Origin of the sequence: Caulobacter sp. 602-1 (assembly GCF_003931565.1) — a bacterium.
In the GTDB taxonomy this organism is placed as follows: domain Bacteria; phylum Pseudomonadota; class Alphaproteobacteria; order Caulobacterales; family Caulobacteraceae; genus Caulobacter.
This window is the reverse complement of sequence record NZ_RRYI01000003.1, coordinates 621,114-799,601: the sequence shown is the minus strand read 5'-3', so window position 1 is coordinate 799,601 and position 178,488 is coordinate 621,114. Positions and strand designations below refer to the sequence as shown.

The 178,488-nt window shown below is 68.6% G+C and carries 158 protein-coding genes, 1 tRNA gene, 1 pseudogene and 1 riboswitch (1 of these 161 cut by a window edge); of the genes and pseudogenes, 85 read left to right on the top strand and 75 right to left on the bottom strand.

The annotated features are described in order from the left end of the window. The first annotated feature begins 391 nt into the window (after nt 1-391). From murJ to EIK80_RS12585, 4 genes are all read left to right on the top strand, one after another. Nucleotides 392-2,038: a murein biosynthesis integral membrane protein MurJ gene (gene murJ, locus EIK80_RS12595; protein WP_125157317.1), complete on the top strand. Its 1,647-nt coding sequence runs from the start codon at nt 392-394 to the stop codon at nt 2,036-2,038. A 32-nt stretch (nt 2,039-2,070) separates the two neighbouring features. Further along, nucleotides 2,071-2,118 (top strand): hypothetical protein, encoded by a 48-nt coding sequence (locus EIK80_RS27025; RefSeq protein ID WP_370450218.1) that lies wholly within the window; start codon nt 2,071-2,073, stop codon nt 2,116-2,118. Nucleotides 2,119-2,198: 80 nt separating this feature from the next. Further along, nucleotides 2,199-3,233 carry a tryptophan--tRNA ligase gene (gene trpS / locus EIK80_RS12590; protein WP_125157316.1) on the top strand — a complete coding sequence of 345 codons (1,035 nt, stop codon included), beginning with the start codon at nt 2,199-2,201 and terminating at the stop codon, nt 3,231-3,233. Nucleotides 3,234-3,264: 31 nt separating this feature from the next. Continuing rightward, nucleotides 3,265-3,768 carry a universal stress protein gene (locus EIK80_RS12585; protein ID WP_125157315.1) on the top strand — a complete coding sequence of 168 codons (504 nt, stop codon included), beginning with the start codon at nt 3,265-3,267 and terminating at the stop codon, nt 3,766-3,768. Between the two features lie 40 nt (nt 3,769-3,808). Here the strand turns inward: EIK80_RS12585 and EIK80_RS12580 are convergent, their stop codons facing one another. Continuing rightward, nucleotides 3,809-4,507: a ribonuclease T2 gene (locus tag EIK80_RS12580; protein ID WP_125157314.1), complete on the bottom strand. Its 699-nt coding sequence runs from the start codon at nt 4,505-4,507 to the stop codon at nt 3,809-3,811. Between the two features lie 72 nt (nt 4,508-4,579). Further along, nucleotides 4,580-5,212, bottom strand: coding sequence for a LysE family translocator (locus tag EIK80_RS12575; RefSeq protein WP_125157313.1), 633 nt, complete (start codon nt 5,210-5,212; stop codon nt 4,580-4,582). Nucleotides 5,213-5,427: 215 nt separating this feature from the next. Here EIK80_RS12575 and EIK80_RS12570 point away from each other — a divergent pair, with 215 nt between their 5' ends. From EIK80_RS12570 to EIK80_RS12555, 4 genes are all read left to right on the top strand, one after another. Continuing rightward, a complete protein-coding gene (locus EIK80_RS12570; protein WP_125157312.1) occupies nt 5,428-7,770 on the top strand; it encodes a TonB-dependent siderophore receptor in 2,343 nt (780 codons plus the stop codon). A 147-nt stretch (nt 7,771-7,917) separates the two neighbouring features. Further along, complete coding sequence (locus EIK80_RS12565) at nt 7,918-8,601, top strand: Fe2+-dependent dioxygenase (protein WP_125157311.1); 684 nt, start codon at nt 7,918-7,920, stop codon at nt 8,599-8,601. A 99-nt stretch (nt 8,602-8,700) separates the two neighbouring features. Further along, on the top strand, nt 8,701-11,409 hold the full coding sequence (locus EIK80_RS12560; RefSeq protein ID WP_125157310.1) for a PAS domain S-box protein: 2,709 nt from the start codon (nt 8,701-8,703) through the stop codon (nt 11,407-11,409). A 171-nt stretch (nt 11,410-11,580) separates the two neighbouring features. Next, nucleotides 11,581-13,221, top strand: coding sequence for an MFS transporter (locus EIK80_RS12555; protein ID WP_125157309.1), 1,641 nt, complete (start codon nt 11,581-11,583; stop codon nt 13,219-13,221). A 10-nt stretch (nt 13,222-13,231) separates the two neighbouring features. Here the strand turns inward: EIK80_RS12555 and EIK80_RS12550 are convergent, their stop codons facing one another. Together EIK80_RS12550 and EIK80_RS12545 are read right to left on the bottom strand one after the other, a co-directional pair. After that, complete coding sequence (locus tag EIK80_RS12550) at nt 13,232-14,125, bottom strand: NAD(P)-dependent oxidoreductase (protein WP_125157308.1); 894 nt, start codon at nt 14,123-14,125, stop codon at nt 13,232-13,234. Between the two features lie 14 nt (nt 14,126-14,139). Beyond that, nucleotides 14,140-14,454, bottom strand: a complete 315-nt coding sequence (locus tag EIK80_RS12545; RefSeq protein ID WP_233586578.1) for an MliC family protein — start codon at nt 14,452-14,454, stop codon at nt 14,140-14,142. Nucleotides 14,455-14,668: 214 nt separating this feature from the next. On the opposite strand from EIK80_RS12545, the gene EIK80_RS12540 reads away from it, so the two are divergent. From EIK80_RS12540 to EIK80_RS12520, 7 genes and pseudogenes are all read left to right on the top strand, one after another. After that, a complete protein-coding gene (locus EIK80_RS12540; protein ID WP_125157307.1) occupies nt 14,669-15,199 on the top strand; it encodes a (2Fe-2S)-binding protein in 531 nt (176 codons plus the stop codon). Then, nucleotides 15,196-17,382, top strand: a complete 2,187-nt coding sequence (locus tag EIK80_RS12535; protein ID WP_125157306.1) for a xanthine dehydrogenase family protein molybdopterin-binding subunit — start codon at nt 15,196-15,198, stop codon at nt 17,380-17,382. Before EIK80_RS12540 ends, EIK80_RS12535 begins: the two co-directional genes overlap by 4 nt. Before the next feature lie 61 nt (nt 17,383-17,443). After that, nucleotides 17,444-17,620, top strand: a pseudogene (locus tag EIK80_RS26405) (LuxR C-terminal-related transcriptional regulator); the annotation flags it as partial. A 127-nt stretch (nt 17,621-17,747) separates the two neighbouring features. Beyond that, nucleotides 17,748-18,020, top strand: coding sequence for a hypothetical protein (locus EIK80_RS26115; RefSeq protein WP_158624676.1), 273 nt, complete (start codon nt 17,748-17,750; stop codon nt 18,018-18,020). Further along, the gene (locus EIK80_RS26890; RefSeq protein WP_255414587.1) at nt 18,017-18,151 is read left to right on the top strand and encodes a hypothetical protein; all 135 of its coding nucleotides are present in this window, start codon (nt 18,017-18,019) and stop codon (nt 18,149-18,151) included. Before EIK80_RS26115 ends, EIK80_RS26890 begins: the two co-directional genes overlap by 4 nt. 147 nt (nt 18,152-18,298) lie before the next feature. Next, the gene (locus tag EIK80_RS12525) at nt 18,299-18,727 is read left to right on the top strand and encodes a hypothetical protein (RefSeq protein WP_125157304.1); all 429 of its coding nucleotides are present in this window, start codon (nt 18,299-18,301) and stop codon (nt 18,725-18,727) included. Then, nucleotides 18,705-18,929: a hypothetical protein gene (locus EIK80_RS12520; protein ID WP_125157303.1), complete on the top strand. Its 225-nt coding sequence runs from the start codon at nt 18,705-18,707 to the stop codon at nt 18,927-18,929. The genes EIK80_RS12525 and EIK80_RS12520 overlap by 23 nt, the downstream gene beginning before the upstream one ends. Before the next feature lie 51 nt (nt 18,930-18,980). Here EIK80_RS12520 and EIK80_RS12515 read toward each other — a convergent pair whose 3' ends face one another. Then, nucleotides 18,981-19,601 (bottom strand): NTP transferase domain-containing protein, encoded by a 621-nt coding sequence (locus EIK80_RS12515; RefSeq protein ID WP_125157302.1) that lies wholly within the window; start codon nt 19,599-19,601, stop codon nt 18,981-18,983. 30 nt (nt 19,602-19,631) lie between these two features. Between EIK80_RS12515 and moaA the strand changes: the two genes are divergently transcribed. The 5 genes from moaA to moaC are packed head-to-tail and all read left to right on the top strand — an operon-like array spanning nt 19,632 to nt 22,391. Beyond that, nucleotides 19,632-20,657 carry a GTP 3',8-cyclase MoaA gene (gene moaA, locus EIK80_RS12510; RefSeq protein ID WP_125157301.1) on the top strand — a complete coding sequence of 342 codons (1,026 nt, stop codon included), beginning with the start codon at nt 19,632-19,634 and terminating at the stop codon, nt 20,655-20,657. Nucleotide 20,658: 1 nt separating this feature from the next. Beyond that, nucleotides 20,659-20,898, top strand: coding sequence for a MoaD/ThiS family protein (locus tag EIK80_RS12505; RefSeq protein ID WP_125157300.1), 240 nt, complete (start codon nt 20,659-20,661; stop codon nt 20,896-20,898). After that, nucleotides 20,895-21,353 carry a molybdenum cofactor biosynthesis protein MoaE gene (locus EIK80_RS12500; RefSeq protein WP_125157299.1) on the top strand — a complete coding sequence of 153 codons (459 nt, stop codon included), beginning with the start codon at nt 20,895-20,897 and terminating at the stop codon, nt 21,351-21,353. The genes EIK80_RS12505 and EIK80_RS12500 overlap by 4 nt, the downstream gene beginning before the upstream one ends. Before the next feature lie 10 nt (nt 21,354-21,363). After that, complete coding sequence (moaB, locus tag EIK80_RS12495; RefSeq protein WP_125157298.1) at nt 21,364-21,915, top strand: molybdenum cofactor biosynthesis protein B; 552 nt, start codon at nt 21,364-21,366, stop codon at nt 21,913-21,915. Next, nucleotides 21,912-22,391: a cyclic pyranopterin monophosphate synthase MoaC gene (gene moaC, locus EIK80_RS12490; RefSeq protein ID WP_125157297.1), complete on the top strand. Its 480-nt coding sequence runs from the start codon at nt 21,912-21,914 to the stop codon at nt 22,389-22,391. The genes moaB and moaC overlap by 4 nt, the downstream gene beginning before the upstream one ends. Here moaC and EIK80_RS12485 read toward each other — a convergent pair. The 6 genes from EIK80_RS12485 to tsaD all read right to left on the bottom strand — a co-directional run bounded on the left by EIK80_RS12485 (nt 22,388) and on the right by tsaD (nt 27,893). Then, entirely contained in the window at nt 22,388-24,187 is a 1,800-nt protein-coding gene (locus EIK80_RS12485) for a methyl-accepting chemotaxis protein (protein ID WP_125157296.1), read from the bottom strand. The two genes, moaC and EIK80_RS12485, sit on opposite strands and share 4 nt — an antisense overlap. A 118-nt stretch (nt 24,188-24,305) precedes the next feature. Beyond that, on the bottom strand, nt 24,306-25,082 hold the full coding sequence (locus EIK80_RS12480; RefSeq protein ID WP_199743457.1) for a class I SAM-dependent methyltransferase: 777 nt from the start codon (nt 25,080-25,082) through the stop codon (nt 24,306-24,308). Nucleotides 25,083-25,127: 45 nt separating this feature from the next. Continuing rightward, nucleotides 25,128-25,493: a Rieske (2Fe-2S) protein gene (locus EIK80_RS12475; RefSeq protein ID WP_125157295.1), complete on the bottom strand. Its 366-nt coding sequence runs from the start codon at nt 25,491-25,493 to the stop codon at nt 25,128-25,130. Between the two features lie 4 nt (nt 25,494-25,497). Beyond that, nucleotides 25,498-25,779, bottom strand: a complete 282-nt coding sequence (locus tag EIK80_RS12470; protein ID WP_125157294.1) for a YciI family protein — start codon at nt 25,777-25,779, stop codon at nt 25,498-25,500. Between the two features lie 18 nt (nt 25,780-25,797). After that, nucleotides 25,798-26,793, bottom strand: coding sequence for an NAD(P)H-dependent glycerol-3-phosphate dehydrogenase (locus tag EIK80_RS12465; protein ID WP_125157293.1), 996 nt, complete (start codon nt 26,791-26,793; stop codon nt 25,798-25,800). Next, nucleotides 26,790-27,893, bottom strand: coding sequence for a tRNA (adenosine(37)-N6)-threonylcarbamoyltransferase complex transferase subunit TsaD (tsaD, locus tag EIK80_RS12460; protein WP_125157292.1), 1,104 nt, complete (start codon nt 27,891-27,893; stop codon nt 26,790-26,792). Before tsaD ends, EIK80_RS12465 begins: the two co-directional genes overlap by 4 nt. A 71-nt stretch (nt 27,894-27,964) precedes the next feature. On the opposite strand from tsaD, the gene hemC reads away from it, so the two are divergent. From hemC to EIK80_RS12430, 6 genes are all read left to right on the top strand, one after another. Continuing rightward, nucleotides 27,965-28,933 carry a hydroxymethylbilane synthase gene (gene hemC, locus EIK80_RS12455; protein WP_125157291.1) on the top strand — a complete coding sequence of 323 codons (969 nt, stop codon included), beginning with the start codon at nt 27,965-27,967 and terminating at the stop codon, nt 28,931-28,933. Nucleotides 28,934-28,937: 4 nt separating this feature from the next. Continuing rightward, on the top strand, nt 28,938-29,624 hold the full coding sequence (locus tag EIK80_RS12450; protein WP_125157290.1) for a uroporphyrinogen-III synthase: 687 nt from the start codon (nt 28,938-28,940) through the stop codon (nt 29,622-29,624). A 45-nt stretch (nt 29,625-29,669) separates the two neighbouring features. After that, complete coding sequence (locus tag EIK80_RS12445; RefSeq protein WP_125157289.1) at nt 29,670-30,563, top strand: COG4223 family protein; 894 nt, start codon at nt 29,670-29,672, stop codon at nt 30,561-30,563. Beyond that, complete coding sequence (locus tag EIK80_RS12440; protein ID WP_125157288.1) at nt 30,560-32,104, top strand: heme biosynthesis protein HemY; 1,545 nt, start codon at nt 30,560-30,562, stop codon at nt 32,102-32,104. Before EIK80_RS12445 ends, EIK80_RS12440 begins: the two co-directional genes overlap by 4 nt. Before the next feature lie 40 nt (nt 32,105-32,144). Next, nucleotides 32,145-32,220: transfer RNA gene (locus EIK80_RS12435), tRNA-Thr, on the top strand. Nucleotides 32,221-32,291: 71 nt separating this feature from the next. Further along, on the top strand, nt 32,292-32,591 hold the full coding sequence (locus EIK80_RS12430) for a hypothetical protein (RefSeq protein WP_125157287.1): 300 nt from the start codon (nt 32,292-32,294) through the stop codon (nt 32,589-32,591). 7 nt (nt 32,592-32,598) lie between these two features. On the opposite strand, the gene EIK80_RS12425 is transcribed toward EIK80_RS12430, so the two are convergent. The 7 genes from EIK80_RS12425 to EIK80_RS12395 form a co-directional block, all read right to left on the bottom strand. Next, complete coding sequence (locus EIK80_RS12425) at nt 32,599-33,249, bottom strand: hypothetical protein (RefSeq protein WP_125157286.1); 651 nt, start codon at nt 33,247-33,249, stop codon at nt 32,599-32,601. A gap of 125 nt (nt 33,250-33,374) precedes the next feature. Further along, the gene (locus tag EIK80_RS12420) at nt 33,375-35,573 is read right to left on the bottom strand and encodes a 3-hydroxyacyl-CoA dehydrogenase NAD-binding domain-containing protein (RefSeq protein ID WP_125157285.1); all 2,199 of its coding nucleotides are present in this window, start codon (nt 35,571-35,573) and stop codon (nt 33,375-33,377) included. Between the two features lie 20 nt (nt 35,574-35,593). Next, nucleotides 35,594-36,799, bottom strand: coding sequence for an acetyl-CoA C-acetyltransferase (locus EIK80_RS12415; RefSeq protein ID WP_125157284.1), 1,206 nt, complete (start codon nt 36,797-36,799; stop codon nt 35,594-35,596). 64 nt (nt 36,800-36,863) lie between these two features. Next, the gene (locus EIK80_RS12410; RefSeq protein ID WP_125157283.1) at nt 36,864-37,250 is read right to left on the bottom strand and encodes a hypothetical protein; all 387 of its coding nucleotides are present in this window, start codon (nt 37,248-37,250) and stop codon (nt 36,864-36,866) included. Beyond that, entirely contained in the window at nt 37,247-38,410 is a 1,164-nt protein-coding gene (locus EIK80_RS12405) for an acyl-CoA dehydrogenase family protein (protein ID WP_125157282.1), read from the bottom strand. Before EIK80_RS12405 ends, EIK80_RS12410 begins: the two co-directional genes overlap by 4 nt. Nucleotides 38,411-38,412: 2 nt before the next feature. Next, nucleotides 38,413-40,206, bottom strand: coding sequence for an acyl-CoA dehydrogenase C-terminal domain-containing protein (locus tag EIK80_RS12400; protein ID WP_125157281.1), 1,794 nt, complete (start codon nt 40,204-40,206; stop codon nt 38,413-38,415). An 89-nt stretch (nt 40,207-40,295) separates the two neighbouring features. After that, a complete protein-coding gene (locus EIK80_RS12395; RefSeq protein ID WP_125157280.1) occupies nt 40,296-40,775 on the bottom strand; it encodes a MerR family DNA-binding transcriptional regulator in 480 nt (159 codons plus the stop codon). A 192-nt stretch (nt 40,776-40,967) separates the two neighbouring features. Here EIK80_RS12395 and EIK80_RS12390 point away from each other — a divergent pair, with 192 nt between their 5' ends. After that, nucleotides 40,968-41,627 (top strand): helix-turn-helix transcriptional regulator, encoded by a 660-nt coding sequence (locus EIK80_RS12390; protein WP_125157279.1) that lies wholly within the window; start codon nt 40,968-40,970, stop codon nt 41,625-41,627. Between the two features lie 19 nt (nt 41,628-41,646). On the opposite strand, the gene EIK80_RS12385 is transcribed toward EIK80_RS12390, so the two are convergent. From EIK80_RS12385 to EIK80_RS12365, 5 genes are all read right to left on the bottom strand, one after another. Continuing rightward, nucleotides 41,647-41,856, bottom strand: coding sequence for a hypothetical protein (locus tag EIK80_RS12385; RefSeq protein ID WP_125157278.1), 210 nt, complete (start codon nt 41,854-41,856; stop codon nt 41,647-41,649). Nucleotides 41,857-42,039: 183 nt separating this feature from the next. Next, on the bottom strand, nt 42,040-43,698 hold the full coding sequence (locus tag EIK80_RS12380; protein ID WP_125157277.1) for a lysine--tRNA ligase: 1,659 nt from the start codon (nt 43,696-43,698) through the stop codon (nt 42,040-42,042). Between the two features lie 44 nt (nt 43,699-43,742). Next, nucleotides 43,743-45,380 carry a phosphoglucomutase (alpha-D-glucose-1,6-bisphosphate-dependent) gene (gene pgm / locus EIK80_RS12375; protein ID WP_125157276.1) on the bottom strand — a complete coding sequence of 546 codons (1,638 nt, stop codon included), beginning with the start codon at nt 45,378-45,380 and terminating at the stop codon, nt 43,743-43,745. Nucleotides 45,381-45,450: 70 nt separating this feature from the next. Next, nucleotides 45,451-46,398, bottom strand: a complete 948-nt coding sequence (locus EIK80_RS12370; RefSeq protein ID WP_125157275.1) for a cation diffusion facilitator family transporter — start codon at nt 46,396-46,398, stop codon at nt 45,451-45,453. Between the two features lie 92 nt (nt 46,399-46,490). Continuing rightward, nucleotides 46,491-47,369: an isoaspartyl peptidase/L-asparaginase family protein gene (locus tag EIK80_RS12365; RefSeq protein ID WP_125157274.1), complete on the bottom strand. Its 879-nt coding sequence runs from the start codon at nt 47,367-47,369 to the stop codon at nt 46,491-46,493. A gap of 70 nt (nt 47,370-47,439) precedes the next feature. Here EIK80_RS12365 and EIK80_RS12360 point away from each other — a divergent pair, with 70 nt between their 5' ends. From EIK80_RS12360 to EIK80_RS12340, 5 genes are all read left to right on the top strand, one after another. Then, nucleotides 47,440-48,438 carry an NADPH:quinone oxidoreductase family protein gene (locus EIK80_RS12360; protein WP_125157273.1) on the top strand — a complete coding sequence of 333 codons (999 nt, stop codon included), beginning with the start codon at nt 47,440-47,442 and terminating at the stop codon, nt 48,436-48,438. A 117-nt stretch (nt 48,439-48,555) separates the two neighbouring features. Next, entirely contained in the window at nt 48,556-49,473 is a 918-nt protein-coding gene (locus tag EIK80_RS12355; protein ID WP_125157272.1) for a WecB/TagA/CpsF family glycosyltransferase, read from the top strand. A 66-nt stretch (nt 49,474-49,539) separates the two neighbouring features. Continuing rightward, entirely contained in the window at nt 49,540-49,731 is a 192-nt protein-coding gene (locus tag EIK80_RS12350; protein ID WP_125157271.1) for a hypothetical protein, read from the top strand. Between the two features lie 109 nt (nt 49,732-49,840). Then, nucleotides 49,841-50,731, top strand: coding sequence for an SDR family NAD(P)-dependent oxidoreductase (locus EIK80_RS12345; protein WP_125157270.1), 891 nt, complete (start codon nt 49,841-49,843; stop codon nt 50,729-50,731). Then, the gene (locus EIK80_RS12340; protein ID WP_125157269.1) at nt 50,728-51,621 is read left to right on the top strand and encodes a DMT family transporter; all 894 of its coding nucleotides are present in this window, start codon (nt 50,728-50,730) and stop codon (nt 51,619-51,621) included. The genes EIK80_RS12345 and EIK80_RS12340 overlap by 4 nt, the downstream gene beginning before the upstream one ends. Here the strand turns inward: EIK80_RS12340 and EIK80_RS12335 are convergent. Next, entirely contained in the window at nt 51,609-52,580 is a 972-nt protein-coding gene (locus tag EIK80_RS12335) for an NAD-dependent epimerase/dehydratase family protein (RefSeq protein WP_125157268.1), read from the bottom strand. The genes EIK80_RS12340 and EIK80_RS12335 overlap by 13 nt on opposite strands. Nucleotides 52,581-52,583: 3 nt before the next feature. Next, nucleotides 52,584-53,891 (bottom strand): UDP-glucose/GDP-mannose dehydrogenase family protein, encoded by a 1,308-nt coding sequence (locus EIK80_RS12330; protein WP_125157267.1) that lies wholly within the window; start codon nt 53,889-53,891, stop codon nt 52,584-52,586. 194 nt (nt 53,892-54,085) lie between these two features. Here EIK80_RS12330 and galE point away from each other — a divergent pair, with 194 nt between their 5' ends. The 3 genes from galE to EIK80_RS12315 all read left to right on the top strand — a co-directional run bounded on the left by galE (nt 54,086) and on the right by EIK80_RS12315 (nt 60,127). Next, nucleotides 54,086-55,063 carry a UDP-glucose 4-epimerase GalE gene (gene galE, locus EIK80_RS12325; protein ID WP_125157266.1) on the top strand — a complete coding sequence of 326 codons (978 nt, stop codon included), beginning with the start codon at nt 54,086-54,088 and terminating at the stop codon, nt 55,061-55,063. 129 nt (nt 55,064-55,192) lie between these two features. Next, nucleotides 55,193-57,625, top strand: coding sequence for an EAL domain-containing protein (locus tag EIK80_RS12320; protein WP_233586573.1), 2,433 nt, complete (start codon nt 55,193-55,195; stop codon nt 57,623-57,625). A 108-nt stretch (nt 57,626-57,733) separates the two neighbouring features. Further along, nucleotides 57,734-60,127: an ATP-binding protein gene (locus EIK80_RS12315; RefSeq protein ID WP_125157265.1), complete on the top strand. Its 2,394-nt coding sequence runs from the start codon at nt 57,734-57,736 to the stop codon at nt 60,125-60,127. On the opposite strand, the gene EIK80_RS12310 is transcribed toward EIK80_RS12315, so the two are convergent. Next, on the bottom strand, nt 60,108-61,652 hold the full coding sequence (locus EIK80_RS12310) for a helicase HerA-like C-terminal domain-containing protein (protein ID WP_125157264.1): 1,545 nt from the start codon (nt 61,650-61,652) through the stop codon (nt 60,108-60,110). The two genes, EIK80_RS12315 and EIK80_RS12310, sit on opposite strands and share 20 nt — an antisense overlap. Before the next feature lie 97 nt (nt 61,653-61,749). Between EIK80_RS12310 and EIK80_RS12305 the strand changes: the two genes are divergently transcribed. From EIK80_RS12305 to EIK80_RS12290, 4 genes are all read left to right on the top strand, one after another. Then, nucleotides 61,750-62,901: an AI-2E family transporter gene (locus tag EIK80_RS12305; protein WP_125157263.1), complete on the top strand. Its 1,152-nt coding sequence runs from the start codon at nt 61,750-61,752 to the stop codon at nt 62,899-62,901. Between the two features lie 312 nt (nt 62,902-63,213). Next, the gene (locus tag EIK80_RS12300) at nt 63,214-68,016 is read left to right on the top strand and encodes an NAD-glutamate dehydrogenase (RefSeq protein WP_125157262.1); all 4,803 of its coding nucleotides are present in this window, start codon (nt 63,214-63,216) and stop codon (nt 68,014-68,016) included. A gap of 57 nt (nt 68,017-68,073) precedes the next feature. Then, nucleotides 68,074-69,393 (top strand): MFS transporter, encoded by a 1,320-nt coding sequence (locus EIK80_RS12295; protein ID WP_125157261.1) that lies wholly within the window; start codon nt 68,074-68,076, stop codon nt 69,391-69,393. A 37-nt stretch (nt 69,394-69,430) separates the two neighbouring features. Next, nucleotides 69,431-70,645 carry a DUF418 domain-containing protein gene (locus EIK80_RS12290; RefSeq protein ID WP_125157260.1) on the top strand — a complete coding sequence of 405 codons (1,215 nt, stop codon included), beginning with the start codon at nt 69,431-69,433 and terminating at the stop codon, nt 70,643-70,645. On the opposite strand, the gene EIK80_RS12285 is transcribed toward EIK80_RS12290, so the two are convergent. The 7 genes from EIK80_RS12285 to EIK80_RS12250 form a co-directional block, all read right to left on the bottom strand. Continuing rightward, the gene (locus EIK80_RS12285; RefSeq protein WP_125157259.1) at nt 70,612-71,364 is read right to left on the bottom strand and encodes a dienelactone hydrolase family protein; all 753 of its coding nucleotides are present in this window, start codon (nt 71,362-71,364) and stop codon (nt 70,612-70,614) included. The genes EIK80_RS12290 and EIK80_RS12285 overlap by 34 nt on opposite strands. Nucleotides 71,365-71,381: 17 nt before the next feature. Next, nucleotides 71,382-72,971, bottom strand: coding sequence for a bifunctional phosphoribosylaminoimidazolecarboxamide formyltransferase/IMP cyclohydrolase (purH, locus tag EIK80_RS12280; protein ID WP_125157258.1), 1,590 nt, complete (start codon nt 72,969-72,971; stop codon nt 71,382-71,384). Between the two features lie 25 nt (nt 72,972-72,996). Next, a riboswitch (ZMP/ZTP riboswitch) is annotated at nt 72,997-73,077 on the bottom strand. Between the two features lie 1,046 nt (nt 73,078-74,123). After that, nucleotides 74,124-75,107 carry a DUF4062 domain-containing protein gene (locus EIK80_RS12270; RefSeq protein ID WP_125157257.1) on the bottom strand — a complete coding sequence of 328 codons (984 nt, stop codon included), beginning with the start codon at nt 75,105-75,107 and terminating at the stop codon, nt 74,124-74,126. Nucleotides 75,108-75,210: 103 nt separating this feature from the next. After that, on the bottom strand, nt 75,211-75,495 hold the full coding sequence (locus tag EIK80_RS12265; protein ID WP_125157256.1) for a hypothetical protein: 285 nt from the start codon (nt 75,493-75,495) through the stop codon (nt 75,211-75,213). 5 nt (nt 75,496-75,500) lie between these two features. Further along, on the bottom strand, nt 75,501-77,234 hold the full coding sequence (locus tag EIK80_RS12260) for a heparinase II/III family protein (protein ID WP_125157255.1): 1,734 nt from the start codon (nt 77,232-77,234) through the stop codon (nt 75,501-75,503). Between the two features lie 9 nt (nt 77,235-77,243). After that, nucleotides 77,244-77,903 carry a ribulose-phosphate 3-epimerase gene (gene rpe, locus EIK80_RS12255; protein ID WP_125157254.1) on the bottom strand — a complete coding sequence of 220 codons (660 nt, stop codon included), beginning with the start codon at nt 77,901-77,903 and terminating at the stop codon, nt 77,244-77,246. Between the two features lie 37 nt (nt 77,904-77,940). Further along, entirely contained in the window at nt 77,941-79,221 is a 1,281-nt protein-coding gene (locus EIK80_RS12250) for an RsmB/NOP family class I SAM-dependent RNA methyltransferase (protein ID WP_125157253.1), read from the bottom strand. Between the two features lie 91 nt (nt 79,222-79,312). On the opposite strand from EIK80_RS12250, the gene EIK80_RS12245 reads away from it, so the two are divergent. From EIK80_RS12245 to ggt, 4 genes are all read left to right on the top strand, one after another. Continuing rightward, complete coding sequence (locus EIK80_RS12245; protein ID WP_125157252.1) at nt 79,313-79,546, top strand: DUF1674 domain-containing protein; 234 nt, start codon at nt 79,313-79,315, stop codon at nt 79,544-79,546. Nucleotides 79,547-79,584: 38 nt separating this feature from the next. After that, nucleotides 79,585-80,016, top strand: coding sequence for an ester cyclase (locus EIK80_RS12240; protein WP_199743456.1), 432 nt, complete (start codon nt 79,585-79,587; stop codon nt 80,014-80,016). Between the two features lie 89 nt (nt 80,017-80,105). Then, a complete protein-coding gene (locus EIK80_RS12235) occupies nt 80,106-83,129 on the top strand; it encodes a DUF2339 domain-containing protein (protein WP_125157251.1) in 3,024 nt (1,007 codons plus the stop codon). 64 nt (nt 83,130-83,193) lie between these two features. Then, a complete protein-coding gene (gene ggt / locus EIK80_RS12230) occupies nt 83,194-84,873 on the top strand; it encodes a gamma-glutamyltransferase (protein WP_125157250.1) in 1,680 nt (559 codons plus the stop codon). Between the two features lie 117 nt (nt 84,874-84,990). Here the strand turns inward: ggt and pyrF are convergent, their stop codons facing one another. Beyond that, entirely contained in the window at nt 84,991-85,692 is a 702-nt protein-coding gene (gene pyrF / locus EIK80_RS12220) for an orotidine-5'-phosphate decarboxylase (RefSeq protein ID WP_125157249.1), read from the bottom strand. An 86-nt stretch (nt 85,693-85,778) separates the two neighbouring features. Here pyrF and EIK80_RS12215 point away from each other — a divergent pair, with 86 nt between their 5' ends. After that, nucleotides 85,779-86,474 (top strand): MarC family protein, encoded by a 696-nt coding sequence (locus EIK80_RS12215; RefSeq protein WP_125157248.1) that lies wholly within the window; start codon nt 85,779-85,781, stop codon nt 86,472-86,474. A 45-nt stretch (nt 86,475-86,519) separates the two neighbouring features. Next, on the top strand, nt 86,520-87,776 hold the full coding sequence (locus EIK80_RS12210; protein ID WP_199743455.1) for a UbiH/UbiF/VisC/COQ6 family ubiquinone biosynthesis hydroxylase: 1,257 nt from the start codon (nt 86,520-86,522) through the stop codon (nt 87,774-87,776). Nucleotides 87,777-87,896: 120 nt separating this feature from the next. Here EIK80_RS12210 and EIK80_RS12205 read toward each other — a convergent pair whose 3' ends face one another. From EIK80_RS12205 to EIK80_RS12190, 4 genes are all read right to left on the bottom strand, one after another. Next, nucleotides 87,897-88,097 (bottom strand): Trm112 family protein, encoded by a 201-nt coding sequence (locus EIK80_RS12205; RefSeq protein WP_125157247.1) that lies wholly within the window; start codon nt 88,095-88,097, stop codon nt 87,897-87,899. A 25-nt stretch (nt 88,098-88,122) separates the two neighbouring features. Then, on the bottom strand, nt 88,123-88,806 hold the full coding sequence (locus EIK80_RS12200; RefSeq protein ID WP_125157246.1) for an LON peptidase substrate-binding domain-containing protein: 684 nt from the start codon (nt 88,804-88,806) through the stop codon (nt 88,123-88,125). 18 nt (nt 88,807-88,824) lie between these two features. Beyond that, nucleotides 88,825-89,739, bottom strand: coding sequence for a co-chaperone YbbN (locus EIK80_RS12195; RefSeq protein ID WP_125157245.1), 915 nt, complete (start codon nt 89,737-89,739; stop codon nt 88,825-88,827). 85 nt (nt 89,740-89,824) lie between these two features. Continuing rightward, nucleotides 89,825-90,331 carry a prolyl-tRNA synthetase associated domain-containing protein gene (locus EIK80_RS12190; RefSeq protein ID WP_125157244.1) on the bottom strand — a complete coding sequence of 169 codons (507 nt, stop codon included), beginning with the start codon at nt 90,329-90,331 and terminating at the stop codon, nt 89,825-89,827. Between the two features lie 77 nt (nt 90,332-90,408). Here EIK80_RS12190 and EIK80_RS12185 point away from each other — a divergent pair, with 77 nt between their 5' ends. Next, nucleotides 90,409-91,155: a DUF6065 family protein gene (locus tag EIK80_RS12185; protein WP_125157243.1), complete on the top strand. Its 747-nt coding sequence runs from the start codon at nt 90,409-90,411 to the stop codon at nt 91,153-91,155. A 9-nt stretch (nt 91,156-91,164) separates the two neighbouring features. On the opposite strand, the gene glmM is transcribed toward EIK80_RS12185, so the two are convergent. After that, entirely contained in the window at nt 91,165-92,511 is a 1,347-nt protein-coding gene (gene glmM, locus EIK80_RS12180) for a phosphoglucosamine mutase (RefSeq protein WP_125157242.1), read from the bottom strand. Between the two features lie 160 nt (nt 92,512-92,671). Here glmM and glmS point away from each other — a divergent pair, with 160 nt between their 5' ends. Further along, nucleotides 92,672-94,507, top strand: coding sequence for a glutamine--fructose-6-phosphate transaminase (isomerizing) (gene glmS, locus EIK80_RS12175; RefSeq protein WP_125157241.1), 1,836 nt, complete (start codon nt 92,672-92,674; stop codon nt 94,505-94,507). Between the two features lie 25 nt (nt 94,508-94,532). On the opposite strand, the gene EIK80_RS12170 is transcribed toward glmS, so the two are convergent. Continuing rightward, the gene (locus EIK80_RS12170; RefSeq protein WP_125157240.1) at nt 94,533-95,708 is read right to left on the bottom strand and encodes a cyclopropane-fatty-acyl-phospholipid synthase family protein; all 1,176 of its coding nucleotides are present in this window, start codon (nt 95,706-95,708) and stop codon (nt 94,533-94,535) included. 129 nt (nt 95,709-95,837) lie between these two features. Between EIK80_RS12170 and EIK80_RS12165 the strand changes: the two genes are divergently transcribed. Next, nucleotides 95,838-96,359, top strand: coding sequence for a GNAT family N-acetyltransferase (locus EIK80_RS12165; RefSeq protein ID WP_233586572.1), 522 nt, complete (start codon nt 95,838-95,840; stop codon nt 96,357-96,359). On the opposite strand, the gene EIK80_RS12160 is transcribed toward EIK80_RS12165, so the two are convergent. Both EIK80_RS12160 and EIK80_RS12155 read right to left on the bottom strand, forming a co-directional pair. After that, nucleotides 96,356-96,826, bottom strand: a complete 471-nt coding sequence (locus EIK80_RS12160; protein WP_125157239.1) for a nuclear transport factor 2 family protein — start codon at nt 96,824-96,826, stop codon at nt 96,356-96,358. The genes EIK80_RS12165 and EIK80_RS12160 overlap by 4 nt on opposite strands. Nucleotides 96,827-96,840: 14 nt before the next feature. Continuing rightward, nucleotides 96,841-97,251 carry a YkvA family protein gene (locus EIK80_RS12155; RefSeq protein ID WP_125157238.1) on the bottom strand — a complete coding sequence of 137 codons (411 nt, stop codon included), beginning with the start codon at nt 97,249-97,251 and terminating at the stop codon, nt 96,841-96,843. A 55-nt stretch (nt 97,252-97,306) separates the two neighbouring features. Between EIK80_RS12155 and EIK80_RS12150 the strand changes: the two genes are divergently transcribed. After that, the gene (locus EIK80_RS12150; RefSeq protein ID WP_125157237.1) at nt 97,307-98,089 is read left to right on the top strand and encodes an SDR family NAD(P)-dependent oxidoreductase; all 783 of its coding nucleotides are present in this window, start codon (nt 97,307-97,309) and stop codon (nt 98,087-98,089) included. Nucleotides 98,090-98,224: 135 nt separating this feature from the next. On the opposite strand, the gene EIK80_RS12145 is transcribed toward EIK80_RS12150, so the two are convergent. The 3 genes from EIK80_RS12145 to EIK80_RS12135 form a co-directional block, all read right to left on the bottom strand. Beyond that, the gene (locus tag EIK80_RS12145) at nt 98,225-98,818 is read right to left on the bottom strand and encodes a hypothetical protein (protein WP_125157236.1); all 594 of its coding nucleotides are present in this window, start codon (nt 98,816-98,818) and stop codon (nt 98,225-98,227) included. A gap of 97 nt (nt 98,819-98,915) precedes the next feature. Then, complete coding sequence (locus EIK80_RS12140; RefSeq protein ID WP_125157235.1) at nt 98,916-99,548, bottom strand: LysE family translocator; 633 nt, start codon at nt 99,546-99,548, stop codon at nt 98,916-98,918. A gap of 33 nt (nt 99,549-99,581) precedes the next feature. Continuing rightward, on the bottom strand, nt 99,582-99,989 hold the full coding sequence (locus EIK80_RS12135; protein WP_125157234.1) for an MAPEG family protein: 408 nt from the start codon (nt 99,987-99,989) through the stop codon (nt 99,582-99,584). 190 nt (nt 99,990-100,179) lie between these two features. Here EIK80_RS12135 and EIK80_RS12130 point away from each other — a divergent pair, with 190 nt between their 5' ends. Further along, nucleotides 100,180-100,380, top strand: coding sequence for a KTSC domain-containing protein (locus EIK80_RS12130; protein WP_125157233.1), 201 nt, complete (start codon nt 100,180-100,182; stop codon nt 100,378-100,380). Nucleotides 100,381-100,438: 58 nt separating this feature from the next. Here the strand turns inward: EIK80_RS12130 and EIK80_RS12125 are convergent, their stop codons facing one another. From EIK80_RS12125 to EIK80_RS12115, 3 genes are all read right to left on the bottom strand, one after another. Further along, nucleotides 100,439-101,665, bottom strand: coding sequence for an argininosuccinate synthase (locus tag EIK80_RS12125; RefSeq protein WP_125157232.1), 1,227 nt, complete (start codon nt 101,663-101,665; stop codon nt 100,439-100,441). Nucleotides 101,666-101,737: 72 nt separating this feature from the next. Continuing rightward, nucleotides 101,738-102,100 carry a hypothetical protein gene (locus tag EIK80_RS12120; RefSeq protein ID WP_125157231.1) on the bottom strand — a complete coding sequence of 121 codons (363 nt, stop codon included), beginning with the start codon at nt 102,098-102,100 and terminating at the stop codon, nt 101,738-101,740. 15 nt (nt 102,101-102,115) lie between these two features. Then, nucleotides 102,116-104,101, bottom strand: a complete 1,986-nt coding sequence (locus tag EIK80_RS12115) for a potassium transporter Kup (protein ID WP_125157230.1) — start codon at nt 104,099-104,101, stop codon at nt 102,116-102,118. Nucleotides 104,102-104,300: 199 nt separating this feature from the next. Here EIK80_RS12115 and EIK80_RS12110 point away from each other — a divergent pair, with 199 nt between their 5' ends. Continuing rightward, entirely contained in the window at nt 104,301-104,747 is a 447-nt protein-coding gene (locus EIK80_RS12110; protein ID WP_125157229.1) for an Rrf2 family transcriptional regulator, read from the top strand. Nucleotides 104,748-104,749: 2 nt separating this feature from the next. Here the strand turns inward: EIK80_RS12110 and EIK80_RS12105 are convergent, their stop codons facing one another. Then, entirely contained in the window at nt 104,750-105,940 is a 1,191-nt protein-coding gene (locus EIK80_RS12105; protein WP_125157228.1) for an MFS transporter, read from the bottom strand. 317 nt (nt 105,941-106,257) lie between these two features. Here EIK80_RS12105 and EIK80_RS12100 point away from each other — a divergent pair, with 317 nt between their 5' ends. The 3 genes from EIK80_RS12100 to rlmN all read left to right on the top strand — a co-directional run bounded on the left by EIK80_RS12100 (nt 106,258) and on the right by rlmN (nt 109,157). Continuing rightward, nucleotides 106,258-106,869: a flavodoxin family protein gene (locus tag EIK80_RS12100; protein ID WP_125157227.1), complete on the top strand. Its 612-nt coding sequence runs from the start codon at nt 106,258-106,260 to the stop codon at nt 106,867-106,869. Nucleotides 106,870-107,045: 176 nt separating this feature from the next. Continuing rightward, nucleotides 107,046-107,846, top strand: coding sequence for an SDR family oxidoreductase (locus EIK80_RS12095; RefSeq protein ID WP_125157226.1), 801 nt, complete (start codon nt 107,046-107,048; stop codon nt 107,844-107,846). A gap of 84 nt (nt 107,847-107,930) precedes the next feature. Continuing rightward, the gene (gene rlmN / locus EIK80_RS12090) at nt 107,931-109,157 is read left to right on the top strand and encodes a 23S rRNA (adenine(2503)-C(2))-methyltransferase RlmN (RefSeq protein WP_125157357.1); all 1,227 of its coding nucleotides are present in this window, start codon (nt 107,931-107,933) and stop codon (nt 109,155-109,157) included. On the opposite strand, the gene EIK80_RS12085 is transcribed toward rlmN, so the two are convergent. Beyond that, entirely contained in the window at nt 109,154-109,483 is a 330-nt protein-coding gene (locus EIK80_RS12085) for a helix-turn-helix transcriptional regulator (protein ID WP_125157225.1), read from the bottom strand. The genes rlmN and EIK80_RS12085 overlap by 4 nt on opposite strands. 50 nt (nt 109,484-109,533) lie before the next feature. On the opposite strand from EIK80_RS12085, the gene EIK80_RS12080 reads away from it, so the two are divergent. From EIK80_RS12080 to EIK80_RS12070, 3 genes are all read left to right on the top strand, one after another. Next, nucleotides 109,534-109,983, top strand: coding sequence for an SRPBCC domain-containing protein (locus EIK80_RS12080; RefSeq protein ID WP_125157224.1), 450 nt, complete (start codon nt 109,534-109,536; stop codon nt 109,981-109,983). A 93-nt stretch (nt 109,984-110,076) separates the two neighbouring features. Next, the gene (locus EIK80_RS12075) at nt 110,077-110,505 is read left to right on the top strand and encodes a DUF350 domain-containing protein (RefSeq protein ID WP_125157223.1); all 429 of its coding nucleotides are present in this window, start codon (nt 110,077-110,079) and stop codon (nt 110,503-110,505) included. Between the two features lie 25 nt (nt 110,506-110,530). Then, complete coding sequence (locus EIK80_RS12070) at nt 110,531-111,364, top strand: serine protease (protein ID WP_125157222.1); 834 nt, start codon at nt 110,531-110,533, stop codon at nt 111,362-111,364. Here EIK80_RS12070 and EIK80_RS12065 read toward each other — a convergent pair. The 9 genes from EIK80_RS12065 to rdgB all read right to left on the bottom strand — a co-directional run bounded on the left by EIK80_RS12065 (nt 111,361) and on the right by rdgB (nt 121,244). Continuing rightward, complete coding sequence (locus tag EIK80_RS12065; protein WP_125157221.1) at nt 111,361-113,073, bottom strand: MFS transporter; 1,713 nt, start codon at nt 113,071-113,073, stop codon at nt 111,361-111,363. The genes EIK80_RS12070 and EIK80_RS12065 overlap by 4 nt on opposite strands. Before the next feature lie 33 nt (nt 113,074-113,106). Then, on the bottom strand, nt 113,107-114,666 hold the full coding sequence (locus tag EIK80_RS12060; protein ID WP_125157220.1) for a response regulator: 1,560 nt from the start codon (nt 114,664-114,666) through the stop codon (nt 113,107-113,109). Nucleotides 114,667-114,702: 36 nt separating this feature from the next. Then, nucleotides 114,703-116,235 carry a YifB family Mg chelatase-like AAA ATPase gene (locus EIK80_RS12055; RefSeq protein ID WP_125157219.1) on the bottom strand — a complete coding sequence of 511 codons (1,533 nt, stop codon included), beginning with the start codon at nt 116,233-116,235 and terminating at the stop codon, nt 114,703-114,705. Between the two features lie 108 nt (nt 116,236-116,343). Beyond that, nucleotides 116,344-117,297 carry a glutathione synthase gene (gene gshB / locus EIK80_RS12050; RefSeq protein ID WP_125157218.1) on the bottom strand — a complete coding sequence of 318 codons (954 nt, stop codon included), beginning with the start codon at nt 117,295-117,297 and terminating at the stop codon, nt 116,344-116,346. 84 nt (nt 117,298-117,381) lie between these two features. After that, nucleotides 117,382-118,197, bottom strand: a complete 816-nt coding sequence (locus EIK80_RS12045) for a SirB1 family protein (protein WP_125157217.1) — start codon at nt 118,195-118,197, stop codon at nt 117,382-117,384. Next, nucleotides 118,194-118,586, bottom strand: a complete 393-nt coding sequence (locus tag EIK80_RS12040) for a YraN family protein (protein ID WP_125157216.1) — start codon at nt 118,584-118,586, stop codon at nt 118,194-118,196. The genes EIK80_RS12045 and EIK80_RS12040 overlap by 4 nt, the downstream gene beginning before the upstream one ends. Then, on the bottom strand, nt 118,586-119,458 hold the full coding sequence (rsmI, locus tag EIK80_RS12035; protein ID WP_125157215.1) for a 16S rRNA (cytidine(1402)-2'-O)-methyltransferase: 873 nt from the start codon (nt 119,456-119,458) through the stop codon (nt 118,586-118,588). Before rsmI ends, EIK80_RS12040 begins: the two co-directional genes overlap by 1 nt. Nucleotides 119,459-119,494: 36 nt before the next feature. Further along, nucleotides 119,495-120,649 carry a radical SAM family heme chaperone HemW gene (hemW, locus tag EIK80_RS12030; RefSeq protein ID WP_125157214.1) on the bottom strand — a complete coding sequence of 385 codons (1,155 nt, stop codon included), beginning with the start codon at nt 120,647-120,649 and terminating at the stop codon, nt 119,495-119,497. Further along, a complete protein-coding gene (gene rdgB, locus EIK80_RS12025; RefSeq protein ID WP_125157213.1) occupies nt 120,642-121,244 on the bottom strand; it encodes an RdgB/HAM1 family non-canonical purine NTP pyrophosphatase in 603 nt (200 codons plus the stop codon). The genes hemW and rdgB overlap by 8 nt, the downstream gene beginning before the upstream one ends. Before the next feature lie 232 nt (nt 121,245-121,476). Between rdgB and EIK80_RS12020 the strand changes: the two genes are divergently transcribed. From EIK80_RS12020 to EIK80_RS12005, 4 genes are all read left to right on the top strand, one after another. Then, entirely contained in the window at nt 121,477-121,593 is a 117-nt protein-coding gene (locus EIK80_RS12020) for a hypothetical protein (protein ID WP_125157212.1), read from the top strand. Nucleotides 121,594-121,688: 95 nt separating this feature from the next. Beyond that, nucleotides 121,689-122,222, top strand: a complete 534-nt coding sequence (locus EIK80_RS12015; protein ID WP_099581882.1) for a DUF2975 domain-containing protein — start codon at nt 121,689-121,691, stop codon at nt 122,220-122,222. A 17-nt stretch (nt 122,223-122,239) separates the two neighbouring features. Beyond that, complete coding sequence (locus EIK80_RS12010) at nt 122,240-122,482, top strand: helix-turn-helix transcriptional regulator (RefSeq protein WP_125157211.1); 243 nt, start codon at nt 122,240-122,242, stop codon at nt 122,480-122,482. Nucleotides 122,483-122,567: 85 nt separating this feature from the next. After that, on the top strand, nt 122,568-122,891 hold the full coding sequence (locus tag EIK80_RS12005) for a hypothetical protein (RefSeq protein WP_125157210.1): 324 nt from the start codon (nt 122,568-122,570) through the stop codon (nt 122,889-122,891). Between the two features lie 24 nt (nt 122,892-122,915). Here EIK80_RS12005 and EIK80_RS12000 read toward each other — a convergent pair whose 3' ends face one another. From EIK80_RS12000 to rph, 3 genes are all read right to left on the bottom strand, one after another. After that, nucleotides 122,916-123,701 carry a TIGR02281 family clan AA aspartic protease gene (locus tag EIK80_RS12000; RefSeq protein ID WP_125157209.1) on the bottom strand — a complete coding sequence of 262 codons (786 nt, stop codon included), beginning with the start codon at nt 123,699-123,701 and terminating at the stop codon, nt 122,916-122,918. Beyond that, the gene (locus EIK80_RS11995) at nt 123,698-124,675 is read right to left on the bottom strand and encodes a S1C family serine protease (protein WP_125157208.1); all 978 of its coding nucleotides are present in this window, start codon (nt 124,673-124,675) and stop codon (nt 123,698-123,700) included. The genes EIK80_RS12000 and EIK80_RS11995 overlap by 4 nt, the downstream gene beginning before the upstream one ends. Before the next feature lie 126 nt (nt 124,676-124,801). Next, on the bottom strand, nt 124,802-125,518 hold the full coding sequence (gene rph, locus EIK80_RS11990) for a ribonuclease PH (protein ID WP_125157207.1): 717 nt from the start codon (nt 125,516-125,518) through the stop codon (nt 124,802-124,804). Between the two features lie 124 nt (nt 125,519-125,642). On the opposite strand from rph, the gene hrcA reads away from it, so the two are divergent. The 11 genes from hrcA to EIK80_RS11935 all read left to right on the top strand — a co-directional run bounded on the left by hrcA (nt 125,643) and on the right by EIK80_RS11935 (nt 140,576). Further along, complete coding sequence (gene hrcA / locus EIK80_RS11985; protein ID WP_125157206.1) at nt 125,643-126,719, top strand: heat-inducible transcriptional repressor HrcA; 1,077 nt, start codon at nt 125,643-125,645, stop codon at nt 126,717-126,719. 12 nt (nt 126,720-126,731) lie between these two features. Continuing rightward, the gene (gene grpE, locus EIK80_RS11980; RefSeq protein WP_125157205.1) at nt 126,732-127,352 is read left to right on the top strand and encodes a nucleotide exchange factor GrpE; all 621 of its coding nucleotides are present in this window, start codon (nt 126,732-126,734) and stop codon (nt 127,350-127,352) included. Nucleotides 127,353-127,507: 155 nt separating this feature from the next. Further along, complete coding sequence (gene dnaN, locus EIK80_RS11975; RefSeq protein ID WP_125157204.1) at nt 127,508-128,626, top strand: DNA polymerase III subunit beta; 1,119 nt, start codon at nt 127,508-127,510, stop codon at nt 128,624-128,626. Between the two features lie 169 nt (nt 128,627-128,795). Then, a complete protein-coding gene (locus tag EIK80_RS11970) occupies nt 128,796-129,167 on the top strand; it encodes a VOC family protein (RefSeq protein ID WP_125157203.1) in 372 nt (123 codons plus the stop codon). Nucleotides 129,168-129,211: 44 nt separating this feature from the next. Next, nucleotides 129,212-130,375, top strand: a complete 1,164-nt coding sequence (gene recF / locus EIK80_RS11965) for a DNA replication/repair protein RecF (protein ID WP_125157202.1) — start codon at nt 129,212-129,214, stop codon at nt 130,373-130,375. After that, the gene (gyrB, locus tag EIK80_RS11960; RefSeq protein ID WP_199743454.1) at nt 130,372-132,837 is read left to right on the top strand and encodes a DNA topoisomerase (ATP-hydrolyzing) subunit B; all 2,466 of its coding nucleotides are present in this window, start codon (nt 130,372-130,374) and stop codon (nt 132,835-132,837) included. The genes recF and gyrB overlap by 4 nt, the downstream gene beginning before the upstream one ends. A gap of 191 nt (nt 132,838-133,028) precedes the next feature. Further along, the gene (locus EIK80_RS11955) at nt 133,029-134,096 is read left to right on the top strand and encodes a methyl-accepting chemotaxis protein (protein WP_125157201.1); all 1,068 of its coding nucleotides are present in this window, start codon (nt 133,029-133,031) and stop codon (nt 134,094-134,096) included. Nucleotides 134,097-134,455: 359 nt separating this feature from the next. Next, complete coding sequence (locus EIK80_RS11950; RefSeq protein ID WP_125157200.1) at nt 134,456-135,049, top strand: hypothetical protein; 594 nt, start codon at nt 134,456-134,458, stop codon at nt 135,047-135,049. Between the two features lie 66 nt (nt 135,050-135,115). Continuing rightward, complete coding sequence (locus EIK80_RS11945) at nt 135,116-136,378, top strand: outer membrane beta-barrel protein (protein WP_125157199.1); 1,263 nt, start codon at nt 135,116-135,118, stop codon at nt 136,376-136,378. A 45-nt stretch (nt 136,379-136,423) separates the two neighbouring features. Further along, entirely contained in the window at nt 136,424-138,649 is a 2,226-nt protein-coding gene (locus EIK80_RS11940) for a polysaccharide biosynthesis tyrosine autokinase (protein WP_125157198.1), read from the top strand. 52 nt (nt 138,650-138,701) lie between these two features. Then, a complete protein-coding gene (locus tag EIK80_RS11935) occupies nt 138,702-140,576 on the top strand; it encodes an O-antigen ligase (RefSeq protein WP_233586567.1) in 1,875 nt (624 codons plus the stop codon). Here EIK80_RS11935 and EIK80_RS11930 read toward each other — a convergent pair. Further along, complete coding sequence (locus EIK80_RS11930; protein WP_125157196.1) at nt 140,570-141,223, bottom strand: sugar transferase; 654 nt, start codon at nt 141,221-141,223, stop codon at nt 140,570-140,572. The genes EIK80_RS11935 and EIK80_RS11930 overlap by 7 nt on opposite strands. A 194-nt stretch (nt 141,224-141,417) precedes the next feature. Here EIK80_RS11930 and EIK80_RS26400 point away from each other — a divergent pair, with 194 nt between their 5' ends. Continuing rightward, on the top strand, nt 141,418-141,570 hold the full coding sequence (locus EIK80_RS26400) for a hypothetical protein (protein ID WP_199743453.1): 153 nt from the start codon (nt 141,418-141,420) through the stop codon (nt 141,568-141,570). Nucleotides 141,571-141,715: 145 nt separating this feature from the next. Here the strand turns inward: EIK80_RS26400 and EIK80_RS11925 are convergent, their stop codons facing one another. Beyond that, nucleotides 141,716-142,552, bottom strand: a complete 837-nt coding sequence (locus tag EIK80_RS11925) for a transglutaminase-like cysteine peptidase (protein ID WP_125157195.1) — start codon at nt 142,550-142,552, stop codon at nt 141,716-141,718. 259 nt (nt 142,553-142,811) lie between these two features. On the opposite strand from EIK80_RS11925, the gene EIK80_RS11920 reads away from it, so the two are divergent. The 6 genes from EIK80_RS11920 (at nt 142,812) to EIK80_RS11895 (ending at nt 150,879) form a co-directional block, all read left to right on the top strand. After that, nucleotides 142,812-143,600: a metallophosphoesterase family protein gene (locus EIK80_RS11920; RefSeq protein ID WP_125157194.1), complete on the top strand. Its 789-nt coding sequence runs from the start codon at nt 142,812-142,814 to the stop codon at nt 143,598-143,600. Nucleotides 143,601-143,702: 102 nt separating this feature from the next. Further along, nucleotides 143,703-144,299, top strand: coding sequence for a polysaccharide biosynthesis/export family protein (locus EIK80_RS11915; RefSeq protein WP_125157193.1), 597 nt, complete (start codon nt 143,703-143,705; stop codon nt 144,297-144,299). Between the two features lie 176 nt (nt 144,300-144,475). Beyond that, complete coding sequence (locus tag EIK80_RS11910; RefSeq protein ID WP_125157192.1) at nt 144,476-145,723, top strand: MgtC/SapB family protein; 1,248 nt, start codon at nt 144,476-144,478, stop codon at nt 145,721-145,723. A 147-nt stretch (nt 145,724-145,870) separates the two neighbouring features. Then, nucleotides 145,871-146,710: a universal stress protein gene (locus EIK80_RS11905; protein ID WP_158624675.1), complete on the top strand. Its 840-nt coding sequence runs from the start codon at nt 145,871-145,873 to the stop codon at nt 146,708-146,710. Between the two features lie 34 nt (nt 146,711-146,744). Then, entirely contained in the window at nt 146,745-149,270 is a 2,526-nt protein-coding gene (locus EIK80_RS11900; protein WP_125157190.1) for a cation-translocating P-type ATPase, read from the top strand. A gap of 4 nt (nt 149,271-149,274) precedes the next feature. Then, the gene (locus tag EIK80_RS11895; RefSeq protein ID WP_125157189.1) at nt 149,275-150,879 is read left to right on the top strand and encodes an MBL fold metallo-hydrolase; all 1,605 of its coding nucleotides are present in this window, start codon (nt 149,275-149,277) and stop codon (nt 150,877-150,879) included. Nucleotides 150,880-150,989: 110 nt separating this feature from the next. On the opposite strand, the gene EIK80_RS11890 is transcribed toward EIK80_RS11895, so the two are convergent. Further along, complete coding sequence (locus EIK80_RS11890; protein WP_125157188.1) at nt 150,990-153,476, bottom strand: glycoside hydrolase family 9 protein; 2,487 nt, start codon at nt 153,474-153,476, stop codon at nt 150,990-150,992. Between the two features lie 406 nt (nt 153,477-153,882). Between EIK80_RS11890 and EIK80_RS11885 the strand changes: the two genes are divergently transcribed. Continuing rightward, nucleotides 153,883-155,781 carry an NPCBM/NEW2 domain-containing protein gene (locus EIK80_RS11885; RefSeq protein WP_125157187.1) on the top strand — a complete coding sequence of 633 codons (1,899 nt, stop codon included), beginning with the start codon at nt 153,883-153,885 and terminating at the stop codon, nt 155,779-155,781. A gap of 93 nt (nt 155,782-155,874) precedes the next feature. After that, nucleotides 155,875-156,876, top strand: a complete 1,002-nt coding sequence (locus EIK80_RS11880; RefSeq protein ID WP_125157186.1) for a glycoside hydrolase family 43 protein — start codon at nt 155,875-155,877, stop codon at nt 156,874-156,876. Nucleotides 156,877-156,944: 68 nt separating this feature from the next. On the opposite strand, the gene EIK80_RS11875 is transcribed toward EIK80_RS11880, so the two are convergent. The 6 genes from EIK80_RS11875 to EIK80_RS11850 all read right to left on the bottom strand — a co-directional run bounded on the left by EIK80_RS11875 (nt 156,945) and on the right by EIK80_RS11850 (nt 169,665). Beyond that, nucleotides 156,945-158,207, bottom strand: coding sequence for a DUF3422 domain-containing protein (locus EIK80_RS11875; protein ID WP_125157185.1), 1,263 nt, complete (start codon nt 158,205-158,207; stop codon nt 156,945-156,947). 102 nt (nt 158,208-158,309) lie between these two features. After that, nucleotides 158,310-160,232, bottom strand: a complete 1,923-nt coding sequence (locus tag EIK80_RS11870) for a sialate O-acetylesterase (protein WP_199743451.1) — start codon at nt 160,230-160,232, stop codon at nt 158,310-158,312. Nucleotides 160,233-160,260: 28 nt separating this feature from the next. Further along, nucleotides 160,261-162,957, bottom strand: coding sequence for a glycoside hydrolase family 3 C-terminal domain-containing protein (locus EIK80_RS11865; RefSeq protein WP_125157184.1), 2,697 nt, complete (start codon nt 162,955-162,957; stop codon nt 160,261-160,263). 35 nt (nt 162,958-162,992) lie between these two features. Beyond that, nucleotides 162,993-165,059, bottom strand: coding sequence for a right-handed parallel beta-helix repeat-containing protein (locus EIK80_RS11860; RefSeq protein ID WP_233586562.1), 2,067 nt, complete (start codon nt 165,057-165,059; stop codon nt 162,993-162,995). Between the two features lie 44 nt (nt 165,060-165,103). Continuing rightward, nucleotides 165,104-166,648, bottom strand: a complete 1,545-nt coding sequence (locus tag EIK80_RS11855; protein ID WP_125157182.1) for a tryptophan halogenase family protein — start codon at nt 166,646-166,648, stop codon at nt 165,104-165,106. A gap of 65 nt (nt 166,649-166,713) precedes the next feature. After that, a complete protein-coding gene (locus tag EIK80_RS11850; RefSeq protein ID WP_125157181.1) occupies nt 166,714-169,665 on the bottom strand; it encodes a TonB-dependent receptor in 2,952 nt (983 codons plus the stop codon). A 298-nt stretch (nt 169,666-169,963) separates the two neighbouring features. Between EIK80_RS11850 and EIK80_RS11845 the strand changes: the two genes are divergently transcribed. Together EIK80_RS11845 and EIK80_RS11840 are read left to right on the top strand one after the other, a co-directional pair. Next, complete coding sequence (locus EIK80_RS11845) at nt 169,964-170,644, top strand: SapC family protein (protein WP_125157180.1); 681 nt, start codon at nt 169,964-169,966, stop codon at nt 170,642-170,644. Continuing rightward, on the top strand, nt 170,641-171,663 hold the full coding sequence (locus tag EIK80_RS11840; protein ID WP_125157179.1) for a cupin-like domain-containing protein: 1,023 nt from the start codon (nt 170,641-170,643) through the stop codon (nt 171,661-171,663). Before EIK80_RS11845 ends, EIK80_RS11840 begins: the two co-directional genes overlap by 4 nt. Before the next feature lie 31 nt (nt 171,664-171,694). Here the strand turns inward: EIK80_RS11840 and EIK80_RS11835 are convergent, their stop codons facing one another. Continuing rightward, complete coding sequence (locus EIK80_RS11835; RefSeq protein ID WP_125157178.1) at nt 171,695-173,767, bottom strand: alpha-L-arabinofuranosidase C-terminal domain-containing protein; 2,073 nt, start codon at nt 173,765-173,767, stop codon at nt 171,695-171,697. 242 nt (nt 173,768-174,009) lie between these two features. Here EIK80_RS11835 and EIK80_RS11830 point away from each other — a divergent pair, with 242 nt between their 5' ends. Continuing rightward, on the top strand, nt 174,010-175,107 hold the full coding sequence (locus EIK80_RS11830; protein ID WP_125157177.1) for an alpha/beta hydrolase family protein: 1,098 nt from the start codon (nt 174,010-174,012) through the stop codon (nt 175,105-175,107). A gap of 30 nt (nt 175,108-175,137) precedes the next feature. On the opposite strand, the gene EIK80_RS11825 is transcribed toward EIK80_RS11830, so the two are convergent. Genes EIK80_RS11825 through EIK80_RS11815 form a run of 3 tightly spaced genes read right to left on the bottom strand, consistent with a single transcriptional unit; the run spans nt 175,138 to nt 178,212 of the window. Continuing rightward, the gene (locus tag EIK80_RS11825) at nt 175,138-176,064 is read right to left on the bottom strand and encodes a Gfo/Idh/MocA family protein (protein WP_125157176.1); all 927 of its coding nucleotides are present in this window, start codon (nt 176,062-176,064) and stop codon (nt 175,138-175,140) included. Beyond that, nucleotides 176,061-177,047: an AraD1 family protein gene (araD1, locus tag EIK80_RS11820; RefSeq protein ID WP_125157175.1), complete on the bottom strand. Its 987-nt coding sequence runs from the start codon at nt 177,045-177,047 to the stop codon at nt 176,061-176,063. Before araD1 ends, EIK80_RS11825 begins: the two co-directional genes overlap by 4 nt. A gap of 19 nt (nt 177,048-177,066) precedes the next feature. Further along, complete coding sequence (locus EIK80_RS11815; protein WP_125157174.1) at nt 177,067-178,212, bottom strand: aldose epimerase family protein; 1,146 nt, start codon at nt 178,210-178,212, stop codon at nt 177,067-177,069. A 125-nt stretch (nt 178,213-178,337) separates the two neighbouring features. Between EIK80_RS11815 and EIK80_RS11810 the strand changes: the two genes are divergently transcribed. After that, nucleotides 178,338-178,488, top strand: the beginning of a protein-coding gene (locus tag EIK80_RS11810; protein WP_125157173.1) for a sugar MFS transporter. Its footprint extends 1,163 nt past the window's final position; only the first 151 of its 1,314 coding nucleotides appear in the window; the start codon lies at nt 178,338-178,340; the stop codon falls past the right edge of the window.

The window sequence follows — 178,488 nt, the reverse complement described above, 5'->3', positions numbered from 1 at the left end:
CCGATCGACTTGGTCCGCGCCCGTCCGGGGGTAAACGGGGACCCGAGCAGACAACGCTCACGCCTCCCGACCTCACGGGCAAGAACAGCCTGGCGGAGCGGTCAGCGAGCCGAAACACAACAAACCTCACGGTCTCCGGGTTCGCCCGGCCGCTCCGTCGCCTCCCCACCTGCCTTCAGCGGCCGCGCCGCGTGAAGCGGCGAAGCCGCGCCGGCTCAGCACAGGCCCCCACCTGACCTGCTCACGCAGGTCTGTCCGCCCCCAAGCGGGGCGCAGAAGAGAGCCGGGACCCCTTCTCTCCTCCCCCTGTTGGGGGAGGGGGACCGGCGAAGCCGGTGGAGGGGGCAGCGCCACCCTTGACGCCCTTCGTCCGAGACCCCAGAAGCCGCAGGTGACCGACACCATCCCCGCCGCTCCCGCCGAAGACATCCCGCCCGCGCCCCCCCCGGCGCCCAAGAAGGCTGGCCTGCTCAAGTCGTCGGCGATCTATTCCGGCCTGACCCTGGTCAGCCGGTTCATGGGCTTCGCGCGCGATCTGGCCGTCTCGTACCGCATGGGGGCCAGCGCCACCCCGGCGGCCGACGCCTATAACGCGGCCCTGGCGTTCCCGAACCTGTTCCGCCGGTTCTTCGCCGAGGGCGCCTTCGCGGCCGCCTTCGTGCCGGCCTACGCCAAGTCGCTGCAACGCGACGGCGAGGAGAAGGCCGACATCCTGGCCGCCGACGCCATGGCCACCCTGGCCGCCTCGACCATCCTCATCACCGTCGTCTGCCAGTTGGCCATGCCATGGCTGATGATGCTGATCAGCCCAGGCTTCGGCTGGGGCACCGAGAAGTACAAGCTGGCGGTGCTGCTGACCCAGATCACCATGCCCTACCTGCCCTGCATGGCGATCGTCGCGCACCTGTCGGGGGTGCTGAACGCCCGCGACCGCTTCATCCTGTCGGCCGGCGCGCCGATCCTGCTGAACCTCTGCACCCTGGCCTTCATCCTGCCCCAGAGCACCGCGATCGACGCGGCCCGCTGGGGCTCGATCGGCGTCGTGGTCGCCGGCGTCGCGCAAGCCGCCCTGCTGACCTGGGGCGTCAACAAATCCGGCGCCAAGGTCCATTGGCGACTGCCGCGCCTGACGCCGGAGGTGCGCGAGCTGATCGGCAAGGCCATCCCCGGCGCCCTGGCGGCCAGCGCCACCCAGGTCAACATCTTCATTTCCGGCAACCTGGCCAGCCACGTGCCGGGCGGCCGCACCTGGCTGGCGACGGCCGACCGACTCTACCAGCTGCCCCTTGGCCTGGTGGGCGTGGCCATCGGCGTGGCCCTGTTGCCGCGTCTGTCGCGCGCCGTGCATTCGGGCGACCGCGAGGACGCCCAGAGCGCCATGGACCAGGGGATCACCCTGGCCATGGCTCTGACCCTGCCGGCCGCGGCGGCCCTGATCGCCATGCCCGGCTTCCTGTCGGACGGCCTCTATACGCGTGGCCAGTTCACCGCCTTCGACGCCAGCCAGACGGCGGCGGCGCTGTTCTTCTACGGCCTGGGCACCCCGGCCTTCGTGCTGCAGCAGCTCTATTCGCGGGCCTTCTTCGCGCGCGGCGACACCAAGAGCCCGATGCGGTTCGCCCTGATCTCGGTGGCGGTGAACATCGCCTTCGGCGTGGTGCTGTTCCAACTGGTCGGGGTCAAGGGCATCGCGGCGGCCACCGCGATCGCTTCCTGGATCAATGTCGGCCAGATGGCCTGGGCGCTCTCGGCCAAGAAGCACTATGGCCCCTCGTCGCGGACCTGGTCGCGCCTGGCGCGGATCCTGGCCGCCAGCCTGGGCATGGGCCTGTTGCTGGCCGCCGCCTCGCACTATCGCGACCTGATCGAGGCGCCGCTGCGGGGCCTGGGCCTGACCGGCCATGCGATCGGCGCCAAGGAGTTCGCCCTGGCCCTGACCTGCCTGGCCGGCGTGACGGTCTATCCGCCGCTGCTGTTCCTGTTCGGCGGGGTGAAGCCGGCCGAGCTGAAGGCGGTGCTGCGGCGCGGCAAGGCTTGATCCATGCCCGCGAGGAGGCTAACCAGCGGGGCATGGCTCCGATCGGTCCCCTCGCGCCGCGATGGCGCGGCTCTTTCTGATCTCGATCCCCGCGCTTCGGCGCGAGCGCGCGACCGCGCCCTAGCCACATCCTTCGAATTCCGCAGCCAAGGCTGAAGCCATGACCGATCAAGCCCCCGTCGTCTATGCGGGCCCCGCCCGCGTGCTCTCGGGCGTCCAGCCCTCCGGCGCCCTGCACCTGGGCAACTATCTCGGCGCGCTGGTGAAGTTCGCCCGCCTGCAGCACGAGATCGACACCTTCATCTTCGTGGCCGACCTGCACGCCATCACCGTCTGGCAGGATCCGGCGGCCCTGGCCCAGCAGACCCGCGAGATCGCCGCGGCCTACATCGCCGCGGGCCTCGATCCGGACAAGGCGACGATCTTCCCCCAGTCGGCGGTGCGCGAGCACGCCGAGCTGGCCTGGATCTTCCAATGCGTCGCCCGCCTCGGCTGGCTGGACCGCATGACCCAGTTCAAGGAAAAGAGCGGCAAGCACAAGGAGCGCAGCTCGGTGGGCCTCTACACCTATCCGGTGCTGCAGGCGGCCGACATCCTGGTCTACAAGGCCACCCACGTGCCGGTCGGCGAGGACCAGAAGCAGCACCTGGAGCTGACCCGCGACATCGCCCAGAAGTTCAATCACGACTTTGGCGCGCCTGGCTATTTTCCGCTGCCTGATCCCCTGATCCAGGGCCCGGGCGCGCGGGTGATGAGCCTGCGCGACGGCGCGGCCAAGATGAGCAAATCCGACCCGTCGGACTATTCGCGTATCAACCTGACCGACGACGCCGACACCATCGCCGCCAAGATCAAGAAGGCCCGCACCGATCCTGAACCGTTGCCGGAGACCCTGGAGGAGCTGACCGCCCGCGCCGAGGCCGACAACCTGGTCGGTATCTTCGCGGCCCTGGCCGGTCGGACCAAAGCCGAGGTGCTCGCCGAGTACGCCGGCAAGGGCTTCGGGACGTTCAAGCCGGCCCTGGCCGAGCTGGCGGTCGAGAAGCTGGCCCCGGTCGGCGACAGAATGCGCGGCCTGCTGGGCGATCCGGCGGTGCTGGACGCCATCCTGGCCAAGGGCGCGGCCAGGGCCTCCGAGGCCGCCGCCCCGACCCTGGCCGAGGTCAAGAAGCTGGTCGGCTTCTGGGGGGCTTGAGGTTCGGATTGAAGCGGCGTCATCTCGCGCAATGACCGACGCCGCTTCATCCAACGCCTTGGGCAGCCGCCGCAAGTTCCTGGTCGTCGCCGACGACTCTCCGGAATTCGCGGCGGCGCTGAAATACGCCTGCCGCCGCGCCCGCTCGACCGGCGGTTACGTGGCGCTGCTGAAGGTGATCTCGCCCGCCGAGTTCGAGCACTGGAGCGGCGTGCGCGAAGAGATCGAACGCCAGGAGCGCGAGGAGGCCGAGGCCCTGCTGCAGAGCCTCGCCAGCCAGGTGGTCGCCGCCACGGGCCTGCCGCCCGAGTTCATCATCAAGCACGCCGACAGCGTTCGCGCGGCGTTGAAGCAGGTCATCGCCGCAGACCCGGCCATCAAGATCCTGATCCTGGCGACGTCCACCGCGGGGCGGGGCCCCGGCCCGCTGATCTCGGCCATCGCCAAGGAAGGCGTCGGCTTCGCGGGGCGGAAGCTGCCGGTCACCGTGGTGCCGGGCGACCTGACCGACGCGGAGATCGAGGCGCTGGCCTAGCGTCCTTGGCTTGGACGGCTCCCTCGAGACGGGGCAGGCTCTAGCCCCGCGGCGTCACCCGCACCGGCAAGGCGTCCGGCGCGCCATTGCCGCCGCGGCAGGCGGCGGGCTTGAACTTCAGGTCCAGGCAGACCCAGACCTCGGTCAGGCGGCCTTCCTTGACGCGGACATTCAGGCCCTCGCGGGTCATGCCCCGGTTGCGCCTGAGGAAGGCGTCGCGGATCTGGCCGGCGGTCATGGTCTCGCCGACGGGCGCCAGGTCGGGGACGTTCAGGCTCTTGCGGACCTTCTGGGCCTTCTTGAAATAGGCCTCGGGGCTGTCCCACCTGCAGGTCCCGTGCGCCTGCCACTCGTGCTGCAGCAGCCAGGGCGAAGGGGTCATGCACAGATTGGCCTTCACCGTCGCCGGGCTCATCGGCGGGCTGGGCTTGCAGTAGCGCGGGTGGACCTTGTCCGGCCCGTTCGGCCACAAGCCGTGCACGGTGAAGCCGAAGTGGTTGTTCTGGCACTGGATGACCTTGTCCGACTCCGGAATGCCGGCGCGGCAGGCCTCGGGCGACCAGAACAGCGCCAGCAGATAGGCGGCGATCGGCACGTTGGCGTGGATCTCGTCGGCCGGCGGAACCTCGGCCGGGGCGGGGGTCACGACGGGCGGGACCGCGCAGGCCTTCAGGCTGGAAGCCTGGGCGCCGGTCGCAAGCGTGAGGGCGGCGAAAGCGGTGGCGAGGGCGGTCTTCATCGTGAACTCCGGAACAGCGGCGCGGATAGGGACTCGCGCCGGCGCCGACGTCAAGAAACCCTTTGGCGACCGCTAGCGCCGCGCCTCGGTGGCCATCCGCACGGCCAGGCCGCCCAGCACCGTGGCCATAAGCCAGCGCTGGATGAGGGCGAAGCTGGGGCGTGTGGCCAGGAAGGCGGCGATGGTCCCGGCGGCCAGGCAGATGGTTCCGTTCACGGTCAGGCTGACGCCGATCTGGGTCAGGCCCAGCATCAGAGACTGGGTGAAGACCCCGCCGTGTTCGGGCTTGATGAACTGCGGCAGCAGCGACAGGTACAGCATCGCCGCCTTGGGGTTCAGGATGTTGGTGACGAAGCCCATGGTGATCAGCTTGGCCGGGCTGTCCTTGGGCAGTTGGCGGACCTGGAACGGCGAGGCGCCGCCTGGCCGGATCGCCTGCCAGGCCAGCCAGGCCAGATAAAGGGCCCCGCCGAACCGCAGGACGTCGTAGGCGATCGGGGCGGCCATCAGGAGGGCCGTGATGCCCAGCGCCGCGCAGACCAGATAGACCACGAAGCCCGCCGCCGTGCCGATCAGCGAAACGATCCCGGCCCAGCGCCCCTGGCAGATCGAACGGCTGACCAGATAGAGCATGTTCGGGCCGGGGGTCAGCGCCATTCCCAGGCAGACCAGTGTGAAGGCGATCCAGGTCTTGGCGTCGGGCATGGGCGCGCGCTCCGGCTATCGAGGGGCCGAGCTCTAGCATGATAAGCCCGCGCGCGCTGGCCGTCCCGGACACGCACCGGCCAAAGCGGCGCCATTTCGCACATTCGCCGCAATTGAGAACGATTATCATTGCGACTGCAACGCAGGATCGCTAAGAACGCCTCGCAATTTCAGGAGGGGCTCTGGTGACGAGCCCTCGGGGAATAGGGACGATCATGCGTAATATGAATTCCGTCGGCGTTGTCAGCCGGCCTCGTCGCGCCTTGGGCGCCGCCGCCGTCGCCGGCTTGGCAGGCCTGGGACTGGCTCATGCCGCCGGCGCCGGCGAAGCAGACGCCGCCGCCCCGATCGCGACCGCCCCGGCCGCCGCGGCTCCGACGAAGGACGACAACACCGAGGTCTCGACCGTCAAGATCGACGCCCGCCGCGTCGCCGACCCTTCGTCGAGCAAGTTCACCGCCCCACTGGTCGACACGCCGAAATCGGTGACGGTCATCACCTCGAAGATCATCGAGCAGACCGCCGCCACCTCGCTGACCGACATCCTGCGCACCTCGCCGGGCATCACCTTCGGGGCCGGCGAAGGCGGCCAGCCGCTGGCCGACCGTCCGTTCATTCGCGGCTCCAGCTCGGCCAACAACATCTTCGTCGACGGCGTCCGCGACAGCGGCGGGCAGACGCGCGAGATCTTCAATCTCGAACAGGTCGAGGTCGTGAAGGGTCCCGACAGCGCCTACAGCGGTCGCGGCTCGGGCGGCGGCAGCATCAACCTGTCGTCCAAGACCCCGAAGGCCGACAACTTCGCGCGCGGCTCGGTCGGCATGGGCACGGACGCCTATGTTCGCGCCACGGCCGATTTGAACTACGCGATCAACGACAGCGTCGCGGTGCGCCTTAACGTGCTGGGCACGCAGGGCAATACGCCGGGCCGCAAGGCCGTCGATTTCGACCGTTGGGGCGTGGCGCCCTCGCTGGCCATCGGCCTCAATGGCGACACCCAGATCACCATCGCCTACTACCACCTCGACACCAACCAGACGCCCGACTACGGCATCCCGCTGATCACCAAGACCACCGAGCCGCGCACGGCCTCGGGCATCCTGGCCGTCGATCGCCGCAGCTTCTACGGCATCAAGAGCCGCGACTTCCAGAAGACCCAATCGGATATCGCCACCTTCGCCATCGACCACAAGATCAATGACGACCTGAACGTCCGCCAGGTGGTCCGCTATTCCAAGAGCGTGAACGACTATCTGGTCACCAACCCCGGCGACGGCGGCGCGGCCCAGTTCGTCCAGGGCCAGTGGTGGATGAAACGCGGCACGAAGAGCCGCTGGAACCCGACCGAGACGGTCGCCGCGGTCACCGACCTGCACGGCAAGAAGATTTTCGCCGGCCTGGAGCACAGCTTCGACATCGGCGTGGAGCTGAGCCGCGAGGAAAACCGCAACGCCAGTTATCTGCCCTACGGCACGACGACCTCGGCCTGTCCGACCGGCTTCGTGATCTCCGCGACGACCTTGAACAGCGTCGGCGGCGGCGACTGCACGCTCGTCTACAAGCCCAACGCCGACGACGTCTGGGTTGGGACGCTGAACAAGGGGCCGTTCACGCGCAACCTGACCAAGACGGCGGCCATCTACGGCTTCGACACCATCAAGTTCGGCGAGAAGATCCTGCTGAACCTGGGCCTGCGCCACGACAGCTACGAGAGCCGCGGCGTCGACGCGTCCTCGACCAGCGCCAACGGCGTCGTCACCTCGGTGACCTACACCCCGCGCGGCGGCTCGTGGGACTTCACCAACTACCAGGCCGGCCTGGTCTACAAGCCGACCGCCAGTTCCAGCCTGTACATCTCGTACGGCACCTCCTCGACGCCTCCGGGCATTTCGGGCGGCGACCAGAACAGCAACACCTCGACCGGTTCGGGCAACCTGGCCACGGTCCAGCTGGAGCCGGAAGACAGCGAAAGCTTCGAACTGGGCGCCAAGGCCAATGTGTTCCACGACACGCTGGCCCTGTCTGCGGCCGCCTTCAAGACCACCCGCAAGAACGCCCAGATCCAGATCGACGCCAACACCTACGCCCAGGTCGGCGAGGTCGAGGTCAAGGGCTTCGAGCTCGGCGTCTCGGGCAATGTCACACCGAAGTGGCAGGTGTTCGGCGGTTACACCTATATGGACAGCGAGCTGGTCCGCGGCGCCTATACCAACGTCAACCAGGGCGATCCGCTGGCCAACACGCCCAAGCACAGCTTCTCGACCTTCACCACGTACAAGATCACCCGCCAGCTCGCTCTGGGCGGCGGCGCCTACTACGTGTCGCGGAGCTTTGGCGGCAACCAGGGCGGCGCGGGCGGCGGCGCCAATCGCATCTACGCCCCGTCGTACTGGCGCTACGACGCCTTCGCTTCGTGGAGCATCAACCCGAAGGTCGACCTGCAGCTGAACGTCCAGAACCTGACGGATGAACGCTACATCGCGCGCACCAACGGCGTGCACCACGCCGATCCGGCGCCGGGCCGTCAGGCGATCCTGACCGTCAACATGAAGTACTAGGCCTTTCCAAAGAGCTGCCGACGCGCGCTCGCGCAAAGCCCCGTCCGGCCTCCCCTGGCCGGGCGGGGCGATTTTGTTTCGGCCTGATCCGGATCAAACAAGACGCGGCGCAGCGTGATAGGAACGAGTCGCAACAAGGACATCCCCATGATGCTGCAGATTCCCGAGGTGCTGACCAAGGCCCAGGTCGCCGAATGCCGGGCGATCCTGGACGCGGGCCCGTGGGTGGACGGCAATCTGACCTCGGGCTTCCAGGCCGCGCGGGCCAAGACCAACGAGCAGCTGCCACAGGACTGCGATGCCGCCCTCCGGGTCGGCGAGGCGATCCTCCAGGCGCTGGAGGCCAATCCGCTGTTCGTCTCGGCCGCCCTGCCGCAGGTCATCCTGCCGCCGATGTTCAACCGCTATGGCGAGGGCATGGGCTTCAAGGACCATGTCGACAACGCCATCCGTCGTGACCCGGTCAGCGGCCGGCGCCTGCGCACCGACCTGTCGGCCACCCTCTTCCTGGAGGAGCCGGAGAACTACGACGGCGGCGAGTTGGTGGTGAACGACCTCTATGGCGATCACGTCGTCAAGCTCTCGGCCGGGGACATGATCCTCTATCCCAGCTCCAGCCTGCACCACGTCACCCCGGTGACACGCGGCCGGCGGACGGCCAGCTTCTTCTGGATCCAGAGCCTGGTCCGCGACGACGCCAAGCGCACGATGCTGTTGGAGATGGACGTCGCTATCCAGCGTCTGGCCCGCAAGGTCGAGGCGGACGACGAGGGCGTCCTGTCGCTGACCGGCGTCTATCACAACCTGCTGCGCCAATGGGCCGAGGTGTGAAAACCGGACGAAATAGCATGTTCGCGGAACGCGGGTCCTTTTTGAGAACCATAAGTTTACGGTTGCGTCCCACGATCCGCCCAACTTGGCGGAGACCTGATGTCCCAGGGGCGAGATAACGAAGGGGTCGTGGACGCGCCGTCGCCATTCGGCGAGGCCGAGGCCGCGCGCTGGCTGTTCGAGAACGCCAGCGATCTCTTCGCCGTGGTCTCGCCGGAGGGCCGCTTCGTCAGCGTCAACCGCGCCTGGACTACCTTGACGGGCTGGAGCGCCGAGGAGCTGATCGGCCAGCCCACCCTGAAGTTCGCCCACCCTGACAGTCAGGCCGAGCTAATCAGCAGCGGCGATCGCATGCGCGCGACGGGCGAGGCGATCAACGAACTGAAGATCCTCTGCAAGGACGGCCGCGCGATCTGGCTTCAGGGCCGTTCGCGCCTGGGCCCTAACGGCGAAATGATCGGGCTGATGCACGACATCTCGGCCGAGGTGGCGGCCCGGGCCGAGCTGGAGTCGGCGCGCCGCACGCGCCAGATCCTCGCCGAGGAGGCCGGCGTCGGCATCTGGAGCTATGAGCCCGTGGGCGATCGCATCGACTGGTCGCCCGACGCGCTGGCCTTGCTGGGCTTGTCGCCGGCCGACGTGGCCACGGCGGACCTGTTCCTGGCCCGCCTGCCCGACGACCAGCGCGAGACTGTGCGCGGGGCCTTCGGTCACGCCACGCGAACGGGCGAAGGCGGCGTGATCGAGTTTCGCCTGCGCGGCGATGACGGCCGCTGGCAGACCTTCCGCAGCACCTATCGCGCCGCCGAGCGGCGCGGCGCGCAGTTCGCTCTGAAGGGTATCACCCAGAACATCACCGACGTGGCCAGCAGCCGCGACAAGGCCATCTGGAACGAGCGCCAGGCCCGCCGTCTGGTCGAGGACGCTCCGTTCGCGGTCGCCGTCTATGACCTGGACATGCGCCTGCGCCTGGTCAGCCCGCGCTTCCTGGAGATCTTCCGGTCCACCGAGGCCCGGGTCATCGGCAAGACCCTGTCCGAACTGACCAATGGCGGACGCCGCCGCTTCGTGGCCGGGGTCGCCCGGGCCCTGTCCGGCGAGGTTGTCGCCCGCCGCGAGGACCGCCTGTTCGACGCCGAGGGCGTGGAGCGCGCCTTCCGGTGGGAGGCCCGGCCCTGGCTTGACGCGACCGGCGAGATCGTGGGCGTCATCACCTATATGGACGATATCACCGCCCTGACGGCGGCGCGGCGCGAGGCGCGGATCAACGCCCGCCGCTTGAAGCTCGCCCTGGGCGCGGCGCGGGCCGGCGTCTACGAGATCGACCACGAGGCCGAGAGCTTCTGGGGCTCGCCGGAGTTCCACCGCATCATGGGGCGCCGGGTCGTCTATGACGATGTTCGCGAGGCCATCTTGCCGATGGTCCATCCCGAGGACCGCGCCCACGTCTACAAGGCCGCGGCGGAATGGTGGCGCGACGGTCTTGGCGGAACCCAGGAATACGACGTCCGCGTACTGTCACCGGATGGCGAGACGCGCTGGGTGCGGATCTTCCACGACGTGCGCCGCGACGCTCGCGGCATCGCCCGCAAGGCGGTGGGTCTCGTCCTCGACATCGACGAGAAGAAGAAGGCCGAACTGGCCCTGGTGGCCGCCGAGCGCGCCGCCCAGGCCGCCAACGAGGCCAAGGCCCAGTTCCTGGCCAATATGAGCCACGAGATCCGCACGCCGATGAACGGGGTGCTGGGGGTGATGCACGTGCTCCGCCGCGAACTGCCGGCCGGCGACAGCGCCGATCTCCTGCGAGAGGCCTTGGCGGCGGGCCAAATGCTGTCGACCCTGCTGGACGACGTGATCGACATCTCGCGCATCGAGGCCGGGCGCCTCGATCTGAACCGGGAGCCGGTCGATCCGCGCGAGCTCGCGCGAGGCGTGGCCCGGCTGCTGGCCGGCCAGGCCTCGCACAAGGGCTTGCGACTGGAGCTCGATCTCGCAGACGATCTGGGCTGGGTCGAGACCGACCCGACCCGCGTCCGCCAGGCCCTGTTCAACCTGATCGGCAACGCCGTGAAGTTCACCCTGAAGGGCTCGGTGACCGTTCGGGCCCGCAAGGTCATGACCCCGGAGGGCCAGCGCCTCGTCTTCGACGTCATCGACACCGGCATCGGCGTGCCGTTGGAGGCTCAGGCCAGCCTGTTCGAACGTTTCCAGCAGGCCGACGCCAGCACCACCCGCCGTTTCGGCGGCTCGGGCCTCGGCCTGGCCATCACCCGAAAGCTGGCCCAGATGCTGGGGGGCGAGGTGTCGTTCCGCTCGACGCCGGGCGAGGGCTCGACCTTCACCCTGACCATCGCCGCTCCGCCGGCCGTCGCGCCCGCCGCAATCGAGGCGGCGGCCGACGACCTCTTGGCGGGCCTCAAGGTCCTGGTGGTTGAGGACAACCCGACCAACCAATTGGTCGCTTGCCGGATCCTCGAGCAGTTGGGCGCCCGCGTCAGCGTCGCCGACGATGGCGCGGCGGGCGTCGAGGCCGCGCGGATCGGCGCGTTCGACCTGATCCTGATGGACGTCCAGATGCCGGGCATGGACGGTCTGGAAGCCGCCCGACGCATCAGGGCCCTGCCAGGGGCCGCGGCGCGCGCGCCGATCATCGCCCTGACCGCCAATGTCATGGCCCACCAACGCGCCGCCTACCGCGCGGCCGGCATGGACGGGGTCGCCGCCAAGCCCATCGCTCCGGCGGCCCTGGTCGCCGAGATCCTCCGCCTGTCCCAGGCGGGCGACGACAGCCGGGGCGCTGTCGCCTAGAGCGTGGCAGCCGAAGTGTGAGCGGTTTCGGCGCCTGCCACGCTCTAAGTGTTTGAGATAGAGCCTGTTGAACGGACAGGCTCCAGCCTCCGTTTCCGAAGCTCTTTCCCCGCCCCCTTTTCCCTGGGCCCTGAACCACGCTAAGCAGGGTAAAAATGCGGGGGAATACAGATGGCCGAAGCCGATCGGGAACGCGCCTCGATGCGCACTGTGGTGGCGGCCTCGTCGGCCGGCACGGCCTTCGAATGGTACGACTTCTTCATCTTCGGCAGCCTGACCCAGGTCATTTCCAAGACCTTCTTCGCGGGGCTCAACGACACCGCCGGCTATATCGCGGCGCTCGCCCTGTTCGGGGTCGGCTTCGCCTTCCGGCCGCTCGGCGCTCTGGTGTTCGGCAAGATCGGCGACCAGGCGGGCCGCAAAGGCGCATTCCTGGCCACGGTGCTGCTGATGGGCGGCGCGACCTTCGCCATCGCCTTCCTGCCGACCTATCAGCAGGCCGGGATCATTTCGCCGATCCTGCTGATCCTCATGCGCTGCGTGCAGGGCTTCGCCTTGGGCGGCGAGTATGGCGGGGCGGCGATCTACGTCGCCGAGCACTCGCCGGTGAACAAGCGCGGCTGGTCGACATCGTGGGTGCAGACCTCCGCCGCCTTCGGTCTGTTCGGGGCCCTGCTGGTGATCATGGGCGCGCGCGCCGCCGTCGGCGTGGAAGCCTTCGACGCCTGGGGCTGGCGCATCCCCTTCGCCGTCTCGATCGGCCTCTTGGGCGTGTCGGTGTGGATGCGGATGAAGCTGACCGAGAGCCCCGCCTTCGTCGCCATGAAGGAAGAGGGCCAGGCTTCCAAGGCGCCCTATGCCGAGGCGTTCGGCCAGTGGAAGAACCTTAAACTTGTCATCCTGGCCTTCCTGTCGATGATGTGCGCGCAGGGAGCGGTCTGGTACACCAGCTTCTTCTACGTCCAGACGTTCATGGAGAAGTTCCTGAAGGTCGACGCCGCGACGATCAACGGCGTGATGATGACCGCCACGGCGATCAGCGCGGTGTTCTATGTCGTCTTCGGCTGGCTGTCGGACCGGATCGGCCGCAAGCCGGTGATGCTGGGCGGCATGACCCTGGCGCTGCTGTTCTATTTCCCCGGCTTCCACCTGCTGGAAAAGGCCGCCAACCCGGCCCTGGCCGAGGCGTCGGCGAAGTCGCCCGTCGTGGTCGTGGCCGATCCCAAGGACTGCTCGTTGCAGTTCGATCCGGTGGGCAAGACCGCCTTTGTAACCTCATGCGACATCATCAAGAGCGCCCTGGCCAACGCCGGCGTCTCCTACGCCAACCAGAAGGCCCCGGCCGGCTCCGTGGCCGTAATGAAGATCGGCGGGGCCGAAATCGTCTCCCAAAGCGCCAAGGGCTTGTCCAAGGCCGAGGTGAAAGCGGTGAAGACCGGCGTCGAAACCCGGATCAAGGCCGCCCTGGCCGCGGCCGGCTATCCGGCCAAGGCCGACCCCGCGCGGATGAACAAGCCGCTGATGCTAGGCGTGCTGTTCGTGTTCGTGATCGGGGCCACGGCCCTGTTCGGCCCGCTGGCGGCCTGCCTGGTCGAGTTGTTTCCAACGCGGGTGCGCTACACGGCCCTGTCGCTGCCCTATCACATCGGCACGGGCTGGGTCGGCGGCTTCGTGCCGTTCTTCGCCTTCGCCATCGTCACGGCGGTGGGCAATATCTATGCGGGCCTCTGGTACCCGATCGCCTTCACCCTGATCAGCGTGCTGACCACGGCCTTCCTGCTGCCGGAGACCAAAGGGCGATCGCTCGACTAGGCTGAGGCGCTTACTCCGAAGCGGACGGCAGCACCTCGACCGCGACGCCGGCCTGGGTCAGGGCGTGGACCAGGGCCGGGTCGATGGCGTGAGTGATCAGCCGGACGATCTGACGGCCTTCGCGCGCCAGCTGCACCAGGTGATCGGCGCCGGCCTGCGACGGGTCCAGCCGCTCGACGTCGCGGCGGGCCATCCTGACGACCTCCGGTTCGGCGTCGCCGTCCAGCACGAGCACGTCGGCCGCGCCCAGGGCCCGGCTGGCGCGCAAGGTCAGCAGGTCGGCCGGGCCCTTGCCGGCGATGAAGCGCACAACGCCCTTGCGGGCCGAGCCCTTGGCCAGGGCCTCGCGGAACAGCTGGCCGGCCTTTTCCATGTCGCCGTCGCGGGCGGCCTGGGCCGCCTCGCCCAGCACCGCGTCGCGCAGGAAGGCCCGGCGCTCGTGCAGGGCCGGCAGCGCCCCGCGCACCTCGCTCTGGAACTTCCGCAGCAGGGCGGCGACACGGCCCATGCCCTCGGGGACCTGGGCCTCGATGTCATTGCGCAGCATGGTCGCCAGCACCGGAGCCGAACCGCCGGTGCCGACCGCGGCCACCACCTCGCCGCGGTCGATCACGGCGGGGGTGTTGAAGTCGCAGAGTTCGGGCCGGTCGACGACATTGACCAGAACCCGCGCCGCCCGCGCCGCGCCGGCGGCGGCCTGGACGAACACCTCGTCCTGGCTGGCGACGAAGGCCAGGATCGCGCCGGTATAGGCGCCGGGCAGATAGGCCTCGTGGCCGTCCAGCCGGATCACCGTGGCGGGCGAGCCGTCGAACAGGCGGGCCTTGGCGTCGGCGGCGTCGCCCGAACCGGCGATCACCACCTTACGGCCGTTCAGGGGGAAATAGGCGGGGAAGGAATCCAACGCGAACCTCGGAACTATTGCGAGCGGCAATCGGCGTACGGACCGCCGGGAAAGCCTTTGAGTATGGCGTTCGAGCCCTTGCTCCACAGCTCCGCGTCGCCGGCCGCGTAGCGCGCGCCGGACGCCGAGCGGGCCAGCTTCAGGGTCCTGGTCGCGCCGCCAGCGGTGACCACTACCGTCTTGCCCTGCAGAGCGTAGGCGCTGGTGAACCGCTTGCCGGCCTTGCAGCTGTAACGGATCGGCGCGTCCGTGGAGTCCATCGGAGCCACGGTGGCGCAGCCGGCCAGGGTGACGGCCAGGACGGCGAAGAAAACGAGGACGCGGCGCAAGACGGAGATCTCCACACGGTGCGGATCAAAGCATAGCGGGTTTCGAAGACGGCGCCCGCCCGCCTTCGTACCTGCGGAAGCGTTTTTACAATGTCGTGCGTTCTCCGCCCGAACCGCCGTCCGAAACCTCGTGGCGAAATCCTCTGGCCAAGCCCGGAGTGAACGGTGTTAGGTTTCGATATCGGCGAGACCTTATCGTTGGAGACGAAGACGCATGGCCGTGACGCTCGATATCAATGGCAAGCCGACCGCGGTCCAGGCGGCGCCGGAGACCCCGCTGCTGTGGGTCCTGCGCGATGAACTGGGCATGACCGGCACCAAGTTCGGCTGCGGCATGGCCCAGTGCGGGGCTTGCACGGTGCATCTGGACGGTCAGCCGATCCGCTCGTGCGTGACGCCGATCGAGGCGGTCGGATCGGCCAAGATCACCACCATCGAAGGTCTCGGGGGGCAGCATCCGGTGCAACAGGCCTGGGTGCGCCATGACGTGCCGCAGTGCGGCTACTGCCAGTCCGGCCAGATCATGTCGGCCTGCGCCCTCTTGGCCCAGAAGCCCAAGCCCTCCGACGAGGACATCGACAACGCCATGGCCGGGAACATCTGCCGCTGCGGCGCCTATCAACGCATCCGCGCGGCGATCAAGGACGCGGCCGACTTCGGCCCGCCGCAAGGCGACAAGCACGCCGACATCGACGAGGCCATCGTCGCCGCCTCGGGCGCGACCAATCGCGGAGCCGGCCGATGAACGCGCCCGTCAATCCCAAGGACCTCGCCCAGGCTCAGCCCAGCCGCCGCGACGTGGTCGTGGCTTCGGCCCTCGTCGGGGGAACGCTGCTGGTCGGCTGTTCGCCGGCCGACATCATGAGCGCGGGCTCCAAAGTCGAGGTCGGGGCCTTCGGGCCGTTCATCAAGATCGCGCCGGACGGCGCGGTGACGGTGATCTCCAAGCACATCGAGTTTGGCCAGGGCAATCACGCCGGCCTCGCGGCCATCGTCGCCGAGGAGCTGGACGCCGACTGGAGCAAGGTCCAGGTCGAGCAGGCCCCGGCCAACGCCAAGCTGTACGCCAACGGCACCCTGGGCGCGCAGCTGACCGGCGGCTCGTCGGCGATCTCCAACTCCTGGGACCAGCTGCGCAAGGCCGGCGCGGGCGCGCGCGCCATGTTCGTCCAGGCCGCCGCCAACAGGTGGAACGTCGCGGTCGGCGAGATCACGGTCAAGGACAGCGTCCTCACCCACACCTCCGGCAAGACCGCCGGCTTCGGCGAGCTGCTGGCCGACGCCGCCAAGGTTCCGCCCCCGGCCGACGTCAGGCTGAAGGATCCCAAGACCTTCACCCTGATCGGCACCGACCGGGTGCGCCGCAAGGACGCCCAGATCAAGAGCGACGGCACGGCCCGATATACCCAGGACGTCCGCCTGCCCGACATGTTGACGGCGGTGGTCGCCCACGGCCCGCGCTTCGGCGCCAAGGTGAAGAGCCTCGACGCTACGGAGGCCAAGAAGGTCCCTGGCGTGGTCGACGTCTTCGAAATCCCGACCGGCGTGGCGGTGGTGGCCCAGACCACCTACGCCGCCCGCATGGGCCGCGAGGCGCTGAAGCTCGAGTGGGACGAGGACAAGGCCGAGAAGCGCGGCTCGGCCGCCATCGCCCAGCTCTTTAAGGACGTCGCGGCCGGCAAGAACACCGAGACCAAATGGGACGCCTTCGACCAGCGCGGCGACGCCACGGCGCTCGCGTCCGCCAAGGGGGACAGGGTGTTCGAGACCACCTATGAGTTTCCCTACCTGGCCCATGCCACCATGGAGCCGATGAACTGCGTCGCGGCTGTGGACGGAAGCAAGGTCAAGCTGACCTTCGGCTCGCAGGGCCAGACCCTGGACCAGCTGGCCGCCGCCAAGATCGTCGGCTGCCTGCCGGGCTCGGTCGAGATCGAGACCCTGTTCGCCGGCGGTTCGTTCGGCCGCCGCGCCAACTTCCAGTCCGACTACGTGGCCGAATGCGTCCACATCGCCAAGAAGATCGGCAAGGGTCGGCCGGTGAAGCTGGTCTGGACCCGCGAGGATGATATGCGGGCCGGCTATTTCCGGCCGCTGACCATCCACGCCGTCAAGGTCCAGCTGGACAAGGACGGCTATCCGGCCGCCTGGCGTCATCGGATCGTCAGCCAGTCGATCATGAAGGGCTCGCCCATGGGCGGCAAAGGTCCTGACCAGACCGCGATCGAGGGCACGGCCGGCTCGCCCTATCTGAAGGCCACGCCGATCGTCGACGCCCAGGTGGCCCTGCCCGATGTCGGCGTGCCGGTGCTGTGGTGGCGTTCCGTCGGCGCGACCCACACCGCCTTCGCCATGGAGCACACCATCGATCAGTTGGCCGCCAAGGCCGGCAAGGACCCGATCGAATATCGCCGGGCGCTCTACACCAAGGCCGGCGCCGATCGGCATCTGGCCGCGCTGAACCTGGCCGTCGAGAAGGCTTCGGCGCCCACGGTCGGCTGGACGCGCGGTGTGGCGGTGCACGAGAGCTTTGGCTCGGTCGTCGCTCAGGTCGCGGAGGTCAAGCTGGAGGACGGGGTTCCGCGCGTCGGCCGGGTGGTCACCGCCATCGACTGCGGCGTCGCCGTCTCGCCCGACCAGATCGCGGCTCAGATGGAGGGCGGGACCTGCTACGGCCTCTCGGCGGCGCTGTTCGGGGAGGTGACCCTGACCGACGGCCAGGTCGACCAGAGCAATTTCGACCGCTACCGCGTGCTGCGTATCAACGAGGCGCCGATGGTCGAGACCAACATCGTGCCGTCCGGCAATCCTCCCAGCGGGGTTGGCGAGCCCGGCACGCCGGTGATTGGTCCGGCGGTGGCCAACGCCCTGTTCTCCCTGAACAAGACGGCGACCACGCGGCTGCCTTTCGTGCGCTCGGAAGCCTGACGCCTGAAAGTTCCCGTTCCGCTCGCTAGACGGGAACAATTTCACCGATCATCCTGGGCGCATGGTTCAGGGCGTCAGTAACGCGTTCGAAAAGCTTACCCCGCGTGAGCGGGAGATCCTGCGACTGATCGCGGCGCATCTCCAGTCCAAGGAGATCGCCCGCGCCCTGGGTTTGTCGCCCAAGACCGTCGAGATGCACGTGCTCAGCGCCCGTCGGCGCCTGTCGGGCCTGAGCCGTCGCGACGCCGCCCTGGCCTTCGTGGCGTGGGAGGGCGGCGACCCCGGTAATGGCTACCGTAAGCAGCCAGGCGCCGTGGCGGCGCTTCCGAACTTGCCCCCTCCTGAGCGGGAGATTGGAAGCGACGATGCACGAGCAGGACTTTCAAACCCCACGGCGCTCGGCGAACTCGACCGGCTTCGCGGCCAGTTGGGCCTCGCTGGAGGACTGCCTGACCTTGCTGGCGGTCACGCCGGAGCGAGGCGCCCTGGTGCCGGAGACGGTGTCGGCGCTGCGCAAGGCCCAGGCGACTGGCGAGCCATCTTCGCGGACCTTGTTGAGGGTCCTGGCGGCGACGGCGTTCCTGACGGACGACCGGCCGCTCGGGGGGGCAATGGGCGGGATTGGCGCCATGAGTTGACCAACGTCCAGTGGCTCGGCCTGATCCTCGTGGTGACGGCCGTGACCGCGGTGCTGCTGGCGGTGACCACCATCGGGCTGCACCAGTTCATCAAGGCGGTCGAACGGATCATGGCGCCGCACTACAGCTAGGCCCAGCCCCGCTCGTCTCTCCGAAATCCCAGCGTCCCCAACGCCCGGCCGGCGCCGCGCGACAGGATTTCCTTTGCATGAAACGGTCTAGCGCCAGATCATCGGCACTCCGCGACCACGGGGCGTGGTGCTCTTCGGGATCAGCGTTTGTTCGAATATCTCGCGTCAGTCACCTACGTCTTCATGTGGGCGATCTGCGGCATGGCCTTCTGGCTGGGCGACCGGCCGCTCAAGGCGACGGCCGTGGTCAGCATCTTCTTCTGGAGCATCACGCCGCTGGTCAGCCACTGGTGGCAGGGCTGGAACATGCCCGTGATCGTCGTCGACCTGAACGCTACGCTTGCCCTAGCCTGGATCTCGCTACGGTGGCGGCGATTGTGGAGCACCGTGATGGTCGCTCTGAGCTTCCTGCAGGTGTTGACGCCGTTTGTCGCCTACCCGGCGCATTTCCACCGGTTCTACTGGCAGAGCGCTTACAATGTGCTGGGCTACCTGCTCCTCGCTGTCATGGTCGTCGCCACCGTTCTGACGGTGCGCGCGCGGGGACGGGTCGATGAGGGAGCAGTTCGATCCTGATCTCGACTCGGTCGCCGACGCTGAGAACGCCGCCGAGTTCAAGCGCGCGCTGGTGGGCGTCAGCGCCGATCATCGAAGGGTGCTGCAGGTGCTGCTGCCCAGGCTGGCGGCCCTCCAGGAGCGCGGCGACTCCGCCGCCGCTCTGCGGCTGATCGCCGAGATCAAACACATCGTCGTCAGCGAGGAACGGTCGCCGCATTGAAACCGGACGGGCGAAGGTCGCCGCCCCGGGCCTCGGGGGGAGAGCCCGGCCTCAACGACCTTCGATGGCGCGGGCAAGATCCTCGGGTCGATCCACGTCGAGGTGGATCCCCGGATCATGCACGGGAATCCGCGCCAACCGGGCGCCCGCGTTCTCCAGGAGGGCGCGGGCGCCTTCGTCTCCGGATAGCGTCCGCAGGGCCGGCAGCCAGGTCGCGCCGAACAGCACCGGATGGCCGCGACGGCCCAGATGCAGCGGCGCGACAATGTCGTGCGGACTCTTCAGGGCCCGGGCCAGCAGCGTCGGCGTGGCCGGATCGATGGCCGGCATGTCGCCCAAGAACACGAAGACTGCCGTCGTGTCATCGGGGAGGGCCGCCGCCGCCGTCCGCAACGAGGCGCCCATGCCCTCGTCCGCGCTCTCCACCGGGACCACCACCAGCCGCTCCGAAGCCTTGAGCCGCCGGGCCGTCGTCTCGACCGCCGCGCGCACGGCCGGATCGGCGACGGCGACGAACACCCGCCGCACGGGCGACAGCAAGGCGGTGCGCAGAGCGTGGGCCACCAGAGGCGCGTCGTCCAGCAGGGCCAGCAATTTGCCGCCGCCAAAGCGTACGCCGCGGCCGGCAGCCAGCACGACGGCCTCCAATCCGTTCGTATCGCTTTGCGTCATGAACTCCAGCGCCTATTCTCACCGATAGACATGACGCCCTATGACGACAGTCCCGCGCAAGCGGTTCACACGGCTCCCCTGATCGATGGGTTTGGCCGCGCCGTCACCTATCTGCGCGTCTCGGTCACCGATCGCTGCGATCTGCGCTGCCTCTACTGCATGTCCGAGCACATGACCTTCCTGCCGAAGGCGCAGGTGCTGACCCTGGAAGAGCTGGACCGTCTGGCCTCGACCTTCGTGGCCTTGGGCGTGCGCAAGCTGCGCCTGACCGGCGGCGAGCCGCTGGTGCGCAGGGGCTTCATGGATCTGGTCGCCGGCCTTTCGCGCCACCTGCGCTCTGGAGCGCTGGACGAGCTGACGCTGACCACCAATGGCACCCAGCTGGAGCGCTACGCCGACGACCTGGCTCGCCATGGCGTGCGGCGGATCAACGTTTCACTCGACACGCTCAAGCCCGATCTCTTCCGGAAGCTGACGCGTGGCGGCGATCTGGAGCGCGTCATCGCCGGTGTCGACGCGGCCCTGGCGGCCGGGATCGCGGTGAAGATCAACGCCGTGGCTCTGAAGGCCGACAACGCCGCCGAGCTGCCCAGCCTGATCCAGTGGGCCCATGCGCGCGGCTGCGACATCACCCTGATCGAGACCATGCCGATGGGCGAGGTCGATCAGGACCGCACCGACCAGTATCTGTCGCTGCAGGACGTCCGCCGCGACCTGTCGTCGTTCTGGGCGCTGGAGGACAGTCACCACGCCACGGGCGGCCCCGCGCGCTATGTGCGGGTCGCCGAGACCGGCGGACGGTTGGGCCTGATCACCCCGCTCAGCAACCATTTCTGCGACACCTGCAACCGGGTGCGCCTGACCTGCACCGGCACCCTGCATACATGCCTGGGCCGCGACGACGCCAGCGACCTGCGGGCCGTGATCCGGGGCGGCGCCACGGATGCGGACCTGCGCGCGGCGGTTTTCGCGGCGATCGGGTCCAAGCCGAAGGGCCACGATTTCCAGATCGCACGTCCCGCGGTGGCGCGTCACATGTCCACGACGGGCGGCTAAGATGGCGCGGGTGCTGCTGTTCGGACGCCTGGCCGACCAGGCCGGCTGGCGCGATCGCGTGGTCGAGGCCGGCGATCTGGCGAGCTTGCGCGCGACGCTTTCGGCCGCTGACCCGGAGCTGGGCGAGGCCCTCTCCGGTCCCGGCGTGCAGGTCGCTGTCGACAAGGCCATCGTGCGTGGTGAGCGCGTGCTGACCGCCGCGACCGAGGTGGCCTTCCTGCCCCCCATGAGCGGCGGATGATCGCCACGCCCACGATCACTTTGACCGACCAGCCGTTCGAGCCCGGCTTGCTCGTCACCGCCTTCTGCACCGATCGCCAGGAGACCGGCGCGATCGCCACCTTCGTCGGCCTGGCCCGCGCCGAGCGGGGCGCGGCGGCCGCGTTGGAGCTGGAGGCCTATCCCGGCTTCACCGACGCGGCGATCGGTGAGATCGCCCAGGCGGCGATTGACCGGTTCAATCTGCACGACGTCCACATCGTCCACCGCACCGGCCGTATCGCGCCGGGCGAGGCCATCGTCTTCGTCGCCACCGCCGCCGGCCATCGCCGCGCGGCCTTCGAGGCCTGCGACTTCTTGATGGACTATCTGAAGAGCCGCGCGCCCTTCTGGAAGAAGGAACATGGCCCGGACGGCGTGCGCTGGATCGAGCCGACGGACCGCGATAGGACCGACGCCGAACGTTGGGACCGATAGGAGAGACGGAATGACCGAAGCGCTGAAGCCGGGCGGCGGGATCAAGCCGGACCTTCCGTTCAAGCCGGTTCGCGTGGCCGTGCTGACCATCTCCGACACCCGCGACGAGGAGAGCGACACCTCGGGCCAGATCCTGGTGGACCGGGTCAAGGCCGCTGGCCACGAACTGGGCGGTCGGGCGGTGGTCCGCGACGACGTCGAGCAGATCCGTCGCCAGGTCCGCGACTGGATAGACGCCAAGGCCGTCGACGCCATCGTCACCACCGGCGGCACCGGCCTGACCGGCCGGGACGTCACCCCCCAGGCCCTGGAGCCGTTGTTCGACAAGAAGATCGACGGCTTCTCGGTGATCTTCCACCTGGTCAGCTACGCATCGGTGGGTCTGTCGACCTTGCAGTCGCGGGCCACGGCCGGGTTGATCGACGGCGTCTTCGTCTTCTGTCTGCCGGGCAGCAACGGAGCGGTGCGCGATGGCTGGGACAAGGTCATCTCCGCGCAATTGGACAGCCGTCACAAGCCCTGCAACATGGTCGAGCTGATGCCGAGGCTTCTCGAGCAGTGAGCAAGCTCACCCACATCGACGAGCAGGGCCGAGCCCGCATGGTCGACGTCTCCGACAAGCCGGCGACGGCGCGCGAGGCGGTGGCGAGCGGTTTCGTGCGGATGCGCGCCGAGACCCTGGCCCTGGCGGTGTCGGGCTCGGGCCGCAAGGGCGACGTCCGCGCGGTGGCCGAGCTGGCCGGCGTGATGGCCGCGAAGAAGACCTCGGACCTGATACCGCTGTGCCATCCGCTGGCGCTGTCGAAGGTGGTGGTCGAGGTCGAACCGGCCGAAGGCGGGCTGTCGGTGACGGCGCGGGTCAAGACCACGGGACCGACGGGCGTCGAGATGGAAGCCCTGACGGCGGCGTCGGTGGCCTGCCTGACGATCTACGACATGCTGAAGGCCGCCGAGAAGGGCATGGTCATCGAGGCCGTGCGACTGCTTGAAAAGACCGGCGGCAAGTCGGGAGACTGGGCGGCGGACTCGCCGGCCTAAGCCGCCCGACGCCGCGCCGTCTCATCCGCGATCCGGAGTTCGCCCATCCGCTGCGTCAGGCGCGTGGCTTCCTGCGACAGCGCGTGGCTAGCCGCCGTCGTCTCTTCCACCATGGCCGCGTTCTGCTGGGTCACCTGATCCATCTGGTTCACGGCCCCGTTGACCTCCGCCAGGCCCCGGGCCTGTTCCTGAGCCGAGGCGGCGATGGCGCGAACCAGGCCGTCGATCTGCTCGACCTCGGCCGCGATGGCGCGCAGGGCCTCGCCGGCCTTGCCGACGAAGTCGACGCCCTGATCGACCTCGGCGGCGCTGGCGGCGATCAGGCTCTTGATCTCCTTGGCGGCGTCGGCCGAGCGTTGAGCCAGGGCCCGCACTTCTTGGGCGACGACCGCGAAGCCGCGACCGGCTTCGCCCGCGCGCGCGGCCTCGACGCCGGCGTTCAGGGCCAGAAGGTTGGTCTGGAAGGCGATCTCGTCGATCACCCCGATGATCTGGCCGATCTGGCTGGAGGACTTCTCGATCGCGCCCATGGCTCCGACGGCCTGGTCGACGATGTCGCCGCTGGCCCCGGCCGCCTCCCGGGCGCGCTGGACTACGGCGCGGGCGCGGTCGGCGCCCTCGGCGGTCTGGCGCACGGTGGAGGTGATCTCGTCGAGGGCGGCGGCCGTTTCTTCCAGGCTGGCGGCCTGCTGCTCGGTCCGGCGGGACAGGTCGTCGGCCGCGTCGGTGATCTCCCGCGCGCCGCCGTGGATCATGCCGGTGGCTTCCAGGGCCGCCGCGATCACGCCCGACAGCTTCTCGACGGCGATGTTGAAATCGACCCGTAACCGCTCGTAGCCGGCCGGAAACGGACGCTCCAGCCGCTGGGTCAGGTCGCCCTCCGACATCGACCTCAACGCGCTGGCCAGGCTCTCGACCACGGCCTTCTGGGTGGCTTCGGCCTCGTCGCGGCGCGCTTCGGCTTCGGCGCGCTCGATTTCCAGAGCGTCGCGGACGTCGGCGGCTTCCAGCTCCTTGCGGCGGGCCTCGACGGTTTCGTGGAAGGTCTGAAGGGCCTCGGCCATCTGGCCGATCTCGTCCCGGCCGCGCATTTCGGGCAGCTTCACCGAAAGGTCGCCGGCCGCCAGACGGCGCAGGGCGCGGGTAATCTCGACCAGAGGCGCGACCAGACCTTTCTTGGCGGCGATCATCAGGATGGCGGCGAAGGCGGCGGCGATCAGCAGCAGCGCGCCCATCACCAGCTGGCCCAGCAGGCTCATCGTCTTGGCGGCCTTGGCGTCGCGGGTGGCGGCGGCCTCGATCTTGGTCGAGGCCTCTTCCATCTTGGTCTCGAGGGCGGAGAACTGCCTGGAGAAGCCGGGTAGTCCGGCGCGCGCGCCGGCCGCGTCGGCGCCGGCCTGGCCGACGATCGCGTCGGCCGAGGCGATGTAGGTCGTCAAGGGGGTCTCGACATCCGCGAGGGCGGCCTTGACCGCCGGATCGCGGGCCAGCTGGGCGCTCATGGCGATGTCGGTCTTGAACGCCTGGATGTGCTCGGTGAGATCCGCGCGGACGGCCTTCAGGTCGACGCCCAGAGCCGGGTCGGAGGACATGATCCCGCCCATGACGTCCGCGCGCAGGGCGTCGTGCATCATGTCGGCATGCATGTGCAGCCGCAGGATCTTGGCGGAGGTCTCGGAGCGGGTGAGGGCCGAGTCGAGGCTTATCGCCACCCAGAAGCCCGTGCCGGCCGTGGCCGCGCACAGCAGCGCCGCGCCGGCGGCCGCTCCCATGACCTTCTGACCCAAGGACGCCATATCGATATCTCCCCACGACGATCGCGATTTCGCGAGGCAGGATGCGGGGACAGATATCTAGCGGTCCTTAACCTTGGCGAGGTCGGGCCGGCGACATAATGTCGCGTATCAGTGATATCTAGCGCGGGATCTCGGCGGTCTTGACCAGGGCGACCTGCCGATAGACGGCGGCGACCTCGAAATAGCGGCCAAAGGCGGCGTGGAACTGATCGACGGCCTGCTTCACGCCCGGTCCGCCGATCTCGCTGATGTCGTGCCAGTAATCGTCCAGCACCATCATCCCGCCGACGCTCAGCAGGCTGGCGCAGAAGCAGAGATCGATCAGCACGGCCAGGGCCGTGTGGCTGCCGTCGACATAGATCAGGTCGAACTGTTCGTTCCGCTCCAGCATCTGGGGCAGGATGTAGGTGGAAAAGCCCTTGTGGGTGTCGAGGCTCTTGAAGCCGCATTTGGCCATGTTGCGGGCGAAGCGCGGCTCGACGGCGTGGTACTTCTCTTCCGGGTTCAGGGCCTCGTCGAACCAGGGGTCGATGACGGTGACCGCCAGGCGTTGCGGCAGCAGCCAGTCCATGAAGGCGAGGTTGCGGCCCTCATAGGCGCCGATCTCCATATAGCGGATCGTCTCGCCCTCGGGGCGCTTGGCCGCGAAATCGCGCAGCAGCGGGGTCACGAACGGGATGTTGTTGCTGGCCCAGGTCGAGGTGAACTCGAAGCCCGCCTGTTCGGCGTGGGCGTTGAACGCGTCGACCACGGCCGGGTCGCGCTGGCCGCCCAGCATGGTCCTGGCCAGGTTCGAGGCCAGGCGCGGATTGATCTTGGTCAGCGAGCGCAGCTTGGCGAGCCCGGCGCGGTGGGTGACCGTCTCGGCGTCGAAGTGCATGTCGGCGGCGGTCATGGTCCGGTTCCTCGCGATCTTTGGCGGGACCGTACGGGAAAGGTCTTAAGCGACGATGATCTGGCCTTCGCGGACCTCGACCGGCCAGGGGAACAGCTTGTCGCCAGAACAGGGGCCCGCCACGCAGACTCCGTCCTCGATCTTGAACAGGGCCGCGTGGCCCGCGCACAGGATCAGGTCGTTCTCGCGGGTCAGGTAGCGGCCCGCGAAGCCGGCCAGCGGCCAGCCGGCGTGGGGGCAGCTGTCCAGATAGCCGACCACCTGTTCGTCCTTGCGGACCACGAACCCGGCGAACATCGCGTCGCCCTCGCGCCAGCGGAAGCCCTTCGCGCCCGGCGAGGGGATCTCGTCCAGCGCGCAGAGCACCGTCCCGGGCGCGGGGCGGGCGGCATTGTCCGGGTCCGTTCGCAAGGGATCAGAGCGAGCCGATCGCCACGCGCCAGGGACGAACCTCGACGCTTTCGAACACGCCGGCGGCGGTGAACGGGTCATTGTCCGCCTGGGCCTGGGCGGCGGCCAGGTCCTCGGCCTCGACGATCAGCAGAGAGCCGATCGGATCGCCGTCGTCGCCCAGCAGAGCGCCCGCCAGCTTCAGGCCCTGGGACTGGTTCAGATAGTCCAGGTGTGTCGGGCGGGTCGTCAGGCGGGTTTCAAGCGCGCCGGGCTTGTCCTTGCAGATGATGGCGAAGAGGGCCATGCGGTCGTTCCTTACTGACTAGGCTTCGGATTTGAGAGGGCGCGACAGCAGGCGCGCTATGGCGGCGTCGACCCCGATCTCGCCAGCCAGGATGGCGGCGACGGCCTCGCAGATCGGAACCTCGACCCCGACCTTGCGGGCCAGGGCGCGGACGGCCGGGGCCGAGGCGACGCCTTCGGCTACGGACACCTTGCCCGCCAGGGCTTGCTCCAGGGTCAGGCCCTGGCCGAGCGCCAGGCCGACGCTCATGTTGCGCGATTGCGGGCTGGAGCAGGTCAAGACGAGGTCGCCCAGACCGCACAGACCCGAGAGGGTCTCAGGCTTGGCGCCCAGGGCCACAGCCAGGCGGGTCAGCTCGGCGAAGCCGCGGGTGATCACCGAGGCGTGGGCGTTACGACCCAGGCCCTTGCCCTCGACCACGCCGCAGGCGATCGCCAGGACGTTCTTGACCGCCCCTCCGGCCTCGGCGCCGATCAGGTCGCTGGCCGTATAGGGACGGAAGGTCGGGGTGGCGATGGCCTCGGCGATGGCGCGGCCCAGAGCCTCGTCCGCGCAGGCCAGGGTGACCGCGGCCGGAAGATTTCGGGCCACTTCGCCGGCGAAGCTGGGACCCGACAGCACGGCGATCGGCGCGTCCGGCAGGGCCTCGGCGGCGACCTCCGTCATCAGTTTCAGCGTGCCCTGCTCGACGCCCTTGGCGCACAGCACGATCGGCGCGCCGGCCTGCCGATGCGGGGCGAAGGCCGCCAGCGCGGCGCGCAGGTGCTGGGCCGGGGCCACGGCCAGGATCAGGTCGCAGTCGGCGAGGGCCGCCAGCTCCGTCACGGCCGTGATCCCGGGTTCGAGCCCGACACCGGGCAGGAACACCACGTTCTCGTGGCGCTCATTGACGGCCGTCACGACCTCCGGCTCGCGGGCCTGCAGGGTGACCTGGAGACCGGCGCGGGCGCAGACCTGGGCCAGGGCGGTGCCCCAGGCGCCGGCACCGATGACGCCCACGTGCTTGAAGGTCATGCCTTGGCTCCCTTGCGTCCGTAGGCGTTGGCGGGGTTGGCCAGCGCCGCGGCCTCGTCCAGCGGCCAGCGCGGTCGGGCGACCGCGTCGAGGTCGTCGAAGATCCCCAGCGCCAGCCGCTCGGCCCCCGCCAGGGCGATCATGGCGGCGTTGTCGGTGCAATAGGCTAGCGGCGGTGCGGCGAAGGAAAAGCCGTTCCTCTCGCAGTCGGCCAGCAGGGCCGCGCGCACCGCGCCATTGGCGGCCACACCGCCGGCGACGACGAAACGCAGGTCGTCCGCGTTGTGACCGTCCCTGTAGAGCTTCATGGCTCGGTCGACCCGCTCGGACAGTTGGCGGGCGATCGCGGCCTGGACGGCGGCGGCCAGATCGCGGCGCTCGTCGTCGGTGTTCAGGGTCTCGGCGATTCGCGCGGCGGCGGTCTTCAGGCCCGAGAACGAGAAGTCGCAGTCCTTGCGGCCCAGCAGTGCGCGGGGCAGCGTGTAGCGCGTGGCGTCGCCGCCGACCGCCAGCTTTTCCAACGCCGGACCGCCTGGATAGGGCAGGCCCAGGCTCTTGGCGATCTTGTCGAAGGCCTCGCCGGCAGCGTCGTCGATCGTGGTGCCCAGGCGCTTGCAGGCTCCGACGCCGGAGACCTCCAGCAACTGGCAGTGCCCGCCCGAGACCAGCAGCAGCAGGAACGGATAGGCGATGGCGGCGCCCAGGCGGGCCGAGACCGCGTGACCTTCCAGATGGTTGACGGCGACGAGCGGCACGCCGCACGCCAGCGACACGGCCTTGCCGAACGCCAGACCGACCATGACCCCGCCGACCAGGCCCGGCCCGGCCGTGGCGGCCACGCCGTCGAGATCGTCGAAGGTAAGGCCCGAGGCGCGCATGGCCTCGGCGGCGATGGCGTCGATCGACTCCACATGGGCGCGGGCGGCGATCTCGGGCACCACGCCGCCGAATGGAGCGTGTTGCTCGAACTGGGTGCCGATGACCGAGGACAGCACCGTCACCGCCCCGTCCGGCGCGCGGCGCACGACCGAGGCCGCGGTCTCGTCGCAGCTGGTTTCCAGGCCGAGGATGGTGAGGGTCGAATCCGTAAGGACAGTCATTCGTTGCGGGCTTCCCGCCGCTCCTGTAGCAGCGAAGATGAAATCTTGTCTCCGCAGGTAACGTTCCGACCGTGTCCCGGCAACCTCCCATCCGTATCGGCGCGCGTGGCTCCAAGCTCTCCCTGGCCCAGTCGGGGCTGATGCAGGCGCGGATCGCGCATGCGCTGGGCGTCCCCGTCGGCGCTTCCCAGGAAGAGATCGAGGCCGCCGCCCCGCTGATCCCGATCGTCACCAGCGGCGACCGCATCCAGGACCGCCGCCTGATGGAGATCGGCGGCAAGGGGCTCTTCACCAAGGAGATCGAGGAGGCCCTGCTGGACGGTCGGATCGACTGTGCGGTGCATTCGCTGAAGGACATGCCGGCCGAGCTGCCGCCGGGCCTGATCCTCGCCGCGACGCCCGAGCGCGAGGATCCGCGCGACGCCTTCATCAGCCATGTCGCCGAGCGGCTGGAAGACCTGCCGAAGGGCGCGCGCCTGGGCACCGCGTCCCTGCGTCGCCAGGCTCAGGCTCTGCATGTGCGGCCCGATCTCGAGATCGTCATGCTGCGCGGCAATGTCGACACCCGCCTGGCCAAGCTGGAGCGCGGCGAGGCCGACGCCATCCTGCTGGCTCAATCGGGCCTGAACCGTCTGGGCCTGGGTCACCTGACCCGCAGCTGGCTCGACCCGGACGCCGCGCCGCCGGCCCCGGGCCAAGGCGCGCTCGTCATAGAGACCCGCCTCGAAGACGCCCATGCGCCCTGGCTTCAGGCCGTCAGCTGCAGGGAGACGACCGTCGCCGTCGCCGCCGAGCGCGGGGCGCTCTACGCCCTGGAAGGCTCATGCCGGACGGCCATCGGCGCCCGCGCGGCGCTTGATGGTTCGCGCCTGACCCTGATCGTCGAAGCCTTGACCCCGGACGGCGCCCAGCGGTTCCGCCGGCGGGGCGAAACCACCCTCTCGGGGGCGGACGACATCGTTGAGGCCCGCGCCCTGGGCCTGGAGCTAGGCGCACAGGTTCGCGTCGAGGGCGGCGACGCCATCCTGCAGCCGGAATAGCGGAATGACCGTGGGCGCGCCGGTCTGGATCACCCGCGCCCGTCCCGGCGCCCTGGCCACCGCCGAGCGTGTTCGGGGCCTGGGCTTCACGGCCATCGTCGATCCCCTGCTGGCGGTCGAGAGCCTGGACGTCCAGCTCGATCTCTCGCACATCGCCGCCCTCGCCTTCACCAGCGCGAACGGGGTCGAGGCCTTCGCGCGGCTGTCGGACGAACGCGGCCTGCCGGTGTTCGCCGTCGGCCGGGCCACGGCCAAGGCGGCGCGGGGCGAGGGCTTCGCGTCGGTCTCCAGCGCCGACGGGGACGTCGAGGATCTCTGCGCGCTGATCGCCGCCGGGGCTCACGGATCGGTGCTGTGGGCTGGGGCCAGGGAGCCGGCCGGCGATCTCGTCGGCATGCTGCGCGGCCGCGGGCTGATGGCCACGGGCGTTGCCGTCTACGAGACGCTCGAGCGGGCTCCGTCCGAGGACACCCTGGCGCGGTTGGACGCGCCAGCGGCGGTCCTGTTGCACTCGCCCCGCGCGGCCCGCGTCCTGGCGGCGATCCTGCGCCAGCGACCCGCGCCGACCGCGCGATTCCTGTGTCTCTCAGAGGCCGTCGCCGCCCCTCTGCGCGACATCGCCGAACCCGGGTCTGTGACCTTCGCGCCGCGTCCGGACGAATCCGCCCTCCTGGACCTGCTCAATAGCTAAGCACGACGTTGCGAAGCATCGCGGCCTGGGGCACGAATGGACCTCATGAACGCCGCTCCCGATCCCGCTGAAATCGTCGCCCCCAGCGACCCGGCGCTATATGCCCGCCGCCGCGTGATGGGACCCGGCGTCTGGATCTGGTTGATCCTCTGCGTGCTCTGCATCGCCCTCGGCGCCGGTGTCGCGCACTACGGTCCCACCCTGTTCAAGTCCAAGGCCGCGCCGATCGGCGGCGAAGTCTCGGCCGCGCCCAGTCCGCGCGCGGTGGTCGATCGCGTCGCCATAGGCTCGGCCCTGCCGGTCGACGGCGGGACCAGCGCCCCGGGCCCGCCGGCCGCCGATCTCGAGCGCCTGGACGGCCGAATCGCCGCCCTAGAATCCAGCCAAAGGGGCGTGACCGAGGCGGCGACCGCCGCCTTGGCGGTTTCCGCGCTCGCGGAGGCCACCGAGACCTCGCGACCATTCGGCCAGGAACTGGCCGGCTTGCAGCGGGTGTTGCCGCCCTCGCCCGACCTGCGGGCGCTTAGCGAGCTGGCCGACAAGGGCGCCCCGACCCGCGCCGGACTGGCCGTGCAGTTCGGGGCCCTGGCCGGCCGCGCCGCCAGCGCCTCGCGCGATCCCGGACCGGACGCCGATCTGTTCTCGCGCATCCGCTACGCCCTCTCCAGCATCGTCTCGATCCGTCATGTCGGCTCGACGACCGGCTCGACGCCCGACGCCATGCTGGCCCGCGCCCAGGCCCTGCTGGACGACGGCGATGTCGAGGGCGCGGTCCAGGCGCTGGACCCGCTGCCCGACGCCGCCCGCGTCGTGCTGGCCCCGTGGATCAACGCCGCCAACCGCCGCATCGAGATCGACCGACACGTCGCCGCCATTCGCGCCGACGCCCTGACCGACCTGTCTCGTGTCACGGGGATGGGCCCCCAGGGGCAGCCATGACCCGCGTCGCCTTCGCTCTCTTCCTGGTCGCCGCCGTCGCGGTCACCGTTCTGGCCCTGACCGGCGAGCCGGGCCGCGCCGCGCTGGACTGGATGGGCTGGCGGATCGAGATGACCGCCGCCGCCGCGGCCCTGCTGACCCTATTCTCGGCTTTGGCCTTCACCCTGCTGTGGCGCGGCGTGATCTGGATTGTCGAGGCCCCCCGCCGCGCCGCCCGCGCTCGCGCGGAGGCCAAGCGCAAGTCGGCGATCGAGGCCCTGTCGCGCGGTTTCCTGGCGGTCGCCGCCGGCGACGGCTCAGAGGCCCGCCGCCTGGCCCAGAAGTCGGCCGAACTGGCCGAGGACGCCCCGGCCCTGGTCCGCGTGCTGGCGGCCCAGGCGGCGGAGGCGGCTGGCGACCTCACCGCGGCCAAGAACGCCTACAACGCCATGCTCGGCTTCCCCGAGATGCGCCTGGCCGGTCTGCGCGGCCTGATGCTGGCGGCCCAGGCCGAGGGCGACCGCCTCACGGCCATTCGTCACGCCGAGACGGCCTACGGCCTCACGCGCACCGCCCGCTGGGCCTGGCGCGCCCTGCTGGAGGCTCGGCTGGAGGTCGGCGACTGGGCCGCGGCGCTGGATCTCGTCCAGGGCGCCCTGGAGCGCAAGATCGTCTCGCCGGTCGTCGCCGACCGCAGCCGCGCCGCGCTTCTGGCCGCTTCGGCCGCCAGTCTGGAAGATAGCCCCGAGCCCAAGGCCCGCGCCCAGGCGCTGGACTTCGCCACCCAGTCGGTGAAGCTGAAGCCCGACTTCGCCCCCGGCGTGGTGATGGCCGCCCGCCTGCTGGCCGACGACGGCAAGGTCGCCAAGGCCGGCCAACTGATCGAGACGGCCTGGAAGGCGGAGCCGCATCCGGCGCTGTGGCTGGCCTATCGCGACCTGAAGACCAACGAGACTCCCAAGGCCCGCGGCCAGCGCCTGGCCGCCCTGGCCGCGATGAAGCCCGAGCCGCGCGAGAGCCGTATCCTGCGCGTCGAGAGCGCCCTGATCGGCGGTGACCCCGTCGCCGCCCGCGCCGCCGCCCGCCTGCTGGACGCCGAGGCTCCGACCGCTCGTTTCGCCGGCCTGATGGCCCGCGTCGCCGCCGCCAACGGCGAGGCCGACGAGGCCCGCGCCTGGATCGCCCGCGGCGTCGAGGCGCCGCAGGAGCCGGACTGGTCCGACCTCGACCCCGAGGGCCGCGCCTTCGCCTATCGCCCGGAGGACTGGGCCAGGCTGGTCGGCAGCTACGGCGAGACCGGTCAATTGATCCATCCGCGCCACGAACGCCGCGAGCGGACGATGAGCGACCTGCCCGAGCTGCCCTCGGCCTATGCTGACTACGCGGCGTCGACGCCGTTCATCCGCGCGGCCGAGACCGGCGGCGCCCTGATGCCCGTCCCGGACGACCCCGGCGTGTTCGACGCCCCGCCGATTTCCGACCCGCCGGAAGGCGGTCCGGCGCCCCGCCGCAATTCTGGTGCAAGACGGCGCTTGGCAAGTGGCTCGCGCGCCGCTAAATAGGCGCTCCCTTCGCCCTGGAGCCTTGCTTCGGGGTGCGTGGGCCGCCTTAGCTCAGCCGGTAGAGCGGCGCATTCGTAATGCGTAGGTCAGGTGTTCGAGTCACCTAGGCGGCACCACTCCTTCTTTCCCTTCTGAAATCCGGAACTCTCGTGGCGACGGCTCCGTTCGTGTCTCGAAGGAGTTCCCCATGTCCGATCGCGTTGACGACGATACCGCCCTCGAGGAAGTCATGCGTTTTCTCGACTCGCCGCCGGAGGAAGGCTCCGCCGACGACGAGCGGTTCGGAGCGCGGCTGCGGCAGGTGATCGCGGCGGCGATTCCGTTGGATGAGAGCGAAGATCCGGCGGATGGGCCGACCCTGCAGCTGGACGACGATCTGCGCGGTCGGCTGGAGGCCCTGGCGAAGAAGCGGGGCGGTAACCACTATTTTGGCGACCATCCGGACGGCATAGGTCCGACACTGGGCATGGACGTGAGCAAGTCCTAGGCGGCGCTCAGTCGTCCCAGCCCTTGCGCTTTTTCTTCTTGCCCAGGGCGAAGATCCCCGGATACGGGCCCTTGCCGACGCGGTAGAGGCACCAGTCGTCGTCCTTGGCGCAGTCGCCGTCGAACGCGGCCTTCTTGTCCGGGTCTATGGCGGCGTACATCGGCGCGGTGCGCGAGCGCTGGCCATCGGCCTCGGCGCAGGCGGCCTTCTGGTCGCGGTTCAGGGCGACGGTCTTCTCATGGCGGCAACCCAGGCTTTCGCGCAGGCTGTCGCGGGTCTGGTCGCTCTGCTCGACCAGCTTGCGGGCGGTGAAGCCGGGCGGGGCGACGATGGCCGGCGGGCCGGAGGGCCTGGCCGCCACGGACGGGGCCGAAATGATCGTGGGCGAGGCCGGCAAGGGCGAGGCGGCGCTTGGCCGGACTTGGGCCGGCGGGACCGAAGCCTGCGCGGGCGTATCGACGGGGCGAGACGGCGCGTCCAGCAGTTGCGCCTCGATGACCGGCGGTTCGACCAGTTGGGGCAGCCAGCGCGCCCCGGAAACCAGGGCCAGCAGCACCAGGACGTGAGCGGTCAGAACCGCGCCCAGGGCCGTGAGGTTGCGCCGCAGATCCCGTCGTGAGGGGCGCCGCCAGGTTCCGATGGCGATCGCCGTACTCATGATGTCTCCAGGCGCTGCGGCGCTGGATATGGGTATGCGCGCGATGCGGCGCGAGCGTGGCCGTACGGGACAAGAAAAAGGCCCGATGTTTCCACCGGGCCTTTGCCTGTTTCAGCGATGGAGGGTTACGCCGCCACCTTCGCCTTGACGCCGAAGCGCCCGTAGAAGGTCTCGCCCTTTTCGGCCATCTCGCGCAGCAGGGCCGGCGGCGCGAAGCGCTTCCCGTACTGCTGGGCCAGGCGGTCGCAGGTCTCGACGAAGGCCTTGGCGCCGACGCCGTCGATCAGGCTGATCGGGCCGCCGGTCCAGGGCGCAAAACCCCAGCCCAGGATGGCGCCGACATCGGCCTCGCGCGGGTCGACGATGACGCCTTCCTCGAAGCAGCGGGCCGCTTCGACGGCTTGGCGATACAGCAGGCGGGTGCGGATCTCTTCGATCAGCTTGGCGTCGGCGTCCTTGGTGGTCACCGGCGCCAGTTCGGCCAGACCCGGCCACAGCTTCTTCTGGCCGCCTTCCGGATAGTCGTAGAAGCCCTTGCCGTTCTTGCGGCCGAGGCGGCCCAGTTCGACGACCATCTTTTCCAGAACCGGGGCGAACGGACGCTCCTCGTACTTGTCGCCGAGGTCCTTCTTGGTCTGTTCGCCGATCTTGTAGGAGAGGTCGAGCGCGACGTCGTCGTTCATCTCCAGCGGGCCGCGGGGCATGCCGGTGGCGCGGCCGACATTGTCGATGATGGCGGGGGCGATGCCCTCGGCCATCATTTCCAGGCCTTCCTGCACGAAGGTGCCGAAGCAGCGGCTGGTGTAGAAGCCGCGGCTGTCATTGACGACGATCGGGGTCTTCTTGATCTTCAGGACGTAGTCGATCGACTTGGCCAGGGCTTCCTGGCTGGTCTGCTCGCCCATGATGATCTCGACCAGACCCATCTTGTCGACCGGCGAGAAGAAGTGGATGCCGATGAACGAGGCCGGGCGGACGCTGGCCTTGGCCAGACCGGTGATCGGCAGGGTCGAAGTGTTGGAGCCGAAGATTGCGGTTTCGGCCAGCTGGGCCTCGGCCTTCTTGGTGACCTCGGCCTTGACGTCGCGGTTCTCGAACACGGCCTCGACGACGAGGTCACTGCCCTTGACCTGCGCGTAGTCGGCGGTCGGGTGGATCAGGGCCAGGATGGCCTCGCCCTTCTCGGCCGTCATCTTGCCACGCGAGACGGCCTTCTTGACCAGGCCCTCGGCGTAGCCCTTGCCCTTCTCGGCGGCTTCCTGCGACTGGTCGATCAGGACGGTCTCGATGCCGGCCATGGCTTGGACATAGGCGATGCCCGCGCCCATCATGCCGGCGCCGAGGACGGCGACCTTCTTGACGTCATAGTGCGGGACGTTGGCCGGACGGCCCGAACCCTTGCCCAGCTCCTGCAGGGAGAGGAACAGGGTGCGGATCATGCCCTTGGCCTGGGGCGTCATCATGGTCTTCAGGAAGTAGCGGGTCTCGATCCGCAGGGCGGCGTCGAACGGCACCTGCGTGCCCTCATAGACCGCCTTCATGATGTTCAGCTGGGCCGGGTAGTTGCCATAGGTCTGCTTGCGCAGCATGGCGTTGCCCATCACGAAGACCTGGCTGCCGGTCGGGGTGTAGGGACCGCCGCCCGGAAGCTTGAAGTCCTTCTTGTCCCACGGGGCGACGGGATCGCCCTTGGTCTTGACCCAGGTCTTGGCGGCTTCCACCACCTGGTCGGCCGGAACGACCTCGTGCACGACCTTGTTGGCCAGGGCCTCGGCCGGCTTCATCGACTTGCCTTCCAGCAGGTACGGCGCGGCGGCCATCACGCCCATCAGGCGCGGCAGGCGCTGGGTGCCGCCGGCGCCCGGCAGCAGGCCGACCTTGGCTTCCGGCAGGGAGAGCTGGATCTTCGGATTGTCGGCCACCACGCGGTAGTGGCAGGCCAGGGTGATCTCCAGGCCGCCGCCCATGGCCAGGCCGTTGATGGCCGCCGCCACCGGCTTGCCGCAGGTTTCCAGGGCGCGGAACGCCTTGTTCAGCGCAAAGCCCGCCTCGAAGGCGGCCTTCAGGCCCTCTTCGCCCGGCTTGCCGCCGCCCAGACCGCCCGAGCCGCCAAGCTCACCCAGGTCGGCGCCGGCGCAGAAGCCGGTCGTCTTGCCCGAGGTGATGACGGCGCCCTTGATGGCCTCGTCGCTCTTGATGCGCTCGACGACGTCGCCGATTTCCTTGATGACCGAAGCGGTCAGGGTGTTCATCGAGCGGCCGGGCACGTCGAAGGTGACCAGGGCCACGCCGTCGGAATCGACCTCGATCTTGAAGTTTTCCATAGGTGTCAGGTCCTTAAGTCTTAGACGCGTTCGATGACGGTGGCGGTGCCCATGCCGGCGCCGACGCACAGGGTGATCAGGGCGGTTTCCTTGTCCGAGCGTTCCAGCTCGTCGAGCATGGTCCCCAGGATCATGGCGCCGGTGGCGCCCAGCGGGTGGCCCATGGCGATGGCGCCGCCGTTCACGTTCATCTTGTCGTGGGGGATGTCGAGCGCCTGCATCATCCGCAGGACGACGGCGGCGAAGGCCTCGTTCAGCTCGTAGAGGTCGATGTCCTTGACCTCCATCTTCAGCTTCTTGAGCAGCTTCTCGGTGACCAGCGAGGGGCCGGTCAGCATGATCGAGGGCTCCGAGCCGATCGAGGCCGCGCCCTTGATGCGGCCGCGGGCCTTCAGGCCCAGGGCCTCGCCCATTTCCTTGGTGCCGATCAGCACGCCGGCGGCGCCGTCGACGATGCCCGAGCTGTTGCCGGCGTGGTGGACGTGGTTGATCTTTTCGACCTGCGGATAGCGCTGGGTGACCACGGCGTCGAAAGCCATCTCGCCCATGCCCGTGAACGACGGGTTCAGCGAGGCCAGGGTCTGCATGGTGGTCGAGCCGCGCACGGTCTCGTCGTGGTCGAGGATGGTCAGGCCCAACTGGTCCTTCACGCCGATCACCGACTTCTTGAAGCGGCCGTCAGCCCAAGAGGCGGCGGCGCGCTTCTGGCTCTCGACGGCGTAGGCGTCGACGTCATCGCGCGAAAAGCCGTACAGCGAGGCGATCAGGTCGGCCGAGACGCCTTGCGGCGCGAAATAGGTCTTGAAGGCCGAGGACGGGTCGGTCGGCCAGGCGCCGCCGTCGCTGCCCATCGGCACGCGGCTCATGCTCTCGACGCCGCCGCCGATGGCCATCTGGGCTTCGCCCGAGGCGACCTTGGCCGCGGCCATATTCACGGCTTCCAGGCCCGAGGCGCAGAAGCGGTTGATCTGCACGCCGGCGACGCTTTCGGCGTAGTCGGCGGTCAGGACGGCGGTGCGGGCGATGTCGCTGCCCTGTTCGCCGACGGGCGCGACGCAGCCCAGGATGACGTCGTCGACCTTGCTGGTGTCCAGGTTGTTGCGGTCACGCAGGGCTTCCAGCACCTGGGTGGCCAGCGACAGGGACGTGATCTCGTGCAGAGACCCGTCCTTCTTGCCCTTGCCGCGCGGGGTGCGCACGGCGTCGAAAATGTAAGCGTCAGCCATGGAATGGCTCCTTCCTGCGAAGTGGTGTTCGTGTCGTTGAAAGCGCGGTCGTCGGGGACCGGCCTTAGGGTTTCCAGTTGCCGATCGGGTACTTGCCGATGGGCTCGCACTTGAGGCCGCTGGCGCCGGCCTTGGCCCGGTAGTAGAGGCGCGAACCGAACTCTGGCGGGGGCAGCGAGCAAGCGGTGAAGCCCGAGGTCGTGACCTCCAGCTTCCACTCGGCGATCTTCGAGCGCAGCAGCGTGTTGCAGACGTCCTTGCCGGGCGGGGTCAACGGCAGCTTGAAGGCGCCCGGTTGCGGGCGCTTGCCGACCAGTTCGCCGGAGAAGGTCAGGGGGCGCGGACCGGGGGCGGCGCGCACGCAGACCACGGCCGAGCGGGCGTCGGCTTGAGCGGGAGCCGGCGCGGCGGCGGGGCCGGCCAGCAACGCGATGAGGGGCAGTACGATCATAGCGTCCTCGCGATCAGGAGTTTCATGATCTCGTTGGTGCCGCCGTAGATGCGCTGGATGCGGCTGTCCTTGTACATGCGAGCGATCGGATACTCGTTCATGAAGCCGTAGCCGCCGAACAGCTGAAGGCAGCGGTCGACGATCTTGTTTTCCAGGTCCGAGACCCAGTACTTGGCCATCGAGGCGGTGGCCGCGTCCAGTTTGCCCGCCAGGTGCTGCTCGATGCAGTGGTTGGTGAAGACCCGCGCCACGGTCGCCTCGGTCTTGCACTCGGCGAGGACGAACTGGGTGTTCTGGAAGTCGATGATCGCCTTGCCGAACGCCTTGCGGTCCTTGACGTAGGCGATGGTCAGCTCCAGCGCGCGTTCGATCGTCGCCATGCCCTGCACGGCGATGTTCAGGCGTTCCTGCGGCAGTTGGCCCATCAGCTGGAAGAAGCCCTGGCCCTCGTCGGCCCCCAGCAGATTCTCGGTCGGGACCTTCACGTCGTTGAAGAACAGCTCCGAGGTGTCCTGGGCCTCGTGACCCAGCTTGTCCAAGTTGCGACCGCGCTCGAAGCCCTCGGCCCCATCGGTTTCGACGATCACCAGGCTGGTCCCGCGCGCCCCGCCGGCTGGATCGGTCTTGGCCACCACGATGATCAGATTGGCCGTCTGGCCATTGGTGATGAAGGTCTTGGAGCCGTTAATGACGTACTGATTGCCCACCTGTTTGGCGGTGGTCTTGACGCCTTGCAGGTCCGAACCGGCGCCCGGCTCGGTCATGGCGATGGCGCCGACCAGTTCGCCGGTGGCCAGGCGCGGCAGCCAGCGCTGCTTCTGCTCTTCGGTGCCGTAGTGGAAGATGTACGGCATGACGATGGCGTTGTGCAGGCTGATGCCGAAGCCGTCGACGCCCTTGCGCCCCAGCATGTCCATCAGCACGACCTCGTGGCGATAGTCGCCGCCGGCCCCGCCGTACTGTTCGGGCGTGGAGAGGCCGAGCAAGCCGGCCTCCCCCGCCTTGGTCCACATGTCGCGGTCGACGCAATGGTTCTTGCGCCATTTCGCGACCGTGGCTTCCGGCGCGTGCTCGTCGAAGAACTTGCCCACCGCGTCCTCGAAGATCGCGATGTCCTCTTCGGCCATGAAGGCGGGTTTTTCGACGTTGAGCACGCTCATGATCAGAAGGCCTCCGCGGGCAGCGCCATCAGGGTCGCCGAACCGGTCTTCAGCTTGGCCAGATGCGCCCCAGCGTCAGGCAAGATGCGTTCGATGAAATAGCGGCCCGTGGTCAGCTTGGTCGTGAAGAACGGGTCGGACGAGCCGGCCGAGATCTTGGCGTTGGCGGCCTTGGCCATCAGCGCCCACATGTACGCCAGGCCGGTCAGGCCGAAGAGGTGCATGTAGTCGGTCGAGGCCGCGCCGGCGTTGTCTGGGTTCTGCAGGCCGTTCTGCATCAGCCACATGGTGCCGTCCTGCAACTGGGCCTTCACGCCGGCCAGGGCCTCGATGAACGGCTTCAGGCTTTCGTCGCTGTCGTTCTCGCCGATGAACTGGTCGATCTCCTGGAAGAAGGTCATGACCGCGCGGCCGCCCTTGGCCGCCAGCTTGCGGCCCACCAGGTCCAGCGCCTGCACGCCGTTGGTCCCTTCGTAGATCAGGGCGATGCGGCAATCGCGCATGAACTGGCTGACCGGGAAGTGCTCGGTGAAGCCGCTGCCGCCGTGCACCTGCACCGCGTTCGAGCAGACCTCGAAACCCTTGTCGGTCAGATAGCCTTTCAGCACCGGCGTCATCAGGCCCATATAGTCCGACGACTTTTCGCGCACCGCCGCGTCCGGATGGACGTGCGACAGATCGCCATGCAGGGCGGTCCAGAACAGGAAGGCGCGGCCGCCCTCGATCAGGGCCTTGCTCTCCAGCAGCATGCGGCGGACGTCCGGGTGGACGATGATCGGGTCGGCCGGGCCGTCGGCGTTCTTCGGACCCGTCAGCGAGCGGCCCTGCAGACGATCCTTGGCGAAGGCGACGGCGGCCTGATAGGCGGCCTCGCCCTGGGCCACGCCCTGCATGCCGACGCCCAGGCGGGCCTCGTTCATCATCACGAACATGATCTTCAGGCCGGCGTTTTCCTCGCCGATCAGATAGCCCTCGGCGTCGTCGTACTGCATCACGCAGGTGGCGTTGCCGTGGATGCCCATCTTCTCTTCCAGGCCGACGCACTTGACGCCCTGGTTACGCTCGCCCACCGAGCCGTCGGCCTTGGGGAAGAACTTCGGCACGATGAACAGGCTGATGCCCTTAACGCCCGCCGGGGCGCCCTCGATGCGGGCCAGGACCAGGTGGACGATGTTGTCCGACATGTCGTGCTCGCCGGCCGAGATCCAGATCTTCTGGCCGGTGATGCGGTAAGTGCCGTCGGCCTGCGGAACCGCCTTGGTGCGCAGAAGGCCCAGATCCGTGCCGCAGTGCGGCTCGGTCAGGTTCATGGTGCCGGTCCATTCGCCGGTGACCATCTTGGGCAGGTAGGTCTGCTTCTGTTCGTCGGTGCCGCCCGTGTGGATGGCCGAATAGGCGCCGTGGGCCAGGCCCGGATACATCGAGAAAGCCATGTTGGCCGAGCTCGACATCTCGCTGAAGGCCAGGTTGACGACGTGCGGCAGGCCCTGGCCGCCATAGGCCGGATCCGAGCCCAGGCCGGTCCAGCCGCCTTCGCACAGCTGCTTGTAGGCGTCCTTGAAGCCCGGCGGCGTCGTGACGACGTTGGTGGCCGGATCCAGCTTGCAGCCGGTCTTGTCGCCGACCGTGTTCAACGGGGCCAGGACCTCGCCGGTGAATTGGGCGGCGGCCTCGAGGATCTGCTCGACGGTCTCGAACGGCGCGTCGGAGAAGCCGGGCAGGTCGCCGTGCTGATCGATGTTGAGCACGTCACGCAGGATGAAGGCGTGGTCGCGAACGGGCGGCTGGTAAGTCATGAAACGGTCCTGGCTAGGATCGGGAGGAAAAACGGGTGTGCGGTCGCCGTCTCGCGCGCATCTGCACGGAGGCGGCGTCGCGGGAGGTCTTACTTGCCCAGCATGGCTTCGGCATGACCGTCGAGGCGGGCGCGCAGCACCTGCTCGTAGTCGGCCGCGCGGGGCAGCAGGTCGGGTCGGATCTCGGCGAGGCGACGTTCCAGGCGGTTGCAGGCTTCGCGTAGCTCGATCAGGGCGTTGTCGATGTCTTCGCGCTGTTGCTCCAGTGCGTTGGCGCGCTCACGGAACTTCTTCAGCGAGCGGGCCATCTGCGCCGCGCCCTCGTCGTTCTCGTCATAGAGATCGAGCAGTTCGCGGATCTCGGTGAGCGACAGGCCCACGCGCTTGCCGCGCAGGATCAGCTGCAGGCGGACGCGATCCTTGTGAGAATAGACTCGGTTCAACCCTTCGCGGGCCGGATTCAGCAGGCCCTTGTCCTCGTAGAAGCGCAGGGCGCGCGGCGTGGCTTTGAATTCGTTGCAGAGCTGACGGATCGTGAAGGTCCGCTCGGGGCGTCGCAGGTCGGCCATGGATGGAAACCTCCCAATGAAGAGGGCCTGGCTACCGCGGCCGGGCCGCTTTGTTATCGTTGATCACCCTAAACCCGATCCCGGGCGGACGTCAACGCTTACGTAAACGTCAATCTAAGGGTCGGCGATAGGTTTACTTTCCTAGCTCGCGAGGCGTATTTTCCTCGCGCGGCAGCGCTCAAGGAGGCGTCATTGGCGACCCTCTCTCACGGCGAAATCTGGCGGGCGATCGACGCCCTGGCCGAGCGCTTCGACATGACGCCTTCGGCCATGGCCCGGATGGCAGGCCTGGATCCCACCAGCTTCAATCGCTCCAAGCGCGGCTCGGCCGAGGCGGACGGCCGCGCGCGCTGGCCCTCGACCGAGAGCCTGGCCAAACTTCTGGAAGCGACGGGGGTCAATTTCTCGGAATTCGCGGCCCTCACCGAGCGCGCGCCGGCGCGGACGCCCAATGGAATGATCGGGGGCGGGCGCGGCGCGCCATTGATCGGCCTCGCCCAGGCTGGGCAGGACGGATTCTTCGACGAGGCGGGGATGCCGATCGGGGCCGGCTGGGACGAGGTCGCCGCCCCGGATCTGGGAGAGGGCCTGTTCGCGCTGGAAGTCACGGGCGGCGACCTGGCGCCGGTCTATCGCGACGGCGACCGACTTTTGGTCTCGCCCAGCCAGGAGCCCCGGAAAGGCGACCGCGTGGTGGCGCGAACGACCGCCGGCGAGGTGCTGGTGCGGGAGTTGGGACGGGTGACAGCCCGAACCCTCGAACTTGTCGCCCTGGACCACATCGGCGAGTCACGCCTGCTGTCGCGGGATGAGGTCGCCTGGGTCGCGCGGATCGTCTGGGTCAGCCAGTAGGGCCGAACCGAACGGGCTCCTAGGTGCGCGGGCAGCCGGCGTGGCTGTCGAGCAGCCAGGCGATCAGCGGACCAGCCGAGGGATCCTCGCACGACACGTCCAGGCGGTACGACGCCCAGGTGTCGTTGTGCGCGGCCTCGACATGGGCGTCGGGGAACTGCTGGATGATCCCGCCCAGAAGGGAATCGAATTCCTGACGGTCGGCGGGGCGGAGGGTGAACGAAGCCATGGTCCTAAACCTTGATGACTGATCTTGGTTCTGATGGTCCGAACCTAGACTCCGAAAGGTGGGCGGACCCTTAACCGCGTTTTCAGACTTCGTTCATTTTCAAGGACATGGTGTCGCAGGGGGCGCGGATTCACCGGTTGCGCGCAAGCGGCGCCGCCAACCCCGCGCGTTAGGAAAATGGGGTTAGCCCAGCTTCTCTTCGATCAGCGCGATTGTCCGGTCGATTCCGAAGATCGCCGCGAACGAGCCGAAGCGAGGTCCCTGGCTCTGGCCCAGCAGCACTTCGTACAGGGCCTGGAACCAGGCGCGCAGAGGGTCGAAGCCGTGGGTCTTGCCGACCTCGAACACCTCGTTCTGGATCAGCTCGGCGTCCGGCGCGTCGGCCGGCATGGCCTTCAGCTTGGCTAGCAGATCCAGCATCGCGGCGCGCTCCTGGTCGGTCGGGGCGCGGAAGGTCTTCGTCGGTTTGACGAAGTCCTCGTAGTAGTTGATCGCGTAGCCGGCCAGGCGGTCCAGCAGCGGCTGGGTTTCCGGCGAGGCGCCGGGGATGTAGCGCGACAGGAAGCCCCAGAGGATCTCCTTGGTCGAGGCGTCGGCGGCCGACACCAGGTTCAGCATCAGGCTGAACGACACCGGCGAGCCGTGTTGCGGCGGGCGACCCGAGTGGATGTGCCAGACCGGGTTGTCCAGCTGCTTGGCCGGCTCCTGGCGGCCGAACGCGTCCAGCTGCTGCAGGTATTCGTCGGTCGCCTTGGGGATGACGTCGAAATAGAGCTTCTTGGCCGACTTGGGGCTCTGGAACATGTAGTACGACAGGCTCTCGGGCGCGCCGTAGCGCAGCCAGTCCTCCATCGAGAGGCCGTTGCCCTTGGACTTGGAGATCTTCTGGTTGTTCTCGTCCAAGAAGAGCTCGTAGTTGAAGCCTTCCGGAGGCACGCCGCCCAGGGCCCTGCAGATCGCGCCCGAGGCCTTGACCGAGTCGATAAGGTCCTTGCCCGACATCTCGTAGTCGACGCCCAGAGCGGTCCAGCGCATGGCCCAGTCGGGCTTCCACTGCATCTTCACGTGGCCGCCCGTGACCGGGACCTCGACCTTGGAGCCGTCCTCGTCCTCGAAGACGATTGTGCCCTTCTCGACGTTGCGCTCCAGGGTCGGGACCTGCAGCACCTTGCCGGTGGTCGGGCTGACCGGGAGGAACGGCGAATAGGTGGCCCGGCGCTCCTCGCCCAGGGTCGGCAGCATGACCTTCTGGATGGCGTCGAAGCGTTCCAGGGCGGTCAGCAGGGTCGCGTCGAACAGGCCGCTCTTGTAGCACTCGGTCGACGAGACGAACTCGTACTCGAAGCCGAAGCCGTCCAGAAACGCGCGCAGGCGGGCGTTGTTGTGGGCGCCGAAGCTGTCATGGGTGCCGAACGGGTCGCGGACAACGGTCAGCGGCTTGCCCAGGTCCTCGATCAGCGGCTGCTTGTTCTCGATATTGTCGGGAACCTTGCGCAGGCCGTCCATGTCGTCGCTGAAGGCGATCAGGCGGGTCGGGATGTGGTCGTCCACCAGCGCGCGGAAGGCCTGGCGCACCATGGTCGTGCGCGCCACCTCGCCGAAGGTGCCCAGGTGCGGCAGGCCTGAGGGACCGTAGCCGGTCTCGAAGATCACGGCCTTGGCCAGGGCCGGATAGGCCTTCACCGCCTCGTCGGTCTTGCCGGCGTCGATCAGGGCCTTTGCGGCCTCCTGGTCGGCGCGGTCGGGAAGGCGCACGCGCAGAACGCGGGCGATGGTGGTGCGCGCCTGCTCGAACGGCCAGGAGCGGGCTTCGCGGGCGAGGGGGGAGAGGCCTTCAAACATGCGGGGCGGTATAAGCGCTGACGCGGCGAAGGGCCAGCTTTGCGTCAGCCCTTCAGCGCCCCGGCCACCACCTCGCGCGCCTCGGCCTGGACCTGCTTCAGGTGGTCCGGTCCCAGGAACGACTCCGCGTAGATCTTGTAGACGTCCTCGGTGCCCGAGGGGCGCGCGGCGAACCAGGCGTTTTGCGTCACGACCTTCAGGCCGCCGATCGCCTCGCCGTTGCCGGGGGCGTTGGTGAGGATGTCGGTGATCGGTTCGCCGGCCAGGGTCTTGGCGCTGACGTCACTGGGGCTGAGCTTGGACAGGCGCGCCTTCTCCTCGCGAGTCGCCGGGGCGTCTACGCGGGCGTAGGATGGAGCGTCGTACTTCTTGGTCAGGTCGGCATAGAGCTGGCTGGCGCTCTTGCCCGTACGGGCCTGGATCTCGGCGGCCAGCAGGGCCAGCTGGATGCCGTCCTTGTCGGTGGTCCACACACCGCCGTCGTGACGCAGGAAGGCCGCGCCGGCCGACTCCTCGCCGCCGAAGCCGACCGAGCCGTCCAGCAGGCCGGGCACGAAGTACTTAAAGCCGACCGGCACCTCGAGCAGGCGGCGGCCGAGCCCGGCCACCACGCGATCGATCATCGAAGACGAGACCAGGGTCTTGCCGACCGCCACGTCGGCGCCCCAGGCTGGACGATGGGTGAACAGGTACGAGATCGCCGCGGCCAGGTAATGGTTGGGGTTCATCAGTCCGCCGTCGGGGGTGACGATGCCATGGCGGTCGGCGTCGGCGTCGTTGCCGGTGGCGACGTCATAGGCCGCGCCGCCCTTCATGATCTCGATCAGGTTGGCCATGGCCGAGGGCGAAGAGCAGTCCATGCGGATCTTGCCATCGGTGTCGAGTGGCATGAACGCCCAGCGCGGATCGACCGCGGCGTTGACCACCGTGAGGTTCAGCCCGTGGCGCTCGGCGATCGCGCCCCAGTAGGCCACGGCCGCCCCGCCCAGCGGATCGGCGCCGATGCGCACCCCGGCCGCGCGGATGATTTCCATGTCGATGACGCTGGGCAGGTCGTCGACATAGAAGCCGAGGAAGTCGTAGCGGCCGGCGGCCTTGTGGGCCACGTCGAAGCTGACGCGTTTCACGCCCGCCAGACCCTGGGCCAGCAGGTCGTTGGCGCGAGCGGCGATGGCCGAGGTCGCGTCGCTGTCGGCCGGGCCGCCGCTCGGCGGATTGTACTTGATGCCGCCGTCGCGGGGCGGGTTGTGCGACGGCGTCAGCAGCAGGCCGTCGGCCTGCGCTGCGTTATCGCGGTTGTGAGTCAGGATGGCGTGCGAGACCGCCGGAGTCGGGGTGAAGCCGTCGCGGCTGTCGATCAGCGTGGTGACGCCGTTGCCGGCCAGGACTTCCAGCACCGAGCGGAAGGCCGGCTCCGAAAGCCCGTGGGTGTCGCGGCCGACGAAGATGGGGCCGGTGATCCCCTGGGCGGCGCGATGCTCGACCACGGCCTGGGTGACGGCCAGGATGTGGTTCTCGTTGAAGCCCCCGTCCAGACTGGAGCCGCGATGACCCGAGGTGCCGAACACCACCTTCTGGGCGGGGTTGGCGACGTCGGGCTTGATCTCGAAATAGGCGCCGATCAGCGCGTCGAGGTCGATCAGATCTTCGGGAAGAGCGCGAAGGCCGGCGCGGCTGTGCATCGAGACTCCTGAGGTCTTGTCGTCGAAACGCGAAGGGTCATTTCCCTAGAGGCGCTTGGAGACGGTTTCACTAAGTATTTGGCCCGGACCGCGCATAGGCCGCTCTTGCCCGCCCCGAACGCACGAAGACCCGGGTGATGCGCCTGTCGACGCCCTGGATCAGGGCGTGGAAGTCGTCGGCGGCGTCCTCGATCTCGACGGCGGTCAACTGGTCCTGGAAGTCCAGGGTCACGCCCAGCAGGATCTCGCTGGGTCCCAGATGCATGGAGAGCACCTCGGTCACGGTCTCGACGCGCGGATCGGCGGCAAGGACCTTGCGGACATTCTCGACGATGCGCGGCGAGGCGGCCTCGCCGGTCAGCAGGCTACGGGTCTCGTTAGCCAGGAAGATCGCCACCAGGATCAGCAGCACCCCGATCGCCGCCGAGGCCGCGCCGTCTGCCCAGGCCAGGCCCGCCGCCGAACCCGCCACGCCGAGCGCGGCCAGGACCAGGCCCAGCAGGGCCGCGCCGTCCTCCAGCAGCACCGCGAAGATCGACGGGTCCTTGCTGCCCTTCAAGGCGCGGAAGAATGGCGTGTCGCCGCGCACGGTCTTGAACTCGCGCCAGGCGACCAGAAACGAGCCGCCCTCGAAGACCGCGGCCAGGCCGATGACCAGGAAATTGATCCAGGCCTGGTCGATCGGCTCGGGCGCCAGGATCTTGTGGACGCCTTGATAGACGGACACCGCCCCACCTAGAGCGAAGATCAGCAGGGCGACAACGAAGGACCAGAAATAGAGCTCCATGCCGTAGCCGAACGGATGGGTCTGGCTGGGCGGGCGACTGGCGCGGGCGAGGCCCAGCAGCAGAAGGCCCTGGTTGCCGGTGTCGACGCTGGAATGGATGGCCTCGGTCAGCATGGCCGAAGAGCCGGTCAGGAAGGCGGCCACGAACTTGGTCGCGGCGATCGCCAGGTTCCCGGCCAGGGCCGCGAGCACCACCCTGTGCGAACCGCTGGTCTTGGGAGCCGACGCCATAGGGCGGCAACGCCGGACGAGAGTCGCCGTTCCGTCCCGGCGGGATTACTACCCACACCTCCGGGCGGCGTGAGGGCGATCCTTCGCGGTCCTTAGAACGCCGCGCTCACGATGCTCCCGTCCGGCAGCAGCGCCGCCCGCTTCAGGCCGCTCGACGCGAACGGCATCGCGATCTCGCCATCCCGATCCACGGAGACCAGTCCGCCATGGCCGCCCAAGTCCGCCACGCCCTGGATCGCCGCCCGCGCCGCGCTCTCCAGGCTCTCGCCGCCGAACCGGATCCGGTGGGCGATCTGCGCGGCGACGGCCGTGCGGATGAAATACTCGCCCTGGCCGGTGCAGGAGACCGCTGCATAGCCATCGGCCCAAGCGCCGGCGCCGATGATCGGCGAGTCCCCGACCCGGCCCGGCCGCTTGCCGAACACCCCGGCCGTCGAGGTCGCGGCCGCCAGCCGGCCTTCTGCGTCGCGAACCACGCAGCCGACAGTGCCGGTCGGCAAGACGTCCGGCGGATGATTGTCCTCGAACGCCCCGGCGCGGGTGAACCAGGCTTCCGGATCCTCGACCCTTTCCAGTCCCCGGTCGCGGGCGAAGTCGATCGCGCCCTGGCCGGCCAGCATCACATTGGGCGTTTCTTCCATCACCGCTCGGGCGGCCAGGATGGGGCTCTTGAAGCCCTGCAGGGCGGCCACCGAACCGGCCCGCAGGGTGGGGCCGTCCATCAGGCTGGCGTCCAGTTCGTATTCGCCGTCGGCGTTGGGCGAGGCGCCCTTGCCGGCGATGTAGAGGCCGCTGGCCTCCAGGGCGATGACGGTCTCGACCGCGACGTCCAGGGCGCTGGCCCCGCCGGCCAGCCGGTCGCGGGCCGTCTCGACCAAGCCACGCATGTGGGCGATCTCGACGGTGTAGTCGTGGCCGCGCTTGGCCCCGGCGCCACCGTGCAGGGCGAGGCTAAAACGTTTGTTTGACATTCTGCTTCCTTGGCCCGGCGTCCCGCGCTAGCGTCCGGCCCTCTTAATCAAGAAACCTGGGAGAGGCGATATGAAGGCGGTGCTCAGCAAGGAAGTCGGCGGTCCCGAGACCTTGGTGCTGGAGGAGCTGCCAGATCCCGTCGCCGGCCCCGGCCAGGTGCTGATCGACGTCAAGGCCTGCGGGGTCAACTATCCCGACGTCCTGATCATCGAGGACAAATACCAGTTCAAGCCGACGCGGCCGTTCGCGCCAGGCGGCGAAGTGTCGGGCGTGATCGCCGCCGTCGGTGACGGCGTCACCCGCTTCAAGGTCGGAGATCGGGTTCTGGCCTCGACCGGCTGGGGCGGTTTCGCCGAGAAACTGGCTCTGGAAGAGCAGCGCTGCACCCCCATTCCCGACAACATGCCGTTCGACGAGGCCGCCGCCTTCGTCCTCACCTATGGCACCTCCTACTACGCCCTGAAGGATCGCGGCGCGCTGAAGGCCGGCGAGACCCTGCTGGTTCTGGGCGCCGCCGGGGGCGTGGGCCTGGCCGCCGTCGAATTGGGTAAGGCGGCGGGGGCGCGTGTTATTGCCGCAGCCTCCAGCCAGGAGAAGGTCGATCTGGCCATCAAGCACGGCGCCGACAGCGGCGTCGTCTATCCGCGCGGTCCGTTCGACAAGGACGGCCAGAAGGCGCTGGCCAACCTGATCAAGGACGCTTGTGGGCCCAATGGCTGGGATGTCGCCTATGACGCCGTCGGCGGCGACTATTCGGAAGCGACAATCCGCGCCGCCGGCTGGAATGGCCGCTTCCTGGTCATCGGTTTCCCGTCGGGGATTCCGAAAATCCCGTTGAATCTCACGCTGTTGAAGTCTTGCGACATCGTCGGGGTGTTCTGGGGCGCGGCAGTGGCGCGCGACCCCAAGGGGCACGCCCAGAACCTCAAGGATCTGATGGGCCTCTACGCCGAGGGCAAGATCAAGCCCTACGTCTCCGAGCGCTTCCCGCTGGCCCGGGCCGGTGAGGCGATCGCCCATCTCTCCAGCCGCAAGGCCATGGGCAAGGTGGTGATCACGGTTGAATAGGATGGTTGCCTGGAATGGTGAACATCATCGTGGTTAAATCTCGCTAAGTATCCTTTTTAGCAAAGGAAACACGACATTCCCGCAGAGTGCTCCTCAAGACTAGGAGACTCTGTGGCGATGTTCGTCCCCCAGGAACAGAGCGGAATGAACGACGCGGCGCCCGCCGCGCCGCGCCGCCCCTATCGCCTGACGCGGCGCCCCGAGGAGCGCGTGCGCGTGCTTGGCGGGGTCATGGACCTGGTGCGCCCCGAAGAGGTGTTCCATTTCGTCACCGGCAAGCTGGAAGCGCGCCAGAGCGTCATCGTCGCCAACCACAACCTTCACAGCCTCTATCTGATCGGCAAGGATCACCAGGTCGGCGCGTTCTACAAGGAAGCCGACCTGATCGAGGTCGACAGCGTGCCGCTGATCTTCTGGGCGCGGCTGGTGGGGCGCGCCAGCCGGCGCTTTCACCGCTGCACCTATCTGGACTGGCGCGACGACTTCTGGTCCCTGGCCACGCGGAAGAACTGGAAGGTCTTCTTCGTCGGCGGCGCCCCAGGCGTCGCCGAGAAGGCCATCGAACGCATCCACCGGGACTATCCGACCGCCCAGATCGCCAGCCATCACGGCTATTTCGACGTCAAGCCCGGCTCGGCCGACAACGACGCGGTGGTCGAGGCCATCCGCGATTACGCGCCGGACATCGTGCTGGTGGGCATGGGCATGCCGCGTCAGGAAATCTGGACGCTGGAGAACCACAAGGCCTACGGCCCGGCCGCGACCTTCACCGTGGGCGGCGCCTTCGACTACGAAGCCGGCGTCCAGAAGGCCGCGCCGCGGTGGATGGGTCCGATGGGCATGGAATGGCTGTTCCGGCTTATGGTCGATCCGCAGCGCCTGTTCTCGCGCTACTGCGTCGAACCCTGGTCGCTGGTCGGCCTGGCCTGTCACGACGTGGTCCGGGCGCTGGGCAGGCGCGCGGCGAGCGATCCCCGCGCGGCGGAAAACGCCCGCTGGGAGCAAATGCGTGCGCGCAACGAGGGTGCGCGCTAGGATGAAACGGTCTGTGGGGGCCGGGATCATCGTGACGGTGATCTCGAAAGAGGGGCTTGGGGGATAATGGGCCTGGATATTCGCGTCATGACGCTGGAGGCCAAGGAGCGCTCCGGCTTCGCTCACCGCGCCGTCGCCGGCGTGGGTCTGGCCGGGCTGGGCCTGGCTTGGGCCGTTCTGCTGGTCCCGTGCATGATCTGGCTGGCCGCCAGCCATCTGGGGCGTCGCCTTCAGCCGCTGGTCCGTCGCCCGGCCTGATTTCGTCTCCCGTCCGGGTCCAAGACCCCTAGTCAACGACCGTTTGCTCCGCGAATATGATCATTGATCACTGACCCGCGAAGAGGTCGGGGACGCGGAGGAAATTTCCATGGTCGGACGTCTGGACGGCAAGGTCGCCGTCGTCACCGGGGGCTGCTCGGGCATCGGGCTCGGCGCGGTCGAGCTGTTCGTGGCCGAGGGGGCGAGCGTGATCGCCGCCGATCTTCAGGCCGAGAAGGGCGAGATGCTGGAGAAGCGTTTCCCCGACCGCGTTCGCTTCTCGCTTTGCGACGTCACCTCGGAAGATGACCTGGCCAGGACCATGGTCGTGGCCGAGGAGAGCTTCGGCGGTCTCGACATCCTGTTCAACAACGCCGGACACGGCGGCACGCCCGCCGGAGTGGCGGAGCTGACCGTCGAGGGATGGGACAAGACCTTCGCCCTCCTGGTTCGCGGTCCGGCCATCGGCATGAAGCACGCCCTGCCGTTGATGCTGAAGCGTGGCGGCGGCTCGATCATCAATACCGCCTCGATCGCCGGCCTGCAGGCGGGTTTCGGGCCGCTGGCCTATTCGGCGGCCAAGGCCGCGGTGATCCACATGAGCCGGTGCGCGGCGGCGGAGTTGTCGCCGCTCAAGATCCGGGTCAACGCCATCTGCCCCGGCCTGATCGCCACCTCGATCTTCGGCGCCTCGATGGGCCTGCCGCGCGAGGTCGCCGACCAGATGGCGGCTCAGGTCGCGTCGATCGGTCCCAAGATTCAGCCGATCCCCAAGTCAGGTCTGCCCGAGGACATCGCCGCGGCCGCTCTCTACCTGGCCAGCGACGACTCACAGTTCGTCACCGGAACCCACATCGTCGTCGACGGGGGCATCACGGTCGGTCCGCGCAGTGCTTGGGACAAGAACACGCCCTCGCCCATCCTGGCGGCCATGGGCATCACGCCCGAACAGGCCGAGGCGATGCGGGCCCAGCTGGTCGCCTCCGGCGCGGCGGGGTGACCCTCACCCCCAACCTGCGCGGCGCGCTGTGGATGCTGGCCTCGGCGGTCGGCTTCACGGCGATGACCACCCTGATCAAGTTCCTGGGGCCCGGCTATCCGGCCGCGCTGCAGACCTTCTACCGGCAGCTGGCGGGGGTGCTCGTCCTCCTGCCGCTGATGGCCCGCGACTGGCGCGCGGCGTTCCGGACGACCCGGCCGGGCATCCTGATCTTCCGATCCAGCGCCGGGGTGCTGGCGCTGATCATGGGTTTCTATGCCTACCAGAAGCTGCCCCTGGCCGACGCCAACGCCCTGTCGTTCACCCGGACCCTGTGGCTGGTCCCGCTGGCCGCCTTCGTGCTGCGCGAGCCGATCGGACCCTTGCGGATCGGCGCCGCGCTGGTCGGCTTCCTGGGCGTGCTGATCATGCTGCGGCCTGGCGCTGGTGGCGCGGTGGCCTGGATCGGCTGGCCCCAGGCCTGCGCCTTGATCTCGGCCTTCCTGTTCGCCCTGACCATCACTGGCATGAAGGTCATGACCCGAGACCACAGCCCGTTCGTGCTGCTGGTCTACGCCGCCGTGCTGGGGCTGGTGTTCGCCATCCCGCCGGCCCTGTTCGTCTGGAGATGGCCGACCTTGCCGGACCTGGGCCTTCTGGCCGCCATGGGCGTGATCGGCACCTTCACCCAGGGGGCCTATATCAAGGGCATGGAGGCCGGCGAGGCGGCGGTCATGGCCCCGATCGACTATACGCGGCTGGTCTTCGCGGTTGGCGCGGGCTTCCTGCTGTTCCACGAGGTTCCAAAGCCGGCTGTCCTGCTCGGCGCCGCGATCGTGGTCGCCTCGACCCTGTTCATCTCGTGGCGCGAGCACCAGCTGTCGAAGCGGGCGATGGCTCAGCCGGCGTAGCTTCTCCGCCATTCGACGAACCTGGCCAGGCCCTCGGCCAGCTTGACCCTGGGCTTGTAACCGCAGAGCGCCTGGAGCTTGTCGATATTGGCGAAGGTCGCCGGCACATCGCCGGGCTGCATCGGCAGGAAGATCTTCTGGGCCTCGATCCCCAGCGCGGCCTCGAGGGTCGAGATCATGTCCATCAGCCCGACTGGATCGTTGTCGCCGATGTTGTAGACCTCGTGCCCGCCTTGAGCCGGCGGGTGGTCGAGCACGCCGATTATGCCGTCGACGATGTCGTCGATATAGGTGAAGTCGCGGGCCATCTGGCCCTGGCCATAGACCTCGATCGATTGCCCCTTCAGCATCTTCTCGGTGAAGCCGTAATAGGCCATGTCCGGCCGGCCCCAGGGACCGTAGACGGTGAAGAACCGCAGGCCCGACTGCGGGAAGCCGTAGAGCCGGGCGTAGCTCTGGCTGAGCAGCTCGCACGAACGCTTGGTGGCGGCGTAGAGCGACACCGGGGTCTCGGCCGGGTCGGTCTCGCGGAAGCCGTCGCCGTTCAGCGGCCGGTCGCCATAGACGCTGGACGAGGAGGCGTAGACCAGGTGCTCGGCTCCGGCATGGCGACAGGCCTCCAGCACCGACAGGTGGCCGGCCAGGTTGCTGCGCTCGTAGGCGAACGGGTTCTCGATCGAGTAGCGCACCCCGGCCTGGGCGGCCAGGTGGACGATCTGCTTGGCGCCCGAGGTTTTCACCAGAGCGGCGAAGGCCTCGTGCTCGGCGATGTCCATGCGGACCATCGAGAAGCCGTCCCGGCCGTCCAGCCGCGCGGCCCGGGCCTCTTTCAGCGCGGGGTCGTAATAGGCGTTGAACACGTCGACGCCGATCACCGTCTCGCCGCGATCCAGCAGGCGCTCGGCGACATGCATTCCAATAAAGCCCGCCGCGCCCGTGACGATGATTGGCGTCGTCATGGCTCAGCCTCGTCCGATGGAGGCGTAGGTGAAGCCGTGGCGGACCATCTCGCCGGGCTTGTAGACATTGCGCAGGTCGACCACGACCGGGGCGGTCATCAGAAGCTTCAGGCGGTCGAGATCCAGGGCCCGGAACTGGTCCCACTCGGTGATGATCACCAGGGCGTCGGCGCCCTCGGCGACCTCGTAGGCGCCGGCCTTGAAGTCGACGTCCTTGAGCATGTGGGCCGCTTCCTTGGCCCCTTCCGGGTCGAAGGCCTGGACCTTGGCGCCCAGGGCCTGCAGGGCCGGGACGATGTCCAGGCTGGGAGCGTCGCGCATGTCGTCGGTGTTGGGCTTGAAGGTCAGGCCCAGCACGCCGATCGTCTTGCCGCTCAGGTCGTCGGCCCCGATGGCCTTGGCCACCTTGTCGGCCATGGCCTTCTTGCGGGCGTCATTGACCTCGACGGTGGTCTCGATCAGCCGCACGGGCGCGCCGTACTGCTGGGCCGTGCGCACCAGGGCGATGGTGTCCTTCGGGAAGCAGCTGCCGCCGTAGCCAGGACCCGCGTTGAGGAACTTGCCGCCGATCCGCTTGTCCAGGCCGATGCCCTTGGCCACTTGCTGGACGTCCGCGCCGACCTTCTCGCAGAGGTCGGCCATCTCGTTGATGAAGGTGATCTTCATGGCCAGGAACGCGTTGGCCGCGTACTTGATCAGCTCGCTGGTCCGCCGGCCGGTGAAGACGATCGGCGTCTCGTTGAGGCTCAGCGGGCGATAGAGCTCGCGCATCACCGCCTGGGCGCGTTCGTCGTCGGTGCCCACGACCACGCGGTCGGGACGCTTGAAGTCCTCGATCGCCGCGCCCTCGCGCAGGAACTCCGGGTTCGACACGACCGCGAACTGGGCGTCGGGCCGCGTCTTCTTGATGATCGCCTCGACCTCGTCGCCGGTGCCGACCGGCACGGTCGACTTGGTGACCACCACCGTGAAGTCCTCGATCAGGCCGGCGATCTCCTCGGCCGCGGCGTAGACGTAGGAGAGATCCGCATGGCCGTCGCCGCGGCGGGTGGGCGTGCCCACGGCGATGAACACCGCGTCAGCGTCCTTGATCGCCTGAGCGCCGTCCAGCGTGAAGAACAGCCGGCCTTCACGGACGTTGCGGGCCACCAGGTCATCCAGGCCCGGCTCGAAGATCGGGATCTCGCCCTTCTCCAGCCGCTCGATCTTGCTCGGATCCTTGTCGATGCACGTCACCACGTGGCCGAAGTCGGCGAAACACGCCCCAGACACCAGGCCCACATAACCCGTGCCAATCATCGCTACGCGCATGGACTCTTCCCGATCCGAACGAGCGCCTCGCGTGGCGCTTCCGCCTAATCCAGCAATCGCGACGCCGAGGCAAGCCGCCCCGGCGCCGAACGTCAAAACGCTCAGTCCCGTGACATCTTGATGACCCTTGACGGGGTGGCGTCTTCCCTGTGTCGCGCAAAGTCGATAGCGAGGAGCGGCCTCGGGAGATCTGGATGCAAAACGTACTTGTGGCCGGCGGCGCCGGATATGTCGGCTCGCACTGCTGCCTGGCGCTGGCCGCGGCGGGTTTCCGGCCGGTGGTGTTCGACGATCTGTCGAACGGGCATCGCGAGCACGTCCAGTGGGGGCCGCTGGAAGTCGGCGATATACGCGACGCCGCCCGGCTGGACACGGTCTTCGCCCAGCATAAGCCCGTCGCCGTCCTGCACTTCGCCGCCCGCATCGAGGTCGGGGAGTCGGTCAAGAACCCCGGCGCTTTCTTTGATAACAATGTCGGTGGGACCATCACCCTGGTCGAAGCCGCGCGACGGGCTGGGGTGAACGCCCTGGTGTTCTCCTCGACCTGCGCCACCTTCGGCGATCCGGTGACCCTGCCGATGCCGGAAAATCACCCGCAGGCGCCGCTCAATCCCTATGGCCGCAGCAAGCTGATGGTCGAGCAGGCCCTGGCCGACTACGACCGCTATGTTGGCTTCAAGAGCGCCGTGATGCGCTACTTCAACGCCGCCGGCGCCGACCCCGAGGGCCGCATCGGCGAGTGGCACGAGCCGGAGACCCACGCCATCCCGCTGGCGATCGACGTGGCGCTGGGCAAGCGCTCGCACTTCACGATCTTTGGCGACGACTACGACACCCGCGACGGCACGGCGGTGCGCGACTACGTCCACGTGCTGGACCTCGCCGACGCCCACGTCTCGGCGCTCAAGCGTCTTCTGGCCGGCGGATCGTCGGAAGCCTACAACCTGGGCACCGGTACGGGGACGACGGTGCGCGAGTTGGTTGACGGCGTCGGGCGCGCGGTCGGCAAACCGCTGGCGGTGCAGATGGCGCCGCGTCGTCCGGGCGACGCCCCGATCCTGGTCGGCGACAACGCCAAGGCCCGTGCGCAACTGGGCTGGAACCCATCGCGCGATCTCGACGCCATCCTGTCCAGCGCCTGGCGCTGGCATCGGGCGCGCGCCAAGGCCTGATCGGGCCGGGGCAAATCTCACCCTCATCGCCGTGACCTTCGGACCGGATGTCGCGGCGAACGCGCATGAAACGCTTTATTTGCAACTCTCGCTGTAGCTCTAGAGGGATGTGACCCGCGGGGGGCGTGCGTGCTCAAGTTCCTGACCTGTCTGACGACGCAACACGACCTGCGCCTGGTGCTCGTCGCCGGCCTCGTCTGCATCGCTGGCTGCTTCACCACGTTCCGCCTCTATTCGCGGATGCGCGGCGCCCGGGGCGTCGTGCGCGCCGCGTGGCTGCTGCTGACCGGCCTGGTCGCCGGCTCCAGCGTCTGGGCCACCCACTTCATCGCCATGGTCGCCTTCACGCCAGGCCTGAAGACCGGCTACAGCCCGACGGGCACCCTGCTATCGCTGATGATCGCCGCCCTGTTCATGGCGAGCGGCTTCGCCGTGGCCTCCGCCCAGCGCTCGACCACCAATGACTTCGCCGGCGGCGTCCTGATCGGCCTCGGCGTGGCGGCCATGCACTATACCGGCATGTCGGCCTTCGTGACCCAGGGCCACCTGGTCTGGGAACACGCCACCGTCGGCATGTCGGCGATCCTCGGCGTCTTCGGCGCGACCGCCGCCTTGGTGCTGGCCGGCCAGGCCCGCACCGTCAGGAAGCAGGCCATCGGCGGCGGCCTGCTGTGCCTGGGCATCGTCGCCCTGCATTTTACCGGCATGTCCGCGATCACCATCATTCCCGACGCCTCGATCCAGGTGCCGGACCAGCTGCTGTCGGGCGGCATCCTGACCCTGGCCGTCGGCTCGATCACGGCCATGATCATCCTGGGCGGCCTCGGCGCGGTCGCCATCGAATCCCAGACCTCGCGTTCGGCCCTAGAGCGCATCCGCCGGCTGGCCAACGCCGCCTATGAAGGTCTGGTCGTGGTTCAGTCGGGCAAGATCAACGACGCCAACGCCGCCTTTTGCGAACTGGTCGGCGCCGACCTCCCGGAATTGGTCGGCCGCTCGCTGGTCGGATCGATCCTGACCTTCGACGAGGCCGGTCCGACCCGCGAGGGCGTTCGCCGCGAAGGCAAGATCCAGCCGATCTCCGGCGGTCGCGAAATCCCGGTCGAGGTGTTCTCGCGCCTGATGGACGATGGCGCCCGCATCGAGACCTCGGGCCTGACCGTTCTGGCCGTTCGCGACTTGCGCGAGCGTCGCGCCGCCGAGGAGAAGATCCGCTATCTGGCCGAGCATGACGGCCTGACCGGCCTGCCGAACCGCAATTCGTTGCAAGTCCGACTGGGCGCGGCGCTGGATCGCGTCGAGGCCTCGGGCGAGACCTTGTCGGTGATCTGCATTGACCTGGACCACTTCAAGGAAGCCAACGACCAGCACGGTCACCTGGCCGGCGACGCCATCCTGGTGGAGACCGCCCGCCGCCTGCAGTCGGCGGTCCAGGCTCCTTCTTTCGCCGCGCGTCTGGGCGGCGACGAGTTCATCATCGTCCAGGTGGCCGGCGGCGATCAGCCGACCGCGGCCGCCGAACTTTCGGGCAGTCTGCTCGAACTCCTGTCGGCCCCCGTGGTCTATGAGGGCCAGGAGCTGGCGCTCGGTTCCAGCCTGGGCGTCAGTCTCTATCCCGACGACGGCCGCACGACCGAAGCCTTGATGGCCAACGCCGACATGGCCCTGTACCGCGCCAAGGAAAGCGGCCGCGGCGTCTACCGCTTCTTTAAGCGCGAGATGGACGACACGATCCGCGAGCGCCGCAACCTGGCCCGCGACCTGCGCCAGGGCATCGCCGAGGACGAACTGGTGGTCCACTACCAGCCCCTGGCCCGCGCCAGCGATGGCGAGGTCTGCGGCTTCGAGGCCCTGGTCCGTTGGCAGCACCCGACGCGCGGCATGATCCCGCCGCTGGAATTCATTCCGGTCGCCGAAGAGAACGGCCTGATCGGCGCCCTGGGCGACTGGGTCTTGCGTCGCGCCTGCGCCGACGCCGCGTCGTGGGAGAAGCCGCTGCGCATCGCGGTCAATCTCTCGCCGATCCAATTGCACAACCCGGCCCTGCCAAGCCTGGTGCACGAGGTCCTTATCTCCACGGGCCTTTCACCCTCGCGCCTTGAACTCGAGATCACCGAGAGCGCGCTCTTCAAGGACTATCAGCGCGCGCTGGACAATCTGCGCCGGCTGAAGGCCCTGGGCGTGCGGATCGCCATGGACGACTTCGGCACCGGCTTCTCGTCGCTGTCGACCCTGCAGTCGTTCCCGTTCGACAAGATCAAGATCGACAAGAGCTTCGTCGAGAATATCCATCGTCACGACCGCGCCACCGTCATCGTGCGCGCCGTGCTGGGCCTGGGCCGCAGCCTGGAGATCCCGGTCGTCGCCGAGGGTGTCGAGACCGAAGAGCAGATCGTCTTCCTGCGGGGCGAGAACTGCACGGAGCTCCAGGGCTACGCCATCGGTCGCCCGGCCCCGATCGACACCCTGTCGGCCTGGACCCTGGCCGGCGCGGCGCCAGCCCGCCTTGAAGGTCCCGTCGACCTGGGCCAGGCGCCGGGCGAGGTCAAGCGCTCGGCCTGATGCGATCAGCCAGGTGTCGAGCGCTTTGCACGGCGCCTGGAACCTCCTATGCCTTGAGCCGTTAGACGGTCCCAAGCGGGGCCGTAGAGCCGACATCGGGGCGAGCGCGTGCTGGGACGGACCGCCATCAAGTTCGTAACTGCGGCCGATCGGCGCGAACTGCGCTATGGCTTCGCGCTGCTGGCGGTGGGCGTCGCCATCGTCGCCCGCTTCGTCGCCGTCGCCGCCTTCGGCGTTCCGATCTATTTCCCCACCTTCTTCGTCGCCGTCATGGCCGCGGCGATGGTCGGCGGGCTGGGGCCGGGGTTTCTGGCCCTGATCGTCTGCGCGCTGACCGCTTGGCGGTTCTGGATGACCCCCGACGGCGCGTGGGCCCTGCCGTCCCGCGAAACGGCGCAATTGATCATGTTCCTGCTGTGCGGCGGGCTGATCGTGGTGCTCGTCGAGGCTCTGCGCCTGGCCGTGCGGTCGGGCCTGGCGGCCGAGGCGCGCTTCCGTTCGGCGCAGGAGGTGTCGCTGGACGCCTTCGTGATCCTTGAGCCGGTCCGCGAGGCCGGACGGGTGATCGACTTCCGCTGGACCTACGCCAATCCGATGGCCGAGACCATGAGGCCGAAGGGGACTTCGACCTTGCTGGGCAGGCGGGCCTTGGATGTCTTTTCCGACGAGACGGGCCGCGACATGGTCGATCGCCTGGCGCGCCTGCTGGAGAGCGGCGGCCCCGACGACATCGACGTGCGGCGGGTCATCGACGGCGAGGAGCGCTGGATCCGCTCCAGCGGCGTGAGGCTGGGCGACGACCTGGCCGTGACCTTTCGCGACGTGACCCAGGAGCGCCGCGCGGCGGCGGCCCTGCGCGGCAGCGAGGAGCTGTTCCGAGGCGTCGCCAATACGGCGCCGGTGCTGATCTGGGCGACGGCTGAGAACGGTCGAGCGGACTGGTTCAACCAGGCCTGGCTCGATTTTCGCGGACGCTCCCTTGAGGCCGAACTGGGCGCCGGTTGGCTGGAGGGCCTGCATCCCGACGATCGCCAAGCCGGGTTCGAAATCGCCAACGCCGCGGCCAGTCGACGGGAACCTTTCAATGTCGTCTTCCGGCTGCGCCGCGCGGACGGCGCCTGGCGCTGGATCAACAGCGTCGGCGCGCCACGCTTCGATGAGGCCGGGGTCTATCGCGGCTATATAGGCAGTTGCTTCGACTTCACCGAGACGGTCGAGGCGCGCAAGGACCTGGAGGATCGGGTCGCCGAGCGCACCGCGGCCTTGCAGGCCAGCATGGCCGAGACCGCTCACGCCCAGGCGGCTCTGGCCCAGGCCCAGCGGCTGGAAACCGTCGGCCGGTTGACCGGCGGGGTGGCGCATGACTTCAACAACCTGCTGACCGTGATCGTCGGCGGCCTGGACATGATCCTGCGCAGACCCGACGACACGCCGCGCGTCACCCGCCTGGCCGAGGCGGCCCTGGCGGCCGGTCAACGCGGCGAACGTTTGACCCGACAGTTGCTCGCCTTCTCGCGGCACCAGGAGCTGAAGCTCGAGGTTGTCGAGATCGGGGCCTTGCTCGATCAGGCCGAACCGCTGCTCCGTCGGGCGGTGGGGGAAGGCGTGACTCTGACGCTGCGCCGTGATCCGGCCGCGTCCGGCGCGCGGGTCGACGCGGCCCAGTTCGAGGCGGCGCTGCTGAACCTGGTGGTCAACGCCGCCGACGCCACGGCGTTCGGCGGTGAGATCAGCATCGCCGTCGCGCCTGTGACCCTGGCCGAGGACGAGGTCGCCGACACCGCCCCCGGCGACTACGTCCGGGTGGCGGTCGGCGACACCGGCGCGGGTATGCCGCCCGAGGTTCTAGCCCGGGTGTTCGAGCCGTTCTTCACGACCAAGGAGGTCGGCAAGGGCACGGGTCTGGGCCTGGCCCAGGTCTACGGCTTCCTGCGGCAGTGTGGCGGCGGGGTGGCCATCGACAGCGTCGAGGGCCGCGGCACGACCGTCACGCTCTACCTGCCGGCGGCGGACGAAGCCGCGACGCCGGCCGTGATTCCGGTCCAGCCGCCGGCGCGCGACCGCCTGAAGGGCGTGCGGGTGTTGCTGGTCGAGGATGACGCGGCCGTGCGCGAGATCGCCAGCGGTCTGCTGCGCGATCTGGGTTGCGAGGTCGCCACCGCCGAGAACGGGGCCTCCGCGCTGGAGGCGCTGGCGGAGGGCGTGGCGTTCGACCTTCTGATGTCCGACGTGATTATGCCTGGCGGCGTCAGCGGCGTGGATCTGGCGCGATCGGTCTCGGTCGGTCGGCCGGACATGGCCGTGCTGCTGACCACCGGCTATGCCGGGGACCGCATGGGCGCGGCTCCCGCCGACCTGCTATGGCCGGTGCTGCGCAAGCCGTTCCAGATCGACCAGCTGGCCGATATCGCCTCGGCCCTGCTCGGCGCCCGCGCGCCCGCGCCGGAAAAGACGCGAGCGCCTCGTAGGCGCGGGACAGGCCTTAGCGCCGCCGGCGAGTAGTCGATCCGCCGACCAGGCCGCCCAGCAGGCCCCGGATCAGCTCACGTCCGGCGGTGGACGCCACCGTACGGACCAGGGTGACGGCGAAGGCCTCGGTCATGGTCTGGCGGCCCGACGCGCGAGGGCGGCTCTCGCGTTCGCGCCGCGCTTCCTCGCGCTCGCGGACCTTGGCCTCGGCGGCCTCGCGCCTATCCTCTTCGGCCTGCTCGCGGGCGGCGTCGGCGTCCTGTTGGGCCTTTTTGGCGCGGCCCTGCAGGATCTCGTAGGCGGAGTCTCGATCTTCGGTGGTGTCGTAGACTCCGGCCACGGGGCTTTGGGCCTGAAGGACCGCGCGCTCCGGCGGCGTCAGCGGCCCCAGGCGCGAGGCCGGCGGGCGGATCAGGGTCTTCTGCACGACGCGCGGGGCGCCCTTCTCGTCGAGGGTCGAGACCAGGGCCTCGCCGACGCCCAAGGCCTGGATGGTCTCGGCGGTGTCGAAGTTCGGATTGACCCGGAACGACTGGGCGGCGGCTTTCAGGCCCTTCTGGTCGGCGGGGGTATAGGCGCGCAGGGCGTGCTGCACGCGGGCGCCCAACTGGCCCAATACCGCGTCGGGAATATCGGCCGGGTTCTGGGTGACGAAGTAGATCCCGACGCCCTTGGAACGAATCAGGCGCACGACCTGCTCGATCTTCTCAAGCAGCGGCTTGGGCGCATCGTTGAAGAGGAGGTGGGCTTCGTCGAAGAAGAACACCAGTTTGGGCTTTTCCGGATCGCCGACCTCGGGCAGCACCTCGAACAGTTCGGACAGCAGCCACAGCAGGAAGGTCGAATAGAGCTTGGGCGACTGGATCAGGCGGTCGGCGGCCAGCAGGTTGACGTAACCGCGGCCAGCCGCGTCGGTGCGCATGATGTCGGAGAGATCGAGGGCCGGCTCGCCGAAGAAGTGCTCGGCGCCTTGCGTCTGCAAGGTCAGCAGTTTGCGCTGAATCGCGCCCACCGTGGCGTCTGAAACATTGCCGTACTGCGTGCCGATCTCGTCGGCATGGTCGGCGACATATTTCAGCGCAGCCTGCAGGTCCTTAAGGTCCAGCAGCAGCAGGCCGTCCTGGTCGGCGACGTGGAAGACGATGGTCAGCACGCCTTCCTGCACGTCGTTCAGTTCCAGGAGACGCGAAAGCAACAGCGGCCCCATCTCCGAGATGGTCGTGCGAATCGGGTGGCCCTTCTGGCCGAAAAGGTCCCAGAACATGACCGGCGGCGCGGCCGGCGAGAGCACCAGGCCCATCTGGTCGGCGCGGGCCTGCATCTTCTCGTTCGGCGTTCCGGGCATGGCCACGCCGGAGAGGTCGCCCTTCACGTCGGCGGCGAAGACGGGCACGCCGGCGTCGGAAAAGGCCTGCGCCAGAACCTGCAGGGTCACGGTCTTGCCGGTGCCTGTCGCCCCGGCCACCACGCCGTGGCGGTTGGAGCGATCGAGCCGCTGCGTCACCGGACCTTCGCCCAAACCGACCAGGATCTCATTTTCGCCAATCGACAGCGGCATAACCAAACTCCTTCGAACGCGTTGACCCTAACCGGGGCCTTGCGCCGCGCCAATCGGCGCGGTCAATGTCGGGCTCGCCTCTGGAGATATTTTACAAATGACGGCCACTGACCCGCCCCGCGCTCCGCCGCCGGTCACGACGCGCAATGCGGTGGTCTTCCTGGCTGTCATCGCCGGCGGCGCGACGCTGAAGTGGATGCAGGACATCCTGACTCCCCTGGCCCTGGCCGTGTTCCTGGCGGTGATGATCGACAGCTTCGCTCGCGTGCTGACCCTGCGCACGCCGGGCTTCCCGCGCAAGCTGGCTCTGCCGACCGCGGTGGTGCTGTCCCTGGCGTTGTTCGGGGTCTCTATCTGGATCGTCGTGGTGAACAGCAAGACGTTCTTCGACCACTCGTCGGAGTATGTCGCCAGCCTGAACGCGATCATCGCCAAGTTCACGCCGTTGGCCGGCAGGCTGTTTCCAGGCCTGCAGTTGCATGGCGTTCCCACCATCACCGACCTGGCCAAGCTTTTGAACCTGCAGAGCTACATCGGCGATGTGGCCCAATCGTTCAAGAATTTCGGCACCAGCGCCGTGCTGGTGCTGATCTATCTCGGCTTCATCCTCGCCTCGCGCCGGGGCTTCAGCCGAAAGATCGTCGCCCTGTTCCCGCACCATGCCGAGCGCGAGTCGAACATGACCATGTTCCAGCGCATTCGCGACGGGGTGGAGCAGTATCTCTGGATCCAGACCGTCACGGGCCTGATGATCGCCGCCGCCGCCTGGGTGGTGATGATGCTGGTCCGCTTGGACAACGCCTTCTTCTGGGCGTTCCTGATCTTCCTGGCCGCCTACATCCCGATCCTGGGCGGGGCGATCGGCTGCTTCTTGCCGCCCTTGTTCGCGCTGGTCCAGTTCCCCGACACCCTGTGGCCGGCGATCATCCTGTTCGCGGCTCTGCAGGGAATCTTCTTCGTGGTCGGCAACGTCATCTATCCACGCATGCAGGGCGACAGCCTGAACATGGATCCGACAGTGATCCTGCTCTCGCTGGCGGTCTGGGGCGCGCTGTGGGGCGTGCCGGGCATGTTCCTCTCCACGCCCCTGACCGTGGCGGCCATGGTGATTCTGGCCCAGTTCGAGGGCTCGCGATGGATCGCCATCCTGCTATCCGAGGACGGCGACCCGCAGGGCGAGCGAACGCTGTCGGGGCAGGGTCACGGGCCGGCGCCCGACACGGGGTCGTGGTCAGCACGAAAGAAATGAATGCGCCCCTTAAAATGAATGGGCTGGTTCCTATCTATGCCTTGTCCGGCTCCCCCCACCCGGACGCCCCGCAGGTTCCGGCTGGCAAGGCCGCCGCGACCGAAGCGGAAAACGCCCGTCTCTCCCCCCGGAGCGGGCCCGCGCCGCCGGCTTCCCCCCAGCCGGCGGCGCTTCCGTTTTCAGCCGCGCTCGGCTGAAAACACAGGAATTATTTTCAATTTCAGACGTAGCGGTTGAAGTAACGCCCGGAAGGGCTAGGTTCCGACCAAAAATTCGCGAGGGAATCCTATGATCGGTGAAAGAAATGACCTCATGTCCGCTGAGGCTCCGATCGGTCCGCTGGTAAGCGCCTTCGCTCAGGCCCTGGGCCAGTCGACCCAGGCCTTGTCACCCGCCGCGCGCGGCTTCGTCACCCAGGCTCAGGATGACTGGTCGGCCGAGGAGCTGCCCGGTCTGGACGTCGCCGATGTGGCCCGCGCCCTTGCCGATTTCTGGCGTTTCGGCGAAAGCGCCAAGGACGTCTCCGAACCCGTCATCCGCCTGCGCCGCACCGAGGGTGGAGAGCCCCCGTCCGATCTGCTCGAGATCGTGCAGGCCGACCGACCGTTCCTGGTCGACAGCATCATGGGCGAGGTGACCGAGGCCGGCTTCTCGGTCCGCGCCATGTTCCACCCCGTCGCCGACTGCGGCGGCGTCCGCCGCTCGATGATTCAGATCTGGCTAGCCCCGGTCGGCGAGGACCGAGAAGCGGCCCTGCTGCAAAGCGTTCGCGAAGCGCTCTCCGACGTCCAGCTGGCCGTGCAGGATTTCGAAGCCATGCGCGGGCTGATGCGCCGCACGATCGACGAGCTCAAGGCCGCCAAGGCGCCGGTCTCTGCGGACGAAAAGGCCGAGGACCTGGCCTTCCTCGATTGGCTGGAGCGCGATCACTTCGTGTTCCTCGGCGCCCGTCTCTATGAATATCCCCGCACCGCCGATGGCGGTTACGCGGCCGAGGAGCCCCTCTATCAGCCGGAAGGCAGCCTGGGCGTCCTGCGCGATCAGGCTCGCACGGTCCTGCGCCGGAGCAGCGAGCCGGCCATTCTGTCGGCCCAGATCCGCAGCCATATCGACATCGGCGACCCGATCGTGGTGGCCAAGTCGAACCTTCGCTCGCGCGTCCACCGCCGCGGCTACACCGACTATGTCGGCGTCCGCCGCTACGGCGCCGATGGCAAGGCCTCGGGCGAGGTCCGCTTCGTGGGCCTGTTCACCGCCGAGGCCTATGAGACGCCCGCCCACGAGGTGCCGCTGATCCGTCGCAAGGTCGGCCACATCCTGGAGCGCGCCGGAAAGGATCCCGAGAGCCACAACGGAAAGCGCCTGCGCAACATCCTCGAGACCTGGCCGCGCGATGAGCTGTTCCAGACCGACGAGGCCCAGTTGCTGGCCACGGCCATGGGCGTGCTGCACCTTTATGACCGTCCCCGCGTCAAGCTGTTCGCCCGCCGCGATCCCTTCGACCGCTTCATCTCCGTCCTGATGTTCGTGCCGCGCGATCGTTACGACTCCGGCGTCCGCGCCCGGGCCGGCCAAATCCTGGCCGAGGCGTTCCGGGGCCGGGTGTCGGCCTATTATCCGAGCTTCTCCGACGCTCCGCTGGCTCGCGTTCACTACATTCTGGGCGTGACGCCAGGCGATCACGCCGAGCCGGACATGGCCGCCGTGGAGGCCGCCATCGCCGAGACCGCCCGCACCTGGGACGACCGCTTCGAGGCCGCCGTTCGCGAGGGCTCCACGGGACGCGTCGCCCACCTGCTGGCCCGCTATGCCGGCGCCTTCCCGCCCGGCTATCGCGACCAGTATGACGCCGGCGAGGCCTTGGCGGACATCCAGGTGATCGACGATCTGGCCGAGGACGAGGCCGTCCGGGTCCGCGCCTTCCGTCGCGACGGCGACAGCGCGGTGACGTTCCGCTTCAAGCTCTATCGCCCGGGCGCCGCCGCCCCGCTGGCCGACGTGCTGCCGATCCTGGAGCACATGGGCCTCAAGGCCTTGATCGAGGACGGCTTCAAGGTCTCGCCGGACGGCAAGCCGGTCTGGGTCCATGAATTTGTCCTGCGAGACGAGGCCGGCGAGCATCTGGTCTTCGGCGACATCAAGCAGGCCTTCGAGGCCGCCTTCGTCGCCATCTGGACGGGTCGCGCCGAGAGCGACGGCTTCAACCGTCTGGTGCTGGAACTCGGCATCGGCTGGCGCGAGGCGGCCCTGATCCGCGCGCTCGCCCGCTATCGCCAGCAGTCGGGCCTGGATCCCAGCCAGGGCGTGCAGGAGCGGGCCCTGGCGGATCATCCGGGCGTCGCGCGCCTGATCCTGGATCTCTTCCAGACCAAGTTTGATCCGGCCGTTCGCGCTGATCTCAAGACCCGCGAAGAGCAGGCCAAGGCGGTCGAGGGCAAGATCACCGAGGCCCTGCAGGCCGTCGAAAGCCTCGACGCCGACCGTGTGCTGCGCCGTCTGGCCGCCCTGGTCGGCGCCATCCAGCGCACCAACTTCTATCAGCCGGCCGCCGACGGAAGCCCCAAGCCCTATATCAGCTTCAAGATCGCCTCGCGCGAGCTGGAAGACCTGCCGGCCCCCAAGCCCTATCGCGAGATCTACGTTTCGGCCCCGCATGTCGAGGGCGTTCACCTGCGCTTTGGTCCCGTCGCCCGCGGCGGTCTGCGCTGGTCGGATCGCCGCGACGACTTCCGCACCGAGGTGCTCGGCTTGGTGAAGGCTCAGCAGGTCAAGAACGCGGTCATCGTGCCGGTCGGTTCGAAGGGCGGCTTCTATCCGAAGCACCTGCCGCGCGGCGGCGATCGCGACGCGATCCAGGCCGAGGCGATCCGCGCCTACAAGACCTTCCTGTCGGGCTTGCTGGACCTGACCGACAACATCGACGCCGACAACCAGGTCGTGCCGCCGCCCTCGGTGGTCGTGCATGACGGCCACGACCCTTACTTGGTCGTCGCCGCCGACAAGGGCACGGCCACTTTCTCCGACATCGCCAACGGCGTGGCCGAGAGCTACGGCTTCTGGCTGGGCGACGCCTTCGCGTCCGGCGGTTCGGTCGGCTATGACCACAAGGTCATGGGCATCACCGCCCGCGGCGCCTGGGAAGCGGTCAAGCGCCACTTCCGCGAGCTGGGCAAGGACATCCAGACCGAGCCCTTCACCGTGGTCGGCGTGGGCGACATGTCGGGCGACGTGTTCGGCAACGGCATGCTGCTGTCCAAGCAGACCAAGCTGCTGGCCGCCTTCGACCACCGCCACATCTTCCTCGACCCGAACCCGGATCCCGCCGTCTCCTGGGCCGAGCGCGAGCGGATGTTCAAGCTGCCGCGCTCGTCGTGGGATGACTACGACAAGTCGAAGATCTCGGCCGGCGGCGGCGTGTTCGCCCGCGGCCTGAAGAGCATCCCGCTGTCGAAGGAGGTGCGCGAGCTGTTCGAGATCAAGGCCGAGGCCGTCTCGCCGGCCGAGCTGATGACCGCGATCCTGAAGTCGAAGGCCGAGCTGCTCTATCTCGGCGGCATCGGCACCTATGTGAAGGCCAAGGGCGAGAGCAACGCCGACGCCGGCGACAAGGCCAACGACGCCATCCGCATCAACGGTTCGGATCTGCGCGTGAAAGTGGTCGGCGAGGGCGCCAACCTCGGCCTCACCCAGGCCGGTCGGATCGAGTTCGCGCAGAGCGGCGGCCACATCAACACCGACGCCATCGACAACTCGGCGGGTGTCGACAGCTCCGACCACGAGGTCAATATCAAGATCCTGACCGGGATCCTGGAGCGCGGCGGCGAACTGACCCGCGAAAGCCGCAACACGCTGCTGGCCTCGATGACCGACGATGTCGGCCACCATGTGCTGGAGCACAATTACGACCAGACCCTGGCGCTGACGCTGCTCGAAAGCGACGCGGTCTCCGAAGTCGACGCCCAGATCCGCTACATGGTCGACCTCGAACAGCGCGGACGCCTGGATCGCAAGGTCGAGGGTCTGCCGACCAATACGGCGCTGCTGGAACGCAAGGCCGCCGGCAAGGGCCTGACCCGGCCGGAGCTGGCGGTGCTGCTGGCTTATGGCAAGCTGGACCTGTTCGACGACATCGTCGCCAGCCCGGCTCCGGACGATCCGTGGTTCGAGGCCACCCTGCGAAGCTACTTCCCCAAGGCGCTCGATCGGTACGCCGACGCCATGCAGAAGCACCGCCTGAAGCGGGAGATCATCGCCACGGTGGTCGGCAACCAGATGGTCAACATGTGCGGCCCGACCTTCGCCAGCCGCCTGAAGGCCGCCGCCGTCGCCGATGTCGGCGCGGTGGTCGTGGGCTTCACGGCCGCGCGCGAGATCCTCGGGATCGACGGCCTGTGGGACCAGGTCAACGCGCTGGACAACAAGGCCTCGGCCAACGGCCAGACGGCGCTCTACAAGGCCCTGGCCTACGCCCTGCGCAGCCTCAGCTTCTGGCTGGCTCGCCGCGCGGTCCGCGACAAGGCGACCGTGCAGCAACTGGTCGAGGCCTACGGCCCAGCGGTGAAGGCCCTGACCGGCATGGCGCCGGCGATCCTGTCGCCGTTCGAGCAGAAGACCGTCGCCAAGCGGGTGAAGGCCTATATCGCCGACGGCGCGCCCGAAGCCCTGGCCCAGTCCGTCGCGGCCCTGCAGCCCTTGACCACGGCCGCCGATCTCGTCGACCTGGCCAACGCCTCCAGCTGGAGCGTCGAGAATGTCGCCCGTCTGTACCATCAGGTGGGCGCGGCCTTCGGTTTCGACCGCCTGCGCGGCGCGGCCGGCGCCTTCGTGGGCGGGGACGCCTTCGAGCGCCTGGCGGTCCGTCGCCTGATCGAGGACATGCTGACCGAGCAGACCTCGATCACTCAATCGGTGCTGAAGTTCGCCGCCAACGCCCAGGCCGGCGAGGACGAGAGCGCGGCCAAGTCCGCCATCGCGTCCTGGGCCGCCCTACGCGGCGATCGTCCCCGCGCGGTCAAGCGTACGATCGAGGACATCGAGCAGGCCGGCGGCGGCTGGACCTTCGCCAAGCTGACCATCGCCAACGCCGCCCTGCGCGAACTCTCGACCGCCGCTTAAGCGCTGGCTCATCCTCCGCCTCTCCCTTACGAGGGAGGGGTGGAGAAGGGACTCCGAATGGATCAGGGCGATCGTCGGCGTTTGGCCTGGACCCTCTATGAGTGGGCGCAGCAACCCTATTGGGCGCTGATCGCGACCTTCATCTTCACGCCCTATTTCGCGTCCGGCTTCGTCGGCGACGCCGTCCGGGGGCAGAGCCTGCTGGGCTATGCCGGGGTGGTGTCGGGCCTGGCCATCGCCATCCTGAGCCCTCTGCTCGGGGCGACGCTGGACGCCCGCCGCAATCCGCGCGCCTGGCTGGTGGGGCTGGCCTTTCCGTTCGTGATCGCCAGCGCCGCCCTGTGGTGGGCCGCGCCCGGCGAGACGGCCCGCGTCCCGCTGATCCTGGCCTGCCTGGTCATCGCCGGCGTCGCGGCCGAACTGGGCGTGACGGTGATGAACGCCCTGCTGCCGGTGGTGGCCAAGCCAGGCCAGATCGGACGGCTGTCCGGCACCGCCTGGGCCATGGCCTATGTCGGGGCGCTGATCACGCTGTTCATCGTGCTCCTCTGCTTCTCCCTGCCCAAGGTCCCGATGCTGGGCTTGTCGAAGGCCCTGCATGAGCCGGATCGCATCGTCGGACCGCTGGTGGCCGTATGGTTCCTGGCCTTCGCCTGGCCCCTGATGCTGACCGCGCCCAAGCCGTCGGAAGGCGCTGGCGAGAAGCCTCTGGCCGAGCTGTGGGCGACGATCCGCGGCCTGCCCCGCCGGCCGCACATGCTGAAGTTCCTGATCGGCCGCATGCTGCTGGGCGACGGCATCTCCAGCTTCATCGCCTTCGGCGGAGTGCTGGCGGCGGGCCTGTTCGGGTGGACGACGACGCAGCTGGGGCTCTACGCGATCATGCTGTCGGTCGCGGCCGGCGTCGGCACCTTCATCGGCGGGCGGGTCGACCAGAAGATCGGGTCCAAGGCCACCGTGCTGATCGCCACTGGCGTGATCCTGTTCGGCGCCACGGGCGTGGGGATGGTCGGCCGGGAGACGATCTTCTTCCTCTTTCCGGTCACGCCGGCCCAGGCCGATGAGGCTCTGTTCTCCAGCGCGCCAGAGCGGATGTTCCTGTTCTTCAGCCTGTTCGTCGGCCTCACCTTCGGCCCCGCGCAGTCCAGCCTCCGCGCCTGGATGGCCGAGCTGGCTCCGTCCGGCGAGACCGGGCGGTGGTTCGGGCTCTATGCGCTTTCGGGCAAGGCCACGGCGTTCCTGGCCCCGCTGGTCATCGCCGTCGGCACCCGCTTGGCCGGCGACCAGCGGATCGCCGTCGTGGTCTCGGCGGGGTTCATGGCGCTGGGCGCCGTCGTTCTCGCCAGCGCCCCCAGACGCGCCCCGGTTGTCGGCTGACGCGGAACACGGCACGCTCCTGCCCGAGGGGGAGCTCATGACCAAGGATCGCATCGTTCTGCTCGACTCGCTGAGAGGCCTCGGCGTTCTGGGCATCCTGCTGTGCAACATGCCGGACTTCGCCGTGGCTCCGCCGCTGTCGGAGTCGGTGGTCAACTGGCCGCACGGGACGGGGCCGGCCACGCTGGGCGTCTGGGCCGTGACCCAGTGGCTGTTCCAGCGCAAGTTCGTCACCTTGTTCGCCATGCTGTTCGGCGTGTCGATCTTCCTCGTCGGCGGCGAGCGGTCGGACCTCGAGCGCGGCGCGATCCTGAGGAAGCGCCTGGCCTGGATGGTCGTCTTCGGCCTTCTGCACGGCTTCGCGATCTGGTTCGGCGACGTGCTGCTGAGCTACGCCCTGGCCGGCTTCGCGGTGATGCTGGCCCGGTCCTGGGCGCCCCGGAAGCTGATCCGCACCGGGGTCACCATCTGGGTCGTCTTCTCGCTGCTGATGGTGGCCGGCATGACCGCCGCCATCGTCATGCAGCACGATCCCGCCCAGGCCACGCTGGAGACCGCCAAGGCTGTCGCCAAGTCGAAGGCCGCCGAGGTCCAGTACGGCGGGACCTTCCTGCAGTCGCTGATCCAGAACGCCAAGGACCGGCTGGGCTACCTGTCGGGCGAGCCGTTCATCTTCGTCATGACCTCGGCCCTGATGATGATCGGCCTGGGCTGCTTCAAGCTGGGCGTGCTGACCGGGGAGGCGAGCAAGCGGACCTATGCGACCCTGGTCGCCGTCGGCCTGGCCGCCTCGGCGGCGGTCGGCGGCATGGTGGTCGCCCAGATCGCGCTCGGCCTGCCGAGGCCGCTGTCGATGATCTTCCAGGCCGTGCAGTGGATGACCGCGCCGCTGACGACCCTGGCCTATGTCGGCCTGATGGTGTTCGCCGCCCGGTCCAACGGCGTCTGGAGCGCCATCCCCAAGGCGCTGGCGCCGGTCGGGCAGATGGCGTTCACCAACTATCTGGCCCAGTCGCTGATCATGACCTCCATCTTCTACGGCGGCCGGGGCCTGGCTTTGCACGGCAAGGTCGACCGGCCCCTGTTGGCGGCCCTGACCGTGGCGACCTGGACCGTCCAGATCCTGTGGTCGCGCTGGTGGATGGACCGGTTCGAGATGGGGCCGCTGGAGTGGGTCTGGCGGCGCCTCTATCGCGGTCCGACCCGCCTGCGTCGGGCTCAGCCGCAGGCCGTCAGCGCTCTGGCGAAATAGGTCTGCATCTCCTGAAAGAGGTCGGGCCGGTAGCGGGCCCGGGGATCGTTGGCCTTGTCGTCGTCGAAGGCGTGGGTGGCGTCGTCGAACATCACGCGATCCACGCTGAGACCGTCCTGGGCCAGGCGGTCCAGCGCCCGGGCCGGCAGCTTCCAGCCGACCACGGCGTCCTTGCCGGCCAGCACCGACCAGACCGGCGGCGCGCCCTCGCCCCAGCCGTGCCGCGAGGTCAGGGAGGGATAGCCGGCGTAAGGATAGACCAGCAGCGCCCCGCGCACCCGCTGGCGCAGCCGGGCCGGATCGGCGTCCGCCAGTTTCGTCGCCCGCGCCGCATTGTCGCCGATCGCGTAGCTGTCCATGATCGTCCAGCCGCCATGGCTCCAGCCGGCCAGGAAGACGTGCGCCGGATCGGCCCAGCTCTGCGTCTCCAGCCAGGCCAGCATGGCGAAGATGTCGGCCGCGCGGGTGATGCCGCGCAGCGCCACGCCGGTGCAGACGAACAGCTTGGCGTCCAGCGAGGACATGCCGCGCGGCTTCAGGCTGTCGACCACGACCGCCGCCCAGCCCGCCGCCACGGCGGCCCGGGCGTAGGTCTCGAGGAACGGCGTCTTGCCGCCGCAGCCGTGCAGGATCAGCGCCACCGGAAACGGTCCCGGACCGGCGGGCTTGAACACCCGCGAGTGCTTGGCGACCTTCTCGCCCCAGGCGGCGCTGTCCATCAAAGCCTCATCCGTCGTTAGTGCCGGAACACTCGCACGCCGGTGAAGGCCATAGTGAGGCCAAGCTTGTTGGCCGCCTCGATCACTTCGCCATCGCGCATCGAGCCGCCCGGCTGGATGATCGCCGTCGCCCCGGCTTCCGCCGCCTGGATCAGGCCGTCGGCGAACGGGAAGAAGGCCTCCGAGGCGCAGGCGCACCCACGGAGGTCCAGGCCGAAATCGGCGGCTCGCAGCGCCGCGATCCGGGCCGAGTCCTTGCGGTTCATCTGGCCGGCCCCGACGCCCAGGGTCTGGCCGGCGCGGGCGTAGACGATGGCGTTGGACTTGACGTGCTTGCCCACCGTGAAGGCGAACAGCATGTCGCGGATCTCGTCCTCGGTCGGCTGGCGCTGGGTCACGATCTTCAGGTCCGAGGCCTTGATGCGCGCGTCGTCGCGGGACTGCACCAGGAAGCCGCCGGCCACGCTCTTGAACGTGTCGCCGGTCGACAGCGGGTCGGGCAGGCCGCCGGTCACCAGCAGGCGCAGGTTCTTCTTGGCCGCGAAGACGGCGACGGCGTCGTCGTCGGCCTCGGGAGCAATGACCACCTCGGTGAAGATCTCGACCATGGCCTCGGCCGCCTCGCGGGTCAGGCGCGAGTTCACCGCCACGATGCCGCCGAAGGCCGAGGTCGGGTCGCAGGCCAGGGCCCGCTCATAGGCCTCGCGCTGGCTGCCGCCGACCGCCACGCCGCACGGATTGGCGTGCTTGATGATCGCCACGGCCGGACCGGCCGCCGGGTCGAACTCGGCGATCAGCTCGAAGGCCGCGTCGGTGTCGTTGATGTTGTTGTAGCTGAGCTCCTTGCCCTGCAGCTGGCGGGCCGTGGCCACGCCCGGACGCGGGTTCGGGAAGGTGTAGAAGGCCGCCTTCTGGTGCGGGTTCTCGCCATAGCGCATGGTCTGGCGAAGTTCGCCGGCGATGGCCTTGCGGGCCGGGAAGTCCTGGCCCAGCGCTTCCGCGAACCAGGCCGAGATCGCCGCGTCATAGGCCGCCGTGCGGGCATAGGCGCGGGCCGCCAGCCGCTGGCGCAGCTCAAGCGTCGTCCCGCCGGCCTTCAGGGCCTCCAGCACTTCGGAGAGATCCGCCGGGTCGGTGCAGACGGCGACATAGCCGTGGTTCTTGGCCGCCGAGCGGATCATGGCCGGGCCGCCGATGTCGATGTTCTCGACGCACTCGGCGTAGCTGCCGCCCTTCGCGACCGTGGCCTCGAACGGATAGAGGTTCACATAGAGGATATCGATGCCGCCGATGCCGTGATCGGCCATCGCCTTGGCGTGCTCGGCCGCGTCGCGCACGCCCAGCAGGCCGCCGTGCACCACCGGGTGCAGGGTCTTGACCCGACCGTCCATCATCTCGGGGAAGCCCGTCAGGTCCGAGACGTCCTTGACGGGGATCCCGGCCGCGGCGATCGCGGCCTTGGTGCCGCCGGTCGAGACCAGCTCGACGCCGGCGGCGTGCAGGACCTGGGCGGCCTCGACCAGGCCGGTCTTGTCGGAGACCGACAGCAGGGCGCGCTTGGGGGCGACGAGATCGGGGGCGGACGGATAATCGGGCGCTGCGGGCACGGCGGACTCCTCTGGTGTGTTGCAGATCTGGAGCCCAGGCGCGCGGCTTATGAGGTTCGCGCTCCCCGGTGGTTTCCCACCTTCAACGCCAGTCACGCGAACGCGCGGAAAATACGAGGGACGGCGGGGGAGTCAATGCGGCGGCGTACTTGCCCCCTCCGCGCTGACGCGCTCCTCCCCCGAAGGGGAAAGAAGGATCGCGGATCGCCTTCCGCGCCCGGACGACCGCGCAGCGGTCAGGTGGGGGCAAGGGGGATCGGCTTCACGCGGCGCGGCCGCTGAAGGCATGTGGGGAGGCGACGGAGCGGCCGGGCGAACCCGGAGACCGTAGGGTTTGTTTTTGTTTCGGCTCGCTGACCGCTCCGCCAGGCTGTTCTTGCCCGTGAGGTCGGGAGGCGTGAGCGTTGTCTGCTCGGGTCCCCGTTTACCCCCGGACGGGCGCGGACCAAGTCGATCGGCTACATCCGTCTCGACCCCGACGATCCACGATAGGCGGTTTATACGATCACCGCCCTGTCGATCCGCTGAGGGTTTGATCCCAACGATCCCGTCACCCGTACGCGCTCCTAAAGAGTAAGCCGCACGACCTGACGACAGCGCCGGAAACCGCCAGCGGCCCCGCTCAACCTACCCCCGCCGCCGTTTTGGGCCGGATCCAAACGCCCTCCCCCGCGACGGGGACGCATTGAGTATCGCGGCGGATTCAACGCGGATCATTCAGCGGCGCGTAAAATCGACAAGCTGTTGATTTCGTGGGGTTCGATGTCGCGAACGCCGGGGATGGAGCGCGCCCAATCCCCATAGATCCTCCCCCGCGATGCGGGGGAGGTGGCCCAGAGGGCCGGAGGGGGCCAGCTGGACCCATGCCGCGCTAGCCCCCTCAGTCGCTCCGCGACAGCTCCCCCGCATCGCGGGGGAGCATCTGGGGCGTGCGACCTCTTCCCGTCCAAGACGCCTTCCGCCCCGGAAGAGCGCCCGCCTTACATCTCACGGCGAGACGATCGCAGGGCTGTCCAGGTCACTCAAGGCCGACGCTCCGCGTCGCCGCGCGCGGTCGCCGGAGGCGAGCCTAGACTGACCTGGACAGCCCTGCACGCTGCAGCCTCCAAGAGATTTAAGGAGGGCTCTGCCCGGGGGGGCGGAAACCTAGAACTAATCAGATCTTCGGACTGCCAATATTTCCGATAGGGTAGATCGGCCCCGTTCCGTTAGAATTGCAGTCTCACCCGCATAGCCGGTCTTGCTATTCGATCCAGAAGCGAATTTGACCAACCCCAGAAGCTCAAGTTGTGTTCTAATTCTCGCTGCGTAGTCAGGATCTATTGATACGCTGTACGAGCCTCTTGCTCTCTTTATATGGCTTTCAAGGCTCGATTTTATTTCCGAGGCCCAAGATATCGTCCTCAAATTTGGGCCGGTTATAGATAGTATTTCTCGCCAGGTCTTTCTGGACTTTCCGCTGGACTTAGACTCTCCAAGTCGGGAGACAGCTGTGTATGGAAATTCAAAGGAATCATCAAGGTCTGCCAAATTTGATATTTCTATTTTTGGAGACTGTGATGATATCTTTTCCTTTAGTTTTTCATTCTCACCCCTGAGCTGATTTATTTGTCGAAGAATTTCTTCGTTTGGAGCGGTGTCTGCTCTCATCCAGCCGGTACCAGGTAGCTCGCTGAAGGCTTTCGAAAGCGATATAATGACTGTTGCTTTCAGATCGTGCGGGGATGACCAAAAGCTTACTAGTCTCCGTGTTGATACCTTGCCTCTAAAGGCCTCCAATTTTGCGAGCGCGTGCGGATCAGCATCGCATTTGTTGGTGGGCAAGCTGGATGGGTCGCTATGCAGGAAGGCCAAAACTGTCTTTCCAGTTGAGACTGCATAGTCATACTCAAGTTCCGTATAACTTGTGCCATCATCATTCATTGAGCCATATCGACCACCTATAATCAAAACATAATAGTCGCACTCGTCGATTATCTTTTTGATATAGGTAAATTGTTCGAAATCTACAGCATGAAAAGCCTCCATGCCGGACGGTATATGTCCAAGATCTAGGACTGATTTAATTGTATCTTGCCGCTCATCAATTAAATCTTGATAAGTCGAGGACACGAAGACTTGAAATTTTTTGCTCATATGCCGCTCTGAAGAAGAATATTTTTGCGACGTTGGTTGGAGATCTGACACCTCCGCGATTGTGTCAACTTATGCAATCTTTGCTCCCTCCCTCCTGGCTCTGTTAACCCCCAACCCGCTCCCGCACCGCCCGAAACACCATCGCCATCTCGATATGCGTGTGCACGTACCCCCGCTCGAACAGGTACGTCAGCATCCGGTCGTAGGCGTCGTCATAGTCCCCCGACGCCACGCTCCCGGGCACAAGCGCCTCCCGTTCCAGCACGGCCAGGACCTCCGGCGCGTCCGCCGTCAGGGCGGCGATAACCTCGGACACCTCGTCGGCCGTGTACTCCGGCGCCTGCCGCGCCCGACCCGGATCCAGCGGCGGCCGACGCTCGAAGCCCATCGGCCCTAGCCCTCCGCCCGGGTCAGTTTCCAGCGGATCTTGGCCCCGACTTCCGGGCGCACCTGGCTCTTCAGCACGATCTGGCCGGCCTTGCGGGCCAGGCCGTGGTCGAAGTGGGCGGTGGGGGCGATCTCGACGTCGACGGCGTCGTTGCGCAGCCACCAGCCGATGTTGCTGGGGCCCCGGATCAGCACGCTCTTGCCGTCGCGGGCGATCGAGGCGCGGGCCTCGGGGTGCAGGTGGAAGCGCACCGCGAACGGCAGGTAGCGGCGCGGGCCATCCGCCGCGCCGGGGGCGGCGGCGAAGGGGGTCAGGCTGTCCTCGCCGCGCAGCTCGTCATTGACCGCGTCGAGGAACAGGCGGCGGGCGTGTTGCAGGCCCACATGGCGCCAGCCGTCATGGACGATGTCCAGCCACACCCCGCCGACGTCGTCGTGGCGCTTGGCCTCGACCTGCCTGGCGCCGTCGACCAGCCAGGGGCCGAGCGCGCGGGCGCGGAAGCCCGACAGCGGCCGGCCGGCCGAGCCGTCGCCGACCGAGACGGTGGAGGCCGCGTCGGAAAGACGGAAGGCGTTGGCGCCGGCGGCCTCGGGGCTCCAGCCGCAGCTGGTGATCAGGCGGTCCTTGGCGCAGACGATCTCGACGGCGGCCGGCTGGGCGCAGGCCGCGACGCTCAAGGGTCCGGCCGGGGGCGGGCCGCAGTCGGCGATCAGCTCGATGCTGCCCCCCACCATCCGGTGATAGCCGCTGTGTGGCGCGGCGTTCAGCGGGCGCGGGCCGGCGTCGTCATGGGCCAGGGCGGCGGCGATGCGGGCGGGCGCGATCGCCTCGCCGCCGTGGAAGGCCGCCAGATGGCCGTCGCCCAGGGTGAAGAACCGCGTGGCGGTCGACAGGCGGTCGATGGCGCGGGACAGGGCCTCGGGGCTGGGCCGGCCGCGCTGGCCCAGGGCGTCGTCCAGGGTCAGCAGGTCGAACAGCAGCTCGACCCCGGCCTCGGGCGAGCGCGTGGCGTGGCCGCCGTCGGCCAGCACCATGCGGTCGAGGTGGCGGGACAGGGCCTTGAGGCCCTTGTCGATCAGCCGCTCGCCGGACTTGCCGGCCAGGACGCAGCCGGCGACGGTGGCGACGGCGGCGCGCTCCAGGGCCCGTTCGGGGGCGCTGTTCAACTCGACTAGGTGGCGGGCCTGGCGGGCCAGGTCGCGGGTCAGGTCGGCGATCTCGGCGTCGCTGCCCTCGGCGGCCAGGGTCTTGGCGGCGCAGGCCAGGTGGAAGACCCGGCGCTCCAGGCACTCGGGCGACCACGAGAAGGCGTTCCACTTGCCGAACACGCGGCGCCAGTCGTCGATCAGGCGCAGGGACCGGCGGGCGCCGTCCGAGCCGACGGCGGCCAGGTCCGGCAGCCAATCGAAGCGGTGCAGGCTGACGGCGAAACGGCGCGAGGGGCTGGCGGTGTCGAACGGGTCGCCGTCGAGGGCCAGGCGCAGGGCGCCCCCGTCCAGGGCCAGGGCGCCGGTCAGAATCTTGCGGCCATGCTCGGGATCGACCGGGCGCGGGTCGTGCGGTCGGGCGGCCAGGCCCTCGGGGCGCGGGAAGGCGATCAGCAGGCGATGCGGGCCCGAGCCGTACCACTCGCGGGCGACATGGCTGGCTAGCTCCGCGCCGACGGCTTTCCACAGGACGCCGCCGCCGCGTGAAGAGGCGGGGAACTTCAAGCCGCTGGCGGAACGCTTGACGGCCATGGTCTGGGGTCAGCCGCCCTTCAGCGCGCGGATGTTGTCGGCATAGGCGCCGGGGCCGCCCTTGAACACCGCCGAGCCGGCGACCAGGGCGGTGGCCCCCGCCGCGACGCATTGCGGGGCGGTGACCGGGGTGACGCCGCCGTCGACCTCGATGATGACGTCCAGGCCGGCCTTGTCCACCAGCTTGCGCAGCGCCTCGACCTTGCGCAGCTGGCCGGGAATGAAGCTCTGGCCGCCGAAGCCGGGATTGACCGACATGACGAGGAGGAGATCGACGTCCTCCAGGATCCACTCGACGTGGTCGAGGCCGGTCGACGGGTTGAACACCACGCCGGCCTTGGCCCCCAGCTCGCGGATGCGCTTCAGGGAGCGGTGCAGGTGCGGGCCGGCTTCCGGGTGGATGCTGATCAGGTCCGCGCCAGCGGCGCGGAAGGCTTCAAGATAAGGGTCCGCCGGGCTGATCATCAGGTGGACGTCGAACGGGATCGTCGCGTGCGGCCGGATGGCTTTGACGATGTCGGGGCCCAGCGTGATGTTGGGCACGAAGTGGCCGTCCATCACGTCGACATGCACCCAGTCGGCGCCGGCCGCCTCGATGGCGGCGACTTCCTCGCCCAGCTTGGCGAAGTCGGAGGCGAGGATGGAGGGGGCGATCAGCGGCGCGGTCATGGTCCTGGGATAACCGCGTCGCGCCGTCCTGTCAGCCCTAGAGCTTCCTGAACCTTGCGGCGAAGAAGCCGTCCTGGCCGCCGTCGCGGTGATGCGGCAGCAGGCGCAGGGTCCCGCGCGCGGTCAGGCTGGCCTCCGGGGAGCCGCCCTCGCCGGGCTGGATTGGCTCCAGAACCATGTCCTGGCGGCGCGCCAGGAAGGCCTCGACCTGGGCCTCGCCCTCCTCCGGCTCCAGCGAGCAGACGGTGTAGACCAGGCGCCCGCCGGGCGCGAGGCGGTCGGCGGCGCTGTCGAGAATCTTCGCCTGCACGCCGGCCAGGCTGGCGACGTCGCCGGGGCGGGCGGCCCACAGCACGTCCGGATGGCGGCGGAACGTGCCGGTTGCGCTGCACGGGGCGTCCAGCAGGATGGCGTCGAAGGTTCTGTCGTCCGCCCAGGCGGCCGCGTCGGCGGCGACGATCTCGGCGGTCAGGCCCATCCGCTCCAGGTTCTCGGCCACGCGCTTGAGCCTCGCGGCCGAGCGGTCCAGGGCCACGACGCTTGCTCCGGCCGCGGCCAGCTGCAGGGTCTTGCCGCCGGGCGCGGCGCAGAGGTCGAGCACGCGGTCGCCGGCCTTGACGTCCAGCAGGCGAGCGGGAACGGCGGCGGCGGCGTCCTGCACCCACCAGGTCCCGTCGTCGAAACCCGGCCAGGCGGCGACATCGCCCTTGCGGCGCACGCGCAGGGTCCCGCCGTCCAGGAGCTCGGCCTCCAGCGCCTCGGCCAGGGCGGCCGCGTCGGCGGAGGGCTTCAGGGACAGGTCGGTGGCCGGCTCGATGGCGATCTGGGCGGCGATCTCGCGGGCCGTGGCCTCGCCGAACGCGGCCACCCAGCGCGAATAGAGCCAGGGCGGGGCCAGCAGGATCGGGTCCTTGGCCGGCTCGCCGTCGCGCAGCAGGCCGCGCAAAACGGCGTTGACCAGGCCCTTGAACGGGCGGCTGGTCTTGTTGGCCCCGGCCAGCTCGACCGAGGTGGCCACGGCGGCGAAGGCCGGGACCTCCAGATAGAAGGCCTGGGCCGCGCCGAGGCGCAGCAGATGCATAACCCGGTCCGGCGGCGCCTTCTGCAGCTTGGCGGCCAGGGCGCGGTCGATGGGGCCGAGGTGGCGCAGCACGGCCATGGCCAGGGCGCGCGCGAAGGCTCGCTCACGCGGCTCCAGGAAGCGGAAACCGTTGGCGGAGGCGGCTTCGTCGATGCCGCCGCGGCGCGAGAGGGCCGCGTCGATAAGGTTCAGGGCGGCTTCCCGGGCGGGGAGGCCGTCGTTCAGTTCTTGAGTCACCGTCTCGCCGTGCCCCAAAGGCGAGGGCGAGCGCAAGCGTCTTGCGGAAAAATCGCGCGGCGATGCGGACGAAAAATGCTAGAATCCGCCCATGTCAGAGCCCGTTGACGCGTCCCCATCGCCTGAAATCGCCCCCTCGGACGTCCCCGGCGCCGCGCCGGGCAAGGCTCTGAGCCCCGCCGCCCGCCGCGCGCTGGAGGAGGCCGCCGAGCGCCGCGCCGCCGAACACGCCGCCGCCCTGCCGCCGGAAAAGGGCGGTCGCGAAGGCCCCGAGCCGACCCGTTTCGGCGACTGGGAGAAGAAGGGCGTGGCGGTCGACTTCTGAGGCTGGCAGGCTCCTCCGAAACAAAGGGAGCGAAAGTCTTGGAAGACCTTGCCGAACGCCGCATCCAGGTGGTGCGCGACCACATGGCGCTGGAGTGCGTCCATGACTGGGACGGGGTGATCGCCACCTTCGAGCATCCGCGCTACGAGATGCACGGCGGCGGCGCGGTGTTCGACGGCGAGGCCGCCGTACGCGGCTATTTCGCCGCCTCGCGCACGCCGTTCCCCGACCAGGGCAACGAGATCATCGCCATCGCGCACGCCGGCGACACGGTGCTGGTCGAGTTCTGGCTGACCGGCACCCATCTGGGACCGCTGAAGATCCCCGGGCGCACGGTCGAACCGACCGGCAAGGCCTTCCGCATCCGCATGGCCGCCAGCTTCGAGTTCGCGCCGGGCAGCGACAAGATCGTCTGCGAGCGGCCCTATTACGACCAGTTCGCGGTGCTGCGAGCGCTGGAGCTGGGATGACGGCGCGGCCTGCGACTTAAGGTTTCATTGCGCGCCATCCTCGCATACCAAGGCGGGGCCGCTGAAATTCGCCGGACGGGACGCACGACATGGAATGGCTGGTGATCCTGGCTCTGGGAGTCTGGGTCTATCGACAGGGCCAGAAGATCCGGAAGCTCGAGCGACGGCTGGACGCGGCCGACGCGCCGCGACGCATGGCCCCCGAGCTCGCCCCGCCGTTCCCGGAAAGCGCGGTGATCGCCGAGCCGATCGCGGCGCGCCCGCCCGAGCTCGCGCCGGACCCCGTCCCGGTCTACGTCCCCGAGCCCGCGGCGGCCGCGCGCGCGCCGGAACCGGCTTTCGCTTCGCCCTCGCCGCCGCGCCCTCGCGTTCCGCCGCCACCGGCGATCAACCGCGAGTCGGTGTCGACCTGGCTGTCGGAGAACGGCCTGGCCTGGATCGGCGGCGGCGGGCTGGCGCTGGGCGGTCTGCTGCTGGTGGCCTATGCCGCGCAGCGCGGACTGTTCGTTCCCGAGCTCCGCATCGCCCTGGCCGTCATCCTGGGCGCGGCGATGCTGGGGGCCAGCGAGTGGATCCTGCGCCAGAGGCCGTCGATCGCCGGCGGTCGCCACCTGCTGGCCGCCGCCGTCTCGGCCGGGGCCGGGGCGGTCACCCTTTACGGCGCCGTCTGCGCGGCCCACGGGCTGTATCACCTGATCCCGCTCGGCGTGGCCGCCGTCCTGGCCGCGGGCGTCTCCCTGGGCCTGCTGGCCCTGTCCCCGCGACACGGCGAGCCCCTGGCCCTTGTGGCGATCGTCGGCGCCGTGCTGACGCCGGCCTTCACCGGCCTGCCCGGCTGGTCGCCGCTGGCCTTGACGCTTTACGCGGCGCTGATCGGCGCGACGGGCTTTTCGATCTCTGCGCTGCGCCGCTGGGGCAAGGCGGGCGCCGCCACGATCATCGGCCTGCTGCTGCTCAGCGGGGTCCCGGTGGGCCAACACCAGACCCTTCCGGCGGTGATCATCCAGATCCTGGCCGCCGCCGGGCCGTTCGCCGCGACGCTGTGGCGACGCCGCTTCCGTCGCGACGACGCGGGGGACACCGCTGGAAGCGACTTCCGAGGTTTGCCCGCCCTGGCGCTGGCGCTGGTCAGCCTGGCGTCGTTCGGCCCCTGGTTCTCGGCCCCGGTCGGGACGGGACACCTGCCGACCGCCATCCTGCTGTCGGGGTTTCTGATCGTCCTGGCGGCGGTCATGGCGAGCCGCAACATGATCCGGCCTGGCCTGTTCGCCTTGCCCGTCGGCATGGCGATCTTCTGCCAGCTCGTGGCCATGGCCATCGCCGTTCGCGCCCCCGCCTTCGCCGCGCAGCTGCCGTGGCAGCACGCTCTGACCGCCCTGATCCCGGCGGTCACGCTCTGGCTGGCGCTGGGCCTGCCCGCCGTGGAGCGCACCCGCGTCCTGGCCATCGGCGGCATCGGCGTGGCCGTCCTGGCCAGCCTGACCTGGCCGATCCTGCATGCGGCGAAGATCGGCTTCGGCTGGGCGCCGGCCGCGATCCTGGCGGCGGCCCTGTTCGGCGCGGCGGCCCTGATCGCGCGCCGGGTGGAACAGGCCTCGACGGATCGAGGCCTGGCGCTTTGGCTGGCGGCGGCGGCCGAGATGGCCTTCCTGGCCGCGCACGCCGCCGTCGCGCCGCGCTTCGAGCCCGCCGCCTTCGGCCTGGCGGCGCTCGCCCTCGCCGTCGCCGCCTGGCGTCTGCCCTGGCGAGGCCTGGCCCCCGCCAGCGTGGTGGGCGGCCTGATCGCCTTCATCGCCATGCTGCGGCCGGAGGTCATAGGCGCGACCCTGGACGGCCGCTTGCCGCTGGCGACCCTGCTGGCCGTCAGCGCCGTGGCGGCCGGACTGCTGGCGGTCTCCTCCGCTCTGATCTGGAAGGGCGGCGGCGAGAGCGTCCGCAACGAGGTCGAGGCCCAAAGCGCGACCAGCCTGCTGATCGTGCTGCTGGCGCTGTTCGCGGCCCTGCACGTCGTGCTGTCGGGACCGCGAGACCGGGGTGTCGACAGCCTGCTGGAAGCCTCGCTGCGAACCCTGATGCTGCTGAGCACGGGTCTGCTGCTGGTGCTGCGCCAGCGCCCCGACGAGGGCCCGATCGCGCGCTGGCGCGCGCTGATCGTGGTCAGCCTGGGCGTCGCGCACGGCGTTCTGCTGCAAGGCCTGGCCTGGAACCCGTGGTGGGGCGCGGGCGAGCCGGTCGTGGGACCGCCGGTGCTGAACACCCTGATCCTGTCCTATCTGGCGCCGGCGGGTCTGCTGGCGGCCATCGTCTGGCGGCGTAGGCCGACCGATGATCGCTGGACGAAGACCTGGGTCCTGGCCGCCCCGCTCTTTGCTTTCCTGTGGGCCCTGCTGGCGCTGCGCCACCTCTTTCACGGCGCCGCCATGGGCTCCGCGGCGATCGGCCGGGCCGAGGGCGCGACCTATGCGGTCCTCGCCCTGGTCGCCGCCTATCAATTGCGCTCGCCCAGCCTGGCCGGACGCTCCAGCACGGCCTGGCTGGCGGGGATCGCGCCGGTGTTCGGCTGGCTGGCGTTGATCATCGCCGGCCTGGTGTTCGGCGTCCGCGCCAGTCCCTGGTGGGGACCGATGGTCGAACCGTTGGCGCCGGTCGGCGCCGCGCTGCTGCTGTTCGGCCTCTATGGCCTGGGCGCGGCGGCGATGCTCCGCCTGCGGCGCGGAGACGGACCGTTCGACCGGACCGCCCTGGCCGGCGCGGTCGGAACCCTGTTCGTGCTGCTGACCCTGCTGATCCGCTACGCCTTCCACGGCGCCGACATGCGCGCGCCCACGGGCGGCGAGGGCCTGGAGACCTGGACCTTTTCGGCGCTCTGGGCGGTGTTCGGTCTGGCCGTCCTCAGCCTGGGCGCGGCGCGCAAGGACATCGTCCTTCGGTGGGCGGGCCTGGCGGCCCTGCTGTTCACGGCGGCCAAGGTCGTGCTGTTCGACCTGGCGCGGCTGGAAGGCGTCACGCGGGCGGCCTCGTTCCTGGCCGTCGGGGCGCTGTTCGTGGGCGGCGCCCTGCTGGCGCGGCGCCTGAACGCCGGGCGTCGTCCGGCGGAGGACCTGGAGACCTAGTTAAGGGCCATTGTTCCCCGAACGGTATCGGCTAGCGTGGCCTGATCATCGCCGGAGACATCCCTTGCGCCTGCTCGCCAAGATCGTCGCGATCGCCCTGCTGCTGCTGGCCCCGCCCGCGCTCGCCAAGCCCGCCAAGCCCGTCGCCGTGCTCGCCGCCGGGGCCGTGGCCGCGCCGGACCGCTACGGGGCGCTGGCGGCGGAGGAGATCCTCAAGGCGGGCGGCAACGCGGTCGACGCGGCGGTGGCGACCGGCTTCGCCCTGGCCGTCACCTATCCCGAGGCCGGCAACCTGGGCGGCGGCGGGTTCATGACGCTGTATGTGGGCGGCAAGCCCTACTTCCTCGACTATCGGGAGACGGCGCCGGCGGCGGCTTCGGCCGACATGTATCTGGGCAAGGATGGCGAACCGGTCGAAGGCCTGTCCCTGTACGGCAATCTCGCGTCCGGCACGCCCGGCACGGTGCGGGGTCTGGCCATGGCCCACAAGCGGTTCGGCAAGCTGTCCTGGGCGCGGGTCCTGGCCCCGGCCATCCGCTACGCCCGCGACGGCTTCACGGTGAACGCCCGGTTCTCCGGAATGCTGGCCGGCGAGGTCCCGCCGCAGTTCAAGGGCACGAACTTCCGGACCTATTTCGGCTCGCACAAGGCCGGGACGCTGTTCAAGCAGCCGGACCTGGCCGCCACCCTGGAGCGGATCGCCCGAGGCGGCGACAAGGCGTTCTACGAGGGCGAGACCGCCGACCTGATCGTCGCCCAGATGGGGCGCGGTCCGGTCAAGGGCCTGATCACCAAGGCCGACCTCGCCGGCTACAAGGCCGTCTGGCGCGCGCCGGTGACCGCCAAGTGGCGCGGCTATGACGTCATCACCGCCCCGCCGCCCAGCTCGGGCGGGATCGCGCTGATGCAAATGCTGTTGATGAAGCAGGACCTGGCCCCGAGCTTCAAGGGCGTGGGCCTCAATGATCCCCAGTACGTCCACCTGCTGGCGGAGATCGAAAAGCGCGTCTACGCCGACCGCGCGGAATATCTGGGCGACCCCGACTTCGTGAAGGTCCCGGTGTCCAACCTGATCGACCCCGCCTATGTCGCCCGGCGCGCCCGCGAGGTCGATCCGGACAGGCCCTCGCCGACCAAGGCGGTGGTCCCGGGCCTGGAGAAGCCGCAGACCACCCACTATTCGATCGTCGACAAGTGGGGCAACGCCGTCTCCAACACCTACACGCTGAACGGCTGGTTCGGGTCGGGCGTGGTGGTCGAGGGGGCGGGCTTCATCCTCAACGACGAGATGGACGACTTCTCGGCCAAGCCCGGCGCGCCCAACATGTTCGGCGTGGTCGGCGGGGCCGCCAACGCGATCGCGCCCCACAAGCGACCCCTGTCGTCGATGACCCCGACGATCCTGGTCAAGGACGGCAAGCCGGCCATGGTCATCGGCACGCCCGGCGGCTCGCGGATCTTCACCTGGGTGTTCCAGGTGCTGGCCAATGTCTATGACCACGGCCTGACCCTGAAGGCCGCCCAGAAGGCGCCGCGCTTCCACCACCAGCTGCTGCCCGAGAATGTGATCTTCTACGAGCCGTCCGCTCCGCCCTCCGCCGCCCTGAAGACGGCGCTGGAGGCGCGTGGCTACAAGTGGGTCGAGGACTTCAGCGGCGACATGGAGGCGATCCAGGTGGTGGGCAGGACGCCGGTTCCGGAGGCGGATCCCCGGGCCCGCGGCGTGGCGCTGGTGGTGAAATGATCCTCCCCCGCGATGCGGGGGAGGTGGCCCAAAGGGCCGGAGGGGGCTAACTGGATCGAGGCCGCGTTTGCCCCCTCAGTCGCTCCGCGACAGCTCCCCCGCATCGCGGGGGAGCATCTACAGCCCCGCGATCTCCGCGACCACCTTCAGCGCCGCTTCGCGCGGGTCGTTGGCCGCGGTGATCGGACGGCCGCAGACCAGGTGGCTGGCGCCGGCGCGGATGGCGGCCTCGGGGGTGGCGGCGCGGGCCTGGTCGTTCTTGGCCGACCAGAAGGGGCGCACGCCGGGGGTGACGATCAGGAAGTCCGGGCGCCCGGCCTCCTTGGCGATCTCGCGGGCCAGGGCGGCTTCGTGCGGGCTGGAGACGATGCCGTCGACGCCGCATTCGATGGCCTGGCGCACGCGGCGCTCGACCAGGTCGCGGGCCCCGAAGGCGTAGCCCATCTCGATCAGGTCGGCGTCGGTCAGGCTGGTCAGCACCGTCACCGCCAGGATCTTCAGCGAGGAGTCGCCGCGCGCCTTGACGGCCGCGTTCATCACCTGCGGCTCGGCGTGGACGGTCAGCAGGTCGCAGCCGCTCTGGGCCAGGACGCGGGCCGAGCGCTCGACGGTCGCGCCGATGTCGTGCAGCTTCCAATCGAGGAAGATCGACTTGCCCGAAGCCTTGAGGTCGCGGGCCAGGGTCATGCCGTCGCTGGCCAGCAGCTCCAGGCCGATCTTGTAGAACGACACCGCGTCGCCAAGGCGCTCGACCATGTCGCGGGCGTCGTCGACGGTGGGCAGGTCCAGCGGAACGATCAGGCGCGGATCGGCGGTCATGTCTTGCCCCCAGGGGTTGGCGCGCGGGAGCGTTCGCCCTAGGACAGGACGAGAACCGGGCGCTTTGATAAAGGTAAGGACGTCGAATGACCGAGGCCAAACTCGCCGTCAACTTCTTCGTCGCGTTGTTCGCCCTGATCGACCCGATCGGCAACGTGCCCTTGTTCGCCGCCGCCACCCTGGGCGCGGCCGCCGCGGGGCGGCGGATGGTGGCCGTCTATATCGGCCTGTTCGTCGCGGCGTTCCTGATCTTCTTCTTCTTCACGGGCGTGGGTCTGCTAGCGTTCTTCGGCATCTCGATGCCGGCGTTCCGGATCGCCGGCGGCGTCATCCTGTTCATTCTCGGGCTGGACATGCTGCGCGACGACTTCACCACCATGTTCGCCGACGCGGCCGAGGGCGTCGAGGGCCAGTCGGCGCGGGTCTACGCCCGCAAGCGCTTCGAGCGCCTGATCGTGCCGTTCGCCATGCCCTTGCTGATCGGTCCGGGCGCGATCTCGACCGTCATCATCTACGCCGCCGAGGCCAAGCCGTTCGGCTGGGCGGGCCTGGGCCTGGGCGTGGCGGTGATCTCGGCGGTGTCGCTGGTGATGGTGGCGGTGTTCTGGGCCGCGCCGCTGATCAGCCGGATCCTGGGCCGCATCGGCATGAGCATCGTGGTGCGGGTCCTGGGCCTGATCCTCTGCGCCCTGGCGGTGCAGTTCGTGCTGATCGGCGTGGGCGACGCCACGCGCGGCCTGGTGCGTCCGGACGCCCAGACGCCCTACGCGACCGCTAAGTAGCCGCGCGGTCTGGACAGCCTCGGCCGCACGCGCCCATATCCCGCCATGCGCGCTTCCGCTCACGATGCCGACGTGATCATCGCCGGCGCCGGCATGGCCGGCTCCACCCTGGCTCTGGCCCTGGCGTCGGGCGGCCTCCGGCCGCTCCTGGTCGACCCCCAGCCGTTCGAGGCCCAGCTGGCCCCCGCCTTCGACGGGCGCAGCTCGGCCATCGCCTATTCCTCGTTCCGCCAGTGGCGCGCGATCGGGGCGGGCGAGGCGCTCGCGCCCCACGCCCAGCGCATAGAGCAGATCCTGGTCACCGACGGCCGCACGCCGGGCGCCGCGGCCCGCAAGGCCTCGCCGGCCTTCCTGCGGTTCGACAGCAGCGAGATCTCCGGCCGCATCGACGGCGAGCCGCTGGGCTATCTGATCGAGAATCGCCAGATCCGCGCGGCGCTGTCCCAGGCGGTGATCGACAAGGCCATCCCCGTCATCGCCCCGATGGCGGCCAAGGCCCTGGCGGTCGACGCCGGCGCCGCGAAGCTGACCCTGTCGGACGGCCGGGTGCTGTCGGCCCCGCTGGCGGTCAGCGCCGAGGGCCGTGGTTCGGTCCTGCGCCGGTCGGCCGGCATCGGCGAGATCGCCTGGGGCTACGGCCAGAGCGGCGTCGTCGCCACCGTGCGGATGGAAAGGCCTCACGAGGGGGTGGCCCACGAATATTTCCTGCCCAGCGGCCCGTTCGCCATCCTGCCGCTGACGGGCAACCGCGCCAGCCTGGTCTGGACCGAGAGCACCGCGCGCGGCGAGGCCCTGCGCAACGCCTCGCCCGAGATTTTCCACGCCCACCTGATGCGGCGGTTCGGCGACTTCCTGGGCGCGGTGACCGTCGAGGGGCCGACCTTCGTCTATCCGTTGTCGCTGCTGCTGGCCGAGCGGATGACCGCCCCGCGCCTGGCCCTGATCGGCGACGCGGCCCACGGCGTGCACCCGATCGCGGGGCAGGGACTGAACCTGGGTCTGAAGGACGCCGCGGCGCTGGCCGAGGTGCTGGTCGAGGCCGTGCGCAACGGCGAGGACATCGGCGCCGAGGCGGTGCTGGAGCGCTACGCCCGCTGGCGGCGGTTCGACACCGTCACCAACGCCCTGGCCTTCGACGCCTTCGTGCGGATCTTCTCGAACGACAATCCGCTGCTGCGCGTCGCGCGCGGGGCGGGCCTGGCGGTGGTCAACCGCATCGCGCCGGCCAGGCGGTTCTTCATGCACGAAGCCGGCGGCGGGGTGGGCGACCTGCCGAAGCTGCTGCGGGGGCAGAGCCTGTAAGGCCCCCTCCGCGCCTTCGGCGCTCCTCCCCCATAGGGGGAAGAAGGATATCGCGAACCTGCCGCCCCCTCTGGGGGCGGACGACCTCGCGAAGCGAGGTCAGGTGGGGGCAAGTAACCCCTACTCGCTCAGTTCCCGCGCCTCTTCCGGCAGCATGATCGGCACGCCGTCGCGGATCGGATAGGCCAGCTTGGCCGAGCGGCTGATCAGTTCGCCCTTGGCGCGGTCATATTCCAGCGGGCCGCGGGTCACGGGGCACACCAGCACTTCCAGCAGGCGCGGATCGACATCGATGGTCGGGGTGGGAGCGTCTTGGGTCATGGGCTGTGTCTACTGGCCCTCTCGCCTATTGGATAGAGTGCGGTTCGTCATCGTCCCCGGCGGCGGCGTCGATCTCCAGCAGCGCCGTCAGGGTCGCCTTGCGCTCGAAGATGGTCTCGGCCTCCAGCAGGGCCTGTTTTTCCATCGGGTCGAACGGCAGGGCCATGGCCAGGCTGTTGATCAGGGCGTCGGAGGGCGCGCTCTCGGCGTCGCCCCAGTCGATGGCCAGGCCGCGGTGGTCGAGATAGCGGCGCAGGGCCGACAGCAGGCGGTCGATATCGGCGGCGGTGCGCGTGCCGCCGGGGGTGTCCTCGCGCAGGTCAGGTTCGTAGGGCGCGAAGTCGGCGCGAACCTGACGATAGGGCGTTCGCACCGGCAGCTCGTCGCCGGCCCGGAAGCGGCAGACCCCCGTCAGGGTGATCAGGTAGCGGCCATCGCTAGTCTCGGCGAAGCTGGTCACCCGGCCGGCGCAGCCGACGGGCGCCAGGGGCGGGCGTTGAGGGTCGGCGTCCTGGCCGGGCGTCCGCGGGCGGGTCTGGATCATGCCGATGATCCGCTCGCCCGACATGGCGTCGTCCAGCATGTTCAGATAGCGCGGTTCGAAGATGTTCAGCGGCAGCTGACCGCCGGGCAGCAGCAGAACGCCATCCAGCGGAAACACCGGGACCACCAGGGGCAGGTCGCTGAGCTTTCGGTAGGCCACCGCCATTCAGCGCTCCCTTCTTCTCTAGCTGAACAGGATCGACGACAGCTTGCGTCGACCCTGCTTGGCGACCTCGGAGGTCGGTCCCGCGGCTTCGAACACCGTCAGGAGCTGCTTGCGGGCCGCATCGTCGTTCCACGTACGGTCGCGCGCGATGATGGCCAGAAGGTGGTCGGCCGCGTCCTGCAGGCGTCCGGTCCCGGCCAGGGCCTTGGCCAGCTCCAGGCGAGCCTCGTGGTCGTCGGGATCGGCGGCCAGGCGCTTCTCGAACTCGGACGTCTCCGACGGGGCGTCCTCGGCGAGCGCCAGCGCCGCGCGGGCGGCGTCCAGGTCGGGATCCTTGGCGTCGGCCGGGGCCATGGCCACCACCTCGGCCGCGCCCTCCAGGTCGCCGCCCAGCAGATAGGCGCGCGCCATGCCGCCCAGGGCCTTGATGTTCTCCGGATCGGTCTGCAGGGCCTGGGCGAAGGCCTGGGCCGCGCCGCCGATGTCGCCGATCTCCAGCGATTCCTTGCCCAGGGCGATCAGGTCGTCGATGGCGCTGGGGCCGGCCGGACCGGCCAGCTTCTCGACGAAGGCCTTGACCTGGCTCTCGGGCAGGGCGCCCTGGAAGGCGTCCACCGGGCGGCCGTCGACGAAGGCGTAGACGGTCGGGATCGACTGCACGCGCAGCTGGCCGGCGAAGCCCGGATTGGCGTCGACGTCGATCTTGACCAGCTTCACCGCGCCGTTGGCGGCGCCGACGACCTTTTCAAGCGCCGGGGTCAGCTGGCGGCAGGGGCCGCACCAGGTGGCCCAGAAGTCGACGATGACGGGCTGGGTCTTGGAGGCCTCGATGACGTCGGCCATGAAGCTGGCGTCCGTGCCGTCCTTGATGTGCGCGCTCTTGGCCAAATTCCCCGAGGAGGGGGCAGCGGGCTTTTCGCCGATCAGGGACATCGGGTCTCTCGTGTACTCAAGGTGGGAACGCTCGAAGCCGCAAGATGGTCCTTCAAGCGCCGTGGCGCAATGTCCCGTTCGCGTATCAGGCGACCACTTCCATGGCTTCGAAGTCGACGATCATCGGCTCGACGCCCAGCGCGGTCAGGAACTTGCGGAAGTCGGCCTGGGACACCGCCGTGGTGGCGTCGTTGCTTAAGGGATGGAAGTTGACCGGGTCGCTGGCCGCCAGGGCCTTGTCGAGCACGAACCGCACCCGCCGGTCGGTGTCGTTGATCAGGCCGAAGGCGGTGACCGAGCCGGGCCGCACGCCCAGGGTCTCGAGCATCATCGCCTCGGGTCCGAACGACAGCCGGGCCGAGCCGATCACGTGGTGCAGCTTCTTCAGGTCGATCGTCGTCTCGCCCAGGGCCGAGATCAGCCACAGCTGGCCCTTGGCGTCCTTGAGGAACAGGTTCTTGGTGTGGCCGCCGGGGAGGGCCTGCTTGATCTCCAGCCCCTCCTCGACGCGGAACACCGGCGGATGGTCGAGCGTGGCGTGCGCGACGCCATGCGCGTCGAAGAAGGCGAACAGGTCGGAACGGGTCTTCATGCGGCTCTACTAGACGGCCAGAGGGCGCGAGCGCTAGACCAGACGATCAGGGTAGGAAAACAAGGACGAAGGCCGGCATGGAACTGGAGTGCTATCCCACCGAGAACCGTCCGCCGGAGATCGTGCCGGGGCGGCCGCAGCGCGCCTGGATGGACCGGTTCGCCGATCGCCATCCCTATCGCTGCCTGCCGCTGACCATGGCCAACACCACCGGCTGGGACATCCTCTGCCCGGTGGGCTTCTCGATGACCTGGGACGGCGGGGCGCACCAGGATTGCATCAAGTTCCAGCCCGACCATCCGTATCCGGGCTTCACCGATTTCGTGAAGTCGCACTTCACGCGCGGGGTCGTGACCTTCCACACCGGCTATCTGTTCCGCACGCCGCCAGGCTGGTCGCTGATGACCATGGGGCCGCCCAACCACATCAAGGACGGCATCCAGCCCCTGGCCGGCGTGATCGAGACCGACTGGCTGCCCTTTCCGTTCACGATGAACTGGATGTTCACCCGCCCCGGCACGGTGCGGTTCGAGAAGGGCGAGACCTTCTGCTTCATCATGCTGATCCAGGACAAGCCGATGGAGGCCTTCCAGCCGGTGATCAAGTCGATGAACGCCAATCCCGAGCTGCGCCGCCAGTACGACGTCTGGGCCGAAAAGCGCAGCGAGTTCAACAAGCTGATTTTCAAGCGCGACCCCGAGGCCACCAAGGAGGCCTGGCAGCGCTTCTACTTCAAGGGCGAATATCCCGAGGAGATCGCCGCCGAGGCCCCCAGCCACCACGTCAACAAGCGGCGCATGAAGGCCCCGAAGGTGGGGGTGTAGAAGGCGGCGCTAAGCCGCCTTCACGGCCGTCACGATCGACTTCACGACCTTCTTGACCAGGGCCGGGTCATCCCCCTCGGCCATGATGCGGATCAGCGGTTCGGTGCCGGAGGCGCGCACGACGATGCGGCCGGCGCCGTTCAGCTGGCTCTCGCCGTCGGCGATGGCCTCCTTCACCGCCTTGGCTTCCAGCGGCTTGCCGCCGGCGAAGCGGACGTTTTCCAGGAGTTGCGGCACGGGCTCGAACTGGCGGCCGAGCGCGCTCATCGGCCGGCCGGTCTGGACCATCACCGCCAGCACCTGCAGGGCGGCGATCAGGCCGTCGCCCGTGGTCGACAGGTCGGACAGGATCACGTGGCCCGACTGCTCGCCGCCGAGGTTGAACCCGCCCTCGCGCATGCGCTGCATGACGTAGCGGTCGCCGACGGCGGTGCGCTCCAGGCTCAGGCCCAGGGCGTTCAGCTGGCGCTCGAGGCCGAGGTTGGACATGACGGTGGCCACGACGCCGCCGCCCTTCAGGGTTCCGGCGCTGGCCAGGGCCGAGGCGATGATCGCCATGATCTGGTCGCCGTCGACGACGACCCCCTTCTCGTCGCAGATCACCAGGCGATCGGCGTCGCCGTCCAGGGCGATGCCGATGTCGGCGCGATATTCGCGGACCATCCGGGCCATGGCCTCGGGATGGGTCGAGCCGCACTCGGCGTTGATATTGGTGCCGTTCGGGGCCACCCCGACCGGGAACACCTCGGCGCCCAGTTCGTACAGGGCCTCGGGCGCCACCTTGTAGGCCGCGCCGTGGGCGCAATCGATGACGACGCGCAGGCCCGACAGGTTCATGTGGCGCGGGAAGGTCGCCTTGACGATCTCGATGTAGCGGGCCTGGGCGTCGTCGATGCGCTTGACGCGACCCAGGTCGCGCGGGGCGGCCAGGCCTTCCTGCAGGCCCTCGTCCATCAGGGCCTCGATCTTCAGCTCCTGCTCGTCGGAGAGCTTGTAACCGTCGGGGCCGAACAGCTTGATGCCGTTGTCGGCGAAGTCGTTGTGGCTGGCCGAGATCATGATCCCGAGATCGGCGCGCATCGAGCGGGTCATCATCGCCACGGCCGGCGTCGGCAGGGGACCGAAGAGCCGCACGTCCAGGCCGACGCTGGTCAGGCCGGCGACGAGGGCCGGCTCGATCATGTAGCCCGACAGGCGGGTGTCCTTGCCGATCACCACCAGGTGCCGACGCTCATCCTGCGAGCGGAACAGCTTGCCAGCGGCGAGGCCGACGCGCAGTGCCACCTCGGCCGTCATCGGATGCTTGTTGGCCTGGCCCCGGATGCCGTCGGTGCCGAAATAGGCGCGCTTGCTCATGGTCGCTTTGTCGTCTCTTTGAAGCCATCGTCGGACCGCGAAACGATCCGAAATGCAGATTTACGGGAGACGGCCTTGAGCGAGTGCTAAAGGCCGACTTCGAAATCCTCGTGCGGCTAGGGATAATCCTGTCGGCGCGTTCTACAAGGGATCATGGCCCATGTGCGGCATTATCGGCATCGTCGGAAAACAACCCGTCGCCGACCGTCTGATCGAGAGCCTCAAACGCCTTGAATATCGGGGCTATGACTCCGCGGGCGTCGCGGGCGTCGTCGGCGGCTCCAATGGCGAAACGAGGGTCGAGCGCCGCCGGGCCAAGGGCAAGATCAAGGCGCTGGAAGCCCTGCTCGCGGAAGACCCGCTGGTCGCCTCCGTCGGCATCGGCCACACGCGCTGGGCGACCCACGGCGCGCCCAACGTTCAGAACGCCCACCCGCAGACCGCCGGTCGCGTCACCCTGGTCCACAACGGCATCATCGAGAATTTCGCCGAGCTGAAGGCCGAGCTGGCCGCCGCCGGCCGCGCGTTTTCCAGCGACACCGACACCGAGGTCATCGCCCACCTGATCGACGCCGAGCTGGCGACCGGCCTGCCGCCGCTCGAAGCCTTCAAGGCGACCCTGGACCGCCTGACCGGCGCCTACGCCCTGGCCGTGCTGATCGAGGGCGAGGACAACCTGATCCTGGGCGCCCGCCGCGGCAGCCCGCTGGTCGTCGGCGAGGGCCAGGGCGAGATGTTCCTGGGCTCGGACGCCCTGGCCGTCGGTCCCTTCACCAACCGGGTGATCTATCTGGACGAGGGCGACTACGTGGCCCTCGACCACGACAGCCATCGGATCTTCGACGCCAGCGGCGCGGCCGTGACGCGGCCCGTGCGCGTGGTGCCGACCTCGTCGGTCATGCTGGAGAAGGGCAACTACCGGCACTTCATGGAGAAGGAGATCCATGATCAGCCCGAGGGTTGCCAGCGCACGATCGCGGCCTATGTCGACACCCTGACCTCGAAGGCGGCCGTCCCGGGCGACATCGACTTCGCCAAGCTCGAGCGCATCCAGATCGTCGCCTGCGGCACCTCCTATATCGCCGGCGTCGTGGGCAAGTATCTGATCGAGCAGCTGGCCGACCTGCCGGTCGATGTCGAGATCGCCTCGGAGTTCCGCTACCGCACCCCGGCCCTGCGGCCGGGCTCGCTGGTCATCGCCATGTCGCAGTCGGGCGAGACCGCCGACACCCTGGCGGCCCTGCGCTACTGCAAGGCCAAGGGCATGAAGAGCGCGGTGGTGGTCAACGCCCAGGAATCGACCATGGCCCGCGAGGTCGACGTGGTCTGGCCGATCCACTGCGGTCCCGAGATCGGGGTCGCCTCGACCAAGGCCTTCACCGCCCAGGTCAGCGTGATGATCGCCCTGGCCATCGCCGCGGCCAAGGCGCGCGGGACGATCGGCGACGCCGAGGAGCAGCGCCTGGTCAAGGTGCTGCTGGAAGCCCCGCGCCTGATCGCCGAGGCCATCGGCCTGGAAGACGCCATCAAGGAGATCGCCGCCGACGTCGCCAAGGCGCGGGACGTGCTCTATCTCGGCCGTGGCCCGATGTCGGCCCTGGCGCTGGAAGGCGCGCTGAAGCTGAAGGAGATCAGCTATATCCACGCCGAGGGCTACGCCGCCGGCGAGCTGAAGCACGGCCCGATCGCCCTGGTCGACGACCAGACCCCGATCGTCATCCTGGCGCCCCACGACAGCTATTTCGAGAAGTCGGCCTCGAACATGAGCGAGGTGATGGCCCGCGGCGGCCAGGTGATCTTCATCACCGACACCGAAGGCGTGAAGCACGCGCCGGCGGGGGCGAAAGTGGTGGTGACGGCCCCGGCCTCGGACCCGCTGGTCTCGACCCTGGTGATGTCGGCCCCGATCCAGCTGCTGGCCTACCACGTGGCGGTGGTGAAGGGCGCGGATGTCGACCAGCCGCGCAACCTCGCCAAGTCGGTGACGGTGGAGTGAGGCTAGTCCTCCCCGGTGGGGAGGATCAGGCTTTCAGCAGGTAGTCCCGCGTCAGCGGCGTGGCGTCGCGCTTCTTGGCCAGTTGGATCTGGAAGACCATGTGGCCGCCGTGCCGGAAGCCCAGTTCGGCGCCGGCCAGGTAGAACTCCCACATCCGCCGGAAGCGGGCGTCGAACATCGTCGGGATGTCCGGATCGGCCATGAACCGCTCGCGCCAGATGCGGCAGGTCTCGGCGTAGTGCAGGCGCAGGATCTCGATGTCGGTGATCCACAGGCCCGCGTGCTCGATGGCCGCGACGATCTCCGACAGGCCGGGAATATAGCCGCCCGGGAAGATGTACTTCTGGGTGAAGGCGTTGGTCGCGCCCGGTCCATGCATCTTGCCGATCGAGTGGACCAGGGCCACGCCGTCGTCGTCCAGCAGCTTGGCGATGGTCTCGAAATAGGTGCGGAAATTCGGCGCCCCGACATGCTCCAGCATGCCGACCGAGACGATGCGGTCGAACTTTTCGTCGAGGTCGCGATAGTCGGTCAGGCGGAAGTCGGTCTTGTCGGCCAGGCCCGCCTTCTCGGCGCGTTCCTTGGCCAGGGCCAGCTGCTCGGTCGACAGGGTCACGCCCGTCATCTGGGCCCCGAAGTCCTTGGCCAGGGTCATGGACAGGCCGCCCCAGCCCGAGCCGATGTCCAGCGTCTTCATGCCCGGCTTGATCAGCAGCTTGCGGCCGATCAGGGCCTTCTTGGCGGCCTGGGCCTCTTCCAGCGTCATGTCCGGACGCTCGAAATAGGCGCAGCTGTACTGCATGTCGGTGTCGAGGAACCGGCGATAGAGATCGTTCGACAGGTCGTAGTGGTGCGAGACGTTGCGGCGCGAGGCCACGCGGTCGTTGACCTGCTGGATGCGCCGCTTCAAGGCCTTGCGGAAGCGGGTGAAGGCCGAGCCGCGCTTGGGTTTGCGGCCGCCGCTCTCGCCGACGATGGTCAGGAGGTCCGAGATCGAGCCCTGTTCGAAGACGATGTCGCCTTCCATATAGCCTTCGCCGAGGCCGAGGCTGGGATTGGCCAGCCGGCGCAGACCCCGGCTGTTGATCCGGATGGCCACGGGCGGCCCGGTCCCGTCCCCCGCCTTGACGACGCGACCTCCCGGCAGGTGCGCCGTGAAATCGCCGGTCTTGATCATTTTGGAGAGCAGGGCTTCGATCATGGGACCAACTTAAGCTCAAGTTCGGCCGCGACAACCTGTCGCACACGGAGGAAGCGCCTTGTCGATCGTGATGACGCCGATCAGGCAGGTCCAGGGCGATGGGGCGACGGAGATCCAGGAGAGGAACCGGTGAGCGGCGCCGACCTCGCTGTCAGCCGCGCGGCGCCCGAGGAGGCGCCGATCGTCGCCAACCTGATGCAGTTCTACATCCACGACTTTTCGGAGCTGTGGTTCGACCGCGCCATCGAGGGCGAGCTGGAGCCGGACGGTCGCTTCTCGGACTATCCGGGGCTCGACGCCTACTGGAGCGACCCGACGCGCGAGGCCTGGCTGTTCCGGATCAAGGGCCGGCCGGTCGGTTTCGCCCTGGTCAACGACGTCGCCCATTCGCGCACGCCCGTCGACCGCGCGGTGGCCGAGTTCTTCATCGTCCGCAAGCACCGCCGGCGCGGGGTGGGGCTGGCGGCCGCCCACGCCCTGTTCGGCACGGCCTGGGGCGTCTGGGAGGCGGCGGTGGTCCGCCGCAATGTCGGGGCGCTGGCCTTCTGGCGCCGCGCCGCCCAGAGCTACCCCGGCGTGCGCGACGTGGTCGAGGAGGATCACGACGACGCGCTGTGGAACGGCGCGATCCTGCGGTTCCGGGTAGGCTAGAGCTTCCTCAGCTCCGGGCAGGCGTCGGGTTCGGCGGTCCAGCTGATGCTGTCGATCTTCCAGGCGCCGTCGGCCTTGGCGAGCGTGAAGATGTCGACGCCGCAGTGGACGGTCTTGCCGTCCTTGCTGGCCTCGTAGGGAGCGGTGACGGTGGCCAGGGCGCCGCGGCGGATGATCACCGGCGACCACATCCATTCCTTGAACCCGGTCGGGGTCCGCTTGCCGAAGCTGTCCTCGAAGCTGAAGCGCCGCATCACGACGCCGCCATCGGGCTTGCTGGTCAGCGACATCAGGCGGGCCTCGGGCAGCAAGGTGGCGCGCATGGCCGCCGCGTCGCCAGCCTCCAGCCCGTCGAAGAAGGCCTGGGCCGTGGCCAGCACCGCCCGGTCCTCGGCGTCGGCCGAAGGCGGCGGGGCGGGGTTCTGGGCTAAGGCGGCGGCGAGCATCAGGGCGGGCAGCAGGGGCATGGCGGAACCTTGGCTCAGGCGTCGTGGGACAGGCGCTGCAGGAAGGCTTGGGCCGCCTCCTTGTGGCGCGGCTTGACGGTCTTGCCGAGGATGGCGACCAGGGCCGCGATCACGGCGGCGTCGTCGGTGAAGCCGATCACCGGCAGGATGTCGGGAATGGCGTCGGTCGGCAGGACGAAATAGGCCAGGGCCGCCAGCATCATGCCCTTGGCCGCCGTCGGGGTTTCGGGATCGCGGGCGGCCCACCAGACCGACAGGGCGTCGGCGGCGAAGGGCACCTTGGTCGCCATCTTGCGGATCTTGGGCAGGAAGCCCTTCTCGACCCGCTCTTCGTTGACGCGCACCGTGATGGGCGCGAGCGCCTTCTTTGGATCCAGCACGTCGTTGACGTTTACGTCGGGGGACGGTTTGGCGTCGCGGCTCATCGGTTTAAACCCTCACTCAAAGTCGATCCTAAACGCAAACCTTCAGGAAACGTCCATGAAACTCGACAACACCGTCGCCGCCGTCGTCACCGGAGGCGCTTCGGGCCTCGGCGAGGCCACCGCCCGCGCCCTGGCGGCGCAAGGCGTGAAGGTCGCCATCTTCGACATGAACGAAGCCCGCGGCGAAGAAGTCGCCAAGGAGATCGGCGGCGTGTTCTGCAAGGTCAACGTGACCAGCGACGCCGATGTCGACGCCGGGTTCGAAAAGGCCCGCGCCGCCCACGGCCAGGAGCGGATCCTGGTCAACTGCGCCGGCACCGGCAACGCGGCCAAGACCGCCAGCCGCGACAAGGCCACCGGCGAGACCAAGCACTTCCCGCTCGACGCCTTCGACCGCATCATCCAGATCAACCTGGTCGGCACGTTCCGCTGCATCGCCAAGTCGGCCAAGGGCATGCTGGACCTCACGCCGCTGGAAGACGGCGAGCGCGGCGCGATCGTCAACACCGCCAGCGTCGCGGCCGAGGACGGCCAGATGGGCCAGGCGGCCTATTCGGCGTCGAAGGGCGGCGTGGTCGGCATGACCCTGCCGATCGCCCGCGACCTGATGGGCGAGGGCATCCGCGTCAACACCATTCTGCCGGGCATCTTCAACACCCCGCTGATGAACGGGGCGCCAGAAGCGGTGAAGGCGGGTCTGGCCGCCTCGGTGCCGTTCCCCAAGCGCCTGGGCAATCCGGAGGAGTACGCCCAGTTGGCGGTGACCATGATCACCTGCGGCTACTTCAACGGCGAGGACGTGCGCCTGGACGGCGGCATCCGCATGGCGCCGCGGTAAGCCGGCCAGATCCTCCCCCGCGATGCGGGGGAGGTGGCCCAGAGGGCCGGAGGGGGCCAATCCGGCTTACGCCCAGCTCGCCCCCTCAGTCGCTTCGCGACAGCTCCCCCGCATCGCGGGGGAGCATCTCTGGCTTTACTTGCCCGGAGCCGGCCGCTGGATGCTGCTGGCCAGGTTGGCCATGATCTCGCGGGCGTCGTAGGCGCGCGGGTCGCCTTCCGGCTTCTTGCCCTTGTGCATCACGATCTCGGCGCCGGCCTCGAACCGCTCGACGGTGCGGATCTGGGCACGGTCGGCGAAGAAGGGGTCGCCCCAGAAGGGGTCCCAGCTGCGCCAGCCATAGGCGCCGCCGTAGTAGCGCCAGGCCGGGCGCCAGTAGCCGTACGGATAGCCGTAGCCGAAGCCCGGCCGCATGAACGGATCGGGCTCGACATAGGAGCGCGAGGTGCGGTCGGTGCGGTGGTCGGCGGTCTCGAACCAGTCATAGCCCTGCTGCACGGTCAGCTCGGCCGACCGATACAGCAGATAGCGCTCGACCGTTTCGCGCGAGGTCAGGCTGTTGCCGGCGAACGACACGCGGTAGCGGTCGCCTTCCAGCTTCTGCTCGGAGAAGCCGCCGGCGGACGAGCTGGCGGACATCTTCGGCTGGTACGGCGTCGGCGTGGCGCAGGCCGACAAGCCGGCCGCGATGACCAGCGCCGCGGCGATGGCGACCTTTTTCATGGACATGATCTGCTCCTTCAAGCGGAGTCCTCGGTACTTAAGACAACTCTGGCGAGGCTTTGTGGTTTCGCCAAGGCGAAGTTTGCGTCGCCACGGAAATCTTTCAGCCTCTCGACACGATAAGTACGGCCGCCGTGATCAGAAGGACGCCGACCAGGATCGCGAATCCCCGCCGAAATCCCGGCTCGTTCATGCGCGTCGACAGGGCCGCGCCGCCCAGGCCGTAGGACGACATGCTGATCAGGTCCATGCCGATGGTGGCGCAGGCGAACATGACCAATTGCGGGGCCAGCGGCCGCTTGATGTCCAGGAAGGGCGGCAGCACGCCCGAGAAGAACAGCAGGATCTTCGGATTGGCGATCTGGACCATGAAGCCGTCGAGGAAGGCCGAGCGTCCCGCCCGCAAGGTGGCGCTGGCGTGGCTCTCGAGGTTCCTGATCCCGGCCCATAGCGATTTCAGGCCCAGCCAGACCAGATAGGCCGCCCCGGCCCAGGCCAGGACGTGGAAGGCCTTGGGGAAGGCCAGGATCAGCGCGCCCAGACCGAGGGCCGAGCCGGTGAACCAGACCAGGGTGGCGGTGTTCATGCCGACGACCGATACGAGCGCCGCGCCCTTGCCGCGCTCCATGCCGGTGGCGATGGCGAACAGGTTGGCCGGTCCCGGCGTGATGGCCATGACGAACATGGCGACCAGGAAGGCGCCGTAGCGGGCGGGATCGACGGGCAGGTGGTCCATGGCGCGGGTATAGCGTCCCGCGCCACGGCCGAGCTAGGCGCCGATGACGGCGAAAATGTAGATCGCCCGACCTAGGGCGCCGAACAGCAGGACGGCGGTCGCCAGCGCCTGGATGGTGAAGCCGAGTTCGCGCTTCTTCGGATCGGCGGCGTAGCCCAGGGCGTAGACGATCCGGCCGATGATCCAGACCACGCCCATGGCCGCCGCGAACAGGTCGTTCCAGTAGATGGCGAACAGCCACAGCGAGGGCAGGTAGATGACCAGCCATTCGACGGTGTTGGCCTGGATGCGCAGGTGGCGCTCCAGTTCGGGATGACCCGTCATGGCGGGGGCGTCGATCCCCGTCCGGCGGCGCGCGCCGGGGATGCGCAGGATCATCCAGACATAGACCAGCAGCGAGACCAGGGTGACGATGGCCACGAGCGCGTGCGACTGATGCATTTCTTGGGTTCCTCCCGCGGACTCATGCCGCCTCGGGGGAAACCCTAGCCGTATTCGTCCTGACTTTGCACGCGTCCCGCCACCCCTTAGAGCACGGGCGTCGCCTTCGCCGCGCGCGGCGCTGGGGGAACCCTCCCGGCGCTCATTCGCTCCTAAGGCTGACGATCCTCATTCGCGGAGGCTTGAAGCCATGCGTGTGGACTCCACGGCGATCGCCGAAATCGACTACACCCCCGAACACGGCAAGCTGTTCGTCACGTTCCGCGATGGCGACGCGTACGTCTATGTCGGCGTCCCCGAGCGGATCAGCCAGGCCTTCCTGCGGGCCCCGTCGAAAGGCCGGTTCTTCCAGCGGATCATCCGGGACCGGTATCCGTACAATCGGGTGTGAAACGAAAAACGCCCCGACCGACGGCCGGGGCGTTCTCGTTTTCCGAAGTCGGAAGTCCCTAGCCGCGCCGGTCGCGCTTGGCCAGCACGCGCAGGCGCAGGGCGTTCAGCTTGATGAAGCCGCCGGCGTCGCGGTGGTCGTAGGCGACCTTGCCTTCCTCGAAGGTGACCAGGTCCTGGTCGTACAGCGAGTAGGGGCTGGTGCGGCCGATGACGGTGACATTGCCCTTGTAGAGCTTCACGCGGACCTGGCCGGCGACCTTGTCCTGGCTGTAGTCGATGGCGGCCTGCAGCATCTCGCGCTCGGGCGAGAACCAGAAGCCGTTGTAGACCAGCTCGGCGTACTTCGGCATCAGCTCGTCCTTGAGGTGCATGGCGCCGCGGTCCAGCGTGATGCTCTCGATGCCGCGGTGGGCGGCCAGCAGGATGGTGCCGCCCGGGGTCTCGTAGACGCCGCGCGACTTCATGCCGACGAAGCGGTTCTCGACCAGGTCCAGGCGGCCGATGCCGTTGTCGCGGCCCAGCTCGTTCAGCCTGGTCAGCAGGGTCGCCGGGCTCATCTTCACGCCGTCGATGGCGACCGGGTCGCCCTTCTCGAAGTCGATGGTGATGACGGTGGCCTTGTCCGGCGCGTCCTCGGGCGAGATCGTGCGCATGTGGACGAACTCGGGGGCCTCGACCGCCGGGTCTTCCAGGACCTTACCTTCCGAGGAGGAGTGCAGCAGGTTGGCGTCGACGCTGAACGGGGCTTCGCCGCGCTTGTCCTTGGTGATCTGGATCTGGTGCTTCTCGGCGAAGTCCAGCAGGGCCTCGCGGGACTTGAAGTCCCATTCGCGCCAGGGGGCGATCACGGTGATGTCGGGCTCCAGGCCGTAGTAGCCGAGCTCGAAGCGGACCTGGTCGTTGCCCTTGCCGGTCGCGCCGTGGCTGACGGCGTCGGCGCCCATCTTGCGGGCGATCTCGATCTGCTTCTTGGCGATCAGCGGACGCGCGATCGAGGTGCCCAGCAGGTACTGGCCTTCATAAACCGTGTTGGCGCGGAACATCGGGAACACGAAGTCGCGGACGAACTCCTCGCGCACGTCCTCGATGAAGATGTTCTCGGGCTTGACGCCGGCGGCCAGCGCCTTGGCGCGCGCCGGTTCGATCTCCTCGCCCTGGCCCAGGTCGGCCGTGAAGGTGATGACCTCCGCGCCGTATTCGGTTTGCAGCCACTTCAGGATGATCGAGGTGTCGAGCCCGCCCGAATAGGCGAGCACGACCTTCTTCACGGACTTGTCGGCCATGGGCGGGGTCCTTTCGGAGAGAAACACAAAGTCGCGCGCCTTCAACGGCGAAAGGACGCGCTGGTCAAGAGTTTAAAGCTGACCTTCGTCCTGCAACGTCCTGATGACGAACCGCAGGTGAAACAGCTGACTCAGCCCCAGGCTGGCGGCGAGCGTGGCGCGGACCAGGAAGATGAGGATCGCCTGGATCGGATCGTCGGTGAACGTCGCCTGGGTCGCGGTGAACGACAGCAGGACGACGGTCGACAACAGCGGGATGCTCAGCAGGCCCACGCCCTTGGGCGCGCGGACGGAGGGCTTGCCGTCGCGCCCCCACAGCATGGGGACGAGGACGTCCTTGGGGATCCGCTTCCACGCGCCCTGGGCGGTGGCGGCGATGATGGCCAGGGCGGCGATCGAGAGGCCGTCGCCCAGCACGCGCAGGGTCGTTTCCATGCCGGACTGTATCTCTTAAACGGTGACCTGGGCGCCCAGCTCGACCACGCGACCCGGCGGGATCTTGAAGAAGTCCGTCGGGTTGGCGGCGTTCTTCATCAGGTAGATGAACAGGCGGTCCTGCCACAGCGGCATGCCGCTGTTGGCCGACGGCACGATCGAGCGGCGGCCCAGGAAGAAGCTGGTGGCCATGATGTCGAACTTCAGCCCCTGCTTGCGGCAGACCGCCAAGGCCTTGGGAATGTTCGGGCTTTCCATGAAGCCGTAGTTGACGATGACCTTCTTGAAGTCGTCGTTGACCTTCTCGATCGTCACCCGGTCCTCCTCGCGGACGCGAGGCGTCTCGGTGGTGCGGACGGTCAGGATGACGTTGCGCTCGTGCAGCACCTTGTTGTGCTTGAGGTTGTGCATCAGCGCGACCGGGGTCATGTCCGGATCGGAGGTCAGGAAGATCGCGGTGCCGGGCGCGCGGTGCGGGGCGCGGGCGCGCAGGATCTCCATGAGGTCGATCAGCGGGACGCTGTCGCGGCGGGTCTTGGCGGTGAGGATGTTGGCCCCTCGCGTCCAGGTGGCCATGATCAGGACGAGGGCCGCGCCGAACACCAGCGGCAGCCAGGCGCCGTCGGGGATCTTCAGCATGTTCGAGGCGATGAACACGCAGTCCAGCGCCACCAGCGGGATCAGCAGCAGGCCGGTCTGCCACAGCGACCACTTCCACACCCGGCGGATGACGACATAGGCCAGCAGGGTGTCGACGAACATCGCGCCGGTCACGGCGATGCCGTAGGCCGAGGCCAGCTTGTGCGAGCTGCGGAAGGCGAACAGCAGCACCAGGACGCCGATCAGCAGGAACTGATTGACCGCCGGCACGAAGATCTGGCCGGCCTGGGTCTCGGACGTCCGCTTGATCTCGATGCGCGGCAGCAGGCCCAGCTGCACGGCCTGCTGGGTCATAGAGAAGGCGCCGGTGATCACCGCCTGGCTGGCGATGACGGTGGCGACGGTGGCCATCAGCAGCACGGGCCAGTAGGCGAAGCTGGGCACCATCTCCCAGAACGGATTGTGGCGGGCGGCGGGGTGGTCGAGGACCAGCGAGCCCTGGCCCAGATAGTTCAGGGCCAGGCACGGGAACACCAGGCACAGCCAGGCGGCCTGGATCGGCTTCTTCCCGAAGTGGCCCATGTCGGCATAGAGCGCTTCGGCGCCGGTCACGACCAGGAACACGCTGCCCAGGATCACGAAGCCCAGGAAGCCGTTCTCCAGCAGGAAGCGCAGGCCGTACCAGGGATTGAAGGCGCGCAGGATCGAAAGATCGTCGGCCAGGTGGTAGGCCCCCAGGGCGCCCAGGATCAGGAACCACACGGCGGTGAACGGCCCGAACAGCGAGGCCATCCGGTGGGTGCCCTTGGCCTGGACGGCGAACAGCAGGATGAGGATGCCGGCCGAGATCGGCAGGATGTAGGGCGTCAGGGCGTGGCCCACGCCGGGCGCGTCCTTCAGGCCCTCCACCGCCGACAGCACCGAGATGGCCGGGGTGATGATGCCGTCGCCATAGAACAGCGCCGCCCCGACCACGCCGAGGAAGAAGACCACCATCGAGCGCTTGCCGCCGGTCTTGCCGAGCGCCTTCTGGGCCAGGGCCATCAGGGCCAGGGTGCCGCCCTCGCCCTTGTTGTCGGCGCGCATGAAGAAGATGACGTACTTGATCGTCACAAACAGCGTCATGGTCCACAGGACCAGCGACACCACGCCCAGCACCGCGTGCTCGGTCGCCGTCGTGCTGCGCGAATGGGCCAGGGCCTCGCGCAGGGCGTAAAGCGGACTGGTGCCGATATCGCCGAAGACGACGCCGATCGAGCCCAGCGCCATGGCCAGGAAGCCATGGCCCTTCGCGTCGTGGCCGTGACCCGCGCCGTTGGGCGGACCGCCGTCCTGGTGAGGGATGTCGGTAGACGTTGGCGCGCAATCGGAGTTGGAAGCGCCGGGGGCCTCGGAAGCCATTCAATCCCTCCGGGCGCCCTCGCAAAACGCCAGGAGCCGACCCATATCGCGATCAAGCGCGGCGCGATACACCCAAACCGCGGCCGATACAATCATCACCCGACGTCGTCCTGAGGACTCCCCTAAGGAGATTTTGCTTCGGAGCTGAAACAGTTTTCAGTTGAACGCGCGGGCGGCCACCTTACGTTCCCCTGTAGAGATGTCTGACAGCCAGAAATTTCCCGTCGCGGCGCACGCCCTCGCCTACTTGGCCCACAAGGAGGCGTTTTCGGCTGACCGCGCCGTGGCCAGCGCCGAACTGGCCGCCTCGGTCCCGACCAATCCGGTCGTGGTCCGCCGCGTCACGGCCATGCTGGGCAAGGCCGGGCTGATCGGCGCGCGTGCCGGGGCCAATGGCGGAGCCTGGCTGCTGAAGCCGGCCGACAGCATCACGCTCGACATCGTGCTGAAGGCGGTCAACGGCTGCGCCCACCTCGGCGTCGCGCCCAAGGGCGTCAAGGGCTGCCCGGTCGGCGAAAGGATCCCCGACGCCGTCCGCGCCGCCATCACCGCCGCCGATCGCGCCGCGCACGACCGGCTTGGCCAGATCACCGTCGCCGACCTGCTGCACGGCGCCCACGCGGCCGTCGAGCCCGAGCCCTGCTGACTTTATTCGGCCAGCGCTAGCCGCTGCTGCTGGCGCGCGTCGATCGCCGCCACGATCCAGATCGCGAAGCCGCCCAGGGCCAGAGCCACGCCGACCCAGCCGGTCGAGGCCCATCCCCATCCCGCCGCGATGGCCATGCCGCCCAGCCAGGGGCCCAGGGCGTTGGCCGTGTTGAACGCCGAGTGGTTCAGCGCCGCCGCCAGGGTCTGGGCGTCGCCGGCCACATCCATCAGCCGGGTCTGCAGCACCGCGCCCAGGCCGCCGCCGCAGCCGATCAGGAACACGACCGGGATCAGGGTCCACAGGCTGCCGACCGCCAGCGGATAGAGCGCCAGCGCCGCAGCGCTCCACAGCAGGACGCCGCCGATGGCCGGCATCGGGGCGCGGTCGGCCGCCCAGGCGCACGCCAGCGTGCCGACGGTCATGCCGGCCCCGAACACCATCAGCACCACCGGCAGGGCGGCGGGCGAGGCGTGGGTCACGGCCAGCATGGTGTCGGCCAGATAGGTGTAGACGCAGAACATGCCGCCAAAGCCGATGGCGCCGATCGCCAGGGTCAGCCACACCCGGCCGCGCCCCAGGGCGCCCAGTTCGCGCAGCGGACTGGCGTCCGCGTCGGCCGGAACGCGCGGGGCGTAGAGCCAGACGCTGGTCGCCGTCAGGCTGGCCAGCACCGAGACGATCACGAAGCCCCAGCGCCAGCCGATCACCTGACCGACCAGATTGGCCAGCGGCACGCCGACGATGGTCGCCACGGTCAGGCCGATCAGGACCATGGCCACGGCCTGGGCCCGCTTCTCCGCCGGCGCGACGCTGGCGGCGACCAGGGCGGCGACGCCGAAATAGGCGCCGTGCGGCAGGCCCGAGAAGAACCGGAAGGCGATCATCCAGCCGAAGCTGGGCGAGAAGGCGCTGAGCAGGTTGCCGACCGCGAACACCGCCATCAGCGCCGTCAGGATCACCCGGCGCGGCAGCCGGGCCGCCGCCACCGCGATCACCGGCGCCCCGACCACGACGCCGAGCGCGTAGGCGCTGATCGCGTGACCGGCCGTCGGCGCGTCCACCCCGAGGTCCTTGGCGAAATAGGGCAGCAGGCTCATCGAGGCGAACTCGGTCGTACCGATCGCGAAGCCGCCCAGAGCGAGCGCCGCCAGGACGAGGCCGGGATGGACCTTGGGATGTTCGGTGCTCATGTCGGCGCCTTGCACACACGCGGCGCAACACGGACGCGACGCGCTGACGCCTGGGAAGGGCGCGGTGTCCCGGGATCGTGCTGCTGGGAAGAAGTCCCTTGCAAATAAGCAAACGACAGCGTTGTCGCAATCGGGATCGGAACATTTCCGGGCTGTCGCGCGCCATTAGCGCCGCTGAATCCGACCTGTAGAAAAATTGCACCCAATCTTGTTGCTGATCGGGCTGGCGAGCCCGCCTGGCGGCATTACGTAATCGCTACCGTTTCAGTTTCGAAATGGCCGCCATTCAAGCCAGATTTCAGATCCGGGGATTTCCAATGACCACTGTCGCCATCGTCTATCATTCCGGTTACGGCCACACGGCCGTCCTCGCCGACAAGGTCGCCCAGGGCGTTCGCGACGCCGGCCAGACCCCGGTGCTGCTGCAGATCGAAAGCGCTGCTCAGGACTTCGCCCCGCTGATCGAGAAGATCACTCAGGCCGACGCCGTGGTGTTCGGCGCGCCGACCTACATGGGCGACGTCTCCGGCGTGTTCAAAGTGTTCGCCGACGCCACCGCCTCGGTGTTCTTCACCGGCGCCTGGAAGGACAAGCTGGCCGCCGGCTTCACCAACTCGCACAGCTTCGCCGGCGACAAGGGCCACGCCCTGGAGAGCCTGACCATCCTGGCCGCCCAGCATGGCATGAACTGGGTGAACCTGGGCCTGGCCCCGCCGAACGTGACCGCCGCCGAACGCGGCCCCGACACGATCAACCGCGTCGGCTCGTTCCTCGGCGTCGCCGCCCAGTCGGACAACGCCTCGACCGAGATCACGCCGCCGGCCGGCGACCGCGAGACCGCCCGCCTGCTGGGTGAACGCGTGGCCAAGGCCGCCGTCCGCTGGACCGCCGGCGCGGAGGCTTCGGCCAGCCTCGGCAAGGCGGCCTAACCTTTACGGTCCCCAAGGCCGCGGTGGTCCCCCTCCCCGACCGCGGCCCGGAAGAGGCGCGCCCCCAGCCGAGCTGGCGCGCCTCTTCCGCCCCTCAGGTTCCAGGGCTGCTTGAACCAAATCACAGGCCGTGCTCGTCTCCGGCGAAGTTTCGCTTTGACTGGAAAATCCGCGCCATGGCCCGCCGCCTCGCCCTGATCACCGGCGCCTCCGCCGGGATCGGGGCCGCCTCCGCCCGCATCTACGCCAGCCATGGCTATGACGTGGCCCTGACCGCGCGCCGGGCCGATCGCCTGGAGGGTCTGGCCGCCGAGATCAAGCTGCGCTCGGGCGTCGAGGCCTACGCCATCCCCGCCGACCTGGCCGAGCCGACCGGCGTCGACACCGTCCTGGCCGCCGTCGCCGAGCAGGGCCGGGTAGTCGACGCCCTGGTCAACAACGCCGGATACGGCTTGCCCGGGACCTATGACAGCACCACCTGGGCCGACCAGGCCGCCTTCCTGCAGCTGATGCTGACCGGCGTCTGCGAGATGACCCACAAGGTGCTGCCGGGCATGGTCGAGCGGAAGTTCGGCCGCATCGTCAATGTCGCCTCGCTGGCGGGCCTGGTTCCCGGCGCGGCCGGCCATACGCTCTACGCGGCGACCAAGGGCTTTCTCGTGAAGTTCTCCCAGAGCCTGCACCTGGAGAACCTGGCGACCGGCGTGCATGTTTCGGCGCTGTGCCCCGGCTTCACCTATTCGGAATTCCACGACGTCAACGGCACCCGCGGCCAGGTCAGTCAGGGCGTGCCCGAATGGATGTGGCTGGGCGCCGACGAGGTGGCCGCCGCCGGCTACGAGGCCGCCGAGGCCAACCGCTCGATCTGCGTCCCCGGCGCGCCGAACAAGGCGATCGCGGCCATCGCCAAGATCGTGCCGGACGACTGGGCCCTGGCCCTGATGGCCAGCCAGGGAAGCCGCTTCCGGAAGGTGTGACAACGCGCCGATCGGGCGGTTTTTGGAAAACCGCTCCGGACCTGCTATATGTCCGCCTCGACCCCCGAGCATCCGGACACCCCCTTGAGCGTCACCCTCGACCTGTCGCGCGTCTCCACCGACGCCGCGCCTTCCCATAGTGCTTCTGGCGCCCCCGTCGCCAAACCCCTGGTCAACCTCTCGGGCCTAACGCGCCCGCAGCTGGTCGCGGCCCTGGTCGAGAGCGGCGTGGTCGAGCACGGCAAGGCCAAGATGCGCGCCACCCAGATCTTCCGCTGGATGCACCATCGCGGCGTCACCGACTTCGCGCTGATGAGCGACGTCGCCAAGGAGACCCGCGCGCGCCTGGCCGAGGCCTTCACGCTGAACCGCCCGGAGATCGTCGAGCGCCAGGTCAGCAAGGACGGCACCCGCAAGTGGCTGATCCGCATGGCCCCGGGCATCGAGGTCGAGAGCGTCTACATCCCCGGCGTCGGCCGCGCCGGCGCCCTGTGCGTCTCCAGCCAGGTCGGCTGCACCCTCAACTGCAGCTTCTGCCACACCGGCACCCAGCCGCTGGTCCGCAACCTGACCGCCGCCGAGATCGTCGCCCAGGTGCAGGTGGCCAAGGACGACCTGGCCGAATGGCCGTCGGACAAGGAAGACCGCGTGCTCTCGAACATCGTGTTCATGGGCATGGGCGAGCCGCTGTACAATCTGGGCCAGGTGGCCGACGCCATCGAGATCATCAGCGACAACGAGGGCATCGGCATCTCGCGCCGCCGGATCACGGTCTCGACCTCGGGCGTGGTCCCGCAGCTGCAGAAGCTGGGCGAGACGACCCAGGCCATGCTGGCGATCAGCCTGCACGCCACCAATGACGCCCTGCGCGACGTGCTGGTGCCGCTGAACAAGAAATACCCGATCGCCGAGCTGATGGCCGGCATCCGCGCCTATCCTGGCCTGAGCAACGCCCGCCGCGTGACGTTCGAGTACGTGATGCTGAAGGGCGTCAACGACAGCCCCGACGAGGCCCGCGCCCTGGTCAAGCTGATCAAGGGCATCCCCGCCAAGATCAACCTGATCCCGTTCAATCCCTGGCCGGGCAGCGACTATCTGTGCTCGGACTGGTCGACGATCGAGGCCTTCGCCGCGATCCTCAACAAGGCCGGCTATTCCTCGCCGATCCGCACCCCGCGCGGCCGCGATATCCTCGCCGCCTGCGGCCAGCTGAAGAGCGAGAGCGAAAAGGTCCGCGCCTCGGCGATGCGCAAGCTGTCGATGGCGGCCATGGCCGGAATGCTCGGCGACGACGAGGACGAGGCGGCTTAGGCCTCTTCCTCAACTCCCTTCTTTAGTCGGCTGAGTATCCCTGCCGCATAGGCCGCGTAGGGCCCGATCCAGCGTTCGTGAATGCCGTGTATCGGCAGGGCGTCCAGGTGGTTCCACCGCTCGCGCCCGCGCCGTTCGGCCACCAGCAGGCCGGCCTCTTCCAGCACGCCCAGGTGCTGCATCACCGTGCAGCGATCCAGCTCCGGAAACAGGGCGCACAGCATCCCCGTGGTGCGGGGCTCTTCCTTCAGCAGATCCAGAATGCGTCGCCGCACCCGGTGACCCAGGGCCTTGAAGATCAGGTCCGATTCGTCCTCGCTTGACATGTTATAAAATTATAACATATTGTCGCGCCCATCAAGGATGGAGATGATCCATGTCCCATGAATTCACCGTCGGCGGCCGCATCGCCAAGCCCGTGGCCGAGGTCTTCGAGGCCGTCGTCGATCCGAAGAAACTGTCCGGCTACTTCACCACCGGCGGGGCGCAGGGTCGGCTCGAGACCGGCGCGACCGTGACCTGGGACTTCCACGACTTCCCGGGCGCGTTCCCGGTCGAGGTGGTCGAGGTCGTCCAGAACGAGAAGATCGTGCTGCGATGGGGTTCGGCCGAGCCGGGCGCCACCCACCAGACCACCGTGACCATGACCTTCGCCGACACCGGCGACGGCCGCACGCACGTCAAGATCCACGAGGCCGGCTGGAGCGACACCCCGGCGGGGGAGAAGGCGGCTTTCGGCAATTGCGAGGGCTGGACCGGGATGCTGTGCGCCATGAAGGCCTTCGTCGAGCACGGCCTGAACCTGCGGCAGGGGTTCTACAAGTAAGCGGCGACTCCCCCGACGCGGGCGCCCCCTACGCAAAACTTGTCGACCCGTGTTAGTCAGTGGACCGCAAGTTCATCGGGGTAGTTCGCGTCCATGCCGTCCCAGCTCCAGTCGCCCGAGGTCCAGGCCTTCGCCACCGGCTTCCCGGTCACCCTGCTGCACGCCAGCGTGACCCTGGTCATGCTGATCCTGGGCACGGCGCTCTACGCCCTGCTGACCCCGCACAAGGAAATCACCTTGATCCGCGAGGGCAACTCGGCCGCGGCCCTGTCGCTGGGCGGGGTGATGGTCGGCCTGGCCATTCCGCTGGCCATCTCGCTGACCGCCTCGACCTCGGTGATCGAGATCCTGATCTGGGGCGCGGCGACCATCGCCGTGCAGCTCCTGGTGTTCCGCGTCACCGACATGGTGCTGCAGGGCCTGCCCGAGCGGATCCACGAGGGCGAGGTCGCCGCCGCCGCCCTGCTGGTCGGCGCCAAGCTGGCCACCGCCCTGATCCTCGCCGCCGCCGTGGCCGGCTGAGCCGACGCGGTCGGGGGACCTCCCAGTGCATTTCCCCAAGCTTCCCGATTGGCTGGTCTATGCCGTGGCGGTCAGCGCCCTGCTGATCGTCGCCGTCGGCCGGCAGGAGCGTTCGGACGCGCCGCCGCCGCCGCCGCCGGTGCCGGGCGAGGAGGGGCTGCCCCTAGGGCCGTCCTCGCCGTTCGACCCGTCGATCGTGGTCCAGGTGCCCGACAGGCCCGAGCCGGGCTCGGGCACGGCCTTCTCGGTCGGCGACGACGGCACCTGGCTGACCGCCCGCCACGTGGTCGACGGCTGTAAGCAAGCCGCGATCGTCGTCGCGGATGGCCGCGGCGTGGCCGCCAAGGTCCATGTCGATCCCAAGGCCGACGCCGCTATCCTGACCACCGAGGGCGGGGCGCCGTCGGTGCCTCTGGGCCTGGACGCCCCGCTGCGCCGGGGGGCGCGCGCCTATCATCCGGGCTTTCCGCAGGGCCATCCGGGCGAGGCCGCCTCGCGCCTGCTGGGCCGTGAGAATCTGGTCGTCCACGGTCGCGGCGCCCGCACCGAGCCCGTGCTGGTCTGGGCCGAGGTCGGTCGCACCGACACGCTGAAGGGCACCCTGGCCGGTCTCTCGGGCTCGCCGGCCCTCGACAGCGCGGGGCGGGTGATCGGAGTGACGGTGGCCGAGGCCCCGCGTCGCGGCCGGATCTACACGACCGCGCCCGAGACCCTGAAGACCCTGCTGGGCCCGCACCGCCGACCCAGCCCTTCCGAGTTCGCGCCCAGCGAGCCGATCACCACCGAGAACTACGGCCGCGTCGCCGACGGCCTGCGCCGCGACCTGCGCGTGGCCCAGGTGGTGTGCCTGAAGGTCTAGGCGACCGCCGCCTCTGTTTCCGGCTCGGCCTCGGCCGGCTTCTGCCGCGCCGCCACCAGGAAGGACAGCACGATCGCCACGACGCCGATCAGGGCCGTGTAGATGAAGAAGGCCGTATAGCCCGCCGCCATGGCCGGGCCGCTGACGCCCAGCTTGGCGCCGGCGGCGGTGAAGCTCTCGGGCGGCAGGCGGGTGAAGAGGGCCTTTAGCGGCGCGGTGACCCCGCCGTGCTCGGCCGCCAGCGCCGAGCCTTCGACGATGCGCCCCGATTGCGAGGCGATCAGCTTGCCGGGGAGGGAATAGAGCGAGGCGAACAAGGCGTACTGGGTGGCCGTGAAGCCCGCCGTGGTCAGGCTGGACATGTAGGTGATCAGGGCCGTGCCGGCGATGCCGCCCGCCAGGTTGTCGATGCAGATCGAGGCGAACAGCATGCCGGTGTTGTGACCGCTCATGGCCAGCACCGCGAACATCAGGTTGCTGATCGGCTGCGCGAAGGCGCCGATGATCAGGGCCTTCATCAGGCCGAAGCGCGCGACGATCACCCCGCCCAGGAACACGCCGATCATCGAGGCGACGATGCCGAACACCTTCCGGATCTCGGCGATCTCGGTCAGCGAGAAACCCATGTCGCGGTAGAACGGATTCATGATGTTGAGCACGAAGTCCGAAACCCGATAGACGCAGATGGTCGCCAGGATCAGGCCGGCCACGCCCGCGAACCGGGTCAGGAACTCTTTCAGCGGCGCCCCGAGCGCGGTCGACAGATAGACGCCGGGCTTGGTCGGGACCTTGGGAATCGGCCAGGCGGCGATGGTCACTACGACCAGGCCCGCCAGTACCCCGGCCAGCTGCAGCCAGACTCCGTTGGGCTTGGCCTTCCAGGCCGCCTCCAGCGCCTCGCCGCCCGCGAATTTCGACAGCAGGCTGGCGTCGCCGGACAGGCCCGAGCCGACCAGCAGGGCGCCGATCAGCAGGATGACCAGGCGGACCAGCCACTCGCCGATCTCCAGGGCCTTGGGCTGGACGACGCCGTCAGTGTGGATCTCGCGGATGGTGTGGGCCTGCTCGCGCGGCGCCATGAGCGTGGCGATCACCCCGACGCTCATGGCCACCGCCATGGCCAGGTACGAGATGTTCCAGCCGAAGCGCTCGGCCAGCAGCAGCGGTACGGCGCCGGCCATGATCATCGCGCCGCGATAGCCCCACTGCACGGCGACGGCCATCTGGCCCTGGCGCTCGGTGTCGACCACCTCGATGCGCCAGGCGTCGATGACGATGTCCTGGGTGGCGGTGGTGAAGCCGACGATCACCGCGACCAGCGCCATCAGCGGCAGGTTCGTCGCGGGATTGATGCCGGAGATCGCCAGGAGGCCCAGGATGATCACGGCCTGGCAGGCCAGCATCCAGGCGCGGCGATGGCCCAGCAGGCTGTGCAGCACCGGGATCCTGGTGCGGTCGATTAGCGGGGCCCACAGGAACTTGAACGAGAACGACAGGGTGGCCAGGCTGAAGAAGCCGATCACCGCCAGGGACAGACCCGCGTCCCGAAGCCACAGCGACAGGGTGTCGAAGATCAGCATGTAGGGCAGGCCCGAGGCGAAGCCGAGGCCCAGCATCACCAGACTGCGCCGCTCGCCGAAAAAGGCGAGGGTCTGGAGAAGAGTCTTCTTCTTCTCGGGCGCGGCCTGCGCCTTCGTTTCGTCAGTCATCGCGGCGATCCCCTGTCCGGGGCGCGCCCGGATCTAGCCGGCGACCTTGGCTCGCGTCGCGGTTTTCGTCCAGCCGCCGCCAAGTCCATTCGCGACGCCCGAGGTCGTCCAGCGCTTGAGGGCGTCGCGCAGGGCTTCCTGGGTGAGGGGCTTGACCAGGAAGTCGTCCATGCCGGCGGCCAGGCAGGTGCGCTTGTCCTCGTCGAAGGCGTCGGCGGTCAGGGCGGCGATCGGCGAGGCCACGCCCTTGGCGCGCAGGGCCTTGGCGGCCTCGACGCCGGACAGGCCGGGCATCCGCAGGTCCATCAGGATCAGGTCGTAGGCCCCGGCCGAGGCGGCGGCCACGGCCTGCTCGCCGTCGGCGACGCGGTCGACCTTGCAACCCTCGCGCTCCAGCAGGGTGCGGGCCAGCAGGGCGTTGATCGGATTGTCCTCGGCCAGCAGCACGCGGACGCCATGGGCCACCGCGCCGGCGACGCGGTCGTCATGGGGCGTCTCGGCGGCGGGCGTCGCTTCGGGTTCGCCGGCCTGCAGCACCTGGACCACCAGCGAGGCGGCGCGCAGCGGCTTGATCAGATAGCCCGAGAAGCCGGCGGTCTTCAGCGGCTCGATGCGGTCGCGCTGCTCGGGCGTCAGCAGCACCACGGCCTTGCGGCCGACGGGCGGTTTCAGGGCGCCGCGCGGACCCGACAGCGCCGCGTCGATCAGCAGCACGGCGTCGGCCGGCGCGCCCGACAGGGCCGAGGCGATGTCGACGGCGGCGAAGGCGCGGCCCCCGGCGGCCTCGATCTGACGCGCCGTGGCGGCGCGGACGATGGCGTTGGGCGAGGCGATGGCGACGGCGCGGCCCTCGAGCGGGCTGGCGCGGAGCGCGGGAGCAGCCACCTCAAAGGGCGCCTCGAACCAGAACTCGGCGCCCTGGCCCAGCTCGCCGCCGACCCCGACCTCGCCGTTCATGGCCTTGGCAAGCGTGGAGACGATGGCCAGGCCCAGGCCCGCGCCGCCCAGCTGGGTGGCGTGGGTGATGTCGGTCTGGACGAAGGCGTCGAAGATCCGCCGGCGGGCGTCCGGCGCGACGCCGGGGCCGGTGTCGGCGACCGAGAAGCGGATGCGGCCGCCCTCTTCTCCTTGGGGGGGCGTGGTGGCCGTCGCCGTCAGCAGCACGCCGCCGGCCTCGGTGAATTTCACGGCGTTGCCGGCGAAGTTCAGCAGGATCTGGCGGAGGCGCCCTTCGTCGGCCTGGATGGTCGGCAGCGGCGTGGGTACGGCCCAGGCGATTTCGACGCCTTTCTCGTGGGCGCGCGGGCTCATCAGCTCGGCGACCTGGCGCAGCAGACCCTCGATATCGACCGGGGCCAGCGACAGTTCGATCGAGGCCGCGCCGAGGCGGGCGAAGTGCAGCACGTCATTGACCAGCGACAGCAGGTGGTCGCCACTTTCGCGCAGGGCGGTGACGTAGGACCGCTGCTCGGCCGTCAGCTTGGTGTTTTCCAACAGGCGCGCCATGCCCAGCACGCCGTTCAGCGGGGTGCGGAACTCGTGGCTCAGGGTGGCCAGCTGCTCGGGCGTGACGCCGGGTTTCGGATCGCTCATGGGGATCAAGCTTACCCGCCGCGGCTTAACGGGCGGTCAAACGCGAACCGCTTCTTCACCCGGCGTCGTCGTCCGCCGATAGGCCAGGGCCTCGGCCACGTGGACCCGGCGAACGGCGTCGGCGCTCTCCAGATCGGCGATGGTGCGGGCCAGTCGCAGGGTCCGGGTCCAGCCCCGGGCGCTGATCCGACCGGCCTCGGCGGCCTGGGCCAGCAAGGCGCGGCCGGGGGCGTCGAGGGCGGTGATCTTCTCCAGGAAGGCGCCTTCCGCGCGGCCGTTGAGGCCGTCGGCGACCTCCAGGGCGTAGGCGCGGTCCCGCTGCAGCGCCCGGGCCCGCGCCACCCGCGCGGCGGCCTCGGCCGAGCCTTCCGCGGGCGGCGGCAGGGAAAGGTCGGCGGCGGTGACGGCGGGCATGTCGACGGCCAGGTCGATGCGGTCCATCAGCGGGCCGGAGACCCGGCCCTGGTAGTCGCGCTGGCACCGGGGCGCCTTGCCGCACGCGCCGCGCCCGGCCCCGCCGTGGCCGCAGCGGCAGGGGTTCATGGCCGCCACCAGCTGCACCCGGGCCGGGTAGCGGATGTGGGCGTTGGCGCGAGCCACCATCACCTCGCCGGTCTCCAGCGGCGCGCGCAGGCTGTCCAGGGCCTGGACGCCGAACTCGGGCAACTCGTCGAGGAACAGTACGCCGTTATGCGCCAGCGACACCTCGCCCGGCTTGGCCTTCAGCCCGCCGCCGGTCAGGGCGGCCATGCTGGCGCTGTGATGCGGCGCGCGAAAGGGGCGGTCGCGGGTCAGGGCGCCGCGCGCGATCAGCCCGGCCACCGAGTGGACCATCGAGGTCTCCAGCAGTTCGCTGGAGCTCAGCGGCGGCAGCAGGCCCGGCAGGCGCTGGGCCAGCATCGACTTGCCCGATCCGGGCGGGCCGACGAACAGCAGGTTGTGGCCGCCGGCCGCGGCGATCTCCAGGGCCCGCTTGGCGTGCTCCTGGCCCTTGACGTCGCGCAGGTCCTTGGGCCGCTCGCCCTCGACGATCGGGCCGGGCGCCGGGGCCGACAGGATCTGGCTGCCCCGAAAGTGATTGATCAGGGCGACCAGCGAGCGCGGCGCCAGGATCCGGGTCTCGCCGGCCCAGGCCGCCTCGGGGCCGGAGGCCTCCGGACAGATCAGGCCAAGCCCCATGGCCCCGGCCGCCATCGCCGCCGGCAGGGCGCCCGCCGCCGGTACGATGCGGCCGTCCAGCGACAGCTCGCCCATGGCCGCCCAGCCGTCCAGCGCGTCCATCGGGATCACGCCGATGGCCGACATCACCGCCAGGGCGATCGGCAAGTCGAAGTGCGTGCCTTCCTTGGGCATGTCGGCCGGCGCCAGATTGGCGACGATGCGCTTGCCCGGCATGGAAAGCCCCAGGCCGGCGAACGCGCCGCGCACCCGTTCCCGGCTTTCGGCCACCGCCTTGTCGGCCAGTCCCACCACCACGAAGGATGGCAGTCCCGTCGTCAGCTGCACCTCGACATCGACGCGTCGGGCCTCCACGCCCTCGAACGCGACGGTGACCACCTTGGCGGCCATCCAAGTCCCTCATGGATAACAACTTTATCCACAAGTCACAGCATAGCTCGTGAAATGGAGCAAGAACGAAAAACGAACGTTTCGCGAAATCGCCACGTTTCCGCAGAGTTACCCACCGTTTCGGCGAATGTCCTCGATACGGTCCCAAAGTACAGACGCCGCGTCGATCCCGGTAAAACGCTTCAGCTGTTGGGCGCCGGTCGGTGACGTGACGTTGATTTCGGTGAGGTACTCGCCAATGACGTCGATGCCGACAAAGATCAGTCCACGGCGCTTCAGCTCGGGACCGATGATCCGACAGAGCTCGAGGTCGCGCGGGGTCAGTTCGACGGCCTCGGCGCGGCCGCCGACCCGAAGGTTGGAGCGCACCTGGCCGTCGGCCGGCACCCGGTTGATGGCCCCGACGGGTTCGCCGTCGACCAGCAGAACGCGCTTGTCGCCCTTGCTGACGGCCGGCACGAACTTCTGGGCGATGACCTGCTCGCGACCGATCATGGCGTGCAGTTCCAGCAGGGCGTCGAGGTTCGGATCGTCCGCCAGCAGACGGGCCACGCCCGAGCCGCCGCCGCCATAGAGGGGCTTCAGCACGATGTCGCCGTGACGGGCGCGGAAGTCGTAGATCGCCTCGTGGTCCGAGGTGATCAGGGTCGGCGGCTGCACGCCCGGGAAGTCGGTGACGAACAGCTTCTCCGGCGCGTTGCGCACCTCGGCGGGGTTGTTCACCACCAGGGTGTGGGGGTGGACCTTCTCCAGGAAGTGGGTGGCCGTGATGTAGGCCATGTCGAACGGCGGATCCTGGCGCATCAGCACCACGTCGATGTCGTCCTTCATGTCGAGGACCGTCAGCTCGCCCAGCTTAGCGTGCGCGCCGTGGACGGCCGAAAGCTCCAGGGACTGGGCGCGGGCGAACACCCGTCCATCTTCCTGCGACAGCTTGTCGGGCGTGTAGAACCACAGCTTGTGGCCCCGGGCCTGGGCTTCCATCATCATCAGGAAGGTCGTGTCGGTTTCGATGTTGATCCCCAGGACGGGATCCATCTGGACGGCGACTCGCAGCGACATGGGGGCTCCTGGGGTTCTTCCTGGCGTTTGGACGCGACGGCTTAGTTAGGCGTTCTCGCGCCCAGGTCCAACGGCGGACGCGTTCTAGTTCAGCCTTAGCCGCATCCGTTCGCGCGCGGCTCGGGCGGCGATGGCGGCGCCGCCGTCCAGGATCTGGGCGCGCGAGAGGGCCTGCAGGGCGCCGGCCAGGGCGCCCTGGCCTTCGCGCGCGGCGGCGACGTCGAGCCAGGGGCGGTGGTCGGCGGGGTTGAGCAGGGCGCGGCGCAGGGCCGAGCGCTCGGCGCGCACCCAGTCCTTGGCCTGCTGGGCGCGGGCGAAGATGTTGTTCTGCAGGCGGATCAGCACGGCGCGGTCGGAGATCGGCGCCATCAGAAGCTCCAGCCGCGAGGCGACGTCGGGCATCAGGCCCGTTCGCAGCGCCCGGCGCGACAGCTCCGACGGCAGCACCACCCGGCCCTCGCTGAACGGGTCCAGGGCCAGCGGGCCCTCCTCGGTCTCGATCCGCAGCAGGAAGTGGCCAGGGAAGTCGACGCCGTAGAGCTCCAGCCCGACCTGCCGGGCGGCGTGCAGGTAGAAGACGCCGAGCGCCACCGGAAGGCCCTTGCGGCGCTCGGCGATGGCGATGACATCGGCGTTGTCGGGATGGTCATAGGTCAGCACGTCGCCGGTCAGGCGGAGATCCCCGGCCAGGGTCTCGGCCACGGCCTCCTCGGGCGACTCGGCCTCGGCCCGGCGGCGAAGGCGTTCGACGGCGTCGCGCGCCATGTCCATCGCCGGTTGGGTGTCGCGGCTGGGATCGTCGTGGACGGCGCAGGCCAGAGCCGCCTCGAACAGCGGGAAGCCTTCGTCGGGGCCTTCGCCGGCCCTGGTCAGGATGGCTTCGGCCTCTTCGCGCGTCATGCGGCCCCCCAGGCGTTGGGAAGGTGGCGCGGCGCGCGACCGGGGGCCAGGGCGATGAGGTCCAGGCGTACGAAGAGATCGCGCAGGGCCATGCGGTGCGCGCTGACATGGGCGGCGGCGCGCCGCAGGCGGTCGCGCTGAGTGGGCGTCACGGCGTCCAGGGCGTCCTCGATCGTGGCGCGTTGCTTGACCTCCACAACGGCCAGCACCTTGCCGCGTTGCGCCAGCAGGTCGATTTCGCCGAGCGGCGTGGCCAGGCGGAAGCCCAGGATCCGATAGCCCTTCATCATCAGCCAGAGCGCCGCGACCACCTCGGCCCGCCGTCCGAGCTTGCGCGCCGCCGCGCCCCGCTCTTGCCGAACACGCGTCTGGCGGCCGCCGGCGATCATCAGGCCTGTTCCTTCATGGCCAGGGCCTGGCGATAGAGGTCCTTGCGCGACAGGCCCAGCGCCTTGGCGACCTCGGCGGCCGCTTCGCCCAGGGGCAGGCGGGCCATGGCCTCGCGCAGGGCGGCCTCGGCGTCGTCGGCGGTGGCCAGTTCCTCGGTCCCGGGACCGACCAGGATGACGATCTCGCCCTTGGGCGCCTCGAAGCGCGGATCCGCGGCGAGTTCGGCGAGCGGGCCGCGCACGCACGTCTCGTAGAGCTTGGTCAGCTCGCGGCACACGGCGGCCTGCCGGGTCCCGCCGAACACGGCGGCCATGTCGGCCAGGCAGTCGTCGACCCGCGAGGCGCCCTCGTAGAAGATCAGGGTGGCGCGGGTGTTGGCGAATTCCTCGAAGAAGGTCCGCCGCGCGGCGCTCTTGGGCGGCGGGAAGCCGGCGAACAGGAAGCGGTCGGTGGGCAGGCCGGCCAGGGTCAGCGCGGCCAGGGCGGCCGAGGCGCCGGGGATCGGGATCACCGGATGGCCGGCGGCGATCGCCTCGCGGGCCAGACGGTAGCCGGGGTCGGAGACCATCGGCGTGCCGGCGTCCGAGACCAGGGCCACGCGCTCGCCGGCCTCCAGCCGTTCCAGGATGCGCGGGATGGCGCGCTCGGCCACATGCTCGTCGTGGCGCTCCAGCCTGGTCTTGATCCCATAGGCCGCCAGCAGCTTGCCGGTGACGCGGGTGTCCTCGGCCAGCAGGATGTCGCAGGCGGCCAGCACGTCCAGCGCCCGCAGGGTGATATCCCGCAGGTTGCCGATCGGCGTCGCCACCAGATAGAGGCCGGGCGCCAGGGGCGCGTCGGACAGGGCTGGCGGGGGAAGCTGACGGCTCAACGTGCGGGTGTCCTTCGGTCGCGGAGAGAACCCATATCAGGTCGCGAGCGCGCCTGTCAGCCGATCCAGCACAAGGCGGCCGGCGCGGGTGGCGCGCAATCGGTTGCGATCATCGACCAGCAGGCCGGCCTCGACCAGATCGCGGACCTTGGGCAGGTCGGGGGTCAGGCCCAGAGGGGCCATTTCGTCGAAAAGGACGCCGTCATCGATTCGCAGGCCCAGGACCAGGCGTTCCTCGGCCGCTTCCTCGGGGGTGAGCGTCTCGCGCGCGAAGCCGAGGCCGGTCTCGGCCACGGCGGCGATGTAGTCCTTGATGGCGCGGTGGGCGATCGTCGCGGCGCGGCCTTCGGGCAAGGCCAGGCGTCCATGCGCGCCGGGTCCGACCCCGACATAGTCGACGCCCCGCCAGTAGACGAGATTGTGCCGCGAGCGGGCGGCGGCGCCCCTGGCGTGGTTGGACACCTCGTAGGCGTCGAAGCCGGCGGCCTCCAGGATCTCCTGCGTCGTCTCGAACAGGGTGGCGGCCAGGTCCTCGTCGGGGACGACCAGGGTTCCGCGTCCGACCGCCCGGTCGAAGGCGGTGCCCGCCTCGATGGTCAGCTGGTAGGGCGAGACGTGCTCGGGGCCCAGGGCGATGGCTTCGCTGAGCTCGGCGCGCCAGGCCGCGTCGGTCTGGCCGGGGCGGGCGTAGATCAGGTCGATCGAGAGGCGCGGAAAGGCTCCGGTCGCCGCCGTGATCGCCCGCCGCGCCGCGCCCGCGTCGTGGTTGCGGCCGAGCGCCTTCAGCGAGGCGTCGTCCAGCGCCTGGACGCCCAGGGACAGGCGCTGGACGCCGGCGTCGGCCAGGGCGGCGAAGCGGTCGGCCTCGGCGTCGGTCGGATTGGCTTCGAGGCTGATCTCCAGGTCGGCGACCGGCGACCACAGGCGCCTGGCGGCGTCGATCACCCGGGCCACCTGGGTGGGATCCATCAGCGAGGGCGTGCCGCCGCCGAAGAAGATCGACAACAGATCCCGCTCGCCGGTCAGGGCCCGCTGGGCCTCCAGGTCTGCCACGATGGCGTCGGCCAGCGCCGCCTGCTCGTCCGTCTTGCCCCGGTCGCGCACGACGTTGAAGTCGCAATAGGGGCAGATGCGCGCGCAGTACGGCCAGTGGACATAGACGCCCAGCGAGGCCCTGGAGGGATCAGTCAATCAGCGCCGCCTTCAGCTTGGCGAAGGCGCGGGCGCGGTGGCTCATGGCGTCCTTGGCGGCCGGCTCCATCTCGCCGAAGGTCTGGGTCTGGCCCTCGGGCTGGAAGATCGGATCGTAGCCGAAGCCGCGCGTCCCACGGCCGGGGAACACCAGGATCCCGTCGACGCGGCCCTCGACCACCGCGGCCGGTCCGTTCGGCCAGGCCACCGCCAGGGCGGAGGTGAACCAGGCCGAGCGGTCGTCGGAACCCGTCTCCTCCAGCCGGGCCTCGACCTTCTTCATGGCCGCCACGAAATCCTTGGAGGGGCCGGCCCAGCGGGCGGAGAAGATGCCCGGCGCGCCGTCCAGCGCCTTGACCGACAGGCCGCTGTCGTCGGCCAGGGCCGGCAGACCCGAGCGGTCGGCGGCGTGACGGGCCTTCAGCAAGGCGTTGCCGACAAAGGTGCTCTCGGTCTCGTCCGGTTCGGGCAGTCCAAGCGCGCCGGCCGTGACGATCTCGAAGCGGCCGTCCAGCAGGGCGGCGATCTCGGGCGCCTTGCCGGGATTGTGGGTGGCCAGCACGAGCCTCGCGCCCGGTTCAAGCTTCAGCGCCATCCGATGTCTCCCTAACGCACTCCGGCGCTTCCTTACCCCGCCTTGCGGACCGCCGTCGACACCACTGTGACCCAACGGCAACTGTTCCGCGCGAGCGTGCATCATTACCAGAGTTTAATATCGTTTCTCGATAAACAACATTGGCGGAACCGGAATCGCGCTCTATCTGTTGACCTGTGGATAGAGGCCGAATGGCTCGACCCCGTCCACGTCTCTCAAACTGGAAAACACGATGTCCGCCGCCCGCCTGTTCCGCATCGCCGACAAGGTTCTCATGACCGTCATCACCGCCGCGCTCATCGTGGCCGTGCCGGTGTCGGCCGTGGCCTTCGTGGTGCGGACGCTCTAGGCGGCGTAAGGGTTTCCGGAGCCGAGACTTGGTTTTTTGACGCCCGCCGCGACGCGGGGCAATTTGCTTGGCGTCGCCGTCGGGGGGAAGTAGCCATGCGCGCCTTGGGCCCAGGCTCCGTATCGAGTTTTCTGAAGATCATTCTCGACGTGATCTATGTCGGGCTGTGGATCTTTGTGAGTCTTCTGTCGCTGTTCACGCTGGTCGCCCTGCTGTTCAGCTTCAATCCCGAACTTCTGGCCTCGATGTTGCCGATTAGCGACGCCGTCGAGGCCATCAGCCGCGACGGACCGCTGTTCGCCGGCGCCCTGGCCGCCTGGGCGCTGCTGCTGGGCGGCTGGATGGTCATCGTCGAGCGCCTGCGCAAGATCTTCGCCACCCTCACCGCCGGCGACCCCTTCCATCCCGACAACGTGGTGCGCCTGCGCCTGATCGGCCTCGTCCTGGCCGGGCTGGAGGTCGGGCGGTACGTCTTCTCGGGCATGGCCCGCTGGCTGGCTCCCAAGGCCAAGGTCATCGACGACAGCTTCACCCTGACCGCCTGGTTCTCGGTGCTGGTCGTCTTCGTCCTGGCCGAGGTCTTCCGCGAGGGCGCCCGCCTTCGTCGCGAAGCCGAACTCACGATCTGAACCGGAGCGATCCCCGCATGCCCGTCCGCGTGAACCTCGACCGCGTGCTGCTCGACCGACGAATGTCGCTGACGGAGCTCTCCGACCGGGTAGGGGTGACGATCGCCAACCTGTCGATCCTGAAGACCGGCAAGGCCCGCGCCGTCCGGTTCTCGACCCTCGACGCCCTGTGCCGCGAGCTGCAATGCCAGCCCGGCGACCTGCTGACCTTCGAATACGGCCCGGCCGGCGGGCATGACGACGACGAAGACGACGGCTAGGTCGGGCCGCGCGACGAAACCGCAGACCGGGCAAGGCGTTTCAACGGGGAGGCGGGGGCGCCTCGCCATCCTGGGAAAATCGAAATTGACCGTGACTCGCGTAATCTTCGCTTCTGTCTTCGCCGTCGGCGCCCTGGCGTCCGCCGTCTCCGCCCAAGCCTCCAGTCCGGGCGCCTGGGCCGAGTTCAACCAGCGGGTCACCCGCAGCTGCGTCGCCGCCTCGGGCTACCGCAACGCCCGGCCGTCGCCGATTATCGGCTTCGACGATCGTGTCGGTAAGGTCGCCGTTCTGGTCTCCGACCGCTCGCGCGGCTCCAACAACGCCAAGCTCTGCCTGTACGACAAGGCCAGCCGGAAAGCCTATATCGACAACGCCGACGGCTGGGTCGCGCCGCCACAGCCGCGTTAAGCGGCTTCACCGGAAAGGGCGCGCCTAGTAGGCGCGTCCTTTCTCGTCCTCGCGCCACTTCAGGATCATCTGGCGGTCGCGAAATTCGAACGCGTCCAGGCGCTTGAGGAAGCTCATCCCCAGCAGCGAGCCGTTCATCGGGGCCTTGTTGACCATCACCCGGAAGCCCTCGAGCTTGATCGAGCCGATCTCCAGGCTCGTCGCGTCGTAGGCGGCGCTATAGCCCTTGCCGTTGGCCGTTTCGGTCTCGTAGCCGTAGTTCAGCGTGTCGACGGGCACGCCGAGGCGGCGGGCGTCGTCGGGACTCAGCACCGTCTCGGTCGCGCCGGTGTCGACCATGAACCGCACGCGCTGGCCGTTGACCAGGCCGTCGACGACATAGTGGCCGTCATCGCCCTGCGGCACCACCAGGGTGCGCTCGCCGACCGCCACGGGCGTGCCGACATTGAAGGCCAGCTTCAATCGCTGCGGGACCTCGGCCAGCTCCGCGCGATAGGCGTAGCCCAGCGCCAGCACCGCGATGATCCCGCTCCACAGGGCGACATATTTGAGGTGTTGGCCGATCGAGCCTTGCAGGCCGCGCAGCAGCGCCGTCGAGACCAGAACGATCACGCCGATCTGGTAGACAAGGTCGGCCTTGTCGTCGCCGGTCCGCATCGCCTCCGGAAAAGCGCGCCACAGCGCCAAGGCCAGGACGCCGATGGCGGCCAACAGGCCCAGCCACAGCCAGAGCCGATGGCGCGGAACCGCCGGCCGCGCGGATCGCGCCGGCGGCGGCCTCTCGGGCTGGTCCCAGGGGCCCTTGGTCAATTCAGGCGTCGCTTCTTCAGCAGGCTGGCGCGGTCCATCGAGCGGATCTCGACCTCGAAGGCGTCGCCCTCGCGCAGGATTTTCAAGGGCACGCTGACGCCCGCGTCGCCCAGGTTCCAGAGCCTGTCGTAGAACTCGGCGAGATCCGAGACCGGCATGCCGTCGACGGCCAGGATCAGGTCGCCGGCCTTCAGCTCGGCGCGGGCGGCCGGGCCCTTGGGCGAGATGCCGACGATGACCACGTGGTTCTCCATCTCCTGGGCGAAGACGCCCAGCCACGGTCGCGGCGGGTGCGGGCTGCGGCCGCGCGCCAGCTCGTCCAGGATCGGCGGCAACAGCTCGGCGGGCACGAACATGTTGATCGGCCGGGCCTGTCCTTCGTTGTCGCGACCTTCCAGGGTCAGGGAGCCGAGGCCGACAAGGTCGCCCTTGGGGCCGATCAGGGCCGCGCCGCTCCAGTGCGGATGGGCCGGGCCGGTGATGATGGCGTCGTCCAGCAGATATTCCCAGTAGCCGGCGAACGGCATGCGGGCCAGGACCTTGCCGGCCACGGCGTGGGCGCGGCCGCCCGCGCCGGCGGCGATGATCGGCGCGCCGACGTTCAGGTCCTTGGCGCTGCCGATGGTCATGACCGGCAGGTCCAGCGGCTCCAGCGCCTGGACCAGGCCCAGGCCCGAGCGGACATCCAGGCCCAGTACGTGGGCCGGCACGCGGCGGCCGTCGTTGCGCGTGAGCATGACTTCTTCGGCCTCGGTGATCAGATAGGCCATGGTCAGCACGAGGCCGCCGGGGCCGATGACCACGCCGTTGCCGACGCGCTCGGTTCCCAGGATCCCGGCCGTATAGGCGTCGGGCGGCACGGTGGCTTCCAGCGCCACCATGGAGGACAGCGCCTGGTCCAGGTCGAAGCGATAGGCCTCCGCCGAAGGGCGCAGGCGGGCTTCGACTTCATGGCCTTCGAACGGGGTGGTCACGCGAAACTCCTGATCCTTGGGATTGGAATCTGGGACCGACGCCCCGTCCGGGCAAGGGCGACGGCGACTGGAAGCAAGACAAGCCGCCCCTTCCCTTTCGGAAGCCTATCCGAAATGGGGACGTCCTTATGCCCCGATCGCCGCCCGTTGCATGGCGAACAGCTCGTTGATGCCCTTCTCGGCCAGATCGAACAGGCTCTGGAACTCGGACTTGGTGAAGCCGCGCTTTTCGCCGGTGGCCTGGATCTCGACGATGTCGCCCACGTCGGTCAGGACGAAGTTGCTGTCGGCCTCGGCGCTGCTGTCCTCTTCGTAGTCGAGGTCGAGGACGGGCGTGTCCTTGAAGACGCCGCACGAGACGGCCGCCACCTGTCCCAGGATAGGGTCGGCCTTCAGCACGCCCTCTTCCAGCAGGTAGTTGACGGCCAGGCGCAGGGCGACCCAGGCGCCGGTGATCGCCGCGGTGCGGGTGCCGCCATCGGCCTGGATGACGTCGCAGTCCAGGCTGATCTGGCGCTCGCCCAAGGCCTTGAGGTCGACGACGGCGCGCAGGGAACGGCCGATCAGGCGCTGGATTTCCTGGGTGCGGCCGGTCTGCTTGCCGACGGCGGCCTCGCGGCGGCCGCGGGTGTGGGTCGCGCGCGGCAGCATGCCGTACTCGGCCGTGACCCAGCCGGCGCCCTTGTTGCGCATCCAGCCGGGAACGTTCTCCTCGACCGTGGCGGTGACCAGCACCTTGGTGTGGCCGAAGCTGATCAGGCAGGAGCCCTCGGCGTAGCGGTTGACGCCGGTTTCCAGCGTGACGGCGCGCAGCTGGTCGGGGGCGCGTTCGGACGGACGCATGAGGAAACTCCTGATCTCAGGGATATTTGAATGTGTGTGAGGGGCCGCTTATCCTATTGATAGCCGTAGTTGAAAGAGGCCGACCGCTTTTGTCCGCTGACCGGGTCACAAACGACACGCTGGCATGACCCACCTGTTTCCAGGACCGATCGTCCGCGCCCCGGGTCTGGGCGAGCTGGATTCCCGCGCCCGCGACATCTTCCGTCGGGTCGTGGAGTCGTACCTGGAGACCGGCGAGCCGGTGGGGTCGCGCACCATTTCCAAGGGCGGCCTGGCCCTGTCGCCCGCCTCGATCCGCAACACCATGCAGGACCTGGCGCAGCTGGGCCTGCTGGACGCCCCTCACACCAGCGCCGGCCGTATGCCGACCCATGCGGGCCTGAGGATGTTCGTCGACGGCTTTCTGGAGGTCGGCGACATCGGCGAAGAGGAAAAGCGCGCCATCGAGGCGCGGCTGGCCGTGAAGGGGCGCTCGTTCGAGGAGGCCCTGTCGGAAGCCTCGTCGGTGCTGTCGGGGCTGGCCGGCGGGGCGGGCATCGTCGTCACGCCCGTCCGCGAGGGCGGGGTCAAGCACGTGGAGTTCGTGCCGCTGGGCGGCGGCCAGGTGCTGGCGGTCATGGTGTTCGAGGACGGTCAGGTCGAGAACCGGCTGATGCGTCAGGCCCCAGGCGTCACCCCCTCGGCGCTGCAGGAGGCCGGCAACTTCCTCAACGCCCGCCTGCGCGGCCGCACCCTGTCCGAGGCGCGGACCGAGATGGGCGGCGAGCTGGACATCGCCCGCCGCCAGCTGGACGAGACCGCCGCCCGCCTCGTCGAGGATGGCCTGGCCGCCTGGAGCGGCGGCGAGGGCGACGCCCGCTCGCTGATCGTGCGCGGGCAGGCCAACTTGCTGGCCGACGCCCGGGCCCGCGAGGACATCGACCGCGTGCGCCAGCTGTTCGACGACCTGGAGCAGAAAGGCCAGCTGATCGGCCTGCTGGACGACGTCCGTGACGCCGAGGGCGTGCGCATCTATATCGGGGCCGAAACGCGGCTCTTTTCGCTTTCGGGTTCCTCGGTGATCGCGGCGCCTTATATGACGGGCCGGCAGAAGGTGCTGGGCGCGATCGGCGTGATCGGGCCCGCCCGCTTGAACTACGCTCGCGTCATCCCGTTGGTGGACTATACCGCCCGGGTGCTCGGGCGGATGATGGATGGATAAGGACTGTACGAGATGACCGACGAGCAAACGCCGGCTGAAGACGTCGCCTTCGAAGCTGACGACGCGTCGCAGGAGATCGAGGCGCTGAAGCTGGAAGTGGCCGCTCTGAAGGAGCAGGCCCTGCGCTACGCCGCCGAGGCCGAGAACACCAAGCGCCGCGCCGAGCGCGAAATGAATGACGCCCGCGCCTATGCGATCCAGAAGTTCGGCCGCGACCTGCTGGGCGTCGCCGACAACCTGTCGCGCGCCACGGCCCACAGCCCCAAGGACTCGACTGACGCGGCGGTGAAGAACTTCATCATCGGCGTCGAGATGACCGAGAAGGAGCTGCAAGGCGCCTTCGAACGCAATGGCCTGAAGAAGATCGACCCGGCCAAGGGTGAGAAGTTCGACCCGCACCTGCACCAAGCGGTGATGGAGCAGCCGGCGACCGACGTCGCCGCCGGCGGCGTGATCACCGTGCTGCAGGCCGGTTACGAACTGATGGGGCGCCTGGTGCGTCCGGCCATGGTCGCCGTGGCGGCCAAGGGCTCGACGGGACCTTCGACGGGCGAGTCGGCGGCGGCCGCCAATCCCTATGCCAGCGCCACGGACGGCGATAACTCGGGCGGTTCGTTCGATCAGAAGGCCTGACGGGGCGGAAAGCTTCGTTTTTCGGACTCCGGGGCGCGCGAATGACGGGCGCGCCCCCTTTCCCCCTCCGCGCTTTGCGATAATGTCGGCGGTCCATTCTCAACGGGGGTAGCGGGCGATTCCTTGCATTCCGCCCGCACGATCTGGACCGGACTATGAAGCTTACAATCGAACGGGCGGCGCTCCTGAAGGCGCTGGGTCACGTGCAGAGCGTCGTCGAGCGCCGCAACACCATCCCGATCCTGTCGAATATCCTGCTGTCGGCCGAAGGGGATCGCCTGTCCTTCTCGGCCACCGACCTGGACATGGAGATCATCGACGAGGGCTTCGCCCAGATCGACGTGCCTGGCCAGATCACCGCGCCGGCCCACACCCTCTATGAAATCGTCCGCAAGCTGCCGGACGGCGCCGACGTCTCGCTGAGCTTCAGCGGCGATGATCCGCGCCTGGTGATCCAGGCCGGTCGCTCGCGCTTCAACCTGCCGGTGCTGCCGGCCGGCGACTTCCCGGTGATGAGCAGCGACGGCCTCTCCAGCCGCATCGCGGTCGACACCAACGAGCTGATCCGACTGATCGACAAGACCCGCTTCGCGATCTCGACCGAAGAGACCCGCTACTATCTGAACGGCCTTTACGTCCACACGGTCAACGAGGGCGGCGAGACCAAGCTGCGCGCCGTGGCCACCGACGGTCACCGCCTGGCTCTCGCCGAGATGCCCGCTCCGGAAGGCGCTGTCGGCCTGCCGGGCGTGATCGTGCCGCGCAAGACCATCGCCGAGGCCCGCCGCCTGATGGAATCGGCCGGCGAGACGGTCGACCTGCAGGTCTCGCCCCAGAAGGTCCGCTTCGAGTTCGGTCAGGCCGCCCTGACGTCCAAGGTCATCGACGGGGCCTTCCCCGACTATCTGCGCGTCATTCCGCGCGACAACGCCAAGATCCTGACCCTGGACAACGACCTGTTCGCCAAGGCCGTCGACCGCGTGGCCACCATCTCGGCCGAAAAGAGCCGCTCGGTGAAGCTGGCCATCGAGCCGGGCCGCATCACCCTGACCGTCCGCAACATGGAAGCCGGCCAGGCCGTCGAAGAGGTCGAGGTCGATTATGACGGCGAGCCCTTCGAGATCGGCTTCAACGCCCGCTACCTGCTGGACGTCTGCGGCCAGATCGCCGGCCCTCAGGCCGAGTTCCGCTTCGCCGACCCGGCCAGCCCGACCCTGGTGGTCGATCCGGTCGATCCGGGCGTGAAATACGTGCTGATGCCGCTGCGGGTCTGATCTCGCGACAGGCTCTGAAGACGATAGGGCGGGCGCTTCGGCGCCCGTTCCGCTGTCTGGGGCGCCGCGGCGTGGTTGCGCGCGGCCCGGCCGCCCTGACGCAAGGGCCATGTTGCGAATGCCCATAAGCGCGTTAAGGTCCGTTTCGTAAGAAAACGGGAGGCGGCCCATGGCCAAGCTGAACTACGTGACGGTCGGTTCGAACGACCTCGAAAAGGCCAAGGCCTTTTATGACAGCCTGCTGGGCTCGATCGGCATGAAGCCCTTGTTCGACCACCCGTCGGGCGGCCGTCTCTATCGCGGCGATGGCTGCATGTTCGGGGTTCTGGGTCCATACGACGGCAATCCGGCCTGCGTCGGCAACGGCATGATGGGCGGCTTCGCGTTCGACACGGTCGAGGAGGTCGACGCCTTCCACGCCAAGGCCCTGGAACTGGGCGGCAAGGACGAAGGCCAGCCGGGCGCGCGGATGCCGAAGGCCTATTTCGCCTATTTCCGCGATCTCGATGGCAACAAGCTCTGCGGCTACAAGCTGGGCTGACGGCCTGAGTAGCGCCGGCCGGCGACAGCGCTTAAGAACGCCCCATGGCGTCGGCCGCACTGCTTTCCCTGACCTTGACGGACTTTCGCTCCTACGCGCGCGCTCGCCTCGAGACCGAGGGGCGCAGCGTCTACCTGTTTGGGGCCAATGGGGCGGGGAAGACCAATCTGCTCGAGGCGATCAGCCTGCTGACCCCCGGCAAGGGCCTGCGCGGCGCCAGCATGGCCGAGGTCGGCCGGCGCTTGCCCGGTGAAGCGGTGGGCCGGGCCTGGGCCGTCGCCGCCGAAGTCGAGAGCGGGCGGGACGCCCCTGTTCGCATCGGCACTGGCGTCGAGCAGGGCGGCGCCGCCCGCCGCGCCGTTCGCATCGAGGGCGAGACCGTCTCGCCCGGCCGCCTGGCCGATCACGTCCGGCCGATCTGGCTGACGCCCGCCCAGGACCGCCTGTTCCTGGAGGCCGCGTCCGAGCGCCGCCGCTTCTTCGACCGCCTGGTCTTCGCCGGCGAGCCCAGCCACGCGTCCAACGCCAACGCCTATGACAAGGCCCAGCGGGAGCGGATGCGCCTGCTGACCGACGCGGCCGAGGCCGGGAGCGCGCCGGACGCGACCTGGCTGAACGCGCTTGAGGCCCGACTGGCGGAATCTGGCGCCCTTATGTCCCAGGCTCGCGCCCGCACGCTGCTGGCTCTGCAGAACGAGATCGACGGACGCGGCGACCGGCCGTTCCCGCGGGCGCGTCTGACCCTGACCGGCGAATGGGAAAGGATGGCGCTGGACGAGGTTCCTTTCGCCGAGATCGAGGCGCGGTTGGCCGCCGCCCTGGCCGCCGCGCGCCCTCGCGACGGGGCCGCCGGACGCGCCCTGACCGGTCCGCATCGCGGAGACCTGGCCATCTTCCACGTCGACAAGGACCGTCCGGCGGCGGAATGCTCCACGGGCGAGCAAAAAGCCCTGATATTGAACCTGGTTTTGGCCCAGGCGGCGCGACTTTCGCGTGCGGAATCAGCGCCGAATCCTGTAATATTGCTCGACGAAGTCGCCGCGCATCTCGACCTTACCCGTCGGGCCGCCTTGGCCGACGAACTCACGGCGCTCAAGCTCCAGGCCTTCCTCACCGGCACGGACGAGTCGCTGTTCGACCATCTCAAGGGTCGGGCGCTAGGCGTTCGCGTGTGCGACGCCGGCCTGACCACTCTGGAAGACGAATGACCGAGAACACCGAAGACCAAGTTCCCGAAGCGCCGGCCCCCGAAATGACCACCGAGGAAGCCGCCGCCCAGTACGGCGCGGACTCGATCAAGGTGCTGAAGGGCCTGGACGCCGTCCGCAAGCGCCCCGGCATGTATATCGGCGACACCGACGACGGTTCGGGCCTGCACCACATGGTCTATGAGGTGGTCGACAACGCCATCGACGAGGCTCTGGCCGGCCACGCGACCAAGGTCCAGGTGATCCTCAACGCCGATGGTTCGGTGACGGTCACCGACGACGGCCGCGGCATCCCGGTCGACATGCACGAGGGCGAGGGCGTCTCGGCGGCCGAGGTCATCATGACCCAGCTGCACGCCGGCGGTAAGTTCGACCAGAACAGCTACAAGGTCTCGGGCGGCCTGCACGGCGTCGGCGTCTCGGTCGTCAACGCCCTGTCGGACTGGCTGGAGCTGCTGATCCACCGCAATGGCAAGGTCCACCAGATGCGCTTCGAGCGCGGTGACGCGGTGACGTCGCTGGCGGTCACCGGCGACTCCCCGGTGCGCGAGGAGGGACCCAAGGCGGGCGAGACCCTGACGGGCACGGAAGTGACCTTCTTCCCGTCGCGGTCCACCTTCGCGTTCATCGAGTTCGACCGGAAGACCCTGGAGCACCGCCTGCGCGAGTTGGCGTTCCTGAACTCGGGCGTGACGATCTGGTTCAAGGACCATCGCGACGCCGAGCCGTGGGAAGAAAAGCTGCACTATGACGGCGGCATCGAGGCCTTCGTCCGCCACCTGGACAAGGTCAAGACCCCGCTGCTGAAGGCCCCGATCTCGGTGCGTGGCGTCAAGGACAAGGTCGAGGTCGATCTGGCCCTGTGGTGGAACGACAGCTACCACGAGCAGATGCTGTGCTTCACCAACAACATCCCGCAGCGGGATGGCGGCACGCACTTGTCAGCCTTCCGCGCCGCCCTGACCCGGATCATCACCGGCTATGCCGAGAGCTCGGGCATCACCAAGAAGGAAAAGGTCAGCGTCGGCGGCGAAGACGCCCGCGAAGGCCTGACCTGCGTGCTGTCGGTCAAGGTGCCCGACCCCAAGTTCAGCTCGCAGACCAAGGACAAGCTGGTCTCGTCCGAGGTGCGCCCGGCCGTCGAAGGCCTGGTGCAGGAGGGGCTGGCGACCTGGTTCGAGGAGCACCCGAACGAGGCGCGAGCGATCGTCAGCAAGATCGCCGAGGCCGCCGCGGCGCGCGAAGCCGCCCGCAAGGCCCGCGAACTGACCCGCCGCAAGAGCGCGCTCGACATCACCTCGCTGCCCGGCAAGCTGGCCGACTGCTCCGAGCGCGATCCGGCCAAGTCCGAGATCTTCATCGTCGAGGGCGACTCGGCTGGCGGCTCGGCCAAGCAGGCCCGCAACCGCGACAACCAGGCCGTTCTGCCGCTGCGCGGCAAGATCCTGAACGTCGAGCGCGCGCGTTTCGACAAGATGCTGTCGTCCGACCAGATCGGCACGCTGATCACGGCGCTGGGCGCCGGCATCGGTCGCGACGACTTCAACCCGGACAAGGTGCGCTACCACAAGATCGTGCTGATGACCGACGCCGACGTCGACGGCGCCCACATCCGCACCCTGTTGCTGACCTTCTTCTACCGGCAGATGCCCGAGCTGATCGAGCGCGGCTACATCTACATCGCCCAGCCGCCGCTCTATAAAGCCGCCAAGGGCAAGTCCTCGCGCTATCTGAAGGACGACAGCGAGATGGACGCCTTCCTGATCGACGAAGGCGTCGATGGGGCCGAGCTTGACCTGCCGTCGGGCGAGCGCCGCACCGGCCAGGACCTTCTGGCTCTGGTGCAGCTGTGCCGCCAGGCCAAGGGCAATATCGACCGCCTCGCCGCCCGCGCGCCGTCATTCGCCATCGAGCAATCGGCCTTGGCCGGCCTGCTGGGCGAAACCCCCGACATCGCCGCGGCGGCGGCCCGTCTCGATCTCTACGCCGAGGAAGGCGACGGCCCGTGGACCGGCGAGCGCAATGACACGGCCTATGTCTTCAAGCGCGTCCGCCGCGGCGTCACCGAGAACGTGGTGCTGGACGATGGTCTGCTGCACGCCGCCGACGCCCGTCGTCTGGCCGAGCGGGCCGGGGCCCTGGCCGAGATCTTCTCGGGACGGGCCGTGTTCCGCCGCAAGGACAAGTCGACCACCGTCCGGGGGCCGATGGATCTGATCGCCGCTGTGATGGACGCCGGGCGCAAGGGGCTGAGCATCCAGCGCTACAAGGGTCTGGGCGAGATGAACCCGGATCAGCTCTGGGAGACGACGCTGGATGTCGAGGCCCGCACCCTGCTGCAGGTTCGCGTCAATCACGCCGACGACGCCGACGAGATGTTCAGTCGCCTGATGGGCGATCTGGTCGAGCCTCGCCGGGAGTTCATCCAGGAAAACGCTCTGGACGCCGAGGTGGATGTCTAAGTCTCTGTAGTAAAACGATGTCTTTCTAGCCGTTCGGCGCCCAAATCAGGGGCGTTCCGACGTTTTTTCGTTAACGAAGCCGCTCTCGGCTTGGGTGTGGCGAACGGTGTCATCGCGCGGCGATGACGAGGGCGTCATCTTGCGTACGGTGAGTCGATTAGACGGAAGTATTGCGTGGGGGCCTGCCTGTGATGGAACAAGACACTAGTCTTCGTCCTGAACGGATCCTGGATTTGTCGGAACGCCTGTCCAGTGTGGCGGGCGCCAAGATCGGCGAGATCGCCCGGGTCAACCGCGCGGCCAAGATGTTGTCGATCAACGCCCTGATCGTGGCGGCGCGCGCTGGCGAGGCCGGCAAGGGCTTCGCCATCGTCGCCGAGGAATTCAAGAAGATCTCCACGGAGATCGACGCCGTGGCCGCGGCCCTGGAAAGCCAGGTGCGGGCCGACCTCGACGAGCTCTCGGCGATCGGCGGGGCGATCCTGGGTCATATGCGCGGTCAGCGTCTGGCCGACCTCGCCTTGAACGCCATCGAGATCGTCGACCGCAATCTCTATGAGCGCACCTGCGACGTCCGCTGGTGGGCCACGGACTCCGCCGTGGTCGCTTGCCTGGCGGACGCCGATCCCGCCGCCAGCCGCTACGCCAGCGAGCGCTTGGGGGTCATCCTCGACGCCTACACCGTCTATCTCGATCTGTGGATCTGCGACGCCAAGGGGCGGGTGGTCGCCAATGGCCGGCCCGGAAAGTATCCTGGCGTCGTCGGCCAGTCGGTCGCCGACGCCAAGTGGTTCCGCGACGGCATGCGCACCGCGACCGGTGACGACTTCGTGGCCTGTGACATCGAGAAGGCTCGCGCCCTCGGCGACGCGCCGGTGGCCACCTACGCCACGGCCATCCGCGAGGGCGGCCAGGCCAAGGGCAAAATCCTGGGCGTGCTGGGCGTTCATTTCGACTGGCGGCCTCAGGCCCAGGCCGTGGTGGATGGCGTTCGCCTGACCCCGGAGGAGCGCGAGCGCTCGCGCGTCATGCTGCTGGACCAGAAGGGTCGCGTCCTGGCCTCGTCCGACAATCAGGGCGTCCTGACCGAGGTCTTTCCCCTGGATGTGTCCAGCGGCGCGATGGGCAGCTATGCCGATGGCGACATCACTGTCGGCTATGCGTTGACGCCGGGCTACGAGACCTATGCCGGTCTCGGCTGGTACGGATGTCTTGTGCAGCGGCGGCAAAATCCCGGCGTGACTGTCGCGGCCGCCTGATCTTAACCAGATCCATTGCGGAATATTCGGACGAATTAATCGCTCCAGACGGGAAAGCGATCAGATTCTCGGCGCCCGGCGTAGATTCTTGCGGTGCAGCATTGCCATTCTCGGCGCCGCATGGTTGTTTAAGCCTAACCATGCACTCAGCAGATATCTGTGCGTCTGCTGGACGGCGGTAAGCGCGTCGTAGTCTTAGTTAAAACCGCCGACCAGATTGTCCTATCTCGCATAGATTGCATCGCGGGTGTGATCTTCTGGGAACGGTGTCGCCAGGAAAAGGCGATACCGCGTTATCTGGGCTAGAGCATTTCTTTACGTTGTCCTAAAGGGACGCCGTTCAATTGGAGGGAGCAATCATGGCTTCTAACCGCATACGCGCCTTGACCCTGGGCGCCATCATGGCGATTGCCCCGCTTTCCGTGGGCCCGACGACCCTGTTGTCGGTCGCGAACGCCGCCGCGCCGACGCGGGCGGAAGTGCGCGCGCAGATCGCCAAGGCCGTGACCGACGCGACCAAGTCTCCGGAATTCTTGGCCGCCCAGGCTGAAGGAGCAGCCGCTCAGGTCGAGCTAAACGCGCTTCCGGAGACCGCCACCGCGACCGAGAAAAAGGCGGCGCAGGACAAGGTTGACGCCGCCAAGGCCAAGCAGTCATTAATCCTTCAAAAAGCCGTCGCCGCCGCCATGCAGGCCGCGATCACGGCGGGAGCGTCGGCGGCCATCGTCAGCGCCGCCCTCAACGACGCGGTTGCTGCGGGCGCCGTGCCGTCGGCGGTCGGGATCGCCGTCGCCCAGCAGGTCAACGCCATCATTACCGCGTCGACCGCGGCGGGCGACACGCCCAGCCTCGTCAACCCGCCGAACGCGAATCCTCCCGGTTCGAGCGCGCCGACGGGGAACGGCGCGACGTTCGACCCCTGCGCGGGCGTGATCGCGACCTACTGCGGCTAAGATTTAAATTCGGGCGGATTGGCGCGCCACGACGCGCGGCGACCGACCCTTGGTGGGGATTAAGCTATGCGACTTCTAACGTGCTCGGCCATTGCGGCCTGTATCGCGTTGACCGCGCCACACGCTGTTCAGGCGCAGGATCTCGGTTCGAATTTCAAGCGCGACAAGAACGTCTCGGTTCGTCAGCGCCCGCGACCGGACTATGAGGCGACCGGCCAGAGGGCTGGCGGCTTCACCCTCTATCCGCGCGTGACCGTCGACCTCGAGCACAACGACAACATCTACGCCGTGGCGGCGGGCAAGATCGACGACAACATCTGGCGCGTGAAGCCGGAACTGGCCGTCCGTTCGAACTGGTCGCGCAATGCGCTCAATTTCTTCGCCGGCGGCAACATGATCCGCTATGCGGACGAGAAGACCGAGAACGCCGAAGAATATACGCTCGCGGCCAATGGTCGTATCGATGTGGTGCGCGGGACGAACATCTCCGGCTCGGCCCAGTATCAGCGTCTGATCGAACCGCGCACCGCGGTCACGGCCGGTACGCCCGCCGGCGCGACGCCCAAGCCTGTCGAGTATGACCTCACCACCACCAACCTGACCGCGGTGAAGGAATTCAATCGTTTGCGCCTGACCGGCCGCCTCGACGACAAGGATTTCAACTTCAAGGACCAGGGCGCGGCGTATAACCAGAACACCCGCGACCGCAACGAACTGTACTACGGCGCGAAGGCGGAATACGCGGTCAGTCCCGACACGGCGGTCTATGCGACGGCTACGGGCAACAAGAAGGACTATGACCTCAGCGGCACGACCGACCGTTCGTCGGACGGCTATGTCCTCGGCGTCGGCGCCAACTTCGAAGCGTCCGATCTGGTGCGCGGCGATATCCAGGTCGGCTACATGAAGCAGTCCTACGACAATAGCGCCCTCTACAAGAGCATCAGCGGTTTCAACGCCGCGGGGCGCCTGGAATGGTTCCCGACCCAGCTGACGACTGTAGGCCTGACCGGCTCGCGGACGATCGAGGAGTCGACCGCGATCGGTTCGGCCGGCTTCATCTCCAATAATGTTGGCGCGACGATCGACCACGAGCTGCTACGCAATGTGCTGCTGTCCGGCGCCTACACCCACGGCAAGGACAACTACAAGGGCGTGGATCGCAGCGACAAGCGCGACAACTTCTCGGCGACGGCGGCCTACCTGCTGAACCGCCGCGTGGGCCTGTTCCTGACCTATAACTATCTGAAGCAGGACTCGAGCGGCGCGGCCAAGGCTTCGTCGTTCAAGGACAACAAGCTGATCGCGTCCGTGGCGCTGCAGTTCTAGCGACGTCCACAAAACGGCAAGGTTTGCCGATTACTGAGAGTACCCATGGACGGCTCCGGTTTTGAAACTTCGAACGCTCCGGTGAATGACACCGGAGCGTTGTCTTTTGATCTGAACATCGTGATCGCGACGTTCAGGCGACGCTTCCGACTCTTCGCGGCGGTGGCAGTGGTGGTGTTCGCGGCGGTGGTGTTGTTCACCCTGCAACAGACACCGCGCTATACCGCAACGGCGCAGGTGATGCTGGATGTCCGCCAGGAACAGGTCACCGACATGAGCGCGGTGCTCTCGGGCCTGCCGGCGGATTCGTCCGTCGTCGACACCGAGGTCGAGGTCCTGAAGTCGCGCTCCCTGGCGGGGCGCGTCGTCAAGGATCTGAAACTCGAGGAAGATCCCTACTTCAATCCCTACCTCGCGCAGGCCAAGGGCGCGAAGGCCTGGTTCTCGTCGTTGAAGAAGGCGGCCGCGCCGACGACGGCCACGCCGACGGATCCGATCGAGCTGCAGCGCCGACGCGAGCGCATCGTCGACAATGTCCTGGGGGGGCTGAAGGTTCGCCGCGCGGGCCTGACCTACCTCATCTCGATCGACTATACCCACACCGATCCGAAGCGGGCGGCCGAACTGGCCAACGCCTTCGCCAACCTCTATCTGACCGAACAGCTCGAGGCCAAGTTCGACGCGACCAAGAAGGCCAATGAGTGGCTGGACACGCGCGTCGCCGAGCTTCGTGACCAGGTCCAACAGGCCGACGCGGCGGTTCAGCAGTACAAGATCGCCAACAACCTGCTCAGCGCCGAAGGCGCGACCCTCACCGAGCAGGAAATCTCCGGCCTGAACCAGCAACTGGCCCTGAGCCGCGCTGCACAGGCCGAGACGGACGCGCGTCTGAACATCGCTCGCCAGCAGCTGGCGCGAGGGAGCACCGGCGAGGACGTCGGCGAGTCCCTGAACTCGCCGGTCGTGCAGCAGCTGCGCAAGCAGCGAGCCGAGAAGAGCGCCCAGGTGGCGGATCTCAGCGGCCGCTACGGCGATCGTCACCCGGATCTGCTGAAGGCCAAACGCGAGCTGGCCGACATCGATAGCCAGATCCAGGCCGAAATCCGCCGCATCATCTCCAACCTGGAAGCCCAGGCCCAGGTCGCGCGTCAGCGGACCGGTTCGGTGGCGTCCAGCGTGTCCGCCTCGAAGGGGACGCTGGCCGGCAACAACCGCGCCAGCATCGGCCTGTCCGAACTCGAGCGTAAGGCGCAGTCGGTCAAGACCCTTTATGAGAGCCTGCTGGCCCGCTTCAAGCAGACCACCGCCTCGGATGGCATCGAGCAGGCCGACGCCCGGGTGGTGTCGCCGGCCAAGATCCCGACCGGCCCCAGCTATCCGAAACCTTCGCTGAACCTGGCGCTCGGTCTGGTTCTGGCCTTGGGCGCGGGCGTGGCCGCGATCGTCCTGGCCGAGATCCTGATGGCGGGCCTGTTCACCGAGGACGAGGTCGAGCGTCGTCTGGGCCTGCCCTATCTCGGCGCCGTCCCGACCCTGGGCACCACGGTCGACGACGCCAAGATTCTGAAGGGCATGACGCCGGCCGACTATCTTCTGGCCAAGCCGCTCTCCAGCTTCGCCGAAAGCCTGCGCAAGCTGCGCGCCTCGATCCTGTTCTCGAAGGTGGGCGAGCCCGTAAAGGTCATCGCGGTCACCTCGTCCCTGCCCGGCGAAGGCAAGACCACGACGACCTTCTCCCTGGCGCGCACCCTGGCGACCTCGGGAGCCAAGGTGGTGGTGGTCGACTGCGACCTGCGCCAGAGCGCGATCAGCCAGTTCCTCAAGGAGCCGGCCTCGATCGGTCTGCTGGAGGTGCTCAACGGTGTCGCCACCCTGGATCAGGCCGTGATCACGGATGAGAGCGGCGCGCACATCCTGCCGTTGGCCAAGTCGGCCTACACGCCGCGCGACGTGCTCGGTTCGTCGGCCATGCACAAGCTGCTGCAGGACCTGCGCGATCGCTACGAGATCGTACTGCTGGACACCGCGCCGCTGCTGGCCATCGCCGACACCCGCATCCTGGCGCCGCACGCCGACGCGGTGGTGATGCTGGTCCGCTGGAAGAAGACGCCGGTGAAAGCCGTGCAGTCGGCGCTGGCCCTGCTGCAGGGCACGCGCGCCTTCATCGCCGGCGTGGCCCTGACCCAGATGGATCTGAAGGCCCAGTCCCGCTACGGCTATGGCGACTCCTATTATTATTACGCGAACTATCGAAAGTACTATGCGGACTAGGACCCGCTCGGGCGGGGGAGCGTCCTCGCCCGGAGCGGCCAGGCCGCGAAAATTGCAGACTTCCGAGGGCGTCGCGATCGGCGCCCTTGTCGCCCTGGTCCTGGCCGAGATCGTCGCGTTCGGCGCCAGCGACGTGGCTATGGCCTCTGTTTTCGGCGTACTGCAAGCCGCCTATCTGCTGATCTTGCTGAGCACCTGCGGCTGGGCGCGAAAAGTCCCTGGCGTCCTGATCGCGCCCTGGCCCGGCCTCTTGTTCATCGGCTTGCTGGTCGCCACGGCCTGGTCGCTGACGCCGTTCGGGCCCGGCGGCGCGCATCCCGTCTGGAACTATCTGGACGGGCATGACGGTGCGATCACCGTCGACCGCTCCGCCCTCATGCTCAATCTCGTTAGCCTGGTGAACCTGGCCTGCCTGTTCCTGGCCGCCCGCATTGTCGGCGCATCGGAAACGCGGCGCAGAACGCTGGTCTGGTGGCTGCTGCTCGCGCTCGCGGCCTTCGCGGCGATCGCGATTATCGACCATGTCGGCCTGCGCGCCGGGCGACGTCTGACGGCGACCCTGTTCAGCCCCAATTCCGTCGCCACCCTGATGGGCGTCGGCGCGGTCTTCGCGGTGATGTTCTTCTCACAAGCGATCCAGCGCGCGGGCGGCGCCCCGCGTCTCGACCGGATGGATCTGAACGCCAGCCTGAGCCTGGCCGCGGCGGCCGTGTTCGCCGTCGCCCTGGCGCTGACCGCCTCGCGGGGCGGGATCTTCGCCACCGTGGTCGGTCTGGCCGTGCTGTTGACATGGCAGGTGCTGGCCCAGGGGCGACGGGTTCGGGCCATCGCGATCGTTGGCGGCGCAGCGGCCCTGCTGGTCGTCATCGGCGTGGCCATGCGCAGCGCCGACCTGACCGCCGCGCGGCTGGAGCATCTCGACGGCGACGTCGCCACCCGAAAGGCGATCTTCGACGCCCACTGGCAAGCTTTCTTGGCTTCACCTTGGTTCGGGTTCGGTCTCGGGTCCTTTCCGATCGTCAATCAGCTGATCACCACCACCGAGAACCTGAACGTCCTGTTCGACGTGCGCGCCACCCACAACCTCTACCTCCAATGGCTGGAGGAGGCCGGTATCGTCGGCTCCATCGTCATGCTGGCCTGGCTGCTCGCCGCGCTCTGGCGTGTCGGGCGAGACGCGGTCAGGCCGGGCACGATCGGAGCGCTGGCGCGCGCCACGATCGCCGCCACGGTGGTCGTCCTGCTGCATGGCCTCTCGGATTTCGCCATTCAGGTCCCGGCTCTGCAGGCGGTCTTCGCCGTGGGGCTCGGCGCGATGACGGCGACGTCAGCGCCGCGTCGCGCGCGGGGGGGCGAGCGAAAGGCGGACTGGGGAACGAGCGCTTTCGCGGCCGTCGCCCTCGTGGTCTCCCTGCTGTTCGCCGTTCCCCTGGCGGCGTCACGGTTCGGCGGCGACCTCTCCGCCATGCCGACGGCTTCGGCGGAGGTGCTGGCGAGCAGCATCGAGGCCGGTCTTGCTTCCCCGGCGGACTCGAAGGCGCGGGCGCGTCTCGAAGACCTGAGCCATCGGGAAGTGGCCCTACGTCCCGGATCCGGCGCCGCGTGGCTCCGGAAGGCCGCCGTCGATTTCCAGCGAGGCGACATCGCCGCGGCCAATATCGCGCTGGGCTGTTCGTTCGCGGTCGCTCCGCTGCAGACCAGCCTCTTCAGGAGCCGAACCCGTTTGGCCTATGAGCACTGGCCCGAGCTGTCGGAGGCCGTGCGCGAACAGGTCGTCTATCAGGCGCGGACCGAATTTGGCCGGTCTGGCGGCGAGGGGCGCCTCAGGAGCGTGGTCGGCAGCATCAACAGCCCTTCTGGCCGGCTCGCGCTGGCGTTCCTGATCGTCGCCGAACGCCTGTCCCAGGCCCAAGCCAAGGCTCAGTAGGCGTTGTCGGCGATCAGCAGGCTGGGAATGGTGAGAAGGACGATCTGGGCGTCCTTCAGGATCGACCAGGTCCGGATGTAATCGATATCGGCCTCGACCCGGCGACGCATGGCCTCCACCGTCTCGGTGCCGCCGCGCAGGCCCTTGACCTGGGCCCAGCCTGTGAGCCCCGGCCGCGCCTGGTAGCGGGCGTAATAGTCCGGAATGCGCGCGCCATAGTACTCGTCATGGGCCGCGGCATGGGGGCGGGGACCGACCAGGGACATGTCGCCGCGCAGAACGTTCAACAGCTGAGGCAACTCGTCGATGCTGCTGGCGCGCAGGAGGCGGCCGATCCGGGTGATCCGATTGTCGCCGCGCCGCGCCTGGGTCAGCTCGGGCCCGTCCTCGCGACAGTGCATGGTGCGCAGCTTGAGAATCTGGAAGCGCGCGCCGCCGAGGCCGCCCCGCGTCTGTCGGAAGAGGGCCGGGCCTGGAGATTCGAGCTTGATCAGCGAGGCCGCAAGCAGAAGCAGGGGCGCGAACAGCAGCAACAGCAGGGCCGAAGCCACGACGTCCAGCGCGCGCTTACAGGGATCCACGGCGACCCGCGGCAGCGGCCCATGCAATTCTGGCGAGAGAAATTCGATATAGCCTCCCCCGTCCACCAGATAACCCTCTGAGTTCCCCACCGCGTCGCGACTGGTTTCCAGTTCCGACGACCCCAAGCTAGCGCAAACGCTTCACAGCGTCCCCGGGAAAATCCGCAGGGCTGGCACATATGCTTAACGCGCGTAGACTCTGTTCATTCACCGGCGATTAGCCGCGCCCTATTACAGTCATCGCATCAGGAGTGTGATCGATGATTGAAGCCAAGATCTCGTTTGCCCAAGTCGACGCCGTCGCGCCGACTCGCGCCAAGCGTCTCCCCCCGCTGCTGGGGCTGGGCATGGGCGCGATCATTTCGGCGGGGCTCTGGGGCGCTCTGGCGCTGACGATCTCGCGCATCTTCTAAGCTCTCCATCCACGCCGGCCGATCCGAAGATCGGTCCGCACGCCCGCTCATCACCGAGCGGGCGTTTTCGTTTGCGCGAAGGGCCCGACGAAAAACCCCCGGACCTGCTGGTCCGGGGGTTTTCGCGTTCTGACCGGCCGATCGCTCAGGCGATGGTGGTCCACAGGGCCGTGCCAGGGATCTGGCGCTCGACCCAGCGATAGTTCAGGTCTTCCCACGGGGTCGCCCAGGGGGTCAGATTGTCCAGCACCCAGTCGCCGCTTTCCAGCGAGACCATCAGCACGGCGTGGCTCTCGCCGCGGGCCGTGAAGGCGACGGCCATGGACAAGGCCGTTTCCGGCACGCCGGCCGCGATCAGCTGACGGCGTTTTTCCAGCGCATAGTCCTCGCAGTCGCCGTAGAGCTTCCCGTTCACTTGGCGCGGCAGGGACCAGTATTCAGGCTGGCCGTAGAGTTCCAGGTCCGTGGCCTTCTTGACCGTGCGATTGACCAGCTGGTTGACTTGATTCAGCAGCTTGACCTGTTCGCGGTCGGTGCGAGTGGTCCAGGCCAGATTGTCGGACTTTGTCGCGGCGGCGGCGGGCGCCGCGGCGACCGCGACCGCGGACGGGCGCAACTGGCCGGCGGCGACGAAGTCTTCGACCGCCGCGGGCGTCCAGGCCTTAATGACCTCCACCGCGATCAGGTTCGCCCCGTCCTCGACGGCCGACGCGGTCGGCGCGACGGCCTCGAAATGATGTTGCGAAGGCGCGCCCACCGAAGATGTCGCCGTCAGGCTGACCGCGCCGCCCAAGAAGGCCAACTGGTCCGCTGGCGCGCCGCAGGCGTCGGCGTCGCGGCGGCACAGGTCGGCGAAGCCCATCGGAGCGCCGACGCCTTCGCCGCGCGGCATGAACGGCATCGAACCGGCCTGAGCGCTGGCGCCGGCCATCATGGCGATGGCGCTTACGAGTCCTAGAACAATGTTACGTGCCTTGAACATGCTGACCTCGCTGTGTTCGTGAGGTCAGTATTCATTCGCGGCGCAAATTTGAGCTGAATTTAGATGGTATAATCCTGATGTTTAACTGTGGTAATTTTAAAATTAACTACAATGAAGGGGAAATATACTTGGTAAATTGAGCGGAAATGAGCATGCTGAATTGCGAGTTAACTGCTTCATGCGCCGTTGAACTAAGCCGTCGCCTGGGGCAAAATCCAGGTTCTTGGTTCTGGCGCTTGTCGCCGTCCTGGCGAGTGTGATGTTCAAGTCCCTCTTTCGTTCCAAGTCCCAGCCGCGCGGCGCGTCGTCCACGGGCGGTCGAATGGTTTACGCCGTGGGGGATGTGCACGGGCGGCTCGACCTGCTGGACGGCCTGATCGGGGCGGTGACCGAGGACTATCGCGCCACGGGCCGCCAGGACCCGCCCGTGCTGGTCATGCTGGGCGACTATGTCGACCGCGGCGCTCAGTCCTCGGCGGTGATCGACCGGTTGATCCTGCTGAAGGCGCAGGCCGCCGAGGGACGCTTCGAGTTCCGCGCCCTGATGGGAAACCATGAGGAGACGCTGCTGCACTTCCTCGACGACCCGATGGCGGGGCCGTCCTGGATCGAATACGGCGGCGGCGAGACCTTGACGTCCTATGGCGTGCAGCGCCCGGTCGGCCGCGCCGAGCCGGAGGTCTGGGAGCAGGCCCGCCAGGCCTTCCGCGCCGCCTTCCCCCCGGCCCACGAGACCTTTCTGCGCCAGCTGGAGCTGATGGCTGTCTATGGCGACTATGTCTTCGTCCACGCGGGCGTGCGCCCGGGCTTGCCGCTGGAGCGCCAGGTCGCCGCCGATCTGCTGTGGATCCGCAACGAATTCCTCGACAACCCGCACGGGCTGAAGGCCACCGTCGTCCACGGCCACACGCCGGTCGAGGAGGCCTTCGTCGGACGCCAGCGGATCAATGTCGACACAGGCGCCTATGCGACCGGCGTCCTGACCGCCGTTAGACTTGATGGCGGCGAACCCAAGATCATTCAGTTCAGTAAAGCGCGAGCGGCCTGAGGCTTGATCTTGTTCATGTGACGGTCACGTGCGATGTGGCATTTAGATTTCCAAGCCTGAGAAGTCCCCAGGTTCTAAACGTCCAAGGTGAGATGCTTCGCGATGATCGGTGTTTCGAAACTCTCGCGCCTCCTTTCGATGCTGGCGCTGGTCGTCTGTATCGCCGCTGGCGGCTGGAGTGGCGCGGCCCGCGCCCAGCAGCCCGTGATCAGCGATGCGCCGGTTCCGGCGGCCCAGTCGATGGATTACCTGCTCGGCGCCGGTGACAAGGTCCGGGTGACCGTCTACGGCGAGCCCGACCTGTCGGGCGAATTCTTCGTCACCGGCAGCGGGCTGATGTCGCTGCCGCTGATCGGCGAGATCAAGGCGGGTGGTCTGACCGTCGGCCAGTTCCAGGACGCCGTGCAGAAATCGCTTAGCGACGGCTATCTGAAGGAGCCGCGCGTCAGCGCCGAAGTCCTGACCTTCCGCCCCTTTTATATCCTGGGCGAAGTCGTGAAGCCCGGCACCTATCCCTACACGGCCGGCCTGACGGTGCTGAACGCGGTGGCCACCGCGGGCGGCTTCACCTACCGCGCCGATAAGAAGAGCGTCTACATCAAGCACAATGGCGAAACGTCGGAAGCCAAGAGCGCGCTCGAGCCTTCGACCCAGGTGGCGCCGGGCGACACGATCCGGATCGGCGAACGCTTCTTCTGATCCGAGCCGCTCCGAACGAGACAAGGCCCGGCGGGACACCCCCGTCGGGCCTTCGTCATTTCAACGGCGCTGGCCGACTTGCGCGGCGACCCAGACGCGGAAGCCGTGCAAAACGACGGGACAGGGTCTAGCAATGGGCGAACCCTCGTCTCGAAAGCGCGCCATCGGAGCCGGCCATTCCTGATGTCCCCATCCTGAACCTGGCCGTTGCCCTGGGCGTCGGCCTGCTGATCGGCGCCGAGCGCGAACGCCGCAAGCAGGCGCGCGCTTCGTCCTCGGCGGCCGGAATCCGCACCTTCTCGGTCACCTCCCTGGCCGGAGCGGTCAGCTTCGCGGTCGGCGGTCCGACGCTGCTGGCGGTCGTCACGGCCGCGGTCGCCGTCCTGGCGGCCCTGAGCTATTGGAGGGCCCGCGCCGAGCCTGACGCCGGCTTGACCACCGAAGTCGCCCTGATCCTGACGGCCCTGGTGGGCGGGCTAGCGTTCCTTTCACCCGGTGTCGCCGCCTGTGTCGGGGTCGTCGTCGCGATCCTGCTGGCCGCTCGCACCCCGCTGCACCATTTCGTCAGCCAGGTCCTGACCCCGGACGAGGTTCGCGACGCCCTGATCCTGGCGGGCGCGACCCTGGTCGTCCTGCCCCTGTTGCCAGATCGCGCGATGGGGCCGTTCCTGGCGCTCAACCCTCGTTCGATCTGGATCGTCGTCGTCCTGGTGCTGGCCATCGGCGCCGCCGGCCACGTCGCGGTGAGGGCGCTCGGCGCCCGGTGGGGGCTGCCCCTGGCCGGACTGGCCTCCGGCTTCATCTCGAGCACGGCGACGATCGGCGCCATGGCCGGACGAGCGGCGGCGACGCCCACGGCGCTGTCGGCGGCGGTGGCGGGCGCGGTGCTGTCGACGGTGGCCACCATCATCCAGATGGCGCTCGTGATCGGCGTCACCAGCCTGCCGACCCTGCGGGTCATGGCCGGGCCGCTATTGTGCGCGGGTCTGGCGGCGGTGGTCTACGGCGCGGCGTTCACGCGCCTGGCGTTGCGCCAGCCCGCCCGTGACGACCCCGATCCCGGCCAGGCCTTCAGCCTTTCGACGGCCCTGACCTTCGCCGTGACCCTGGCGGCGATCCTCGTCGTCTCCGCCGCGCTGCGCGAGCGGTTCGGGGCGGCCGGCGCCGTCGCCGGGGCGGCCCTGGCGGGCCTTGTCGACACCCATGCCGCTGCGGTCTCGATCGCGTCCCTGGTCGGGTCGGGCCGGATGGCCCCTGAACAGGCCGTGCTGCCCATTCTCGCCGGGCTTTCGACCAACACCCTGACCAAGCTGGTCTTCGCCTTTTCGGGCGGCCAGCGCGGCTTCGCCTGGCGGGTCGCGCCGGGCCTGTTCCTGGTCGCTGGCGCGGCCTGGCTCGGCGCCCTCCTCACACCCGCGTCATGACGACGAGGGACGGACCGTCCCTCCCTGGCTTCGAAGCCGCGACGACGCGAATTGATCTGCGTCAAGGTGACGATGGCCCGCCCGCCCGACCCTGTGTCGGTGATGGGCTCGTCGATCCGATCGGCTCGGCCAAAATGGAGTTCACAGATGAGCCTCAACGACATTCTGCTCCACGTCGACACCTATCCTGACGCGACGCCGCCCGAGGCGATCGAGGGCGCGGTGGGCTTTGTCCGGCTGATCGGCGGTCGGGTTTCGGCCCTGGCGGTGGGGGTGAGGTTTCCGGTCCAGAGCAATCGGGTCGCCGACTACCTGATCGGGCTGAGCAGCATGGCGGTCGACGAGCAGGCCAAGAGCCTGGCCAACGGCCAAGCCAGCCTGGCGGCCTTCACCGCTCAGGCCCGAGACGCCGGGGTGCTCGGGCAGGCCCTGTTCGAGACCGTGGAATATTACGCCGTGGCCGACCATGTGGCCGGGCGCGCCCGGACCCGCGACCTGTGCCTGGTGCCGCTGGGCGGGCCGCTGGATGGCCAGGCCGAGGTCGCGACCAGCGCCGTCTTCGGCTCGGGACGACCGGTTCTGGTCTATCGCGGGGGCTTGCCGGCCGCCAAGCTCGGCCTGGTCGTGGTGGCCTGGGATGGAAGCCGGTGCGCCGCGCGCGCCCTGGCCGACGCCCTGCCCATCCTGGCGCGCGCCGGCGAGGTTCGCGTGCTCACGGTGATCAACGAGAAGCCGGCCGCCGTCGCCGGTCTCGCCGCCGAAGCCGTCCGTCATCTGAAGGCTCATGGCGTCGACGCCGTCGCCGAAGAGGTCGACGGAAAGGGCGCATCGATTGGCGAAAGCCTGGAGGCCTATCTGGCCAAGACCCTTCCCGACATCCTGGTGATGGGCGCCTATGGTCGATCGCGCCTGCAGGAGTTCATTCTCGGCGGGGCCACCGAGTACATGCTGCACGCGCCGAGGGTTCCGCTCTTCCTCTCGCACTGAGCCGCTCGCCGGGCCTTTCGAGGAGGGTGGTTGCATGACCGTCGAACTGTTGCGCGGCCTGGACGAGGCGGAGGCGGCCGCGCGTCTGGTCGCCGTCGGTCCCAATGAACTGCCGCACGCGAGCCGGCGCGGTCTGGCCGGCATCCTCGGCGAAACTTTGCGCGAGCCGATGTTCCTGCTGCTGGTCGGGGCGGCGGTCCTCTATCTGGTGCTCGGCGACCTGGGCGAAGGACTCTTTCTGACCGCTGGAGCCCTGGCTTCTGTCGGGCTGGTGGTCCTGCAGGAGGCGCGCAGCGAACGCGCGTTGAGCGCCTTGCGCGATCTGGCCCAGCCCCTGGCCCGGATCATTCGCGGCGGCGTCGAGCGCCAGGTCGCCGCGCGCGACCTCGTTCCCGACGACCTGCTGCTGATCGGCGAGGGCGAACGGCTGCCGGCGGACGCGCGGCTTGTCGCGGGCGAGGTGCTCACCGTCGACGAATCCGCCCTGACCGGCGAGTCGGCGCCGGTGACCAAGCCGCCCGCCGCGCCCGACGACGTCGGCGCGCCCAATCCGGCCCCGGGGGCGGATGGCTCGCCCGATCTCTTCGCCGGCACGCTCGTGGTCCGCGGACAGGGCGTCGCCCGGATCACCCGCACCGGGCCGCGCTCGGCGCTGGGCCAGATCGGCGCATCGCTGGCGGCGATCGATCACGAGCCGACGCCGCTGCAGAAGACCGCCGGACGCCTCGTCGCCATACTGGGCGCCCTGGCCTTGGGATTCTGCGCGCTCGTCGCGGTCGCCTACGGGTGGTTGCGCGACGATTGGATCGGCGGCGTCCTGGCGGGGGTGACGGTGGCGATCTCGCTGATCCCCGAAGAGTTTCCCATGGTGCTGGCCGTGTTCCTGGCGCTGGGCGCCTGGCGGCTGGCGACCCACCAGGTGCTCACGCGCCGAAGTGCGGTCATCGAGACCCTGGGCGGCGCCACGGTGCTGTGCGTCGACAAGACCGGGACGCTGACCGAAAACCAGATGCGGGTCGCCCGCTTGTGGACAGAGGCCGGCGACGTAGGCGTCGACGCGGCGCGCCCGATCGACGGCGCGGCCGGGGACCTGCTGGAGCTGGCCGCCCTGGCCTCGGCCGTGCGTCCTGTCGACCCTATGGACAAGGCGGTGCGTCATCTCTCGATGGACGCCATGGTCGATGGGGCGGCGACCCAGGGCGAGCCCGAGCGCGCGTGGCCCCTGCGGCCTGAGTTGCTGGCGGTCGTCCAGGTGTGGCGTCGCGCCGGCGAGGCGCGGATCGCCGCGGCCAAGGGGGCGCCCGAGGCGATCTTCAATCTATGCCGGCTGCCCGCCGCCGAGATCGCGCGCCTGCAGGCCGTGGTCGAGGACTATGCGCGGCAGGGGCTGCGGGTCCTGGGCGTGGCCTCGGCCCGGGTGGAGGGCGATTTCGCGGATGATCCTCGCGCCGTGGCCTTTACGTTCGGAGGGCTGATCGGCTTCATCGATCCCCTGCGCCGGGACGTGCCGCAAGCCCTGGCCGAGGCGCGCGCGGCGGGCGTCGCCGTCGTGATGATCACCGGCGACCATCCCGCCACGGCCCTGGCCATCGCCAAGGCGGCGGGCCTGGACACCTCGGCCGGCGTCCTGCTGGGATCCGAGATCGAGGAACTGTCGTTCGCCGCCCTCCGCGAGCGCCTGCGCGGCGTGCGGGTCTTCGCCCGCATCGCGCCCGCCCAGAAACTGCGACTGGTCGAGGCCCTGAAGGCGAACGGAGAGGTCGTGGCCATGACCGGCGACGGCGTCAACGACGCTCCGGCGCTGGAGGCCGCGCACATTGGCATCGCCATGGGCAAGAAGGGCACGGATGTCGCGCGCGAGGCGGCCGATCTCGTCCTGCTGGACGACAGCTTCGCCTCCATCGTCGGCGGCGTGCGCCTGGGGCGGCGGATCTTCACCAATCTGCGCCGCGCCCTGACCTATGTCACCGCCATCCACGTGCCGATCGCGGGCCTGGCGCTGGCCCCCATCCTGCTGGGTCTGCCGTCCCTGCTGTTTCCCATGCATGTCGTTCTGATGGAGCTGGCCATCGACCCGATCTGCGCCCTGGTGTTCGAGGCCGAGCCCAGCGAGGCGCGGGCGATGAAGCGTCCGCCCCGCCGTCGTGACGAGCCGCTGTTCGGCTGGAAGCAAATCGGCCTGGCCCTCCTCCAGGGACTGGCGGTTCTGGGCGGGGTTCTGGGCGTCTACATCTGGGCCCTGCGGAACTATCCCGAGGCCCAGGCGCGGGGCGCGGCCTTCACGACCCTGGTGCTGGGCAACCTGATCCTGGCCCTGGCCGACGCGGCCGCGTCGGGCAAGCTGCTGTCGCCCCATCGGCGCGCCTATTGGATCATCGCGTCGGCGATCGCGGCCCTGCTGGCCGTGATCCTGAGCGTCGCTCCGGTGGCCGCGGTCTTCAAGGTGGCGGCGCCGGACCCGATCCTCACGATCGTCGTGCTGGTCACCGCGATGCTGAGCGGCGGCTGGACGGCGGGCCTGTCGCGGCTTCGTTCCTTCGAGCAGACCAGAAGAAAGTAGTCCCATGAGCTTGAGCCTGACCTTTCACGGCGCCGCCGAATGCGTGACGGGCTTCTGCGCCCGCCTCAGCGGCGAAGGTTTCACCCTCCTGATCGACTGCGGCATGTTCCAGGGCTCCAAGACCCTCAAGGCCCTCAACTACGATCCGTTTCCCTTCGAGGTGGACGCCATCGACGCGGTCCTGCTGACCCACGCCCATATCGACCATTCGGGCATGCTGCCGAAGCTGATGCGCGCGGGCTACAAGGGTCCCATCTACGCAACCGCCCCGACCCGCGCCCTGTGCGAGGTGATGCTGGCCGACGCCGGGGAGATCCAGGAAAGCGAGGTCTTCCACCTCAATCGACGCAACCAGCGGCGCGGTCGCCCGCTGGTCGAGCCGGTCTATACGGCCAAGGACGCGGCCCGGACGATCGAGCTGTTCGAGAAGGTCAAGCTCGACGAGATCGTAGAGATCGTCCCCGGCGTGAGGGCCCGCTTCTGGAACGCGGGGCACATGCTGGGCGCCACCTCGATCGAGGTGATCGTCGGGCCCGACGAAGACGCCGAACGGATCCTGTTCTCCGGCGACCTGGGCGCCGGAGGTCAGGCCTACCTCCCCGAGCCGACCGGACCGACGGGCGTCGATCACCTGGTGCTGGAGTCGACCTACGGCGACCGCGAGCGGGATCTGGCCGACACCGCCGAACGGCGCCGGCTGCTGGCCGAGGAACTGCGTCAGGCCCACGCCGCCGGCGGACCCTTGCTGATGCCGACCTTCGCGGTTGGGCGCGCCCAGGAGCTGCTGCTGGATCTGCTGGCGGTGATGGAATCGGGCGAGGCGCCGCAGGGCGAGATCTTCCTGGATTCGCCCCTGGCCATCGAGGCCACCGACGTCTTCCTCGAGCGCGGGTGGAACCGGGACACCGAGGCCAATCCGTTCAGTCCGCTTCGCCACGCCCCCAACCTGCACTATCTGATGAAGCCCGAGGAAAGCGATCAGCTGGAGAAGGTGCGCGACTGGCACATCATCCTGGCGGGCAGCGGCATGTGCGACGCCGGTCGCATCCGCCGACATCTCAAGCGCCTGCTGTGGCGATCCGAGGTGACCGTGCTGATCACGGGCTTCCAGGCGGCGGGCACGCTTGGCCGCCTGCTGGTCGACGGCAAGAAGCTGGTGCGGATCCAGGGCGACGATTTTCAGGTCAAGGCGCGGATCCGGGTGCTGGACGTCTATTCGGCCCATGCCGACGCCAAGGGCCTGGTGCGCTGGGCTTTGGAGCGTCAGCCGATCAAGGGGCAGGTGTTCCTGGCGCACGGAGAGCCGGGCGCTCTGACCGGTCTGGCCGAACGCCTGGAGCAGGCGGGCTTTCCGGCCGCGCGCATCGCCATCCCCGTTCTCGATGAGACCTTCGAACTGACCCGGTCCGAGGCGCATCAGGTCCCCGGCGGCCCGCCGCGACTTCAGCCCGGAAAAGCCGCGGCCCTGGACTGGCACAACCAGCGCGCGGACCTGTTCGCCCGGCTCAACGCCAGGATCCAAGAAGCCCCCAGCGAAGAGGCCCGTTCGAGGCTGTTGCAGGCTTTGGAGGCCGTATTGAACGAGGCGGGAGACTTCTCCGAAGCCTGAGCTCGGCGGGCGTCACGCGGTTTCCGCAGGAAGTCGCGGTTCCAAAATCGTAGCAGCCCGACATCGAAGGTCGCCACGGAGCCTTCTCCGTGGCGACCTGGGTCTGACTTCTAGCGAGAGTCCTCGGTGGCCGCGATCGCCGCCTTGGCCGCGAGGATATAGGCGGTGGTTGAGCTCACCGTGTATTCGCTCTCGAACCACAGGAACGGCCATTCGGTCATCATTTCGGGGAAGTCCGGCTTGATGACCAGCACGCCCGGCGCCATCCCGCCAGGGATGAAGCCGTAGTCCGCGCGGTTATGCCCGTAGCCGTTCAGCTTCGAACGGGTCCCGACGGTCGAGACCAGGGACAGGTTGTTCGCGGGGTGGCGGCCGAGCATGTAGTCCAGGGCGTGCAGGGTGTATTCCGGTCCGATCAGGTCCGGGAACGCCTTGTGCATAAGGTACATGTTGATCCCGAAGCCGGCGACTTCGCCGGACCCCGCCCATGAGCCCATGCCGACCGGGACGCCGAAGGGGTTGCCCGCCAGTCCGGTGTCGGCCCGCGACTTGGCGGCGCTCACCAGGGTCCTGATCCGCGCCTTGTAGTTCGCATCCATATAGGGAAGGGCGCGCACGGCCACGCCGCTGACGCGATCGAAGTTCGCCTCGATCGCCGGCGTCAGGGCGCGCAGCCGCGCCGTATAGACCGCGTCGCCCTTGGTGGTGAGGATCAGCTCCACCGTCGCGGCGACCTTGGCCAGGTCGAGGAACCTGGACATGTTTCCGCTGTCGTCACGACCGTCGCTGCCGTTGGCGGCCTCGCCCTCACGCTTGGTCCACAGCGCCTTGGCGGCGGACAGGGCTTCGGCCGACATCGCCGGATCGAAGTCCTTGAGCGCGCGGCTGGCCGCGGCCAGGCTTCCGGCCACCATCAGGTCGTTGGCCGGATAGGCGGTGGTGAACGCCCAGCGATCGTCGGGGACGCCCGAGTGGTCGCCCCGGACCTCGTTCGGCCCCAGCGCGGCGTCGTAGAGCTTGCTGTCGGTCTGGGAGGCGGCGTCGCCGAGGTGCGCGTACTGGCGCAGCTTCGGGTCGATGATGCCGACGATCGAATGGCCGAAGACCTTGTACTGCGCGAGCAGCTGCACGACGCCGTGGCGGACCTGCTGGAGCGCGTCGGGCGCGCCGTCCGGCTTGCGGATTTCCACCTCGCGCGCCTTCTCGTCGACGCTGGTTTCGTCCCAGTCGAGCCCGAAGAGCTCGCGCGTCCAGACGAGATCACGCACCACCTGCGCGTTCTGCGGAGTCTGGATGTCGTAGTCGCCGGCGTCCTGGAAGCCGCCGACCGCCAGGCCCGGGATGTGCTCGCCCGGCTTGAAGGGAGAGTCGAGGTTCGGCCCCATGCGATAGCCGTCGAAGTGGACGTGATTGGGTGGAGCCTGAACGGCGTCGTCGAGGTGCGAGGCGCGCTGCCACACCCGGTACTGTTCCCGCACGGTCATGTGGTCCATCTGGACGGGAAGATAGGTGTCGAGCGAAGGCTGCCAGATCCGCGAATAGGCGTCGGCGGCGATCGGAAAGGGGTTGGTCGTCTGCCCGGCGTAGGAGATCGCGTAGACGCCGGGCTCGCGCACGCTGGAGAAGTCGAACGCGGCGTAGTTGTAGCGCAGGAACTTGCCGCGCGGCTGAACCGGCGCGCTGAACACGGCCTTCTCGCCGCTGTCGGTCAGCTTGACCAGCGTGGCCTCGGCCGGCGCCTTGAAGTTCGGATCCAGCTCGATCAGCGCGACCTTGCCGCGTTGCGGGGTGTAGCCGGCCTGGTTGAAGGAGACGACGGGCGCCCGTGTCCAGCCCGGGATGACATTGGGTCGCACATGCCAGACGACGGCGTCTTCCTTGGCTCCGGCGGCGATCATGGACCGCACGACGAACCAGCCGTTCTGCGCCCGATTGCGCGCGTCATAGAGGGCGAGCGGCGCGTTGGCGGTGATCGTGACCCGGGTCTTGGGGTCTTCCGGCGAAAGGGTCACGCTGCGGGCGCCGGAGGCCATCGGCTGGGGATCGCCCGAGCCGTCGGTCGCCATGGGGCCGTTGGGATTGCGCGGAAACAGTCCTGGCCGGTCGCCCATCAGATAGGTCTTGCCGAAATAGGCGGTCGGCAGGAAATCGAGATTGAAGCCGGCCTTGCCGACGAGTTCCGGCGGCAGCGGGGCGTCGAGATCCACCGCGATGCGGAAACCGCCGTCCTCGGGGGTCACCTTCACGCGATAGTTCAGTTTTTCCTTCGGATAGCTCGATCTCACGACCAGCTGACCCGGCGTCTCGCCGGGCGTGCGTTCGCCGAAGATCGGCACCGGGTCCCATTGTTCGGGCGTCGGATTGAGTCGGACCTCGCCGTCGGTGGCGATCCGCTCGCCGTGCAGGACGATCTGGATGCCGGCGTTCTTCTCGTCGAAGAAGATCGGGCTGAAGTGATTTTGCTCGACGATCACGCTGAGGCCCGGGGCCTCGAGCGTCTGGTCCGGGCTCAGCCGCGGCGTTTGGGCGTGGGCGGTCGCGATCGCGAACATCGAACACGCGGCTAGGGACAGCGGGGCGGCGACGATCCTTGGCATTCCAATTCCTCCCTTGTTACCGGTAACAATTTTTTATGTATCGCCCAGCGGTGATCTTGACGTCGCCGATCTGGGTAGGGTCTTCCGGCCGTTGCGTATCGCGCGGGCCCTACCGAGGGGAAAGCCCGCCCGTGGGAGGGATTTAGGCCCAGGCGCGCCTCTGCGACAATCCATTTTGTCGGTGTTATTGGCGTCTATCGCGGGGCGGCGTTCACGTCGCCAGAAAGCCCTGGCGTCTTGGGTGCGAGGTGAAGCGCCAGGCATGGGGAACGCTTGGCCGGCCAGACGGGCGATGGAGCGTATGTTGACGGCAGGTTTTGTCGGAGTAAACATCGCGCTCACAGTGAGCGTTTGGGCTGCGACAGCCGAGCCGTTCAGCAACCGATAAAAAACGGCGCGGGAAACGATGAGGAAGCTGCTGACCGCGGGGGTGATCGCCGCGCTTCTTGGGCCGTCCGTCGCCGCGGCGCAGAACGATCCGTTGGCGCCGACCGGACGCTGGACGGCCTATACCGCCGGCCGCGCGGCCACGCCGCCCATGGGGTGGAGCACCTGGAACGCCTTCGCCACCGACATCGACGAGGACAAGATCCTCGGCTCGGCGAAGCAGATCGTCGACAGCGGCCTGGCGGCCAAGGGCTATCGCTACATCAACATCGACGATGGCTGGGCGCTAAGGCGGCGGATGCCCGACGGGCGGATGATCATCCGCGACGACAAATTCCCGTCGGCGCGCACCGGCGGCGACGCCCCCAGCTTCAAGCCGTTCACCGACAAACTTCACGCCATGGGGCTGAAGGCCGGCATCTATTCCGACCTGGGTCGCAACACCTGCTCCGAAGCCTATTCCCCGACCGATGACGACCTGCCCAAGGGCACGGTCCTGGAGCGCGAGGTCGGCATCTACGGCCGCATCGACCAGGACATCGCGCTTTATTTCAAGGATTGGGGCTTCGACTTCATCAAGGTCGATGGCTGCGGCCTGCGCGACTACGGCCCGCAAAGCGAGCGGGTGCGTTCGGGCAAGTTCCGGGCGCTGGGACCATTCCTGGACTCCGGAGCGGTGACGCGAACCGACATCCCGACGATCCAGGCTATGTTCCGCCAGATCAATGTCGCGCTGGCTCGGGAAAACCCGGATGGCGACTATCTGCTGTCGCTCTGCGTCTGGGGGGCGGCCAACGTCCGCGCCTGGGGCAAGGACTATGGCGGCATCTCGCGCACCAGCGACGATATCTCGCCGGCCTGGGGGCGGTTGCTGGTCAACTACGATACGACCGTGACGCGGTCGCTCTACGCGCACCCCGGGTCCTGGAACGACCCGGACATGCTGCACATCGGGGCCGGTGACTTCGACGCGGACCACTTGACCGAAGCCCGCTCGCACTTCGCGCTTTGGGCGATGCTCAATGCGCCGCTGTTGATCGGGACCGACCTGCGTAAGACGCCCAAGGCGCTGCTCGACATCTTCGGCAACGCCGACATCATCGCGCTGAACCAGGATCCCGCCGGCAACCAGGCGACGCTGGCGCACGACTCCAGCGACCTGCAGATCCTCGTCAAGACCCTGGCCTCGGGCGACAAGGCCGTGGCGATCTTCAACCGGGGCTCGGTCGACTATGACGTCGACCTGAGCGCCGCCCACCTGAAGTTCCGCGACGACGCGCCGATCGAGCTGACCGACCTGTGGAGCCAGCAGCGGACGAGCTTCACCAAGCGCGCCAAGCTGCATGTCAAGCCGCGCCAGACCCTGATCTTCCGCGCCCACGGCGCGCGCGCGTTGCAAGGAGGCTACTACCTGTCGGAACAGCCGGGCAGCGTGAACCCGGCGGTCGACGGCGTTCTGGAACCCACGCCCGATCCCTCCATCTTCCGCACCGCGGCGGGCTGGGGCGGCACGAGCGGCGCGGGCGACCGGCCGTCCTATGCCGGCTGGGGCGGCGCGCGGGCCGACAGCGCGCCCTACGGCCAGGTGCTGCATGTCGCCGGGAAGCCGTTCGCGGCGGGGATCGGGATCCTCGCCAACTCGCGGCTCGAGGTGCGTAACGCCGGGGCCAAGCGCTTCACCGCGATGGTTGGTGTCGATGACAGCGCCAGCGACAAGGCCGGCGCCGTGACCTTCGCCGTCTACGGGGATGGCAAGCTGCTGGCGACCAGCAAGCCGGTCAAATGGGGCATGGCGGCTCAGCCGATCTCGGCCCCGGTCGCCGGCGTGAAGTTGATCGAACTGGTGGCGCGCGGCCCTCGCGGCGCCAATCAGCGCTTGCCGGTGACCTGGGGCGAGGCCGCGCTTCTCGAGCGCTGATTAACCCGGCGGGAAACCCAGGCGATGACGGTTCGCGCCGCGCCTGGGCGGCATGTTTATCAGAGAAATATTAGGCGTTGGGGAGGCGGTCGGATGGTTTCGAAAATTGCGGCGCTCGCGTTGATGGCGGCCCTGGGCATGGCGACGCCAGGCGCGGCCGGCGATGAAAAGGCGCCGGCGCCAGGCTCGAACCCCATCTTCCGGGACCGGTTCACCGCCGATCCCGCGCCCCTGGTTGTCGGAGATCGCCTCTTTCTCTACGTGGGCCACGACGAAGCCCAGCGCGACGAGATGTTCAACATGCGCGAGTGGCTGGTCTACTCGACCACGGACATGAAGACGTGGACGGCCTACCCACCGATCATGAAGGCCACGGACTTCAAGTGGGCCAAGAAGGACGCCTGGGCCTCGCAGGCGATCGAGAAGAACGGCAAGTTCTATTTCTACGCCGCCGTCGAGCATGACAACACGCACCCGGGCAAGGCGATCGGCGTGGCGGTCTCCGACTCGCCCACCGGCCCGTTCGTCGATGCGCGCGGGTCGGCGCTGATCACCAACGAGATGACCCCGAAGGGGCCGCACAGCTGGGAGGACATCGATCCGACGGTGTTCACCGACGATGATGGAACCACCTGGATCGCCTGGGGCAATCGCTCCTGCTACATCGCCAAGCTCAAACCCAACATGATCGAGATCGACGGTCCGATCACCGAGATCACGCCGCCGCATTTCGAGGAAGGCCCGTGGCTGCACAAGCGCGACGGGACCTACTACCTGACCTATGCCTCGCTCGACCGAAGCACCCAGCGCGACGAGCATGTGTCCTACGCCACCGCGCCCGCCATCACCGGTCCCTGGACCCCTCGGGGCCTCCTGACCGGCTCGGGCAAGTACAGCTTCACGATCCATCCCGGCATCGTCCGTTTCAAGGGCGAGTGGTATATCTTCCTGCACAACGCGACCCTCGCGGTCGGCGACCAGAGCGGGGCGATCGGTCGCCGCGCCGTGACCGTCGAACGCCTTCGCTACAATGCCGACGGCGCGATGCAGCCGGTCGTGCAGACCGAGGCCGGGGTTTCGGTCCCGGCCCGCTAGAGCATTTTCCGAGGACGTGGAGACTGGGCGTCGTCAGGAGTGCTCTGGCGGCGCTCCGTTCGGGCGCGTCATCCGCCGCCCCGATCGATCAGCCGCTTCTTGCGCCGGTGCAGGCTGGCGGCGACGGCGAGCAGCACCAGGGGAACCAGAGCCGAGAGAACCTGTTCGCTCGCGCCCGGCCAGCCATGCAGCCACGGCTTCAGGAGATAGCCGAGCAGGCCCAGCACGTAGTAGCCGACCGCGAAGATCGACAGTCCCTCGACCAGCCCCTGCAGCTTGGCTTGCAATTCGAGGCTGGCGCCCATGCCGCGCAGGGTTTCCTGGTTCTGGCGGTCCAGCACGATGCCCAGCCGGGCCTGCAGGAGATCGCCACAGCGCGCGACGCGCACGGAAAGGTCGTCCAGTCGCCGGTCGGCCGCCTCGCGGGTGCGCATGGCCGGTTGCAGGCGCCGCGCGATGAACTCGCTCATGGTCGAATAGCCGGGAACATGGCGCTCGCGAAGCGCCTCCAGCCTGTCGAGCGTCAGGCGGTGGTACGACTCCGTGGCGCCGCGCCGAAAACGGCTGTCAGCCGCGCGCAGCTCCACCTCGGCCGAGAGTGCGAGGAGGCTGTCCAGCACCGCCTGGCTGTCTTCGCCGTTCGCCAGGCCGCTGGCGATCGCCGAAAGTCGGGCTTCGGCGCCGTCCAGCCAGGCCAGAAGCTCCCGGGCGGGTGGAAAGCCGATCAGCGCTAGCTTGCGATAGTTGCCGATCTCCAGGAGCGTCTGGACCAGCCGCGAGACCTCGTCATTGGCCAGGGCGATGTTGTGGACGTGGATGCGCCCCGTGCCGCCTTCGCGCAGGCGAAAGTCCGTCCAGATCCGCGCGGCGCCGTCGAAGACCTCGCACGAAACGCAATGGGCCAGGTCGATATGCCGGTTCAGGATCGCCTCGGCCGGCGGCTCGGCGCCCGGTGCGGAGACAGAGATCTCGACGCCCCTGAACACCTGACCCGGCGCGCCGTCCAGCCAGAAGCAGTCCTCGCCGACGTTGGTCTCGAAGCCAAGCTCCGGGCCCAGCGGGCCGTAGGTGAACCGGGTCCAGGTCGAAAATTCCTGATGCCGCTCCCACAGCCAGCCGCCGGCCGGGCTGGTCACCAGAATCCTGCCGCCGGCGGCGTTCTGGCCTGGGGCGAACAAGGCCACGAAGGCCGCCTCGGACGCCCGCTGGTCGGCGTCGACCAGGAACACCCACTGGCGCAGCCTGACTGGCGCTTGCTCCAGCGGCAGGGCGCGCAGGTGCATCAGTTCGCTCAGCGCCACCCTGAGCGGATGATCCCGACGGCTATCCATCTCGTCCTTACCCCATGCTCCCGGGTCGTTGGTCCATGTTCAATGTTACCGGTCACATAAATCTAGCCAACTTGTCCGCCGTCGTCACCCGCCTTGCCGGGACTAGGGAACCTTGATCTCGAACGAACCGACGGGGCGGCCGGCCTGGTCGAACAGGTTCACCGTCGGACTGTCCGCCCAGGCGTAGCGCACGCGCCCGATGGTCCCGCCGTCGCCCTTCAGCGTGACCTTGTCGCCGGCGACATGGCCGGGGGCGTAGCGGCAGGCGCCGTCCCCGCCGCAAAGCTCGAAGCCGATGGCGGTGTCCGCGCCGCGGGCGACCAGGCCTCCGGCCGCGCCGACGAATGTCAGGACGACGCCGCCTTCGGGCGCGCGCGCGCTGGTCGCGATCCGGGGGCCGGCGGCGACGGCTTCTCCATAGGCGAGGACCCGCAGCGCGTCCGCCGCGCGACGGCCGACCTCCTGCTTCTCGCCAGGATGGATATCGTAGGGGTCGCCGAGGTCCAGGGTGACGACCACGGCCGCGTGGCCGTCGGTCTCCGCGGCGCGTCTCTGGGCGTCGCGCACGCCGGCCCAGCCGCTCTCGACGGGCCTGCTCGCGCCGGCGCCGTAGGCCGACAGCTGGATGATCGCGAAGGGCAGCGTCGGGGCCTCGAACTGGCGACGCCAGTCGGCCATCATCGCCGCGAGGCGGCGCTCATAGCCGGGAAGTCCCGTGTCGGACTCGCCCTGGTACCAGAGCGCCCCGGCCAGCCCGACGGGACTGAGCGGCGAGATCATCGCGTTGTAGAGGACGCCCGCGCCGTTGATGTCGTCCCACGGCGCGCGGGGGGCGTTGGTCTTCGGGCGGCCCGCCAGGGCGTAGCGCCAGCCGGCGTCGAGGGGGATGGACGTCCCGTCGTCCAGCTGAAGGCGCATGAGCTCGGCGGGACCCGCCAGGCCGCCGTCGGCATAGACGTTGTCATCGTTGACCGTGATCCGGTTGCGCCCGGCGACCAGCGTTCCCGGCGCCAGTCGGTAGCGGCGTGGGGCGCCGATGCTGGATCCGCCGACCGCCTTGCCATTGACCCAGGTGCGGTCGGCGTCGTCGATCAGGCCGAGTGACAGGACGGCGCCTTGCGCGGCCTGGGCGGGCGTGAGGTCCACGGTCTTCTCGAACCAGACCATGCCGAGATATTTGGCCATCTCGGGCGCGCCCCAGCGCCCGAAAAAGCTGATCGCGGGAACGGGCGACCAGTCGGGATGCTCGGCGCGCCAGGGCTGCTCGGCGCCCGAAAGGCCGGATTGGTCGCGCCACCAGGTCTCCCACTGACGCGCGACCATGGCCTCGGCCGCCGCCGCGTCGCGCGCGTGGAGCGCTAGCGCCTTGGCTTCCAGGTCCAGGCCGCCGGCGCGCAGGCCCTCGGGCGCCATCCAGGCGGAAATCCGCGAGCCGCCCCAGCTGGAATGGATCAGGCCGATCGGCGCCTTGATGGTCCGACGCAAGTCCTGGCCCGCGTAGAAGCAGACGGCGGAGAACTTGGCGATCGTCCCGGGCGTGGCCGCCGCCCAGGCCGGCGGGACGTCGAAGCGCTCCTTGGGCGTTTCCGCCAGCTGCTTGCCCACCGTCATCAGTCGCATCTGGGGATCGGCGGCGCCGCCGATCTGGAAGCTGTTCTGCGACTGCTCGGCCGACAGCTCCATGTTGCTCTGGCCCGAACAGAGGAAGACGTCGCCGATCAGCAGGTCGTTGACGAAGGTCTGGCCGCTCGGCGCGTCGACCAGCATCTGGTAGGGACCGCCGGCGGCGAGCGGCGGCAGGGCGACGCGAAAGCGGCCCTCGCGATCGGCCTGTCCCGTGGCCGAGCGCCCCGCCAGATTGACCATGACCTTTTCGCCGGGCGTGGACCGGCCTGTGACGATGATGGGCTTGCCCCTCTGCAGCACGGCGTGGTCGCCGATCGCGCCGTCGAGCCTGGGCGCGGCGCCGGCCACCGACGGGAAAAGGAGGGCGAGGGCCCCGGTGATGGTCGCGATGGTTTTCACGCTCTTCTCCTGATCCGCCTAGGCCGGTCTATTTCGCCAGCGCCATGGCGGCGCCGATCGTGAACGGGGCCGACTGGCTCGGAACGCCCGTGCCCGGTTGGCCCGATCCGATGCTGACGCGATAGGCTCCGGCCGCCACGCGGCGATCGCCCTCCGGGGTCACCGAGCTGAGATCGCGGGGCGACAGGGTGAAGGTCACCTTCCGGGCCTCGCCGGGCTTGAGCGCCACGCGCTGGAAGCCGCGCAGGGCGACGCGCGGCGCGCCGGGGGTGTCGGGGAAGTTCAGATAGAGCTGGGCGACCTCCTCGCCCGCACGCGCGCCGACATTGCGCACGGTGGTCGTCACGCGGACGCTCTGGTCGGTGCGCTCGACCGTGACCGGCGCATAGTCGTAGCGGGTGTAGCTGAGGCCAAAGCCAAATGGATAGACCGGCTCGCCCGTGAAGTAGCGATAGGTGCGGCCGGCCATGGCGTAGTCGCCGAAGGGCGGAAGGTCGTCGATCGAGCGGTAAAAGGTCAACGGCAGACGGCCCGAGGGATTGGTCTTGCCGGAAAGAACGTTGGCGACCGCCAGCCCACCGGACTGGCCCGGGTACCAGGCTTCGACGATGGCCGAGGCGTTGTCCTTGGCCCAGGCCAGGTTCACCGGGCTGCCGTTCATCGTCACCACCACCAGCGGCTTGCCCAGGGCCTTGGCCTGCTCCAGCAGCTTTTGCTGATCCGGCGGCAAGTCCAGGGTCGTCTTGTCGCCGCCCTTGAAGCCGGGCACCTCGACCGGCGACTCCTCGGCCTCCAGGTCGGAGGTCAGGCCGACCACGGCGACCAGTACGTCGGCCTGGGCGGCCGCCTTCTTCAGCTCGGCGGTCGGGTCGTCGGTCACGCGCTTCCAGACGAGATTGACGCCGGACAGGGCGTGGGACTCCGAAACGATCTCGATCGGATAGCGATGGCCCTTCTCCAGGCGGATGGTCTTGAGCGTCGGCAGGCTGGCCCAGCCGGCCTTTCGCAGGTCGGCGAAAGGTTTGCCGTCGAGCTTGAGCTCACCGTTGAAGCCCGTCAGGCCCAGGCGATAGGTCCCGCTCTCCGGGGGAACCAGGAAGCCTGTCCAGACCACGCGGTGGTGGTCGGAGACGGCGGCCAGGTCCAGGCTTCGCGAGGCGATGTCCGGCTCGACGCGGGTGACCACCGGCTTGTCGACGTAGCGCATCTTGGCCACAGCATCGCCGAAGGTCCCTGGCTCGAAGCGAGCCGGCGGCGGCTCGACCGTATTGTAGTAGCGGGCCAGCAGGCCGGGCTTGCCGTCCGGCGCGACCAGGGCCGTGCTGGGCACGCGATCACCGTCGGTGAAGGACGGGCCGAACGGGGCGTGGACGATCCTGGCCGACGGCATGGCGCGGCGCAGGCCGTCCAGCACCGAGATCGGCGGCGCCGACAGGGCCGAGGAATAGTTGCCGCGCAGGACGCGGGTGGCGTCGGCCAGCGGGCCGATAACCGCGATGCGCAGGCCGGGCTTCAGCGGCAGCAGGCCGTCGTTCTTCAGCAGCACCAGGCTCTTCTCGCTGGCGGCCAGCGCCAGGGCCTCGTGCTGGGGCGTCATGACCGAAGTCACCGGCGCCGGGCGGGTTTCGACCGCTCGCACGCCGGGCAGGTCGCCGACCCGCAGGCGCGCCGAATAGAGCCGCACCAGCGCCTGGTCGACATCGGCTTCGGTGATCAATCCGCGCTTCAGCGCGTCCGCGTAAGGCCGGGCCAGACCGGCGGTGTCGGTCAGGGTCGCGCCGTTGCACTCGTTGTCGACGCCGGCCCGCATCGCCGCCGCGACGGCGGTGGCCGCGTCGGGCGAATATTTGTGATTGTCGGCGATGTCCTTGACCGCGTCGCAGTCGGAAACGACGTAGCCGTCGAACTTCCACGCACCGCGTAGATGGTCCTTCAGCAGCAGGTCGCTCGCGCAGGCCGGCTGGCCGTCGATGCGGTTGTAGGCGCACATCACCGATCCGGCCTGGCCTTCGGTGATCGCGGCGCGGAACGCGGGCAGATAGGTGTCTTCCAGATCGTGGCGCGAGACGAAGACGTTGGCGCCGTGTCGGGTCGACTCCGGCCCGCTATGGACCGCGAAGTGCTTGGGCGTGGCGATGACGCGCGGCAGGTCGGGGTCGGGGCCCTGGATGCCCTCCACGAAGGCCACGCCGATGCGCGCGGTCAGGAACGGGTCCTCGCCATAGGTTTCCTGGCCGCGGCCCCAGCGCGGATCGCGGAAGATGTTGATGTTCGGCGACCAGGTGTCGAGGCCTGTGCCGATGCGTCCCATCCGGCCGGTCTGCCGCGACAGGATGTGCAAATCGCGGACCTCGGCGCTGATCGCGGCGGCGACGTCCTGGACAAGGCCGGTGTCGAAGCTGGCGGCCAGGCCGATCGGTTCGGGGAAGTTGGTGGTCGGCAGGGTCCCCAGCGCGCCGTGCAGCGACTCCGTCCACCAGTTATAGGCCGGGATCCCAAGCCTGGGGATGGCCGGGGCGGTATTGAGCAGCTGGTCGAGCTTCTCTTCGGTGGTCATCCTGCCGACCAGCTCGGCGGCCAGCCGGTCGGCCTTGGCGCGTGCGACCGACGTTTCGGGCTTGGCCGGGGCGGCGGGCGCGGAGAGGGCGGGAGCGGGCGCGCTCAAGGCCAGGCTGGCGCAGAGCGCCGCGCTGGCGGCGCATTGAAGCCAGGATGACTTGGGCATGGAAGAAGACCTCATGATGGGCGTCCAGGCTGTGTTCAGGGCTTGGCGGGGCGGGGACCGGCGCGTGCGATCACCTCGCGGGCGGGCGCGGGCCAGGCCTGTCCCTCGACGGCGACGTTGTCGATCAGGCGGTTGTTGGCGTAGTCGGACCAGGATCCGTTGGCCTTGCCGCCACTATGCCAGTTGCCGCGCGCGACGTTGTCTGCCGCCGTGCGGCGCGGATAGGCGCCGTCCAGCGCGTTCAGATTGACCCACAGGCCGAGCCCGTCGAAGACGTTGTCGCGCACGGTGACGTATCGCGACCCTTCGTCGAGATAGACGCCGATGCCGCCGGGGACGTCGTAGACGTGGTTCTCCGCGATCAGGGCGCCGGGATCGGCCGACAGGTGATAGATGGCGCCGCCGTCGGGAAACCACCGCTTCACGCCATGGACGCGATTGCCGACGATCACGGTGTCGCGCAGGGTGGTCGGCGTGTCGTAGACGCGGTTGCCGGGCTGGTCGTAGTAGCCGCGTCCCAGGGTCATGTAGGCGGTGTTGCCGCCCGGGTCGTTGACGCCCCAGCCCCAGCCCACGTCGATGCCGTCATAGGGCGCGTCCGAGACCTCGTTGTGCAGGATCACGGCGGCGCTCGCATAGGTGACCAGGATCGCGGCCTGTTCCCGATAGACCTGCGAGACGCCCTGGATGGTGTTGTCGCGAATGATGATGTCGCGCACGGCCTGTTCCGGGCGCGCCGGGTGGTGCGCGTCGGGCGAGACGCCGCCGACCATGATCGCGCCGCCGGCCAGGTCGCGGAAGCGGCTGCGGACGACCTCGACCGAGCGTGTCTCCAGGCCCGCCCCGCTCAGATTGGCGCCGGCGTCATTGCCGATGCCGAGCGCGATCTGGCCAAGGTGGGCGAACTCGGCGTCCTCGAAGACGACGCGCGCGGCCGCGGCGACCTGAACCGCCGCCGGTTGCTGCCGCCATTGGTTCCGCATCCCCTCGAAGGCCCAGCATCCCCAGCTGCAGTCGCGGATCGGATCGCTGGGATAGTTCGGGACCTGGCCCGACAGGAAGGCGCCGCTCTGCTGGCTGGCGTAGCCCTCGGCGCTGGAGGGGCCAAGCCAGCTGGTGTGGGCGAAGCCGACGCCCGCGAATTGCAGGTCGCGCACGGGCTGGCCAGGACGGCCGGCGATCGAGACCAGGGCTTCCAGGCGCGGCATGACCACCTGGCTCGAGGCCATGATCTCGCCGTCGCGCGGCTTGTAGTAGAGCTTGCCTTGGGCGGGATCGGCCCACCAGTCGCCGCCAGCCCGGACAAAGGCCAGGGCGTTGCCGATGAAGAAGCGCGCGCGATCCCCCGAGACCGGCCGGGCGAAGGTGTCGTAGCCGATCAGGTTGTTGCGCCAGCCCGGCTGGGCCAGAAGGATGCGGTCGCCCTGGATGCGCTCGACCCTCGCGCGACGGTCGGTGAAGAAGCCGGTGTTCTCCACCTCGAGCCGTGTCTGATCGGGCAGGTCGGCGAGGAAGCGCCAGGCCGGATCGACGATCTGGATGCCCCAGTCGTGGAAGGCGAAGGCCTTGCGAGGGGCCTCGACCGCCGCGCGGCGCGCCAGCCGGTCGTTGACCCAGATCTGGCGCGGATCGGCGCCGCGAGGAATGTCGGCCACCCAGATGTCGCGCGCGGCGTCCGCCTGGCGCCAGCCTTGGATCGGCTGGCCGCCCGAGAGGATGGGCCGCGCGCCCTTCGCCGCTTCCCAGCGGACCACATAGCCGTTCTGGCCGCCATCCTCGACCGAGAAGCGCAGCGGCTTGGTCAGGCGGTAGACCCCGTCCGCGAGCCGCACCGTGACCGAGTGGGTCTTGTTGACCGACCGCACCGCGGCCTGGGCGCGGGCCAGGGTCGCGAAGGGGCGGCCGGGCGCGCCGTCGGCGCTATCCGAGCCGCCCGGCGCGACCTCGAAGACGATGGGAACGGGCGCGGGGCGTTCGTGGATCTCGACCGAGGAGAACGCCTTTTCCGAGTTGGGACGGTCGGTGGCCGTCGTGACGGGGATGTTGGGCGCCGGCGGTAGCTGCGCGCCATGGGCCGCTCCGCTCGCCAGGACAGCGGACAACAGGACGGCCGCGCGACCGCGATGGAAGAGCGATGTATCGCGCGTCATACAGGCTGCAGGCCGTGCTCGACGATCTTGCGGATGAGGTCGCGGTGTTTCGGCAGGCTGGACAGCAGACGTTCGCTTTGCAGGGCGTTCTCGCGCAGGGCGCGTTGGGCCAGGGCCGCCTCGTCGGCGAGCGCGGCGGCCTCGACCTCGGTGCGGAAGCCCATGCCGTAGAGCACATACTGGTAGCTGGCCGAGGGAAACACCTCGTCGGCCCGGTCGAACTCCTCGTGCAGCCACGGCGGCTGGTGACGCCACAGAAGCAGCAGGTCCGACAGGCGCTCGGGGATGGTCGCCGGGTCGCGGTTGTCGCGCCAGAAGGCGGTGTCGGTCCTCTGGCTGAGCACATAGTGCAGCTTGAGGAAGTCGATGATCCGGCCCCAGCGGTAGTGGGTCGTGGCGTTGAAGCGTGAGGCCACGATGTCCATCACCTCGCGGCAGGTGGGCATCTGCTCGGCGATGAGCTTGGCCGACAGTTCGATCAGCACGATGGCCGAGGCTTCCAGCGGCTCCAGGAAGCCCGCCGCCAGGCCCACGGCCACGCAGTTGCGCTTCCAGAAGGTTTCGCGGTGGCCCGAGCGGATGGCGATCTTGCGGACCGTCAGGTCCTTGCCGGCCGGACCGAGATAGGCCCGCAGCTCGCGCTCGGCCTCGTCGTCGGAGATATGGCGACTGGAATAGACGTGTCCGGTCCCGCGCCGGCTCGGCAGGCCGATGTCCCAGATCCAGCCCGCCGATTGAGCGGTCGAGATGGTGTGGGTGGCGATGGGGCTGTCGGGACGTTCGTACGGGATCTGCACGGCCAACGCCGTGTCGCAGAACAGGATGTCGCCGCAGTCGCGGAACTTCACGCCAAGCGTTTCGCCCAGCAGCAGAGACCTGAAGCCGGTGCAGTCCACGAAGAGGTCGCCCTCGATCTCGCCGGCCTGTTCGGTGACGACCGCGCGGATGTCGCCGTTCTCGGCGAGAGCCACGCCGCGCACGTCGGCCAGGACATGGCGGACGCCCAGCTTGTCGCAACAGTGGCGTTGCAGGAACGGCGCGAACTTGCCCGCGTCCAGGTGGTAGGCGTAGTTGGCCGCGCCTTGATAGGGCGGGGCGGTGATGGTCTTGGGCCCCAGGCCCTCGTCGCAGAGGCGGCCCTGCGGACAGACGGCGTCGCAGAAGCTGCCAGACGCGTCGCCGGCCAGCCAGTGGGGGGCCAGGTTGATCTGCCCGAAGCTCTGGGGCAGCACCAGCGGGTGATAATAGGCGTCGTCGGGCTCGCCCGTGGTCCAGCGCGCGAACTTGGCGCCCTGTTTGAACGCGGCGTCGCACTCGCGGAAGAAGTCGGTTTCGGACACCCCGATCTTGGCCAGGGTCGTGCGCAGGGTTGGCCAGGTGCCCTCGCCGACGCCGATGATCGGCGTGGTCGGGGACTCCACCAGGGTGACCGTGAAGCCGGTCGACTGCCGCGCTCGATGCTTGGCTGCGATGACCCCGGCGGTGAGCCAGCCCGCGGTCCCGCCGCCGACGATGACGATATTCTTGACGGGACGGACCATGGCCTATCGAAGAAAAAGCGACTGGGAACGACGGCTCGACGTTCCCAGTCTAGGGGAGGGGAATACTAGAAGCGGAAGCGGACCCCGGCCGTGTAGCGTCGACCGTAGGCGAACACGTCGAGCAGTTGGTTGTCGAACCGCCCGTGCGTGCTCTGGACTTCGTTGGTCAGGTTAAGAGCCTCGAAGAACCCGGTGATCTGCTTGGTGATCGCATAGCTGGTGCTGAAGTCGATCTGCAGGTTCGGGTTCTCGAAGGTCGGCTCGGAGCCGAATGCGCCGGTGTTCTGGTTCTGGCCGAAAGCGCGCAGATACTCCTTGCGGTAGTTGACCGCCACGCGCGCCTCCAGACCGTTCTTGTCATAGAAGGCCACGAGGTTGGCCGAATTGGCCAGGCCCGTGATCGCGAAGCCGCTCTGGGAGATGTCCTTGGGATCGTAGGGCTTGTTGGTGTCGACGAAGGTGGCGTTGGCGTTGAAGCCGAAGCCGCTGTCGCCGAACACGTGCTGCCAGGCCAGCTCGACCCCGCGCACGGTGGCTTCCGGTCCGTTCACCTGCTGGGTGACGCTGAAGATCGCCGGCTGGCCGGTCGTCGGGTCGATCACGCCGTTGATCGTCTGCCGCTGGGTGCCGCCGACGATGAAGTTGCTGACGTCCTTGATGAAGAAGTTCACCGCCGCATACGAGTTGGGCTTGTAGTACCACTCGACCGCGGCGTCGAAGTTGTCGGCCAGATAGGGCTTCAGCGAGGGGCTGCCGCCACTGGCCGTCAGGGCGCCGACGCGCTGGCCGGTGCCCACGCTGGCCACGGGGGTCAGCAGGTTGAGGCCCGGGCGGGTCAGGGTGCGCGAGGCGTCCAGACGCAGGTGGATGCTGTCCGTCAGCTCCAGCTTCATGTCGAGGCTGGGCAACAGGTACGAGTAGTTGCTCTTGGTCGACACGCTCTGAGGCGCGCTCAGCGACACGGTCAGCAGGGTGGGATCCCCGGCGCTGCGCGTGATCGCGGTCGGGACCTGACCGAAGCCGGCCGAGGTCACGTGGGTGTTTTCCTCACGGACGCCGGCGTTGAAGTGGAACGGCATGCCGGCCACCTCGATGTCGAAATTGGCCTTCACGAACAGCGACCACGTCTTCTCGGTGATGTCGCGGATGCTGCCGTTGTCGAGCGCCATGTCGAACGCGCCGGTGAACTGGGTGCCGACGCCGCTGCCGCCGTAATTGAAGCCGGGGATGTTCTTGGCTTGCGGGTTGCCCAGACCGGTCAGGAACTTCTGATACTCCCGGGCGTCGAACTTCAGCAGGTAGGGCGGCAGGGCGCCGTCGAAGCCGGGGATGAAGTTCTTGGTGCTGACCTTTTCGGTGAACAGGCTGGCCGGGACCATGACCCCGCCGTTCGGACCCGAGGCGGGACCGTAGCCGGGATAGGCCTGCCAGAAGTTGTTCACGAACGTGTTGCTTTGCTGGAACTGGTAGTGGTCTTCCAGATAGGTGCCGCCGGCCTTGATCTTGAAGCCGTCCTGTTCCCAGGATCCGGCGAAGCGCAGTTGCTTGACGACGTCGGTGTTCTGCTGGGCCTGGCGCACCACCACGTGGGAGCCGATCACCGAGGTGTCCGCCCAGCGACTGCCGTCGCCATTGGGGCCGTAGCCGTGCAGGACTGGCAGCGTGTTGTCGCTGCTGCCGCCGATGCTGATGCCCAGAGCCGGGCCGATGCCGAAGCCATAGCCGACGTCGGCGTTGTCGCTGGTGATCTCGCCGCCCGGGTTCAGCCAGCTCTTGGCGTAGCTGCCATCGGCCTCGAACTTCAGGTTCTCGGAGACTTCCCACTGTAGGTTCAGGCCTGTCTGGTTCGTCCTCAGGACCGAACGGTCGGTGCCGGCCGTGAAGTCGGTCTGCGAGCCGGCCTGGGTGAAGTCGACGGTCGTCCCGTTCTCGTCAAGCTTGACGTTCCGAAGGCCGTCCTGGTTGAACCAGATGCCGTAGCCGAAGTTGTCCGCGCGGATGCTCTGGCGCGAATAGTTGTCGTCCAGGGTGATCGTCACGCCCTCGACCGGCGCCCATTGCAGGGCGATGCGGCCGTCGAGGCGTTCATCCTTGGTGTAGATCTGGGTCGCGCCGGCCTGTTGCTCGAACCAGCCCAGGACCGTCTTGCCCGCGGACAGCTGGGCGGGCGTGCAGGCCGCCGTCAGCTGGCACGGCGCATAGTAGCCGCCCGGCCAGCCGCTGACATAGACGCGGTTGGTCTGGGTGTCGTGTCGCGTGTACATCGCGTCGACCAGCACCCCGAACTTGTTGTCGGCGAAGGTGTCGCTGAACAGCGCGCCGACCGTGGGCACGAACTTGCCGGCGTCGTCCTGAACTGAGCCCGATGCGGTCAGGGCCATGCGGCGGCCCGGCTTATCGAAAGGCTTGGGGAAGGAGACGTTGACCGTGGCGCCGATCGAGCTGCTCGACAGCGACACGTCCGGAGTCTTCAGGACGCTCAGGCCGCCGACGAAGTCGGCGCCGACGGTGCTGAAATCGACCGAGCGACCGCCGGTCGCCGTCGAGATCCGGCGGCCGTCGTACAGGGTCTCGTTGAAGTCGCCGCCGAAGCCGCGGACGGTGATGCCTTGCGGCTCGCCGCGCGCGCCGGAGCGCTGGATCGATACGCCCGGCAGGCGCTGCAGCGAGGCGGCCACGTTCGAGTCGGGGAACTTGCCGATGTCCTCGGCCGAGATGGCGTCGACGACGCCGGCCGAACTGCGCTTGATGTCGAGGTTGCGTTGCAGCGAGCCGCGCAGGCCCGTGACGATGACTTCCTCGACCACGCTTTGATCGGAGGCCTGCGGCGCCGCGGCCGGTTCCGCCGCTGGAGCGGCCATGGGCGAGGCGGTCGCGATCACCTCGTCGGCGTTTTCCGCCGCGTTGGCGGCGCCGCAGAGGCTGAGGACCAGCAGACTCGACGCGCCGACCAGGGCGAGCTTGCCGCCCAATCCGCGCGCGGATTTACTCTGATAAGAAAAGTTGGATAGCTTCATTTCCCCCTCCAGGTGTCATGGGATGACTTGTTACCGGCACGTGTGGCCGGCCTTATCCGAGAGCGTTGTAAGCTCGCGAATTCACTGGGTATGAGGGAGCTTCGCCAAAGCATGGCGTCGGTAGCGCATCATATCCTCCCACATGCATTTTTATGCTTATGGGCGAACGGTAGTCCGAAAAGGTACCGGTATCAATATCTATTTGTCGGTGTAATTATCGTCGCGTTAGACGTCTGTCGCTGGACGCGTTAAGGGTCGCCAAGGCCGCTCGGATCAACATGAGCGGCGGGGAGGGACGATGGATCTGCAGTTGTTGAACGCCCAGGATCACGGCCGCTTGCGGCTTGGCCAGCTTCCAGCGGCTGGCCCGCACTTCGTCCAGATCGTGCCGTCGGAATTCGTCGCGGCGGCGGCCGTGTGCCCCATCTTCCTGACCAAGAACGCGGACACGGGCCAATTCTACGCGGGCGCCATGTTTGGCTTCGAGCCCGGCGAGAGTCTTGTCGGCGTCGGGGAAACGACCCGGGCCTCGTTCACGCCCCTGGACCTCGAGCGCCAGGGGGTCTTCCTGACGGACGGCGGCGCGATCGCCGTCGACCTTGATCATCCCAGGTTCGCCGCCGGCCAGGGCGCGCCGCTTTTCGACGCGCAGGGCGAGCCCACCGCCGCCACCCGCCGGCTGCAGCATGTTCTGGCTCAACTGCGGGCGGGCGTCGCTGAGAGTGAAGGCTTCATACAGGGACTGCTGTCGCTGAAGCTCATCGAGCCGATCGACATCGATCTCTCCTTCGATGACGGCCGGCGCCTCTCGCTGAACGGGCTCTATACGGTCAGCCTCGACGCCTTGAGCGAGCTCGATGACGCGGCCGCGCTGGGGCTTTTCCGGCGCGGGAATCTGCAACTCATCTACGCGATGAGCGGATCGCTCAGGCAGGTTTCGGCCCTGGCCAAGCTGCGGAACGACAAGCTCGCCGCATGAAGCCGCCCTCCTCTTCGGGGCCCCGGCGGATCGAACCTGGAGATCTTGCCCCAGGCGGAGCGGAGGCCTTCGCCGAACTGGCCGCCGGCTGCGAGCCGGTCGTGCTCGCGGGGCTATGCCGCGCCTGGCCCGCCGTGCGGGCCGCCAACGAAGGCTGGCCGACCTTGGCGGCCTATCTCCTCGGCTACGCGACGGACCGCATGGGCGAGACCTTCGTCGGCGCGCCAGCCATCGCCGGGCGCTACGACTATGGCGACGGGCCGGAAGGGTTCAATTTCGATCGCGTATCCATGACCCTGGCCCAGGGGCTGGATCGCATGGGGCGGGCCGCCGCCGACGCCCGCCTCGCCACCCACTACATGGGCTCGCTCCCGGTCGACGACTATGTTCCGGGCTTCGACGAGGACAACCGGCTCGACCTGCTGGCGCCGGCGATCCGGCCGCGCGTCTGGCTCGGCAACGCCGGCCGCGTGGCCTGCCACTACGACACCTACGACAACATCGCCTGCGTCGTGGCGGGGCGACGACGCTTCACCCTCTATCCGCCCGACGCGGTCGGCGATCTCTATGTCGGGCCGATCGATCACACCCTGGCGGGCCAGCCCATCTCCATGGCGGCCAACGCCCCGGACGGTGATCCGCGGTATCCGCGCTTCGCGACCGCCGCGTCCCGCGCCTGGGTGGTCGAGCTCCAGCCCGGCGACGCGCTGTTTCTTCCGAAGCTCTGGTGGCACCAGGTCGAGGCGCTGGAGCCCGTCAACATGCTGGTCAACTACTGGTGGGACGCTGCCGCGGTCGGTCCCGACGCGCCCTACCTGACAATGATGCTGGCCATGACCGCGATCGCCGAGCGGCCGCCGGCCGAGCGCGCGGCGTGGCGGGCGTTCTTCGATCACTACGTCTTCCGACCCGACGGTCATCCGCTGGCCCATCTGCCGGTCGAGCGCCACGGCCTGCTCGACAAGGGCGCCCATGGCCGCATCCGGGCCCTTGTCATGCGCGCCCTCCGCGGCGGCTAGGCGCCGGCCCCAAGACCGGCGCCCGCTGACGTCAGCGCCGGGCGATCGGGAACTCGAAGATCGTCACCGAGGTGGGCGAGACCGAAAGGCCCTTGGCGGGCTTGGTGGCCGAGCTCTCAGTAACGGTGACGCCATTCGGTGCGCCGACCTTGTTCTGAGCCTTCAGGTCCGGGCCGCTCAGCACCCACTTGCGACCCGCCCCGCCGACGGCGAGCGCTTTCAGATCGAGCTTCACGGTCTGGCTGTCGAAGGTGGCGTTGACGACGCCGACCCGCAGGGCCTTGCCGTCCGGCGTCAGGCCGGCGATCACGTCGAGGGGGTAGGTCGGGCTGCCGGCGCGCACCTGGGGGTGAGCGAAGCCGACGGGATAGCGCGGCGCCGGTTGCGGGACCTGGCCTTGAACGGCCAGCGGCGTGACGCCGGTCCCGAAGCGCTCGCCATAGAGCTTGAAGATCAGGCCCGTCGTGTTGAGCTTGGCGTCGGTAGGTGTGATGTCCATGGTCGAGGCGCCGGTCGTGAAGGCGCCCATGGTCAGGAAGTCGGTGTGGCGCAGCATCTCCTGCAGCACCATGGCGTAGGCGAGGGCCGACTTGAGATTGACCTCGCCGAAATAAGCGTACTCGTCGATCGACAGGAAGATCTTCTTGGCCTCCATCGCCGGGAAGCGCTTCTGGTAGATCTTCCACTCCTCGGCCTTCATCCGCACCTGGTTCGAAGGCGCGCGGACATATTCGATCAGTTCGGCGTCCTTGGGCGCGTTCGGCCGTTCCTCGGGGCGGTCGTACCAGTGCTCGGAAATGCCGTCGAAATTGCCCCAGGCCTTGGCCAGGAGGCCGCCGGTCCAGTCCCACTCGGTCCCGAACTTGGGGGCGATGCTTTCCAGGGAGGCGTTCTCCTTGGTGTCTTTCGGATGCATCTGATCGGGCATGGCGCCCGAGCCGATCAGGGTGATGGTCGGATCGACCGCCCGCATCGCCTCGGCGAAGGCGTTGTGCTTGATCATGAAATAGTCGAGCGAGGTCTTGCCGATCTGCCACCAGCCGTAGGGCTCGTTGCCGATGTTCCAGAACTTGACGCCATAGGGCTCGGGGTGGCCGTTGGCGGCCCGCCGGGCGCCCCAGGTGCTGGTGGCCGGGCCATTGAGATACTCGACCTCCTCGGCGGCCGAATTGGCGTCGCCCAGGCCGGTGTTGACGGTGACATAGGGTTCGACGCCGATGATCCTGGTCAGATCCATCCACTCGTCCATGCCGATGTCGTCGGGCTGCATGGCGCTCCAGGCATGATCGAACATCGGCGGCCGCTTGTCGCGCGGTCCGATGGCGCTGTGCCAATCCCAGTCCGACAGGAAGTTGCCCCCGGGCAGCCGCCACATGCCCGAATTGAGCGATCGCGCGATGGCGGTGGTGTCGGCGCGCCAGCCCCGGATATTGTCGGAAGGCATCAGGGACACCGCGCCAACGCGGAACGATCCCGAGCCCAGGCCGGTGATCTCCAGGCGGGCGTCGGTGGCGTCGGCCGTCGGGGTGAAGCTGAAGTCGACGCGCTTCCAGTCCGCGCCCGGCGCGGGCAGGGTCACGGTCTGGCGTGCTTCAGGACCATCGCCCCAGATCAGGGTCACTTCGATCCTGGCGCCCGGATCGCCGGCCAGCTGGAGGTAGCCGTCGTAGCGCTTGCCCTTCGCCAGGCCGATGCCGGCCTGCGACAGGCCCTTGGGCGTCGTCGCGTTCACGCGGATCATGGGACTCTGCTTCCCGACATAGGGCGCCTTGGCGTCCATGGTCACCGCGTCGTCCGCGCCGATGGGGCGCCACTTGCGATAGGTCACCCCGGGGCGGCCCTCGGCGTTCAGCGGCGGAGGTTGATCGAGAGCGGGCGCGACGACGGGGTAGTAGAACTTGCGGTCGTCCAGCATCTCGGCCCACAGCGTGCGGGCCACCAGCCCGCCGATCGGCTCGATGAACATGCCGTATTCGTACTTGGTGATCGGCGCGGCGCGCTGGGCGCCGTCGATGGTCACGGTGACCGGCGTCGCCGCCCAGGTCATGGTGGCGACCGCCATCGACCCAGCCAGGCACGCGCCCAGCATCAGTCCGTATCGCATTGTCTTCTCCCTAACTACTCAGTCTTTTTCACTTATGAGCGCGACGCGCAGCGCCATCTTCGTGGCATCCGTCCTCGTCGATTTTCTCGTTTAAATGTTCGTTATGGCGCTGGATGGCGACTTCCCGGGACGGCCTGCAGCCCAGACGGCGCTGGTTGACGTCGAAATATTTTAGACCGACAAATGGTAACGCTAACAAAGCGCGCGACGCAAGATCGCAAAAGTGAAGAGGGAGGGTTGGAATGAAGAGGTCGAACATCAAAGCCGGGCGTCGCCTGGGCTGGATCAAGGTGGCCTGCGCGGTGGCGCTCGCGCTTTCGGTCGCGCCCGTGGCGGAGGCCCAGGTGGCCACCAAGGCGCCCCCGGTCGTCGCCGGCGCCAAGCCGGTCACGCTCCAGCGCATCAAGGTCCATTCGTCGGCGATCGAGGGCAACCTCGAGGGCGAGACCGCCGACCGTGACGTGCTGGTGTTCCTGCCGCCGGGCTATGCCAGCCACCCCAAGCGGCGCTACCCGGTCGTCTACGCCCTGCACGGCTATTCGATTGGCGCCGAGCAATGGAGCGGCGAGATCCACGCGTCCCAGACGATCGCGGGGGCCTTCGCCAAGGGCGCGGGCGAGGTGATCGTCGTGCTGCCCGACAGCAAGACCGTGCACAACGGCTCGATGTATTCCAGCTCCCAGACCACGGGCGACTTCGAGACCTTCGTGTCCCGGGACCTGGTCGCCTATGTCGACCAGCACTATCGCACCCTGGCCCGGCGCGAGAGTCGCGGCCTGGTGGGCCACTCGATGGGCGGATACGGCGCCAGCCGGATCGGCATGCGCCATGCCGACGTGTTCGGCGCACTCTACATGATGAGCCCCTGCTGCCTGTCGCCGCGTGACCCGGCCCAGGCCCCTCCTGGCGCGGCCGCCGCTCTGGCCGAGGTCAAGACGTTGCAGGATGCGACCAAGCTGCCCTGGGGGTTGCGCGCCCAACTGGCCACGGCCGCGGCCTGGTCGCCCAATCCGCAGAAGCCGCCGCTCTATCTGGACCTGCCGGTCGAGAACGGCGTGACCCGGCCGGACGTGGTGGCCAAGTGGGCCGCCAACGCGCCCCTGGCCTTCATCGACCAATATGTCGGCGCCCTGAAGCGCTACAAGGCGATCGCCATCGATGTCGGCGACCGGGACGGGTTGAAGGACGACGCGGCCAAGCTTCACGCGGTGATGGATCGCTACGGCCTGGCCAACAGCTTCGAGATCTATCCCGGCGACCATACCAGCGACGTTCCGACCCGCTTCCAGGATCACGTGCTGCCGTTCTTCAGCCGCAACCTGGCCTTCGAGGCTCGTTAGCCTGCTCGGCGCTGGTAAGGCCTCGCGGCCTTACCAGTCGAAGGCTGGCGCGACGCGGCGCTCGGCGAGCAGAAACGCGTCGGCGACATGGCGCAGCGGCGAGGTGTCCACGTCGCTGGCCCCGTCGGCGATGAGCCGGGCGAAGGCGTCGTAGAGGCCCGGATATTCGCGGTCGGGTCCTTCGTGCAGCAGCTTGCCGTCGATCCACAGCTTGGCGCCGCCGTCCGTCAGCTTCAGCGCGCCCTCGTCGGTGTCGACCTCGATGTCCCAGCTTTGCGGACCGGTCTGGAGGAAATCCAGTTCGACGCGGATCGGCGCGCCGGCCGTGTCGCGGAAGTCCAGCTCGGCCTGGATCGGCGACTGGCGATTGGCCGGCACGTGCAGCAGGCCGCGCGACAGGAAGAACGGGCGGGGCAGGACGCGCGTGGCGATCGACAGGGCGTTGATGGCGGGGTCGAAGACGCCCAGGCCGCCCGCTTCCCAGATCCAGTCCTGGCCCGGATGCCAGACGCGGACGTCCTCTTTCCAATTGATCCGCACGGCCTGGACCGTCCGTTCGGCCAGCCAGGCGCGCGCCGGCTCGACCGCGGCGGCGTGGCGCGAGTGCCAGGTCGCCTGCAGGGTCAGGCCCCGGGCGGCCGCGACCTGGCGCAGGTCCTCGACCTCGCTCAGTGTCGCGCCCGGCGGCTTTTCCAGCATGACGTGCTTGCCGGCGGCCAGCGCCAGATGCGCCAGGGCGTGACGCGGCTGGGGCGGGGTGCACAGGGCCACGGCGTCGATCGCCAGGCCGTCGGCCAGAAGGTCATCCAGCCTGGCGAAGTGGGCCACGCCGTCGAGACCGGCGTGACGGCTGACGACGGCGGTCAGCTCGAACCGCGGATCGGCGGCGATGGCCGGCGCGTGCTGGTCGTGGGCGATCTTGCCCAGGCCAACGAGAGCGAGGCGGATCGGGGTCACAGCGCCTTCACGGTCACGGGCTGGTCGACCGCTTGGGCCAGCGGGTTGCTGACCGGATAGCGGAACGGCGCGGCCTCGATCTCGAACACATCGCCTTCCTGGGTCTGGAAGCCCTCGGAGAAGGACAGGGTGGCGGTGCCGAAGAAGTGGACGTGCACGTCGCCTGGGCGGCGGAACAGGTCGTACTTGAAGTGGTGGTGCTCGAGATTGGCGATGGCGTGGGACATGTTCGCCTCCCCCGACAGGAAGGGCTTTTCCCAGACGGTCTCGCCGTCGCGGACGATGCGGCTGGTCCCGCGCACGTCGGTGGGCAGGGCGCCCGGCAGCAGCTCGGGACCGAGCGCTGCGTTGCGCAGCTTGGAGTGGGCCAGCCACAGGTAGTTGCCGCGTTCGATCACGTGGTCGGAGAACTCGTTGGCCAGGCAGAAGCCCAACCGATACGGCGCGCCGTCGGGACCGATCAGGTAGACGCCGGCGATCTCGGGCTCCTCGCCGCCGTCCTGGGCGAAGCTGGGCGAGGTCAGCGGCTGGCCGGGGCCGACCAACTGGGAGCCGTCGCCCTTGTAGAACCACTCGGGCTGTACGCCGGTCTGGCCGGGGGCGGGCTTTCCGCTTTCGACGCCCATCAGGAACATCCGCATGGAATCGGTCAGCTGTTCTCCCGACTGGGCGGCCTTGTGCATCTTGTCTCGGCCCTCGGCCGAGCCGAGATGGGTCAGGCCGGTGCCGGTCAGGAACAGGTGGGCGGGATCGGGATGGTCGATCGGCGCCAGTACGCGGCCCTCGGCCAGCGCTGCGGCGATGTCGACCGTCTCGCCAAGCGCCAATCGCGCGGTCTCGACCAGGGTCGAGCGCGCGGCCATCGCCTTGTGGGCCAGGTCCAGCAGGGTGTCCGCGACGCCGACCTGACGGGCGGTTCCCTCGTCGTCGAGCATCGCCAGGCCGCGCCGACCGGAGTCGTCGACAAATTGTACAAACGTCATCTGGGAATGTCCTTACGGTCTACTTCGCGATGGAGAGCTTGAAGACCATGCGGTTGCTGTAGCGCTCGCCCGGGTTCAGGCGGATCGAGGCGAAGGCCGGCTTGTTCGGGGCGTCGGGGAAGTGCTGCGGCTCCAGCGCGATGCCATCGCCCTGGCGATAGATCTTGCCGCTCTTGCCCACCATCGTGCCGTCGATGAAATTGCCGGCGTAGAACTGGATGCCGGGCTGATCCGACAGGACGTCCAGCGTGCGGCCGCTCTTGGGATCCGACAGGCGCGCGGCCAGACGCAGGGCGCCGGACTTGCCATTCAGGACGTAGTTGTGGTCGTAGCCCCGGCCGATGACCATCTGCGGATCGCGCGCGTCCCGGATCCGATCGCCGACGGCGGTCGGCTTGCGGAAGTCGAAGGGCGTGCCGGCCACCGGCTTGATCTCGCCGGTCGGGATCAGTTCGGCGTCGACGGGCGTGTAGCCGTCGGCGAGCAGCGTGAGGACATTGCCCATCGCGCCGTCGGCCGAGCCTTCGCCCGCGAGGTTGAATAGGGCGTGATTGCTCATGTTGACGATGGTCGGCTTGTCGGTCGTCGCGCCGTAGGTCACCGTCAGCTGGTTCTTCTCGTCCAGGGCGTAGGTCGCCGTGGCGGTCAGGGTTCCCGGATAGCCCTGGTCGCCGTCCGGGCTGACATAGCCCAGGGTCACGGACGCCCCGGCGGCGTCCGACTTGGCGTCCAGAACCTTCCAGACGACCTTGTCGAAGCCCTTCACCCCGCCGTGCAGGGCGGCGACACCATTGTTGTTCAGGGCCAGCTGGTAGCTCTTGTCGTCGAGCGTGAAACGGCCCTTGCCGATGCGGTTGGCCACGCGTCCGACCGTCGCGCCGAAATAGCTGGCGTTGCGCGCATAGGCGCCGGCGTCGGAGAAACCGAGCACGATGTCGGCCTTGGTTCCATCGCGGCCCGGCGCCACCAGCGATTGGAGGGTGGCGCCGTAGGTGATCACGGTGGCGCTGACCCCATGGCCGTTCGTCAGGGTGAAGGCTTCCACCGCTTCGCCCGAAGGCGTCTGGCCGAAGGCGGCGCGCGACAGGGTTGCGGCATGACCGGCGATCGGGCCGGCGAGCGTCAGCAGGACCGCTGCTCCAGCCGACAGGTTTGCGATGCGCATTCGAACCTTCTCCCCGATCGTCTTGACCGCTCTCGATTGACGGTCATGGTGATGGTCATATACTCCGACAAAACAAAGGCGCGCAACCGACGTCGCGTCGAGCATCACATTCGGGAGACTATCCAATGGCGCCAGCGCCCACGACGTCGGCCGCGCGGTCGGAAGGCGGCTCCGCGGTGACGCAGAAATCGGCCCTGACCCTGCTGGCCAGCCTGTTCTTCATGTGGGGCTTCATCACGGTGATCAACAACACCCTGCTGCCGCATCTGCGCTCGG

Bases quoted from the DNA above. Each gene is read 5' to 3' on its own strand.
- trpS (WP_125157316.1), top strand. From the start codon at position 2,199: ATGACCGATCAAGCCCCCGTCGTCTATGCGGGCCCCGCCCGCGTGCTC.
- EIK80_RS12585 (WP_125157315.1), top strand. From the start codon at position 3,265: ATGACCGACGCCGCTTCATCCAACGCCTTGGGCAGCCGCCGCAAGTTC.
- EIK80_RS12580 (WP_125157314.1), bottom strand. From the start codon at position 4,507: ATGAAGACCGCCCTCGCCACCGCTTTCGCCGCCCTCACGCTTGCGACC.
- EIK80_RS12575 (WP_125157313.1), bottom strand. From the start codon at position 5,212: ATGCCCGACGCCAAGACCTGGATCGCCTTCACACTGGTCTGCCTGGGA.
- EIK80_RS12570 (WP_125157312.1), top strand. From the start codon at position 5,428: ATGCGTAATATGAATTCCGTCGGCGTTGTCAGCCGGCCTCGTCGCGCC.
- EIK80_RS12565 (WP_125157311.1), top strand. From the start codon at position 7,918: ATGATGCTGCAGATTCCCGAGGTGCTGACCAAGGCCCAGGTCGCCGAA.
- EIK80_RS12560 (WP_125157310.1), top strand. From the start codon at position 8,701: ATGTCCCAGGGGCGAGATAACGAAGGGGTCGTGGACGCGCCGTCGCCA.
- EIK80_RS12555 (WP_125157309.1), top strand. From the start codon at position 11,581: ATGGCCGAAGCCGATCGGGAACGCGCCTCGATGCGCACTGTGGTGGCG.
- EIK80_RS12540 (WP_125157307.1), top strand. From the start codon at position 14,669: ATGGCCGTGACGCTCGATATCAATGGCAAGCCGACCGCGGTCCAGGCG.
- EIK80_RS12535 (WP_125157306.1), top strand. From the start codon at position 15,196: ATGAACGCGCCCGTCAATCCCAAGGACCTCGCCCAGGCTCAGCCCAGC.
- EIK80_RS26115 (WP_158624676.1), top strand. From the start codon at position 17,748: ATGCACGAGCAGGACTTTCAAACCCCACGGCGCTCGGCGAACTCGACC.
- EIK80_RS12520 (WP_125157303.1), top strand. From the start codon at position 18,705: ATGAGGGAGCAGTTCGATCCTGATCTCGACTCGGTCGCCGACGCTGAG.
- EIK80_RS12515 (WP_125157302.1), bottom strand. From the start codon at position 19,601: ATGACGCAAAGCGATACGAACGGATTGGAGGCCGTCGTGCTGGCTGCC.
- moaA (WP_125157301.1), top strand. From the start codon at position 19,632: ATGACGCCCTATGACGACAGTCCCGCGCAAGCGGTTCACACGGCTCCC.
- EIK80_RS12505 (WP_125157300.1), top strand. From the start codon at position 20,659: ATGGCGCGGGTGCTGCTGTTCGGACGCCTGGCCGACCAGGCCGGCTGG.
- EIK80_RS12500 (WP_125157299.1), top strand. From the start codon at position 20,895: ATGATCGCCACGCCCACGATCACTTTGACCGACCAGCCGTTCGAGCCC.
- moaB (WP_125157298.1), top strand. From the start codon at position 21,364: ATGACCGAAGCGCTGAAGCCGGGCGGCGGGATCAAGCCGGACCTTCCG.
- EIK80_RS12485 (WP_125157296.1), bottom strand. From the start codon at position 24,187: ATGGCGTCCTTGGGTCAGAAGGTCATGGGAGCGGCCGCCGGCGCGGCG.
- EIK80_RS12480 (WP_199743457.1), bottom strand. From the start codon at position 25,082: ATGACCGCCGCCGACATGCACTTCGACGCCGAGACGGTCACCCACCGC.
- EIK80_RS12470 (WP_125157294.1), bottom strand. From the start codon at position 25,779: ATGGCCCTCTTCGCCATCATCTGCAAGGACAAGCCCGGCGCGCTTGAA.
- EIK80_RS12465 (WP_125157293.1), bottom strand. From the start codon at position 26,793: ATGACCTTCAAGCACGTGGGCGTCATCGGTGCCGGCGCCTGGGGCACC.
- tsaD (WP_125157292.1), bottom strand. From the start codon at position 27,893: ATGACTGTCCTTACGGATTCGACCCTCACCATCCTCGGCCTGGAAACC.
- EIK80_RS12450 (WP_125157290.1), top strand. From the start codon at position 28,938: ATGACCGTGGGCGCGCCGGTCTGGATCACCCGCGCCCGTCCCGGCGCC.
- EIK80_RS12445 (WP_125157289.1), top strand. From the start codon at position 29,670: ATGAACGCCGCTCCCGATCCCGCTGAAATCGTCGCCCCCAGCGACCCG.
- EIK80_RS12440 (WP_125157288.1), top strand. From the start codon at position 30,560: ATGACCCGCGTCGCCTTCGCTCTCTTCCTGGTCGCCGCCGTCGCGGTC.
- EIK80_RS12430 (WP_125157287.1), top strand. From the start codon at position 32,292: ATGTCCGATCGCGTTGACGACGATACCGCCCTCGAGGAAGTCATGCGT.
- EIK80_RS12425 (WP_125157286.1), bottom strand. From the start codon at position 33,249: ATGAGTACGGCGATCGCCATCGGAACCTGGCGGCGCCCCTCACGACGG.
- EIK80_RS12420 (WP_125157285.1), bottom strand. From the start codon at position 35,573: ATGGAAAACTTCAAGATCGAGGTCGATTCCGACGGCGTGGCCCTGGTC.
- EIK80_RS12415 (WP_125157284.1), bottom strand. From the start codon at position 36,799: ATGGCTGACGCTTACATTTTCGACGCCGTGCGCACCCCGCGCGGCAAG.
- EIK80_RS12410 (WP_125157283.1), bottom strand. From the start codon at position 37,250: ATGATCGTACTGCCCCTCATCGCGTTGCTGGCCGGCCCCGCCGCCGCG.
- EIK80_RS12405 (WP_125157282.1), bottom strand. From the start codon at position 38,410: ATGAGCGTGCTCAACGTCGAAAAACCCGCCTTCATGGCCGAAGAGGAC.
- EIK80_RS12400 (WP_125157281.1), bottom strand. From the start codon at position 40,206: ATGACTTACCAGCCGCCCGTTCGCGACCACGCCTTCATCCTGCGTGAC.
- EIK80_RS12395 (WP_125157280.1), bottom strand. From the start codon at position 40,775: ATGGCCGACCTGCGACGCCCCGAGCGGACCTTCACGATCCGTCAGCTC.
- EIK80_RS12385 (WP_125157278.1), bottom strand. From the start codon at position 41,856: ATGGCTTCGTTCACCCTCCGCCCCGCCGACCGTCAGGAATTCGATTCC.
- EIK80_RS12380 (WP_125157277.1), bottom strand. From the start codon at position 43,698: ATGTTTGAAGGCCTCTCCCCCCTCGCCCGCGAAGCCCGCTCCTGGCCG.
- pgm (WP_125157276.1), bottom strand. From the start codon at position 45,380: ATGCACAGCCGCGCCGGCCTTCGCGCTCTTCCCGAAGATCTGATCGAC.
- EIK80_RS12370 (WP_125157275.1), bottom strand. From the start codon at position 46,398: ATGGCGTCGGCTCCCAAGACCAGCGGTTCGCACAGGGTGGTGCTCGCG.
- EIK80_RS12365 (WP_125157274.1), bottom strand. From the start codon at position 47,369: ATGTCAAACAAACGTTTTAGCCTCGCCCTGCACGGTGGCGCCGGGGCC.
- EIK80_RS12360 (WP_125157273.1), top strand. From the start codon at position 47,440: ATGAAGGCGGTGCTCAGCAAGGAAGTCGGCGGTCCCGAGACCTTGGTG.
- EIK80_RS12355 (WP_125157272.1), top strand. From the start codon at position 48,556: ATGTTCGTCCCCCAGGAACAGAGCGGAATGAACGACGCGGCGCCCGCC.
- EIK80_RS12350 (WP_125157271.1), top strand. From the start codon at position 49,540: ATGGGCCTGGATATTCGCGTCATGACGCTGGAGGCCAAGGAGCGCTCC.
- EIK80_RS12345 (WP_125157270.1), top strand. From the start codon at position 49,841: ATGGTCGGACGTCTGGACGGCAAGGTCGCCGTCGTCACCGGGGGCTGC.
- EIK80_RS12335 (WP_125157268.1), bottom strand. From the start codon at position 52,580: ATGACGACGCCAATCATCGTCACGGGCGCGGCGGGCTTTATTGGAATG.
- EIK80_RS12330 (WP_125157267.1), bottom strand. From the start codon at position 53,891: ATGCGCGTAGCGATGATTGGCACGGGTTATGTGGGCCTGGTGTCTGGG.
- galE (WP_125157266.1), top strand. From the start codon at position 54,086: ATGCAAAACGTACTTGTGGCCGGCGGCGCCGGATATGTCGGCTCGCAC.
- EIK80_RS12310 (WP_125157264.1), bottom strand. From the start codon at position 61,652: ATGCCGCTGTCGATTGGCGAAAATGAGATCCTGGTCGGTTTGGGCGAA.
- EIK80_RS12305 (WP_125157263.1), top strand. From the start codon at position 61,750: ATGACGGCCACTGACCCGCCCCGCGCTCCGCCGCCGGTCACGACGCGC.
- EIK80_RS12300 (WP_125157262.1), top strand. From the start codon at position 63,214: ATGTCCGCTGAGGCTCCGATCGGTCCGCTGGTAAGCGCCTTCGCTCAG.
- EIK80_RS12295 (WP_125157261.1), top strand. From the start codon at position 68,074: ATGGATCAGGGCGATCGTCGGCGTTTGGCCTGGACCCTCTATGAGTGG.
- EIK80_RS12290 (WP_125157260.1), top strand. From the start codon at position 69,431: ATGACCAAGGATCGCATCGTTCTGCTCGACTCGCTGAGAGGCCTCGGC.
- EIK80_RS12285 (WP_125157259.1), bottom strand. From the start codon at position 71,364: ATGGACAGCGCCGCCTGGGGCGAGAAGGTCGCCAAGCACTCGCGGGTG.
- EIK80_RS12270 (WP_125157257.1), bottom strand. From the start codon at position 75,107: ATGAGCAAAAAATTTCAAGTCTTCGTGTCCTCGACTTATCAAGATTTA.
- EIK80_RS12265 (WP_125157256.1), bottom strand. From the start codon at position 75,495: ATGGGCTTCGAGCGTCGGCCGCCGCTGGATCCGGGTCGGGCGCGGCAG.
- EIK80_RS12260 (WP_125157255.1), bottom strand. From the start codon at position 77,234: ATGGCCGTCAAGCGTTCCGCCAGCGGCTTGAAGTTCCCCGCCTCTTCA.
- rpe (WP_125157254.1), bottom strand. From the start codon at position 77,903: ATGACCGCGCCGCTGATCGCCCCCTCCATCCTCGCCTCCGACTTCGCC.
- EIK80_RS12245 (WP_125157252.1), top strand. From the start codon at position 79,313: ATGTCAGAGCCCGTTGACGCGTCCCCATCGCCTGAAATCGCCCCCTCG.
- EIK80_RS12235 (WP_125157251.1), top strand. From the start codon at position 80,106: ATGGAATGGCTGGTGATCCTGGCTCTGGGAGTCTGGGTCTATCGACAG.
- pyrF (WP_125157249.1), bottom strand. From the start codon at position 85,692: ATGACCGCCGATCCGCGCCTGATCGTTCCGCTGGACCTGCCCACCGTC.
- EIK80_RS12215 (WP_125157248.1), top strand. From the start codon at position 85,779: ATGACCGAGGCCAAACTCGCCGTCAACTTCTTCGTCGCGTTGTTCGCC.
- EIK80_RS12210 (WP_199743455.1), top strand. From the start codon at position 86,520: ATGCGCGCTTCCGCTCACGATGCCGACGTGATCATCGCCGGCGCCGGC.
- EIK80_RS12205 (WP_125157247.1), bottom strand. From the start codon at position 88,097: ATGACCCAAGACGCTCCCACCCCGACCATCGATGTCGATCCGCGCCTG.
- EIK80_RS12200 (WP_125157246.1), bottom strand. From the start codon at position 88,806: ATGGCGGTGGCCTACCGAAAGCTCAGCGACCTGCCCCTGGTGGTCCCG.
- EIK80_RS12195 (WP_125157245.1), bottom strand. From the start codon at position 89,739: ATGTCCCTGATCGGCGAAAAGCCCGCTGCCCCCTCCTCGGGGAATTTG.
- EIK80_RS12190 (WP_125157244.1), bottom strand. From the start codon at position 90,331: ATGAAGACCCGTTCCGACCTGTTCGCCTTCTTCGACGCGCATGGCGTC.
- EIK80_RS12185 (WP_125157243.1), top strand. From the start codon at position 90,409: ATGGAACTGGAGTGCTATCCCACCGAGAACCGTCCGCCGGAGATCGTG.
- glmM (WP_125157242.1), bottom strand. From the start codon at position 92,511: ATGAGCAAGCGCGCCTATTTCGGCACCGACGGCATCCGGGGCCAGGCC.
- glmS (WP_125157241.1), top strand. From the start codon at position 92,672: ATGTGCGGCATTATCGGCATCGTCGGAAAACAACCCGTCGCCGACCGT.
- EIK80_RS12170 (WP_125157240.1), bottom strand. From the start codon at position 95,708: ATGATCGAAGCCCTGCTCTCCAAAATGATCAAGACCGGCGATTTCACG.
- EIK80_RS12160 (WP_125157239.1), bottom strand. From the start codon at position 96,826: ATGCCCCTGCTGCCCGCCCTGATGCTCGCCGCCGCCTTAGCCCAGAAC.
- EIK80_RS12155 (WP_125157238.1), bottom strand. From the start codon at position 97,251: ATGAGCCGCGACGCCAAACCGTCCCCCGACGTAAACGTCAACGACGTG.
- EIK80_RS12150 (WP_125157237.1), top strand. From the start codon at position 97,307: ATGAAACTCGACAACACCGTCGCCGCCGTCGTCACCGGAGGCGCTTCG.
- EIK80_RS12145 (WP_125157236.1), bottom strand. From the start codon at position 98,818: ATGTCCATGAAAAAGGTCGCCATCGCCGCGGCGCTGGTCATCGCGGCC.
- EIK80_RS12140 (WP_125157235.1), bottom strand. From the start codon at position 99,548: ATGGACCACCTGCCCGTCGATCCCGCCCGCTACGGCGCCTTCCTGGTC.
- EIK80_RS12135 (WP_125157234.1), bottom strand. From the start codon at position 99,989: ATGCATCAGTCGCACGCGCTCGTGGCCATCGTCACCCTGGTCTCGCTG.
- EIK80_RS12130 (WP_125157233.1), top strand. From the start codon at position 100,180: ATGCGTGTGGACTCCACGGCGATCGCCGAAATCGACTACACCCCCGAA.
- EIK80_RS12125 (WP_125157232.1), bottom strand. From the start codon at position 101,665: ATGGCCGACAAGTCCGTGAAGAAGGTCGTGCTCGCCTATTCGGGCGGG.
- EIK80_RS12120 (WP_125157231.1), bottom strand. From the start codon at position 102,100: ATGGAAACGACCCTGCGCGTGCTGGGCGACGGCCTCTCGATCGCCGCC.
- EIK80_RS12115 (WP_125157230.1), bottom strand. From the start codon at position 104,101: ATGGCTTCCGAGGCCCCCGGCGCTTCCAACTCCGATTGCGCGCCAACG.
- EIK80_RS12110 (WP_125157229.1), top strand. From the start codon at position 104,301: ATGTCTGACAGCCAGAAATTTCCCGTCGCGGCGCACGCCCTCGCCTAC.
- EIK80_RS12105 (WP_125157228.1), bottom strand. From the start codon at position 105,940: ATGAGCACCGAACATCCCAAGGTCCATCCCGGCCTCGTCCTGGCGGCG.
- EIK80_RS12100 (WP_125157227.1), top strand. From the start codon at position 106,258: ATGACCACTGTCGCCATCGTCTATCATTCCGGTTACGGCCACACGGCC.
- EIK80_RS12095 (WP_125157226.1), top strand. From the start codon at position 107,046: ATGGCCCGCCGCCTCGCCCTGATCACCGGCGCCTCCGCCGGGATCGGG.
- EIK80_RS12085 (WP_125157225.1), bottom strand. From the start codon at position 109,483: ATGTCAAGCGAGGACGAATCGGACCTGATCTTCAAGGCCCTGGGTCAC.
- EIK80_RS12080 (WP_125157224.1), top strand. From the start codon at position 109,534: ATGTCCCATGAATTCACCGTCGGCGGCCGCATCGCCAAGCCCGTGGCC.
- EIK80_RS12075 (WP_125157223.1), top strand. From the start codon at position 110,077: ATGCCGTCCCAGCTCCAGTCGCCCGAGGTCCAGGCCTTCGCCACCGGC.
- EIK80_RS12065 (WP_125157221.1), bottom strand. From the start codon at position 113,073: ATGACTGACGAAACGAAGGCGCAGGCCGCGCCCGAGAAGAAGAAGACT.
- EIK80_RS12060 (WP_125157220.1), bottom strand. From the start codon at position 114,666: ATGAGCGATCCGAAACCCGGCGTCACGCCCGAGCAGCTGGCCACCCTG.
- EIK80_RS12055 (WP_125157219.1), bottom strand. From the start codon at position 116,235: ATGGCCGCCAAGGTGGTCACCGTCGCGTTCGAGGGCGTGGAGGCCCGA.
- gshB (WP_125157218.1), bottom strand. From the start codon at position 117,297: ATGTCGCTGCGAGTCGCCGTCCAGATGGATCCCGTCCTGGGGATCAAC.
- EIK80_RS12045 (WP_125157217.1), bottom strand. From the start codon at position 118,197: ATGACGCGCGAAGAGGCCGAAGCCATCCTGACCAGGGCCGGCGAAGGC.
- EIK80_RS12040 (WP_125157216.1), bottom strand. From the start codon at position 118,586: ATGATCGCCGGCGGCCGCCAGACGCGTGTTCGGCAAGAGCGGGGCGCG.
- rdgB (WP_125157213.1), bottom strand. From the start codon at position 121,244: ATGGCGCTGAAGCTTGAACCGGGCGCGAGGCTCGTGCTGGCCACCCAC.
- EIK80_RS12020 (WP_125157212.1), top strand. From the start codon at position 121,477: ATGTCCGCCGCCCGCCTGTTCCGCATCGCCGACAAGGTTCTCATGACC.
- EIK80_RS12015 (WP_099581882.1), top strand. From the start codon at position 121,689: ATGCGCGCCTTGGGCCCAGGCTCCGTATCGAGTTTTCTGAAGATCATT.
- EIK80_RS12010 (WP_125157211.1), top strand. From the start codon at position 122,240: ATGCCCGTCCGCGTGAACCTCGACCGCGTGCTGCTCGACCGACGAATG.
- rph (WP_125157207.1), bottom strand. From the start codon at position 125,518: ATGCGTCCGTCCGAACGCGCCCCCGACCAGCTGCGCGCCGTCACGCTG.
- hrcA (WP_125157206.1), top strand. From the start codon at position 125,643: ATGACCCACCTGTTTCCAGGACCGATCGTCCGCGCCCCGGGTCTGGGC.
- grpE (WP_125157205.1), top strand. From the start codon at position 126,732: ATGACCGACGAGCAAACGCCGGCTGAAGACGTCGCCTTCGAAGCTGAC.
- dnaN (WP_125157204.1), top strand. From the start codon at position 127,508: ATGAAGCTTACAATCGAACGGGCGGCGCTCCTGAAGGCGCTGGGTCAC.
- EIK80_RS11970 (WP_125157203.1), top strand. From the start codon at position 128,796: ATGGCCAAGCTGAACTACGTGACGGTCGGTTCGAACGACCTCGAAAAG.
- recF (WP_125157202.1), top strand. From the start codon at position 129,212: ATGGCGTCGGCCGCACTGCTTTCCCTGACCTTGACGGACTTTCGCTCC.
- gyrB (WP_199743454.1), top strand. From the start codon at position 130,372: ATGACCGAGAACACCGAAGACCAAGTTCCCGAAGCGCCGGCCCCCGAA.
- EIK80_RS11955 (WP_125157201.1), top strand. From the start codon at position 133,029: ATGGAACAAGACACTAGTCTTCGTCCTGAACGGATCCTGGATTTGTCG.
- EIK80_RS11950 (WP_125157200.1), top strand. From the start codon at position 134,456: ATGGCTTCTAACCGCATACGCGCCTTGACCCTGGGCGCCATCATGGCG.
- EIK80_RS11945 (WP_125157199.1), top strand. From the start codon at position 135,116: ATGCGACTTCTAACGTGCTCGGCCATTGCGGCCTGTATCGCGTTGACC.
- EIK80_RS11940 (WP_125157198.1), top strand. From the start codon at position 136,424: ATGGACGGCTCCGGTTTTGAAACTTCGAACGCTCCGGTGAATGACACC.
- EIK80_RS26400 (WP_199743453.1), top strand. From the start codon at position 141,418: ATGATTGAAGCCAAGATCTCGTTTGCCCAAGTCGACGCCGTCGCGCCG.
- EIK80_RS11925 (WP_125157195.1), bottom strand. From the start codon at position 142,552: ATGTTCAAGGCACGTAACATTGTTCTAGGACTCGTAAGCGCCATCGCC.
- EIK80_RS11920 (WP_125157194.1), top strand. From the start codon at position 142,812: ATGTTCAAGTCCCTCTTTCGTTCCAAGTCCCAGCCGCGCGGCGCGTCG.
- EIK80_RS11915 (WP_125157193.1), top strand. From the start codon at position 143,703: ATGATCGGTGTTTCGAAACTCTCGCGCCTCCTTTCGATGCTGGCGCTG.
- EIK80_RS11905 (WP_158624675.1), top strand. From the start codon at position 145,871: ATGAGCCTCAACGACATTCTGCTCCACGTCGACACCTATCCTGACGCG.
- EIK80_RS11900 (WP_125157190.1), top strand. From the start codon at position 146,745: ATGACCGTCGAACTGTTGCGCGGCCTGGACGAGGCGGAGGCGGCCGCG.
- EIK80_RS11895 (WP_125157189.1), top strand. From the start codon at position 149,275: ATGAGCTTGAGCCTGACCTTTCACGGCGCCGCCGAATGCGTGACGGGC.
- EIK80_RS11890 (WP_125157188.1), bottom strand. From the start codon at position 153,476: ATGCCAAGGATCGTCGCCGCCCCGCTGTCCCTAGCCGCGTGTTCGATG.
- EIK80_RS11885 (WP_125157187.1), top strand. From the start codon at position 153,883: ATGAGGAAGCTGCTGACCGCGGGGGTGATCGCCGCGCTTCTTGGGCCG.
- EIK80_RS11880 (WP_125157186.1), top strand. From the start codon at position 155,875: ATGGTTTCGAAAATTGCGGCGCTCGCGTTGATGGCGGCCCTGGGCATG.
- EIK80_RS11875 (WP_125157185.1), bottom strand. From the start codon at position 158,207: ATGGATAGCCGTCGGGATCATCCGCTCAGGGTGGCGCTGAGCGAACTG.
- EIK80_RS11865 (WP_125157184.1), bottom strand. From the start codon at position 162,957: ATGCCCAAGTCATCCTGGCTTCAATGCGCCGCCAGCGCGGCGCTCTGC.
- EIK80_RS11855 (WP_125157182.1), bottom strand. From the start codon at position 166,648: ATGGTCCGTCCCGTCAAGAATATCGTCATCGTCGGCGGCGGGACCGCG.
- EIK80_RS11850 (WP_125157181.1), bottom strand. From the start codon at position 169,665: ATGAAGCTATCCAACTTTTCTTATCAGAGTAAATCCGCGCGCGGATTG.
- EIK80_RS11845 (WP_125157180.1), top strand. From the start codon at position 169,964: ATGGATCTGCAGTTGTTGAACGCCCAGGATCACGGCCGCTTGCGGCTT.
- EIK80_RS11840 (WP_125157179.1), top strand. From the start codon at position 170,641: ATGAAGCCGCCCTCCTCTTCGGGGCCCCGGCGGATCGAACCTGGAGAT.
- EIK80_RS11835 (WP_125157178.1), bottom strand. From the start codon at position 173,767: ATGCGATACGGACTGATGCTGGGCGCGTGCCTGGCTGGGTCGATGGCG.
- EIK80_RS11830 (WP_125157177.1), top strand. From the start codon at position 174,010: ATGAAGAGGTCGAACATCAAAGCCGGGCGTCGCCTGGGCTGGATCAAG.
- araD1 (WP_125157175.1), bottom strand. From the start codon at position 177,047: ATGACGTTTGTACAATTTGTCGACGACTCCGGTCGGCGCGGCCTGGCG.
- EIK80_RS11815 (WP_125157174.1), bottom strand. From the start codon at position 178,212: ATGCGCATCGCAAACCTGTCGGCTGGAGCAGCGGTCCTGCTGACGCTC.